Origin of the sequence: Bradyrhizobium sp. HKCCYLRH3097, from assembly GCF_051167875.1 — a bacterium.
Classification (GTDB): domain Bacteria; phylum Pseudomonadota; class Alphaproteobacteria; order Rhizobiales; family Xanthobacteraceae; genus Bradyrhizobium.
In genome coordinates, this window is sequence record NZ_JBNPTX010000014.1 from 1 (window position 1) to 222,443 (window position 222,443).

Genomic DNA, 222,443 nt, shown 5'->3' on the forward strand with positions numbered 1-222,443 from the left:
GTGGGCTACTCCACCAAGTCGAGCGTGACCTCGGCGGCTCTGACCGGCGCGACCGCCACCGACCTGCTCGGCTCCAGCTCGACGGCTGTGACCGGCTCGGTCGTGAACAACGACAATACCTCGAGCGCGGTGGCGATCACCGGCTCGACCAAGCTGTCGGGCACGGCAGGCACCGCGTCGAACAACCTCGCCTCCGGCATCACCTCCGGTGAGACGCTGGTCGTCAACGGCACCACCTTCACCTTCATCACCGGCACGTCCTCGACGGGCACCAGCATCGGCATCGGCGACAGCGTCAGCAACCTGCTGTCGGCGATCCAGACCCAGACCGGCGTCACCGCGTCGATCACGGCGGGTGCGATCACCTTGACGCCGCCGGCGGCGGGATTGACGCTCTCGGGCAGCACCGGCACCTTGGGCAAGCTCGGGCTGACTGCTGTCGGCGACGGCTTGTCAGGTCAGACCTTGACGATCGGCGCGACAGGGGGAGGCACGGCGACGAGTGTCACGTTCGGTCTAGGGACAGGGCAGGTCAAGTCGCTGAACGATCTCAACACCAAGCTCGCGGCCAACAACCTGCAAGCCTCGATCGATACCACCGGCAAGATCTCGATCACCACGACCAACGACGCGGCTTCGGCCACGATCGGTGCGATCGGCGGTACGTCGGCTGCATCCAGCCAGGCCTTCAACGGTCTGACCGCGGCGGCTCCGGTGGCGGATGCGACCGCGCAGACGCAGCGCGCGAGCTTGGTCTCGCAGTACAACAACGTGCTGGCGCAGATCAACACCACCGCGGCCGACGCCTCGTTCAACGGTGTCAACCTGCTGAACGGCGATACGCTGAAGCTGACCTTCAACGAGAACGGCAAGTCAACGCTCTCGATCACCGGTGTGACCTTCAACACTGGCGGTCTTGGCCTGTCGAACCTCACCTCGGGCACCGACTTCCTCGACAACAACTCGGCGAACAAGGTGATCACCCTGTTGAACTCGGCGAGCTCGACGCTGCGGTCGGAAGCCTCCACGCTGGGTTCGAACCTGTCGGTGGTGCAGATCCGTCAGGACTTCAACAAGAACCTGATCAACGTGCTGCAGACCGGCTCGTCGAACCTGACGCTGGCCGACACCAACGAGGAAGCGGCCAACAGCCAGGCGCTGTCGACCCGTCAGTCGATCGCGGTGTCCGCGCTGTCGCTCGCCAACCAGTCGCAGGCGAGCGTGCTGCAGCTGCTGCGCTGATCCACAAGCATCGCATCTCGACGACCAAGGCGGCGGGGGAAACCCCGCCGCTTTTTTTCGCCTGGTTTGGCCGTCCGGCCCGTATCAATACTGGTCTGGAACCGGAGGCGAGCGGAGCCAAGGATCGCAACCAGTCGTTAAGCAAGAAATTTAAAGTGCCATTAACCATGTTTTAAAAGTGGGTGGACTAGAACCCCCTGGTGAATAACTAGGAAGGTTTCACACACATGTCCGGTATCGTTCTCTCGGCTTCGGTTCGCCAAAACCTGCTGGCGCTGCAAAACACCGCATCGCTGCTGGCCACGACTCAAAACAACCTGGCCACCGGCAACAAGGTCAACACGGCGCTCGATAACCCCACCGAATTCTTCACCTCGCAATCGCTCAACAACCGCGCGAGCGACATTGCGAATCTGCTCGACAGCATCGGCAACGGTGTCCAGGTTCTCCAGGCTGCGAATACCGGTCTCACCTCACTTCAGAAGCTTGTCGACAGCGCCAAATCGATCGCAAGCCAAGTGCTTCAGGCGCCGACGGGATACACCACCAAGTCGAGCGTGACCTCCGCGGTCATCTCCGGGGCGACGGCGAACAACCTGCTCGGCAGCTCCTCAAACAATTTCGTGACCGGCAGCACGGTCAACAACGACAACCTCAGCTCGGCCGTTGCGATCACCGGATCCACCAGGCTGTCGGGTACGGCGAGCTCGACCTCGAACGACCTGGCGAGCAGCGTCACCACCGGCGATACGCTCGTGGTCAACGGTGTCGTGTTCACCTTCGTGGCCGGCTCGGTCTCGGCCGGTACCAATATCGGCGTCGGCGACACCGTCAGCAACCTCCTGGCTGCCATCGATTCGGTGACCGGAGCCACCGCAACGCCGTCCACGGTGGCGGCGGGCAAGATCCAGCTGGCGACAGGCACGGCGCAGGATCTGACAGTATCGGGCACGGCCCTGGCCAAGCTCGGATTGACCGCCGGCACGACCACACGAAATCCGCCAGCCTTGACAGGACAGACGCTGACAATTGCCTCGACAGGGGGCGGCGTCGCGACGAACATAACGTTCGGCACAGGTGCTTCGCAGATCTCGACGCTGGCACAGCTCAATACGGCGCTCGCGGCTAACAACCTGCAGGCCAGCCTGAGCACGACGGGCCAGCTTACGATCCTCACCACCAACGAAGCGGCATCGTCGACGATCGGCGCGGTCGCCGGCTCTTCGACCGCGGCCAGCATGGCCTTCAACGGCGTGACGGCCTCGACCCCGGTGGCCGACACCAACTCTCAGACGACGCGTGCCGGCCTGATCGCGCAGTACAACAACGTCCTGGCGCAGATCAACACCACGGCGCAAGACGCCTCGTTCAACGGCATCAACCTGCTCAACGGCGACACGCTCAAGTTGGTGTTCAACGAGACCGGACGGTCCACGCTGAACATCACCGGCGTGACCTTCAACAGCACCGGTCTCGGCCTGTCGGCGCTGGTGGTCGGAAGCGACTTCCTCGACAGCAACTCGGCCAACAAGGTGCTCACGACCTTGAACAGTGCATCGACCGCGATCCGCTCTGAAGCGTCGTCGCTCGGTTCGAACCTCTCGATCGTGCAGATCCGTCAGGACTTCAACAAGAACCTGATTAACGTGCTGCAGACCGGCTCGTCGAACTTGACCTTGGCCGACACCAACGAAGAGGCTGCCAACAGCCAGGCGCTGTCGACCCGTCAGTCGATCGCGGTCTCCGCGCTCGCGCTGGCCAATCAGTCGCAGGCGAGCGTGCTGCAGCTGCTGCGCTGACGCGCGAACGTACCGGAATAACATCTCATCGAAGCGGCGGGCTATGCCCGCCGCTTCTGCGTTAGGCTATGCCGAGCGTGCCGGTATTGGTCTCCGTTCGATGTCGGGGCAGTGAGTGAGCTCTGTGAGAATGCCGTTGTTCGTGTAGTTCGCGCCGCTCGGGCGGGATGAACAACGTACGATCTTCGTCCGGACATTTTGAATCACTGCGTTCGCAAGAAATTAAGAGGTGCACCAAACAAAGCGATTTGCGGTGCTCCGTGACGCTACGAAACAAATTCCGCTAACGGCCGCTAACCATATTTTAAAGGCACACAAAGTACAAAACCTGAGCAGTTTGGTCGTGTCCCTGCGTCAGTCCGGAGTAGTTGATGTCATATGCCGCTCAAGCCTATGCCCGCACGTCGCAGACGACGGCATCACCACGGGAGATCGAAGCTCAGGCTCTGTTGAAAGCGGCACGGCAGCTGCAGGAAGTCCAGGCCAATTGGAACGGCCCTGATCGCAACATGTACAAGGCTCTGCTCTTCAATCGTCGCTTGTGGACGATCTTCATGAGCGCGATGGAGGCGGACGACAATCCGAATCCGCTCGACATCCGCCAGAACATCGCAAATATCGGCGTGTTCGTGATGAAGCAGACGATCGAGATGCAGATGGACCCGGATCCGGCGAAGCTCAAGTCGCTGATCGACATCAACTGCCACATCGCCGCGGGGTTGTCCGGGCGGAGCTGACCGTCGGGGGCAGGGCGGGAGGCGCGTCGTCGTGACCGATATCACCAGCATCCTGTCCGCGTCCTACAAGTCGAACCTGCTCAGTACGGCGCGAAGCAACGGCAGATTCGTGGCCGTCTATCCGACGCTCTATATCGGGGCGGCTGGAGCGGAAGACATGCCAAGGGGAAGTCGTTCCCGGTCTCATGCGTTCAGGATCGGCGATACGAAGTTCACGCCGACCGGCAACGGCAAGGCCCAGATCAAGAACGTGGTCATCGACGCCGCCTCGGGCCAGACCTATCTCGACACCGCCTACGCGCTACGGAGCCGTTGATCCGGCAAAGCTGCCCGGCTCGATACGGCAACGCCGCCCGGTGGGGCGGCGTGCGGGCGGCGGAATGAAGCGGCCCGGTTCCGCGGGGGCTCAGGCAGTGCGATCGGTCGCCACGACGCGCGGCACGTCCGCCTTCTGCATATCCTTCTGCAGGTCGAGCGTGTTGAAGTAGGCCCGGCGGCGCAGCACGGCCTCATCTGGATATTGGGTCACGACCTGGTCGGTCTTGCGGTTGACCACCTGGAACACCAGAGCGGCAGCGGCGCGATCGTAATAGGCTTGGCGTGACACGGACAGATCGTTTGCGATGTTGACCGGGATGTCGTTGCGCACGGGGACGCCGGGCTCGGCCGCGGTCACGGTCTGGCTGGGAGGAAGGTCCGTCGGAACAGCGCTCACCACCGCCTGGCTCGACGGCGGAATTATCGGAACGGACGCAGGCGTCCCTACCGGTCTTACGCTGAAATCGGAACTCATGGCAGCCTCCTCATGGCCATCGAGTCAATTCCCAACCCATCCCGCTTGCAACTATGCCGATGACCAATCAACGTTATGTTAGGAAATAGGATGAACACCGCGTTGTGATTCGCGCCGGCCTTTTAAGCTTATCCGAGCGTTAAACGGCGGCGGCCGCGCGGCCCTCGAGGCGGCGCGGCGCTGCGATGCAGATGGGGGCTGGCGGTGAGGCTCAGAGCGTCCGGCTGACGGCGAGCGGGGTGAGGTGCCGTGCGCCCGGGGCGGCGCGGCGGCCGCCGGCGGTATAGGTGCTGGGGATGTTCTTGCGCTGAACCTCGGCATTGACGCCGCGCACGATCTTTTCCGAGATCGCGTGCGCCGTCGCCAGCACGGTCAGGTTCACCTGCAGCATGGCGCGAAAGGTGTCGTGGTGACGATGCAGGGTGGCGAGCAGCTCCGGCGCGGTCTGCTTCATGAAATTCTGGCTCGCCTTGAGGCGGCCCACGGTCGTGACGTAGTGGCGGGACAGCTCGGTCTTCTTGGGGCCGTACGCCATGCCTTCGCGCAGCTTGCCGGCGCGGACCAGTTCGGTCTCCTGCTCGATGACCGCGATCAGCTCGCTCATGACGCTCACCATCTCGTCGGCGAGCGCGCGTGCCTCTGCGGCGCTGGTGGCGGCCGTGTAGGTCGTCTTCTTCGCTTGTCCCTGTGCGGTCATTTCATAACTCCCTTCGGCGTGAGCGTTTGCCGCCCACGCGCTCGTCACGCGAACATCTACGCTTTGCCGTTGGCGCCGGAGCTGCTGCCGGCCTGTTGCAGGATGAGAGTGCGGAAGACGTCGTTTGAGATGCCGACGCCGCCGGCCTTGGCGAAGTTCTTGGAATATTGCTCCGTCAGCATCGAGCGCCAGACGCCGGTGCCCGGCGTGTCGCCGAACGGACCTTCGCCCTTCACGCCGCTGGTCATCTGCGAGAACATGCTGTTGAGGAACATGGCTTCGAAGTCGGTTGCCGTCGCCTTGGCCCTGGCCTGTGCCTTGGGCGAGACCTTGGTCAGAGCCGCCGCGAGATCGAGATCGGTGCGCGGCGCGGTGACGGCCGCGGCCGTCGGCATGCTGAGAGCGACGCGGCCATGATAGGAGTCGATGAAGGACGTCGCCATCACATCACCTCGATGTCGGCTTCGATCGCGCCGGCCGCCTTGATGGCCTGCAGGATGCTGATCAGGTCGCGGGGGCCGATGCCGAGGCCGTTGAGGCCGTCGACCAGTTGCTGCAATGACACGCCGTCCCTGACGACCGCGAACTTCTTGCCTTCCTCGGTGACGCCGACGCTGGTGCGCGGCGTGACCACGGTGCGGCCGCGCGACAGCGGATTGGGCTGGCTGACCTGCGGACTTTCGGAGATCGTGACGGTGAGGTTGCCCTGGGCCACGGCGACGGTCGCCACACGCACGTCGCGACCCATCACGATGATGCCGGAGCGCTCGTCGATGACGATCTTGGCGGCGAGATCCGGGTCGACCTGCAGCTGCTCGATCTCGGTCAGCAGGGCGACGACGTTGCCCTTGAACTCCGGCGGGATGCTCAGCTGCACCGTCGACGGATCGATCGGCTCGGCAGTCTTGACGCCGAGGAAATCATTGACCGCGGCCGCGATGCGCTTGGCGGTGGTGAAGTCGGCGTTGCGCAGCGCAAGCCGCACGTTCGGCAGCCGGTTCAGCGCGAACTCGATCTCGCGCTCGATGATGGCGCCGTTGGCGATGCGGCCGACCGTCGGCACGCCGCGCACGATCTTGGCGGCCTCGCCCTCGGCCTGGAAACCGGAGATCGCGAGCGAGCCCTGCGCCACCGCATAGACGTTGCCGTCGGCGCCGAGCAGCGGGGTGACGAGCAGGGTGCCGCCCTGCAGGTTCTTGGCGTCGCCGAGCGCGGAGACCGTCACGTCCATGCGCGTGCCTTGCGTGGCGAATGGCGGCAGGTTTCCGGTGACCATGACAGCGGCGACGTTGCCGGTGCGGATGGTGGCGCCGCGGATGTTGACGCCCATGCGCTCGAGCATCGCCTGCAGCGACTGCTTGGTGAACGGAATGTTGTTCAGCGTATCGCCGGTGCCGTTGAGGCCGACCACGAGGCCGTAGCCGATCAGCTGGTTCTGGCGCACGCCCTCGATATTGGCGAGATCCTTGATCCGCGAGGTCGCATTCGCAGACATGACGGTAGATGCCAGCGCCAGCACCGCGGCGCAGGCGACCTGAAACAGGCGCGTAGTTCGGACGCGTCGCATCCTATGCTCCCCTCGAACTCTTCAAGTGATCACTCGGCCACTCCCATGACCGCATGATCGGCATTAACTATGCGAGGGCCGTGCCACAGCGATGCTCCGGGCTAACTCATTGAAAGAGTGTGAAATCGACTCGAAGCTTTGTCGCGGTCCAGGGTTACTCCGGGGGAACGAAGCTGCCGCCCCGGCAGAATTTGCCGGGCCGTTTACGCACCGTTAACCACGGCGGAGCCAATCTCCCGCTCGACACGCGAAGCTTGCGGGAGCCATCGATGCGCATCTACGGACCGAACGGCACGACCCTGGGCTCGTCGACCAGCTCCACGCGGAAGACCTCGTCCAGCGGCTTCAAGCTGCCTGACGTCGGCACCACGCAGGACACGCGCGCGACCCTCGCGCCGAAGCAGACGGCGAACATCGATGCGCTGCTGGCGCTGCAGGGCATCGAGGAGGAGCCGGCGGAGCGCCGCAAGCGCTCGGTCCAGCGCGGCAAGCGCGCGCTCGACGTGCTCGATGATCTCAAGCTGACGCTGCTGTCCGGCAAGCTCGACACTGCGATGGCGCTGCGGCTTCGCGATGCCGCGGCCGACCTGAAGCAGACCTCGGGCGACCCGGGACTGGATGCGATCCTCTCCGAGATCGAGCTGCGCGTCGAGGTCGAGCTCGCCAAGGCCGGGCGGGGCTGAGACGCATCGCGCGTTTCAAGCCGCCTTCGACGGCTGCTGCGCGTCGTAGCGGCGCTGCGCGGCGGTGACCTCCTTGAGATGACGCTCGGCCCAGTCGCGCAGCGGATCGACCGCGGCGGCGAGCGTCAGCCCGAGCGGCGTGATCGAATATTCGACGGTGACCGGGACGGTCGCGATCGCGCGCCGCCGCACCAGGCCGTCGCGCTCCAGGCTCTTCAGCACCTGGGACAGCATCTTCTGCGAAATCCCTTCGATCGACCGCCGCAACTGATTGAAGCGCAAGGGTTCGTTGCGCAGCAGGATCAGGATCAGCACGGCCCATTTGTCGCCGACGCGATCCAGGATCTGTCGCGTTGGGCAGTCGGCCGAATAGACGTTCGCGGCTCTCATCGGTTACTCCGGCGTGACCAGGTGATCTTAAAGTGCGCTCTTAACACCAGCATTCGTTCCGCTATCTAGTCACTATCGGATACCGAGGCGGCTTCGTCCAGACCTCGGATCCGACCTCGTGATCTCGAACATAGGAGTTTCCCCATGAAGATCGCCGTCGCCGGCGCCTCCGGCCGTGCCGGGTCCCGCATCACCGCCGAGCTGGCCAGCCGCGGCCACCAGGTCACCGGCATTGCCCGCAACCCGGACAAGATCGAGAAGCACGCCAACGTCACGGCGGTGCGGGGGGACGCCAACGACCGCGCCGCGCTGGCGAAACTCTGGGCCGGCCATGACGTCGCGATCAGCGCGATCCATTTCTCGGCCAGCGATGTCGAGACCCTGATCGGGGCGGCCAAGGACTCCGGCGTATCGCGTTACCTCGTGGTCGGCGGCGCCGGCTCGCTCGAGGTCGCGCCGGGTGTGCGGCTGGTGACGACGCCCGGCTTTCCGGCCGCCTACAAGGCCGAAGCGGAGAAGGGCGCCGCGTTCCTCGACCGCCTGCGCCAGGAGAAGGAGCTCGATTGGACCTTCCTGTCGCCCTCTGCGATGATCGATTTCGGCCCCCGGACGGGCAAGTTCCGGCTCGGAACGGATCAGCTGCTGGTCGATGCCGACGGCAAGAGCTTCGTCACCTTCGAGGACTTCGCGGTCGCGATGGCCGACGAAATCGAGCGTCCAGCCCACCGGCGGGCCCGTTTCACGGTCGGTTACTGACGCCGTCCACGGCGTCCCGCCGGCTGGGGCCGAATTTGCCTGTGCAACGGCCCGAACGGCGGGGCGCCCGTGCCGATGGAAATATTGTCTGTCACATGAGGCCGCTATATAACGCGGCCGCGAACGGGCGTATTCCGTCCGCCGGTGCCGAAACCGGCGCCAGCACGTACAGATGGGCTGACCTTGGAAAAGTTGAAGAACTACAAACCTTCCGAAAAAGAGCCTTTCATGAACGAACGCCAGCGCGACTATTTCCGCGCCAAGCTGCTGGCATGGAAGGAGGAGATCCTGCGCGAATCGAAGCTCACCCTGCAGGCTCTGCAGGAGGAGAACGTGAACCATCCGGACCTCGCCGACCGCGCGTCGTCGGAGACCGATCGGGCGATCGAGCTTCGCGCCCGTGACCGCCAGCGCAAGCTGATCTCCAAGATCGACGCGGCGCTCCAGCGCATCGAGGACAACACCTACGGTTATTGCGAGGAGACCGGCGAGCCGATTTCGCTGAAGCGGCTCGAGGCCCGTCCCATTGCGACGCTGTCGGTGGAGGCGCAGGAACGCCACGAGAAGCGTGAAAAGGTCTATCGCGACGAGTAGGTCGCGACATTGACCTGAACGAGCGGGGATTGCGGCCGCTTGCCGGGTGCGGCCGCAGCGTCTGTTGCTGAGACGGCGCCGGTGTGCGCGAGGTCGAGTGTCTCGTCACCTGAGCGGTCTGCGGGCCGGCGATGCCGGCACGACCGCGAGCGCTGTTGGTTTTCCAAGCGTCCGGAACTTTTTCGCGTCTGCTGAATTATCGGCGGTTCCATCTCGGAACGCCGCGGGGAATCATGGGCGAGCCGGACATAGCCAGGGGCGCGCTGGCAACGATGCAGCGTTCCTATGGCGCCTTGAGCATCAAGGGGCGCCTCCTTCTCCTGGCCGGCATTCTGTTCCTGCCCTGCGTCGGGCTGATCGCCTATGTCATCGTATCGATGGCGCAATCCGCCGACGCCTCGATCCGGCGCGGCCTGTCCTATGCCGCGCAGACGATCTCCGGTGCCGTCGACGCCGAATTGCGGCGTTACATCGCGCTCGCCGAGGTGCTGGGCAAGTCTCCGGATCTCAGTGCCGCCGATCTCAGCAACTTCGAGGCGGAGGCGCGCCGCGTCGGTGCGGTCAGCGGCGAAGGCTGGATCATCGTGTCGGACGCGAGCGGCCGCATCCTGCTCAACACCGGGGCGACGCCGGGTAAGCCGCTCGGCGAGCGCGCGCCCGAAGGCTGGGGCTCGCAGGAGCGCGCTTTTCAGTCCGGAAGGCCGTCGATCTCCGACATCTTCACCGGTCCCAATTCCGGCGCGTGGGTGGCGACCGTCGATGTCCCCGTCTTCAGGGACGGCAAGCCGTTCCGCTGCCTTTCGATTGCCATGCCAGCCGCGAACTACACCCGGCTGCTGGCCCAGCAGCAGCTGCCGGCCGACTGGCTGGTCGGCATCATGGACGGCCAGGGCCGCTACATTTCGCGCATCCCGAAGAACGCGACCTCGACCGGGCAGCCGGCGTCGGCCGGATGGCGGGCGACTGCCAAGGCTGAGGGGATCGCGGAGTTTCCGTCGATCGAGGGCGATCGGATCATCAACGCCAATGCGCGTCCCCAACTGAGCGACTGGACTGTCGGGGTCGGCATCAAGCAGGCGGCTTTCGCCCAGGCGATCTCCTCGACGGTCCAGACCGCAACCATCGTGGCGACGACGATCTGTGCCCTGGCGCTGCTGCTGGCGGCCGGCATCGGCCGAAGCATCGCCCGGCCGCTCGAAAGCATCGCCGTCAAGCGCGCCATCCCCGGCGAGGCCGCGCCCTCCGATCCCCCGGAGGTCCGGGCGCTCAACGCCCGACTAGCTGCGGCCGAAAAGGCGCAGGCGGAGAGTGCACGCGTCATCCAGGAGAATTTCGGGATGCTCGCCCAAGCCAGGGACGATGCGTCGCGCACGGCCGGGCAGCTCAAACTCGCCGCGAAATACGGACGGCTTGGCACCTTTACCTGGGACGGCAGATCCGGCGCCAGCCACTGGTCCGATGAGATCGAAGAGCTCTATGGACTTGCGCCGGGCACGTTCCCCGGGACCTATGACGCCTGGCTGGCGCTGGTGCATCCCGAGGACCAGGCGCGTGCCGACCGGGACAACAAGCAGGCGCTGACAACCGGGGAGCTCGATTCGGAATGGCGGGTGCCGCTGCCCGACGGCTCGATCCGCTGGATCGAGGCGCGCGCCCGCATGTTGGGCGGCGAGGGCGGCGGCGATCCGTACATGATCGGCGTCAACATCGACGTCACGGCCGCGAAGGAAGCCGACCGCAAGCGCGAGCTGCTCGTGCATGAGCTGGCACATCGCGTCAAGAACAGCCTTGCCGTGGTGCAATCGCTGGCGCATCAGCTGCTGCCGCGGCACGACGCCAAGGTCCGCGATTTCACGTCGCGCCTGCATGCGCTGGCGACGGCGCACACGAGCCTTGCCGAGAACGACTGGCAGGGCGCCGATCTCGCCGCCCTCATCAGGAGTCAGGTCGTGCCGTTCGCCAGCACACCGGATCAACTCGCCACCAGCGGCCCCGCCATCCTGGTTCCGGTCGAGCTGACGACGCAGCTGGCTCTCGTCATCCACGAGATGGCCTGCAACGCCAGCAAATATGGCGCGCTCACCACGCCCGACGGCCACGTCGATGTCAGCTGGTCGTTGGCGCAGGACGCGCTGCATGTTCGCTGGCAGGAAAGCGGCGGCCCGCCGGCAACGGAGCCGCCAGTGGTCGGCTTCGGCAGCCGGCTGCTGACCCGCACGGTCAGGCATCTGCAGCGGACGTTTGCCGAGAGCGGGCTGACCTGCCAGTTCGAGTTGCCCTGGCTCAAGACGCCTGGCGAGAGTTCGGTGGCCGCAACGGAGGCGAGCTGAGCGCCGGCGCGCGAAACGCTGCGCGGCTGGTCCCGACATGGCCTCGCCCGAAGTCCAAGCGAGGCGGGCGTCGACAAGGCGCGGCGTCTGCGCGGCTGGAGTTCGCGCTCCAACGAGGACGCGATCGTCGCCACTGCGGAAAGTCTGCTCGAACTCGGCATCGTGAAACGTGAAATCGGTTGAACGAGCCGCTTGCGCTGCGGCCGCGCCGTCTCAAATTGTTGATGAAGCTGAGATGGGAGCCCAAAACTCGTTTATAAACAATCCGTTCACCATAGATCCTGCGATGCCGGTTCGGACCGCGGGCCAAGGGAGTTGAAGGGCCATGGGAGCAGACGAGATACTTTCCGCTGCGCGACTGATCGTAGATGCCCGCAAGCAACGGGCGCCCTTGGGGGCTCTGCCGCCTCAGCTTCAGCCGAAGGATGAAGCTGCCGGCTATGAGATCCAGCGCGAAGTCCATTGGCTGCTCGCCGAACAGGCCGGTGACTTCGCCGGCTACAAGATCGGCTGCACCAGCAAGGTGATGCAGGACTATCTTGGCATTCCGCATCCCTGTTCCGGCGGAGTGTTCGCGTCCGGTATTCACCAGACAGGTGTCGAACTGCGCACGGCCGACTTCGTCCGCGTGGGCGTCGAATGCGAGATCGCCGTGCGGCTCAAGCACGACCTGCTGCCGTTGGACGCGCCGTTCACCATGGATCGTGTCGTCGAGGCGATCGGCGACTGTCACGCGGCGATCGAGATCGTCGACGACCGTTATGTGCAATGGCAGACGCTGGGCGCGCCGACGCTCGTCGCCGACGATTTCTTTGCTGCCGGCTGTGTCCTCGGCCCTGCGCTCCCACGCGCTGCCGTAGCGGACTTGGCCGCGGTGCAGGGCCGTGCCATCGTCAACGGCACCTTGGTCGGCGAGGGCACTGGCGCGGATGTGCTGGGACATCCTGTCCATGCGCTGGCCTGGCTTGCCAATCATCTCGCCGCCAGTGGTGACGGGCTCGAGGCCGGGCAGTTCGTCCTGACCGGCAGCCTGGTCAAGACGATCTGGCTCAAGGCCGGCGACCGGGTAAGGATGGAGCTGGACGGCCTCGGTGTGGTCGAGGCGACGTTCGGGTGAGCCGAGGTAGGGCCGGAACGTCTTGAGCTGGGGTCCGTCAGCTCGGGTGTGACAGCCAAAACGAACGCGGCCTCCGGCAGGGGAGCTACCGGAGGCCGCGTATACATCACCCGCCGCGCCTAGGTTCGCATTGGGCAATGTGGGAGCTCGTTTTCAGAGAAGGGCGGCGGCTGCGGGGGTCATGCGCCGTGACCCATATCGCGCTCGGCCATCCCTTGTCCGACCCTCTCGCGCGGGGAGGGATTTCGGTCGTGTGTCCTGGTCCTCGTTTCGATTTGCGCCTTGCGAGGTCATCGCATGGGCGGCTTCCTGAGCGACCGGGCGGGCTCCGCCCGGTCATTGATGCTGAGGTTTGCCTCAGAACGGCAGCAGGATATCCATCACCTGCTGGCCGTAGCGCGGCTGCTGGACGTCGGAGATCTGGCCGCGGCCGCCGTAGGAGATGCGGGCCTGGGCGATCTTGGTGGAGTCGATGGTGTTGTCGCTCTGGATGTCCTCGGGCCGCACGATGCCGGCCACGATCAGCTCGCGGATCTCGTAGTTGACCCGGATCTCCTGCTTGCCTTCGACGACGAGGTTGCCGTTCGGCAGCACCTGCGTCACGACCGCGGCGACGCTGGTGGTCAAGGACTCCGACCGCTGGATCGTGCCCTTGCCGTCCGAGGACGAGGTGCCGTCGGCAGTCAGGATGCGGCCGGGCAGCACCTTCTGCGCCTGCACGCCGAGCGTCTTCGCGCCGATGAAGTCGGTGATGCCCGAATCCTCCTTGTTGGTGCGGCTGCGCTGGGTCTCGTTGGCGAAATTAGCCTTGTCGGAGATGCTGACCGTGACGGTCAGGAGGTCGCCGACCTGACGGGCGCGCTGGTCCTTGAAGAAGGCGCGCGAGCCGTTGCGCCACAGCGAGTTCGGCGCGTAGGACACGGTTTCAGGCTTCGGCATCGGCATCTGCACCGGCTTGTAGCCCGGCTGCGTGGTCGGATTGTCGATCTCCGTCAGCTTCGGCCGCTCGCCAATCTGGCTGAGACGGTCGATCGAGGAGCATCCGCCGGCGATCGACAGCACCGCGAAGGAAACCGAGATCAGCGCGACCCGGCGCAGGCTCGAGACGCCCCGATCATCAAACTTGAACTTCGACATGAAACTTACTCGGCTTTCGGGGTGGCGGAGGTGGGAAGGCGGCTGGCGACGGCGACGGGTGCGGCGATGTCGGCTTCGGAGGTCTGCGCCGGCTTGGCGACGGCGATGTCGACGGAGACCTGCCCGCGACCCGAAACGCGACCGGTCACGGTGCGCTTGGACTGCAGATTGAGCACGCTGACGACGTCGCCTTCGGTGCCCGACTCCAGCGCCTTGCCGCGCGTGGTGAGATAGATGCCGGCGGTCTGGAAGATCAGCGTGACCGCCTGGTCGCGCTGCACGAGGTCGGGCTTGGCGAGGTCGGTGGTCTTCAGCGCCTGGCCCGCGCGCGCCGGGCGGCGCATCTGCATGCCCACCGCGAGCTCGCGCGTGGCGGGGTCGCCGCCGCCGAGCTCGGCGCGCGGCCGCCGCTCGGTCTGCAGGTCGCCTGAGCGGATCATCTCGTTGCGGTCGATGTTGCGGGTCAGCACCACGGCCTCGACGGTTTCGATCGCCGTGCCGGTGTAGCGCAGCTTGGTCGGGCTCGCGCCATTGGCATGGCCGAGCTCCAAGGTGATGTCGAAGCGGCCGCTGCGCGGGTCGAACCGGACGCTGGTCGGCGCCAGCGTGCCCGACGTCGAGGCCTCGAATTTGAGGTCCTGCACCGGCTGGTCGAAGCTGATGCTGAGGTTGGCGGCATCGCCAAGTCCGTTGCGGTGATCGAGCGCCTGGGCCACCGTCGTGCTGATCTCCTTGGCGTCGACGGCGCGCGCCAGCCGCGTGACCGCGACCTCCTTGATGTCGCGGACCTCGACGCCGATCACCTGGTGGGTGCGCAGGGTCGCGATCACCTGCGCGGCCGGCAGCACGCCGGTCGTGCCGAGGTCGGGCGCGCGGTAGACGGCGATGTTGGCCGCGACGCCCGCATTGTCGATCAGGTCGCCGACGCGAACGATGTCGCCGGTGACGTTCACGGTGGAGCGCAGCACGGGCGCCTTGATCTGGTCGTCGGCCTCGCCGGCCAGCGCCGATAGCGCAGTCGAGGCGAGCAGGGCGGCCGCAAGAACGAAGGGACGGACGGTACGGGTCATGACGGTGATCTCCCTTCGAACCTCAGCGGAACAGCGCAGTGGTCGACTGCAGCATCTGGTCCGCGGCCGAGATGACCTTGGCGTTCATCTCGTAGGCGCGCTGCGCGGCGATCAGCTCGCTCATCTCGCTGACGACGTCGACATTGGCCTGCTCCAGGCTGCCCTGGGTGATGCTGCCGAGACCGTCCTGGTTGGCGACGCCGTCCTGCGGCGGCCCGGAGGAGGGGGTGTCGGTGAACTGGTTGTTGCCGACCGGCTGCAGGCCGGCCTTGTTGATGAAGCGGGTGACCTGGAGCTGGCCGATGATGTTCGAGGTGGTCGAGCCCGGCAGCGTCACCGAGACCTGGCCCTGCGCGTTGACGGTGATGCCCGAGGCGTTCTGCGGGATCGTGATGGTCGGCTGCACCGGGTTGCCCTGGGCGGTAACGATGCGGCCCTGATTGTCCATCTGGAAGGTGCCGTCGCGGGTGTACTGGAAGGTGCCGTCGGGCATCAGCACCTTGAAGAAGCCCTCGCCAGAGATCGCGAGGTCGAGATCGTTGCCGGTCTGCGACAGAGTGCCCTGCGTCATCGAGCGCGGCGTGCCGACGGTCTTGACGCCGCCGCCGATGTCGATGCCGACGGGCAGGATCGTGCCCTGGTCCGACGACTGCGCGCCGACGCGGCGCATGTGCTCGTAGATCAGGTCCTGGAACGCCACCGTCTGCTTCTTGAAGCCGGTGGTGCGCAGGTTGGCGATGTTGTTGGAGATCACCTGAACGTTGAGTTCCTGTGCCGCCATTCCGGTCGCAGCGGTGTGAAGCGCCTGCATGTCACGTCTCCTTCAAGATCTGTCAGGCCGGAACGTCGGCGAGTTTCTCGATCGCGTTCTTGCGCAGGTCGCTCTGGACCTGGAGCATGTTGGCGACCTGGGTGTAGGCGCGCATCACTTCGACCATCTTGCTCATCTCGCCGACCGCGCTGACGTTCGACTTCTCGATGTAGCCCTGCTGCACGGTCGACTTGGTGTCCTGCTGCGGGATGGCGCCGCCGGCGGCGGCGTAGAGGTTGTTGCCCTGCTTCTGCGCGGCCTGCGGATCGGCGAAGTTGACAATGCGCAGCTTGCCGCGGATCGAGTCGGTGCGGTTGACGCCCTCGACCACCGTCACGGTGCCGTCGGGCGAGATGTTGATGTCGTGGTCGGTCGGCTGAAACACGATCGGACCGCCGGTGCCGAGCACGAGGTCACCGGCGGCGGTGACGAGCTGGCCGAGATTGTTCATGTGCAGATTGCCGTCGCGGGTGTAGCGCTCGCCGGCCGCGGTCTGCACCGTCAGGAAGCCGTCGCCCGTGACGGCGACGTCGAGCGCGTTGCCGGTGCGCTGCATCGAGCCCTGCGAGAAGTCGCGATAGGTGCCGCGGTCCTGGACATAGGACACCCTGCGGGCGGCGCCCGGAAAATTGTCTTCGTGCGCGCCGGAGGAGAGATACTCCTCGAACAGCTGCTGATCGGCCTTGAAGCCGTTGGTGTTGACGTTGGCGACGTTGTTGGCAACGACGTCGAGTTGCCGCTCCAGCACCATCTGTCGCGACAATCCGATGAGAAGCGCGTTCTCCACCGGTCGATCTCCCCTCTTAACGAATCCCGTTCGCGGCACCTCTCCCAAGGCGGTCTCGACCGGGTCTTCAACGAACCGTTCAGCTCTCCCAAGCCGGCGGGTTCGCAAGGGGTACAGCGAAAGCCGTGCCACTATGAAAATCGTATTCTTATCAATGAATTAGAGTTTCGATGGCGTCCGAAACGCCCGGCAATAACGTCTCGCTAACCATAATTGCCCGGCAAGATTTTCCCACCGCCTCGGCAAAAGAAAGCTTCCGTTAACCATTGTTACCGTAGCGTTCACTCAACAAAGCGCAGATGCGCTGGGAGCGTTGGTTTCGCGTCATTAAGCTTTCTGGCGGCATCGGCTCGATTTTCCGGAAGGATCCGAAAGCTATGGCCGAGAACGACGCCGGAGCAGGCGAAGGCGAGGAGCAAGCAGGCTCGCCGAAGAGCAAGCTCAAGCTGATCATCATGGTCGTCGGCGCGCTGGCGCTGCTCGGCGTCGGTGGTGCGGCCTATTTCTTCTTCTTCAGCCACAAGAACGACGAGCATCACGCCGAGGCGGCGCCGCCGCCGAAGCCGCCGGCCTTCGTCGAGGTGCCGGACCTTCTCGTCAACCTGGTCGGCAATCCCGGTGACCGCGTCCAATATCTGAAAGTGAAGATCGTGCTCGAGGTGAAGGAGGAGAAGCAGGTCGAGTCGATCAAGCCGACGCTGCCGCGCGTCACCGACATCTTCCAGACGTACTTGCGCGAGCTCCGGCCGAGCGACCTCAACGGCTCGGCGGGCCTGTTCCGGCTCAAGGAGGAGCTCACCAAGCGGGTCAACGTCGCGCTGGCGCCCAACCAGGTCAACGCGGTGTTGTTCAAGGAAATCGTGGTCCAGTAAGGCAAAGAAGCTCAACGATCATGGCGGGCAACGATCAAGTCGACCAGGATGCGATAGCCGCGCAATGGGAAGCCTCGCTCGACTCGGAGGATCCCACAGAGGCCGCGGAAGCCGCAGCAGCCAATGAACTCACCGAATCGATGGCCCTGCAATGGGCCGCGATGGTCGAGGACGGCAGCCGCGATTTCGGCGCCACCAAGAACGGCGGCGAGCGGGTGCTGTCGCAGGAGGAGATCGACAATCTCCTCGGCTTCACCGCCGGCGAGGTCAGTCTCGACGACCATTCCGGCATTCGCGCGATCATCGATTCGGCGATGGTCTCCTACGAGCGTCTGCCGATGCTCGAAATCGTCTTCGACCGCCTGGTGCGGCTGATGACGACGTCCTTGCGCAACTTCACCTCCGACAACGTCGAGGTCTCGCTCGATCGCATCACCTCGGTGCGCTTCGGCGACTACATGAACTCGATCCCGCTGCCCGCCGTGCTCAGCGTGTTCAAGGCGGAGGAGTGGGAGAATTTCGGGCTCGCCACCGTCGACTCGACCCTGATCTATTCGATCATCGACGTGCTGCTCGGCGGCCGCCGCGGCAACACCCAGCTCCGCGTCGAGGGTCGCCCCTACACGACGATCGAGACCAACCTGGTCAAGCGCCTGATCGAGGTGGTGCTGAGCGATGCCGAGCAGGCGTTCCGGCCGCTGTCGCCGGTGCGCTTTACCATCGACCGGCTCGAGACCAATCCGCGTTTCGCCGCGATCAGCCGGCCCGCCAATGCCGCGATCCTGGTGAAGCTGCGGATCGACATGGAAGATCGCGGCGGCAACATCGAGCTGCTGCTGCCCTACGCGACGATCGAGCCGATCCGGCCGGTGCTGTTGCAGATGTTCATGGGTGAGAAGTTCGGCCGCGATCCCGTCTGGGAAGGCCACTTCGCCACCGAGATCGCCAAGGCCGAGATCGCCGTCGACGCCGTGCTCTACGAGGCCGACGTGCCGCTGAAGCAGCTCATGAAGCTGAAGGTCGGCGACACCCTGCCGCTCGACATCCGTCCCGATGCGCTGGTCGCGGTCCGCTGCGGCAGCACCATGCTGACGGAGGGGCGGATGGGGCGGGTCGGCGACCGCGTCGCGATCCGTGTCACCAAGAATTTGCGCAAGCCGAATACGACGCTTGCGATGTTCGAAGGCGCAGAAGGCCAGAACAAGTTGATGGAGGCCCAATGAACCACTCCCTCGGATTGATCATCGAAAGCCTGGTGGCGGTCCTTCTCGTGCTGACCATCGGCTATTGCATGCTGCTGAATTCCAGGCTCAAGCGGCTGAAGGCGGACGAGCATTCGCTCAAGGCCGTGATCGCGGAGCTGATCACCGCGACCGAGATCGCCGAGCGGGCGATCGGCGGCCTCAAGCTCGCGGTGCGCGACGTCAACGACAATCTCGGCAATCAGCTCGCCGCCGCGACGCAGATGTCCGACCAGTTGCGCAAGCAGCTCGCCGAGAGCGACGGCGTGGTGCGCCGGCTGTCGCGCATCGCCAGCGCCGCGCGACCCATCACCTCGCCTGAAGCCGCGCCGGAGCCGGCCCCTGCGCCTGCGCCGGTGCCGGCGATCACGACCGAGCCGGTGCGCGTCTCCAGTGCCAAGGCGGTTGCCGCCGCGGCCCAGGCATTCTCCGAACGTCGAAGGACTGGTGGCCTTGCCGCATGAATGCGTTTCGTAACATCCGCGTCATTCCCGTCGTCCTGATCGCGGTGGCCTGCCTTGCGGTCCTGAAGGTGGCCGGCCTCGTGATCGATGGCGGCTACGTTTTCGACTATGACCCTCACCCGACCAAGCGGTCCTGGGCCCAGGAGAACCTGGGCTATCCCGGCCGCGAGGACAACGACATCGTCACCGGCTCCACGCACGGCGCGCCGAAGGAGAAGAAGGAGGAGGCGCCCAAGCCCGCCGCTCCCGACACCAAGCCCGAGGGCGTGGTGATCAAGCCCGAGGAGAACCAGCAGCAGGTGTCGCCGGCGGAGAAGGCGATCCTCGAGCGGCTGCAGTCGCGTCGCCAGGAGCTCGACGCGCGCGCGCGCGAGATCGACATCCGCGAGAGCCTGCTGCGCGCCGCCGAGCAGCGCATCCAGTCCAAGACCGAGGAGATGAAGGCGATCGAGGGCCGCATCTCCGGCGCGCAGGCCGCCAAGACCGAGGCCGACAACGCCCGCTTCAAGAGCATCGTCACGATGTACGAGGGCATGAAGCCGAAGGATGCCGCCAAGGTGTTCGACCGGCTCGAGATGTCGGTGCTGATCGAGATCGCCTCGCAGATCGCCCCGCGCAAGATGTCGGACATTCTCGGTCTGATGACGCCGGAGGCCGCCGAGCGGCTCACCGTCGAGCTCGCGCGCCGGGCCGGCGCCGACAGGCCCGAGACCAGCGCCGAGCTGCCGAAGATCGAGGGCAAGATCGTGCCTGTGAAGAGCAATTGAGCCGCATGTTTAATGCGCCCTTAAACGCCGGCACCTAGATTTCCGGCGTGGCGGGGCAGGCGTATCCGTCAAGTTGCGGATGTCGAACCGGAAGCTTGTGACCATGGCGCGCACGACTCCCATTGGATTGCGGTCGAAGGCCCGCGCACGGGCGCGCGCCGGCCTTGCCCTGCTGTCGGCCATCGTCATTGGTCTGGTGCTGTCCACGGTCGCGGCAGGCGCTGCGCCGGTGCCGGGCGAGGCGAGCCTGTCGGCTCAGGACGGCTATGCGCGGCTGGTGCTGAAATTCGCCGAGGACGTCAGCGCCGACGTCACCACCGCCGGCTCGATTCTGCTGATCAGGTTCGATCGCGCCGCCACCGTTCCGATCGACCGCTGGGTGGATGCTGCGCCCGACTATATCTCATCGGCCCGCGGCGACCCCGACGGCTCGGCGCTGCGGTTGTCGCTGTCGCGCAAGGTCCGCGTCAACACCATGACCGCGGGCGAACGCGTCTTCATCGACCTGTTGCCCGACAGCTGGACCGGCCCGCCGCCGCCGCTGCCGGCCGAGGTCGTGCGCGAGCTCGCCGAGCGCGCGCGCGCCGCCGAGAAGGCGCTGCGGCTGCAGCGCGCCGAGGCGGAATCGAAGAAGCGGCCGCCGATCCGCGTGCGCGCGCTGGTGCAGCCGACCTTCGTGCGCTTCGTGTTCGAGATCCCCGACGGCGTCGGTATCTCCTCGGTGCTCAACGACCAGAAGCTGTCGCTGTTCTTCACCGCGCCGCTGTCCTTCGATCTCGCCGACGCCAAGCTCGTCGCGCCGCCGAACGTCGCCGCGATCAACCAGCGCATCGACGGCAGCAGGACCGTCGTCGAGCTCGGCCTGGTCGGCGAGGTCGACGTTCGCGCCTTCCGCGAGGAGAAGAACTACAACATCGACGTCGCCTATCAGCAGCCGGACAAGAAGGTCTCCGCAGTCTCCTCGGACACGCTGCCGGGCGCCAAGGCAGCCGCGGCCGACAAACCCAACGGCAGCAAACCCAATGGCGACAAGCCGAAGCAGGCTGCGCAGCCCGAGATCGTGCCGCCGACCTCCGACACCATCGCCAAGGAGATGAAGACGGAGGCCAAGCCGGCGCCTGCGGTCGCGGCGCCGGCCACCGAGCCCGCAGCCCAGCCGGCGCCGTCGGCAGCGGCTGTTGCCGCGCCCGCCGCCGCGAAGGCCGAAGCCGCGCCCGAGGCCGCCAAGCCTGAAGCTGCTGCGCCTGAAGCCGCCAGATCCGAACCAGCGAAGCCCGAGGCGATGAAGCCGGAGGCCGGCAAAGCCGAAGCCGCCAAGCCCGTCGAGACCAAGTCTGCCGAGACCAAGTCGGCCGAAACCAAGCCTGCCGAAACCAAGCCGGCCGAGAAGGCAGCCAATGGAGCCGCCACCCTGGAGGCCCTGCGCGACAGTGAGGGCCTGCGGCTCACCTTCGGCTTCGGCCAGGTCACGCCAGCGGCGCTGTTCCGCCGCGGCGATACGGTATGGATGGTGTTCGATTCGACCAAGCCCGTCGACGTCGAACCCATCCGCGCCAAGGGCGGCGCCATCATCGGCGAGGTCAACAGGATGTCGCTCGAGAACGGGCAGGCCATCCGGATCCGGCTCAACCGCCCGCAGATGCATTCGCTCGGCAGCGATGATGGCGGGCGCAGCTGGATGCTGTCGTTCGCCGACAAGGGCCAGGCCAATCAGCAGCCGCTGATGGTGATGCGCAACGTCACCGATCCCGCGCTTGCCAATGTGATGGTGCCGCTCGCCAATCCCGGAGCCGGCATGCTGCACCGGGTGACCGACCCGGATGCCGGCGACACGCTGCTGGTCGTGACGGCGCCGCCGCCGATCCGCGGCTTCATCAAGCGCCAGGATTTCGTCGATCTGTCGCTGCTCGATTCCATTCACGGCATCGCGGTGCGTCCGAATTCGGATGACGTGGCCGTCGAGATCGCGCCCGACAAGGTGATCCTGGGCCGGCCGGGCGGGCTGACGCTGTCGTCGATCGGCTTCTCGCCGGAGCGGGCGCCGACCGCTGTCAGGCCGATGTTCGACATCGACGAATGGCAGCAGAACCAGACCCAGCCGTTCGTGCCGCGCGAGGATCTCCTGATCAAGGCCGCGGCCAACGCCGAGCCGGAGCGGCGGGCGCAGGCGCGGCTGGCGCTGGCGCGCTTCTACATGGCGCGAGCGATGTATCCGGAAGCGCGCGGTGTCACCAATCTGATGATCTCCGACGCCGACCCGCGCACCGACGAGACCGCCATGCTGATGATCCACGCGGTGGCGAGCATCCTGATGGGCCGGCCGGACCAGGGGCTCAAGGATCTCGCCACGCCGTCGATCGGGAACAATTTCGACTCCCAGATGTGGAAGGGCCTCGCCTTCGCCCGGCAGGGCAAGTTCGCGGACGCGCGCGAGAAGCTGAAGAACGTCGAGTTCGCCATCGCCTCGCTGCCGCTCGACCTGCAGCGCGTCGTGATCGCTGACGCGATGAAGTCGGCGCTCGAGATCAAGGATTTCGCCGGCGCCGCGAAGCGGCGCGCCGAGCTCGACGTGATCGGCGTGCCCGCGGACATGAAGCCCGACATCGCCGTGCTGCGCGGCCGACTCGCCGAGGCGATGGCGCAGGAGAAGGATGCGCTCGACGACTATCGCTTCGCCGTCAATTCCGACGACCGCATGGCGGCCGCGGAGGCCAAGCTGCTCGAGATCAAGCTTCTGCAGAAGCGCGGCGAGATCAAGCCGCCCGACGCGTTGAAGGAGCTGGAGACCTTGCAGGTGATCTGGCGCGGCGACGCCATCGAGGTGCAGACGTTGCAGATGATGGCGCAGCTCTACGAGGAGGCCGGGCGCTACGCGGACTCGCTCGAGGCCGCTCGCCAGGCCACCCGCCTGATGCCCAACTCCGACTTGGCGCGGCAGGCCCAGGATGCAGCCTCCCGCCTGTTCTCGCAGTTGTTCCTGAGCGGCAAGGCCGACGAGCTTCCGCCGGTCGATGCGCTCAGCATCTTCTACGGGTTTCGCGAGCTGACTCCGATCGGCCGCCGCGGCGACGAGATGATCCGCAAGCTCGCCGACCGCCTGGTCGGCATCGATCTGCTCGATCAGGCCGCCGAGCTTCTGCAATACCAGGTCGACCACCGCCTCGAAGGTGCGGCGCGCGCCCAGGTCGCCGCGCGTCTCGCCATGGTCTACCTCACCAACCGCAAGCCGGACCGCGCCATCGAGGCGCTGCGCACCACCCGCATCGCCGATCTCTCGGGCGAGCTGCGCCAGCAGCGGCTGCTCTTGGAGGCGCGCGCCAACAGTGACATCGGTCGTTACGACCTCGGGCTGGACATCATCAGCAACATCGGCGGCCGCGAGGCGATCCGGCTGCGCTCCGACATCTACTGGGCGTCGCGGCGCTGGCGCGAGGCGTCCGAGCAGATCGAGCTCTACTACGGCGATCGCTGGCGCGATTTCCGCCCGCTCAATCCGGCGGAGCGCGGCGACATCCTGCGCGCCGTGGTCGGCTATGCGCTTGCCGACGACGCCATCGGCCTCGCCCGCTTCCGCGAGAAATATGCGCCGCTGATGACCGGCGAGGCGGACAAGATCGCGTTCGACGTCGCCAGCAAGCCGGCGAGCGGTTCCAGCGCCGAATTCGCGCAGATCGCGAAGATGGCCGCGAGTGTCGACACGCTCGACGGCTTCCTCCGCGACATGCGGGCGCGCTTCCCCGATGCCACCGGCAAAGGGCCGGACGGCGGCAAGGACGCCGCGAAGGCCCCGTCGGAAGCGACCGGCGCCTTGCCGCGCATCCAGGGCGTCAAGCAGGCGATCGCCGGCCGTTGATTTCGGCGCCACACGCAGAGCCGGAGAGCCACCAGATGAGCCGACCAGGCCGAAGCCGAGCTCATCGCGATACTGTCCGCAATCCGCCCGACGCGCGTCCAGACGAAAGCTCGAGACTGCCTTGCGACGCCGGTGGAGCGGCCATTGTCTCGTTCGTTCAGTCAGAGCGATGTGGCGCAAGTGCTTCGATGATGCGGCAGTCGGCAACGGTGCCGTGCTTGCAGCGCCCGATGACATCGGCAAGCTCGTCGCGCAGCGCCACGAGGTCCGCGATCTTGCGTTCGATCTCTGCCAGGTGTTGGCCGGCGATGACGTCGACCGCGTCGCACGAGCGGTCTCGCTGATCGGCGAGGTCCAGCAGGTCACGGACCTGGTCGATGGAGAAGCCCAAGTCGCGGGCACGCCGGATGAAGCTCAGTCGCCCCAGTTGGTCGTTGTCATAGGCTCGGTAATTGCCCTCGGTTCTCGCCGGAAGAGGTAGCAGGCCGATCCGCTCATAATAGCGGATCGTTTCGACCTTGGTGCCGGTCCGCTTCGCGAGGTCTCCGATGGTCAGTCGTGACATGGCTTGACCCTATAGTGGCTACAGGGTCCATATAGGACGTCGCATCATCTTGTAAGAGGCGACGATATGCCTGGTTGTCATGACGACTGCTGTTCCTCTTCCCCTCCGAGGGAACTGGACAGCCCCCGCTGGCGTCGTGCGCTCTGGATTGCGTTGGCTATCAACGGAGCCATGTTTTTGACGGAGATCGCAGCAGGCGTGGCGGCCGGGTCGGCCTCGCTGCAGGCGGACGCGATCGACTTCCTCGGTGATACGGCCAACTATGCGATCAGCCTCGGAGTGGCGGGACTGGCGCTGAGCTGGCGAGCGCGCGCCGCCCTTCTGAAGGGCTGGTCGCTCGTCCTGCTTGGCGTCCTTGTCCTTGCCTCCACTGTCTGGCACGCAATGACCGGCACCCTCCCGGAGGCGAAGGCGATGGGGATCGTCGGCATGCTCGCCCTTGTCGCCAATGCGGGCGTGGCCCTCATGCTCTACCGCTTCCGGATCGGCGACGCGAATATGAGGTCGGTCTGGATCTGCTCCCGGAACGATGCGATCGGCAACGTCGCCGTACTCGCGGCCGCAGCCGGTGTGTTCGGCACCGGCACGGCATGGCCGGATCTCATTGTGGCGGCGATCATGGCCGCGCTTGGTTCGAGCGGTGGCTGGCACATCATACAGCGAGCTCGCATCGAGTTGCGCGGCTCCCCCACATCGCGCCCCATCGCAAGCCCAATCCGGGCGAACTGATCGAGGGCACGTGTCAATGGAAAGTCACGACCGACTGCCTTTCGCTCACACCGAGAGGTGAAACCTACCCGCCGTAGCTCTGCACCAGGCTGCCGGCCACCAGCGACCAGCCGTCGACCAGCACGAAGAAGATCAGCTTGAACGGCAGCGACACCACGACCGGCGGCAGCATCATCATGCCCATCGACATCAGGACCGAGGCGACCACGAGGTCGATGATCAGGAAGGGCAGGAACAGCAGGAAACCGATCTCGAAGGCGCGTTTGAGCTCGGAGATCATGAAAGCCGGCACCAGGATGCGCAGCGACAGGTCGTCGGGCGTCGCCGGCGGCGGCTCGCCGGAGAGGTCCATGAACAGCTTCAGGTCCTTCTCGCGCACGTTCTTCTGCATGAAGCCGCGCAGCGGCACCGAGGCGCGCTGCAGCGCGTCCTCGACGCCGATCTGGTTCTCCACCAGGGGCCGGATGCCGTCATCATAGGATTTCTGCAGCACCGGGCCCATCACGAACGCCGTGAGGAACATCGCGAGCGCGATGATGACCGAGTTGGGCGGCGCGGTCGCTGTGCCCATCGCCGTGCGCAGCAGCGACAGCACGACGACGATGCGCGTGAACGACGTCATCATGATCAGGATCGACGGCGCGATCGACAACACCGTGAGCAGCGCGATCAGTTGGACCGCGCGTTCGGTGACGCCGCCACCGCCGGCGCCGAGATTGATGCTGATGTCCTGCGCAGCAGCACGTCCCGCCAGTAAACCGGCGGCAGTCAGAACAGCGGTGAAGACAACTCTACGCGGGGGAAGCAGCGATCTCACTGAGACGACTTCGGACGTCCGAGCAGCGAGGCCATCTCGTCCTCCAGATTCTCGAAGCTGGTCTTGACCGGCGCGGTTTGCGCCGCAGGCGGCTCGCTGCGCGCGGCCGCCCGGAGCGCCGGGGGACCCGAGACCGGAGCAGCCGACGGATCGGCTGATGGACGCCGCAGCGCGGCCTCGAGCCGTTGCGCCATCTCGGCCAGATTGGCTTCGGCGCTCGAATCGGCCGCTGCGGGCGGCGGGGCAGCCGGGGGCGGTGGCGGCGGCATCTGGGCCACCGGCGGCAGCGGCGGCGCCGCCGCGCGTTCGACGCGCTCGGCTGCGCGCTCAGCGCTCCGCACCGGCGGCAGCCGGGGCCCCTCGGAAGGGCGCGCCGCCTCGGCCTGACGCTGCGGCTCGGCGGGGCGCAACGGGCGCGGCATCACTGGTTCACCGCGGGCCACCCGCTCTGGGCGCGGCTCCAGGCGGGCTTCGTCTCCGCCGCGCGGTTCTCCACGGACGTCCGCCCGGAGGTCCTGGCGGGGATCGGGACGGCGCGGAGGGAGCGGTGGTTCCGGCGGAAATGCCGGTGCCGGCTCACGCCGCTCTGCGGCAGTCGGCGCCGTGCGGCGAACCTCATCGATGAACGACGGCCGCATCGGGCGCTGCGGCGGCTCCGGCATCTGCAACTCGGCATGCTCGGCGGCCTCGGTCTTCGGCTCGTTGTCGGCCCAGGACGGCGCATCCGGCAGCGGCGCGATGCGCGCCGCCGGCGGCTCGGCACTGATGCCCGGCCGCTGCGGCAATTGCTCGCGCGCCGGCATGGCGCGCACGATATTGGATTCGACCACGATGTCGGTCGGCCCGCCGATCATCAGAAGATGCTCTATGTTATCACGGCGCACGAGCACGAGACGGCGGCGGCCATCGACGGCGGCGGCATCGATCACGGCAAGCCGGGGCATGCGGCCGCGATTCGGGTTGGTGCCGAGACGATTGCCCGCGAATCGACGGACCAGCCAAGCGGCGAGGCCGATCAGCGCCAGCACCGCCACGAATGCAAAAAAGAACGTCAGTGCCTGCATCTCTGTCCCCGGCAAATACCGCGTCCTTTCGAAGTCTTTCGTCTGTCCAACGCATCGCCGGCAGCGAACGGAGCTTCAGAACCGGAACCAACCTGTTAACGCATGACGGCAGGAACTGCCGCTCCGCCTCTTAATAACCCATGAATCGGCCGGGCCAAAACGACTTCTTGGCGAGCCGCGCCGTCCCGGAATGATGCATCGGTCGGCTGGGACCCCGGCAGTTTCCTAAGAATTCGTCAAGACACCGGGATAGTCCCGGTGGGCATCGCACCCTTTCTTAACTCCCTGTTAACCATATGCACGGCAATTTCTACCTACCCAAACCGTCCGGTAGTCGGACACAACCGAGCAGCGCCATGTCCATCAACGATCTCCCCGTGTTGTCGGCGTTGCGGACCAAGATGCAATGGCATCAGGAGCGCCAGCGCGTGCTGTCCGAGAACGTGTCCAATTCGGATACGCCAAACTTCAAGCCGAAGGATCTGGTTGAGCCGAAGTTCGATTCAACCGGCCAGGCGGTCGGCGGCTTTGCGCCGCTGTCGCTGACCCGGACCAGCACCGCGCACATCGCCCCGTCGTCGGGCGAGAGCGCGAGCTTCGACCAGAACCGCAAGGTCGGATTTCAGACGAGGCCCGCCGGCAACGCGGTGAGCCTCGAAGAGGAGATGCTGAAGGTCTCCGCCAACCAGATGGACTACGCCGCGGCGACCTCGTTGTACGGCAAGAGCCTGCATCTGTTGAAGACGGCGATCGGCAAGGGCTGAGCTCGGGTTAAGGACAGAGACCGACAAGCATGGCAAACGACTCCAGCGATTTCCTCCGCTCGATGAGCATCGCGACCTCCGGCCTGCGTGCGCAGGCGGGACGTATGCGCGTCATTTCCGAGAACATCGCCAATGCCGATTCGACCGCTGCCAAGGCGGGCGGCGATCCGTATCGCCGCAAGGTCCCGACATTCACCTCGGCACTCGATCGTGCGCTCGACGCCAAGGTGGTGGCACTCGGCAAGGTGGTGCCCGATCAATCGTCGTTCCGCGTCAAATACGACCCCAGTAACCCGGCCGCGGACGCGTCCGGCAATGTCAAGTACCCCAACGTCAATCCGCTCATCGAGATGACCGACATGCGTGATGCGCAGCGGTCCTACGAGGCGAATTTGAACATCATCGGCGCCACGCGCCGCATGATCCAGCGCACGCTCGACATTCTGAAGACCTAGGACAGGAACGAAAGTCATGGCCTCCCCAATCTCCGCAGCGAATGCCTACGCGAATTCCGCGCGCGTGCTCGACACCGGCGGCTCGAGCGGTGCCTTCGGCAGCCTTGGGCGCGTGCGCGACGTGCTCGGTAGCGGCAACGGCGCCGACAAGGGTGGTCCGTCATTCAGCGCGGTGCTGAAGGACGCGATCGGCAGCGTGATGGAGGCCGGACGCAAGTCCGACAGTCAGGCGGTCGCGATGGCCGCGGGCAAGGCAAACGTCATGGATGTCGTCACGGCGGTCGCCGAAACCGACGTCGCGGTGTCGACGCTGGTGTCGGTGCGCGACCGCGTGATCCAGGCCTATGAAGACGTGATGAAGATGACGATCTAGGCGCAGCTCGTGACGCTTCAGGCCGCCACGTGCCTGATGCGCCCAGGGGATTTGCCGTCTGCCGCGACTGCGCGCGATGAGGCGGGTGCCGGACCGGAGCCGATTGACAGTGAGGAACGACAGGACATGACGGGAGCTGAAACGCTCGATGTGGCGCGCGATGCGATCTGGACCATCGTGCTGGTGTCGTCGCCGCTGATGGTGGTCGGCCTCGTGGTTGGCGTGGTCGTCTCGCTGTTCCAGGCGCTGACGCAGATCCAGGAGCAGACGCTGGTGTTCGTGCCGAAGATCATCGCGATCTTCGTGACGCTGCTGCTGGCGCTGCCGTTCATGGCCGATGCGCTGCATTCGCACATGATGCGGATCTCGTCGCGAATCATCGGCGGATGAGGCAATGTCCGGGGCGGCAGGGCAGGCCTGCGTGAGGGCGCTGCGAGCGGTCGTAAGGAGCAGTGCGGGGGGCGCTGCTGCTTTCGGTCGCGCGCGGGCAGCCTTTCGGGCAAGCTTTTCGCAGGCTGCCTCTTCGCAGGTTGCCTCGTCGGAGGCTGTCTCTTCAAAGACCGTCGTGCCGCACCAGCATGCGGTCGAAAGGGCCGTGACGGCGGACGATGCGCATCGATATATCCTTCCTTCCGGCGCTGGCCGCCGTGTTCATGCTGGCCTTCGCGCGCGTCGGCGCCATGGTGATGCTGTTGCCGGGCCTCGGCGAGGTCAACATCCCCGTCCGCATCAAGCTCGCGACCGCGCTGCTGCTCACGATGATCGTGCTGCCGCTGCACCGTCAGGCCTATCAGGTCGACCTGCAGGCGTTGTCGCCGCTCCTGGTGATGATGGTGCACGAGATCGTGATCGGCATCGTGCTCGGCGCGACGGCGCGGGTGACGCTGTCGGCGCTGCAGGTCGCGGGCTCCGTGATAGCGCAGCAGATGGGACTCGGCTTCGTCACCGCGGTGGATCCGACGCAGGGACAGCAGGGCGTCCTGATCGGCAACTTCCTCACCATGCTCGGCGTGACCCTGCTGTTCTCGACCGACAGCCATCACCTGGTGATCGCCGCGCTCAGCGACAGCTACAAGATCTTCGCGCCGGGCGAATTGATCCCGAGCGGCGACGTCGCCTCACTGGCGACCAAGGCGTTTGCCGCGGCGTTCAAGATCGGTCTGCAATTATCGGCGCCGTTCCTGGTGTTCGGCCTGGTCTTCAACATCGGGCTCGGCGTCTTGGCGCGGCTGATGCCGCAGATGCAGGTCTATTTCGTCGGCGCGCCGCTCTCGATCCTGATCGGCTTCCTGATCTTCGCGCTGGTCCTGACCGCGATGATGGGAACGTTTCTCGGCTATTTCGAAGGCGTCATGCACGAGATGATGCCGCGGTGAGGGGGCCGATCGATGTCCGATGAGGCCGATTCCGAAGACAAAACAGAAGACCCGACGCAAAAGCGGCTGGACCAGGCGCTCGAACGCGGCGACGTCGTCAAGAGCCAGGAGCTCAACACCTGGTTCGTGATCGCCTCCGCGACCTTGGTGATGTCGACCTTCTCGGGCTCGATCGGCACCGCGGTGCTGGTGCCGATGCGCAACCTGATCGCCAATTCCTGGATGATCCACACCGACGGCGCCGGCCTGCTGGCGCTGGCGCGCAGCCTGTCGTTCGCCGTGATCGCAGCCATCGGCGTGCCGATCCTGATGGTGATGCTGGCGGCGATCGCCGGCAACATGATGCAGCATCGCCTGGTCTGGTCGGGCGAGCCGATGAAGCCGAGCCTGAGCAAGATCTCGCCCCTGGCCGGCGGCAAGCGCCTGTTCGGCAAGCAGGCCGCGGCCAATTTCGCCAAGGGGCTGTTCAAGCTCGTGCTGCTCGGCACGGTCATGGTCATGATCCTGTGGCCGGAGCGGCTGCGCCTCGAATCGCTGCTGCATATGGACGTCAGCGAGCTGCTCGGCGTCACGATCTCGCTGACGACGCATCTGATGGGCTCGGTGGTCGCGCTGCTCGCCCTGGTCGCGATCGGCGACTACCTGTTCCAGTATCGGCAATGGTACGAGCGCCAGAAGATGTCGGTGCAGGAGATGAAGGAGGAGTTCAAGCAGTCGGAAGGCGACCCGCACGTCAAGGGACGCATCCGGCAGATCCGCCAGCAGCGCATGAAGAAGCGCATGATGGCCGCGGTTCCCAAGGCCTCCGTGATCATCACCAACCCGACCCACTACTCGGTCGCGCTGTCCTACGAGCGTGGCATGGCGGCGCCGGTCTGCGTCGCCAAGGGCGTCGACAACATCGCCTTCAAGATCCGGGAGGTCGCCAAGGCGCACGACATCCCGATCGTCGAGAACGTGCCGCTGGCGCGCGCGCTCTATGCCACCGTCGAGATCGACGAGGAGATCCCGGTGGAACATTATCATGCCGTCGCTGAGATCATCGGCTACGTGATGGGGCTGCGGCGCAACCTCTCGGGGCGCCCGCGATGACAACCGATTCGGTCCATGGACGGACCGCAAAATACGGATAAATCATGGAATATCGGCTTGACGGGCTTGCGCTTGACCCGTCGATTCAGGCAGGTGGAAGGGGGAGCCGCGCGAACAGGCTGGGGCTCCCAGCCGACAGGTCGCGTCCCCGAGCCATGAGCGCCGATTCCGACAACGATGGGTTACAGGATCAGGTGGGCCTGCCGGAGCGGCCGCGCCGCAGCGGCAGCATTCTGCTGATCCTGCTGGTGGCGTTCGGTCTCGTCGCGGTCGCGATCGCGTTGATGACGATCGGCCGCGCCCAGGCGCAGCCCTATATTCTCGGCCTGCTGTCGCTGCTCGCCACCGTCGGCCTGTTCAATCTGTTCGCGTTCGCCGCCGGCATCGTCCGCTTCGCCGACAAGGCGACCGACGATCCGGTGTTGGGCGCGATCGCCGATCACGCCTTCGATGGCCTCGCAGTGACCGATCCGCGCGGCCATGTCGTCTACGCCAACGCCGCCTATCTCAACATGACGGGAGCGGCGACCGCGCAGGAGGCGCGTCCCGTCGAGCGTGTCTTCATCGGCAATCCCGATGTCTCCGAAGCGGTGTTCCGCCTGCTCAAGGCGGCGCGCGAGGGCAAGCGGCAGCAGGAGGAGGTGCGCATCACCGCGGCCGAAGGCGCGCAGGGGCGCTGGCTGCGGATGCGCGTGCGCCCGCTCGGCCAGACCAAGCGCCACGCCCGCTACGCGGTGTGGTCGATCGCCGACATCACGCGGGATCGCGAGCGCCAGGAGGACGTGTTCCAGGAGCTGCAGCATGCGATCGAATATCTCGACCATGCGCCGTGCGGCTTCTTCTCGGTCAATCCGGAAGGCAGCCTCGTCTACGTCAATGCCACGCTAGCCAACTGGCTCGACTACGATCTCGCCGAGATCGGCTCGGGCGGCCTGAAGCTCGCCGACGTCGTCTCCGGCGACGGCGCGTCGCTGCTGACCTCGATCGTGGCGGTGCCCGGCGAGGTCCGCACCGAGGTGTTCGACATCGACCTGAAGATGCGCGGCGGCAAGACCATGCCGGCGCGGCTCTACCACAAGCTCGCCTTCGGCGCCGACGGCAAGCCGGGCGCCTCGCGCACCCTGGTCATCAGCCGCGCCCGCGACGAGCGCTCCGATCCGGAGCGCGCCGCCGAGGTGCGCTTCATGCGCTTCTTCGACCATACGCCGATGGCCATCGCCACCGTCGACCGCGGCGGCGCCGTGGTCAGGGCCAATGCGCGCTACGCCAAGCTGGCGCAGAGCGTCAGCGGCGACGTGGCCGCGGCGAAATCGATCTTCCGCACCGTCAGCCAGCGCGACCGGCACCTCCTGATCGCCGCGATCAACCAGGCCTCGGAAGGGCAGGCGGACATTCCGCCGGTCGAGGTGATGCTGGAGGGCGCGAAGGAGCGCTTCGGCCAGTTCTTCGTCACCGCCGTCGACGAGGACGAGCGCGAGACCGAGGCCGCGATCGTCTATCTGCTCGAGACCACCGAGCGCCGCGCGCTGGAGAACCAGATCAACCAGTCGCAGAAGATGGAGATGGTCGGCCAGCTCGCCGGCGGCATCGCCCACGACTTCAACAACGTGCTCTCGGCCATCATGATGGCCAACGACTTCCTGCTGAACGCGCACAAGCCGACCGACCCGTCGTTCCAGGACATCATGCAGATCAAGCAGAACGCGACCCGCGCCGCGACGCTGGTGCGCCAGCTGCTGGCGTTCTCGCGCCGCCAGACCCTGCGGCCGCAGGTGCTCGATCTCGGTGACGCACTGTCCGACCTGACGATGCTGTTGCGCCGGCTGATCGGCGAGAAGGTCAAGCTCGACCTGGTTCACGGCCGCGACCTGTGGCCGGTCAAGGTCGACGTCTCGCAGTTCGAGCAGGTGGTCGTGAATCTCGCGGTCAACGCCCGCGATGCGATGCCCGATGGCGGCAAGCTGTCGGTGCGCACCGCCAACGTCTCGGCCGACGAGGTCGCGCAGGCCGCCTACAAGGGCATGCCGGTGGCCGACTACGTCCGCATCGAGATCAGTGACACCGGAACCGGCATTCCGGCCGAGATCCGCGAGAAGATCTTCGAGCCGTTCTTCTCGACCAAGGAGGTCGGCAAGGGCACCGGTCTGGGACTGTCGACCGTCTACGGCATCATCAAGCAGACCGGCGGCTTCATCTACGTCGACAGCGAGGTCGGCAAGGGGACTTCGTTCCAGATCTTCCTGCCGCGGCACATCGTCGTGCCGGAGGTCCAGGCCGAGCCGCACGCGGCCAACGGCGCCGTCAAGGAGCCGGCCGTCGCGGAAGCGTCGAAGCCGCGCGCCGACCTGACCGGGCAGGGCACCATCCTGCTGGTCGAGGACGAGGAGGGCCTGCGGGCGCTGAACGCGCGCGGCCTGCGCTCACGCGGCTACAGCGTCATCGAGGCGTCGAACGGCGTCGAGGCGATGGAGGCGCTGGACGAGTGCGACGGCGTGCTCGATCTCGTGGTGTCCGACGTCGTGATGCCGGAGATGGACGGGCCGACGCTGCTCAAAGCGATGCGCGAGCGCAATCCGGAGATCAAGATCATCTTCGTCTCGGGCTATGCCGAGGATGCGTTCGAGAAGAGCCTGCCGGAGAACCAGCAGTTCGCGTTCCTGCCGAAGCCCTTCACGCTCAGCCAGCTCGTGGCGGCGGTCAAGGAAACCATGGCGCCGCAATAGGTTACCGGAGTTCCTTGGCAAATTCCTTGGCAAGCCGGCCGGGCGCGTTCATCCCGCGACCCCGCGCCGCAGCCGCGCGGCCTCGTGCCGCCTTCCCTTTTCGCGGGTTGTGCCCATCTTACAGGCATCCCCATTCCGGGGAGTTATGGGAAACACAGATGAGCTTCATGCAGCGCAAAAGCGGCCTCCTCAAGGCGATGGCCGTGGCCCTTTCACTGGCGCTGCCGACGGTGCTCGCCGTCTCGGCGGCCGACGCCCGGATCGGCGGCGGCTCCAGCTCGGGCTCCCGCGGCACGCGTACCTTCTCCGCGCCGCCTCCGACCGCGACCGCGCCGGGATCGGCGTCGCAGTTCAACCGCACCATCACCCAGCCGGGCCAGCCCGGCGGCTTCAACACGGCTGCGCCCGCGCGTGGCGGGCTGTTCGGCGGCCGCGCGGGCGGCCTGCTGGGCGGCCTCGCTGCCGGCTTCCTCGGCGCCGGCCTGTTCGGCATGCTGTTCGGCGGCGGGCTGTTCTCCGGGCTCGGCGGCTTCGCTTCGATCATCGGCCTGATCCTCCAGGTCCTGCTGGTGGTGTTCCTGGTGCGCATGGGGATGGCCTGGTGGCAGCGCCGCAACCAGCCGGCCTATGCCGCCGGCCCGGCGCCGACGCCCACCGACGGCCAGCCGAGCTTGCGGTCGGGCCTCAGCGGCCTTGGTGGTTTCGGCGGCTTCGGCGGTGGCAGCAACACGCCGCCGCTGCAGATCCTGCCGGCCGACTACGAGGCGTTCGAGCGGCTGCTCGGCGAGATCCAGTCCGCCTGGTCGAACGAGGATGTCGGCCGCCTGCGGCTGCTGTCGACGCCCGAGATGGCCTCGTATTTCGAGCGCGATCTCGAGCAGAACCAGGCCCGCGGGGTGGTCAACAAGGTCAGCGCCGTGAAGCTGCTGCAGGGTGACCTCGCCGAAGCCTGGCGCGAGAATGGCGCCGACTATGCCACGGTCGCGATGCGCTTCACCTTGGCCGACAAGACCATCGAGCGCGCCTCGGGTCGCGTGGTCGAGGGCTCCGACCAGCCGCAGGAGGTCACGGAGATCTGGACCTTCCTACGCCACGCCGGCGCCGATTGGCAGCTGTCGGGAATCCAGCAGGTCAGCTGAGCCTGACTTGAGATCCTCATCAGGCGCCGCGGAGCAATCCGCGGCGCTTTTGCTTGTCAACAATTCCCCCCCCGCGCGAGCCCGATGGCGGCTGTTCCCGGTCGATCGGACGAGCACCGGCGGTGGCAGGCTGCTATACTGCTTCGCGGCGAACGAACACCGCGTCCGTTACGTCGTCCGAGCCGAACGTGTGGGCGCATCACTGCGAGGATGGCCGATGCGTTACGAGCTCTACTACTGGCCCATGATCCAGGGCCGCGGCGAATATGTGCGTCTCGCGCTGGAGGAGGCGGGCGCCGCCTATCGCGACGTCGCGCGCGAGGACGGCATCGCTACGATGACGGCGATGATGGAGGCGGTCAGCGACACGCCGCCCTTCGCTCCGCCCTTCCTGAGAGCGGGCCGCCGCGTCATCGGCCAGACCGCCAACATCCTGCTGTTCCTCGGCAGCCGTCATGGGCTCGCGCCGAAGGCCGAAGCCGGCCAGCTCTGGGTGCATCAGCTGCAGCTCACCGTGACCGACTTCGTGGTCGAGATCCATGACACGCATCATCCGCTGGGGCCGACGCTGTACTACGAGGACCAGCGCGCGCCGGCCAGGAAGCGCACCGCCGAGTTCTGGAGCGAGCGGGTGCCGAAATTCCTCGGCTATTTCGAGCAGCTCCTATCGAAAAGCGGTGGCGCCTACGTCACCGGGCGCCGGCTCACTTATGTGGACCTGTCGCTGTTCCAGATCGTCGCCGGCCTGCGCTACGCGTTCCCGAAGCGCATGATGGCGTTCGAGCGCAACATCCCGAGCCTCATCGCGCTGCATGACCGCGTCGCCAGCAGGCCCAACATATCAGCCTATCTCGGCAGCGAGCGCCGCATCGCCTTCAACGAGGACGGCATCTTCCGCCACTACAAGGCGCTGGATGCGTGAGGCGAGGCTCCGCGGCGCCACCCGTTGACAATGTATAAGCATTGGCTTATACATTCCTTATGACCGTCGAAGCCCAGTTGACATCCGTCATGAAGACGCTTGCCGACCCGACGCGGCGAGCCGTGTTCGAGCGCATCGCGCGCGAGGGGGAGGTGGCGGCCACCGGCCTGGTGCAGGGCTCGCGGGTATCCCAGCCGGCGATCTCACAGCATCTCAAGGCGCTGCGCGACGCCGGGCTGGTCAGCGAACGGCGCGACGGCCGCCACAACTACTACAGCGTCGCGCCAAAAGGGCTGGTGCCGCTGGTCGACTGGCTCGGTCATTACCGCGCATTCTGGCATGAGCGCATTGCCGGCCTCGAGGCACTGTTGAAGGAGACCGAGTGATGGGTGAGGCGCATGCGATCGTGGTGGAGAAGCATCTGCCCCATTCGCCCGACAAGATCTGGCGCACGCTGACCACGAGCGACCTGATCGCGAAATGGTTGATGCCGAACGACTTCGTCGCGGCCACCGGTCATCGCTTCACCTTCCGCACCAAGCCGGTGGGCGACTGGGATGGCGTCGTTCATTGCGAGGTGCTCGCTTGTGAGCCGCCGCATCTGCTGAGCTATTCCTGGAAGGGCGGTTCGGACTCCAATCCGGCCTACGGCTTACGGCTCGACAGCGTCGTGACCTGGACGTTGACGGCGGCCGAGGGCGGCACGCATCTGCGGATGGTCCATGACGGCTTCGTCTTCCCGGGCAACAAGTTTCAGTTCGACATCATGGGACAGGGGTGGAGTCGTATCGGCGATGCCATCACACGTATAGCGGCGGATGCCTGAGGCGCCGCCGCTATACGAAGTTGGCCTGAGGGTGTGGGATCGTCAGGCGAGAATGTCGACGCGGGTGCCCTGGCCGGGCGGCAGCGGCGGACGCGAGGCCTGCTTCTCCGCGGCCGCCTCGTCGCCGGTCTTGGCGGGATTGACGGCCTGGCTCTGCTGCGTCTGGTTCCGCGCCTGCGTGTCTTGGGTCTGCGGCTTGGTCGTCTCGGTCGAGATCGGCGGCGGTGAGGGCGGCGGCGATGACGACGAAACGCTCGAAACGGACATTGTCCAGCTCCTCGCTTGGTGTTGCGACAAGCGTGGCCATCGCTCACGAAAACTTCGTCAATCAGATCGTTCGAATTGTCTGCAACTGTCGGTGGCGCGGCGAATAGTGAACGGGTCGCTGCTGTCGGTGCAGAAACGGCGGGCTGTAGCGTCACACCGGCCTATTGATCCTTGCTGCGGCTGATCGTGATCGAGGACTCGGTCTTGGTTCGGGCGCAGCGCATGTCGAGCCGGCGGTAGCGGCTGGCGACGTCGTCGCCGCGGAAGATCCCGAGCCGGCGGTAACAGCGTGTGACGCCGCGCTGCATGTCGTCCTTCGGCAAGGTGAACACGATCGCCGCCGCGCTCGCCATCAGCTCGATGAAGGCCGGCGTCGGCTTGCGCTCGGATTTTCCGAACAATTGATTGCTGACGTTCTTCGATGAGCAGCCGAGCGTGATCTCGCGCGCCTTGGGATGGGCGAGATAGACGGTGCCGGCCGCGGTCTGGCCGATCTTGATGCCGTCGATGCCGTTCTTCAATTCCTTGGCGAGGTCGTCGCAGCGATCCGCCCGCGCGGCCTGCGGCAGCAGCGCGCTGCTCAACGCAACGAGAAAAACAAAACCGGCCAAGCGGCCAAATGAGCAAAGCGATGACTGCATTCCAAATACCCCCGCGCCATTGAAGCCTGCGCGCGGAGGTCATGCAAGCGCGATGCGCCGCGGCCGCACAAGATCGTCGGCCGACGTGACCGCGTGTTGACGGGCCGCGGTCACCTGCCGGCGGCAGTGGCGCGATCGCTTCGTCAGAACCAGCAGCGGCCCGGATGCGACAGCGATACGCCGGCGGCGCGGCGCTCGCAGTCGTTGCCGTAGGTCTGGAAGTTGCAGCCGCACACCGGCATGTAGATGCGATTGCAGAACGTCGGCTTTCGGCGGCAGACACCCATCATGTCGAACCGGCCACACTGGCCGGCCGGGAATTCGCAATAAAGACCGGCATTGCAAGGGATGCCGGCAAATCCGCCGCACGCACGACCGGGACCGACCGCGCCGGCGCTGCCGGGGGCCATGGTGATCAGGGCAAGAGCAATTGTGATGGCAACGAAGAGACCTCGTTTCATGACGCCTCCAGGAAGAAAATGAATAGGTCAACAATCTAAGGTTACATAATTCGGCGACGGATCGCAATTGATCTCGCCGTACGACATTGCGCCGGTCGCGGCGTCATGTTGCGGCGACCTCGCGGGCCGTCTCGATCAGCAGGTCGAACGTCTCGTCGGGTGCGTGCTGCACGACATCGTGCCCGCACGCAAATGCGTGCACGCGCCACGCGGGATCGTTGCGCAGCCGCTCATATTGCGCGGTGAACGGCGTCGCGCTCCATCCGCTGGCGTAGACGAAGGTGCGCTGCAGAGCCGCCGGCGCCGGACTGTGGAGCTTCAGGGCCTGGATGAAGGTCCCGAGCGGATGCGGCCGGCGGCGCGGATCGGAGCCTTCGCGCGGCAGCGCCGTCAGCCCGTCATGCCCGGCACGTTCGATCACGAACCGGCGATACGCGTCACCGGCGAGATCCCACCATGACTGGCCGTTCTCGGGTGCGAAGGCATCGAGATAGATCAGTGCGGCGAGCCTTTCCGGCACGCGGTCGGCGACGCCGGTCGCGACCATGCCGCCATAGCTGTGCGCGCACAGGATGACCTCGGACAGGTCCTCGATCGTCAGCAGGTCAATGACGTCAGCGATGTGGGTGTCGAGATTGACGGCATGGGCGGCGCGGGCCGGTGTCTGCTCCAATCCACTCAAGGTCACCGCATAGGCGTCATGGCCGGCCTGCTGGAGCCTGGCCGAGAGCGCAGCGTACATCCAGCCGCCGTGCCAACCTCCTGGAATCAGGACAAAACTTGCCATGATCGTACCCCTCTGCCGCTGTGCCGAGACATGTCTTGCAAGGCTTCAGACGGGTAGCGTATCAGACCTGTCAAGACCGCTTTGGGCGGCCATTTCTAGAACCCCACGAGCTCGCCATGAACGCGCCCACCGCCTTTCCCGACCAGTCCAAGCCCGTCCCGCCCTACAAGCACACGCCGCTGTTTCCGCTCGGGCCGGACACCACGCCCTACAAGAAGATCACCACCGACGGCGTGCGGGTTGAGAAGGTCTTGGGCCGCGACATGCTGGTGGTGTCGCGGGAGGCGCTGCGGACCTTGTCGGAAGCCGCGTTCGGCGAGATCAACCACTTTCTGCGTCCCGGCCATCTGAAGCAGCTGCGCAGCATCCTGGAGGATCCGGAGGCCAGCCCGAACGACAAGTTCGTCGCGCTCGACTTCCTGAAGAACGCCAACATCTCCGCCGGCGGCGTGCTGCCGATGTGCCAGGATACCGGCACCGCGATCATCATGGGCAAGAAGGGCTGCAACGTCATCACCGATGGCGACGACGAGGCGGCGCTGTCGCAAGGCGCGCGCGACGCCTACTTGCGCCGGAACCTGCGCTACTCACAGGTCGCACCGCTGTCGATGTACGAGGAGAAGAACACCGCCAACAACATGCCGGCGCAGACCGAGATCTATGCCGAGGGCGAGGACGCCTACAAGTTCATGTTCATGGCCAAGGGCGGCGGCTCGGCCAACAAGAGTTTTCTGTTCCAGGCGACGCCCTCGGTGCTCACCAAGGACCGGCTGCTGGCGTTCCTGAAGGAGAAGATCCTGACGCTGGGCACCGCGGCGTGCCCGCCTTATCACCTCGCCATCGTGATCGGCGGCACCTCGGCCGAGCTGTGCATGAAGACGGTGAAGCTGGCGTCTGCGCGTTATCTCGACGCGCTGCCGACCCAGGGCTCCCCGGATGGCAATGCCTTCCGCGATCTCGAGATGGAGCAGGAAATCCACAAGATGACGCAGTCGCTCGGCGTCGGCGCGCAGTTCGGCGGCAAGTACTTTTGCCATGACGTCCGCGTCATCCGCATGCCGCGCCACGGCGCGTCGTTGCCGATCGGTCTCGGCGTGTCGTGCTCGGCCGACCGCCAGGTGCTCGGCAAGATCACCAGGGACGGCGTCTATCTCGAGGAGCTCGAGCATCATCCGGCGCAGTATCTGCCGGAGGTCGAGCAGGCGCTTGGCGGAGAGGTCGTGAAAATCGACTTGAACCAGCCGATGAAGGACATCCTTGCCACTCTGTCGAAGAACCCGATCAAGACCCGGCTGTCGCTGACCGGCACCATGATCGTCGCGCGCGATGCCGCGCATGCCAAGCTGCGCGAGCGTCTCGACCGCGGCGAGCCGCTGCCGGACTACTTCAAGAACCATCCGGTCTACTACGCCGGCCCCGCCAAGACCCCGGACGGCTACGCCTCCGGCGCGTTCGGCCCGACCACCGCGGGCCGCATGGATTCCTTCGTCGACCAGTTTCAGGCGGCCGGCGGCTCGATGGTGATGGTCGCCAAGGGCAACCGCGCGCCGGCGGTGCGCGAGGCCTGCAAGAAGCACGGCGGCTTCTATCTCGGCTCGATCGGCGGCGCCGCGGCCAACCTCGCCGAGCACTGCATCAAGAAGGTCGAGGTCGTCGAATATCCCGAGCTCGGCATGGAGGCCATCTGGCGCATCGAAGTGGTGGACTTCCCGGCCTTCATCATCATCGACGACAAGGGCAACGACTTCTTCAAGGAGCTGAACCTCGGCTGAGGTGAGCCGGGCGTGATGTTTGTTGCGGCGGCCGGGAGCGATCCCGCCCGTTGGTGTATGGGGGAGGCCCATCTCGCCTGAGCGCGTAGCGTGGCAACCGAATTCGCACGCCGACGGTGCGCTCCCCTCCCCCTTGCGGGGAGGGGTTGGGGGTGGGGGTCCACGAGTCGCGCTCTATCTGATGGGCGAGGAAACGCAGCGCGATGCGACCTCGCTCTCTCGATAGTTTGGTGGTTGATGTGTGTGCGCGCCCATAGCGTTCAGCGCCCGGAGACCCCCACCCCCGACCCCTCCCCGCAAGGGGGAGGGGAGCTCACTGCTGTTGTGGGGCCAGCTCGGCTCCGACTACCGTGGGACTCAGCGTGCGTTCGTGGCAAGAGGAGCACGATGCTGAACGAAGCAACTGGTAGTCTGATGTAATGCACGCCAACCGCATCATCGGTCTCGACGGCTTCTCCCGCGGCTGGGTCGCGGTGTCGATTGCAGGCGACCGGCGCGACATCGCCTTTCCCGCCGACGTTTCGACGGCACTATCGGCTCCTTTTACCCGCGCCGCGATCGACATCCCCATCGGCATGACCGACGGCGGCAACAGAACCTGCGACAAGCTCGCGCGCGACAAACTCGCGCCGCATCGCTCGCGCGTGTTCACCGGCGCGCGGCGCTGGCTGTGGGAGAACTACAAGGACCCAGATGAGGCCAATATCGAGGCGTCGCGGCGCGGGCAGACGCGCGCCTCGCGCCAGCTCTGGCATCTCGGCCGAAAGATCATGGAGGTCGACGCCTTCGTGCGCGCGCATCTCGATCGCGACATTCGCGAGGTGCATCCCGAGCTAGTGTTCCTTCGCCTCCACGGCGCGCCGTTGCCGTCGAAGAAGACGGATCATGGCGCCAGGCTGCGGCGCGACTTGTTAGTTTCTGCAGGCTTCGCCGCCATCGACGACTGGATGACTCGCGCCCGCATCGGCACCGGTGCCAAGCCCGACGACGTCCTCGACGCCTGCGCGGTCGCGCTGGCCGCTCGCGACTGCGCGGGCTGCGTACCGGAAGAAGCTGCGCCGCGCGACGCGCATGGCGTGCCGATGCAGATCTGGTTTTGAGGCGCGGCCCGGCCAAGTTTGTCCCACATCTGCTTCAGCGTGGAGGGCTGGCGTACATGGGGTAAGCGATCAACGGACGGGTTTCCGCTTATCCCTGCATAGGGCTAGGCCGTCGAGTTTCGAGATGCTGCTAGCGGAAATCGCGTGCGTTGAGCGGGTGCTTGTGGTTGGGCACCGGGCCGAATTCGCTGCGTGGTGCAAGAGGGAGCGTCTTTGTTGAGCACTGAACCATGTTCGTGCTGAGATTCAGGTCGCAGTCGTCATAATCCAACGTCACCCGCCGCTTGCAGCTGTTCTTCAGGCTGTACCAGTTGACCCCAGGAGCTTTCGGCCACGCCTTCTCTACCACGCACTGGCTTGGATCTGATTGTAGGGCCGAACTGACTGTCCGCGCCGGTCGAACTACGCTTGATGGTGGCTCGGCAACGGGCTTGGTAATGGGAGTTGCTGCCGGATTCGGCTGCGTTCTGTCCACGCCGAGAATGTCAGCGGTCACATTCTTCGCTGCAGAGCCAAGATCCCGGGAACGAGCGTTTGCCGGTACCGCTCCGATGCGGACAGCGGTAGCGGCCCCGCCATTCGTGGACATGGACTTTCCGTCCGGCTCGAGCGTGTAGTTCCATGTCCCCGCGCTGTTCGTATAGGTCAATACGTTTCCCGAGCAGGTCCACGTACCCTGGACACAAGCCGGGTGTTCGCTGCACAATGCTCTGCCGTCAGGGAGTAGCGTACCTCTGTTGCCACTGCCTGAGTGTCGCCAGTCACCGATAAACTTGGCTGCGCAACTCGATTGCGGAGCGGCCTCTGCCGCGGCGGTACCGGAAAGTAGTACCGAAAGAAGTAAGAGATATCTCATTGTAGTTCCAATGAAGCAGGTTGGACTATGATTACCCAATTCCTAGCTCGAATGTGAGTTAGGTGATCCAATCAGATTCCGATCGCGACCGCAACGATGACCGCTTGAGCCATTGCGGCAGCCGTAGCGATGGATATAGGAAGTCCCCGCCTCACGGTTGATGGCTTCGATGCCTGCCAGGGGTCGAAATACAAACAAGTGCGCACCGTTCCGCTGGTCGGACCTCAATGAGGGGGCGCGGCTTCCCTGACGGGCCATAGGCCAATGTTCGATCCGATTTCCAGGGGGAAGGTTCTAAAAAAAATAAATCGCTTGTGATTTTTCCGAAATCGTGATTTTATCTCGCCATCCCGCCTCACTGCGGAGGGGCGTTGCGCGCGATCGTCACGACACGCGAGGCGGGGAGGCGATGGCCGCGATGGAGCCGCAGCGTGTCTTCGGATACGCGGACGAACGGCTTGGCGCGGACGCGAAGTCGCAGCGTCCTGACACCCCGAAGCTGGTGTCACGTTCGTGCGGTGCTGAGCGCATCGCGCGGATCATGGTGGCCAACAAGCCGGCGCACCAGGGAGACTGCGTATAAGCGTGAAGCCATCGCGCAGGGAAGGCCGGGCGTTTCCGGCTGCACCTGTGGTACCTGCCGCCTGCATTTCTTTCGCAGGCGGGCCGCAGGCGTCAGCCGACGCCTGGCCTTCCCTGCGCCCTCTGCATTTGGCGAGGGACATGCCGATGCATCACTCGGGCCTTATCAGCCGCGAGGCTGCGTCCGCTTGTCCGGGCTGTTTGAGATGTGAAGCGGAACGAGCCGGACAAACGCTGCCGCAGGGTGGGCAAAGCGTCCGCCCGTGGGGCGGGTGCATGCCCACTGTCGATTGGCGCACTGCGGAGCTAATGGTGGGCACGGCGCGCGTGGGGCCGCCACGAAGCGGCAGCGGCGTGGCGTGCCTTTACCCACCCTTCAGAACGGTGATCAGCCCCGCGCGCCGGTGAACGGGAAGCTGCCCATGAAGCCGATGCCCATCTCGCCGGAGATGGTGTCGCCGGCGACCTTGCCCTTGAAATCCAGCGTCAGCGGCATCGGGCTGGTGATCGAGACCTTCCAGGCGACGTCGTCGCCGTTGACGGTGCCGTCGAAGATCTCGGCGGAATCGCCTTCCGCGGCCTGGGTCCCCGTCAGCGTCGCGCCCGAGCTCTTCAGGCTCAGGGTCGCGCTGCGCTCGCCCATGGGCGTGTTCAAGGTCAGATTCCAGTTGCCGTCCACAGCCATCGATCGTTCTCCTGGCATTGCGATTTTGCGGACCTCGAGGCAACGACCTCGAGGATGCGTTCGGCCGCCCCTATAGCGCATCTTTGCGCGTAAGCCCATTGCGGCGATCGGATGCAGCGATCAGGCCCGCGCCGCCCTGAGGCGGTTGGCGACCACGAAGCGGAAGGCCATGAACTGCAGCGCGAAGGCCGCGACCTTGGCGCCGCCCGCGACCACGGTGATGTAGAGCACCCACAGCTTGATGTCGCCGGTCATGGCGACCGCGATCGTGCCGAGACCGAGCGCGAACATCAGCGCCGCCCAGGCATAGCCGGCGATGGTGACGTATTCCGGAATGGTCTCCGACACGATCGGCGGCACGTAGCGCAGCATCCAGCCGCGCTTGAGCATGATCAGCCCGATGGCGAAATGGCCGATCGCGGGCTTGGCGAACATGAAGCGGGGGTCATTGGTCAGCAGCGTCACGCCGCCGAGCACGATGACGAGGCCGACGCTGGCATAGGCCATGAAGCTGAGGTTCACGCCCCTGATGCGCGCCCAGACCACCTGCACCACGGCGACGGCGACCGCGGCGGCGGTGGCCAGCACGACATCATCGGTTGCGATGTACAGGATGAAGAACACCGCGGCCGACAGGAAGTCGGCAATCAGCTTGGCAAACACGATTTTCACGCACGTCTCCTGCAGCAGACCCCGGTCACGAATCTTGGCCGGACATTGCGGCGGCAGTCTGCGCTGCCACGTCCTTTGTTCGGCGGTAGTCAGGATACCAGCGCGTGAAATAAAGTGCACTATTGCGGGCGGCAAAGGCGATGGCGAGGCCGGTCCAATAGGGCAGGCCCGGCACGTAGAGCGTCATCAGGTTGCCGACGATCATCAGCAGCGCCGATACGGTCCAGGCGCCGGTGATGACGTAATTGGCGCGCAGGAAGCCCGGAATCGCCGCGGTTTCCGGCGGTACGGCCTCGAGCGCATATTGCAGCGTGAACGGCGCGCGCAGCAGCATCGAGCCGAGCGACAGCGCGAAAATGCCGCAGTCGACCGCAAGACGCACCGCGGATGCGCTGAGGGTCGGATCGATGAGGCCGAGGTAGGCGGCTATGCTTGCGAACACGATCGCCGAGCCCAGGCCGAGAATCTTGATCGAGCGTCCCTTGACGACGTCGACCGCGACAACGATCAGGCACATCGCCGTGGCCACGGCCAGGCTGAGCGTGGCCGAGACCACCATCATCAGCGCCGCGTAGACGCCGTAGGGCGCAAGGATGAGGAAGATCGTCATAGAGCTCGCCCGGCCAATCTTTACACTGCCAAGATTAGTAGGATCCCGGCGGAACCGGGTCAAGCAAATCTTGACAATGTCAAAATTTTGTGAAGCAACATATTTAGCTAAGCTTTATCAATGACTTGCTTCGTTTGCGCCGACCCAATTGCCGTGGAAGCCATCGGGCACGCGGTGGCCGAGATGAACCAGGGCCACCGGACCGCCGCCGATGTCGGTGGCGTTGAACACGGCGAGGTCGCTGGTGTTGGAGCCGGCACGCCAGACCACGGTCAGCAGCCAGCCGTCGCCCTCGGCGGCATCGCGGCTGCGCGGCACGAATACCGGCTCGGACAGGGTGTCGCCGGCGGGCAGCAGATGCGTCGCGTGGCGCGTGCCGGCGCCGTCGACATGGACGAGGCCGGACAGCGCCCCGAACAGCGGGCCGTCCGGATTGGCGCAGGCGTACCAGCCATGGCCGCTCTTGAGCCCGGCGCGGCGGTCGTCGATGCGGGGGAATTCACCGGTGAGGTCGTCGAGATAGCTCTGGGTGAAACGGTCGGTGTTGCCGGCGAGATCGAAGCTCCAGCGGCACAGCCGCGCGACCGACTTGGCCGGATCGGTCGGACGTCCGTCGGGATGCGGAAACAGCGGCGCTTCCTCGAACTGCATGACGTCGGCAATGATCCGGCTGCCGTCCTCCCAGGCATTCATGATGTGGAAGACGTAGCAGGCGTCACCGCGAAACCAGACGATGTCCTTGATGTCGCCGCTGCGCTTCATCACACCGACATAGGCGCCCTTGTCGGGCTCCCAGGCATAAGGCGGCTTGCCGGACATTGCGCGCTCGATGCTGCCGGTGAGCGGCAGGATTGGAAACAGCACGTGATTGGCCGTGACGATGAAGTCGTGCACCATGCTGGCATAGGGCGCCTCGAAACGATTGAGACGCGTCAGCTTGCCGGCCGCATCGACCGTGCCGTAGGACAGCGCTGGCGTCAGCGGACCGGCGGCGTTGTAGCCGAAGAACAGCAATTCGCCGGTGACCGGATCGGTCTTCGGATGCGCGGTGAAGGCGCCGCGCAGGCGGCCGCCGAAATCGTGATAGCCGCGGGTGGCGAGCGTGCCGGGCTCGATCTCGGTCGGCAGATGCGCCTCTTCGAGCGCGAGCAGGCGGCCGGCATGGGCGATGATGTTGGTGTTGGCAACGCCGCCATCGGTGACCTCGGCTGGCGCGTCCGGCAGCCTGCGGCCGAAGCCGCCGAACAGCGCGCGCCCCGCGCGGCGCTCGGCCTCGAATTTCGGGGTGCGGATCCAGCGGTTGCGATAGGACGCGCGGCCGTTCTCCAGATGGAACGCGTGCAGCATGCCGTCGCCGACGAACCAGTGCGAACCCGGCGAGTCGAATTGCGGATTGGGGCCGTTGCGATAGAGCGTGCCGTTCAGCTCACGTGGCAGTTCGCCGGTGACTTTCAGGAACGGCGCGTCGCATTCGAACGGGATCGGCGCGATGTTGTCGCGCGGTGTGGGGCGCTGGCGGGCTGTGTCGTGCAACGGTCCGTTCATCGACTGTCCATTCATGGCGCTTCCTTCCCCTTGGATCCGGCTTTATCTTTACGATGTAAAGATAAGGCTACCGGCCGAGCGCCTGCAGGTCAAGGCTAATCTTTACGCTGTCAAAATTGCTTGTATAAGGAGAGGCATGACGAAGATCGAACAGGCAAGACTGAGCAGGCACCGGACGGCTACGGCGGTGGCCCGGACGCGGTCGCGCCGCGCGGTGAGCGCGGGCGAGCCGGCGGCGCCCTATCATCACGGCGCGCTGCGCGATGCGCTACTCGAAGCGGCCGAGCGCGTGCTGGAGCGCGACGGGCTGGCCGGACTCACCTTGCGCGCGGTGGCGCGCGAGGCCGGCGTGTCGCATGCGGCGCCGACGCATCATTTCGGCGATCTCACCGGGCTGGTCAGCGAGCTCGCGGCGATCGGCTTCACGCGGTTCAATGCGGCGATGAAAGCGGCCGGCGAGCAGCCCGGCACGCCGATCGAGCGGGCGATGGCGCGGGCCCGCGCCTATGTCGCCTACGCGCAGGCCAATCCCGGCATGTACGGACTGATGTTCCGCACCGAGCGTCTGGATTATTCGCGCCCTTCGCTGCACGAGGCCGCGGAAGCCTCGTTTGCCGGACTCGCGGGATCGGTCGCCGCGCGCAGCGAAGGCCCGGTCGGCGACGAGGAGTTGTCGCTCGATCAGTCGGCGGCAATCGCCCGCGCCTGGTCGCTGGTGCATGGCTACACGATGCTGCTGCTCGACGGCCGCCTTGCCGACATTCTGCGCCGTTCGCCACCGGGCACCACGGCCGAATCGCTGCTGGAGGCGATGCTCCGGGCCACCGTGCCGAAGCTGCCGCCGGGCGCGTAGTTCGACGCACCGGAAACCGGGTGGGGGATCGTGCGTTGGCAACGCATGGCACGAACCCCACGCGCTCCCTGGAGCAAGGCCAATCCGCGCAAGCGCGCCGGCAAGGCCTCCACCCGTCTCACCCCGGCCGAAAAGGCGGCGGCCAAGGCGCGCGCCCGTCGGGCCGGGCGGCGCTATCCCAACCTGGTCGACAATATGCGCGTCGCGGCCACGAAGGCGGCAAAGACCAAGACCAGCGGCCGCAAGCGGGCGGCGAAATCGAAGACCGGGAAGGGCGCATCGAAGACGGCGAGCAGGCGCACATCCGCCGTGCGCAAGACCGCAAAGTCCGGACGGAAGTCGGCGCGCTAATTGGGCGGCAACGCCAGATCGACGGCCCGGCCGCGCGTGCCGACGATCTTCACCCTGTCCTTGCCGCAGGCAAAGCCTCGCGCCGTCTGGTCAGCCGCCTGCCGCGCCAGCTCGTTGGCATTGGAGTTGGCGGCAGCGTCGACATAGGCGACATGACACACTGGTCCGGGCGGCAGCCGGGTCACCACCAGCATCGGCTTGTCCTTCGGCCCCTTGCTGCCTTGATCGTCGTTGTCGGCGATCTGCCAGCGCTGGATGATCGCGAACGGCTTGCCGTCAGCCAGCCTCCATTCGACAGCGTTGCCGGCGGAGTTGAACGGTCCGAACCAGGTCTGAGCAGCCGGCTCCTTGGCGGCCGCGCGGACATTGCGCCCCACAGACACGGTCTGGCGAAGATCGCCTTCGTTGACGAGCAGGATCAGGCCGTCCTTGCCAGGGCAGGTCTGAGTCGAGCTGTCATCCTCCTGCTTGCCGCCGATGGTGCGGCAGTCCTTGGCGGCGGCCGATGTATAGGCGCTGGCGATGGTCTCTGCAGCCGCCTGTCCGATCCACGCCGTGCAGAGCATCAATGCGACACTGATTCGTCGCGCCACGACGCGATGTGGGAGGAATTCGGACATGCGAGGGCCCCTGATGACCGGAATTCGTCCTGCGCAGGACGCTGCAAACTGGGGACGGCGCGAAACGGCGGCGGGAAACACCTGACATCGTCGCGAATTTATCCTAGAACGGCGGCCTCGCGAGGTCCATGTCTTCTCATCACTCATGCCTGTCATTCCGCAATCCAAACCCTATCGCATCGGCCGCTCCAAGACGGGGCTTGGTCTGTTCGCCACCCAGCCGATCAAGAAGGGTACCAAGATCATCCGCTATTTCGGTCCGCTCTTGGATTCGAAGAAGGCGGACGAGGACGCGATCGAGAACAAATATCTGTTCGAGCTCGACAAGCGCTGGACCATCGACGGCTCGATCCGAGAGAACGTCGCCCGCTACATCAATCATTCCTGCAAGCCGAACGCCGAGTCCGACGTCAAGCCGCGCAAGAAGAAGATCTTCATCCGGGCCATCAAGAACATCGAGCCCGGCGAGGAGATCAACTACGACTACGGCACGGACTACTTCAAAGCCTATCTGAAGCCGATCGGCTGCAAATGCGACGCCTGCGAGAAGAAGCGGGCCAAGAAGAAGGCCGAGGCGCGCGCCGAGCGGGCGCAGGTGAAGGCGAAGGACGTGCGCAAGGCCGAGAAGAAGGCGAAGAAAAAGGCCGGGAAGCTCGTCAAGGACAAGGCCAAGCAGCGGCCCAAGGCCAGAGCCCAATCGGGCGAGGCGGCTCGCGGCAAAGCCAAGACCCGGCGGCCGGCTGCCGGCAATCGTGGCAGGACCAAATCCACCCCGGCGAAGACGCAGACCAGCCGCGCCAAGGCGGCCTGATCCGATCGGCTCGTGTCCGGATCTCTCAGGACGGCTTCCCGAAGGCCAGCGTCGTCCAGGTGACGCCGGCCGCCCGGTTCTCCGCGCCGAGCGACTCGCCGTGCCGGTTGAGCTTGAGCGTCAGCCCGAGCTGCCGCGCGGGCTCGACGATCGTCTCGGCCGCGATCTCGAACATCCGGCGGCCCGGCGGCACCGGACCATGCCGCAACGTCATGATCAGCAGTCCGCCGGGAGCAATCCGCACCGCGATGTTGGGAAGCGCGCGTCGCCGCTGTGCCTCATCGAGATGCATCAGGACGGCGGTCAGCATGACGAGGTCGAACTGCTCGCCACGAGCGGCCAGTGCGGCGAGCTCCGGAAGGCTGTCGTCGATCCAGGTGATCGCCGGCGAGGCATGCAGTTGCATGGCGCCGACGCGCAGTGCTTCGGTCGGCTCGACGGCCACCACCTGATGTCCAAGGCCCGCGAACCAGGCGGCGTCGCGGCCCGTGCCCGCGCCGATGTCGAGCACGCGCGCGGGCGCGTTGGGCAGCAGATGGAGCACGGCGGCATGAACCTGTTCCGACGGGATGCTCTCGTAGCGCACGAAGAGATCTTCGGCCTCGGTGGCGTAGCCCTCCGTTCCGATCACCTGAGGCTGCATCGCTACGATCTCCCGTCGATCTCCGATTATGCAGAAGATGCGCTCGCCGCGCATGTCCAAATATCGGTTTGGCCGTGAGCGCCGGGCCGCTCGATCATGAAGCCCGGCGCTCACCACCGGTCAGGCCGTGACCGCGGCGGTGCTCCGGCGCAAGCCCATATACTGCAATTCGGCGAATAGGCCGGTGCCCAGCGCCTGCACTGCGACGAAGATCTCGCCGAGCACGTTCGGTGCGACCAGGCCCGAAAACAGCAGTGCGATGCTGCCGACCGTCCACGCCGCATTGCCGCCGATGACCAGGACGATCAGCGGCCTCGGCGCCACCGGCCGCCAGCCCAGCCAGCCGACGAAGCTCGCGTAGACGACCAGGAACAGGCCGGTCTCGCGCAGCAGCGCGTCGGGCAGTTGCAGCAGCGCCGCCAGCGGCGAGGCGCCGAAGGTGAGCGCGAGCCCGGCAACGCCGCTGAAGGCGGCATCGGCGAGCAGAGCGCGGCGGAGCAGGGCGGACGAGGTGATCATGTCGGGTCTCCTTCGGTTGGGGGCGGTTCAACGGAACCAGGCCAGGAGCTGACGGCGCAGGCGCGCCGGGCGCAGCGAGCGCGCTGCTCTCGTCTCGATCGCGTACACCTGTGCAAAGACGAGGCTGCCCGTGACGTACAGCAGCGGTTCCGGCATGTTGAGCGAGCGCGCCAGCAGCGATGTCGCGAGACCCGCCAGCCATTGGCTGGCGGCGGTGAAGGGAAGGGTCTCGAGATTGCGCTGCCTGCTCATCGTCATCTCCTGTGGTGAGGACGATGACCTGCGCCGGGAGGCATTTCGATTACCTGGCAGGTCATGGAGGTGCTGACGTCAGCGTGTTAGGTCTTGGCTCATGAATGCACAGCTTGCTTCGGCGCGCGCCGACCGCGCCAGACCCGTTCATGTCGGCGAGCACCTGCGGCAATGGCGGCAGCGGCGGCATCTGTCCCAGCTCGATCTCGCGCTCGATGCCGAGATCTCGGCGCGCCATCTGAGCTTCGTGGAAACCGGCCGCGCCGCGCCGTCGCGCGACATGGTCCTCAAACTGGCGGAGCGACTGGACGTGCCCCTGCGCGAACGCAACGTTCTGCTGGTGGCGGCTGGCTACGCGCCCGCCTTCCAGCAGCGCCCGCTGGATGATCCGGCGCTCAAGCAAGCGCGCGAGGCGATGAACCTCGTGCTCAAGGCCCACGAGCCCAACCCTGCGCTCGCGATCGACCGGCACTGGAACCTGGTCGCGGCGAACCGGATGATCGCGCCGCTGCTGTCAGGTGTCTCCGAGCGGCTGCTTGCGCCGCCCCTGAATGTGCTGCGCGTGGCGCTGCATCCGGAGGGGTTGGCGGCGCGGACGGTGAACCTTGCCGAATGGGCCGGCCATCTGCTGGAGAGACTGCACCGGCAATGCGAGGCAACCGCCGATGCCGGCTTGCTCAAGCTTTATGAGGAGCTGAAGTCCTATCCGATCCCCGCGCGATCGGCGCCGCTCGCGGCCGACAGCGTCGCGATCCCGTTGCGGCTTCGGGTCGGCGATGATGTGCTGAGCTTCTTCTCGACGACGATGGTGTTCGGCACGCCGGTCGATATCACGCTGTCGGAGCTGGCGTTGGAGACCTTCTTTCCGGCCGATGAGCTCACCGCGCTCAGACTGAAGGAGATGGTTACCTCGCCGTGACCCCGCTTGTGTTGGCCGTGCGTGGGTTTATCTTGGGCGCAGCCATGGGAACCTGGAGGCACGCGCATGAGCACCTTGAAGCCGCTGATCATCGATGTCGTCTCCGATGTCGTCTGTCCCTGGTGCTACATCGGCAAGAAGCGCATCGAGGAGGCGCTGAAGCTCGTGCCTGACGTGCCGGTCGAGGTGAACTTTCGGCCGTTCTTCCTCAATCCCTGGGTGCCGCGCGAGGGCATCAGCCGCGAGCAGTACCTCACGACCAAGTTCGGATCGGTCGAGGCCTACAAGGGCATCGCAGGCCGCGTGGTCGCGGCCGCGGAGCAGGAGGGGCTGAGCTATCATCCCGATCGTGTCGCCCGTCAGCCCAACACGATCGATTGTCATCGCCTGATCCGCTGGGCCGGCGAGATCGGCAAGGCGCCCGAGATGAAGCAGCGGCTGATGGAGTTGTATTTCCGCGACGGCGGCGATCTGACCGATGTCGAGGTGCTGGTACAGGCCGCAGCGGAGTGCGGGCTCGATGCCGAGGTGGTCCGCAAGATGCTGGCGACCGACGAGGATGTGGCGCTGGTCTCGGCCCAGGCGCAGGAGGCCGCAGAGAAGGGCATCTCCGGAGTGCCGACCTACGTCTTCGCGCAGAAATACGCCGTCTCCGGCGCGCAGGATCCGCAGATGCTGGCGCGCGCCATCCGGCAGGTGTCGGCGGAGGTCAACGCCGAGGCGGCTGAGTAGTCGGCCGGCGCTTTCGGATGGCGCGGACCGCGTGCACGGCGCGGCGTGCCATGGCGAGGCCTTCGCGTCGCGCAGTCAATGCGCCGTGAATAAGCTCGACGACCGGATCGCGCGTATAGAGCGGGATAATCACGTCGCCGATGGCGAGGCGCTCGCGCCAGATCGGGTTGATCATGGGATGGTCGGGACCGGCGGTGGAGTCGGCGGCGTTGATCTTCGGATCCGCGCAAAGGTGCCGCGTCAGGTCGAGCGTCAGCTGGACACCGGGCGAGTATTTCGCGAAGCGCTCGTCGACGCCGAGCTTGAAGAAAAAGGCGCGATCCTGATGCCGTAATACGACGCCTGCGGCGACGGTGGTGTCGCCCGCGATGAGGCTGATGATCTCGCAGGCCTCGTGCTGTGCCAGCGCCGGTGCAGCGCGTCGGATGAACGCCGCGTCGCCGTCGTGCTGGATCAGCGCAGTGCCGCGACGCCCCTTCCAACCGCTCGCCTCCAACACCAGAAAAGTCTCCAGCGCAGTGGAAACGTCGCCGGGAGAGCGCGCGACCTCGAAGCGGACGTCGCCATGCTCGGCCAGCCGATGACGCAGGCGGCGCAACTCCTTCAGCTTTTTGGCGCCGAGCGCATCATGCAGCACCGTGTCGGCGTCCCCGCTCGCATCGAGCAGGGCCCGGTCATAGGATTGCAGCACGCGCGGGCGCAGATCCACGCGACGAAGCGCCGCCTCGAACGCCTGCATCACGGAGCCTGCCAGCGACATGTCTCGCAGCAGCAGGGCGCGCGCGCCTGTTCGTCGCGCAGCGTCGAGCAGTTGCGCCGCAGCCCGCTCCGCGCTCCTTCTGTCGAGCAGCGGCGTGCACAGCGTGCCGTAGGGATGGCCGCTGGCGAGCGCGGGCAGGGGAAGCCTGCAGGCATGCCATAGGGAGGTCGTGGGCATCAGGCCGATGAGACGCGAGGGCCGATCGTCATCCCATGCGCACAGCGCCGATGTTCCGGTGCGGCCGCGCGCCGTTGCGTTCACCGCGCGCTCCCAACCGGGCAGGTAATAGCCGTTCGGCTCGCGCGCATGCTCCGCCAGATCCTGCCATGCCTGCGGTGAAACGGTCTCGAGCGGCACCAGGTCAGCGGCGCGCACGTGTTCGAGCGGACCGGCCTGCTGGTTCCTTGCCGTCGATGAAGCAGTCGCAATCGCGCGATCGATGATCTCGGCCACGTCCCGATGGTCCCCTCGCGGCGCGGACAACCCACACCGCAGGCGACACTAGCGCAAAGCTGACAAGAGACACTTGCCGTTGGCAGACAATTCGAATCGATGCGTTAACGGCCGGTTCAGCACGTCGCCTGATGCGGTCAGCGGATCAGCGCCACCTCGCGGAAGGCGCCGATCAGCGGCTTCTCGAGCTTGCCCTCCATCCCCTGGAGGATCTCGTAGGCCTTCTCGCGCGTCATCACCGGCTTGTAGCTGCGGTATTCGATCAGCGCCGAGAAGATGTCGGAGATGGTGAGGATGCGCGTCAGGTCCGGGATGCTGTCGGCCATCAGCCCATCGGGATAGCCGCTGCCGTCGAGAAATTCGTGATGGTTGCGCACCGCCTTCAGCACTTCGTCGGTGATCGCTGCGTTGTCCTTCAGTGCATCGTAACCGGCCACCGGATGGGTTTCCACCAGCGTGCGTTCCTTGACGTCGAGCCGGCCCGGCTTGTCGAGAATGGTGAGCGGGATCTTGGCCTTGCCGATGTCGTGGAACATCGCGGCCATGTAGAGACGCTCCAGATCCGAACTGTGGACGCCAAGGCTCAAGCCGAAATCCACGGTGATGCCGGTCACGAGCAGGCAGTGTTGATAGGTGCCTTCGTGATGGCGGCGAACGGTGGCAAGCCAATCGGACAGACCGTTTTCCGCTATACAGTCGGCGATCCGCTTGCCCGCCCGCCGGGTCTCCTCGACATCGATCGCTGCACCGCCCAGCACGGCTGCAAACATCGAGGCGATGCAGGACGCGCCGGCAAATGCGGCCTGTCGGTCGTCGACCGCGATGCTCTTGGCCGCAGAACCGGGACGCACATCGAGCAGCTTTCCGAGCAACTGATTGCGGCTCGGCGTGCTCGACAATACACTTGTCGCACCGAGCGCATAGGCCTGGACCGTCGACAGACGGGATTTGTTGTTGGTCAGGAAGATCCGCCGCGGAATACGCGAGAGCCGCTCCGAGATCTCCTTCAATGCGGTGATGTTGTCGACGTGGCGCAGATCGGCGGCCACGACGATCGCGTCGATGTCGCCGCCTTTGAAGTCGGCATCACCGATCAGTTCAGATGTGAGCGAGCAGCGTTCGGCCAGCATGCTGCGAAGCATAGCGAGCTTGGCCGTGTCATCGCCGACGAGGTGAACGTTCATGGAAAACCAGGTCCAGGGTCATTCCGCGTTTAGGCCGCGATGTTCCGCAGGAATTGTTAAATTTGAGCCATTCGTTCGCTGTGCGGTTGCGGATTTGCGTTAGCTAAGAACTAACAATCGGCGACCGGTGCGGTAGCCCGTTCCTGCACGCCCACCGACAGGACGAGTTCCAGCCGACGTGGCGGATCCAACTCGCCTTCGCAGGGAATTACTTCGTCGGCAGGACGGCTTTGTAATCTTCAGAAACACAGTCGTCGCCGGCCGCCGCGCGCCGCCGGTCGATGATCTCGTTGTGCCTGATCAAGAGCCGATAGGTCTGGCGCCGGAGCGCGGTTCCACTGGCGGATATGATCTGAGCCCGCACGCAGGCGGTCCATGTATCGCCGGCATCGGCATGTCGGGCGGATGTGGCCTCGACATCACGTGGCAGCGTCGTTGCGACGAAGATCATGTCGAGATTCTTGCGCACGAGAAGCGCGACATCTGGCGCGGCTTCGGGCTGCGGCGGCTCGGGCGCCTTGGCCCGCATGAAGGCCGGCAGGCGCGCATTGCTGTCGGCGGCGCAGCCGATCAGGAGCAGGGCCGAGAGCAGCCCCGCGAGCAGCCCCACGCGTGACGCAATCCGCCGCATGCCGCATCGTCCCCCATTGCGGCGCGCACGCTAGCGAGAGATCGCGGCATTGCTGCGGGAAACTCGTGCAGCAACGATGTCCGGTCGCGGCCGGCGGCAGTCATGCGCGCGCGAACGGCGCCGGCCGTCCGGCATCGTGCTCACCGGATTGTGCTCGTCGGGATGAACCGGGCCGCGAACCGGCTCGACCAACAGGCACGCCATGAGCAGATTGGATATCCCATGTTTCGGCACGCTCTCAGGGCTGCATTGCTCGCCGGCGGCCTGTTTGCCGGCCTTGCTCCCGCATTGGCTGAAAGCAGCAGGCTGGCGCTGGTGATCGGGCAGTCGGCCTATCGTTCGGTGACGCCGCTGCCGAATCCCGCCAACGATGCCAAGGCAATGGCGAAGATGCTGGGTGAAGCGGGGTTCGACGTGACGACCGCCGCCGATCTGTCGCAGCGGGACCTCAACAGGGAGGTCGGCGACTTCGCCGCCAAGATCGCGGCCAAGGGACCCGACACGGTGGCGCTGGTGTTCTATGCCGGCCACGGACTGCAGATCGACGGCGAGAACTATCTCGTACCCGTGGACGTCGATCCGCGACGTGAAGCCGACATTCCGCTGCAGGCCGTGCGTCTCAACGATCTCCTGAACACGCTCAATTCGGTGCCGAGCCGGATGCGAATCCTGCTGCTCGATGCCTGCCGCAACAATCCGTTTCCCGCCATCAGCCAGAACGCGGGCCGTGGCCTTGCGCTGGTCGACACAAAGACGGGAGCGCCGGGCACCTTCCTGTCCTACTCGACCTCGCCCGGCGCGGAAGCCGAGGATGGCACCGGCGCCAACAGCCCCTATACCACGGCACTGCTGCAGGCGGCGCGGGAGCCGGGCCTTCCCATCGAGCAGGCGTTCAAGCGCGTGCGCGTTGCGGTGAACAAGGTCACCGAGGGCCGGCAGACGCCGTGGGATTCGTCGTCCTTGACGGAGGATTTTCGCTTCGTCGGGTCGGCGGATGGAGGCGCTGCCAATGCCGGCCCGCGGCCGGTCGTCGCCAAGCGCAGCGTCGACGAATGGAAGCGCAGCCTGGAGGGCAAGCCGATCGAGGCCGCCAACGAAATCATCGTCGGCGACGGCAGCGTCGAGGCGTATGAGGCCTTCGTGACGCTCTACACCGCGCCGCCCTATGGCCCGCAGGCGCGCGAATGGCTCGACCTCCACAACAGGATGGCAGCCTGGAACGAGGCGGTGCTGATCAATACGGTGGCGTCCTATCAGGGCTTTCTCGACCGCTATCCGAACAGCGACCTGACCCCGACCGCGCGCAAGCTGATCGAGCGCCTGCGCAACCGGCCCGTGGTGACGCCGGTGGTGGCGGCCGCCAATGCGGCGATCCCGGCCGCCGCTTCGGCAACCCTGCCGGTCGTGCCGGCCGTAGCCGCGGCAGGCCCGACCTGCCCATGCTCGCAGACGCCTCCGCCGGCTCGGAAGTCTGAGACGCCGAAGCGGGTCGAAGAGAAGCCGGCGAGGAAGCGCGACGAGGACCCTCCCAAGCGCGCCGGCCGCACGCCCCGACGCGACCCTGACGACGATGTCGTCGTCTACGCGCCACCGCCTCCGCCGCGCGCGTATTATGGACCGCCGGTGCGCGTGGCGCCGCCGGTCAGTATCGGGATCGGCATCGGCGGCGGCTATGGCGGTGGCTATGGGCGGGCACCTCAGAACTATCCGACACGGCGCGGCTATGGCTACTGAAGCTGGCTGACGTCTGCGCATCGATGTGGCCGCCCGCAAGGGCGGCCACTGATGTTTGGCGGGGGACGTTCGTTGGGGTCATCCTCTCGGTTCTGCCATTCGTCATCGCTCCTCACCACTCGTCCCGCGGATGCCGCCGCCCGTCCCATCCTGCTCGATCCGCCCGCGAAGGCTGCTTTCATCGTCCCGGTGCGTCGCTTCGGATGCAGTCTGCGGGAGGGAAGGGTCATGTCATTGCGTCGAGCAGGTGTTTGCGCGGTCCTCGTCGGGAGCCAGTTGACGGTCGTGCCGGCCCTTGGCTGGCAGCACTGGGGCGGCGATGCCGGTGGAACGCGGTTCTCGCCGCTGGCGCAGATCACGCCTTCCAATGTCGATCGGCTGGTGCCTGCCTGGGACTATCACACCGGGGATCTGCAGAGCCGGCCGCCCGCGGCAGCCTTGCGGACCAAGTTCGAGGCGACGCCGATCCTGGTCGAGGACAGCCTGGTGTTCTGCACGCCGTTCAATGAGGTGGTCGCGCTCGATCCCGGCACCGGCGTGCAGCGCTGGCGTTTCGATCCCAAGGTCGGTGACGGGCGGCGCCCGGCCAATCGCTATGCCTGCCGCGGCGTTGCCCATTGGGTGGACGAGCGGGCGCCGGCCGGCGCGGCATGCCGCAGCAGGCTGTTCATGGGCACGGTCGATGCTCGCCTGATCGCCCTCGACGCGCAAACGGGACAGCCCTGCGCCGGCTTTGGATCGGACGGCGAAGCGCGGATCGACATTTCCAAGGATCTGCTATGGCCGGGCGAGTTCCAGATCACCTCGGCGCCGGTGGTGGGCGGGGGTGTCGTGGTGGTCGGCTCATCGATCGGCGACAATGTGCGGGTCGATGCGCCCAAAGGCACGGTCCGCGGTTTCGATGCGCGCACCGGCGCGCTGCGTTGGAGTTTCGATCCGTTGATCCATGACGGCATCGCGGCGGGACATGCGAACGTCTGGGCGCCGATGTCGGTCGACGAGACGCGCGGCCTCGTCTTCCTTCCGACCTCGTCGCCCAGTCCGGATTTCTTCGGCGGTGCGCGTCCGGGTGACAACCGGCATGCCGATTCCGTGGTCGCTTTGCGGATTGAAAGCGGCGAACTGGCCTGGTCGTTTCAGACCACGCACCACGACGTCTGGGATTACGATCTGCCGGCGCAGCCGACGTTGGCCCGAATCGATGCCGGGCAGGGGGCGCGTGACGTCGTCATGCAGCCGACCAAGCAGGGCTTCGTGTTCGTGCTCGACCGCGACACCGGCGCGCCGGTCTGGCCGGTGGAGGAGCGCGCAGTGCCGCAAGGCGCCGCCGAGGGTGAGGTTCTATCGGCGACGCAGCCATTCCCGACCCATGTGCCGCCGCTGCTCGATCAGCGCTTCGCAGCGGATGATATTTTCAGGGCCGTGCCGGGCGTCCTGGATTCCTCCTGCGACGATCAGCTCGCGCCATTGCGCAATGAGGGTTTGTACACGCCGCCCACGATCCAGGGCACGTTGCTGTTTCCGATGACCGGCGGCGGCGTGAACTGGGGCGGGGCGGCGTTCGATCCCGTCCATCAGATCCTCTACGCCAATGTCAGCCGTGCCATCCACATCGTCCGGCTGATCCCGCGTGCGGAAGCTGACGGGATGACGCCGCCGCGTGGTGTCGATGTCGGGCTGCAGCGCGGGTCGCCGTTCGCGGTGATGCGGGTGGTCGCCATGTCCAAGCTCGGCCTGTTGTGCAACCGGCCGCCATGGGGCGAAATGGTCGCGGTCGATCTCAAGGCCGGCAAGATCCTGTGGCGCTCGACCGTCGGCACCACCGAGGATCGCGCACCGCTCGGGCTGGCGTTCAAATGGGGCACGCCGCTCGTCAACGGCGTCGTGGTCACAGCCGGCGGCCTCGTCTTCACCGGCGCAATGGACGCCTATCTGCGCGCCTTTGATGCTGTCTCAGGTCAGGAGCTCTGGCAGGGCCGGTTGCCCGCGCCGGGCGTCGCCAATCCGATGACCTATGAATGGAAGGGCGAGCAATTCGTGGTGACCGCAGCCGGCGGCCATTCGGAGGCGGGAACGTCGCTCGGCGACAGCGTCGTGGCGTTTCGGCTGGCGCGCGATGGCGAAGGGCCCTCGCTGTGGTCACGGACGATTGATCGTCCGGGCGGACGGTTCGCCGCCGGCTCCCTGCTCGCGGCCGGGGTGCTGGCCGGCCTGTTGGTGGCGTTGTGGCGATGGCGCCTGCGGTGGGTCTAGCCCGCCGCGCCGCTATCAGTCGAATGCCACGCCGATCCGCTTGTCGTGGCTCCAGACTGCGTGGCAGCGCCGCGTGAATTTGTCGGCCGGGATCACCAGCGTGAAGGCTTCGGGCAGACCGACCGGACTGACCACCTCGACCCTGGCGCCGGTGTCGGACATGTTGCGGACCATGCAATCGACCGCGCCGCCGCCGTCGAATGCCAGCCTGCCCTGCTTCAGCACCCGATGCCTCGGTGCAATGCGCTTGTCACTCGTCTCGCTCATGGCCTGTATTCCGGTGCCGGACGGCGTCACCTTTCGCGTCAAAAGCACCTAAAATAAATCAGGCTCGCGTTTCGATCAGATGAATCCGGCGTGCGAAGCCCGGGCCCTCGCCTTCACGTTTCGTTAACCCGGCCAGGCCGCGGATCAGAGCATCGCGAAGGCGCTCGACACCATGGCCACTGGCTTGCCATCGCCGGCGCTGGTCAGTGTGACCCGGCCGAAGCTCATGGTGCGGCCCATCCGCACCACGCGCGCATCGGCCATCACGTCGGCGGAGGCAATGGCGCGCATGAAATGCGTGGTCTGGTCGACAGTGGTCATCGGCCGGTAGCCGCCGCTGGCGGTGACCATCCCGATCACCATCGCGGTATCGGCAAAAGCCATCAGCGCCTGGCCGCAGACGACGCCATTGTCGCGGCAGAGCCGCGGCGAAAACGGCATGCGCAGGATGGCGCCGGCTTCGCCCTGCGGAGACGGCGCGATGTCCTCGACGATCAAGCCAAGATCCTTGATCCAGGGCGCGAACACGTCATCGAGGATGCGCCTCGCGTCGTCGGTGGTGAAGTTCAGGGTCTCGTTCGGCACGCGCGGAGGTCCTTCCATGATCGTGTCATCGACGTGTCTCGGCATCGACTTGCCTCGCCGCGATCGGCGGAGCCGCCGGAATGTTGCCGCAGAGCGGCGGCTTGAAAAGGCCGGAGTTGGAAAACTATGATGATGGCACGCCGTGGAACAGACGGCAGGCGCGCGCAGACGATGCGGCCGTGAACATCCCGACCTGCGCTCCACCGTTCCGGCACAGTGCCGCGGGCTTGGCGCATGGCGAAGCGATGGTATAAGGCGCCTATACCGGGGAGTAACCAATGAAGAAGCTGATCGTGACGATGGCGGTCGCCGTGCTGGCCGGCTGGGCGGTGCCCGCAATGGCGCAGATGCCCAACATCAACCTTCTCGCCGACGGTCCCTCCAAGTCGCCCGAGGAGAAAGAGGCCGAAGCGGCGCGGGAGCAGGCCTACAGGGACACCATGCGCAAGATTCCGGACGCCAAGACGAGCACCGATCCCTGGGGCAACGTCCGGGCGGCGGAGCAGCCCAAGGCGGCGCCTGCCATGAAGACCACCGCGGCCAAGAAGCCGAAGGCTGTCGGCAGCACCAACTGAGATTTATCGCGCTCGGGTCGGGCGGGCTCTGACCCTTCGGGGCCCGTTTGCCGATTGCGGACTCGGATTCCTCGCGGCCCCGTCTATATTGACGGTGTGGCAGCGCGTTGGAGTTCGTCGATGGGGATGCGCCCCCGGGACATTGCCAGCCGGATGGCGGCCCGGCGCCAGAAGGGCGCCGTGGGGGCTCGCGACGGCTACGTTCGCGACACGTTCACGCTGCCGCGCGAGCAAGCGCGCGCCAAGGCCCGCGACTATCTGACCCGCTATCCCAAGGCTGGCTACATGAGCGCCGTCGAAAGCTGGCGCGAGCTTCCCGATGGGGCCATCGAGTTCACGATGCGGCGGCTTCCCAGCGCCGATTGAACGATTGCCGCGAGCGCCTCATTCCTTTTCGCCAAGAAGCTTGCGTGTATCCCGATTGATGAAATGAAGCCGCGTGCAGGCCTTGCAGACCACGGTTTCATAGGAGCACGTGGGATCGCCCGGCTTCGGCTCTTCCAGCCAATGCTGCACGTTCATCCCCGTTCGCGGACATTTGAAGATCAGATTACCCATACAAATTTAAATGTCTGCCAAGATGCAGACAGGCATTTTGATCTCGATCAAGTTCGGCTGCCGAAATGACGCGCAAGTCAACCTCGTTGACTACAATCTTGGGTTGCATTTTTCGCCTGCGACGATCCACAAGAGGTGTGGCGAGCCGTCAGGCCTGATCCAGCGACTCGGCGACGATCCGGATGCGGAAGACCGGCTGCCTTGCCTCGTCGAGCAGCTCCATCTGCCATTCGGAGTTTTCGGCGAGCTTGCGCGAGATGCTGCTGGCCATGTCGGCACAGACGGTGGTCATCTCTTTCCAGGCTGCATTGCGGTCGGCGCACTCGGTCCCATACTCGGACGCGCCTGAGAAGTGGCCGTTGCGGATACGAAAGAAATAGAGCGGCATTGCCAAAACCGGTGAGCCCTGACCGCCCCAGGCCGCTGGGTTTGATGTACGCACCACAAATGGAAGCGCAAAACCCACTCGGATCAATTCCGGTAAAATACGGTCGGTCGCGCTGATCGCTTCGGTTAGGCTGATTGCCGTTGGTGATGTGCGGCGCAACCGGACGAATCGCGGGCCAACGAATGAGCCTCGGACCGCTGCGGTCCGAGGCTCGGCGTCAACGTCGTAGCTTCCCAGCGAGGGCAGTTCGGCAGTGACACGATTAAATTAGTGCGAAATCTGTAGGCGTGCCTTGCGTCAGATCAAGGTTGCAATCTCGATCGGCCGCCGTGGGGCGCGCACCTGGCTGTGGTCGAAGATCCGTTCCGGCACGACTGTCAGTCGGTAGGCGATCTGCGTCGCGCCGTCGACCATCTCCAAGAGTTCATCGCAGGCCGGACAACGCCTCTCTCCCGCGGCGTCTTGCTGCGAGTGAAGCTCGATCCTTTGAAGGCCGGCCCTGCAGGACGGGCACGTCACGTCATTTGTTGTCATCGCCAATATGAAGCGCAACGCACGCGATCCGTTCCCCGACATCACGACAATGACGGAGGGAGATGCATCCCGAGCGGAGCTATCAACGTCGAAAGCCCCGGACGTCGTCCGGGGCTTTCTTTCGGCGCGGATGGTTTCAGGGCCGTGCGCCTACGTGTGACGGAGCCTGCAAGTGTCGGAGCTGGCAGGCTGCAAGGGATCGGTCGACGGCACACCAAAGGCGATACACTAGAGGATGTGCGGCGACCATCATCGCAACGAACAAACAAATCCGGGGCTGATCAAAAATCTGCTCAGACGTACGACAACCACGATTCTATAACGCAACCCAAAGTTTATGACAATGGTTTGTGGCTTGAAGATGTCGTGAGCGCCGGCGCGCGTGATGCGGATCACGCGGGTTTTTTCCGGGCCATTCCTCGGGCCGGCATGAGGAGCCGCGCCAATGGCGCGCTAACGCATCCTTGGGCAGGGTCCGACACGGGGGCGTCCGAGGTTCGTCGCTTCATCTGTCGTCCGTCATATGGTGGCCGTCGAGTGCTTGCACGCCACGTGATGCGGAACCTGATGGCCGGCCGCCGCTTGCGCGCGGCTGCGCGTCTGCATCGAAATCGTGCGCCTGCACGCACGACGAGCCGAACAAAAGCAGAAGAGGCGATGGAACTTCGTTCCTCTCAGGAGAACCACGGAATGTGCGATCTACGCACGCGTGTAGGAGTTGGTAGTTTCAAGGAAAAGACCTGACAAGCACGATCGGTCCAACGATTGCGGCGTTGAAGTCGGCGAGGTCTTCGCTGGGAATCCAGTACTCGCGATGCTTGCGGCCGCCGGCCTCGCGCACCTCGTAGGTGTCGATGAAGCCTCGCAGGATCGCAAAGCGCAGCACGTGGCCGGCGCCGCTCGCCGGCACGTTCCAGTCCCGTGCGATCTTCACGGCATAGTCCTCGGTCAGCACCGGGTAGAAGATCGGCTGCTCCGGAAGGCGCGGCGGAAACGCACGCATGCCCGACGCCTCGATCAAGGCAAGCTCCTTTGGGCCGACAGGGCGCCACAGCGTGAGGGTCTGTTCGTTGTTGGATCCGGTCATGCTGGTTCCGAAAATTGGAAGCAGTCTGCGAGGCTCACAGAGAAGGACCAGCAGGATGATGGGACACGGCCGAGACGACAATAACAATTTATAGTTGGGTCGGCGTCTGCCGCTGGTGCGGGAGATGAGGTTGGAGCGCTCGGACAGTTTGGTTTTAATCCGCGTGATCGCCGGTCGGCGGCTGCGCCGTTCGCGCGCATGGCTTCCGCCTCCAGCCGGATCGGGATCCCTTCGCAGTCGCCGTCATCCAGCATCCCGCATGCCGTACTTCGCTTCCGGGCGCGCTGATCGGGCAGCGCTCCCTCGCTGGTGCTCGGTGCACCGCGCGCCGGCCCTCGGCCCTCGAGCGGCAGGCGTGTCTCCCGCGGGTTGTCAGGGGCTTGTGAAAGAGGGGTGTGAATGTCGAGAAGAACATATTGCGAACAAAGAACGGATGGAGTACATTCACCTCAAGATTGCTGGCCGACCTCGTTAACCGTTTGTCCATCCCGCGAATCCCCGCCATAAGGAGCGCCAATGTCCGCCACCGCCCTGCGTATCGTCGAAGGTTCCTCCATGGATAAGAGTAAGGCGCTCTCCGCTGCGCTGTCCCAGATCGAGCGTCAGTTCGGCAAGGGCTCGGTGATGAAGCTGGGCAAGAACGACCGTTCGATGGATGTCGATACGGTGTCCAGCGGCTCGCTCGGGCTCGACATCGCGCTCGGCATCGGCGGTCTGCCGAAGGGCCGCATCGTCGAGATCTACGGGCCGGAATCCTCGGGCAAGACCACGCTGGCGCTGCACACGGTGGCGGAAGCGCAGAAGAAGGGCGGCATCTGCGCCTTCATCGATGCCGAGCATGCGCTCGATCCGGTGTATGCGCGCAAGCTCGGCGTGAACATCGACGAGCTTCTGATCTCGCAGCCGGATACGGGTGAGCAGGCGCTGGAGATCTGCGACACCCTGGTGCGTTCCGGTGCGGTCGACGTGCTGGTGGTCGACTCCGTGGCGGCGCTGGTGCCGAAGGCCGAGCTCGAAGGCGAGATGGGCGAGTCGCTGCCGGGCCTGCAGGCCCGCCTGATGAGCCAGGCTCTGCGCAAGCTGACGGCCTCGATCAACAAGTCCAACACGATGGTGATCTTCATCAACCAGATCCGCATGAAGATCGGTGTGATGTACGGCTCGCCGGAGACCACCACCGGCGGCAATGCGCTGAAGTTCTATGCCTCGGTCCGCCTCGACATCCGCCGCATCGGCGCGATCAAGGAGCGCGACGAGGTGATCGGCAATTCCACCCGTGTGAAGGTGGTGAAGAACAAGCTGGCGCCGCCGTTCAAGCAGGTCGAGTTCGACATCATGTATGGCGAGGGCGTCTCCAAGATGGGCGAGATCCTCGATCTCGGCGTAAAGGCCGGCATCGTCGAGAAGTCCGGCGCCTGGTTCTCCTACGATAGCCAGCGTCTCGGGCAGGGACGTGAGAATTCGAAATCGTTCCTCAAGGCCAATCCGGACATGACCGCCAAGATCGAAGCCGCGATCCGCCAGAACTCCGGCCTGATCGCCGAGCAGATCCTGGCCGGCAACGCCGAGCGCGACGCCGACGCCGACGGCGAGGAGCCGACGGAGGAGTAGAGGTAAGACGGCGGCGGGTGCCGTGGACGTTGCGTTGCCGACGTTCCGGCGCCCGTTTGCAGATGTGTGGTGTTCTGCCGAAATCTGCGGTTGCTGCATGACCGAATGCAGTGAGCCTGAGTTTCCGAGCGCCGGATACGATCTTCAGCGCGAATAATCGAATGCGTGCGCGCGGACGAGCGGACCGGATCCGCGCGGCGGCACCGACATTTCCGACGCCAGTCCTGGGCGCCGGGAGCCGATCGCGAGCGTGTTGATAGCGTCTTGAGCCAATCAGGTCGTGCCGGAGCCAACAGCATGACGCGTTTGATTCTAGCGGCCGATGATCCCAGCGCCGGAGCGCTTCGGAGAGGCGGCTTTGCCGACCTGGTGGTGCCAATTCTCCATCGTTTCGTATGGGGACCGTTGCCATCAGATGCCGAGTTATCGGCTTATCTCGTCCAGCGCACCGCGCGACCGAAGCGCGGGCATTGGTTGGATTTCGCCTCGCGTGGCGACTTCATGGCGGTCGGCGGGCGGAGTCAGAGTTTTCTCGAACTTGTCGACCGTTGCGATAGCGTCGAGCTGTGGATGGGGACCCGTCCGAACGACCAGTTGGTGCTGATCTGGCTCTTGGACTATCTGCGCCATCACGCGGAGATCGCGACGAAGATCGTATTGCGGCATGTCGATGTCCCGCTATCCGATGCCCCGGCCGGGCGACTCGCCGGTCGGGCCATTGCCGGCGTAGAGCTTGCGCGTGAGCATCTCGATTTGGGCCATCTGGCATGGCAGGCGTTTCGGGCGCCCACGCCGCAAGCCTGGTTCGATCTGTTGAAGCAGGATCTCAGTGCACTGCCGCAGCTTCGCCGCTGCGTGCAGGAGATGCTCGATGAGCTTCCTGGTGTTGCGACGGGCCTGGGAGCATCGGAGCTGAGAATCCTCGAATTGCTGTCAGCCGGCTATCAGCACCCATTCGACCTGTTGCCGCATCATCGGGATCGCTTTCAACGCCGCGTCTATGACTATTGGGAGGGAGGCGCGTTGCTCGACGGTCTGGCACTGGCGCCGGCGCCGGCAATTTCGGGCCTCGCCGAACGGCCGTTCTCGGTCGAGATGCACGACAGCCGTGAACGCCTCGAGCGCTACAAGGCGAGCACGCTGTCGCTGACGCCGCTCGGCAAGGCGATCCTGGCCGGCGAGGAGGATTTCAGCAGCCATAATCCGATCCGGCGCTGGTGGGGCGGCACCGAATTGATCAACGCCAATCTCTGGCGTTGGCATGCGGTGCTCATCGCTCCGGATCCCGGCACGCCTCACGTCATTGATTGTCGCGAGCCGTGGCGCCCGATCCACTGGAACATGCGTGAGGAGGCTTACTCCGCCGCCTGGGCGTAGTCCGCCACCGGCGGGCATGAGCACACCAGATTGCGGTCGCCGTAGACGTTGTCGACGCGGCCGACCGGACACCAGTACTTGTCGGTGCGCGAGGTGCCCGCGGGGAAGCAGCCCTCGCTGCGCCGGTAGGCCCTGTTCCAGTCGTCGTCGGCGATGTCGTGCACCGTGTGCGGCGCGTGGCGCAGCGGCGAGGCCTCGATTCCAAAGCGGCCCTGTTCGACCTCGGCGATCTCCTTCCGGATCGCGATCATGGCGTCGCAGAAGCGGTCGAGCTCCGCCTTGGACTCCGATTCCGTCGGCTCGATCATCAAGGTGCCCGCCACCGGGAAGCTCATGGTCGGCGCGTGGAAGCCGTAGTCGATCAGCCGCTTGGCGATGTCGTCGACGGTGACGCCGCTGCTCTGCTTGAGCGGCCGCGGGTCGATGATGCATTCATGCGCGACGCGGCCGCGCTCGTTGCGGTAGAGCACCGGAAAATGCGCATCGAGCCGCGCCGCGACGTAGTTGGCGTTGAGGATCGCAATCTCGGTGGCGCGGGTCAGGCCGTCGCCGCCCATCAGCAGCATGTAGATGTAGGAGATGGTCAGGATCGAGGCCGAGCCGTAGGGGGCGGCCGAGACCGGCCCGATCGGATGCGCGCTCGCGCCGTCGGTCGCAGGGTGACCGGGCAGGAAGGGCGCCAGATGCGCCTTCACGCCGATCGGGCCCATGCCCGGGCCGCCGCCGCCATGCGGAATGCAGAAGGTCTTGTGCAGGTTGAAATGGCTGACATCGGCGCCGTAATCGCCGGGTCTGGCGAGGCCGACCTGCGCATTGAGGTTGGCGCCGTCGAGATAGACCTGTCCGCCGTGGGCATGGACGATGTCGCAGATGTCGCGGATGTGCTCCTCGAACACGCCATGCGTCGAGGGATAGGTGATCATGATGGCGGCGAGCTTGGCGCTATGCGCTTCCGCCTTGGCCTTGAGATCGGCGAGATCGACATTGCCGCCTGCATCGCAGCCGACCACGACCACCTCCATGCCGGCCATGTGCGCGGAGGCCGGGTTGGTGCCGTGGGCGGAGGAAGGAATCAGGCAGATGGTGCGATGGCCCTCGCCGCGGGCGGCGTAGTAGCCGCGGATCGCCAGGAGGCCGGCATATTCGCCCTGCGCGCCCGAGTTCGGCTGCAGCGACACCGCGTCATAGCCGGAGATCCGGCACAACCAGTCGGTCAGATCGGCGAACATCGTATGATAGCCGGCGGCCTGCGCGCGCGGCACGAACGGGTGCAGGCTGGCGAATTCCGGCCACGTCAGTGGAATCATCTCGGTCGTCGCGTTCAGCTTCATCGTGCAGGAGCCGAGCGGAATCATCGCGCGATCGAGCGCGAGGTCGCGGTCCGCGAGCTTGCGCAGATAGCGCAGCATCTCGGTCTCGGAGCGATGCGCGTGGAACACCGGATGGGTCAGGAACGGCCGCTGCCGCTTGAGCTCGGCCGGCAGAGCCTCGCGCGCTTCCGCCTCGATCGTCGTGTAGGAGAGCTCGCCGCCGAAAGCGCGCCAGACGGCTTCGACGACATCGGCCGTCGTGGTCTCATCGAGCGCGATCCGCAGCCTGCTGCCGTCGCGCCCGAGATTGATCCGCTCGCCTTCCGCGCGGGCGATGATCGACTCGGACTTGGCGCCGGCCTCGACGGTGACCGTGTCGAAGAAGGCCTCGCTTTCCGGCGCAAAGCCGAGCTTGCGCAGCCCTGCAGCCAGCACCGCGGTCCGCCGATGCGCGGTGCGGGCGATCGCCTTCAGCCCGTCGGGGCCATGATAGACCGCGTACATCGCGGCAATCACCGCCAGCAGCACCTGCGCCGTGCAGATGTTCGAGGTCGCCTTCTCGCGGCGGATGTGCTGCTCGCGGGTCTGCAGCGCCAGCCGATAGGCGGGAGCCCCGCGTGAATCGACGGAGAGGCCGACGATGCGGCCGGGCAGCGACCGCTTCAGCGCATCGCGCACCGCCATGTAGGCCGCATGCGGTCCGCCATAGCCCATCGGCACGCCGAAGCGCTGCGCCGAGCCGATCGCGATGTCGGCGCCGAGTTCCCCCGGCGAGGCAATCACGGTCACCGCCAGCAGGTCGGCGGCGAGGATCGCGAGCGCGCCCTTGTCATGCAGCTTGGCAATCGCGGCGCGCGGATCGCGCAGCGCGCCCGTCGTATCCGGATATTGCAGCAGGCCGCCGAACACCTCGGTGCCGTCCAGATCCTCGGCGGGGTCGCCGACGATCAGCTGCCAGCCGAGCGGCTCCGCGCGGGTGCGCAGCACCGCCAGCGTCTGCGGATGCACGTTCCGATCGACGAAGAATGCCTTGGTCTTCGCCCGCGCCGAACGCTCGGCCAGAGCCATCGCTTCCGCCGCCGCCGTGGCCTCGTCGAGCAGCGAGGCGTTGGCGACGTCGAGCCCGGTGAGATCGCAGATCATGGTCTGGAAGTTGAATAGCGCCTCCAGCCGGCCCTGGCTGATCTCCGGCTGATAGGGAGTGTAGGCCGTGTACCAAGCCGGGTTCTCCAGGATGTTGCGCTGGATCACCGCCGGCATGAGCGTGCCGGAATATCCCTGGCCGATCAGCGAGGTGAAGACCTGATTCCGCGCGGCGAGTGCGCGCATGTGCGACAATGCTTCGGGCTCGCTCAGCGCCGGCTCGAGGGTGAGCGGCGCCGTCTGCCGGATCGTGCCGGGTAGCGTCTGCGCCATCAGCTCCGCCACGCTCTTGGCGCCGACGGTCTCCAGCATCGCCGCGACGTCGCGCGGCGAGGGACCGATATGGCGGCGGGCGAAGCTGGTGGCGGCATCATCGAGCGGCTTGAGCGGCGTGGTCATGAGCAAATCCTCTATGCCTCGTCATGCCCCGCGACGGCGGGGCATCCAGTAAACAGCGACGGCGAGATCGGCAGACCGTAGCCCGGGCGAGCGCAGCGACCCGGGACCGCCGGTCCCGCATCGCTCCGCTCATGCGGGCTACGCACCGCGCGTCTCACGCCGTATGCGCCTTGTAGGCGGCCTCATCCATCAGGCCGCCGAGTTCGCCCCGGTCGGCGATCTTGAGCTTGAAGAACCAGGCCTTGCCGCCGGCGTCGGTGTTGACGAGCGCAGGCTCGTCGACGATCGCCTGGTTGACCTCGACCACCTCGCCGGTGATCGGCGCGTAGACGTCGGAGGCGGCCTTGACCGATTCGACCACAGCGGCGGCTTCCGACTTCTTCAGCGCGCGGCCGACCTGCGGCAGCTCCACGAACACGACGTCGCCGAGCTGGGCCTGCGCATAGTCGGTGATGCCAATGGTGGCTGTGTCGCCATCGATGCTGAGCCATTCATGGTCGGAGGTGTAGAGCGTGGTCATGACGTCCTTCAGCGCTTGTAGGTGTTGGGAACGAAGGGCATGGCGGCGACGCGCAGCGGCAGGCGTTGGCCGCGCACATCGGCGAACAATGGGGTGTCGAGCGCAGAGAGAGTGGTCGGCACGTAACCCATCGCGACCGGAGCATTCAGCGTCGGGCCGAAGCCACCAGAGGTGACCTGGCCGACCGGCTCGGCTGAATCGGCCGACGCGAACAGCGCAGCTCCCTCGCGCACCGGCGCGCGGCCCTCGGGCCTCAAGCCGACGCGGCGGCGTGTCGCACCGCCATCGAACTGGGCAAGGATCTTGTCAGCGCCGGGGAAGCCGCCGGCGCGCGCGCCACCGCTGCGGCGGACCTTCTGCACCGACCACTCCAGCGCGGCCTCGACCGGGGTCGTCGCCGTGTCGATGTCGTGGCCATAGAGACAGAGCCCGGCCTCGAGCCGCAGGCTGTCGCGGGCGCCCAGTCCGATCGGCAGCACGTCCTTGTCCGACAGCAGCGCTTCGGCGAGCTGCTCGGCCTTGGCGGCGGGAACGGAGATCTCGTAGCCGTCCTCGCCGGTATAGCCGGAGCGGGAGACGTAGCAGGCGAGCCCGTCGACCATGCGCGGGCCGGAATCCATGAAACGCATGCCCTCGGCATCAGCGCAGAATTTCGCCAGCACGCTCGCGGCCTTCGGCCCCTGCAACGCCAGGAGTGCCCGGTCGGTCAGCGGCTGCACCTCGCAGAGGTCGGACAGCCCGTCGCGCAGCAGCTCGATGTCGGCGTCCTTGCAGGCGGCGTTGACCACCAGCACCAGGTGCTCGCCGAAATTCGCCACCATCAGGTCATCGAGAATGCCGCCCTCGGCATTGGTGAACTGGGCATAGCGCTGCCGGCCCGGGGGAATGCCGATGACGTCCTGAGGCACCAGCCGCTCGAGCGCGGCTGCGGCGTCGGCGACCTTGCCGGATTTCGGCACCAGCGCGACCTGCCCCATGTGGGACACGTCGAACAGCCCGGCCGCGCTGCGGGTATGGAGGTGTTCCTTGAGCACGCCGGGCGCGTACTGCACCGGCATCTCATAGCCCGCGAAGGGCACCATCTTGCCGCCAAGGCTGACATGCAGCGCATGGAGCGGCGTTCGCTTCAAAAAAGGGGGGGCAGCCGGTTCAGCCATCGATCAGGGATCCTCGCGCGGTTCCTCGGGACCAGTCCCGAAAAACGCCACCGAAGCCCCATCTGTCGCTGTGCCTGAGAGTATTATCCCGTCGGCGGACGCGTCCCGGTCAAAACCGGACAAGCGTCTCTTTCCAGATGCAGTTGCAGTCGCGAGGGTCCTTTTGCCTGAGAGTTTCCGGGGCGGTTGCTCCTTCGGCGCCGACCCTTGACGTTCAACCAGAACCTCAAAGGCCAGTCTCTCCCGACGCGACTGTCGTCTATGTCCGGGACCAAACACCAGCCCGCGCAAGCTGTCAACGCGTCACGGCGGCTTTCAACCAGCTTTAGGAGCCGTGCAGCAAGCCCATGATGTTTCTGCACAGTTTCTGGACACGCGAAGTCGCCTTGTCTAAAAGCATTGCCGCCGAATTCCCGGACTTCTTCGATTGGATTGCTATGAGCGGCGTCAACGAGATCAGGTCGACCTTCCTCAATTTCTTCGCTGCGAACGGCCATGAGATCGTGCCGTCCTCGCCGCTCGTGCCGCGCAACGACCCGACCCTGATGTTCACGAACGCCGGCATGGTGCAGTTCAAGAACGTCTTCACCGGCGTCGAGAAGCGGCCCTACAACCGCGCCACGACGTCGCAGAAATGCGTGCGCGCCGGCGGCAAGCACAACGATCTCGACAATGTCGGCTACACCGCCCGGCACCACACCTTCTTCGAGATGCTCGGCAACTTCTCCTTCGGCGACTATTTCAAGGAGAACGCCATCGAGCTCGCCTGGAAGCTCGTCACCAAGGAGTTCGGCCTCCCGAAGGACAAGCTGACCGCGACCGTCTACATCGATGACGACGAAGCGTTCGGGCTCTGGAAGAAGATTGCCGGCCTGCCGGAATCGCGCATCATCCGGATCGCCGGCTCGGACAATTTCTGGCAGATGGGCGACACCGGCCCGTGCGGCCCGTGCTCGGAGATCTTCTACGACCACGGCGACAAGATCTGGGGCGGCCCGCCCGGCTCGCCGGAGGCCGATGGCGATCGCTTCATCGAGATCTGGAACCTCGTGTTCATGCAATACGAGCAGCTCGAAGGCGGGGTGCGCAATCCGCTGCCGAAGCCGTCGATCGACACCGGCGCCGGCCTGGAGCGCGTTGCCGCGGTGCTGCAGGGCAAGCACGACAATTACGACATCGACCTGTTCGTCGCCCTGATCCGCGCCATCGCCGACCTCACCAATGCCGACCCGCAGGGCCCGCAGAAGGCGTCGCTCCGCGTCATCGCCGACCATTTGCGCGCCTCGTCGTTCCTGATCTCGGACGGCGTGCTGCCCTCGAACGAGGGCCGCGGCTATGTGCTGCGCCGGATCATGCGCCGCGCGATGCGCCACGCGCAGTTGCTCGGTGCCCGCGAGCCCTTGATGCACAAGCTGGTCGGCACGCTCTCGCGCGAGATGGGCCAGGCCTATCCGGAGCTGATCCGTGCCGAGGCGCTCATCAAGGAGACGCTGCGGCTCGAAGAGACCCGCTTCCGCAAGACGCTGGAGCGCGGGCTGGCCATCCTCGACGAGAAGTCGGCCTCGCTCTCGAAGGGTGACATGTTCGACGGCGACGTCGCCTTCACCCTGTACGACACCTACGGCTTCCCGCTCGATCTCACCCAGGACGCGCTGAAGTCGCGCGGCATCAGCGTCGACCAGGCCTCCTTCACCGACGCCATGGACCGCCAGCGTGCCAAGGCGCGTGCGGCCTGGGCCGGAAGCGGCGAGGCTGCGACCGAGACCGTCTGGTTCCCGCTGCGCGAGAAGCTCGGCGCCACTGAGTTCCTCGGCTATGAGACCGAGACCGCCGAAGGCGCGGTCACCGCGCTGGTCAAGAACGGTGCCGAGGTCGACAGCCTCAAGGCCGGCGAGAGCGGCGTCATCGTCCTGAACCAGACCCCGTTCTACGGCGAGTCCGGCGGCCAGGTCGGCGACACCGGCCTCATGACCGGCGACGGCGTCCGCGTGCGCATCACCGACACCCAGAAGAAGGCTGGCGACCTGTTCGCGCACATCGGCACCGTGGAGCAGGGCACGCTCAAGCTCGGCGCGGCGCTGCAGCTCGACGTCGACCACACCAGGCGCTCGGCGATCCGCGCCAACCACTCGGCGACCCACATCCTGCACGAGGCGCTGCGCCAGGTGCTCGGCGACCACATCGCCCAGCGCGGCTCGCTGGTTTCTCCGGACCGCCTGCGCTTCGACTTCGTCCATCCGAAGCCGATCACCCCGGAAGAGCTCGCCCGCGTCGAGGACATCGCCAACGACGTCGTGCTCGAGAATGCCGAGGTTACGACCCGCCTGATGGGGCTCGACGATGCCCGCGAGGCCGGCGCCCGCGCGCTGTTCGGCGAGAAATATGGCGACGAGGTCCGCGTCGTCTCGATGGGCAACGCCGCGCGTGATCACGGCAATAACGCCCAAGGTTCTAATACATTGGGCTGGTCGGTCGAGCTGTGCGGCGGCACCCATGTCAGGCGCACCGGCGACATCGGCCTGATCGCGGTCACCTCGGAGAGTGCGGTGGCGTCCGGTGTCCGCCGCATCGAGGCGCTGACGGCGCGCGGCGCCCGTGCGCATGCCAACCACAACCTCTCGCTCGCCAAGGCGGCGGCGGCCGAGCTGCGCACCACGGTCGAGGACGTGCCGGCGCGCATCACCGCGCTGATGGAGGAGCGCAAGAAGCTTGAGCGCGAGCTGTCGGACGCGCGCAAGAAGCTCGCGATGGGCAGCGGCACCTCGATCGGCAATGGCTCGCCTGCTGCCGGCGTCCGCGACGTCGGCGGCGTGAAGCTGATGGCGCGCGCGGTCACCGGCATCGAGATGAAGGATCTGAAGTCGCTGGCCGACGACGCCAAGAAGCAGCTCGGCTCCGGCGTGGTCGCGCTCGTCGCAACCTCGGAGGACGGCAAGGCCGGGGTCGTGGTCGGCGTCACCGCCGATCTCACTTCGCGTTTCAATGCGGTCGACCTCGTGCGGGCTGCGTCCGAGGCGCTCGGCGGCAAGGGCGGCGGCGGCCGTCCCGACATGGCCCAGGCCGGCGGTCCCGACGGCTCCAAGGCGGAGGCTGCGCTGGCCGCGATCGAGAGCGCGATCAGCAAGGCAGGCTGACCGTGCCGACGCTCGGGCCGGGCGAGAGCGTTCGCGATCCCGATCTGCGCGACCGGCTGTACGAGCTGCTCGAGCACGACCATCTGCCGAGCACGCACGGCTCGCGCGTCGTCCAGTTCATCGTGCTCGTCATCACGCTCGACGTGCTGGCGGTGGTGCTGGCCTCCGACCCGGACATCGCGGCCGCCATTGGCGGATTGCTGCGAGCGATCAAGGTCTGTTCGCTGATCGTGTTTGCCGCGGAGTATGTCGCTCGGCTCTGGAGCGTGGCGGGGCACATGCCGCGGCGCCAGTCGCCGCACCGGGAGCGGCTCGCCTACGCCTTGTCAGCGCTCGGCCTGATCGATCTCCTGTCCTTCGTGCCGGCCGCGATTGCGCTCGTGCTCGGCGACCGCAGCCTGGAAGCGGTGTGCATCGTGCTGCCGTTCCTCAAGCTGGTGCGCTATTCGCCGGCGCTGCGCTCGCTGCTGTCGGCGGTGCAGGCCGAGCGGCGCATCCTGATCGGCTGCCTCGTCATCCTGGCCGGCGCGGTGCTGCTGTTCGCCTCGCTGCTCTATGCGGTCGAGCGCGACGTCCAGCCCGACAAGTTCGGCACCATCCCGCACGCGATGTGGTGGGCGATCGTGACGCTCGGCACCGTCGGCTATGGCGATGTCGTGCCGGTGACGCCGCTCGGCCGCATCATCACGGTGTTCGCGATCATCTGGGGCTTCGCCATGATCGCGCTGCCGGTCGCGATCATCTCCACCGCGTTCGCCGAGGAGATCAAGCGGCGCGACTTCGTCGTCACCTGGGGCATGCTGGCGCGGGTGCCGCTGTTCTCGCATCTTTCGGCGTCCGAAATCGCCGACATCATGCGGCTGCTGCGCGCGCGCACGATCGAATCCGGCGAGGTGCTGGTGCGGCGCGGCGATGCCGCCTCCTCGATGTATTTCATCACTGCCGGCGAGGTCGAGATCGAGCTGCCGACGCAATGCGTCAAGCTCGCCGACGGCACGTTCTTCGGCGAGATCGCGCTGCTGCACCGGACCAAGCGCTCGGGCACCGTGACGGCGACGCGCAAGACCCGGCTGCTGGTGCTCGACGCGCAGGATTTCCATGCGCTGATCGCGCGGATGCCGGCGCTCGCCGCGCATGTCCGGACCATCGCCAAGGCGCGCATGGCCGATTCCGGCGACCTCGCCCTTGCCGAGCTGTCGCAGGCCGAGCACGACGACCAGACGGACGAGTAGGGGCTGCGCGCGGATTCCGTACGTCGTTGGCGACGGCAGGCGCGCGTCTCATTCCATCTTCCAACGAGTCAAACAGCCGGGCGCGCGCGCACCATCCCGCGGCGCGATTGCACCCAGGAGATGCGGAAGACGTCCGCCCTCGAGAGTGATGAGGGCGCAGGGAATGCCGGGTGAGGGCCTCACCCATGGCCCGCCTGCGGAAAAAAATGCAGGCGGCAGGTACCACAGGCAAAGCCGGTTCATCCGGCATTCCCTGCGCGGCGGTTTTAACGCTTATACGCGATCTCCTCGGTGCACCGGGCTTGTTGGCCACCGTGCGCGACGACGCGCTTCTCGCTCGCCGCCGCGGGGACACCAGCTTCGGGGTGTCAGGACCACGCGACTTCACGTCCGCGAGCGCATCAATCGTCCGCGCATGAAGCGCGCTGATGCCCTCACGTCCACCGCATTGCCGGCCCAACGTTTCGTGACGACGCGTACGCCCCTCATCCAGACCGGAACGTGGAGAGAATAGACATGATTTGCTGATTTTCGGAAGTGGTTTATTTTTGCACGAAGCTCTTGAAACGGGCGATGGCGTTGAAGCTGCTGATGAAATGCGCCGTTCCGGCAAAGGCCGATTTGGGGTGGCCGAGACCAATTTCGTTGCATGAACGGCCGGGACGCTGCTCGTCGGGCAAATCAACGACGACAGGTCACGACCGAATTTGGCCCGATCGCTCCGACTCGCCCGGCGCAGCAAGTCGGCGGCCGTCTGCGGCACAATGGCCCTGGCGCTCAAACGTTCGAGACGGCGGCTTGTGACCGTTGCGGACGTTGCAAACGCAAGCGTTACAGGTAAATCGCGCAACCTCGCTCCTTGAGCTCAGCGAACCAGTCCGGGTGGGAAATCGTCGTCACCCAGCGCAGATCGAGCTTTTCGAGGCGTGGAAGCTTGAGCAGCGCTTCCGGCAATGCGGCGACAGGGTTCCCTCTCAAGTCGATCTGCCGCAGCTCCACCATTGAACCGATCTCTTCCGGCAAATGGGTCAAGCTGTTGTTCCTGAGATGCAGCTCACGCAGCCGCGTCAGCTTGGAAATGGTCGTCGGCAGAGTCGTCAGGCGGTTGTCGGTCACGCGAAGTTCGAGAAGTCCCGACATCTCGGTAACCGCGTCGGGCAGCCTCTCGAATTCGTTTGCACTGATGTTGAGGTAGCGCAGCCGGGTAAGTCGCCCCAACGACGGCGGAAGCTCTTTCAGCGCGTTGTCGTGCAAGTACAGGAAGTCGCTCAGGCCGACGAGTTCGCCTAGCGCAGCCGGAATCTGCCGCAACAGGTTATGGCCCAGGTCCAGCGTTCTCAGGGCGCGCAGCTCGCCGACCCTGTCCGAGAGCTCCACCAGGCGATTGTCGGCCAGCACGAGCGATTGCAGGTTCGTCCGATCCCAGACATGATCCGGCACGGCGCCGAGCGCCTGTTTCCACAACGACAAGTGCAAGTCCGACGCGTTCCTCACGGCCGGATCATGCCTCGACTTCACCCGGAGACCAAGGGCGCTTCTGGCCCGTCTCGGGCCTTTCGGTCCGCGGCGGAAGTTTACGCTATCAGGGTGCAACTGGAAATAAGCTGGCAGTGACGCCACAAGGCAGTTTTTGACCCGAAGCTGGCTGACCCTCGGCTGACGCGTAACTGGTGTTTACACACTTAAACCGCACAACTGCCGATGCAATTCTGATGGGCTGGATGTCATGGGGATCGATGCCTTGAGAACGGCAATTGCATTGCTGCTTGTTGCCGCTGCGCTGTTAGTATCAGCACGGGCTGAGAACGACAGACTGCGTCAAGTGGTCTCTAACCTCAAAGCCTGCGTCCGCACGTATGCACCGACGGCCAAAGCCGCTGGGGTTGAGACAACAGACGATGCCGTCAATTTCCTGATCGAGACATGCAGCCCACAGCCTAGTCATCTTGCGCCAGAGAACGTGGGCGCGATCCCTCCTGGTCTGCTTCGGGACGCCGTTCGCGATGAGTGGAATGCCCTCGTTCAAGATGCGCAGCCTCGCTAGGAAGTTGCCTCGGCCCGAGAGCTCTCGAACTCGCAGCTCCTCTCCAATGACGCGCGGAGACATCGTGCTTCCAGGCGAGCCGCTCGTGAGCGTAGCGACATACGGACGGCTTCACGTGGTCGGACCTGAACAGCAGATATTCCGCAGTGCGGCATGTGACGCTCATGTCACAGTTACGGTTATACCGACTCCCAAATATAATATGACTATTCAAAGGCGCCTCGGCGCTTGCTAGGATTGCCATCCAATCTCAGGTTGACGAAATCGCCCCTCGAATGGGCGGCGGCCGGGGATTGAGCCGTGGGGAAGCGCGTGCCGGGACGGAGGCTCTGGGCCGGGCGCGACAGAACAACATCCAGAGCCTGGGGACGCTGCGAGGAGCAGGAAAAATGAGTGGGTTTGCGACGACCGCGCGCATGTGCGGCGTAGGGGTTGCTTTGTCTTGTTTGTTGGGTGGCGGTGGTGCGGTCGCGGCCGATCTGCCGATGAAGGCGCCGCCGATTCCCTATGCGGGTGTCGATGATTTCTGGACGCGGCCGTATCTGTTCGGCGATCTCGGCCGGACCAGGCTGAAGGAGCAGGGCATCTCGCTCGCGCTCACGCTCGGCGACGAAGCCGTCACCAATCTGTCGGGTGGCTCGCGCAACACCGCGGCCAATGCCGGGCAATTGTGGTTCGAGGCCAAGTTCGACATGGCCAAGCTCGCCGGCATCCAGGGCGGCATGATCGGCGTGACGCTGGTCGATCGCTTCGGCAAGAATCTCAACAGCGAGGCCGGCATTCCGGCGCTGCAGCTGACCAACGAGGTGTTCGGCCGCGGCAACATCCTGCGCCTCACCGAGTTCTACTATCAGCAGAAGCTGTTCGACGACCGCCTCGTGCTCAAGGGCGGCCGGCTGCCGGTCGGCTCCGACTTCTTCTTCGGCCAGTGCGAGTTCATCAACCTGACCTTCTGCGGCGGCCAGCCGGGCAACATCCAGGGCGGCTACATCTACAACTGGCCGGTGAGCCAGTGGGCCGGCGTCGTGCACTACAACTTCACCAAGGAATGGAAGCTGTCGGTCGGCGTCTACGACGCCAATCCGAACTATCTGACGACGTCGGACGCGGGCGTCTATCTCGCGCCGGGCATTCCGCGCTCGAATCCGGCCGCAGGCGTCTTGGTGCCGGTCGAGGTGGTGTATGAACCGAGCGGTCCGCTCAACGGCACCTGGCGCGTCGGCGGCTGGTATGACAGCGCCTCGACCATCGACGGCGGTCTGCCCGGCATCACCGGCGTGTATGCCGGCGGCCCCGGCGTCGGCGATCAGAACCTCAGCAGCCAGCGCGGCCGCTACGGCTTCTACGAATCGATCCTGCAGCGGTTGACGGTCGAGGGTCCCAAGGCGCAGGGCTGGTACACCTTCCTCAACACCAGCGTCGCCGATCACCGCACCGCGTATCAGGACTACCAGATCTCCTGGGGCGTCAAGCACACCGGCACCTTCTCGTTCCGTCCCGACGACGAGGTCGGCTTCGCGGTCGGCACCACGCATGTCAACTCGGCGGCGCTGACGCCGAATGCGGGCGGCAACGAGGTGCCGATCGAGGCCTGGTATGGCTGGCAGGCGACCGGCTGGATGAACCTGAAGTTCGACGCCCAGTATGTCATCAATCCGGGCGGGCGGGGCTTCAATGGCGCCGGTGTCAAAACCGGCAATGCGGTGGTTCTCGGCCTGCGGACGGTGGTGCACTTCTGATCCTGTGATGTGAGCCGATGGGGCGGGTGTGCAGCATCCGCCCCATCGCGCGAGGCGCGCCCGGCTCACCGAACCGATGAGGAGCCGGCGCATCCTGCCCGTCCGGGTGGGCCGCGATGCGATGACGTCGATTGACTCTTTCGCATTGCGGCACGACATCTCCTGGACCGCGACGCCGAGCCGCCAGGAGATCGCCATGACCGCAACAGACGTCCATCTCGCTCCTGGCCAGCGCCTGGGCGACGAGGTCGTGGACTGGCTCACCAACGGCACCCGCGACGAGCGCTTCATCGACAACATCTTCGCGCAGATGTGCATCCGGCTGCAGCGCGCCGGCATTCCGCTCAAGCGCGCCTCGCTGCACGTTCAGATCAACCATCCGCAATGGCTCGGCGCCCGGATGCTGTGGAGCGACGGCATGCAAGGGGCCGAGATCGCCCGCATCGACTACGACGTCCGCGAGCGGTCCGAATTCATCGGCAGCCCCGGCGCCGAAATCTACGGCGGTGCCGAGGAGATTCGCGAAGATCTGGCGCGCGATCCCAGGCTCGGCCGTCAGCATGCGATCTATGACGAGATGCGGGCGCAGGGCCTGACCGACTACGTCGCCTGGCCGATGTATCACACGCTCGGCAAGCGGCATTTCGTGACGTTCGCGACCGATCGCCACGGTGGCTTCGACCAGGCCGACATCGACGCGCTGCAGCGGCTGCTGCCGGTGCTGGCGCTGGTGAGCGAGATTCGCATCAAGAACCGCCTGGCGCGGACGTTGCTGGAGACCTATGTCGGGCCGCATGCGGCCGAGATGGTCCTGGCGGGAGCGACGCGGCGCGGCAGCGGCACGACGGTGCGCGCGGCGATCATGATCTGCGACCTCAGAGACTTCACCAGGATCTCCGACAACTGGCCGCGCGACGATGTCATCGATCTGCTCAACGGCTATTTCGACGCGATGGTGGAACCGATCACGCAGCACGGCGGCGAGATCCTGAAGTTCATCGGCGACGGCCTGCTCGCGATCTTTCCGCTCACCGAGCCCGCAGCCTGTGCCAACCTGCTGCATGCCGTGACTGGCGCCAGGCAGGCGATGGCGGAGCTGAACGCACGCAACGCCGAGAGCGGCCGGGCGCCGCTCCGCTACGGCATCGGCATCCATGTCGGTGACGTGATGTACGGCAACATCGGCTCGCAGACACGTCTGGATTTCACGGTGATCGGACCCGCGGTCAACATGGCCTCGCGCATGGAGGCGCTGACCAAGCAGGTCGGCCGTCCCGTGCTGATGTCGCGTGCGTTTGCCGAGCTCGTCGAGGGCCCGTTCGCGCTGGAGCGCGTCGGCGAATTTCCGGTACGCGGCTTCAGCGACCCGATCGAGCTGTTTTCGTTCGAGGGGTAGCGAATTCGGGCAGGGCCGTGTCGATCGACTGAGCCTAGCCCAGCCGGGGCGGGTGCCAGAAAACAACATCCGGCGCGAACAAGACGATTGCGATGGCGATGGGCCCTCCGGCAACCAAGATCATGATGATCGCCCGCGACGACAGTCTTTGGGCATGCGGAAGGAAGGTCAGTGCGCGGATCGCTGCTCCGGTCAAGAAGCCTGCTCTCGCAATCGGCAGCAGCGGAATGGCGAGCAGATCGTTGAGTGTACAGGTGCTGTGACAACGATCCGACGCTGGCGACCACCAATGCCGTATCCCGTCGAACGCAGTCAGCAGCACGACGATCAGCGTCGCCACGAGCAACGCCCGCCACGACGGCATTAGAACAGCGATCGCGTAGGAGACGATGCATGCGGCGAGCACCTGCGTCAGGATGTCGAGCATCGTCCGCCCGCGAGTGGATTCTCATCCAAAAAGGGCGCCACCACCTCGCGCGTCTCCGCGCTGGTCACCACCGGCACGATCTCGAAGGTCATGCCGGTGTCGCGGGCGTTGGCGAGAACCCATTGCTGCAGCAGGCGGGCGTCGTCGCATTCCATCAGCTGGAAGCAGCGGTCGAAGTTCGGCTCGATCCAGCTGCCGAGATATTTGAGCCCTTCGGGAAACGTGATGCCGGGATCGCGCACGCGGCGGTAGACCGGAATCGGATCGCGGTCCTTGAAACGTTCGATCACCATGAACAGCATGCGCGCCTCCGGTTGCCGCCCATTGTGGGCGAGTTCGCGCGCCTGTTCCAGATCGCCCCGGTTGTCTCGTCTCCGGACGCGGCCGTCCGCTCAGCGCCGCCCGGCCATCATCCGGCCGATGCAATTGTTGAACGACATCGTGTTGCCGCCGGCGCCGTTGCGGCCGTATTCCCAATGGCCGGTGGCGGGATTGCAGCGGCCGCCGATCTCGATCGCGCAGCGCTGGCTGATGCTGGTGCAGCGGCCGCCGCCGCTGACGCGCTTCGGCTCCGGCTCGGAGCGCGCCGCCACCGCCGGCTCCTTCTTGCGCGCCGGCTCGTCGCGCCTGAGCGCCTCGTCCGGCTTCTTCGCGACCGGCTCGTCCTTGCGCCTCACGCAATCGCCATCCCCGTCGCGCGCCTGACCGGCGGGGCAGGCGATAGCGACGCAAGCATCGCCGTCGGCGCGCTGGCCTTTGGGGCAGAGCACCGGGCAGACACGGGCCGTCTTCGCCTTGACGGCGTCGAGCGCGTCGAGGCTGGCGAGCTTGGTATCGAACCGGGTGCCAGCCTGCTTGTTGAAGCGCTCCAGCGCCCGGCGCGCGTTGAGATCCCAGGTGCCGTCGCTGTCGGAGGTGCTGCAGCCGACGCGCCGCAGTTCGCTGGCAAGCTCGCGTGCCGGGTCCGGCGGCGCGACCTTGTCCGCGGGCGGCGGCAACGCCGCGACCATCGCGGGCTTGGCTGGCTCGGACGCCGCGGGCGGCTTGTCCGCACGTTGCCCTGACGCTTCGGGCGGGCTGCGCGTGACGTCGGTCGTGGCGGGCGCGGCGACGTTGGCTGCCGCCGGCGCGAGCTTGGCGCGCTGCGCCCTGGCGAGCGCGGCGTAGAATCCGCTTGGATACTTCTCGATGAAGGCATCGAACGCCGCCTCGCTGCCGATGCGCTCGGCGAGCTCGTAGTCGCGCCGCATCGCCGCGTCGGAATCGGCCGCCGCGCTCGGAGCTTGCACGACCGGCACCAGCGCCACGTCGTTGCCGCCGAGCGATCCGTAGACATAGGGCTCCTGGCGATAGCCGGTCGCCTTCAGCACGTCGTCGCGGACGAAGCCGAACGCGCGGCGCAGATCGAGGCCGGGCTTTGGCAGATGCGCCACCAGCGCCGTTGCGAACGGGCTGTTGCTGGCGTCGCCGTCGGCGGCGGTCGACCCGGCCTTGGCCGAGAATGCGATCATCGTGTTCGGGCTCGACGGCTCGACCTTGGCGAGGCCGCGTCCGATGCTGCGCGAGGCGACGCTGCGCTTCATCGTCTTGGCGAACGGATTGTCGCGGCAGGCGTCGAGCACGACGAGGCGCAACTGCTTGGCCGGCTCGATCGCGAACAGCACGCGCTCGAGCGCGATCGCCTCGTCGAGAACGTCGCTGTCCGCCTCCAGCGCGGCATCGGTCGGGATCAGATAGTTGGTGCCGTCGAGCTCGATGCCGTGGCCGGCGTAGTAGATCACCGCGACCTCGGCCTCGCGCGCCCGCGCCCCGAACTCGCGCAAGGCCCGGCGCATCTCCTGCACGCCGAGATCGAGCCTGACGTCGACGCGCTCGAAGCCGGCGTTGCGGAACATGTCGCCGACGAGCTTCGCATCGTTGGCCGGGTTCGATAGCCTGGCGACAGTCTTGTAGGCGGAGTTGCCGATGATCAGCGCGACGCGCTTGTCCGCCAGCGCGGCGGTGCTGCCTGAACTGATGAGAACGAGAACAAGCAACAGGTAACGCAATGCCGTCATGACAGCCCCGGAGTCGGTCGTGCGTCAGACTATCCGGCAATATCGGCAAAGCAAGGTCGTCGGCCTTGAGCGATGACCGCTCGCACTACTGTCCGGAGGGCGTGCGCAGGCCGTGCCAGGCGTCGCGCACCTGGTGGTAGTGCACCTCGGGCAGATAGTCCGGCGTATTCAGATTGAGGTTCTTGACGTCGAGCCGGCCGATCGCGCTGAGCAGCGTATAGGAGGCGATGACGCGGTCGCGCTGCGCGCCGATCAGCCGTGCCTTGGCCTGGATCAGATCGGCCTGCGAGTTCAGCACGTCGACCGTCGTGCGCTGGCCGCCCTGGGCCTCGCGCGAGACGCCTTGCAGCGCGATGGTGGCGGCCTTCACCTCGGCCTCGGAGGCGCTGACGGCGACCTTGGCACCCTCGTTGGCAACCCAGGCGCTGACCACCGCAGTTCGCGCCTGGTTGCGGACCTGGTCGAGCACGAGGCGGCTCTGCGCCGCGAGCTCCTTGCTCTGGCGGGTCTGCGACGCCGCCGTGCCGCCGTCATAGATCGGCGCGGTGATGCTGCCGACGATCGAGGCCTGGTCGGTGCCGAAGGTACCCAGCGTCTGATCCGAATCGCGGCTGCGGCTGACACCGCCCTGCAGGGTCACGCTCGGCAGCAGCGCGCCCTCGGCGACCTTGATCGAGGTCGAGGCCACGTCGACGTCGAAGCTCGCCGCAGCCACGGCCGGATTTTCCTTGTTGCCGAGCGCAATCGCGTCCTCGCGGCTGCGCGGCAGCAGGCGATCGATCGGGTCGGCCGCGCGCAGCTGGCCCGGCGCCATGCCGATGACCTGGGCATAGGTCGCCTGGCTGATGGCGAGGTTGACCTCGGCGGCGTTGAGATCGGACAGCCCGCGCGACAGCCGCGCCTCGGCCTGCGAGGCGTCGGTCGGCGTGACGTCGCCGGCATTGAGACGGCGCTGCGTGACCGAGAGCGTCTCGCGCAGGAAGGCGACGTTGGAGCGCTGTGCCTCGACCAGCGACTGGTTGGCGAGCACATTGGTGTAGGCGGTGACGGCGTCGAGCAGCACGCCCTGGCCGACATTGCGCAGCGCCTCGCGGCCCGACTGCACCTGCAGCTCGGCCATGCGGACGCTGTTGGCGGTCCGGAAGCCGTTGAACAGCGTCTGCGTAACGGTGACGCCGATGGTCCAGGGCTTCAATGTCGCGGTCTGGATCGTGTTGTTGGGCAGCAGATTGCGCACCGCCTGCAGGCCGGCGCCGAGGCTCGCGATCAGTTGCGGACGATAGCCGGCGAGCGCCTGCGGCACGTTCTCGTCGGTGGCGCGCTGGCGCGCGCGCTCCGCATTCAGCGCCGGATTGGTCTGATAGGCTTTCGCGAGCGCGGCGGCGAGATCCTCGGCGCGCGCAGGCGAGCACACGACGACAAGGCTGCCCGCGAGGGTCAGGCCGAGGCCGATCCTTCGCACACGCATCTTGCCGACGCCAAATTCTTTGGCTCGACCCACCATCCGACTCCGCCGCGTCTCACTGTCTTAACCAGTTGTTTACCTGTTTAGGGCGGATGGCGGCCACACACAAACCGCCGATGTGGAATCTGGCGGGCTTTTCCATGGTTTGTTGTGGCGTGCTCGCCACAGGCCGTTTGTCGCAGTGCTGCGGCCCGGCGCGCGGATACGCGCTTGGTAAGCGGGTGAGGTGCACCCGGCGACATGAGAGGCAGATCGATTCGTTCAGCTGCGAGTGACCCGCAGCAATCTCAGCGGTTCTTGTTCACCGGCTTGCGCTTCTCGATGAACGCGGCCATGCCCTCGGCGCGGTCTTCGAGCGCGAAGGTGGCGTGGAACAGGTTGCGCTCGACATTCATGCCTTCGGACAGCGGGGTCTCGAAGGCGCGGTTGACGGCCTCCTTGGCCATCGCCGCTGCCGGGCGCGACATCGATGCGATCTTCTCGGCCGCAGCCATCACCTCATCCATCAGCCTGTCGGCCGGCACGATGCGGCTGACGAGGCCGGAGCGTTCGGCCTCGGCCGCATCCATCATGCGGCCGGTGAGGCAGAGGTCCATCGCCTTGGCCTTGCCGATCGCGCGCGTCAGGCGCTGGGTGCCGCCGATGCCCGGAATGGTGCCGAGCGTGATCTCGGGCTGGCCGAATTTCGCGGTGTCGGCAGCGATGATGAAGTCGCACATCATCGCGAGCTCGCAGCCGCCGCCGAGCGCGTAGCCGGCGACCGCCGCAATCGTCGGCTTGCGGCAGCGCGCGACGCGGTCGCCGCCGATCGCGGTGAAGTCGCTCGAGAACATGTCGATGAAGCTCTTGGGCTGCATCTCCTTGATGTCGGCGCCCGCGGCGAACGCCTTCTCGCTGCCGGTGATCACGATGCAGCCGATGGCGTCGTCGGCCTCGAGGTCATCCACCGCGGCGGCGATCTCGCGGAAGACGCCGAACGACAGCGCGTTGAGCATCTTCGGCCGGTTCAGGGTGATGATTCCGACCGCGCCTTTGCCTTCGACGATGATGTGCTCGTAAACGCTCATGATCCCACCCCGCAAATCAAAACAGCGGGCAATGTGCCCGCTGGATCGATGCGCATCAAGTAGGTGCGGCGCCGCGCGGCGCCTCAGATCATGAACATCCGTGCCGCCGAGCCCAGGGTGAGCAGGGTGCCGCAGGCGATGAAGATCTTGCCGATGATCGAGGCCTTGTCCCAGCCGGAGCTGTCGTCATTGCTGACCGTGACCATGTTCACGGTGACGTCCGAGGCCGCTGGCGCATCGCTCGGCGCGGCGTCGGCCGATTCCGCCGCGGGTGCGGCCTGAGCCTGGGCTTCGACCGGCATCGGCGCCGGGAATCCGTCCTGCTTCGCCGCCGGATCGCTCTCGGAGCCCACCGGCAAGAACGGACTGTAGCTCTGCTGTTCGGCCGCGCGGGCGAATCCAGTGCCAACGAGGCCCAGAACGAACGCGGCGGCAATGATCAATGCTGAACGTCCACTGGCTTGGATCGTCATCGTCGGCTCTCTCCCCATCCCGCCAGCCCAGGCCGGAGTGAGACCCCGACAGATGTCGAGAACGGGGCAGAAAATGGGTATCTTCCTGCCGCTCACGGCAAAAGCTGGGCGGCGCCGCACTTTGCGGCGCGGCCCATTAAACCTGATCATGCACCTTTCGATTCGGTGCTATGGAGCGGTTCCAAGACTTGCCCGGTGGCGTGCTCTCGTTGTGGCGTAACTCGGATGGTTCCGAGGCCAATGTCCGTATCACGAATTAGTGATCAGGATGCCGCGAGAGTAACAAACTGACGATTCGGGCGAATTGCTGGGGGTGGAGCGGAGTTGCGCGAGCGTGACGACGAGTGGACGGGCTGGATGCGCCAGGCCGTCGCCGGTGACGACGAGGCCTATCATCGCCTGCTGAGGGCGATCACGCCGGTGTTGCGCGCAGCATCACGGCGCGGGCTGGCGCGCGCCGGTCAGCCCCCCGACCAGGCCGAGGACATCGTGCAGGAAATTCTGTTGGCGGTTCATCTCAAGCGGCACACCTGGGACGTCCACGCGCCGTTCGCGCCCTGGCTGTTCGCGATCGCGCGCAACAAGCTGATCGACATGCTGCGCCGGCGCGGCCGGCGGGTGTTCGTCGACATCGACGATTTCTCGGAGACGCTGGCCGACGAGCCGCCGGCGCCCACCGTCTCGGCCGGCGAGGTCGAGGCGCAGCTGAAGACCCTGCCGCAGCGTCAGCGCGACGTGCTGCAGTCGATCGCAGTCGAGGCTGCCTCGATCAAGCAGACCGCGAAGAAGTTTTCCATGAGCGAGGGCGCGGTGCGGGTGGCGCTGCACCGGGCACTCGCAAGCCTCACGGCCAAGCTACGGGATACCTGACCATGGACACCGATCAGCTCATCCGCACCCTCTCGGCCGACAATGCGCAGCGCGCGCAGCCGGTCGGCATCGTGCTGGCGCTGGCCCTGATGGCGGCAACGCCGGTCTCGACCGCAATGCTGCTCATCGGCCTCGGCGTCCGGCCGGACATCTGGCTCGCGGTGCGCAATCCGTTCTTCGACCTGAAGTTCGTCGTCACCACGGCGCTGGCGATCCCGGCGCTGGTCATCAGCCTGCATCTGTCGCGCCCCGAAGCTTCGCTGCAGGGCTGGAGCTGGCTCCTGATCGCGCCGATCCTCGTCCTCGTCGGCGGCATGGCGGCGGAGATGATGCTGCCGCAGCGCACGCCGATGATGGCGCGGCTGGTCGGCCACAATTCGATGGTGTGCATGAGCGCCATTCCCGTGCTGTCGCTGCCGCTGCTGGCCGCCGCGCTGTTCGGCCTGCGCCATGGCGCGCCGTCGCGTCCGGCGATGACGGGCGCGATCGCCGGGCTGGTCTCGGCGGGCATGGCGGCGACGCTCTATGCCGCGCATTGCACCGACGATTCGCCGCTGTTCGTGGCCACCTGGTACACGGTGGCCGCGCTGATCGTGGCCGGGCTCGGGGCGCTCATCGGCGCGAGGGTGCTGCGCTATTAGCCCAGGAGGCGACTACACCTGCATCGGCGTTGCGGCGTCCTGCACGCGGTGGAAGCGCAGCACCTGCTGCGCGGTGGACCGCCGGAGCCGCTCATAGGTGGCCTTGCAGGCGTCGAGATCGGTCGTCGCGGTGGTGGCGAGCCCATCGCGCATCAGGATGATCGACTTCACCGTTGGCCATGACAGGCCTGCGACCTTGGCGAGGATCATGACGCCCTCGGCGCGGCTTTCGATCATGATGCTCTCGGCGACCGCGACCGGCACGTTGGCCATGGCTGCCACGGCGGCATTGGCCTCGTCGAACTTGCGCTGCTCGGTGAACTGCACGACGAGACGATCGTCGAGCCGGCCCTCGGCATGCAGTGAGCGCACCAGCGCGTGCGCGATCTCGGTCTGGCTGGTCAGCGCCACCGCGCTCGATCGCGCCCGCCGGCCTGCCGTCCGCACCGCCGAGGAGACCTCCTGCGCGAGCTTCGGGTTTGCCGCCTCGAGCCGCGCGCGGACCGTGGCCGACGCCTTGGCGACCAGCTTCAGATAGAGGTGGCGCGGCAGATTGGGCCGCATGGCGAGGCACGCGGCGAGGTTTTCGTCCAGCGCGGCGCGATCCGCCAGCGTGTCGAGGCTGGCCTCCGAGACGTCGGCGCCGGGATTGCTGACGGTGCTGTGAACGACCTCGTCGTTGCCGCGCCTGAGCAGGATGTCGGTGACGGCGCGGCTGAGCACGCGCCGGAGCGAGATCGCGAGCAGATGCGCCTGGCTCTTGGTCTCGGCTGTGCGGATCAGCGCGGCCTCGTCGAGCCGTTCGGACTTCGACAGCACCGGGCCTGCGACATCGATGGCGTCGTCATCGGCCAGCCGGTAGAGCGTCCGCGGCGGCGCCGACGCCAGCGGCGCCAGCCGCCGCGCGAGCAACGCGCGGGCCGAGATCTCGATGTGCTCGATCAGGCATTCGAACACGTCGTCGAACAGCGCGACCTGATCATCGGCGAAGTCCGTCGCGCCGTCGACGAACAGGTCCGTCACCTTGCGCAGGGTCTCGACCCGCCGGGCGACGGTGCCGTGCGCGAGCGTGTCCTCGAGTTCGTCGAGCAGGCTTTCGTTCGGGGCGGGTTTCGGGGTCATGCCGGGACGGCGCAGGCGCTGGTGACGCGATTGCGGCCCTGCGCCTTCGAGTCGTAGAGCGCACGATCGGCCCGGGCGAGCAGCGAATCGGCGGTCTCGTCGCCGCGCGGGGTGGCCACGCCGGCCGAGAACGTGACCTGCAGGCCGGTCGAAAACGCACTCCAGTCGAGGCCGGCGATGATCTGGCGCAATCGTTCGGCGAGCCGCGCCGCGGCGTCGGCCGGTGCGCCCGGCAGCACCAGCAGGAATTCCTCGCCGCCGTAGCGGCCGAAGCGGTCGCTGCCGCGAATGTTGGCGAAGATGGTGATGGCGAAGGTGCGCAGCACGTCGTCGCCGGTCGGATGACCATGCGTGTCGTTGATGCGCTTGAACCAGTCGAGATCGATCAGCACGACCGAGCAGGGCTGGCCGCCCTGCCGCGCCTGCGCCATCTCCTCGTCCAGCACATCCATGATCGAGCGCCGGTTCAGCGCGCCGGTGAGCTCGTCGATCTCGGCCAGCTCCTCGATGCGGCGATAGGCTTCCTTGAGCTTCTGTCCGCGCTGGTACAGCGTCTCGCGCAGCGCGCTGGAGAAGATGCCGAGGAACATGCAGCCGGCGATGGTGAGGAGGAAGACCAGGAGCGTCGCGAGCCGCTCGAGGCCGCTGTCGTGCGGCATGCCGAGCGGCTTGTCGGTGAGCAGGAACAATCCCGCCAGCCCGATCGCGAGGAACGTCCAGCAGATCGCGCTCTGGCGCGGCGTCGCCCGCAGCGAGGCAAAGGCGACGACGATGTACAGCGTGCACAGGAAGAGGATGCTGACTTCGGGCGCGATGTAGCAGAACGCGACCGTGATCATCATGCTGGCGAGCGATTGCGGCACCACGAGGTAGTGGTCGCGGAAACGGTCGTTGAAGCCGCTCTCCGACAAAGCGGTCCACAGCGCGACGGTCAGAATGCCGGTCGCTGCGTAGGCTGGCGCGATCGCGACCGGGACGGTTCCCGCCTCTGCGTAGATCAGCAGGATGACGGCGTCGATCAGGTAGCATCCGGCGACCAGCGCCAGCATCTGCCGGCGCCGCCCGGCACGACGCGCGCGCAGGTCGCTGGCCGGAGACGGTTGCGCGTCCCCGGCCTCAGCGACATTCGGACTGGGAATAGGCGGTGCCGTCGTGCCCATGTGCTCGCGATTCTTCGTCGTTGGCTTAAAATCTACGTGGGAAAGCATTTAACTTTGGTATCTATGGGCATGGACGAAGAGGCCGCCGGCGTCGTGCTGCGACGGGGAATCTACGGCTTTCAGGGCGTGCAGTTGGCGGGAACGGGCGGAACATGGTAGGCGGGAACCCGCTGGTCACGATCGACCTGGGCGCTGCAGCGAAATCTGCAAGTCTGTGCGCCAGCTCACATTTCGGGACGTATCTTTCCGGTATTTTGAAGATTTTTGCGGTTGTGTTCGAACCGCGACGTCAATCCTCCAGACCAATCTTGCGAGACGGCCATTGAGCGTGACAGCAGCGGCGTCAGATGAAACCCTGATTGCCCGGATCGCTCAAGGCGACCGGCTCGCCATGCAGGTGCTGTACGGACGGCACCATGTCAGGGTGTACCGTTTCGGGCTCCGGCTCGTGCGGGACGAGCAGGTCGCGGAAGACCTCATCAGCGAGGTCTTTCTCGACGTGTGGCGTCAGGCCGGCAAGTTCGAAGGCCGTTCTGCCGTCTCCACCTGGCTCCTGGCGATCACGCGGTTCAAGGCCCTGTCGGCCCTTCGGCGCCGGAAGGACGTTGAGCTGGAAGACGAGGCCGCGAACGCGATCGAAGATACCTCCGACGATCCGGAGGTCGCGGTCCAGAAGAAGAATACCGGCGAAGCATTGCGCAAGTGCCTGACGGCGCTTTCGCCTGATCACCGGGAGATCGTCGATCTCGTCTACTACCACGAGAAGTCCGTGGAGGAGGTGGCCGAGATCGTCGGAATTCCGGAAAACACCGTCAAGACGCGCCTGTTCTATGCGCGCAAGAAATTGGCCGAACTCCTGAAAGCGGCCGGCATTGAGAGAGGCTGGCCATGATGGCTTTGAGCAAGATGCTGGAGCAAGAGCCCGGAGAGATCGAACTCCTGCTGCCGTGGTACGCCGCCGGCACGCTGAGCGCGCGCGACATGCGCCGGGTCGAGGAGGCTCTTGCCAACGATGCCGATCTCGCCAGGCAGTATGCGGAGATCCAGAAGGAGTATGCCGAGACCATCGCGCTGAACGAAAGCCTCGGCGCGCCGTCGATGCGTGCGATGCAGAAGCTGTTCGCGGCGATCGAGGCGGATCCGGTGCAGAAGCCTGCCGCGCCGCGCGGCTTCAGCGCGCGGCTGATGGATTTCTTCGACAGCCTGTCGCCGCGGACCCTGGCGTGGACCGTCAGCCTCGGCGCGCTGCTGGTGCTGACGCAGGCCGGCGTGATCGGCGCCGTGCTGATGCGCTCGCAGACTGCGACCTATCAGACCGCCTCGGTCCAGGACAAGACCGCGGCGCCCGAGCCCGCGAGCAGGCCGATGGCCGCGCCGCCGCCGCCGAGCGCCGCTGCGCCGGCCCCGGCGGAGCGGGCGCCCGAGAGCATGACGCGTTCGCGGATGGCCGAAGCACCGGCCCCGGCCGCACCGCTGATCCGCGGCCTTGGACCGCAGGTCGCCGGATCGACCGCGCCCGCCTATGCGCTGGTGCGGTTCGCGCCGGATGCGCGCATGGCCGACATCTCGGCGCTGCTCGACAGCTACCAGGCCTCGATCGTCGAGGGCGCCAAGGGCGGCCTGTTCAAGCTGCAACTCGGCGACCGGCCGTTGTCGAAGGCCGAGGCCGACAGCCTGATCGGCCGTCTGGCGCGCGAGAAGATCGTCAGCCTCGCGGTGGCCGCGCAATAGGCCCGCGCCGTCCGAACGTCATTCGGAGGCTCCATGTCGTCTACTTCGCCGCTACAGTTCGCCAGATCGGTCGCGATGCTGATTGTCGTCGCAATGCCTGCTTTCGCAGGTGGCGACCTCAGTGCCCATGCCCAGGCGATGATGCGTTCGCCCAACATCAACATCCCGAGCCGGGTGCCGAGCATCAACCCGGGCACCGCGATGCGTGCGCCGCCGCCGACGGCGATGACCGTGCGCCCGACCTTGCCCAATGCGCGATTTGCACCGAACCTGCAGACCTCCTGCGACCCGGCGGATCGCAGCGCCTCGGGTGAATGTCTCGACCGCCGGCCGGTGACGACGGACGGGCAGGGCCGGCGGTCCCAAGGAAGATTGGACAAAGACAAGTCCGCCAAGGTGACGCAGCGGGGCGAGCCGAAAGCTGCGGCCGCGGTCGACCCGCGGACCATCGCCAACGAGATCGTCGCCGAAATCGATGACGGTCTCTCGACGGACCAGGCCGACGCGCTGGCGCGCCGCCATGGCCTGCAGCGCATCAGCTCGCAGCGCTTTCCGCTGATCGGCGCCACAATCGGTCTGTTCCGGATCACCGATCGCCGCTCGGTGCAGGCGGTCAGCCGTGCGCTCGCGGCAGATGCCAGGGTGCGTTCGGTGCAGCCGAACTACCGCTACACGCTGCAGCAGCAGAGCGCGCCGCCCGTCGAGGGCGACCCGGCGCAATACGCGCTGGCGAAGCTGCGGCTGCCCGAAGCGCACAGGCTGGCCCAGGGCTCCAACGTCACCATCGCAGTGATCGATTCCGCGGTCGATCTCAAGCACCCGGAATTCGCCGACGCGTCGTTCGACGCGTTCGACGCACTCGGCGGTGACGAGGGGCCGCATGTGCACGGCACGGGCATCGCCGGCGTGATCGTGTCGCACAAGCGGTTGATGGGCAGCGCGCCCTATGCACGCATCATCGCCATCCGCGCCTTCGGCATGGCCAAGAAAGGCGGCGGGCCGGAGAGCAGCTCCTATGTGATCCTGAAGGCGCTGGACTACGCGGTTCTGCACGGCGCGCAGATCGTCAACATGAGCTTCGCCGGCCCGAAGGATGCGGTGATCGAGCGCGCGATCGCGGCGGTCGCTTCCAAGGGCGTCGTGATGGTCGCCGCGGCCGGCAATGCCGGGGCCAAGTCGCCGCCGCTGTATCCTGCGGGCAATCCGAACGTCATCGCCGTCAGTGCGACCGATGACAGGGACCAGTTGCTGCCGGCGTCGAACCGCGGCAATTACATCGCGCTGGCCGCGCCCGGCGCCGAGATCTTCCTGCCGGCGCCGGACGGAAAATATCAGATCATCTCGGGCACCTCGTTTTCCGCGGCCTATGTCAGCGGGCTTGCGGCGTTGGTGCTGGAGCGCAATCCGGCGCTGAAGCCGGAAACGGTGCGGACCGTGCTGACCGGGACCGCGCGCGATCTCGGGACGCCCGGACGCGACGATCTGTTCGGGGCAGGGGAGGCGGATGCCCTGGCGGCGGTCCAGGCCGTGGCCGCGCCGCAGGATGCGCCCGCTGCTGCTGTGCCTTCCGCGGGGCTGCAAACGGAGCCCACGGCGGCCCGTGAGTTGCGCCCGGCGTCGGCCGCGGTGACCGCGGCATCTCCAGCCGGCGACGCGCTTCGGCCCGCGCAGCAATGACGCCAACGTTTTCGTGAACGTTCCGAAAATCTCCCGCTCGCCTTGAACGTGCAGCGGGGCGATCACGACAGAAAGCATGTGGGAGCGGTGATCCCCTCCCCAAGGCTATATACGGCGCGAGCGCCCATCCACCCCAAGCGCCCATATGGCTCGACCCGTCCGGTTGTCCCCCCGGACGGGTCTTTCATTTTAGGCGAGGTCGAAGCCCGGCAACGTCGATATCCGGCAGTGTCTCGCGCACCCCGAGTCGAACATCCTTGGGTTGTCTAGGGATGCCGTTGGTCGCGTTAGCGCTCCGCGCCTGGCCAAAGCCCGAAAAAACACGGACAAAATTTCCGCACGACTACGGTTTGGCCGCCAAACAACATGGCATTAGCTAGACTTTGTTAACCTTTTCCACAAAATATTCACGTCACGTTGCGTTGATTCGTGCCGAGTGCGTCCGTCCCCTTATCTCACGGGCTCCCCCATGACACATCGACCGGACGTGGCTTGCAGCCGCGAACTGGCTGCACGCTGGTGCGCGCTTGCCGAAAGGCGCCTGGACCATCTCACCGAGCTGTTCCAGAGCGGCCGCTGGCGCCGCTACTACACCGAGCAGTCTCTCCTGGACGATATCCGCCAGGCCAAGGCCGCGGTGCAGACCTGGCAGGCGCTATCCCGCGCCGAGCCCGAGCAGGTGAGCATCGTGCCCAGCCAGACGCCGGCTGCCGTTGTGGCTGCGCCACCGGCGCCCGCGCGCCCCGCCGAGCCTGAGCCGATCAAACTCCGTCTCCATGAAAATCATCCCATCGAGCGGCGCCCCATTGCGCTGCCGCCCTCGCTCGAAACCATCCTTGCGGAGTCCGAGATCATCGTCGAGCCCGAGATCGAGCTGGCCGCGGATGATCTGGAACCGGACGACGTCATCGAACCCGACTATGTGGCCGAAGATGCCATCGCGCCGGAGCCGGCCGTCGCGCCGCCCCGCATCGACATGTTCGCCCTGGAGCAGGCCTTGAGCATCGGCATTCAATCCGACGCCGAGTATGACGAGCCGGTGGTCGATCTCGATGCCATCGAGCGCCGCTATCCAGCGCTGGCGGTCGCTTATTAGTCTGTTACCGGCTGACGGCGTTGCCGTTGACAGTCAGATGGGCAAATCGCTGCGCACCGTCCTGCGTCAGGTCCGATGTCACCGGCTTGATGTGATCAAGTCCGATCACCGCGCCGCGCGGGGTGCCGGAGATCATGTTGTTGCTGACGAGCGCCGTGCCCGCGCCCGGAACGACCGACACGCCCACGCCCGCCAGCGCATTGCGGATCACGTTGCCGGAAATGACCACGTCGCGCAGATATCGGCCCCAGCCGGCGACGATGCCGTAGGACGGGGCATTCTCGACCACGTTGCCGGTCACCGCGGAGTCCGCCTCGACATAGATGCCGATGCCGGCATCGTCGTCGGGTGCTGTGCCGACCGGCCGCTTCGGGATCAGATTGCGGATGATGTTGCCCTGGACCACCGCGATGCGGCCGCCTTCGTTGAAGTTGCACACGGACACGCCGAACGCGGCGCCGTCCACCGTATTGCCTGAGATGACGGCGCCCTCGAATGCGAACTCCGAGTAGAGCGCGACCTCGCGCACGTCGCTGACGCTGTTGCCGACGATCTGGATGTTGGAGGCCGAGTTGCCGCGCACCGCCGAGTAGTCGCAATTCCTGATGCGGTTGCCGCGCACGATCACGTTGCCGGCGCGAAAGGCGTTGATGGCGTTGCCGTACTGGCCCGAGCCGCCGGGGCCGGCCTTGATGTCCGTGATGCTGTTGTCGAGCACCATCGTGCCGTCGTCGCCGATCGCGGTGCGCAGGATCTCGATGCCGTTGTCGCGCGTCCCCTTGATGGTATTGCGCGACACGATCAGCCCGAGGGCATCGAACGACACGATCGCGGTGACCGCGATGTCGGTGAGGACGTTGCCGCTGACGTCGCCGGAAACCTGCTCGAGCCAGATGCCGCTGCCGCCGGAGCGGGTGATCTCGCAATCATGGATCCTGACATCGTTGCCGGCTGCAACGTGAAGCAGGCCGCGCCGCTGGGGCAGGGCAATGCCGCCGCCGTCGAGCGCGACGCCGCTGATGCCGAGGCCGTCAGCGCCTTCTGCTGACAGCATCGACGGGCCGCCACCGGTGAACACGAGCTTGGTGGCACCCCGGACGCCGACCATCTGGCTGCCCCTGGCAAGCCGCAGCATCGAGGTCCTGTAGGTGCCCGGCGGCAGCGCCAGCGGCACCTGGGCGCGGGCGGCCTCGTCGATCGCACGCTGCAGCGCGCGGGTCTGGTCGTCGGGACTGTTGGGCTTGACGCCATATTGCGTGGCGTCGCGGCCGAGTGTGGAGATCAGGGGGGCGGCCTGCGCGGCATCCGCCGGCAGGGCCAATGCCCCGGCGGCGCCGGCAGCCGATCCAGCCAGAATGCGGCGGCGATTGACATCCATGGTCAGCGTCTCGCGCAAAAGATGATGTGCGGCCACGACTTAAGCTGAAAGTCTCAATGCTGATGCCGAGGATGAGCGCCTGCGCCCGGGATTGTTGGCGGTAGGGTTAAATCTTCACGTCAGATCGCCCGCCGGCGTGGGTTGCCCGTCGAACCGGTGAGCCTCTCCCGAGGGAACCAATGGGACTCGCGGACATTGTTCCCGCAATGGATCGGCGAGGAGAGGGTCATGCATCTGTCAAATGAGAGTCTACTGGTTATTCTGTTCGTGGGCATTGTCGCGGGCTGGCTCGCGGGCCGCGTCATGGAAGGCGGCGGCTTCGGCCTGATCGGCGACCTGATCGTCGGCCTCCTCGGTGCCTTCATCGGCAATTGGCTGTTGCCGCAGCTCGGCATTCATCTGGGTGTCGGACTGGTCGCCGCGATCATCAACGCCTTCATCGGCGCCGTGGTCCTGTTGCTCCTGCTGCGCTTGATCGGTGGGGGATTTGGCGGTCGGCGCCGCTGGAGCATCTGATATCCCGCGCTGACCGTCAGCGGTCAGACCACCATCGGCGTCAGCTCGTGCGACAGGACGCCTGTCGCACGAGCTTGACCAGCTCCGTCAGCATCGCTTCGCCGGCATCGACGAGCCCCTCCAGCGTGATGCGCGAACTGCCGTGCGGCAACGCCGTGCCGGCACGCGGCAAGGGAGGAATGTGGATGAAGGCGGCGAGCCGCGGCCCTTCGGTGGCCTTGGTCGCCTCGATCGCGCGCCAGCTCAGATAGTTGCAGAGATAGCTGCCGGCATCGCGCGAGGCCCGGGCATCGATGCCGGTGGCGCGCGCCGCGCGCAGCAGCCGCGCCATGTGCGGGCCGAACGGCATCGGATGTGCACCCGGGACGATCACGCCCTTGCGCGCGACGTGGCGGTCGGCATCCGGGAAGGTCGTGGTGATCGCGTTGCGTGCGCGCGTCTCGATCCGCAGATAGGACGTTCGCCCGGCGAGGCCGAACATCATGAGCGCATGCGGGCGCCGCTCGGCGATCAGCGCGGGCAGCTCGCGATCCACGGTCGCATAGGTCACGTGAAAAATGTGGCTGCTGATGGCGACGTCATCCAGCGCTGGCCGCCGCAGCTCGGACAACCGCTTCACCAGCGGCATGGTCGGATTGGACGGCGCGCCGGGAAACGGGCCGAATCCGGTGATCAGGATGCGCGGCCGCTCGCTCATGTCAGCATCTCCGCAAGCTGCTCGGCGGCGAGCGCCGGCGCGACGCGGCCCTCGGCGACGTCGCTCTCCAGCCTCTTCACCTTCGCGCGGATGGATGGATCGGTGCGCAGCCGCGCCATCAGGCGCTGCTCCAGCATGGTCCACATCCATTTCACCTGCTGGTCGCGCCGCCGCGCGGCGAACTCGCCGGAGGCGATCATCGCCTTGCGATGATCCAGGACCTTCTGCCACAGCTCGGCGATGCCCGTGCCTGATATCGCCGAATAGGTCACGACCGGCGGATGCCAGTGCTCGGAGCGGGGGCTGAGCAGATGCAGCGCGCCGCGATAGTCGGCCGCGGTGATGTTGGCGCGCTTGACGTTGTCGCCATCGGCCTTGTTGATCGCGATCATGTCGGCGAGCTCGACCAGGCCCTTCTTGATGCCCTGCAGCTCGTCGCCGCCGCCGGGCAGCATCAGGGCGAGGAAGAAATCGGTCATGTCGCAGACCGCGGTTTCGGACTGGCCGATGCCCACCGTCTCGACCAGGATCACGTCGAAGCCTGCGGCCTCGCACAGCAGCATCGCCTCGCGCGTCTTGGCGGCGACGCCGCCGAGCGTGCCCGACGAGGGCGAGGGGCGGATGAAGGCGTGCTCGTGATGGGACAATCGCGCCATCCGCGTCTTGTCGCCGAGAATCGAACCGCCGGTTCGCGCCGACGAGGGGTCGACCGCGAGCACCGCGACCTTGTGGCCCTGTCCGATCAGGAACATGCCGAGAGCATCGATCGTGGTGGACTTGCCGACGCCGGGCGAGCCGGTGATGCCGACGCGGATCGCGTGCCCCGTCCGTGGCAGCAGCGCCTGCACCAGTTCGCGCGCGGCGGCCTGATGGTCGGCGCGGCGGCTCTCGACCAGCGTGATCGCGCGCGCCAGCGCCGCGCGGCTGCCGGCGCTGATATCGTCGGCCAAGGTCGTGGTATTGGGCGAAGGAGAACGAGAGGACATGCGCCCGTTATAGCGGATGCGAGCGGCCCGGCCAGCTAGTTCTCCTCCGCATCCCCCTTCGGCCTCGCGCCGCCGAAGATCGCCTGCCCCTCCGCGCTGAGATAGGGCTTCAGCGTTTCCCAGGGCACGAAGGCGACATAGTCGCCTTCCGCGTAGGCGCCAACGGCGTAGGGCGGATAGTGGAAGGTGAGGCCCGAGCTCTTGCCGGCCAGCGTCGAGGGCGCGAGCGTGACGGCGCCAATGCCGAGCAGCTTCGGCTCGACGCTCTTCAACCACCACTCGTCAGTGTCGCCGGCGTCGCGCGCCTTCTTCTCTGCTCGCAGCGAGGCGATGATCGCCTTGCTGATCGCGGTCATGGTCGGACCGTTGTCGGCGGTCTCGTTGAAGAACGGGCGGATCGAGATGCGCTTGGCGGCGGCCTTGTCCCAGAGGATGGTGTCGACCGTCCGGTTGGGATGGGCGCCATGCGTGTCCATGTAGTCGTTGCGCAGCACGCTGACATAGCGATCGGCGACCATCGAACGCACCGAATAGTCGCGGCCATAGGTGTAAGGGCCGTCGCGGAACAGTTCCTTGTCCGCCTTGTAGTCCTTGGCGGCGTCCGCGGCCTGCTTGTCCATCCACTTGCGGCCTTCGGCGAGGCAATTCGCGGCGAGCGCCGGATCGGCCTTGATGTCGGCACTCAGCGTGACGCTGGCCTCGGCGGCCTTGGTCTTGATCGACGCATCGGGCTTGGCTTCGGCGGCGATCGCCGGCGAGAGGGTGAGCAGGCCGAACAGGGCGGCGACAAGCAGTTTGGTAGAATACATGAGGCTTGTGATCCGGGTTTGGTTGTCTGTGCGCGCACGTACCGCAAAGGTTCGAGCGTGCCCAGATCGAACGCGCGGCGATTGATTACAGCGCGTCAATAGCTCGACGCTCTCGGGAATGGACGCAAGACAATGTCGAGATTCCGGGTTCAAGGCCTTTGGCCTTGCCCCGGAATGACGGTGGGGTGTGACGCAGTCGGACTACTCCGCCGCCTCGCTGTGCCCCAGCCGCGCATTGAGCTTTTGGATCAGCTCCTCGGCGGCGTCGGCGATGACGGTGCCCGGCGGGAAGATCGCCTCGGCGCCGGCCTTGTACAGCGCATCATAATCCTGCGGCGGCACGACGCCGCCGACGATGATCATGATGTCCTCGCGGCCCTGCTTCTTGAGCGCGGCCTTCAGCTCCGGCACCGCGGTGAGATGCGCGGCCGCCAGCGATGAGACGCCGAGAATGTGCACGTCGTTCTCCACCGCCTGCCGCGCCGCCTCGTCGGCGGTGGCGAACAAAGGTCCGATGTCGACGTCGAAACCGATGTCGGCGAAGGCCGACGCGATCACCTTCTGGCCGCGGTCGTGGCCGTCCTGGCCGATCTTGGCGACCAGGATGCGTGGCCGGCGGCCCTCGGCCTCCTCGAACGCCTCGATCAGCGCCTGCAGCTTCTCGGCTTTGCCGGACATGGCGGCGATCTCCCGCTTGTAGACGCCGGTGATGGACTTGATCTCGGCGCGATGGCGGCCGAACACCTTCTCCAGCGCGTCGGAAATCTCGCCGACGGTGGCCTTGGCGCGCGCCGCGTCGATCGCGAGCGCCAGCAGGTTGCCGTTGCCGTCGCCGGCCGAGCGCGTGAGCGCCGCCAGCGCCGCATCGACCTCGGCCTGCCTGCGCTCGGATTTGAGCCGCGACAGCTTGTCGATCTGCAGCCGGCGCACGGTGGAATTGTCGACCTTGAGCACGTCGAGCGGCGGCTCGTCGGTCGGCTTGTACTTGTTGACGCCGATCACCGACTGGCGGCCGGTGTCGATGCGGGCCTGGGTCTTGGCCGAGGCTTCCTCGATGCGCAGCTTCGGCACGCCGGCCTCGATCGCCTTGGCCATGCCACCGAGCTCCTCGATCTCCTGGATATGGCCCCAGGCCTTGGCGGCGAGGTCACGGGTGAGGCGCTCGACATAATACGAGCCGCCCCAGGGATCGATGATCCGGGTGGTGCCGCTCTCCTGCTGCAGGAACAGTTGGGTGTTGCGGGCAATGCGGGCGGAGAAGTCGGTCGGCAGCGCCAGCGCCTCGTCGAGCGCGTTGGTGTGCAGCGACTGGGTATGGCCTTGCGTCGCCGCCATCGCCTCGACCGCGGTGCGCACGACGTTGTTGTAGACGTCCTGCGCGGTCAGCGACCAGCCGGAGGTCTGGCTGTGCGTACGCAAGGACAGCGAGCGCGGGTCTTTCGGGTTGAAGGGCTTCAAGAGCTTCGCCCACAGCAGGCGCGCCGCGCGGAGCTTGGCGACCTCCATGAAGAAGTTCATGCCGATCGCCCAGAAGAACGACAGCCGCGGCGCGAAGCGGTCGACGTCGAGTCCGGCGGCGATGCCGGCGCGCAGATATTCGACGCCGTCGGCGAGCGTATAGGCGAGCTCGAGATCCTGCGTCGCGCCGGCCTCCTGCATGTGATAGCCGGAGATGGAAATGGAATTGAACTTCGGCATCTTCTGCGAGGTGAAGGCGAAGATGTCGGAGATGATCCGCATCGAGGGCGAGGGCGGATAGATGTAGGTGTTGCGCACCATGAACTCTTTCAGAATGTCGTTCTGAATGGTGCCCGACAGCTTCTCCGGCGGCACGCCCTGCTCTTCGGCGGCGACGACGAACAGCGCCAGGATCGGCAGCACGGCGCCGTTCATGGTCATCGACACGCTCATCTGGTCGAGCGGAATGCCGGCGAACAGGGTGCGCATGTCGTAGATCGAATCGATCGCGACGCCGGCCATGCCGACGTCGCCGCCGACGCGCGGATGATCGGAATCATAGCCGCGATGGGTGGCGAGATCGAAGGCGACCGAGAGGCCCTTCTGGCCGGCGGCGAGGTTGCGGCGGTAGAACGCGTTGGAATCCTCCGCCGTGGAGAAGCCGGCATATTGCCGGACCGTCCAAGGCTGGTTGACATACATGGTCGGGTACGGACCGCGCATAAACGGCGCGATGCCCGGCCAGGTGTCGAGGAAGTCAATGCCGGCGAGATCGGCCTCGCCATAGGCGGGCTTCACCGGAATGCCTTCGGGCGTGAGCCACGGCTCGGCTGGGCCTGCGGGAGCCGGCGTGGCCGTGGGCTCGAACGCGATCGCGGTGAAATCGGGAATGCGGCTCATGGCCCGGCGTCCTCGTCTCAATCGTGGTCCGGATGCTGATGGCTGACGATGGTCGCCATCTTCTCCGGTCCATAGTTCTGTTGTGTCGTCTGGCTCGGCAGATTGGCGATCGCGACCACCCAGCCAAGTCGCGACTCCGAGCCATATTGTCGCGTCGGCACCACCCGGTCCGGCCGGTCGAAGCTGCCGGTCATGATCTCGATCCGCGGCCCATCAATACGCCCGAAGCCGAGCGGCGTGCCGCAGGCGGGACAGAAGAAGCGCTCGGCGATCGTGGATGAACGGAACGCGGCGGGCTGACCGCGCGTCCAGGCGAAGTGCTCGCGGTCGATCTCAGCGAACGAGGCGAACGGCGCGCCGGAGGCTTTCTGGCACATCCGGCAATGACAGATGCTGACCTTGTTCGGCGTGGTCTTGAACGCGAAGCGGACGGCACCGCATTGGCAGCCGCCGGTCAGGAGAGGCTTGGTGTCGTCGGTCATGCTCACTCCAGATGCGTATAGGCGTCCTCGAGCGTCTTCAGCGCGTCGCCGCCGGCGAACACGAAGCTGCCGATGCCCGCTTCGCGCAACGCAGCTTCCCGCTCGCCGCCGCGGCCTGCCAGATAGATATGTCGTGCGCCCGCGGCCTGAAGGGCCTTGGCCGCCGGAACCGCGGCCTCGGCATAGACCTTGTCGGACGAGCAGAGGCAGGCGATTGCGGCGCCGGAGGCGCGGTATGCATCTGCGAGCGCGGCCGGATCCGCGCCGCCCTGGCCGTCGATCGCGGCGATGCCGCCGGCCTCGAAGAAGCTGCGGACGAAGGTCGCGCGCGCGGTGAAGTCGGCGGCGGTGCCGAGATTGGCGAGGAAGACCGAGGGGCGCTGTCCCTTGCTCTTCAGCAGGCTGTCGGAGCGGTCACGCAGCCGCTCAAATCTTTCAGCGAGGCGGATCGGCGTGAGCGGTGCGAAGCTGCGCGCAGCCTTGGCCGCCAGCGGCGCGGCCAGAGGGGCGACCGCTTCCACGGCGACTTCGGCCTCGTTGAGATTCGGAAACTCACTGGCGCCGGTCAGCACGTCGCGCCGCTTCGCGATGTTGGCATCGCGCGCCTGCTTCACCGCGGCGACCTTGGTCTGGATGAGGCCCGCCTGCAACGCCGCAACGACGCCGCCGGCCTTCTCGATCTCCTGGAACAGTGCCCAGGCGGCGCTGCACAACTCGCTGGTCAGCGCCTCGATGCCGCCGGCACCGGCGGCGGGATCGGCGACGCGGGCGAGATTGCTTTCCTCCAGCAGCACCAATTGCGTGTTGCGGGCGACACGGCGCGCGAACGCGTCGGGCAGGCCGAGTGCGGCCGTGTGCGGCAGCACCGTCACGGCATTGGCGCCGCCCAATCCGGCCGCGAACGTCGCGATGGTGGCGCGCAGCATGTTCACGTAAGGATCGCGCCGGGTGAGCATGCGCCACGCCGTCTCGCCCGAGATGAAGAGCGGCTTTGGCGCCAGGCCGCAGGCCTCCTCGATGCGCGCCCACAGCCGCCGCAGGCTGCGGAATTTCGCCAGCGTGAGAAACTGATCGGTGTCGGCGGCGAGCCGGCCATAGATCATGCCGCGCGCGGTCTCGAGCGCGATGCCTTCGGCTTCGAGCGCCCGCAGATAGGCGACGGCGGAGGCGAGCACGAAAGCGAGCTCCTGCGCCTCCGATCCGCCGGCGTCGTGCACGACCCGGCCGTCGGCGGCGAAGAACGGGCCCTTGAAGCCGGCCTCGTGCAGTTGCTTGACCAGCGCGCCCGAGTTGCCGCCGAGCGTCGATGCCTCATGCGAGCTTGCGCCGCGAGCGGCCGCATGCCCGATCGGATCGAGGCCGAACCGGATGTCGCAGACCGCGGCCTTGATGCCGCGCTGCTTGGCGGTGTCGGCGAGAAGCGAGGCGGGCGAGAGCGAGTCGCCGAGGTGCAATTCGATTGCAATCGCAGCATCGAGATGCACGCCGTCGAGCGCGCGCGCCACTGCGTCGGGGCTGGCGGCGAGGCCGAAGCCGTGCGCGGCGTTCGAGCCGGCAAACACCAGCGACAACCCGGTCGCGCCATTCTCGAGGTCGATCAGCGCCTGTGCGTTGGCCTTGGCCGGATCGGGATGATCGACGCGCTGCATGATCTGCCATGGTGCCGATGGTGCGCGGCCGGCGACCGGCGCGGCATGCTTGGCGCGCGGATAGATCGGCTGGATCTCGAGCCCGTCATAGGTCTTGCCGACCAGCTTCTCGAAGGCCGCGCCCTTCAGCACGCCATCGACCAGCTTGCGCCAGTCCGCCTCGCCGGCCGGCGCAAAATCGGCGGCCAGTCGCAGATCGTCGGTCTCGGTCGTCATGCGGATCGCGTCTCCCGGGCGTCTGTTATCGCGATTGTTGTGGCGCAAAATGCCACGTCAGGACGGCCAAGCCAAACGGTTGTTTGGCCGGAGATGTCAGCTATTCGGCTGACGGCAACGGCCGGATTCCGTCGCGCGAAACGGCGAGCACGGCCTCATCGACGCGGCGGCCGGCAATCTGTCGCGCCGGCACGATCTCGGCCAGCGGTACCAGCACGAAGCCGCGTTCGAACAGCCGAGGGTGCGGCAGCGTGAGATCGGGGGTGTCGATCGCGAAATCGTCATAGGCGATCAGATCGAGGTCGAGCGTCCGCGGACCCCACCGCGTCTCCTGCGCGCGATTGCGGCCGAACATGCGCTCGACCGCGTGCAGAACGCCGAGCAGCGGCCGTGGAGGCATCGCGGTCGCGATCTCGATGCAGGCATTGATGAAGGGCGGCTGCTGCTCCTCGCCCCATGGCGGCGTGATGTAGTCGGACGAGCGCGCGATAAGCGCCGCCGACGCGCGTGCACAGATCTCCGGAATGGCGCGCCGGAACGTCGCCCTGACGTCGCCGACATTGCCGCCGAGAGCAACCAGCGCGCTCGCCATCGCCGTCATGGATGCCGCGAGCGCGTCAGCACCACGCCGACATCCTCGAAGATGGCGGCGATCGGCGCATGCGGCTTGTGCACCGTGACCTTGACGGCGCGAATGCGGGCGAAGGTCGACAGGATCGCATCGGCCACCGCGCCGGCCGCGCGTTCGAGCAGGCGGTAGTTGGAGTCCTTGAACGCCGCCGTCGCCGTCTCCACCACGTCGGAATAGGACACGGTGTCGGCGAGGCGGTCGCTGCGCGAGGAGTCCGAAAGGTCGGTGTAGAGCTCGAGGTCGATCACGAAGCGCTGGCCGACCTCGCTCTCATGCTCCATCACGCCATGACGCGCGTGGATGAGAACGCCCTTGATGAAGATCGTATCGGTCATCGCAGTGCCTCGATTGCCGCGGCCACGCGTACGGCCTGAACCGTTTCGGCGACGTCATGCGCCCGGATGATTGCAGCACCGCGCCGAGCCGCAATCAGATGCGCCGCGATCGAGCCGCCGAGCCGCTCCTGCGGCTCCGACGCCACCACGGTGCTGATGAAACGTTTGCGCGATGCGCCGACCAGCAGCGGCAGCCCGAAGCATGCGAATGCATCGAGCCGGGCCAGCGCAATCATGCTCTGCTCCGCCGTCTTGCCGAAGCCGATGCCTGGATCGAGCACGATGTTCCCACGGGGAATGCCGGCCTTGGCCGCGATGTCGAGCGAGCGCGTGAAGAAGCCCATCATGTCGGCGACGATGTCGATCTCCGGATCGACGGCAGCACGGTTGTGCATCACCACGATCGGCGCGCCATGCGCGGCGACGACATCGGCCATCGCGGGATCGCGCTGCAGACCCCACACATCATTGGCGATCGCAGCACCATGGTCCAGCGCGTAGCCTGCAACTTGAGATTTCATGCTGTCGATCGACACGGGCACGCCGAGTGCGACGACCGCGGGCAGCACGGGCTGCAGGCGCGCCAGCTCCTCCTCCGCCGTGACCGGCGATGCGCCCTTGTAGGGCCGGGTGGACTCGGCCCCGATGTCGATGATGTCGGCGCCGGCCGCGATCAAGCGCTCAGCCTGCGCAATGGCGCGTTCCGGTGCATCGAAGCGGCCGCCGTCCGAGAACGAATCCGGTGTGACGTTGAGAATGCCCATCACCGCCGGGAATGGACGCGAAAGCCAGCTCCGCAGCAGCGGGTGGCTCGACGCGAGGTCCGGGGCGGAGTGCGGCGAAATGGCGCTCATGGGCGCCGCTTTGCGCGGTTGCCACCCTCAAGTCAAGGTGTCGCGCTGCACAAGCGCGGTCAATCTAGAGGCTGGTCAATAGCTGATCTTCGGCTCCAGCCGGCGTGCCCTTTCGATGAGCTGGCCGACCGACTTCTCCGACGGCAGGATGCGAACCAGTTTCCGCCGGGTGTTCACCTCCTTGATGTTCTGCGCCAGCCGGGCGGGATTGCGGTGCGCCAGCTCGCGCACGGTGGTCACCCCGGCTGCGCGGACGAGGCAGACCTTGGCCTTGCCCATGCCGGGAATGCGCATGTAATCGGCGGCGTTTGCCCAATCGAGCAGTTGCTGCTCGCTGATGCCGGTCTTGGCGGCCAGCGCCTTACGCCCTTTCACGGTCCGGGCGGCTTCGAGAAATGTGTCGGTGGTCCGGATGCCCAAAGCTTTCAGCTTGGCGGCATAGAAGGTCGTCATGCCTTCGAGTTCGGTGATCGGATATGTCATGATACTCGGCGCGCGCGAAGGTGCTTCAGGTGATCTGGCCCGGGCGGTCGGGCTTGGGGCAACCGGGCTCAGGCCGGGTGTGCCTGTCGCGATCGTGCCAACTGATCGGCTTCGATTTGGTCGCGGCCGAACGCAAAAAGTTCACCGGCTGACGGCTGCGGCGCCTGCCGTTGCCGTCCATTGCCGCTGAGGAAGTCAGGCCCGATGCCGATGATTTCAGCCACGACTTTACTGATGCCGGCCGTTCTGGCCAGCGGCTCAATCAACTCGTTCATGTGAACCCCGTCTCATCCGGTCCCCCACGACCGGATGTCCTCTCGCTGAATTCATCTTGATCGGACGATCCGTGAATTACAAGCGAGGAGCCGGCTCGGTGCGCGAATCGATTCGCGATCGACGATGAACTGTTGCAGCGATGCAAGACCGGATGTTGAATCCACGGATCAAACGTGCGCATCGCGCAGCACCAATGCTAAGAAGAGTGCGTGCCGTGCGAAGAGGTGAGGCACCCTGACGCTGGTTCCAACTCGCGAAACTCAACTATGTTATCGCGCGCGATGCTCCGCACCACGTGTGATGCGAAACATTCTCTCTCGAAAGATGGATCATCATGGCACCATCCGGAAAACCCGTGGCTGATACCGACGACAAGATCTTCGTGGGTGCCGGAGAGCAGCCGGCCTGGTTGACGCTTGCGCTTGCCAATCGCCATGGACTGGTCACCGGCGCGACCGGCACCGGCAAGACAGTCTCGCTACAGGTGATGGCCGAGGGTTTTGCCCGTGCCGGTGTTCCGGTCTTCGCCTCCGACATCAAGGGTGATCTCTCGGGCATCTCGCAGACCGGCGAAGCGAAGGACTTCATCCTCAAGCGCGCCACCGAGCTCGGCCTCACCTATCAGCCCGATCAGTTCTCGACGGTATTTTGGGATGTGTTCGGGGAGCAGGGCCATCCGGTGCGCGCCACCGTTACCGAGATGGGACCGCTGCTGCTGGCGCGGATGCTCGACCTCAATGATGTCCAGGAAGGCGTGCTCAACGTCGCGTTCCGCGTGGCCGACGAGAACGGCCTCGCCCTGATCGACATGAAGGATCTGCGCGCGCTGCTCGACGCGATCATTCCGGAGGCCGGCAAGAAGGGTGCGGATGCGGAGGCCGATCCGCTGGCGCCGATCCGGAAGGCGGCGCAGTCGTTCGGCAATGTCACGCGCGCGACCGTTGGCACGATCCAGCGGCAGTTGCTCGTGCTCGAGAACCAGGGCGGCACGAAGTTCTTCGGCGAGCCGGCGCTGGCGCTCACCGACTTCATGAAGACCGACCGCGACGGCCGCGGCATGATCAACATCCTCGTCGCCGATAGGCTGCTGGAGAGCCCGCGACTCTACGCGACGTTCCTGTTGTGGATGCTGTCCGAGCTGTTCGAGGAGCTGCCGGAGGTCGGCGATCTCGCCAAGCCCAAGCTGGTGTTCTTCTTCGACGAGGCGCATCTGTTGTTCAATGATGCGCCGAAGGCGCTGATGGACAAGATCGAGCAGGTGGTGCGGCTGATCCGGTCGAAGGGTGTCGGCGTCTATTTCGTCACGCAGAATCCGCTCGATGTTCCTGACCGGGTGCTCGGGCAATTGGGCAATCGCGTGCAGCACGCGCTGCGCGCCTTCACACCGCGCGATCAGAAGGCCGTGGCCGCCGCCGCCGACACCTTCCGCCCCAATCCCAAGCTGGACACCGCCAAGGTGATCACCGAGCTCGGCAAGGGCGAGGCGCTGGTGTCGTTCCTGGAGGGCAACGGTACGCCGGCGATGGTGGAGCGCGTCCTGATCCGGCCGCCGTCGGCGCGCATCGGACCCGTCACGCCCGAGGAGCGCAAGGCGATCATCGCCGCGAGCCCGGTCAAGGGCAAATACGACACCGCGATCGACGCCGAGTCCGCCTACGAGCTGCTGCAGAAGCGGATCAGCGGAACCGCCGCGACGACGGAAGCCTCCTCCGGCAGCGTGCTCGGCAAGATCGGCGACATCGCCGCGACGATTTTCGGCACCAACGTCAAGCGCGGCCAGCTCTCGACCACGCAGGTGATCGCGCGCAACGTCGCCCGCTCGGTCTCCGACAAGGTGGTGGGCGGGATCGCGGCCGATCTCGGCAAGCAGGTCGGCGGCTCCTTGGGCAGTTCGATCGGCCGCTCCCTCGTGCGTGGCGCGCTAGGTGGACTGCTGCGGCGTTGACATGGTGTCGTGTTCCCGGTCGGCGTGATGGCCTTGTCATGTCATCTGCGCCGATTGGGGGGCAGGCGGCATTTGCTGCCTTTGCATGAGGCTGGCCCGGACCGCGCAACGGAGCTACAAGCGGGCCGATAGCCGTTACATGCGAAGGATCCGGTGGCCATGGCCAATGCGCAGCTTCAATCCGTTCTCGACCACATCGACGCCGACTTCGACAATAGCCTGGAGCGGCTGTTTGCGCTGATCCGGATCAAGTCGATCTCGGCCGATCCGGCCTTCGCTGGGGATTGCAAGGCAGCAGCCGACCATCTTGCCAAGGATCTTGCGACGCTCGGTTTCGCCGCCGAAGTGCGGCCGACCGCCGGCCATCCGGCCGTGGTCGGCAAGAGCAACGGCCATGGCGCGGCCAAGCCACATGTCCTGTTCTACGGCCATTACGACGTGCAGCCGGTCGATCCGCTCGAGCTGTGGTATCGGCCGCCGTTCGAGCCCGTGGTCGCCGACCATGCCGACGGCCGCAAGATCATCGTCGCGCGCGGCGCCGAGGACGACAAGGGCCAGCTGATGACCTTCGTCGAGGCCTGCCGCGCCTGGAAGAAGGTGACGGGCGCGCTGCCGCTCGACATCACGATGCTGATCGAAGGCGAGGAGGAGGTCGGCTCCAAGAACTTCGTGCCGTTCCTCGAAGCCAACAAGGACGAGTTCAAGGCCGACTTCGCGCTGGTCTGTGACACCGGCATGTGGGACCCGAACACCCCGGCGATCACGACCTCGCTTCGCGGGCTGCTCTATGAAGAGGTGAAGATCAAGGCCGCCAATCGCGATCTGCATTCCGGCGTGTTCGGCGGCGGCGCGCGCAATCCGATCCGCGTGCTGACCGAGATCCTCGGCGGCCTGTTCGACGCCGACGGGCGCATCACCATCCCCGGCTTCTATGACGGCGTGAAGGATGTGCCGCCGGAGGTCCTGGAGCAGTGGAAGAAGCTCAACCTGACGCCCGAGAGCTTCCTCAAGCCGATCGGCCTGTCGATCCCCGCCGGCGAGAAGGATCGTCTGCTGATCGAGCAAATCTCGTCGCGGCCGACCTGCGACATCAACGGCATCTGGGGCGGCTATATCGGCGAGGGCTCCAAGACCGTGATTCCGTCGCTGGCGCATGCGAAGATCTCGTTCCGCCTCGTCGAGGGCCAGGACCCGCTGAAGATCCGCAAGGCCTTCCGCGACTACGTGTCGGCGCGCATCCCCGGCGACTGCTCGGTCGAGTTCGGCGATCATTCGGCGGGCGCTGCGATCGCGCTCGACTGGACCATGAAGCCGTTGGCGGCTGCCAGGCAGGCGTTGACCGAGGAGTGGGGCAAGGAGACCGTCCTGATGGGCTCGGGCGCCTCGATCCCGATCGTCACGGACTTCAAGAAGACGCTCGGTCTCGATTCACTGCTGGTCGGCTTCGGTCTCGACGACGACAACATCCATTCGCCGAATGAGAAATACGACCTCAAGAGCTATCACAAGGGCATCCGCTCCTGGGCCCGCATCCTCGCCGCGCTCGCGGAGATGCCACGGTAGTGCAGGCGCTCGTCCGGGCTACGACCGCGACGGCGCTGATTGTTTGCACGAGGCTGAACTCACGCCGCGCTGGCGACCGACTTCGCCGCAAGATCGCCGCCGGCGATCTTGCGCAGCGCTGCGAGATTGGCTTCGGCCGAAGCCAATCGCCAGCAGGATTTCCCGCTCGACTTGGCTTCATACAATGCGGCGTCCGCCGCGAACAGCAGGGCTTCCGGATCGGTGCCGTGCTCGGGCGCGACGGCGATGCCGATGCTGATGCCGATCTGGACATGCGCGCCGCCCGGCAGGGCCATCGGCGAGGTCATCACCTCGATGATGCGCTCGCCGAGCGCCAGCGCGTGGTCGAGCGCATCATCGCCGGCGAGCACCACGAACTCGTCGCCGCCGATCCGGGCGATGACGTCGCCGCGAGAGGCGGTCTGCCGCAGCGTCCGGCCGACGATCTTCAGCAGCTCGTCGCCTGCGGCGTGACCGAAGGTGTCGTTGACCGGCTTGAAGCCATCGAGATCGAGATACAGGACGGCGAAGCTCCGATCGCCGCCGGCGTCGAGCCTGCTCTGCAGCGCATCGACCAGGCCGGCGCGGTTGGACAGGCCCGTGAGTGGATCGAGCCGCGCCCGCTCGTCGCTCTCGCGCTTGGCCTGCATGACCGCCACCAGCATCTTGTTGAGCCGGAACGCCGCGCCGGTCATGGCGAGGAAGTAGACCGGCATCTGCAGATACATCGCGAACAACAACGGCTCATGCGACGTCGCGACGCCGGGGATGACGGGGCCGATGCTGAACAGGATCATCGTGCCGACCAGGCGCGGCGCGCTGAAATTGCGAAAGCAGATGCCGCCCACCATGGCGGCCGAGGAGATGCAGGTCAGTGACGCGGCCACCCAGTCGCCGGACGCGAGGCTGATGCCGACGCCGAAACCGACGCTGGCGCTCCAGGCCACCGACAGCAGGATGTGGATGTCGGTCGGCGTCGCCAGCCGCTCGCGGGCGCGGCGGTAGGCAATGATCATCACGATCAGCCGCGACAGGCAGATCGCGACTTCGAGCACGAACCAGGTGATGAAGAGCGGGCTCGGCGTACGCAGTGCGAGCGCTGCGGCGACAGCAACGGTGTTGATGGCGCCGCCGGCGAACACCGACCAGCAGCCGTAGAGCTCACGCGTCAATGCGCGGCGGATATCTGATGACACCGGATATCCCGGGTCGGCCAGCCAGCGCGTCACGCGCCAGCGTGGCAAACTGAACGCCAAACCATCACCCCGCATTTCAATACCTCCGCGGGGTTGCAATAAGCGCGATAGCACTTAACAGGCGTTTAGAGAGGTATCGGCGTCTCGCTGCATGCTTGATGCACGGTAAAAATTTACTCCACGTGGTATGCGCAGCTAACAACGAACTGAAGTTGAATTCTCAGCCCGAGGTTCTCGCGCGCGCACGTTCTTCGGTGACCGGTGCGACCTCCACCGTCGCATTGCCGAGCGCGCGGTCGCGCTCGAACACGAGACGGACGCGCTGCCCGACCGGTGTGAGGCCGATCAGGTTGCGCACCTGCGTGGCGCTGCGCACCGGCATGTCGTTCGCCTTCACGATGATGTCGCCCTTGCGCAGTCCCGCGCGTTCGGCCGGCGAGCCCACGGTGACGTCGGCGACGCGCGCGCCCTGAATCCGGCCATCGGCCGGCGCATCCAGGTCGAGCAGGGTCACGCCGATGCGGCCGCGATCGACGCGGCCGTTGGCGACGAGCTGCTCCATCACCCGCCGCGCCATGTTGATCGGGACGGCGAAGCCGATGCCGACATTGCCGCCGCCGGGCGAGATGATCGCGGTGTTGATGCCGACCAGCTCGCCGCGCAGATTGATCAGCGCGCCGCCGGAATTGCCGGGATTGATCGCAGCGTCGGTCTGGATGAAATCCTCGTAGCCCTGCTTGCCGAGGCCGGTTCGTCCGAGCGCGCTCACGAGACCCGAGGTGACGGTCTGGCCAAGACCGAACGGGTTGCCGACGGCGATCACGAAGTCGCCGACCTCGAGCGCATCACTGTCGCCAAGCGCGATGGCCTTGAGGTCGATGGGGTCCCTGATCTGCAGCAGCGCGATATCGGTGGCGGGATCGCGCCCGACCAGGCGGGCGGCGAATTTGCGGCCATCCTTGGTGCGGATCTGCGCTGTCGTGACGTGCTCGACGACGTGATTGGCGGTCATGACGTAGCCGCGCTGCGCATCGACGATGACGCCCGAGCCGGTGGCGCTGATCTGCTTCTCGACCTGCTTGGGGACGTCGAAAAACTCGCGAAACAGCGGGTCCTGGTAGAGCGGATTGTCCTGGCGGACCTTGCCTTCGACCGAGATGTTGACGACGGCGGGCGTCACTTCCTTGACCAGCGGGGCCAGCGTCGGCACCCGGCCGAGCTTGAGATCGGGAATTTGGGCCAAGGCAGGCCCGGTCATCAGGCAAAGCAGAATGGCAGGCGCCAGGACGGCCCGGAGAAAAGGCGGAAGCTGCATCGTGATCCCCAACAAGCGCGATCAGGATTTTTTGGCGACGACAGAACTGGGAAAGCGGCCGGCCCGGTTCAAGAGCCGCACTGGCAATCGTTCCCCGAGAGTGCCAAAAAATTTACGTGACCCTCTTGAACGAAAAGTTCGGCTTTCCTAGGTCGTTGCTCGCTCGGGGGCCTGATGGGACCCGAGGCTTATGACATCGCTGATCTGTAAAGGAGGATGTGCATGCATTTCCGTCCATTGCACGACCGCGTGCTCGTGCGCCGTATCGATGCCGAGGAGAAGACCAAGGGCGGCATCATCATTCCCGACACCGCCAAGGAGAAGCCGCAGGAGGGCGAGATCGTTGCCGCGGGTCCTGGCGCGCGGAATGAGCAGGGGCAATTGGTGCCGCTCGACGTCAAGCCCGGCGACCGGGTGCTGTTCGGGAAATGGTCGGGCACCGAGGTCAAGATCGACGGCAAGGATCTTCTGATCATGAAGGAGAGCGATCTGCTCGGCATCATCGACACGCCCGTCGCGGCCAAGAAGGCTGCGTGATTCCCTCAACTGACAGTCATCGAGAGAAAGGAGACGACGAACATGGCTGCCAAGGACGTGAAGTTTTCGACCGACGCGCGCGACCGCATGCTGCGCGGCGTCGACATCCTCGCCAATGCCGTGAAGGTCACGCTCGGTCCCAAGGGCCGCAACGTCGTGATCGAGAAATCGTTCGGCGCGCCGCGCATCACCAAGGACGGCGTGACGGTCGCCAAGGAGATCGAGCTGGAGGACAAGTTCGAGAACATGGGCGCGCAGATGGTGCGCGAGGTGGCCTCGAAGACCGCCGATCTCGCCGGCGACGGCACCACCACCGCCACCGTGCTCGCCCAGGCCATCGTCAAGGAAGGCGCGAAGTCGGTCGCCGCCGGCATGAACCCGATGGATCTGAAGCGCGGCATTGATCTCGCCGTCGACGCGATCGTCAAGGATCTCAAGTCGCACGCCAAGAAGATCACCAGCAATGACGAGATCGCGCAGGTCGGCACCATCTCGGCCAATGGCGACAACGAGATCGGCCGCTTCCTCGCCGAGGCCATGCAGAAGGTCGGCAATGAGGGCGTGATCACGGTCGAGGAGGCCAAGAGCCTCGACACCGAGCTCGAGGTGGTCGAGGGCATGCAGTTCGACCGCGGCTACGTCTCGCCGTACTTCGTCACCAATTCCGAGAAGATGCGGGTCGAGCTCGAGGATCCCTTCATCCTGATCCACGAGAAGAAGCTGTCGGGCCTGCAGACCATGCTGCCGCTGCTCGAAGCCGTGGTGCAGTCCGGCAAGCCGCTGCTGATCGTCGCCGAGGATGTCGAAGGCGAGGCGCTGGCCACCCTGGTCGTCAACAAGCTGCGCGGCGGCCTGAAGATCGCCGCCGTCAAGGCGCCGGGCTTTGGCGATCGCCGCAAGGCCATGCTGGAGGACATCGCGATCCTCACCGGCGGCACCACGATCTCCGAGGATCTCGGCATCAAGCTGGAGAACGTCACCTTGTCGATGCTCGGCCGCGCCAAGAAGGTCGTGGTCGACAAGGAGAACACCACGATCGTCGACGGCGCCGGCGCCAGGAAGGACATCGAGGCGCGCACCCAGCAGATCAGGCTGCAGATCGAGGAGACCACCTCCGACTACGACCGCGAGAAGCTGCAGGAGCGGCTCGCCAAGCTCGCCGGCGGCGTCGCGGTGATCCGGGTCGGCGGCGCCACCGAGGTCGAGGTCAAGGAGCGCAAGGACCGCGTCGACGATGCGCTGCACGCCACCCGCGCCGCGGTGGAGGAGGGCATCCTGCCCGGCGGCGGCGTCGCGCTGCTGCGCGCCACCAAGGTGCTCGACGGCGTCAAGACTGTTAACGCCGACCAGAAGGCCGGCGTCGACATCGTCCGGCGCGCCATCCAGGTGCCGGTGCGGCAGATCGTGCAGAACGCCGGTGACGACGGCTCGCTGGTGGTCGGCAAGCTGCTGGAGAAGGATACCTACAGCTGGGGCTTCAACGCCGCGACCGGCGAGTACCAGGATCTGGTGCAGGCCGGCGTGATCGACCCCGCCAAGGTGGTCCGTACCGCGCTGCAGGATGCGGCCTCGGTCGCCTCGCTGCTGATCACCACCGAGGCGCTGGTGGCCGACAAGCCGAAGAAGGCGGACGCCGCCGCGGCCGCGCCGTCGATGGACTTCTGATCTGATGAAGCCGGGGCTGGCCGCAGCCAGCCTCGGCTGCCTGAAGGAAATATCTACAAACAACTGATCGCTGCCCTGTGCGGTCGTGGATCGGCCACAACGGGCAGCTATCAATCAGGTTGGCGATCGCAGTTCGTCCAGAACCGGCCACAATTGCGTTCAGTGAGCCGGCTGTGATCGGACCGACGGTCGACGGGAGGTGTGGTTGAGCGCTGCCGCGCCGCCCGGTCTCATCAGCAGCGCGAGCTCGCAGGCCCGATCATGCCAGCCTGGCAATACGATCATCCGCCGCCCAACCCGACCTCCGTCATGAGCATGGGCGATCCCCGTCGCTTGACGCGGTTCTTGATCGAGAGCGAGCAACGCGTGGTGGCGCACTGCCAGGCCGTGTTGTCGCGTGGCGACATCGATCAGCGCGAGCGCGACCGGCTGGTCAGCGTGCTGCGGGAGGCGACGATGCGGCTGCAGCGGCTGTCCGCCGTGGCCGCCTGACGGGTTTTGCGCTGCGAAAAAGGCTGCGAAAAAAATCGATCCGTTCCTCTTGAAATGGATGCCGGCTTTTCTAATTCGTCTGCTGCCGCTTCGGCGGCGCCGGGTGCCATCAGGGCCCGGTCGAAATCTGGGCGCTGACCGGTTGTCTGGTACTCAGAAGTCTCTTGGTACTCGGACATCTCCGGGACTTTGAAGTCCGCATCGGCTCGGCGCTCCTTCGTATCCATCTTGCTCCTAGGAGGACTTGGCTATGAGGACCTACGACTTCTCTCCGCTGTGGCGTTCGACCATCGGCTTCGACCGTCTGTTCGACCTGCTCGACGAGACCCAGCGCGCGGTCGAGGACCACTATCCCCCGTACAACATCGAGCGGATCGGCGACGACCGCTACCAGATTTCGCTGGCGCTGGCGGGCTTCGCTCCGGACGAACTGTCCATCACCGCCGAGCACAACGTGCTCACGGTGGAAGGACGCAAGGGCGACAAGGAGACCCGCGAATACCTCTATCAGGGCATCTCGTCGCGGCCGTTCAAGCGGCAGTTCAATCTCGCCGACTACGTGCAGGTGACCAACGCGGCGTTCGACAACGGCCTGCTGCGGATCGAGCTCGTGCGCGAGATTCCCGAGGCGATGAAGCCGCGCCGCATCGCCATCGGCACGGCGCCGGTCGAGAAGATCGCGCAGCAGAAGGCGGCCTGACGCCTTGTTCGAGCTACGGCGCGGGCGGCGTGTCGCCCGCGCCGTTGCAGCATCTGTCTCTGGTGAAAGGAGTGGGAGAGGAGAGACGCCATGAGCGAGCACCGTTTTTCGATCACCGCGGGCAGTGCCGGATTCCATCCGGTCTCGCACTACGAGTCGCCGGCGGACCTGCTGAATGACCGCAAGCTGTCACTGGCCGAGAAGCGGCTGATCCTGTCGTCCTGGGCGTCGGACATGTATGCCGTCGAGTCGCAGCCGGGCCTGCGCAAGATCCCGGGCATCGCCAGGCCGCTTTATCTGGCCGACGTGCTTGGCGCGCTGCGTCAGCTGGACCGCGAGGATCAGCCGCCGCGCCCACGCGGCGGGGCGGCCATGCGCATCGTTCCGCGCGTCGATGTCGAAGCCGATGGCGCCGCGATCGACAGCGCCGCGAGCGGCAGGATGCGGCCCGCCGCCCGCCTGCGGTTCTCGCGCGAGGCCAATGTGCGGCGCTATCGCAAGCTGCTCGCCACCCGCCTTGCCGAGCACGAGCGGCGCTTCGTCGAGCGGCGGCTGGCCGAGGAATTGCAGCAACTGCACGGCCCGTCCGAGCACCAGGGCATGGCTCGGGCAGGATGCTGCTGACGGGGCACAGCATCGCACGAATAAAAACGCCGCCCGGAATTGGGCGGCGTTTCATTCCGAAAAGCGTAGAGGGTGATCGGTTCAGACTAGCCGATCAGCGGGCGACAATCAATTCCGGTAGCCCGGATTGAGGCGATCGAGCCGGCGCAGCAGCGGCGGCCAGACCAGCTGGGTGGAGCGCAGCTCGACGCGATCCTCGTTGTCGAACAGCTTCGCATTCTTGTCGATGACCTCGTCGCGCACGGGATAGGCCGAGGGACCGAGCGTGCGCGTGCGGACCTGGATCGAGCAGGCACGCTCCAGGTGATACATGCGCTCGAAGGCGGAGGCGACCGAGCGGCCGACCGTCAGGGTGCCGTGATTGCGCAAGAGCATGTGGTTCTTGCTGCCGAGGTCGCGCTGCAGCCGCGGCCGCTCGTCATGGTCCAGCGCCACGCCCTCGTAGTCGTGATAGGCGAGGTCGTGGGTCACGTATTGCGCGATCTGGTTCAGCGGCAGCAGGCCGTCGGCGCAGCTCGACACCGCGACGCCGTCGAGCGTGTGCAGATGGATCACGCAGCCGGCATCCTCGCGGACCTCATGGATCGCGGAATGGATGGTGAAGCCGGCGGGATTGATGCTGTACTCGCTCTCGGACAACTGATTGCCGTAGAGGTCGACCTTGATCAGGCTGGAGGCGGTGATCTCCTCGAACAGCAGGCCGTAGGGGTTGATCAGGAAGTGATGCTCGGGGCCGGGGACGCGGGCCGAGATGTGAGTGTCCACCAGGTCGTCCCAGCCGAACAGCGCCACCAGGCGGTAGGCGGCGGCGAGATTGACCCGCTGCGACCATTCGGCCTCGGTCATGTTCGACGGCACTTCCTTGAGGCGCGCTTCGGCTGGCGACATGGCATTCTCCGATTTCCAAGAGTTCATCGGAGCCTAGGCGGCACGCCGCCGCGCGGCAAGGCGCGGGGCAGGGGGAGCAGTCATGTCGTTTGGCTGAGCAGGCCGCTCAGGGCGCCGGGATCGACAGCAGGCTGGAGATGCTGCGGCCGCGGATGTCGTAGACCCGGGCGAACACGACGTCGTCGCGCTTGATCTCGACCATGACAGGGGCAGTCAGTCCCTTGCAGTAGAACTCGCCGAGGGTCATGGCGAAGTCGGCCGCGTGGCTGTCCCAGCCGATGGTGAAATCGGGGCCGAGCGCGACCTGGGCCGGCCGCTGCGGACCGCAGACCGCGACCTTCCATTTGTGCCCGATCGGCGGCACCTCCTGGCGCTCGTCGAGCTGCTCCTTCAGCCCGTCGGAGGCCTGCTTCAGCGCCAGCCCCCAATAGTCGAGCATGAACCGGGTGTCGGCCTCGCGCACCGTGCCGGCGATGAAGTTGAAGTGGGTGTACTGATAGGGATGCAGCCGGATCATCTCGGCCAGCGGCAGCAGCAGGCCGAAGCAGAACGCGGCGATCGCCACCGGCTGCCAGCTGCGGCGCTCGTCGGCGTTGAGCCACGACAGCAGCCAGGAGAACGCGATGCCGCCGAGCAGCGCCATCGGCGGGATCACGAACACGAAGTGGCGGATGCCGTTGTAGAGCGCCGGGCGTTTGACGATCGCGATCAGGATCGGCAGCGTCGCCGCCAGGGTCAGCATCAGCAGGATGCTCTTCTGGCGCGCCGGCATGTTGGGCCGCGACAGCGACATGATGGAGGCGACGGTGCCGGCGACGAACAGCGCGATCATCAGTTCGGGCAGCTGCAGCGCGAACAGCGTCGGCAAATACGACCAGGGCATGTCCGGCACCGAGACCAGCGCCCCGTCGAACATCTCCTTCCACGGCTTCTCGAAGAAGTGCGAGAAATAGGTCAGGGCCCGGAACGGGTTGGCCGGTTCGATGATCGACCAGGGCCAGATCAGCCCCATGATCAGGTAGCCCAGGACCAGGCCTGGGATCAGCACGTAGAGCACGTGGGCGAAGCGGCGGATCGCCTCGCGCGGCCCTTGCGTGCGGTACTCCTCCAAGAACAGCGGCATGAAGCCGACCATCGCATAGACGACAGCCATGCCGCCCAGGATGCGGGAGCCGATCGAAAAGCCGGCGCCGAGGCCGAGGATCAGGATGGTGCGCGGCGAGGGGTAGGGGTACTCCTCGGCAAGGCGCACGAGACCCATCAGCAGCACCACCATGGCGACCGCGAAGGGGGCGTCCTTCGGGTTCATGAACATGTGGCCGTAGAAGATCGGGCACAGCGCCAGCAGCAGCAGTGCGGCGAGGCCGGCCACCGGACCGCCGATGCGACGCGCCAGGCGCCAGGTCACGCCAAGGCCGATCAGCCCGACGACGGCCCCGACCAGCCGGCGCGTCTCGAACAATTCCAGCGGCAGGATCTTGTGCAGCAGGGCTGCAACCATGTCGAAGCCGCCACCGTACATATACAGGTTGGCGAACGACAGCGCCGCCTGGTCCCTGAAACCGGAGCCGTACATGCGCAGCAACAGATCGGCATATTCGGCATGGGTGTAATCGTCCCAGCCGAGGCCGTAATCCCGGAAGGTCAGTCCGGCCACCACCGCGACCGCGGCAAGCACGAACAGTGCAAGATCGTCATACGTCCGCTCGAGGGACCGCCGCGTCGGGGTCTCAAGAACCGAAGTGGTTATCGTTGTCATGGCTGAGTGTGACCCGGCGTCCCCTGGCGACCCCGCTTCCGCGTTTCAGGCCTGTGTTCCCCGCCTCCGTATAGCGCGTCCCGGCTTCCGAGGTGTCGGAATTATGGGAAGGTATGCTTCTCGCAGCGCAGCGGGGACCCGAATTTCGGCTGCTGAGCGCCATATTGGCACAGTCAAATGAACGCCCGCTGAACCACAGGGGCCGGAAGAGCCCGGGAGGAACCTCAATGAATGCCGAGGGTTGGCCGATGTATATTGTGGCGACATCATGACGATGACTGCACGGCGGACGAGAACTTCAGCAGGATTGGCCGAACTTCCGCTGCAAATTGTCGCGGATTTGGACTAGAAACCGGATTCAAGGACGCGCGCAACCGCAGCTATCTAATGTGATTTCGGTCGGGACACCGTCCGGAACCGGCGCATTAGGGGATGAGTTCGATGATGAGTGCAATGTTGGCCGCCGGAGCCCTCGCCGTGTTGGCCGGGCTCGGGGCGATCGCCTGGGGAATTCCGGTCAAGGAGTTCAGCGTCGGCAATACGCTGATCCTGTCGGGGACCCTTGGCGTCTGCAGCGGGCTGATCCTGTTCGGACTGGCGGCCGTCCTCAGCGAGCTGAAGGTGATTTCGAGCCGGTTGAGGTCGGGTCCGGGCGCCGAGTCCGAGGCCAAGCCTCTGCAGCTCCCGCTCGGCGCCAGCAAGACCGACTTCGAGACCGCCCCGGTGCCGCCGACGGAGGACGTCTGGCGCGAGGGTGGCTCGCCACGTCCGCGTCCCCGCATGCCGGACCTGTCGTCTCCCCTGTCCTCGGGGTTGTCGTCGTCGCCTCTGTCCTCGTCTCCTTTGTCAGGCTCGCTGCGCGCCTCCGAGCCCTTGCCGGCGCCGGACGAGCCGCCAGCCGAACCCGCCGAGCGGCCCAAGCGCAACCTGCTGTTTGCGTCGTCGTCGCGGCGGGAACGGGAGCGCGCGGAGAAGCGCGGCGCCGAGCCGTTGCCGACGGATTTCCGGTCACCGCCCCTCAGCGCACCGCCGCCCGTGCCGCTGGACGAGCCTGCCGCGACCGAGTCGGGCCCGTCGGACGGCTGGTCTCGACCGGAGCGGACGCCGGAGCCTCTGCGCCCGCCGTTCCCGCGGCGCTTGGCGCGGGCCGCCCCGGCCTTCGTCGAACCCGAGCCAACCCCGCCGCTGCCTGAGCCGAAGGACCTGGACGCGCCGGCCGTCAGCATCGTCAAGTCGGGTGTGGTGGATGGGATGGCCTATTCGCTCTATTCCGACGGCTCGATCGAGGCGCAGATGCCCGAAGGGATGATGCGCTTTGCGTCGATCGACGAGCTGCGCACCCATCTCGAAGGCCGGACCTGACGCGGCCGGATCACACGGTCAGGTTGAATTCGGCTGGCGTACGGTACGCAGTACTTGGCGGGTGACAGACTTCTCAAGAAGAAGTCCTCACTATCTTGTTATTTTGCCAGTCATTTGCCCATATTGCTTGCAGAATCGCGAGACAACGCTGCCACTCGGCGCGAGTGATACTTGCGATCGAGGGATACTTTGCGATCGACGGTCGCAGGGCGGAGCGGGATGAGGGTTCGATGACCGAAGCGGTCGGCAAGAGCTTTATCGATCTGACGGCCGACATCGTGTCGGCCTATCTCAGCAACAACCCGACCCCGGCGGCGGAGATTCCCTCTCTGATCAGCCAGGTGCATGCGGCGCTGACGCGGGTCGCAGCGGGACGAAGCGAGCCCGCGCCGGAGCCGGCGCGGCCAGCGGTCCCGGTGAAGAAATCGATTCACCCGGACTATCTGGTCTGTCTCGAGGACGGCAAGCGCTTCAAGTCGCTGCGGCGACATCTGCGCACGCAGTACAACATGACGCCGGAACAATATCGCGACAAATGGAACCTGCCGCCGGACTATCCGATGGTGGCACCGAACTACGCGGTCACCCGCTCGCAGCTCGCCAAGAAGATGGGCCTGGGCCAGCAGCGGCCCGAGCGGGAGAAGTAGCCGAACCGATCAGGACGCCGTGGCGAGCGCCTCGCGGGCGTCGGCGCGGATGCGCTCGACCATCGAGCGCAGACCGTTGGAGCGCTGCGGCGTCAGGTGCTCGCGGAACCCGAGTTCGTCGAACACCGCGGGCGCATCGATGGTCATGATCTCCTGCGGAGTCCGCCCGGAATACAGCGTCAGCAGAATTGCGATCAGACCACGAACGATGTGGGCGTCGCTGTCGCCGAGATAGTTCAGCACGGGCACGGCGCCGCTGTGATCGACGTGCTTCGACAGCCAGACCTGGCTGGCGCAGCCCTGCACCTTGTTCGCGGCGGAGTGCTCGTCCTCGGGCATCGGCGCCAGGGTGCGGCCGAGCTCGATCACGTAGCGGTAGCGGTCGTCCCAGTCGTCGAGCAGGGCGAAATTGTCGCGGATGTCGTCGATCGTCATGATGCTCTTCGGTCCCGATGTCGGCCTTCATATAGGCGTTCGGGAGGACGAAAGCGACAGTCGGTTCCGCCGCTTCAGGGCGTCGGCGGCAGATGCCATTCGGCGGCGAGATCGTCGGCCGAGAGCGTATCGGCCGGCGCGTCACCCGGCGGAATCTCCTCGAGCACGGGGGCGTCGATCGAGCCGGTGTGATCGTTGCCGCGCTTGTCGAGATTGGCCGGCTTCACCGGGCCGATGAACTTGTCGGCGCCGGCCGGCTTCTCCGCGGCGTCGGACTTGTCGGTGATGATCTGGTAGATCTTGCGCGCGCCTTCCTGGGCGCGGTGGCCGATTACGGTCGCGGCCTGGCCGCCGACCTCGCAGGCCTGCGGCTGGCGCTTGCAGAACTGGCTCATGTCGGAGACGGCCGCGGTCGCGGCCTGCACGGCTTCGTGCGCATTGATCTGCGGCAGCTTGTCGGCGTCCGGGCTCTTCTCGCGCGGCAGCAGCACCAGCACGAGTCCGAGCCAGAATGCCATCCGAAGCAGAAAGAACATCACGCAACCCCGACCGTGCTGCTGATCTCGCGTGCTCAAGTCGCGCAACGGGATCGCAGCTGATTGTTCTATGTCGCGACTGCTTGCATTGGGCTTAATTGGTTGAGATTTCGCGAAGTCGGGCGCTGGATTTTTTTCGGAGTAAATTTTTCATTGGCGCCGGGCGCACGCGCCGTGCAACCGGCTGTAGATCGCGCCGCTTTCGCAACCGCAGGCCCGGCCGGAAACGATGCATTCACCATCCCGGCCGAATGGCGGGCTCACCGCAGTCTGGCCCTTAGCGTTCGCTTAATGCGAGTCTGACACGGTGACTTCCGACGACAGGGGGCGTCCCGGCGCGTTCTCTTTGTGAGAACCACCGACAGGCCGAGGCGCGAGAGCCGTGAGTGTGTTGAGTATCATCCGCGATTGTCTCGATGCGTTATTGCATCCATCGGCTCGAACTGATGCGATGACGCGCGCGCGTCATCGCGCCTTCATCGCGCCGCGCCTGCTGGGCAGCCTCGCCGCCTTCGCCGTGTTTCCTGCCTTTCTCGCGATGCGCGGTGCGCCGAGCGCGCTCGAGGTCGGCGCGCTGTCCTGGCTGATCGCGCCCATTCTGCTGTCCTGGTATCTGTCGCGCACCGGCCGCTACGAGAGCGCCTGCGCGCTGTCGTCGCTGGCACTGTCGGCGCTGATCATGGCGGTGTCGATCGAGACCGGCGGCATCGAATCCTTTGCCGCGGTGTGGCTGATCGTCGTCCCCCTGGAAGCCTCATTCTCGGCCTCGCGCCGCGTCGTCGTGTTCTCCGCGGGGCTCGCACTGTGCTGCGCGCTGCTGCTGATCCTCATCGGTCAATTCGGCTGGCTGCCGAAGCCCGAGACCAACCCCGCCTTGCGCACCGGGCTGCTCGCGTTCGGCGTCGCCTCAGCCACGCTCTATGCGGCCGTGCTCGCGTTTGCCGCCGACACGCTCGCGCGCACCAGCGTGACGCTGCTGTCGATGGAGGAGGAGCGCTATCGCCTGCTCGCGCGTAATATGAGCGACGTGATCTCCCGTCACCGCCGCAACGGCGCGGTCATGTTCATCTCGCCGGCGGCCGAGACGCTGCTCGGCGCGCCGGTCGCGCAGCTGCACGGCCACGGCCTGTTCGAACGGGTCCATGTCGCCGACCGGCCGGCCTATCTCACGGCGCTGTCGGAAGCGGCGGGCGGCAGCGAAGCCTCGAGTGTCGAGTTCCGCCTGCGTCGCGATGCGCCGGGCGAGGGCCGCGGCTTTCATCATCCGGTCGATTTCATCTGGGTCGAAATGCGTTGCCGCCCGCTCGACCGCATCGGCGTGGCGCCGGGCGGGTCGGAGCAGGAGGTGGTCGCGGTCATGCGCGACGTCACCGATCGCAAGCTGCAGGAGCAGGCGCTCGAATTGGCGCGCAGCGCCGCCGAGCGCGCCGACGCCGCGAAGACGCGATTCCTCGCCACCATGAGTCACGAGCTGCGCACGCCCTTGAACGCCATCATCGGCTTCTCCGAGATGCTGATGCAGGAGCAGGTGCTGGTGCTGAACGCGGCGCGGCGCCGCGAATATGCGCAGCTCATCAATGATTCCGGCCAGCATCTGCTGTCGGTCGTGAACGGCATCCTCGACATGTCGAAGATGGAGTCCGGCAATTTCGAGCTGACGCCGGAGCCGTTTGCGCCGCGAGTGGCGCTTATCAATTGCTGCAACCTGCTGGCGCTGCGGGCGCGCGAGAACGGTGTCGATCTGTCCGCCGACGTGCCGCAGGACCTGCCGATGGTCACCGGTGATCCGCGCGCCTTCAAGCAGATCGTGCTCAACCTCGTCTCCAATGCCATCAAGTTCACCGAGCGCGGCGGCCATGTCACAGTCTCGGCTGGCGTCGACGGCGCGCGCCTGCTGCTGCGAATCACCGACACCGGCGTCGGCATCGCCGCCGATGATCTCAAGCGCATCGGCGATCCGTTCTTCCAGGCCGGCAAGACCTACCAGCGCCGTCACGAGGGAACCGGCCTCGGGCTCTCGATCGTCAAGAGCCTCGTGACCTTGCACGGCGGCGAAATGTCGATAGAAAGCAAGATCGACGAGGGGACCACGGTCACGATCGCGCTGCCGATCAACTTCGTGGCCGAGGCCGCTGCGGGCGCCACCGTCACGCCGCTGTCACCCTCGCGCTCCGCCCAGCCAGGGCAGGTCATGCAGGTGAAGAAGAGTGCCTAGACGAGCTGCAGAGGATGATCCGGCGCCGCCGCGCCGTCGCAAGCGCGCCGCTGCGGCCGTCGTCGACGTGGCGGAGGGGCGCGGCTGGCTGCTGCGGGCCATGCTCTACAGCCCGAAGGATCTGTTTGCGGGCCTGCTGGCCTGCGCGGCTGGCAGCGCCATCATCGTCAATGCCGTGTTCCTGCAATCGGGACCGCATCCGGCGCCGATGTTCGGGTCGATTGTGACCATTCCGCCCCATCTGACGAGCTCCAATCCGCTGCCGCGGCCCCGGCCGATGGACATCTCGCCTTTGGATCCGAAGGTGATCGAGACGCGGCCCGCCGAAACCAGGGCGGCGGAGCAGAGGGCGGTCGAGCAGCGCGCCACCGAGCCGCGTCCGGATCAGAAATATGCCGATCCTCTGGCCGATCTCGTCCGCTCGGTCAGCGGCGGTCAGGGCAACGTGCCGCGTCCGCAGCCGACGCAGCAGGGCGGCAATGTCCGTCGTGTCGCCGCGGTCCAGCGTGCGCTGACCGAATACGGCTACGGCCAGTTGAAGCCGACGGGGATGGTCGGCTCCGACACCCTGGCCGCGATCCAGAAGTTCGAGCGCGAGCGCAAGCTACCGGTAACGGGCCAGGTGTCGGACCGCCTGGTGCGCGAGCTTGCGATTGTCATCGGTCACCCGATCGAATAGAGCAGGGGCGGCTGCGACGTGCAGCGCGCTTGCACCTGCATCGAACCATCATGCGATTGAAGAGCAGCATCTGGGTGAGCGCCTATCTGCGGCGTTGCCAGTCGGCCGGCGCGTTCAGCGCGATCCGCCACCGTGGCGCGGAGGAAGCCGGCGCGGTCTTCGTCAAGGTCGCGATGATGGATGGCACGGCCCAGCTCTATGTTCCCGCCCCGCAGACCGTCTATGACGACAGCCAGCCGATCGACCGCTTCTTCGTACCGATATCGCCGCAGCCGATCGCGGAAGCGCAGATCGAGGAGCGGCTCGTCAAGGAGCTGCGCTTCGATCCCGACGCCTGGATCATCGAGACCGAGGACAGGCAGGGCCGTCATTTTCTCGATCTCGTGCGCGAGCGTCCCTGATCATCGCTAAGATTCGGGACAGCGATCGCGCGTCAGCGCTTGAAGCCATCGGTCCCCGTGCGCACGATCGGCCTCGTCGCGGTGCCGGCCCGCGCCGTGCTGCCACGGACGTGCTGACGTTCGTCGTCATAGAGCGCCGCGCGGTGCTTGGCCCTGATCGCGGCCATCCCGGAGCCGCGCCAGGCCGCCAGCATGATCAGCGCCGCGCGCTCGCTGAGCCGCTCGTAGAAGCGTGACAGCCGAAACACGGTCTGGACGGACTGGCCCATCTCGGGCTTGAGGAACAGCAGTACGCGCTCGAACACCGGCGCCGGCATGCCGAGCGCCTTTGCGGCGCAGGCCAGCGGCTCGCCATGGGGATCGTTGACAACCTCGTGGGTCATGCGTGAGGGCAGGATCAGGCTCTCGCCGAGCTCGATCGTGAACGTCTCGACGTCGGCGTTGAACGCGGCCATCTCCAGCGCCTCGATCGCATGCACCGCGCGGTGCAACGGCGTCGGCGCGGCGGGCCTCAGCGGCGTGGTGGCGAGGTTCTGCAGGATGGCGATGCGTTCGTGCGAGGCGGCGCGCATGAACATCTCGCTGAGCTCGGCGGCATCCTTCGGCTGCATCGACAATCCGGACGCCGCGTCGTCGCGCGGCGGGATCGGAGGCGACGAGCGAAGCGATGCGGGAATGGGGCCGGCGAGCGGCGGCGTCGGCTCGCTCTGCGCCGGGCGCAAGCCCAGCTTGTTCAGGATCTCGATCGGCGTCGCCGGATAGATCGCCAGCCGCGCACGCACCGCCGCACGGGTCGCATCGTCGACGTCGTCGACCAGACGGGAGGCCAATTCGACGAACTGCCGCTCCTCGTCGGCGGAATGCGCGCTCGCCTGGACATAGAGGTCGGTCAGGACGCGCAGCAGAGTGGGCTTGATGTCGACGCCCTCGCGGCGCGAGAGCGTGAGCAACCCGTCGAAGCCGGGGAACAGCGATGATCTTGTCATGTCGGGGTACGCAACTTCGGCAATCGTTGCGCCGATTAGAGCGGAGTTGTTTTAATGCGGCGTTAAGGAAAACAACCGGTGAAGATGGGCCGAAATGACCCGGTGAGACAAAGGCGCAACGCTGGCTTGCCTTCTCTCCCGCCGGTGCACGCGATCCGTGTCGGGCGGCCCGCGCATTAATATCCTCTTAACCACGTCCTGATCTTAATCGATCCGTTCGATGATCTCGCCTTGGCCGCGTCACGCGGCCAGCCTGATCTTCGCCGCGCCGAATGCCAACGTGCAGCTTCATGCGCCGGCATTCGTGATCGTCAGTTCTGCGTGCCCTCTTGCCTGCGAAGTTCGGGCGACGGGGAGTTTTCAGGGGGTAAGAACTTCGGGCACGAAAGAGAGTGGACATGGCGACCATCATTGAATTCCCGGCGGACGTTGCGCGTCGCGCGCGGCCTGCCGTGACCGGCGCGCCGCAGGAGGGCATGGGAACGATCCTGATTCTTCCCGTCGTTCGGATCGAGCGCGAGACCACGACCGACGATAGCGGACCCCGCGAGGGCACAGCGCCAAGCCGCCGTCGCCGTCGCCGCTGACAGGTCGGGGGAAACGGGAATGCCGGCCATCGTGAATCCGGTCCGGCGCGCGCTGCCGGTGTTCGTACTCGTTCTCGTCGGCGGACTGCTCGGCGCCTGCAGCGGCGGCGATTTCGGCCGCACCCGCGCCGACATGCGCAATGACGACATGCACAAATGGATCGGGGCGGAAGCCACCGCCAGCGTCGGCGTCAGGCCGTCGCAGTTCCAACTGACAGACAATGAGCGCCAGCTGCGCGATCTCGCTTATCCGCTGATCGAGCCACCGCATTCGCGCCCTGCCTGGAAGAGCGTGTTCGGCGACTATCAGCCGTCGGCCTCGCCGTGGCGCCAGAAGGTCGTGTTCGACCGCACAGCCTATGGGCGGGCCTTGATCGACGAGCCGCACCGCTCGCACGCCTCGCGCTACACCCAGCTGATCGACGACGTGCGCGACGACATCACCCGCTTCGAGCCGTTCTTCGCGTCGGCCATCCGCGTCATCGATCTCGATCGCAAGCGCGATGCCAGCATGAAATACATGACCGAGCTCTCGCCGCGCGAGCAAGCCGATGCCGTCGCGCGCATGCAGGAGAACTCGCTGATCGTGCAATGGGTGCAGATCAGCCTGGAGCAGCGCGTCTCGTCCTACCGCTGGGCCTTGGAGCGCCTGGTGCTGCAGGCGCCCGACGGCATGGCCGCCGAGGCCGATCGCCTGATCCACGAACTGGCGGCTCAGACCGCCAATCCGCCGGTCGCCGCGCGGCCCCTGATCGAACGGCCGCTGACGACGCGGGGCTAGCCCGGCGCGATCTTGCTCCGGCGCCGGCCTGGCTTGGCCGGTGCTCCCTTTTGCCGCCCTGCTGTCGCACGGAGCTTCTGCGGCGCTGCCGCGCGCAGCGTCGCGATCAAGATCTTCAGCGCCTCGGATGGAGCGCGCGCGGCGGAGTAGGCGAGGCCGACCTGGCGCTTCAACGTCATCTCGATCTCGCGGACCGCAACGTCGCTTCGGCCGTGCACGACGCCTTCGGGAACGATCGCGACGCCGACGCCGGCAGCGACCAGCGCCAGGGCCCAATCCTCGGTTTCGGCGATGGCGGCGATCTCGCGCGGCCCGCCGCTGCGTCGCGCCAGCGCGCTGTGCTCGCAATGGCAGCGGTCGATCATGGCGACGTCGGCGAGGTCGGCCGCGCGCAGGCGCGGCTTCAGCGTGAGCGGATGCGCAAGCGGCAAAGCCGCGACATAGCGCTCGCTCCACAGCGGCAGGAAATGCTCGCCGTCGTCGACCAGGCTTTTTGAGACGATGCGTCCGTCGGCCCGCTCGGTCGGACCGACGATGTGAAGCCTGAGATCCTCGCGCGCCGTGAGCGGCTTGAGCAGCGCGGTCACGCGCCGGCCGTCGAGGGTGCGCATGAGCCCGAGCTTGAGCGCCTGCTTCGGCGCGCCGTGCCGGAACAGGTTGCGGGCGGCATCGGCTTCGCCGACGATCCGGCGCGCGATCGGCTGCAGGCGCTCGGCCGCCTCCAGCGGCACGACACCCTTGCGGTGGCGGAGGAACAGCTCGGTGCCGAGCTCGGCCTCGAGGTTGGCGATCGCCAGCGAAATCGATGGCTGCGAGACGAAGCAGCGCGCCGCTGCCCTGGTCAGGCTGCGTTCCTCGAACACGGCGGAGAAATAGCGGAGCTCGCGGATATCCATAGGAGCAGCCTATGATGCGTATCACTGATCAATATTTTACTTATCTCTGCCCGGCCCGCAAGGATGCGCCCGATATCGGCAATGAAGGAGAAGATCGATGCGCGTCCACCACCTCAACACCGGCACGATGTGTCCACGCGGCGGTCGGCTGGTGAGCGGCAGCGGCGGCCTGTTCGCGCGCGCCCGCCTCGTCTGCCACTGCCTGCTGATCGAAAGCGATGACGGCCTGGTCCTCGTCGACACCGGCATCGGCACCGGTGACATCGCCGCGCCCGCACGATTGGGGGCACGCTGGGTGAGGCAGGCTGCGCCGCTTCTCGATGCGTCGGAGACGGCGCTGCAGCAGGTAAAGGCATTGGGCTTCTCGCCCGACGACGTCAGGCACATCCTGCTCACGCATCTCGACCGGGACCACGCCGGCGGCATCGGCGATTTCCCGAAGGCCAAGGTGCACGTTCATCGCGGGGAGCATGCGATGGCCGTCGAGGGGTCGCCGGCGCCGCCGCGCGGTCGCTATGTCGCCGGCCAATGGCGGCATCGTCCCGACTGGCAGTTCTACGGCGACGACGGCGAGGACTGGTTCGGCTTTCGCGGTGTCCGCGCTGCCGTGGATCGCAGCGGCGACATCCTGATCGTTCCTCTGCCGGGCCATACGCGCGGCCATTGCGGCGTCGCCGTGCGACGCGGCGACAAATGGCTGCTGCACGCCGGCGATGCCTATTTCTTCCACGGCCAGCTCGACGCGCGGCCACGCATGCCGCTGCTACTCGGGCTGTTCCAGCGCAAGGGCGATCAGGATCGCACGATGCGTGTCGCCAACCAGGAGCGGCTGCGGCGCTTGAAATGCGACCATGGCGACCGGGTCACGATCGTGAACAGCCACGATCCCGTCGCCTACGAGGCGTGCCGCTGCGGTGATCGGGCCGCAGCGCTCATTCCGGCCTGAGCAGGCGGAACGCCTCCTCGAGCAGATGCGGCGTGTGCTTGCCGGTCGAATCGCGGCAGGCGCGTTCGAAATAATCCGCCAGCGCCGGCCGGAATTTTGGATGCGCCGCCTGATCGATGATGGTGCGGGCGCGCTGTTTGGGCGACAGGCCGCGCAGATCGGCGAGGCCGCGCTCGGTCACCAGAACCTGCACGTCGTGCTCGGTGTGGTCGACATGGGTGACCATCGGCACGATGCAGGAGATCGTCCCATTCTTCGCCGTCGAGGGCGTCATGAAGATCGACAGATAGGCGTTGCGGGCGAAGTCCCCGGAGCCGCCGATGCCGTTCATGATGCTGCTGCCGCGCACGTGGGTCGAGTTGACGTTGCCGTAGATGTCGGCCTCGATCATGCCGTTCATGGCGATGACGCCGAGCCGGCGGATCACCTCGGGGTGGTTGGAGATCTCCTGCGGCCGCAGCACGATACGGTCGCGCAGGAACTCGATCTCGCGGTTGAATTCGATCGCAGCTTCCGAGCTCAGCGACAATGCCGTCGCGGAGGCGAGATCCATCCGCCCCGAGCGGATCAGGTTCAGCATGCCGTCCTGCAGCACCTCGGTGTAGGCGGTGAGATGCGGGAACGGCCCGTCGTCGAGCCCGGCCATCACGGCGTTCGCGACGTTGCCGACGCCCGATTGCAGCGGCAGCAGGTTGCGGGGCAGGCGGCCCTGCTTCACCTCGTGCGCGAAGAACTCCAGGATGTGCCCGGCGATCGCGCCGGAGACGTCGTCGGGGGCGGCGAAGCTCGTGTTGCGGTCGGGCGCGTGGGTCTCGACGACCGCGATGACCTTGTCCGGATTGCAGCGATAGGTGGTCTCGCCGATGCGGTCGCCGGGCGCCAGGATCGGGATCGGCTTGCGATGCGGTGGCAGGCGGGTGCCGTAATAGACGTCGTGCATGCCGAGCAGCGCCGGGTTCATCCACGAATTGACTTCGATGATGACGCGGTCAGCCAGATCGAGCCAGGTCTTGTTGTTGCCGATCGAGGTCGAGGGGATCAGCCGCCCGTCTGGCAGGATGCCGGCGCATTCGATCACGGCGACGTCGAGATGGCCGAGAAAACCGAACCACACGAACTGTGCGACATGGCTGAGATGCAGATCGATATAGTCGATGCTGCCGGCGTTGATGCGCTGTCGTGTCGCTGGATCGGACTGATAGGGCAGGCGCAGGTCGATGCCATCAGCCCGGGCGAGCGCGCCGTCGAGCTCGGGCGCGGTGCTCGCCCCGGTCCACACGCCGACGCGGAACGGCTCGCCGCGCGCATGCGCGGCTTCGATCCGGCGCGCCAGCGCGAGCGGCACCGCCTTCGGGTAGCCCGACCCGGTGAAGCCGCTCATGCCGACATGGTTGCCGGGCTCGACCAGCGCGGCCGCCTCGTCGGCCGACATGATCTTGGCGCGCAGCGCCTGTGACATCACCTGCGATGAACTCATCGTGCAAACTCCATGCGCGATCGTTCAGACCGCCAAGTCCGCGCTGTTTAAGGTGTGCCCTCGACGGGTGATTTGACAGGGGTCAAGCCGCAACGGCCCGTGCGTGCATCACAGCCCTGCAAGGCGCGCGCGCCGCAGCTCCCGGACTTTCGCCGCCCGCGAGCGCTCCGTCAGCATGTTGGCCTTGCTGTAGCGCGGATCGCCGGTGACCTCGTCGCCGACCCAGTCGGGAAGGGTCACGACGGTCGTTTCGGTCGGCAGCTCGATCTCGGCGATGACGACGCATTCGAGCGCGTCGTGGTAGACGTCGACTTCCCAGACGCCGCTTTCGGCCGGCACATAGTGACGCGTCTTCTCGAGGATGCGTCCGTCGCAATGCGCGAACAGCATCGCGGCGTGGTCCGCGGGAATATCGTACTCGAATTCATCTCGGGTCAGGCCGCGGCGGCCGCTCTTCACGCACAGCGTCGTCCGGTTGCCATAGCAGCGAACGCGGACCTTGAGGCCGTCCTGGCGTGCGACGAGGCCGTCGCGAAGGCGTTCACTGTGCGTCGCCTGATCCCGCCAAGCATCGGACTTGACGAGAAACTTCCGTTCGATTTCGAGAGGCATGACCTGATGTTGAGCGAAGCGCCGCCGTCCTGATCCATCATAGCAGCGGCGCGCGACAACGACTATGCCACCAAGGATGAAGAGAGTGTTGTCGAATTCACCCAGGACGTCGTATTGGCTTATCGCTTGCCGCGCGGCTTCTCGGCCTTGGCCGGTGCCTCGGTCTGTACGCCGCAGCTTGCCGCTGCAAGGGAGGCCTGCGCCTGCGGCATGAGACCGGGCTCGGCGGCCAGGGCCTTCAGCACGATCAACCCGGTCGTCGTCGGCGAATCGATGATCAGCCGGTCGGCGGCCGTGATCTCCTCGTCCTCGGGCAGGTCTTCGTGCTGCGCCTCGGTCATCAGGTTGAGCTCGATCACGCGCTTGCCGGCGGAGCGGTCGTTGATGGCGTAGTAGGCGATCTCGTTGCGCGTGTAGAACGACACCGATGTATAGGCCTGGCTCACCGGAACCGTGAGCTTGAGCGGTCCGTCGGACAGATCGTAGCGGCAGATCGCCATGGCGAACGCCGGATCCATGAACGGCATCGGTGAATTGCCGGGATCGGCCAATGGCAACTGCGTCACGGCGTTCAGCTTGGTCATCGGCGTCAGCCGGGAGTAGGCGTCCTGGGTCGAGATCCGCGGCAGCGCCAGCACGCTGACGAGATGGACCACGCCGCCGAGCAGCACGCCGACCACGACCGTGAACAGCAGCCGGATCATGATGGGCAACCTACTGTCGTGATCGACGGCATCGGCGCGTCGCGCTGCGTGCGGGTCGCGACGCCGACCGGCGTGTCGTAGAGCCGCAGCATCAGCGCGTAGCGCTCGATGCCGCCGGTCGGCAGCCAGTTGCCGGAGCGCGAGCGCGCGGCGACACGAATCTCGAAGGAGCCATCGGCACCTCGTACCAGCTCCTGGCTGGTGAAGCCGTAGCGCTGCAGCGTGTTGGCGACGAGGTGGCCCTTGCGGTCGTAGAGCGTGAGCGTCCAGAAGCGGGCGGGTGGCGTGACGCCGCTGACCAGGATGTCGCAGCGCCCGTCGAGCGGCCTCCTCTTGTCGTCCGTGGTGGCGGTGAAGGCCACGCCGTCGCCGGTGCCGATCGGCAATTCGCCATTGCGGGTGATGGTCGCGCGCGCATAGGGGTCGACATCGGCCGTGCCGGTTTTCGGACGCGCCGTCCAGGCGCCGATCGTCAGCGTACCGAACTCGGTGCCGCGGGTCGTCGTCATCCACGTCGCGCCGATGCCGACGCCGGTGGCGATCAGGAGCGTAACCAAGGTGATGAAGAGCAGCCGCACGGGGATCGCTGACGTCAGTTCTTGCGCAGGGCAGGGGTGGTGACGCCGTCGGCCGTTGCCGCGGCGTAGTTCTCAGGGAAGGCCAGCGCGCTCGATGAGACCGGCTTGCCGGGCTTGCGCGGATCGGCAGGCGCGGCCTTCTCGGCGAGGCGCGCCGCATCGTCCAGCATCTTCTCGACCTGAACCAGCACCTCGGCGCCGCGGCGGGTCAGGATCGGCGGCGGACCGGGCTTGATCTCCAGCGTCTTCGGCTGGCCGGCCTGTGCCATCGCGGCGGACGCCGACTGCGGCAGCTTTTCGCCCATGCCGACGCCGGGCAGCTCCTTGACCTCGACGCCCTGATGCGCGGCGACCATGATGTCGTGCCACGTCTGCGCCGGCAGCGAGCCGCCGGTCATACGGTTGGTCGGCGAATAGTCGTCATTGCCGTACCAGACCGCGCAGGTGAAGTTGCCGGTGTAGCCGACGAACCAGGCGTCCCGATAGGCGTTGGTGGTGCCGGTCTTGCCGGCGGTCGGAATGCCGTCGAGTGCGGCGCGGCGTGCGGTGCCTTCGCTGACCACGTGGCTCATCATGCCCGCCATGTCGGCAGCAACCGAGGCCGGGATTGCCTGCTTCGGCTTCGGCCCGTCACGGTCCCAGCGCCAGACCAGGTCGCCGGCGCCGGTGCGGACCTCCAGCACGGAATGCGGCGTCACCGCCTTGCCCTTGTTCGGGAAGGTCGCATAGGCGACCGCATGCTCCAGCACCGTGACCTCGTCGGAGCCGATCGGCATCGACGGCGTGTCGGGCAGCGGCGCCTTGAGCCCGAAGCGCCGCGCGACCTCGATGATCTTGGCGCGGCCGGCCTTCGGACCCTCCTTGCCGCCGAGCGCGATCGACAGCTTGACCGGGACGACGTTGATCGAGCGGGTGATCGCCTGCGTCAGCGTCACCGAGCCGGAATAGGAATGGCCATAATTCTGCGGGCACCAGTTGCCGATGCAGACCGGGCCGTCGACCACGATCGAGGTCGGCCTGAAGCCGTTCAGCAGCGCGGTGGTGTAGACGTAAGGCTTGAACGACGATCCCGGCTGCCGGTAGGCGTCGACTGCGCGGTTGAACTGGCTGGCACCATAGTCGCGGCCGCCGACCATGGCGCGGATGCCGCCGTCGAGGTCGGAGACGACGGTTGCCGCCTGGGTCGCGTGATAGTCGCGGCCGAACTGGCGCAACTGGTTCTCGATCGCCTCGTCGGCCGCATGCTGCACGGTCATGTCGATCGAGGTCCGCACCACGAAGACGCGCTCGGTGTAGGATTTTGGGAACGTGTCGACCAGCTTGCGCATCTCGTCGAAGGCGTAGTCGAGGAAGTAGTTCGGCGAGCTTTCGTCGCGGCGGTCGACCGCGAAGGCCGGGTTGCGGCGGGCGCCGAACACCTGGCCTTCGGTCATGAACCCGGCATCGACCAGATTGTCGAGCACGACGTTGGCGCGGGCGCGGGCGGCCGGCAGGTTGATGTGGGGGGCGAACTTGGTCGGCGCCTTGAACAACCCGGCCAGCATCGCGGCTTCGGCGAGGTTGATGTCGCGCACCGACTTGTTGAAATAGAAGTGTGCCGCGCCGTCGACGCCGAAGGTGCCGCCGCCCATATAGGCGCGGTCGAGATAGAGCTTGAGGATCTCGTTCTTGGTCAGCCGGGTTTCCAGCCAGATCGCCAGGAACGCCTCGTTGACCTTGCGCTCGATGGTGCGCTCGTTGGACAGGAACAGGTTCTTGGCGAGCTGCTGGCTGATCGAGGAGCCGCCCTGGCGGACGCCGCCGGCCTGGGCGTTGGTGACGAGGGCGCGCGCCGTGCCGGCAATGTCGATGCCGAAATGGTCGTAGAAGCGGCGGTCCTCGGTGGCGAGCGTCGCCTTGATCAGATTGTCCGGGAAGTCCTCCAGCGGAATCGAATCGTTGTGCTTGATGCCGCGGCTGCCGATCGGGTTGCCGTAGCGGTCGAGGAAGGTGACGGCGAGGTCGGACTTCTTCAGCCAGTCCTCATCGGCAGTTTCCCGGAAGGCGGGGATCGCGAGCGCCAGCATCAGCACCAAACCGCCGAGCCCGATCGTGGCCGCCTCCGAGAACGGCTCGACGAACACCCAGCGCTTCCAGCCGCCGACATAGAAGCGGTCCATGAACGCCGAATAGCGCTCATACAGCTCGCGGGTGCCGCGCAGGGAGGAGAACAGCGCCGAATCGAAGCGGGCGTCGAGATCCAGGCGGAAATTGTTGATCCGCTTCTTCCAATCGTCTGGAATGATCTGCCGCACGGGAACCCTGGTCGTTTCGAAAGCGTGTCAGCTGGCTTCGAAAGCACTCAGCAAGTGGGGCTGGGGGCCATCGAAGGGTCTTGCGCGATTGTTGCGGCAAACCCATGGCACTGCACAGCCAGCCGCCCGAACCCGAGCACCTGACCCCAAGCCGCGTTGCCGGCGCCGCCGCCGGAGTGACTCAATCATCTATCTAGCCGAGCGGGGGTCACAAACCAATGGTTCCGCTCACAATTTGATACACAAAGCTAACGTGGCGCCGTAATCGGCAAAGCCCCTTGCGCGGCTTGGGGCCGGGCACCTAGATGGCGACCACCTCACGCCCTCTTTGAGAATCGCCCGATGACCGCACCGCTCAAACGTCCCTCGGGCCAGGAGGGAATGTTCTGGAAAACCAAGATCTTGGAAGAGATGTCCGAGGTCGAATGGGAGAGCCTCTGCGATGGCTGCGGGCGCTGCTGCCTGGAGAAGCTGGAAGACGAGGATACCGGCGACATCTACTTCACCCACATTTCCTGCAAGCTCTTGGATGCCGGGCTATGTGCCTGCAAGGACTACCCGAATCGTTCCGAACAGGTGTCGGATTGCGTTCGCCTGACACCTGAGAACGTCCGCACGCTGACCTGGCTGCCACCGAGCTGCGGCTACCGCCTCGTGGCTGAGGGGCGCGATCTCTACTGGTGGCATCCCCTGATCTCGGGCGATCCTCAGACGGTCCATGAAGCCGGCGTCTCGGTGCGCGGCCGGGTCGAGGGCACCGAGGACGACGTTCCGGACGACCAGCTCGAGAACCACATCGTGCAGTGGCCGGTGCTGCTGCCGAAGCGGGCCAAGTTGAAGCGGCGGCCGAAATAGCGCGATCACCTCGCACCCGCAGCAAGTCACGATGATGCGACCGTTCCCGTGCTGTCGGAATGCACCCATGCACCCGACCCGCTGCCGCACGGGCAAATTATGCCTTAAGTAGTTCGCCAGTCAGCGAATCCGCGCGGCGTCGTCGCGCCCGGGCACGGCATTCATCCCATGAACAAGTTTGATCGGCAGACGCATTACCCTGCCGCGTCCCAATCCCTGCCCGAAGAGATCGCCGCCGAGCTGCCGGCCATTCCGCCGCAGGTTCAGGCGATCGAGGATGCGCCGTCGCTTGCGCCGCCGGTGCCGCTGACCCAGGCCGAGGTGCGCACCATCCTGATGAGCCTGCTGCTGACGATGTTCCTGGCCGCGCTCGACCAGACCATCGTGGCGACCGCGCTGCCGACCATCGGTCGCGAGTTTCAGGACGTCACCAATCTCTCCTGGGTGATCACCGCCTACCTGCTGGCGTCGACCGCGGTGGCGCCGGTGTTCGGCACGCTCTGCGACATCTATGGCCGCCGCTCGATGATCATCACCGCGCTCAGCCTGTTCGTGGTCGGCTCGGTCGTCTGCGCGCTGGCGCCGAACATGCCGGTGCTGATCCTCGCCCGCGGCCTGCAAGGGCTGGGTGGCGGCGGCATCATGCCGGTGGTCCAGACCGTGATCTCCGACGTCGTCAGCCCGCGCGAGCGCGGCCAGTACCAGGCCTATTTCAGCGGGGTCTGGCTGCTCGCCGGCCTGCTCGGGCCGGTGATCGGCGGATTCTTCGCCGACCATCTGCACTGGTCGATGATCTTCTGGATCAATGTCCCGCTCGCGATCGCGGCGCTCGCATTGCTGCTGCCCAAGATGGGCCGGCTGCCGGTCTACCACCGGCTGCGCAAGGTCGACTGGGCCGGCGGCCTGCTGCTGATGGCCTCGGCCGTCGTGTTCATGCTCGTGCTGACCTGGGGTGGCCACAAGCTGGCCTGGCTGTCGCCGACGCTGCTGGCGATGATCGGCAGTGCGGTGGCGCTGGGCTTGGCCTTCGTCTGGCACGCCAAGCGGGCCGATGAGCCGTTCCTGCCGCTGTCGCTGATGGGCGGCACGGTTGTGCCCTACGGCATGCTGGCGAGCGGCTGCGCACTCGGTGCCCTGATCGGGCTCACGGTCCATCTGCCGCTCTATTACGAGCTGGTCTATCATTTGACCCCGAGCCAGGCCGGCCTCGGCCTGATTCCGATCGCGGCGATCTCGACCCTCGGCGCCGCGGTTGCCGGCCGCACCATGGCCCGGGTCAAGCACTACAAGCGCGTCGCCATCGTGGGCACGATCATCGGCACCATTGCCGCCGCGGTCATGACGGTGACGACGCCGTCGCTGTGGGGGCTGATGGTGCTGCTGTCGATCTACGGGATCGGGCTCGGCACCGCGTTCCCGATCTCGGTGGTGTCGCTGCAGAACGCGGTGGATCGCTCCCAGATCGGCACCATCACCGGCGCGATGAACTTCTTCCGCTCGATGATGTCCTCGTTCACGGTCGCGGCCTTCAGCGCCATCCTGCTGATGGCGCTGGGCGCCGACATTTCGCTGGCCGAGGGCGCCCATGGCGCGGTCAGCGGCATCGCGGAAGCCGACATGATCCATGCCTTCCGCTTCGTCTATGCCGCGGCCACCGCGATGCTGGCCTGCGCCTCGGTCTGCATGATGCTGATGGAGGAACGGCCGCTGGCCGGCCCGTCACGCAGCGAGGCGGTCGAGCTCGCCGAGTAGGAAAGCAGGGTGGGCACGGCGCCATCACCACCGCGCGTGACGAGAGGGCAAGTCGGCGCCTTTGCACACCCGACGATTCGTTGAGGTCATGATGCGATTCCATGGAATCGCATCATGATCTCATCTCTTTGTTTGAGCATGATCTTTTCGGAAAACCGGTTTCCACTTTTCCGGATCATGCTTTAGTTGGCGCCGCTACTCGCGTGGTTGCACGATCTCGACGTTGTCCTGCCCGCGGGAGCCGTCGTCGGCGGATGACTTGACCAGACCAGCCTCGACGCGGCGGGCGAATTCCGTGGTCCCGCCGCTTGCGAGCTCCTTGGCCTGCGCGACCCATTGCTCGCGCTCGATCCGTCCTGCGAACGCCAGATACGAGCCGACCCATTTGGCGTGCTCGGCGGTCCAGGCCGCGATCTGCGCGAAATGCCAGATGCCGAGGCCGTGCAGCCGCGCCTCGTTCTGCTTGCCGATGCCCTTGATCAGCTTGAGATCGTCGGCCTGGCCGCCGCGCGGCGCGACGAGCCCGAGCGGGCGGGCGCCGCCATGGACGTCCTCGTTCTCGACGGGCGGCATCAGCGCCGGCAGGTGGGCCAGGAGGTAGCTCGCCTCGTCCTCGCTCAGCGGCGCGTCGGCGTGTTCGTCGATGGTGATCGCGCCGGACTTCACCGCGCTGGAATGCGCGGTGTCGAGGCCGGCCGCGAGCAGCTTGGCCTGCGCGATCCAGTGCTCGCGCTCGATCCGGCCGGGAAAGACCATGTGATGGCCGACCCAGCTCGCATGGTCAGGCGACCACGCCGCGATCTGGCTGAAATGATGCACGCCGATGTCATTGAGGACGCGCTCGTTCTTGGGTCCGATGCCCTTGATCAGCTTGAGATCGTCAGCGGCGCCCTCGGGGGCGGACAGGGCCGGCGGTCTGTCGTCGGCCGAGGCCGGGCTCTCCGGGGCCGATGATGCGGCGACCTCGGCGGCAAGCCGTTCCGCGTCGGCGTCGGCGGCAAGGCGATCGGTTTCCGCGCGTGCGGCCGCTTCGGCGGCCAGGCGATCGGCCTCGGCCTTGGCGGTCGCTTCGGCCGCGAGACGCTGGGCTTCCGCCTCGGCTTTCGCAACGGCCTCTGCCGCAAGACGGTCTGCTTCGGCTTTCGCCGCTGCTTCGGCGGCCAAGCGTTCGGCTTCGGCCTTTTCAGCCGCTTCTGCCGCAACGCGATCGGCCTCTGCTTTCGCGGCTGCTTCCGCAGCAAGGCGATCGGCCTCTGCTTTCGCGGCGGCCTCCGCAGCAAGGCGCTCGGCCTCGGCCTTTGCCGCCGCCTCGGCAGCGAGACGTTCGGCTTCGGCCTTCGCTGCGGCTTCAGCCGCCAGGCGATCAGCCTCGGCCCTTGCCGCGGCTTCCGCGGCGAGCCGCTCAGCCTCGGCCTTTGCGGCCGTTTCGGCGGCTAGACGCTCGGCCTCCGCCCTTGCAGCGGCTTCGGCCGCAACACGTTCGGCTTCAGCGTTTGCGGCAGCTTCAGTGGCAAGGCGATCGGCCTCGACGCTGGCTGCGGCCTGCGAAGCCGGGGACGGGCTGTCCGCCCAAGGACGAGCCGCCGCGGTTGCGCCGGCGAACGCGACGCTGTTTCCAGGACCGCCCGGCGACATCGCACTGGTGTCACCCAGCCCGACATATTCCTTGAGCTGTCCGCCGATCAGGCAGCCGAGAACATAGGCGCCGACCATCAGCAGGCCGACCTCGAGCCACAGGCCGGCACGTCCGGGCAGCACTGTCAGCAGCGCCATCAGGATCCCGATGACGAGGGCGAGCGTCGCCGGCAGCAGCCAGCTTCTCAGCCAGTCCGGCCGCGGCTCGTCCGACCAGGTGCGCCAGCCGACAAAGCCGCCGATGCCGACGGCGAGGATGATCCAGAACGGAAATGTCGCAAGGTCGTACATCATGATGTCAGCGCCTCACTTGACGACGAATTCGATGCGGCGGTTCTGCGCGCGGCCTTCGGCCGTGTCGTTGGAGACGACCGGCTTGGTCTGGCCGTAGCCCTCCGAGGTCATGCGCGTGGTGTCGATGCCGGCGTCGCCGATGTAGCCGACCACCGCCGCCGCCCGGCGCTTGGAGAGGTCCATGTTGTCAGCTTCGTCGCCGACATTGTCGGTGTGGCCTTCGATCGCGATCTCGGCATCCTTGCAGCGCTGCGCAACCTCGGCCAGGTGATCGAGCAGCGCCAGCGAGGCGCGGCTCAGCTCGGCGCTGCCGGTGCTGAAGCGGATGCGGCCCTTGGCGAGCAGCCCGTTGAACGCCGGCTGGCACTCCGCGACCGCGAGTGGCGGGCTTTCCGGCTTGACGCCGATCTTGACGTCGTCGAGCTTGAAGCCGCTGCCGACCGCCTCGGCGAGCTCCTTGCGGACCTGCTCGGCCGACTTGTCGTAGATGGCAAGCCCGTCGACCGTGATCGCCGCGTCCTTCGCCGTCAGCGCGCCGGACCACAGCCGCGCCAGCGCCGGGAACGTCGCCTTCAGCGACTGCACGTAATCCTTTGGCGCACCGTCGCCGATCTTCAGACCGTCCTCGACCGTCTCGGTGATGAAGGTCGTTGTGGCGGCCTCGACGAGATCGCGGCGGGCGGCGTCATCAGGCACGTAGCCGCTCAGCATGACACGGCCGTCCTGCTTCTGCAGTCCGAACGCGTAAGGCGAGACCGGGCCGTCGCGGACGTCGATGGACGCGAGCGCGAACGGCGCGGGCAGGGCGCCGGCCAGTTGCTCGCGCACGGCTGCGCCGGTGACGTTGGCGAGTCCGACGCCCCTGAGCGACACCTGGGTGTCGTTGATCTCGGCGCGCCCCTGCGACAGCCTGGCGAGCTGCTGCAGCAGGCTCGCGCTCGCTTTGGCAAGGTCGCCATCCGGGGCGCCGCGGGCGATGCCGATCTGGCTCTTGATCGGCTTGCCGTCGAACTGTCCACTGGCGGAGCCCAGCATCGCATCGCGGGCCGCTCCGCTCGGCGCGAGACCTGTGAGGCTCAAGCTGGTGCCGTCGAACTCCGCCGACCAGCGATAGGGCTTGATTTCCGGCGGCAGAATCTCGGCTTTCGCCAAGCTCAGCCCGGTCGGCAGCTTGCCGATCCCGGCCATCGTTTCATCGTAGGCGGCGGTGGAGGGGGCCTCGCCCGAAATCGCGTAGGTGGCGTCGGAGATGACGACGCGGCCCGTGCTCAGCCTGGTAAGCTCCGCCAGCGCATAGGACGTGTAGGCGCCAAAATCGCCAGCAGGCGCGCCACGCGCGATCTGCATGTGATGCATCACCGACGCGCCGGGCCAGGCCTTGATCGCGGCGGCCTCGAGCGCGCGCCTGATATCGTCATTCGGAACGACGCCGGACATCACCAGCGTGTTGTCCTCGCGAACCGCGCTCCAGATGAACGGCTTTGCCTCCGGCGGCAGGATCGCCACCTTGTCGAGCACGGCGCCGCCCGGCAGCTGCCGCGTCGCCGCGACGGCAGCCTCATAGACGTCCGATGAGGCGGCGGCACCTGCGATCGAATAAGCCTTGTCCGCGAGCGCGAACGTGCCGCCATTGAGCTTGGCGGCCTGGACCGATCCATGGCTCGCGATGGCCGCGAAGTCGGCCGGAGCTCCCAGCGCATAGGAGAGGCGATCGACCACTTCACCACCGGACGAACGGACGGCATTGAGCACGGCATTCCGAACGGCGGGCGTCGGCACCGCGCCTTCGAGCACGAGCTGGCCGCCGTTTCGCGTGGCGCGGAAGGCATAGGGCTTCGGTGTCGGCAGCTTGTCGTAGGTGCCCTCGACGAGCCGGACGCCGCTGACCGATGCGGCGTCCTCCAGTTTCGTCGACTGATCGGGACTGAACTCCGGCCCTGCGATGCGAACGTCGCGGCCCGCGACCGTGACCTTGAGGGCCGCGGCTGTGTCGGGGACGGCGGCCGCGACGGCGGCGCGTGCCCGCGGCGCAATGTCGTCCTCGACATCAGCCGTCTTGAAGCTCACGGCCGCGAGCCAGAGCACGGCAACAGCGATCAGTCCCGCCCACCATTTCGATGGTTGATGCATGTGAGAGCCCCTCGTTTCCCCACCTGCGCCCGGTTCACCCGGATCGTTCCGTTGTCATGAACCACGTGTCGAGCCTATCAGAACAGCTCTCGGAGACCAGCCGTCGGCACGTTGTGTGTTTCAATATGCACAAGCTGCGAGAGCGTCGCCGTCTGCGAGCTTCGCACCGCACCTGATGGTCCTCAAGGTGCGATCAAAGTGTGACCGTTCGACGACGAACATCGCAGGCGCGGCCTTCGCGGCTACGCCGCTCGCATCACTCTTCCAGCGCCCGGCGCAGGCGGCGGATGATGACGCCGCGGGCACGATCGTCGGCGGCTTGCTCGATCCGCTCGTGGATGTCGAGCAGCAGGCCCGACATGTCGTTGTGCCAGTCCAGCCGGGTGACCGCCTCCGGCGCCAGCCGCCGCCGGCGCGCGACGTCGAGCGGCGTCGGCACCGCGCTCGTCAGCTCGTAGACGTCGTCGAGCAGGGGGGAGAACACTTTCGCGGTCGGCACGATGCGCTCGGCGACGCGCGCTGCCAGCGCCGCGATCGCGGCATCCTCGCCGTGGGACAGAAAAAGGCCGCGCGCGATCGGGCGGCGGGCCGCGATCCAGCGGGCGATCTCGGCGCCGTCGGCGTGGCCGGAATAGTCGTCGATCATGCGGATGCGTGCCGCGACCTTGATCTCCTCGCCCTGGATGCGCACCGCCTTGACGCCGTCCTGCAGGAAGCGCCCCAGCGTGCCGTTCGCCTGATAGCCGACCAGCAGCACGGTGGCGCGGTTGTTCCACAGCCAGCGCTTGAGATGATGGCGGATGCGACCGGCATCGCACATGCCGCTGGCGGCGATGACGATGTGAAATCCGGTCAGCTTGGCGATCGCCTTGCTTTCATCGACCGTCTCGGTGAAGCGCAGATGCGGCGACGACAACAGGCGGCCGACATCGCTGCCGCCGTCGAGGCTCTCGGTGTGCGCGCGAAACACCTCGGTGGCGTGGATCGCCAGCGGCGAGTCCAGGAACACCGGCGCGGCCGGAATCTCGCCGCGCTCCATCAGGCCGACCAGATCGACGATCAGCTCCTGCGTCCGCTCGACCGCGAAGGCCGGGATCAATAGCGCGCCCTTGGCCGCCGCCGCGTCGCGCACCTCGCCGGCCAGACGGCCGCGGCGCAGCTCCGGCGTGGTCGGCTCGCGAATCCGGTCGCCATAGGTCGCCTCCGAGATCACGTAGTCGAATCCCTCCGGCGCTTTCGGATCGGGCTGCAAGAGCTTGGCGTCGGGCCCGACATCGCCGGAGGCAAGCAGCCGCAGCGGTCCGCCATCGGCGCCTTGTCCTGCGAATTCGATCTCGATCGAGGCGGAGCCCAGCAGATGGCCGGCATTCCAGTAGCGGGCGCGAACGCCTGGAATGATCTCGGTCCAGGTCTCGTAGGGGACGGCTTGGAAGTATTGCAGCGCCGTGATGGCGTCGGCCTGGGTGTAAATCGGGCTGACCTCGCCGCGGCCGCGCGCGATGTTGCGGCGGTTCAGCGCCAGCACCTCCTGCTCCTGGATGTTGCCGGCATCGGGCAGCATCCATGAGCAGAGATCGATGGTGCCGCGCGTGGCGAAGATCTTGCCGTCGAAGCCCATGCGCACCAGCTTCGGCAGCAGGCCGCTATGGTCGATATGCGCATGCGTCAGCAGCACGGCGTCGATGTCGGCGGGACGGAATGGGAAGTCGCCGTAGTTGAGCTCCTTCAGCGTCTTCTGGCCCTGGAACAGGCCGCAATCGATCAGGAACTGGCTCTTGCCGCTCCGCACCAGATAGCAGGACCCGGTTACGGTATGCGCGGCACCGCAGAAGCGAACGGTCACACTCATGCGGTGGTCTCCCGAGGACGATGGATCGATGCTCGATGACGGTTCATCACGAACGACTATTCGCGCCGTCGGCGAAGCCATAGCCGTGGTTGGCGGCAGCTGCGGCTGCGGCCAGATCATGCTCCGACGGATCGCAGGTGAACACGCGATAGAGTGGTTCACCCTGGTCGACACGATCGCCGATCTTCTTGAACAGCATGATCCCGGAGCCCTTGTTCACCGGCGCGCCGGCGGTACGCGCCAGGCGATTGAGCCGCAGGCAATCGATCGCGGACACGACACCGTCGCGCTCCGCCTTGACGTCGAAGGCGAGATCGCCGAGCTCGCTGCGGCATTCCGGCGGGCCCTGCGCATCGATGATCTTCAGCATCTGCTTGAGCGCCGCGCCGCTGTCGAGCAGCTCGCGCGCCCTGTTGTAGCCGGCGCCGCCGCGCAGCTTCGGATCATATTCGAGCAGATGCGCGGCGAGCCGCAGCGACTTCTCGCGCAGGTCAGCAGGCGCCGACGGCTCGTTGCCCAGCACCGCCATCACGTCGCGCGCCTCCAGCACCGGACCGATGCCGTTGCCGATCGGCTGGCGGCCGTCGGTCGTGATCACCTCGACCTTGAGCCCGAAACGGTCGCCGACGAATTCGAACAGCTTGCGCAGCCGCATCGCCTCCGCGCCGCTGGTGAGCTTGGCGGTCGGCCCGACCGGCAGGTCGAGCAGCAGATGCGTCGAGCCGGCTGCGAGCTTCTTCGACAGGATCGAGGCGACCATCTGTTCGCGGGTGTCGAGGCTGAGCGGGCGCTCGACCGAGATCAGGACGTCGTCGGCCGGCGACAGATTGACGTGGCCGCCCCAGATCACGCAGCCATTGCAGGCCGCGACGATCGACTTCATCTCGTCGGCGCCGACATTCACCCGCGCCAGCACCTCCATCGTATCGGCGGTGCCGGCTGGCGAGGTGATCGCGCGCGAGGAGGTTTTTGGAATGGTCAGTCCGTGGGCGGCGACGATCGGCACCACCACCATCGAGGTGCGGTTGCCGGGTATGCCGCCGATGCAGTGCTTGTCGACCACCACCGGCTCGGGCCATTTCAATTGCGTGCCGGCATTGGCCATCGCGCGCGTCAGCGCCAGCAGCTCGCCGGAGCTCATGAAGCTGGCTGAGCCGATCAGGAAAGCCGCGATCTCCATGTCGGAGTAGCGGTAGTGGGTGAGGTCCTCGATCACGGCAGCGATCGCCTGGTCGCTCAAGGTCTCGCCCCGGATCTTGGCGCGCACCGCTTCCATGCTCTCGGGCGGGGTCGCTGGCGACACCGTCGCCCGCGTGCCGGCCGGCTCGGCGAAGCGCCGCATCGCCGGCTCCGACAGGCCGATCTCGTCGGGGCCGACCAGTGCGTCGTCGTCCGTGATCAGAAGGGTCGCCAGCAGCGTCCGCGAGTTGCAGCGCAGCTCGACGCGGCTGAAGCCGCGGAACACCTCGGGCCGCAACGCCTTCGAGCGGCGGGAGATCACGACCACGTTCTCGCGGCCGGTGTCGAGCGCGACGCTGCGGATCTTGAGCTGGGGACGGGCGGAATCTGTTGTGCTCATAGCGACCAGGATAACCTTTAAGGCGGTCCACGCCATCGCCGTTGACCCAGATCATGACGTGGCATCTGGCGGATAAGCCGAATTTTTTCTGAATGTGTCGGACGAGGATTCAGCGGCTCGGCTTTGCCGCCAACCGGCCGGGGGCAGCGGACTGAGAATAAAGCGAAGCAAGTTCAGTTGCTTGCACTCCGGTTCGGATCTCGGAGGTCGGGCGAGGGCGGGCCTGCGATGGAATACCGGCTCCGAATCTGGGCCGCGCAGGTCCCTCATCGGGTTAACCGATTGTTCAAGCCGATGACGGAGGGTTTCCGGCGGGGCGTCCATCCCGGCCTCGGCGCGCCCTTCCGGCGCGTCAGATGATCGAGCCCGACCGGAGAGGTAGATGCGGCAGTTGATTGCGAGCTTCCTGAAGAATCAGGCTGGCGCGACCTCGATCGAATACGCCATCATTGCCGGCGGATTGAGCATCGTGATCCTGGCGGCCGTCAATGGCCTGGGCTCGGGACTGAGCAGCAAGTTCACCGCGATCAACACCTCGATCAAGTAGCCGGCCGGTCACGCCGCCGCGCGATCATCGCCGTCAGACAAGTCACAGGCGTCGTGATCCGCACGACGCCTGCCGCATTTCGCCCCATCCCTCGCGACGCGCCGCCTGTCTCCACGAACGAAGCTTCCGGCGGGGGCATCGCCGGAAGCTCGTCGAGCAGTCAGAGGTTCAACAGCCCAGCTTCAAAAGTTGCGCTGGGCGCGCAGCAGCATGCTCACCGTGTCCTGGTCCTTGAGCTGGTAGATCGCGGCCGGCTTTGCCGTGCTCGTGACGGCCGGAGCAATCGCCGTGCCCGAATATTTCTGGTCGAGGTGGCTGTAGGTCACGTCGGCCGAGAAGGTGAGGCCCTTGACCGGCGTCCATCGGGTGATGAGGCCGATCTGTCCGAGATTGAAGTCGGGATTGCAGGTCGAGCCCGCGGTCAGCATCCCGGTGGCGGCGATGCCGGCACAGATGAGGCTCGATCCCGTCTGGCCATAGCGCACCTGGGCATAGGCGCCATACAGCGCCGTATTCCAGCGCGGATCCCAATTGTGGGTGAAGGCGCCGCGCATGCCCCAGGTCTGCACGGTCGACAGGCCCGTGCCGGTGCCGAACACCGCGTCGCCGACGCCGGCGAAGCCGATGCTCTGATAGGCGCCGGCTACGCCCGCGCTGCCATACATCGAATAGGTCGTGTTGGCGAGGCTCTGGAAGTTGTAGCGGCTCGCGCCGTCGGTGTAGACCGCCTGCAGGTTGACGACGTCGCCTGGACCGGTCGGGATGTTCTTGATCGACAGCGCCAGTTGCGCGGCCCAGCCCCACTTGTCGGAGGGATGACCCGAGGTCTCGGACGCGCCGTAATAGGCGGCATGATTGTCATGCGCGGCGAACGACGCCTGGAAGATGCCCCACGCCTGGTCGACGCGAACCATGCCGATGATGTCGGGAGACACCGTCCCGCCGAAGCTGCTCGAGCCATAATTGCCGCCGAGCACGCCGGCCGCGGTGATGCCCGAGGTGTTCCAGATGTTGGTGGTGAAGAACTGCGTCTGGTCTTCCAGCGAGACCGCGGCGGTGATGCCCTGGCCGAAATCGGCGGTGTAGGTGAACTGGTTGACGCCGTTGTTGGAGCCGCTGCCGCCGACCAGGCCGTCGAAATTGTTGCCAGGATAGTTGGTCCAGGGCGCGTCGAAGGTCGACACGGCCTTGCCCATCGTGAATCCGGCGAACTGGATGAAGGCGTAGTAGACGCCGACGATGCCGCCCGAGATGGCGTCGCCGGTGTAGGACGTCGCGCCGGCGCCCGCACCGCCATAGGAGCCCGAGGTCCAGTTCAGCACGGTCTCGAAATAGGTACGCACCACGCCATATTCGGTCGCGGTGCGCGTATCGATGTTCAGATCCTGGCGCGAACGGGTCTGATAGCGGTTGCTCAGGCGGTTATCGGCGCCGGCCTGGCCTGAATAGGCGCCACCATAGTTGCTGTTGGTCCACAGCGCGGTCTCGGCGCGCAGATAGCCGCCGAGCTTGATGCAGGTGTCGGTACCGGGAATGTAGTAGAAGCCCGTGCCGTACAGCGAGCACACCTTCACATATTCGACGGCTTTGGCCTTCAGTGGAAGATCCGCAGCCTGCGCCGCCGCGGCGGACAATATCACTGCTCCCGCTCCGAGTAGCAGGCCCCTCAACGTCTTCATTTCCCGTTTCTCCGGTTGATGGCGATGCACACGGCCCCCCGCGTGTCGCCCCTGGCTTCGCCAGATTGCCGCTCCCACACCTCTGATTCCGACGACGGCTCGATCAGCGCGGCCGGCGGAATGGTTGAATGAAGTGTGCATGAGCTAATTTCAATTTGATGAATGCGCTCTGCTTTGTTCGAAGCCCACTCGATCGTCGTTAACACGCTGCTCGCACGCACCAGCATCGACGCAGTCACGCCGCGGTTTTGGCCTCGCGGTGTCGATTTGTTAATGGTGATAATCGTGAATAGGTTAGATGGGAATCCCGAACAATCCCGGTGCACATCGCAAGCTGCGTACATCATGTCGCGTTCGCAGCGCCGCTGCCGACGCGCGATTGACCTCTCCAGCCTCGCAACGCGATCTCAGCGACGGTTGGGCTCGACGTGAATCGACGTTCGATGTGACGTCGCTGCTACCAACCCGCGTGCGTCGTAATCCGCCGCGCGCGACATTGCGTCCAGCGTGACGCCGCTGCGCCAGCGCTTGACGAAGTCGAGAAAGACCTGCAGCGGCATCGGCGGTTGCCGGCGGCTCGGATGGTACAGGAACAGTCCGGGCGTCGCGTAGCGCCAGCCGGGCAGCAGCCGCATTAGCCGTCCGTCGGCCAGATGCGACTCGATCATCGGCTCGACGAGATACGCGACGCCGATGCCGTCGAGCGCGGCATTCAGCGCCAGATCGAAGTCGTTGACGATAAGGGAGCCGTCCACGGCAATCTCGGTGCGCTCGCCGCCCTTTTCGAAGATCCAGGGCTGCAGCGTATCGTCGGCAGGGACCCGATGTCGGATGCAATTATGGGCCTGGAGATCCTCGGGCACGGCCGGCGCGGGATGCGCCGCGAGATAGCCGGGGGCGGCAACCGCAACGAAGCTGCACTCGTCGAAGACGCGGATGACCTTCATGTCGCGCTCCACCCGGTGGCCGGATCTGATGCCGGCATCAAAGCGATTGCGCACGATGTCACTGTTGGTGTCGTCGACAGCTAGTTCGATATGGATGTCCGGGTATTCGGCCAGGAATGACCTGATCAGGGGCCCGAGCCCTCTCACGGCGAACACACGGGATACGGTCAGGCGCAGGGTACCCATCGGCTTGTCGCGGAACGCGTTGATGCTCTCGATGGCCTGGTCGACCCGTTCGAGAATCGGCTGGATCTCCGCCAGCAGGCGCTCGCCGGCTTCGGTGAGGGCCACGCTGCGCGTCGTCCGGTTGAACAGCCTGACGTCCAGCCGCTCCTCGAGGCTCTTGATGGTCTGGCTGATGGTCGGCAAGGAGCAGCCGAGATGAGCGGCCGCCTTGGTGAAGCTCAACGAATCCGCGACGGCTGCGAAAGCGGAGAGCTCGGACAGCTGAACCCGTGCCATCGCTAGGCGTACTGCGCCCGGCGTTGGTCCGCATCGTGCTGAAACATCCACATCCCCCTGATACGCCGCGTCGTGCGGCTGAGACGACTTCGCCAGCGTCGTCCCGACCGATCAGGCACATCAATCTTCCATCAGGAAGCCTACGCCCGGATCACCATCCCGCGCCGCAGAGCTAGGTGCGACGTGATCATTCCGCAAGCATCGAAGTGATGTCGAAACGATCACAAATCCGCGCCTGATCGCCGGACCACCATCGCAGGATCGACTTACCTGACCTAGGCAGATATTTTTTCCACCAATTGGGGGGCGATCGATGCGGTGTCCTTGGTGGATGACCCGCAACACCACGCGCGATGGCGTGCCCACGGCAACAGCTGGAACTCGCGGGAGTCGCGGTCGAGCGACCATTATGCACAGGACCCGTGCGCCGCGCGAAGGTTCGGAGGTCGTTCGCCGTATCGAGGCCTCAACTGGCCTTGCGTGAGCGTGCGGTGGTTCGTGCCGGCTTCTCCGACTTCTTCGGCTCCTCGGCCTTCTTCGGCTCGTCCTTGGCCTTCTTGCCGCTGATCGGCAGCAGCATCTCGCGCTGGCCTTCGACGCGCTTCTTCGGCTTCTTGGCCTTGGCCTTCGGCGCGGGGGCGCCAGCGGCGGGCGCCTTGTCACCCTCGCTGGCAAGGCTGCGCTTCAGGGCGTCCATCAGGTTGATGACGTTGCCGCTCGACTTCGGTGCAGCCTTGGCGGCGATGGTCACGCCGCTGCGCTTCTTGTTGATGAGCTCGATCAGCGCGGCCTCGTAGTGATCCTCGAAGTTCTCCGGCTGGAAGTCGGCCGATTTCTTCTCGACGATGTGCTTGGCGAGATCCAGCATGTCGCTGGTGATCTTCACATCCTGGATGTCGTCGAAATATTCTTCCTCGTTGCGCACCTCGTAAGGGTAGCGCAGCAGCGTTCCCATCAGGCCCTTGCCGAGCGGCTCCAGCGCGATGATGTGCTCGCGATTGGTGAGCACGACCCGGCCGATCGCGACCTTGTCCATGCTGCGGATGGTCTCGCGAATGACCGCGAAGGCGTCGTGGCCGACCTTGCCGTCGGGGACGAGATAATAGGGACGGATCAGATAGCGGCTGTCGATGTCGGTGCGCGGCACGAACTCGTCGATCTCGATCGTGTGCGTCGATTCCAGCGCGATGTCCTCGAGCTCGTCCTTGGTGACCTCGATGTAGGTGTCGGTGTCGACCTTGTAGCCCTTGACGATGTCGTCATTGGCGACTTCCTCGCCGGTCTCGGCATCGACCCTGCTGTATTTGATGCGGTGGCCGGTCTTGCGGTTGATCTGGTTGAAGGAGACCTTCTCGGACTCCGACGTCGCCGGATAGAGCGCGACCGGACAGGTCACGAGCGACAGGCGCAGAAAACCCTTCCAATTGGCGCGCGGGGCCATGACCTACTCCACTTAACTCCGAACTAACGGCTTGCTCCGAACCGGACTGCTGCGGGCGTCGTTCTCGCGGCAGCCGCGAGGATAACACCCGAGGCTGCGGATTCAACAAGCTGGCCGGCAGATTCTCGGATCGGCGTTAACCCGTCGCAGGGGGCGCCGCCCGGAACATCATCTGGCTGCCGACGTTGCCAACGGGAGTGCGTGACAGAGCGCTTCACCGCTCGGAATGCGAATAACACAGTGAGCTGAGGGCACCATGGCAGCCAGACGACCGACGCAGATCGTCGAGACCCCCACCGAAGCGCGGCAGGGCGAGCCTGGACCGTCCGTCCTGGCGATCCTGGCCATCTCCACCGGACTGGCGCTGCTCGTCCTTGGCCTGATCTGGTTCGTGTTCTTCCGCACCTGACGCGAGGACCGTTCGATCCGCTCCATTGCGTGGCCGGGTAACGTCCGTCCGCGTCCCTCAGATCCGCGTTCGAGCCCCGCCATCCGTGCGGCGGGTCTTCTCATGCCCGTCTTTCAGAGCTTATATCCGCCCCAATTCTGTCGGCCCCTGCCGGCGGTCCCGATCGAGATGACCAAAAAGTAACCTGGTCGCTCGGGTTCCGTTCATGCACGGTTCACGGCCTTCCGGTTCATCTTGAGGGCGGAAATCGTGCAGTTCAGCTTTGGAGGCAAGCGTGCGTCTGCTCGTTGTCGAGGACGATCCGGATCTCAACCGTCAGCTCACCACGGCCCTGAGCGACGCCGGCTACGTCGTGGACCGTGCGTTCGATGGGGAGGAAGGGCACTATCTGGGCGACAGCGAGCCCTACGACGCTGTCGTGCTGGACATCGGCCTGCCCAAGATGGACGGCATTTCGGTGCTGGAGGCGTGGCGGCGCAATGGCCGGGCGATGCCGGTCTTGATTCTCACCGCGCGCGACCGCTGGAGCGACAAGGTCCAGGGCTTCGACGCCGGTGCCGACGACTACGTGGCCAAGCCCTTCCACCTGGAAGAGGTTCTGGCGCGCATCCGCGCGCTGCTGCGCCGCTCGGCCGGCCACGCCCAGAGCGAGCTGACCTGCGGGCCGGTCACCCTCGACACCCGCACTGGCAAGGTCAGCGTGTCGGGCAACCCCGTCAAGATGACCTCACACGAATACCGCCTGCTGTCCTATCTGATGCATCATTCCGGCCGCGTCGTCTCGCGCAGCGAGCTGGTCGAGCATCTCTACGACCAGGACTTCGACCGCGACTCGAACACCATCGAGGTGTTCGTCGGCCGCATCAGGAAGAAGCTCGACTGCGACGTCATCCAGACCGTGCGCGGCCTCGGCTACCTGCTGACCCCGCCGCCGGCCGCAGGCGCCTGATCCGTTTCCGGAGCCAGCCATTCGAGGTGGCCGGGCGCCGGCCGTTTCGCTAGTTTGCGGTCATGCGCCAGAGTTCACTTGCCACCCGGTTGTTCCTGTCCGCGACCGCGTGGCTCGTGGTCATCCTCGCCATCACCGGCATCGTGCTGTCCTCGGTGTATCGCAATGCGACCGAGCGCGCCTTCGATCGCCGGCTCAACCTCTATCTCCGCACCCTGATCGCCGAGGTCGCCACCCCCGACGATCCGCCGGACCGCCAATTCCAGTCCTTGGGCGAGCCGCTGTTCGAGCTGCCGCTGTCCGGCTGGTACTGGCAGATCACCCGTACCGACGCCGAGAAGCCGGAGGTACGGGCCTCGCGCTCGCTGTGGGACAAGAAGCTGCCCAAGCTGGAGGAGCAGGGGATCGAGCTGACGGCGGCCGGGATCCGGATCGGATATGTCGAAGGGCCGGAGAACCAGGACCTGCGCATGGTCGAGCGTCCGGTGGATCTCGGCTCCGACGGCAAGTTCCTGGTCAGCGTCGCCGGCGATGCCTCGGAGATCTTCGACGAGACCCGCAGCTTCGACTACTACCTCGGCGGCACCTTCACCGCGCTCGGGATCGTGCTGCTGCTCACGACCATCTTCCAGGTCCGCTATGGCCTCGCGCCGCTGAAACGCATCTCCGAATCGATCGCCGACATCCGGTCCGGGCGCGCCGAGCGGCTGGAAGGGGAGTTTCCGGTGGAGATCGCGCCGCTGGCCCGCGAGACCAATGCGCTGATCGACGCCAATCGCGAGATCGTCGAGCGGGCGCGCACGCATGTCGGCAATCTCGCCCATGCCATCAAGACGCCGCTCTCGGTCATCGTGAACGAAGCGGCGACCCATGCGGCGGACCCGTTCGCGGCCAAGGTGATGGAGCAGGCGGACGTCATGCGCGACCAGGTCGCCCACCACCTCGAGCGGGCGCGGATCGCCGCGCGCGTCACCATCGTGTCCACCGTGACGGAGGTGGCGCCGGCCATCGAGGCGCTGCGCCGCACCATGGAAAAGATCTACCGCGACCGCAGCATCGTGGTCGAGGCGACCGCCGATCCCGCCGCGCGGTTTCGCGGCGAGCGCCAGGATCTCGAGGAGATGGTCGGCAATCTGGTCGACAATGCCTGCAAATGGGCGGCTTCGCGGGTCTCGGTCGAGCTCACCGTGGAGCCGCCGGCCCAGTCCGGGGCCTCGCCGATGCTGCGGATCGTGGTCGATGACGATGGCCGCGGCCTTTCGGCGGCCGAGCGCGCCCAGGTGCTGCGGCGCGGCCAGCGGCTGGACGAATCCAAGCCGGGATCGGGGCTCGGGCTGTCGATCGTCACCGATCTGGCTGCGCTCTATGGCGGCCGCCTGACCCTGGGCGATGCCCCGACCGGGGGACTGCGGGCGGAGCTGAGACTTCCCGGCGTTTGACGGGGCGGCGAATTTCGCCATCCTAAAGGTGTTCTTAATACCGCGGACGCTATGGTTCGGGCAGGGGTGCGCGATGTGCGCTCTCGCCGTGGAAATTTGCACGCCGGCGCATGGGTCAGACAGCTCACGAGCGGTTAAGGGAATATCTCGGGCAGCTGCCGCCGAACGCGCAGTCGCTCCTGATGCGCGAATTCGAGCGCGCCATCGAGCGCGGCCAGGACGTCGCCGTGGCGACCCTGGTGCTCGAGCAGCTGCGCAAGGTGGTGCGGCCCGTCGCGCCGCCGGCTCCCGCTCCAGCAGCCGACCCGGCGCGGCCCCAACCCGCCATCGAGGTCGCCCGTCCGCAAGGCCGCGACGAGCGCCGCCAGAGCGGCGATGGCCCGCGTCGGCTGTTCCGGCCGCTCGACCCGTTCCTCACCGATTCCACCGGTCCTCTCCGTCCCGGCCAGATCCGCCGTGCCTCGCTGCTGCCGGTCTGGCAGTGGCTCGGTCGCGAAGGCGCGCCGGAGCGCTACGCCGAATTCGAGGCCGCGATGTCGGTCTCCGGCGACAGTTCGCGCGAGGTCGAGATGACCGCACGCAAGCTGCAGCGCGCCGCCGCCGAGGCGCTGATGAACCTCGTCGGCCCCAACGCGACCGGCGACCGCCAGCGCGCGCTGGCCCGCATCGGCGCCCCCAGCGTGATCGAGGATCTGCTGCCGATCGCGCTGGTGCTGCAGAACCGCGAGGCGCTCGACGGCCTCAACGGCCGGCTGCCCGGCATCATCCGCGTGCTCGGCGATTCGCAGATTGCCTCCGTCACCGAAGCCATCAACGTGCCGTCGCTGCAGACGCCCTCGATGCTGCCGTTCGCACTGTCGCTGGTGATGCAGCGGCTCGCCGCGCCCTGGCAGATCATCCGTCTCGCCACCAAGATCGCCGCCTCCGACGACGAGATCAGGGTCGCCGCGACCCCGTTCGGCGTCGCCGTCACCATCGCGCTCAACGATCTCGCCGGTCTCGCCTCGGTGCTGCGCGCCGACATCCGGCGCGGTCATTTCTCCGATCTCGGCGATACGCTGAAGACGCTGCATGACGGCGTTCGCGGCCTGCGCACCGAGCTCGACCTGCGCTCGGATTCGAACTGGGGCAAGCAGCTCACCGCGATCCGCGCCGACATCTCCAATGCCCTGCAATCGGAGATCGACAGCGTGCCTGGCCGCGTCCGCCGCATCCTGCGCCAGCGCGCCGACAAGGACATTCCGGCCGGCGCCGGCGTCGATGGCAGCGAGGTCGAGGAGGTGGCGGCACTGATCGAGTTCGTCGCCGTCTGCCGCAACTATGCCAGCGAGCTCGCGATCAACGAGGTGACGCTGCGGACCTATTCCGATCTGCAGCAATATGTCGAGAAGGCCACCGAAGCGCTGGTGCAGTCGCTGCGCTCGGGCGACGCGCGGGCGCGCGCCTATCGGCAGTCGCAGGTGTCGGCGGCGATTCGCTTCTGTCACGTCCTGTTCGGCAACGACTACGCCCAATTGATGAGCAGGTCGGCCGAGAACGCGATGAACGGCGAGCGAAAATCCTCGCGCGCCGGTTGAGATTTTCTGCTAGTCTGTCGACGTTTTTGATTTTGCAATTTCAGGTTGACCTCGCCCCGGGGCCACGCATAGGTTCCGCCAAGTTCCATCCATTTTCATCAAGACCATGATTTCCGTCATCAACTTCGTCGAGGTCGAGAACCGCGTCGTCCGCGCGACCTATCGCAACCTCATGATCAAGGCCAAGGTCGTGCTCGTCGACAAGACGAGCGGGGCGCCACTTCCCGATCCCGTCACCACCATCGCCTCTCCGGTCCCGGTCGGGTCGCTGCGGATCAGGCTCACCGACCATGTCCGGCCGGGCACCTATTTCCTTATGGCCCTGAACGGGCACGGCAGCTATCTCGCCAAGAGCGCTGAGTTCGAGGTCCCCTAATTACGTAATCCTCCTGAGTTTTTTGGCGCGGACGGCTGCGCTACCACGGCGGCAAATGTGAATTGCCGCCGGGAACGGTGCTGGTTAAAAGCGGCGCGAGGCGCGCCTGCCGGTGGGCGCTGACTGGAACTCTGTCCGATGACTCTCTGGTTCGTGTTCGCCGTGATGACGGCCGCGGCGATCTTCGCCGTCCTGCTGCCGCTCGGCCTGGGCGCGCGGGCCGCGTCTGGCGGTCGCGAGGTCGTCGTCTACAAGGACCAGCTGGCCGAGATCGAGCGCGACGTCGAAACCGGGCTGATCGGCAAGGTCGAGGCGGAAGCCGCGCGGGTCGAGATCGGCCGCCGCCTTCTGGCCGCCGCGGACCAGGAGGGCGAGGCCGCGGTGAAGCCGAGCCTCGGCCTGCGCCGCGCGGCGGCCGTGCTGGCGCTGATCGGCGTGCCGATCGTGGCGCTCGCGGTCTACCTGCCGCTCGGCTCGCCGCAACTGCCGGATTTCCCGCTCACCGCACGCGCGGCGCCGCCCAACGGGACGCAGCCGCTGGAAACGCTGGTGGCGCAGGTCGAGCAGCACCTGCAGAAGAACCCGACCGACGGCCGCGGCTGGACCGTGCTCGCCCCGGTGCTGGCGCGGCTCGGCCGCACCGATGACGCGATTCGGGCCTATCGCAACATGATCACCTATGCCGGCGACGGCGCGGCCAAGCGCGCCGATCTCGGCGAGATGATCACGGCCGCCGCTGGCGGCGTCGTCACTGCCGAGGCCAAGGCGGAGTTCGAGCGGGCTCACGCGCTCGAGGCCGACGAGCCGAAGTCGAACTACTATCTCGGTCTCGCCGCCGAGCAGGACGGCCGCAAGGACGATGCGGCCAACATCTGGCGGGCGATGCTGGGCAAGGCGCCGGCGGATGCGCCGTGGCGGCCGCTGGTGACGGCGGCGCTCGGCCGGGTCGGCGGCGGCGAGGTGCCGGCGCTGCCGAGCGAGGCGATGGCCGCGGCCAAGAGCATGAGCGACGGTGACCGCGAGACGATGATCCGCGGCATGGTCGACCGGCTGGCGGCGCGGCTGAAGCAGAATGGCGACGACGTCGAGGGCTGGTTGCGCCTGGTGCGCGCCTATGTCGTGATGGGCGATCTCGACAAGGCCAAGGGGGCGTTGTCGGATGCGCGGCAGGCGGTGTCCGGCGATGCCGAGCGGTTGCGGCAGCTCAACGAGGGCGTGAAGACTTTCGGCTTGGATGGATGAGCGGCGCTTCCGCCGCCAACGGGATCAAGGGATGACACGCAAGCAGAGGCGTTTGACGATCATCGGCGGGGCGCTGTTCGTGCTCGCGGTCGCCGCAGGGCTGGTGCTCAACGCGCTGCGCGACTCCATCGTGTTCTTCTCGACCCCGACCATGGTCGCAGAGAAACATATCGGGCCGGGCAAGCGCTTCCGGCTCGGCGGCCTGGTGCAGCCGGGCTCGCTGAAGCGCGGCGACGATCTCGCCGTCAGCTTCGAGGTCGCCGATGGCGGCGCCAAGCTGCCGGTCGCCTACAAGGGCATCCTGCCGGATCTGTTCCGCGAAGGGCAGGGCGTCGTCGCCGAGGGCGCGCTCGATGCCGACGGCGTGTTCAAGGCCGACACCGTGCTCGCCAAGCACGACGAGACCTACATGCCGAAGGAAGTCGCCGATGCCCTGAAGAAGCAGGGCCATTGGAAGGACGATTACGGCAAGCCGAAAGGCGGCGCCAAACCGGGCCCGGTGTCGATGCGCGAGGGCACTGACAAGACCGCGGCGGGAGCGACGCAGTGATTGCAGAGAGCGGACATTACGCCCTGGTGCTGGCGCTTGCGCTGGCGCTGATTCAGTCCACCGTGCCGATGCTCGGCGCGTATCAGCGTGACGTCGCCCTGATGAATGTCGGCCGCTCGGCCGCGCTGGCGCAATTGCTGTTCGCCGGTCTCTCCTTCATCGCGCTGATCACGTTGCACGTGACCTCGGATTTCTCCGTCGCCAACGTGTTCGAGAACTCGCATTCGATGAAGCCGCTGCTCTACAAGATCACCGGCGTGTGGGGCAACCACGAAGGCTCGATGCTCTTGTGGGTGTCGATCCTGGCGCTGTTCGGCGCCATGGTCGCGGCCTTCGGCAACAACCTGCCGCTGTCCTTGCGCGCCCGCGTGCTCGCGGTCCAGGCCTGGGTGGCGACCGCGTTCTATCTCTTCATCCTGACCACATCGAATCCGTTCGCGCGCCTCGCCAACCCGCCGATCGAGGGCCGCGATCTCAATCCGGTGCTGCAGGACATCGGCCTCGCCGTGCATCCGCCGATGCTCTATCTCGGCTATGTCGGCTTCTCGATCTCGTTCTCGTTCGCAATCGCAGCCCTGCTCGAAGGCCGCATCGATGCCGCCTGGGCGCGCTGGGTGCGGCCGTGGACCCTGATGGCCTGGATCTTCCTGACGCTCGGCATCGCCATGGGCTCGTACTGGGCCTATTACGAGCTCGGCTGGGGCGGCTGGTGGTTCTGGGACCCGGTCGAGAACGCCTCGCTGATGCCCTGGCTCGCCGGCACCGCGCTGTTGCACTCCGCTGTCGTCATGGAGAAGCGCAACGCGCTCAAGGTCTGGACCATCCTGCTGTCGATCCTGACCTTCTCGCTGTCCCTGCTCGGCACCTTCCTGGTGCGCTCCGGCGTCATCACCTCGGTGCACGCCTTCGCCAGCGATCCGACGCGCGGCGTGTTCATCCTCGGCATCCTCGTGCTGTTCATCGGCGGCAGCCTGACGCTGTTCGCCGGCCGCGCCACCGCGCTGAAGCAGGGCGGCCTGTTCGCGCCGATCTCGCGCGAGGGCGCGCTGGTCTTGAACAATCTGCTGCTCACCGTGTCCTGCGCCACCGTGCTGTTCGGCACGCTCTATCCGGTGATCATGGAGGCGCTCGACTTCAAGCTCTCGGTCGGCGCGCCGTTCTACAACATCACCTTCGGCCCCTTGTTCGCGCTGTTGCTGCTGATGGTGCCGTTCGGCCCGATGCTGGCGTGGAAGCGCGGCGACCTCGTCGCGGCGACCCAACGGCTGCTCGCGGCCGGCGTCGTGGCGCTGGTGGCGATCGCGATCGTCTGGGCCTGGGCGCGCGGCGGCAGCGCGCTGGCGCCGCTCGGCATCGGTCTCGGCGTGTTCGTCATCACCGGCTCGGTCGTCGATCTGGTCGAGCGCAGCGGCGTGGCCCGCGTGCCGTTCAAGACGGCGCTGCACCGGACCCGCGGCCTGCCGCGCTCGGTGTGGGGCACGGCGTTCGCGCATGCCGGCCTCGGCGTCGCGCTGCTCGGCATCGTCTGCGAGACCACCTGGAACAGCGAGCTGATCAGCACCTTGCGTCCGGGCGACGTGCGCAATCTCGCCGGCTACCAGATCAAGTTCGACGGCATGAGCCAGCGCCAGGGCCCGAACTTCAGCGAGGTCGTCAGCACCTTCGTCATCAGCGAGGACGGCAGGCAGCTCAGCGTCCTGACGCCGAGCAAGCGCAGCTTCGCCACCCGCGGCATGTCGACGACGGAAGCCGCGCTGATGACGCGCGGCGTCAGCCAGCTCTACGTCTCGCTCGGCGATGCCACCGCCGACGGCGGGCTGGCCGTGCGCATCTATCACAAGCCGCTGGTGCTCTTGATCTGGTTCGGTCCGGTGCTGATGGCGTTCGGCGGCCTGCTGTCGCTGTCCGACCGGCGCCTGCGCGTCGGCGCGCCGCGGCCGGCGCGCGCCGCGCGCGCGCTGCAGCCGGCGGAGTAGGGCGGATGCGACGCAGTCTCGGCTTCCTCGCGCTCGCGCTGCTGCTGTTGAGCTCGCCAGTGGCGCATGCCGTGCAGCCCGACGAGGTGATGTCGGACACCGCCAAGGAGCAGCGCGCCCGCGCGCTGTCGCGCGAGCTGCGCTGCATGGTCTGCCAGAATCAGTCGATCGACGATTCCGATGCGCCGCTGGCGCGCGACCTGCGCCTGCTGGTGCGCGAGCGTCTTGCCGCCGGTGATAGTGATAATCAAGTGCTGGACTTCCTGGTCGCGCGCTACGGCCAGTTCGTGCTGCTGAAGCCGCGCTTCGAGCGCCAGACCCTCCTGCTGTGGCTGCTGCCGCCGATGCTGCTGCTCGGCGGTGGCCTGGCGCTGTGGTGGCAGGTCCGCCGCCGCGGCCAGCGCGGCCCGGAGGGCACGCCGAAGCTGACGGCCGAGGAGGAGGCGCGCCTCGCCGCTCTGATGGCGGCCGAGCAGCCGCCGGCGACGTGATGATCCGCTAACGCCACGATCACCTGCCAGTTAGTTACTCCGTCATGCCCGGGCTTGACCCGGGCATCCACGTGGATCCCAGAGTGCCGGACGACGTGGATGGCCGGGTCAAGCCCGGCCATGACGACGGAGAGAGGCGGGCTGAAAGCGCGCGTGGTGCGAAGGCCGGCTGTCGCGAGTAAGAAGCGTGCGCAGCAAATGAGAACGCGCCGTCGATCCGCAAAACCCCCGTGCTTTCCCGTGCTCCGCACCTACCCGCGCTTTCAGCTTATTTTACCTTTGTCTGGAAGTGTGCGTTGACATTCCGTCTGACGTACCCGGGCAAAGCCGATGTTCTCCAACAGCAATCTGACGATCCGCTTCCTCGTGGGAGGCGTCGTCGCCTCTCTCCTCATGCTGTTGGCGATCGGCGGCGGCACCGGCTTCATCGCGGTGCTCTATCTCAACAACCAGATCACCAGCCTGTCGTCGGACTTCGCCAATCTCAGCGGTCCCGCCCGTGATCATGCGATGCTGATCTATCAGCAGGCGCAGTCGGCGTTCTCCTACTTCCTGATGGCCTGCGCGGCCATCGCCGTGTTGGCCAGCGCCGTCTGCCTGATGACCTATGCCGCCGTGCAGAACGGCATCCTGCGCCCGCTCGCCGCGATGGTCTCGGCCATGCGCGACGTCGCCGACCAGAAATACGACACGTCGATTCCCGGCCTCGGCCTCAGCAACGAGATCGGCCAGCTCGCCGGCGCGCTCGAGGTGTTCAAGACCAACGGCATCGAGCGCCAGCGCCTTACCGCGCGCGAGCTGCAGGAGGCGCAGCGCCAGGGCGAGCGCTCGCGCTTTCTCGACGGCCGCATCCATTCCTTCAACGACCTCGTCGCCAGCGTCGTCAGCAGCGTGGCGTCCTCGGCCATCCGGCTGAAGAGCAATGCCGAGACCCTGTCGCGCGCCGCCAACGACACCTCGGCCAAGGCGAATGCGGTCGAGGCCGCCGCCAACCACGCCAATCGCAGCGTCCAGACCGTGGCCGGCTCGACCGAGGAGATGACGAGCTCGATCGGCACCATCAGCCGCCGCGTCTCCGACGCCACCCAGCGCGCCGAGGGCGCGGCCTCGCAGGCCGAGAAGAGCAAGAACACCATCCACGCGCTGTCGGACGCCGCCGAGAAGATCGGGGCCGTGGTCCAGCTCGTGCAGGCGATCGCCTCGCAGACCAATTTGCTGGCGCTGAACGCCACCATCGAGGCCGCCCGCGCCGGCGAGGCCGGCCGAGGCTTTTCGGTCGTCGCGTCGGAGGTGAAGAACCTCGCCAACCAGACCAGCAAGGCGACCGACGAGATCTCCGCCCACGTCGCCAGCATCCAGGGCATCACCGCCGAGACCCGCGGCGCCATCGACGGCATCTCGACCACGCTCAGCGAGATCAGCGCCATCATGTCCGGCATCGAGGTCGACACCTCGCAGCAGCGCAACGCCACCCAGGACATCTCCCGGAGCGTCCAGGAAGCCGCCCGCGGCACCCTCGACGTCTCCAACCACATCGCCCAGATCAGCTCCACCTCAGCCGAAACCGGCCGCCTCGCCTCTGAGGCCCGCGACGCCGCCGGCGAGCTGTCGCAACAGGCCGAGACGCTGAAGCGCGAGGTGGATGCGTTCATCGTGAGCGTGAAGGCAAGCTGATCGGGCGGCTAGCGCCGCACGACAACAGCCAGCCATCATCTCCGCCGTCATTCCGGGGCATTCGCGGCACGCGAATGAGCCCGGAATCCATAACCACGAGCGGTTGTGGTGGCGACGGGCCGTTTCGGCGTATTGCTCCACCAACTGCGAGTCGTGGCTATGGATTCCGGGCTCGCGCTCACGCGCGCCCCGGAATGACGGCGGCGAGAGCGTCGTCCCCGCCATGACGCGAAGCCGTCGCCCAGCCCTCCGCTGTCGTCCCTGCGAACGCAGGGACCCATAGCCACAGGGAGATGCTGTTGTGCGGGATGTCGGACCAGTCTTGTTTCACGACAACCGCCGCGGAGTATGGGTCCCTGCGTTCGCAGGGACGACATCGGAGTTGGTGGAGGCCGCTCGCGTCACACCGGCAGCTGCGAGCCGCGGCCCTCTAACCCGCTATTAGTAAATATCCCCCATCGTGCATACAGCACAGCTATGAGTCGCCGGACAGGCGGCCGATGCTGCGGGGCAGGCGCGTAGCGACGTCAGTTCGCCCGCCTGCCGCTCTTGGGGGAGCGGACGAGGACATGATGAGCTTGAAGATCAGGGGGCGTCTCTACGCCGGCTTTGCGGCGCTCATCGTCGCCGGCGCTGTGATGGCGGCCGTGGCGGTGTGGAACCTGTGGGCCGTGCGCGACCAGGTCGCGAGCATGTCGGCGCTGTCGGACGCAACCTCGCGCATCCTGCAGATCTCCAACCATTTGCAGGCGATCCAGCGCGCCAACCTGCGCTACATCCACGACGCCAACGAGCCGGCGCTCAAGGAGGCCGCCGAGCGCGAGGCGGCGGCGACCGCGCTGCTGCAGGCGGCCACCGCCGGTTGGCTGTCGGCGGAGCAGCGCAAGCTCTATGGCGATCTCACCGGCGAGATCGCGCAGATGCAGGCCCAGCGCGCCGCGCTCAGCGAGGCCGTCAAGCAGGTGAAGAGCGGCCGCGCCGCGCTGCTGCCGGGCGGCGAGGACCTCGCCGCCAAGGCCGCCAAGCTGTCGATCGCGGCGCGCATCTCGAAAGAACCGGAGGTCATGACCGCGGTCGCCGACATCGACGCCCGCCTGCAGCTCGTCCGCATCGCGACCTGGCGCTTCCTGGCATTGCGCGACACCAAGTCCGCCTCCGCCTTCCGCGCCGGCGTCGACAATGTCGAGCAGCGGCTCGCCACGCTGGAGGGCGCGTCGCCGCCGGCGGGCGTGCTGGCCGCGATCGCGCCGGTGAAGGCCTCGCTGGAGCTGAACAAGACCGCGTTCGAGGCCACCGCCGCCGCCGCGCTGAAGTCTGAGGACATCTACGCCAACGCGATCGAGCCGCTGATCGCCCGGAGCATCGACACGCTCAAGGCTGCCGAAACGGGCGTGAATGCCGACTATCACGCTTCTCGCGCGCGCGCCGAGGGCGCCATCGACAGCACCATCTCGCTGCAGATGCTGGTCGGCGCCGCCGCCATCCTGTTCGGCTGCCTCGTCGCGGTCCTGATCGCGCGCAGCATCGTCGGCCCGCTGGCGTCGATGACGCGGGCGATGGGGCGGCTCGCGAGCGGCGACGTCGCCGTCGAAATTCCCGGCCGCGGCGCCCGTGACGAGATCGGCGCCATGGCGACGGCGATCCAGGTGTTCAAGGACAACATGGCCGAGACCGAGCGTCTGCGCGCCGAGCATGCCGACGCCGAAGCGCGGCAGGAGCAGCAGCGCCGGGACGACATGGCGAAGCTCGCCCGCCAGTTCGAGCAGGCCGTCGGCGAGATCGTCGATGCGGTGTCGCACGCCTCGAGCGAGCTCGAAGCCTCCGCCGGGACGCTCACCAGCACCGCCGCGCGCGGCCAGGATTTGTCGACCGAGGTCGCCGCCGCCTCGCAGGAGGCCTCGTCCAACGTGCAGACGGTGGCCTCCGCCGCCGAGGAGCTGTCGTCCTCGGTCAGCGAGATCTCCCGCCAGGTGCAGGAATCCGCGCGCATCGCCGGCGAGGCGGTGGCGCAGGCCAACCGCACCAATGAGCGCGTCGGCACCCTGTCGAAGGCCGCCACCCGCATCGGCGACGTGCTCGAGCTGATCTCGAGCATCGCCGGCCAGACCAACCTCTTGGCGCTCAACGCCACCATCGAGGCGGCGCGCGCCGGCGAGGCCGGCCGCGGCTTCGCGGTGGTCGCCGCCGAGGTCAAGGCGCTGGCCGAGCAGACGGCGAAAGCCACCGGCGAGATCGCCCAGCAGGTCTCCGGCATCCAGGCCGCCACCGAGGAGTCGGTCGGCTCGATCAAGGAGATCGGCAGCACCATCGGCCGCCTGTCGGAGATCGCAGCGGCCGTCTCCGCCGCCGTCGAAGAGCAGGGCGCCGCGACGCAAGAGATCTCCCGCAACGTCCAGCACGCCGCCAACGGCACCCAGCGCGTGTCGCGCAACATCGACGACGTGCAGCGAGGGGCGTCGGAGACGGGCTCTGCGTCGTCGCAGGTGCTGGCGGCGGCAAGGTCGCTGTCGGCGGAGAGCGGAAGGTTGAAGCGCGAGGTGAGCAGATTCCTCAGCTCGCTGCAGGCGGCATGATGCGGCGGAATACCAGTGCTGCCCCGACCCGTGACGAGTAGGGCGGATTAGCGCAGCGTAATCCGCCATCGTTGACCTCGCCTGCCCTAGCTCAACAGCTTTAGGTTGGCGGCGACTGGGCCCCGCATGTTGAACCAGAGTTCGAACGTGACCGGAAAGCCAACCTCAAAGAAATCTCTGTCGACCTCATCCAGCTCCAATGGCACAAAGACACTCATCTTTGGCGCCTCACTTTGCACGAAGCCAAATGTCGGCCGTACGAACGTGATAGTTCCGCTCAGCCGCTTCGGCTGGCCCTGCTCATCGCGCAGAACCTCACGCGTGCCATTCTTGTCGGCATACGAGGCGCGCGATTCAGCAAGCACAGCGAAAAGTGGCTTAGCCTCGTCGTATCGGCCTGAAACACAGAGCTGCCGGGCATAAAGGAACTGTGCCGCATAGTTCTTGTCCCCTGGCGAGAAAGCTCGCCGAAGATGGTACGCGATTTCGTCTCCATGGGTTTGGTCGGCAGTTGGCTGACTCGCCAACATTGCTCGCGCGATTTCAAAATGCAGTTCTCGACTTGATGGATTTGCTTCAAGGCAGCTGCGCAACACGGTCAAAGCTGACGAATAATCCTCCTTCGACAGCTTTATTCGAGCCAGCCTGCGGGCAAGCAGAGTGCTTTTCTGGTTCTGCTGAAATGCACGCTCGAAGGCGGCTTCGGCGCGTTGAGCCTGCGAAAGAACATTGGAAAGCTCGCCTTCCTCGCCCAAAAGTGCAGGATCGTTCGGGAATCTTTGGAGGCCGGCGCGAAGTACGTCCTCAGCCCGGTTGATCAAGTCGCCAAGCTGGATCATTGCAGCCTCTGTCCCCTCATTCTCAGCTACAGACATTGCATCCCTCACGGAATCAATGGCGACTTTCAATAGCGTATGGTGCGGATACGGGCTTGATTCGCCAGAGGTGAGAGCAGATGCCCGGCTTGCTGCTTCCCTCCGCCAAGCTTCTCGCTCAAGGGGGTTAGTCGCAATACGAGATCGGCGCCAAGCAAGCTCCGCAAGCGAGTGCTTGATCGACTTATTGTAATGCTCGCCCTCCAAAGCTTCGTTGAGCAGCGTCTCGGCGCGATCCAATTCGGTCTGGTTGCTCGCGGAACCCATCTGGAATACGCCCCATTGGTGAAGTATGACGACGCGCCTGCCAGCTGACTGAACCGCCAGTTCATAAACCTGAACTCCTTTACGCACGTCATTGATCGCGGAGCGAACGGCTTCAGCGCGCACGAGGTAGGCTAGAACCTCCAAATCGTATGAGTAGGATGGGTTAAGTTTCCCGATTATGCGCGTGAGATTCTCGAATCGCTCGTCCTGAGTCTTCAGTATCGAGTTGTAAAGCTCGTGCGCTATGTGAGAGTGCCTGCTCTCGTAGACGTAGTCACCCGATCTTGCGTCTTGTCGAAGCCGAATTACCTGCTCTAAAGGTTTGAACATTCTCTCTCTGAACTGATCGAAAGTAATGTCATGGATTCGAGAAATCAGCCCCGCACGGACAGGGGGGCCAAACCGATGTAGGGAGCAGATGTCCAGGTAGAGAAGCCGGGCTTCTTTCGAAGGAATTGAATAATACTCCTCGGTCAATATATCGACCAATGGTGCACCGTGAGTGGCTTCTAGTAGAGCCACGAGCAATTGGCGCCCATGAACAAAACGCAACTCTTCCTTTCGCTTATCGAGAGGTAACTGCGCCAGATAGCCAAGACTGTCGTGTAGGCCCAATTTCTGTAGAAGCTGTTCAATCTCAGCTTCCGACAGATAGCGCATTTCATATTCGTCGCCCACGTATCTCTCTAGATCTTCGCAAACCGCGTTCCACAATACAAAGCTTTCGGCGCACACGATCTGTACGGATGCCCGCAGTCGAGAAACCAGGCTAATAAGTTCAAGAATTTTGTTCTTATGTTCGGCCGCGTTGTCGATAAAGATGTAGATTGGTACATTCGTAAGTGAGAAAATTTCTTCGAATTTTTCGATGTCAATCAATCCTTGCCGACGGATAAAGAAGCAGAGTTTACCGTGCTGATCTGCCAAATCCCAAGCCATTCGTCGCAGTGCGACCGACTTTCCGGACCCGGCGTGCCCCTTAAGCACGATTATCCGCGCACGTTCGGCCACTGGATTCTGGATCAACTTGTCTCTTAGTATTTCACTACACAGTGATCGGCCTACATCAAGTTCTTGCTGGATGGCGTACCAGCCTAGACCGAAGCCCTTGTAGAACTTCGCTGGAGTGTCTGGCTCGGTCGGCATCTCGCGCGCAACGTGGTCAGCAAGGCTTCCTAGGTATGCCTTTAGCGCGGAAGAAACGTCTCGCCCTGGGACAGTAATGAAGCGCGTGAAGGATGTGTCGCCAAGCATGCTTCGTGCGAGAACGCCTATTGCGCGGGCGCCTGCTGGAATCGCGTCATTTAGGCTGCGAAGGAAATCTTCAAAAGCACCGCTAATCGCGATAACCCGGCGATCCCGCCAATAACCTTCTTCAGCGGGCTTAAGGCCAAAATTCACAATATAATGCCGCGGACGATTGTCGCCTTCTCTGATTATTTCATTGAACAGCAGGCGCAAATTGCTGTCCATGAACGAGTATCCTGCGAAAATGAGCGTCTTTGTTTTTGCCCATTCCATGAAGGTGTCGAACTGTCCATGTCGCCCTTCTCTGAATGTAATCAGCTGCTCTGTACTAGCGATCAGTGGTGGCTTCAGCTCATAGTGGCGAGTAATGCATCCGTGCATCTTAACGTAAAGGAGAGATTTGTGATCAATTCTATCGACAGCTCCGTCGTCGTCTTTTACGTGCGGCACGAGCTTTTGAAGCGGACGAGACGTTTTTGCATATGCCCGCTCGATGATAAGGTCATAGTTCGTCGTAAGAATGCCCGCCCAAGGCAGTGTGGGAATGAGAAGATGAAAGTCAGCCGGCTGGAATGGGCTTAAGACGTCAAACACATACTTCTGGACAGTGAGTACGTCCCGCGTTGAAGCGGCGAGATCATACGCAATCCGAAATTCCGAGCCCGCATATTCTTCGCCAAGAAAACGAGTTACGATTAGATTCGCCAGTCCGGCTCCGGTCGGAATTTCATATCCCTTCTCGTCTCTTGCTCCCCGAGACGCTCCCGCTCCAAGGAACAGCACTGCTCTGCCTTCTACGACAGCTTCCACGAGCTCTTTTGCAAGTTCCATTGTACCTCCCGATTCAATTATTTCTTCAATCGATCAACGGTAGCAGCATCCCGAAGGTCTAGGCGTGTCAGCAATATGCGCCCGTGTTTTTGACCTCAGATGGCGCAAGCAGAGCCGCTACGCTCGCACGCGCGTGACGAGGATGGAGTAGCGTGTCTGCCCGGTAGAGGTCCATCCACTTATCAACCATCGAGACAAGTGCAAAGTGGAATCGCTGGACCCCCAAAGGTCTTTTGCAAAGGGTCCTAAACAGTCTTATGAGTGATGAATTGACGGGAGCTCACACCAACTGCCCGTCGCCCAAATCACCCCGCCTTCCGAAATCCCGTCAATCCATTCCGAAAAACATAAATCATTTGCCGCTTCCCCCAAATCACCCGTATCTTCCGGCCGTTCCGTTCCGCCGAGGGGGCGTATCGCGATCGTCACGGACGTCGGGATGGAATGCGATGGACGCGGGCGGCCGCAGCGGGGCTTTGGCCTCGCCGACGAACGGCGGACTGCGGACGTGAAATCGTGTGGTCCTGGCCTCCCGGTGCTGAGGCCAAGCCGGTGGTGATGATCCGCCGGCGACGGGGTCAATGAGCCGGTCCCCGGGGAGAGCACGTATAAATGTTAAAACCATCGCACAGGGAGGGCCGGGTGTGTTCGGCCAGACCTGTGGTACCTGCCGCCTGCATTTTTTTGAGCAGGCGGGCCACGGGCGCGGCCAGCGCCCGGCCTTCCCTGTGCCCTCGATGCGAGGGTGCGAATTCAAGGGCATAGCTCGGGCGCGAGATGCGTCGCGAGGATGATGGGGCTCGTCTCTCGGTTATGTTCTCCAAGTGCTGTTTGATCGTGTGGATCGAGATCTCTCCGCGTCATTGCGAGCGCAGCGAAGCAATCCAGAGTCCCGCCCACCACCCTGGATTGCTTCGCTGCGCTCGCAATGACGGAGATTGGGGCAGGAGCGTGCGCGACAGTTGACGGCGTCGGGGATCCCCGCATGTGGCTTCGCTCATGGGCGACGGCCGGTCGTCGACGCAGTCGGGACCGGTAGGCGGATGAGCGAAAGCGTAATCCGCCGGGGGCTGGCTCCCGTGCGGGCGGATGTGCGGCGGCTGGATATCGGGGGTCGTTGGAAAGGCGCGGGTTACGCCTGCGGCTAACCCGCCCTACGGGGGTACAACTTTGGTCGGACCGGCCGAAATGATGGCCGCTACGGGGCGGCCGGGACGTGGGCAAGCCCCTGGTCTCGCAAGGCTTTTCCGCCTCGCTCCACCATCTGCGCCATTCCGCCGCAGTGTTCGTGTCCATCCATTACAGAAGTTTAACGCCGCAGCCAGCACGCCGTAAGGCGGCAGCCCCCATCTTCACTGGCGAACGGGGCGCACAGCCCGGGACCCAAGTTTTAGACCTTGACCAAAATCGCTTGCGGAGAAAACCGTATGACTGACCGTCCGACCGACCTGTCCTCCCTTCCGTCCTATCGCCAGCCCCGGCGCGGGCTGTTCTCGGCGCGCAAGTTCGCGCTGATGGCCTCCGTCGTCGCGGGCCTCGGCGTCGCCGCCTATGGCCTGTCGCCGCAGGGGGCGCCGCTCGACCTGTTCTCGACCTCGGCCCATGCGCAGGTCGCCAACGAGGTCAGCAAGGTCGCGCGCCCGGTCGGCTTTGCCGACATCGTGGAGCGGGTGAAGCCGTCGGTGATTTCGGTCAAGGTCAACATCGCCGAGAAGGTCGCCAAGGACGACAGCGACGACGATACGCCGTTCCAGCCGGGCTCGCCGATGGAGCGCTTCTTCCGCCGCTTCGGCGGTGAGAACGGCATTCCCGGCATGCCGGGTCGCGGCGGCCGCGGTGGCGGTCGCGCCGTGACCGGGCAGGGCTCCGGCTTCTTCATCTCCGCCGACGGCTATGCCGTGACCAACAACCACGTGGTCGACGGCGCCAACAAGGTCGAGGTGACGACCGACGACGGCAAGACCTACAGCGCCAAGGTGATCGGCACCGACCCGCGCACGGATCTGGCGCTGATCAAGGTCGAGGGCAGCACGAACTTCCCGTTCGCCAAGCTCGCCGACGGCAAGCCGCGGATCGGCGACTGGGTGCTGGCGGTCGGCAACCCGTTCGGCCTCGGCGGCACGGTGACGGCCGGCATCGTCTCGGCGGTGGGCCGCGACATCGGCAACGGCCCGTATGACGATTTCATCCAGATCGACGCGCCCGTGAACAAGGGCAATTCCGGCGGTCCGGCGTTCGATGTCGACGGCAATGTCGTCGGCGTCAACACCGCGATCTACTCGCCCTCCGGCGGCAGCGTCGGCATCGCGTTCTCGATCCCCGCCTCGACGGTGAAGAGCGTGGTGGCGCAGCTCAAGGACAACGGCTCGGTCAGCCGCGGCTGGATCGGCGTGCAGATCCAACCGGTGACGCAGGACATCGCCGACAGCCTCGGCATGAAGAAGGCCGAGGGCGCGCTGGTCGCCGAGCCCCAGGCCAACGGCCCGGCGGCGAAGGCGGGCATCCAGTCCGGCGACGTCATCACCGCGGTCAACGGCGAGCCGGTGAAGGACGCGCGTGAGCTCGCCCGCACCATCGGCGGCATCGCGCCGGGCGCCTCGGTCAAGCTCAACGTCCTGCACAAGGGCGAGGACAAGACCATCAACCTGACGCTCGGCAAGCTGCCGAACACGATCGAGGCCAAGGCCGACACCGGCGGCGACAATGCGAGCCCGACCCGCGGCGCCGACGTGCCGAAGCTCGGCATGACCGTGGCGCCCGCGTCGAGCGTCGCCGGCGCCGGCAAGGACGGCGTCGTCGTCACCGAGGTCGATCCGAAGAGCGCGGCCGCCGATCGCGGCTTCAAGGAAGGCGACGTCATCCTGGAGGTCGCGGGCAAGTCGGTGACCTCGGCCGGTGACGTGCGCGAAGCGATCAACGCCGCCAAGGCCGACAACAAGAACAGCGTGCTGATGCGTGTGAAGAGCGGCGGGCAGTCGCGCTTCGTCGCGGTGCCGCTGGCCAAGGGCTGAGCGAGGGCCAAGGCCCTTACGAGATAAGGCCCTTACGAGATGGGAGACCGCCGGCATGTGCCCCCGCGCCGGTGGCTCTTCCTGGGGGCGGGCTTAAAGTTCCGCTCCCGCAAACCTTCCGTTGGACAACGCCCCCCTCCGTCGGAAGGAACTCGGGCGGTGAGGTCCCCCAGCCTCACCGCCCACTTTGCTGCCGATCAACCCCGGGCCCATGCCGCCTTGCACGGAAACGGCGGCCGGTCCATGTAGATGGACATCGAACCGTGACCGCCGCCCCCGTTTCCGCAATGCGCCTCCTGATCATCGAAGACGACCGCGAGTCCGCCGACTATCTGGTCAAGGCGTTCCGCGAGGTCGGACATGTCGCAGACCTCGCCAGCGACGGCGAGGAGGGGCTCGCCATGGCCGACAGCGGGGATTACGACGTGCTGGTGGTCGACCGCATGCTGCCCAAGCGCGACGGCCTGTCGCTGATCGGCGCGCTGCGCGACAAGGGCAACCGGACGCCCGTGCTCATTCTGTCGGCGCTCGGCCAGGTCGATGACCGCATCAAGGGCCTGCGCGCCGGCGGCGACGATTATCTGCCGAAGCCCTATGCCTTCGCCGAGCTGCTCGCCCGCGTCGAGGTGCTGTCGCGCCGCCACGGCGGCCCGGCCGAGGAGACCACCTACAAGGTCGGCGATCTCGAGCTCGACCGGCTGTCGCACCGGGTTGCGCGCGGCAAGGACGAGCTGACCCTGCAGCCGCGCGAGTTCCGCCTGCTCGAATATCTCATGAAACATGCGGGGCAGGTGGTGACGCGCACGATGCTCCTGGAGAACGTCTGGGATTATCATTTCGATCCGCAGACCAACGTGATCGACGTCCACATCTCGCGGCTGCGCTCCAAGATCGACAAGGGGTTCGACCGCCCGCTGCTCCACACCATCCGCGGCGCGGGGTACATGATCCGTGACGGCCTTCGGTAAGCTGATCCGCACCACGGCGTTCCGGCTGACGCTGGTCTATCTGCTGTTGTTTGCGCTGTTCGCCGCCTCGCTGCTCGGCTATTTCGCCTGGAACACCCGCCGGCTCATCACCGAGCAGATCTCGACCACGGTCACCTCCGAGATCAGCGAGATGACCGACATCTTCGCCCGCTGGGGCCTGCGCGGAATCGTCGGCGCGATCGAGAGCCGCGCGCTGCGGCCGGGCGCCAATCTCTATCTCATCACCACGCCGACCGGACAGGCGATCGCCGGCAATGTCGGCTCGCTGGCGCCGGGCGTGATGGGCTCATCCGGCTGGTCGGAGACGTTCTACCGGCGGCTCGACGACAGCACCGAGCACAGCCATCGCGCGCTGGTGTATGTCACGCAGCTCTCCAGCGGTTTTCGGCTTTTGATCGGCCGCGATCTCGAGGAGCGCCGCCGCCTGTTCGGCATCGTCGCCAAGGCGGCGCAATGGTCGGTGCTGGTGGTGGTGGTGCTCGGCATCGGCGGCGGCATCTTCGTCGCGCGGCGCGTGCTGCACCGGATCGATGCCATGACCGGCACGACGCGGCGGATTATGGATGGCGATCTCTCCGGCCGTCTGCCGGTCGGGCGCAGCGGCGACGAGCTCGATCGCCTGGCGGAAAATCTCAACGCGATGCTGGAGCGCATCGAGGCGCTGATGACCGGCCTCAAGGAGGTCTCCGACAACATCGCGCATGATCTCAAGACGCCGCTGACACGGTTGCGCAACCGCGCCGAGGAGGCGCTGGCGAAGTCGCGCTCCGAGGACGAATATCGCGCCGCGCTGGAGCGCACGATCGAGGAATCCGACGGCCTGATCCGCACCTTCAACGCGCTCTTGATGATCGCGCGGGCGGAGTCCGGGCAGGCGCGCGGCGACATGGTCGAGTTCGATGCGGCCGAGGTCGCCGGTGGCATTCACGAATTGTACGAGCCGCTGGCCGAGGACAATGAGATGACGTTGCGGGTCAAGGCCGCGGCCGCGCCGGTGCATGGCAATCGCGAGCTGATCAGCCAGGCGCTCGCCAATCTCGTCGAGAACGCGATCAAATACGGCAAGCCGGCGGCGCTGCCGCTCGATGCCGCCGCCGCCGCTGATAGCCGCGAAATCCTGATCGAGGCGCGGCGCGAGGGCGGACAGGTGCTGCTCAGCGTGACCGATCATGGCGAGGGCATTCCCGAGGCCGAGCGCAAGCGCGCCGTCGAGCGTTTCGTGCGGCTGGAGGCGAGCCGCACTTTGCCCGGTTCCGGCCTCGGTCTCAGCTTGGCGTCCGCCGTCGCGACCCTGCATGGCGGCGAGCTCCGGCTCGGCGATGCCAGGCCGGGGCTGATCGCGACGCTGGTGCTGCCGGCTGGTGCCGGCGTGCCCGCGAAGCTTGCGGCGCCGGCGCAGGATGTGCCACAGAAGGCCGCATGATCTCATCCGCGCCGGGAAACGCGGACGGGCAGACGCTGGCCGAACGTTTCGTTGCCGGCCCGCATGTCCGTGCGCCCGACAAAGCCGAACAGCGCCTCCACGAGTGGCTCGCCGAGCTCGAGCCGTCCTTGGCCGCCTCGCTCCACGCGCTGCTCGCCGGCGGCTGGCCGCGAACCATCCTGCTCGGGATTGCCGAGTGCTCGCCCTATCTGTTCGATCTCGTCCGCGCCGACGGCCATCGCCTCGACCGTCTCTTGCGCTGCGAGCCGCAGGCGCATCTCGCCGAGCTGATCGCCCGCACCGGGCGCGAGGTGTTTGCCGCTTCCAGCGAAGCCGAGGTGATGAGCCTGCTGCGGCGGCTGAAATCCGAGGCGGCGCTCTTGATCGCGCTGTGCGACATCGGCGGCGTGTGGCCGGTGATGCAGGTGACGGCGGGGCTGACCGACGTCGCGGTGTCCTCGGTGCAGATGGCGCTGCGGTATCTGCTGCGCCTGGAGACGGTGCGCGGCCGGCTCGCGCCCGTCGATGCCGACGATCCGGAGCAGGGCAGCGGCCTGTTCGTGCTCGCGATGGGCAAGATGGGGGCGGGCGAGCTCAACTATTCGAGCGACATCGACCTGATCGTGTTTTTCGATCCCGAGATCAACTCGCTGGCGCGCGACATCGAGCCGCAGCCGTTCTTCGTCCGCGTGACGCAAGCGATGGCGCGGCTGCTGCAGAGCCGCACCGCGGACGGCTATGTGTTCCGCGTCGATCTCCGGCTGCGGCCGGATCCGGCCTCGACGCAGGTGGCGATGTCGACCGAGGCAGCGCTGCATTACTACGAGCGCGAGGGCCGCACCTGGGAACGCGCCGCGATGATCAAGGCGCGGGTCTGTGCCGGCGACGTCGTCGCGGGCGAGGCGATGCTGGCGGAGCTGTCGCCGTTCGTATGGCGCAAGCATCTCGACTTCCAGGCGCTGACCGACGTCCACGACATGAAGCGGCAGATGCAGGTCTATCGCGGCCACAGCGAGATCGCGGTCGAAGGCCACAACGTCAAGGTCGGGCGCGGCGGCATCCGCGAGATCGAGTTCTTTGCCCAGACCCAGCAGTTGATCGCCGGCGGCCGTCATCCCGAGCTGCGCGTCCGTCCGACTTTGCAGGCGCTCGACGTGCTCACCGCCAGCAAGTGGATCACGGAGCAGGCGCGCGACGAACTCACCACGGCTTATGAGTTCCTGCGCAGGGTCGAGCACCGGCTGCAGATGATGGCGGACGAGCAGATCCACAGCCTGCCCGACGATGTCGAGGGCGTGAGCCGCTTCGCAAGCTTCTTCGGCTACGACAGCCGCGAGCGGTTCGCGACCGATCTGCTGTTCCATCTGGACGTCGTGCAGGGACATTACGCCAGGCTGTTCGAGGGCGATCCCACCGGCACCGTCAGCCTGCCGGCGGTGAATTACGGCGCCGGTCCCGACGAGCCGCGCCTGATGGAGCATCTTGCCGGATTGGGCTTCCGCGATCCGGTGATGGTCGCCAAGACCCTGCAGCAATGGCTGGCGGGCGAGTACCGCGTGTTCCGCACGGATGCGACGCGCACCGCGTTCACCGATTTCCTGCCCGCGCTGATCGATGGCCTCGCGCATGCCGACGAGCCGGATCGCGCCGTCGTGGCCTTCGACCGCTTCCTGCAGGCGCTGCAACTCGGCGGCCGCCTGATCACCCTGCTCGGGCAGAACCGCGATCTCGTGGCGCTCGTCGCGCTCGTGCTCGGGGCGGCGCCCCGGCTCGGCGACATGCTGGCGCGGCAGCCGCGGCTGATGGACGGCCTGATCGATCCGCGCTTCTTCGGCGCGATCCCCGACCGGCGCGAATTGTCAGAGCGGCTGGCGTCGACGCTAAAGGATGCCGGGACCTATGAGGAGTTTCTCGATCGTCTCAGGCTGTTCGGCCAGGAGAGCCTGTTCCTGATCGGCACGCGCATCCTCTCCGGCACGGTGTCGGCGCAGCAGGCCGGCACCGCCTTCGCCGACGTCGCCGAGGGCATCGTGCACACCGTGCATGATCTCGTGACGGAGCGCTTCGCCGCCCAGCACGGCCGCATCAAGGGCCAGGAGACCGCGATCGTCGCGATGGGGCGGCTCGGCGCGCGCGAAATGACGGCTTCGTCCGATCTCGACCTGATCCTGCTCTACGACTTCGACGGCGATGCGCCGGATTCCGACGGCGAGCGCTCGCTGCAGGGCGCGCACTACTTCGCGCGCTTCACCCAGCGGCTGATCTCGGCCTTCACCTCGCGCACCAATTACGGCGTGCTCTACGACATCGACATGCGGCTGCGGCCGTCGGGCCGCGCCGGCCCGCTGGCCTCGCACATCGACTCCTTTGCGCATTACCAGGAGCAGGAGGCGTGGACCTGGGAGCACATGGCGCTGACGCGGGCACGGGTGATCTCGGCGTCGCCGGCGTTTCGGGCCCGGATTGAGGAGATCATCCAGGCCGCGCTGCAGCGTCCGCGCGACAGGAGCGCGATCGCGCGCGACGTCGCCGACATGCGCCGCGCGATCGCGGCCGAGAAGGGCGAGGCCGATCTGTGGGACCTCAAGCACGCCGCCGGCGGCATGGTCGACATCGACTTCGTCGCGCAATATCTGCAGCTCGTCCATGCCGCGACGACGCCGGAGATTCTCGATGTCAGCACGCTTGCGGTGCTCGACAATGCCGAGCGGCTCGGCGTGCTGCCGCGCGCTGAAGCCGTGATCCTGCGTCAGGCCGCGCGGCTGTATCACGATCTGACGCAGATCGTGCGGCTGTGCGTCAGCGACAAGTTCAAGCCGGATCAGGCCGGCGAGGACCTGCTGCGGGTGATGGCCCGGGCGGGCGACGCGCCGGATTTCTCGGCGCTCGAGGCGCGGCTGCGCGAAACGCAGACCGAAGTGCGGCGCGTGTTCACCGCACTCGTGGAGGGATGACCCGACCAGCCGCGCGGTAGGACGGCCGGCCGCCTATGCCTTTTCCTTGGCGACCGCGGCATCTTTCAGCCGGCCGATCGCTTCCTTCACCGCCGGGTCGAGGCCCGCGCCGCCGGCGTCGTGGTGCGCATAGATCGTCTTGAGCATGCGCGGATCCCAGAACTTCTTGATGTGCTCGGCGACGCCGGCGACCTCCTTCTCCTGCCCCTGGCTCTGGAAGAACTTGCCGATCTGGTTGGCCATGTAGACGAGGCGCTCGGAGGGGTTATGCGACATGGGTGTTGTCCGTCTGTGTTGATCGCGCGCCGGTCTCGGCGCTCGCGACGATCCGTTCGGGATGGGTGAAGATTTCGAAGCCGTCGTTGCGGGCCACCGCAATCAGCGTGATGCCGGCGGCCTCGGCCATGCGAATGGCGAGCGCGGTCGGGGCGGAGACCGCGACCATGATGGGTGCGCCCATGGCAGCAGCCTTCTGCACCAGTTCGACCGAGACGCGGCTCGTCAGGATCACGATGCCCTCGCTCGCCGCACAGCGCGTTTGCGCGAGGTGGCCAGCGAGCTTGTCGAGCGCGTTGTGGCGGCCGACATCCTCGCGCAAGCCGACGATGCCGCGCGCGGGAGTCCAGAACGCCGCGGCATGCACCGCGCGGGTCTCGTGATTGAGCTTCTGCAGCGGCTCGATGGCCTCAAGCGCCGCCATGACGTCGCGCGGAGCGAAACGCCGGCCGTCCGGGACATGCGCCGCCGGCCGCACCGCTTCGCTGATCGAATCGATGCCGCACAGGCCGCAGCCGGTGGGGCCGGCGATGTTGCGGCGGCGCTCGGCCAAGCGTTCGGCCTGCGCGTCGGGCAGCCACATCCTGAGCTCGATGCCGTCATCCAGCTCGACGACGTCGAGCGAGATGATGTCGTCGCGGCTCGTGACGAGACCTTCGTTCAGGCTGAAGCCGATGGCGAAGTCGCGGAGGTCTTGCGGCGTCGCCATCATGACGGCCTGGGTGCCGCCATTGTAGGTCAGTGCGACCGCGGTCTCCTCCGGCACGCGGCGGTGGCCCTCGGTGAGGGCTCCGTCGCGCCAGACCAGACGATCCGCGATGCGCACTGCATCGGTCATGCTACTCCGCTGCCTCCACGACCGGGGCGATGCGGCGCGAGTTGCGGGCCTGCTCGTCATAGGCTTTCTGCCAGTCCGACGGTCCGTTGGACTGCGACACCTGCACTGCCGTGACCTTGTACTCCGGACAGTTGGTGGCCCAGTCCGAATAGTCCGTGGTGATGACGTTGGCCTGGGTCAGCGGATGGTGGAAGGTGGTGTAGACCACGCCGGGGGCGACGCGCTCGGAGATCAGCGCGTGCAGCGTGGTCTCGCCGGCGCGGCTGGTCAGCCGCACCCAGTCGCCGTCGCGGATGCCGCGCTGCTCGGCATCGTGCGGATGGATCTCCAGCACGTCCTCGCCATGCCACACCACGTTCTCGGTGCGCCGCGTCTGGGCGCCGACATTGTACTGCGACAGGATGCGCCCCGTGGTGAGCAGGAGCGGGAAGCGCGGGCCGGTGCGCTCGTCGGTCGCGACATACTCCGTGACCACGAACTTGCCCTTGCCGCGGACGAAGCCGTCGACATGCATGATCGGCGAACCCTCGGGATTCTTCTCGTTGCAGGGCCACTGCACCGATCCCATCTCCTCGAGCTTCTGATAGGAGACGCCGGCGAAGGTCGGCGTCAGCGCCGCGATCTCGTCCATGATCTCGGACGGGTGATTGTACTTCATCTCGAAGCCCATCGCCTTGGCGAGACCGATCGTCACCTCCCAGTCGGCCATGCCGTTGAGCGGGGTCATCACCTTGCGCACCCGCTGGATGCGGCGCTCGGCGTTGGTGAAGGTGCCGTCCTTCTCGAGGAAGGTCGAGCCCGGCAGGAACACGTGGGCGTAGTTGGCGGTCTCGTTCAGGAACAGGTCCTGCACGATGACGCATTCCATCGACGACAGCGCCTGCACCACATGCGTGGTGTTGGGATCCGACTGCAGGATGTCCTCGCCCTGCACGTAGAGGCCCATGAAGGTGCCTTCGATCGCGGAGTCGAACATGTTCGGGATGCGCAGGCCCGGCTCAGGGTTGAGCTTGACGTTCCACATCGCCTCGAACTGGTCGCGCACCGCGTCGCCCGAGATGTGGCGGTAGCCCGGCAGCTCATGCGGGAACGAGCCCATGTCGCACGAGCCCTGCACGTTGTTCTGGCCGCGCAGCGGGTTCACGCCGACGCCGCGGCGGCCGATATTGCCGGTCGCCATCGCGAGGTTGGCGATCGCGATCACCGTGGTCGAGCCCTGGCTGTGCTCGGTCACGCCGAGGCCGTAGTAGATCGCGCCGTTGCCGCCCTTGGCGTAGAGCCGGGCCGCGCCGCGGATCGCTTCCGGGTCCACGCCGGAAATGCTGGCGATCGCCTCGGGGCTGTTCTTCTCCAGCGCGACGAACTCGGCCCAGTCCTGGAACTCGCTCCAGTCGCAGCGCTCGCGCACGAAGGTCTCGTTGACGAGGCCTTCGGTGACGATCACATGGGCCAGCGCAGTCAGGATCGCGACATTGGTGCCGGGCAGCAGCGGCAGATGATAGTCGGCCTTGACGTGCGCCGACTTCACGAGGTCGATCTTGCGCGGATCGACGACGATCAGCTTGGCGCCCTGACGCAGCCGCTTCTTCATGCGCGAGCCGAACACCGGATGCGCATCGGTCGGGTTGGCGCCGATCACCATGATGACGTCGCTGTCCTCGACCGAGTCGAAGTCCTGCGTGCCGGCGGAGGTGCCGAAGGTGGTGGCAAGGCCGTAGCCGGTCGGCGAGTGGCAGACGCGGGCGCAGGTGTCGACATTGTTGTTGCCGAAGCCGGCGCGGATCAGCTTCTGCACCAGATAGGTTTCTTCGTTGGTGCAGCGGGACGAGGTGATGCCGCCGATCGAGTCGCGGCCGTATTTGGCCTGGATGCCGCGCAGCTTGTCGGCGGCGAACTTGAAGGCCTCGTCATAGGAGACCTCGCGCCAGGGCTGGTCGATGGTCTCGCGGATCATCGGCTTGAGGATGCGTTCCTTGTGGGTCGCATAGCCATAGGCGAAGCGGCCCTTGACGCAGGAATGGCCGCGATTGGCCTTGCCATCCTTGTACGGCACCATGCGCACGACTTCCTCGCCGCGCATCTCCGCCTTGAAGGCGCAGCCGACGCCGCAATAGGCGCAGGTGGTGACCGCCGAATGCTCCGGCTGGCCGATCTCGATCACGCTCTTCTCGGTCAGGGTCGCGGTCGGGCAGGCCTGTACGCAAGCGCCGCACGACACGCATTCCGAACCGAGGAAGCTCTCGCTCATGCCCGGCGACACCCGGCTGTCGAAGCCGCGGCCGGAGATGGTCAGCGCGAACGTGCCTTGCACTTCCTCGCAGGCGCGGACGCAGCGCGAGCAGACGATGCACTTGGAGGGATCGTAGGTGAAATACGGGTTCGACTCGTCCTTCGGCAGCCAGGCCGGATTGGCTTCGCCGCAGGCGTCGGCGAACACGTGGTTGTCGCCCTGATAGCCGTAGCGCACGTCGCGCAGGCCGACGGCGCCGGCCATGTCCTGCAGCTCGCAATCGCCATTGGCAGCGCAGGTCAGACAGTCGAGCGGATGGTCGGAGATGTAGAGCTCCATCACGCCCTTGCGCAGCTTCTTCAGCCGCTCGGTCTGGGTGTGGACGACGAGGCCCGCGGCCACCGGCGTGGTGCAGGAGGCCGGGGTGCCGGCGCGGCCTTCGACCTCGACGAGGCAGAGGCGACACGAGCCGAACGCGTCGACCATGTCGGTCGCGCACAGCTTCGGGATCTGCGTTCCGGCCTCCATGGCCGCGCGCATGATCGAGGTGCCCTCGGGAACGGTGATGCTCTGGCCGTCGATGGTGAGCGTGACCATCTTTTCGGACTTGGAGAGCGGTGTGCCGTAATCGGTTTCGTGGATGAGCGACATGGTCGGTGTCCTTGTTCCCGATATCTTATTCCGCAGCCTGCAAGCGCGGCTGCTGGGGGCCGAAATCTTCGCGGAAGTGCTTCAGCGCCGAGAGCACAGGGTAGGGCGTGAAGCCGCCGAGTGCACAGAGCGATCCGAGCTTCATAGTGCCGCAGAGGTCTTCGACCAGGGCGATGTTCTCGGCGACGCGCTCGCCGCGGCGGATCTTGTCGATGGTCTCGGCGCCGCGCGTCGAGCCGATACGGCACGGCGTGCACTTGCCGCAGGATTCGATGGCGCAGAACTCCATCGCGAAGCGGGCCTGCTTCGACATGTCGACGCTGTCGTCGAACACGACGATGCCGCCATGGCCGATCAGGCCGTCCTTGGCGGCGAACGCCTCGTAGTCGAACGGCGTGTCGAACAGGGCGCGGGGGAAGTAGGCGCCGAGCGGGCCTCCGACCTGCACCGCACGGACCGGGCGGCCGGTGAAGGTGCCGCCGCCGATGTCGTCGACCAGCTCGCCCAGCGTGATGCCGAACGCGGTCTCGAACAGGCCGCCGAACTTGACGTTGCCGGCGATCTGGATCGGCATCGTGCCGCGCGAGCGGCCCATGCCGAAATCGGCATAGGCCTTGGCGCCCTCGTCGAGGATGAAGGGGATGGCGGCGAACGACAACAGGTTGTTGACGACGGTCGGCTTGCCGAACAGGCCATGATGGGCGGGCAGCGGCGGCTTGGCGCGGACGATGCCGCGCTTGCCCTCGAGGCTCTCCATCAGCGCGGTCTCTTCGCCGCAGACATAGGCGCCGGCGCCGGTGCGCACCTCCAGCTCGAAATTGTAGTTCGAGCCCGCGACGTTGCTGCCGAGCAGGCCGGCCTTCCTGGCGATGTCGATCGCCTTGGTCATGGTCGCGATCGCGTGCGGATATTCCGAGCGCGTGTAGATGTAGCCCTTGGTGGCGCCCACCGCGATGCCGCAGATGGTCATGCCTTCGATCAGGACGAAGGGATCGCCTTCCATCAGCATGCGGTCGGCGAAGGTGCCGCTGTCGCCCTCGTCGGCGTTGCAGATGACGTATTTGCGGTCGGCCGCGGTCTGCGCCACCGTCTTCCATTTGATGCCGGTCGGGAAGCCTGCGCCGCCGCGGCCGCGCAGGCCCGAGGTCGTGACCTCGGAGATCACAGCATCGGGCGTCAGCGTCAGAGCGCGGGTCAGGCCCTTGTAGCCGCCATGGGCGCGGTAGTCGTCGAGCGACAGCGGATCGATGATGCCGCAGCGGGCGAAGGTGAGGCGGGTCTGCCGCTTCAGCCACGGGATCTCCTCGGTCAGGCCGAGCGAGAGCTTGTGCGGCTTGTCGGCGACGATCGCATCGAGCAGGGACGGCACGTCGTCTGCCGTCACCGGTCCGAAGCCGAACCGGCCCTGCGCCGTCTCCAGTTCGACCAGCGGCTCGAGCCAGTACAACCCACGCGAGCCGTTGCGTACGACTTCAATATCGACCTTCCGCTCCAGCGCCGCCTTGTGCAGCGCGTGGGCAACCTCATCGGCGCCGACGGCGAGGGCGCCGGCATCACACGGGACAAAAAGACGCACGCTCATCGCTGGGCCTCCGAGACGAGAGCATCGATCCGGGCTTCGTCGAGCCGGCCGACCAGGCGGCCATCGAGCATGGCCGACGGCGCGGTTGCGCACAGGCCGAGACAGTAGATCGGCTCGAGCGTGACGCGCTCATCGGCCGTGGTGTTGCCGATGGAGATGCCGAGCTTCGCTTCGGCGCGCGCCGCGAGCGCATCGCCGCCGGCGGCCTGGCAGGCCTCGGCGCGGCACAGCTTCAGCACGTGACGACCGGCCTTCTTGGCCCGGAAATCATGGTAGAACGTGAACACGCCGTAAACCTCGGCGCGCGAGAGGTTCAGAGCGGATGCGATCATCGGAATGGCATCCTCCGGCACATGGCCGAACGTCTCCTGCAACGCATGGAGGATGGGCAAGGTTGCTCCCTCCATCCCGCTATGTTGGGCGATGATTTCGGCGCCGCGCGCCGCGTCCCACGTCTCGTACACCGGCGTCATCCTGATCCCGATTCTGCGTTGCAAGCGTTTCGCACATCCAAATTGGAATTGCTCAAGATATCAATAAAGCAGTCCCGTGCTGCGATAGCGAAACGCAATCGAGAGATAGCTAGAAGTTGACGAAAAACAGGCCTTCGCGCGACCGGCTTGCGGCCGCGTTTTACCGTGTCCGGGCCCGCCGCGCCGTGATAGGTTTCTCCGTGGCCCGCACCGCCGAAAACGTGCGGAACTGGGCCCTTCAACCGCTGGAAGGCCGACCTCTTGATTGACAAGCTCGAACTGCTGCTGGCGCTGGCCAAGGAGCGTCATTTCGGCCGAGCGGCCGAGGCCTGCGGCGTGACCCAGCCGACGATGTCGACCAGCATCAAGCAGCTCGAGGAGATCCTCGGCGTTATGCTGGTGCAGCGCGGTTCCAGGTTCCAGGGCTTTACGCCGGAGGGTGAGCGCACGCTCGACTGGGCGCGCCGCATCGTCGGCGACTTCCGCGCGATGCGCCAGGAGATCAACGGGCTCAAGGACAAGCTATCGGGCGAGATCCGGATCGCGGCGGTGCCGACGGTGCTCGGCATGGTGGCGTCGCTGACGACGCCGTTCCGCGCCAAGCATCCGGAGGTCCGGTTCCGCATCATGTCGTGCACGTCGGCCGACGTGCTGGGGCTGCTGGAGAACCTGGAGGTCGATGCCGGGCTGACCTACATCGAGAACGAGCCGATCGGCCGTGTCCGCACCATCCCGCTCTACAACGAGAGCTACCGGCTGCTGACCGCGCCCGACGCGATGTTCGGCGATCGCGATCAGGTGACCTGGCAGGAGGTCGGGCAGGTGCCGCTGTGCCTCCTGACCCCGGACATGCAGAACCGCCGCATCATCGACCGCGCTCTGAAGGCCGCCGGCAACGAGGTGACGCCAACGCTGACGTCGAACTCGCTGCTGGTGCTGTACACCCATGTCAAGACCGGCCGCTGGGCCAGCGTGATGCCGGCCAAGCTCGCCGAAACGCTCGGCCTCGCCGACAAGGTGCGCTCGATCCCGATCGTCGATCCCGTCATCAACTACCAGATCGGCCTGGTCATCCCGCAGCGTGACCCGATGACCCCGCTGATCGCGGCGCTGGTCCAGATCGCCCGCGAGGTCGCGCCCAGCCTGCAGGCGTGAGGCGCGCGTCCGCGGAGTTGCCGCTGGCCCAGCGCCTCAGCACCGGCGGTGAACAATGGCCCAGGCTTGCTTCGCTGCGCTCGCCATGATGGCGTACACGGTCTCCTCTCGTCATTGCGAGCGCAGCGTCGCCATCCAGGTTGCTTCCGTGGCGACGGTCGGCGTCGTCACCGACCTCGCTGGCGTCGTCGGCAGACTTCGGGCTCTCATGCGGTCGCGGAACCCTGACCTTGCGCGTGGCGCGTGGTCTTCAACTCATAATGCGCGACATGGCCGTCATGGCGGCTGAGCAGCTTCCGCGCCGCGGGCGGCACCACCGCCGTGTCATGCGCCGGACCCGCGAAGCGAACCACCGCCGTCGGATCGGCGAAGGTCATGATCGTCACGAATTCGACCTCGTCTTCGAGCGGCCTGCGCAGCAGCTCGATGCTCAGAAATCCCTCGATTTTCCGATCGATGATCCCTGGAAAGGTCGTTGACCGCAGCAGGTCCTCATAGGCATCGGCATCCGCCGCCCTGGTCCAGCCGTGCCAGATCCGCTTCAGCATCGCGATGCTCCCTTGGGTACGATGATGGTCACCGAACCCTTGCACGGGCGTCGAGCGTCGGACTTGGTGAAAGTTGCGGTCCGCGCGGCGAACTCGCGGAGCGGCTAGCTCCGCTCAGTACGCCGCAAATTGCTCCCGCATGATCTTCTCCTCCTGCCGGATCCGCAAGGTCAGTGGCACGGCATAGATGATCAGGCCGGCCACGAGCGTGAGATAGGCGTGCAGGGTCAGCGCGTAGCCGATCAGCTCGGGCAGGATGTTGAGGAAGTAGTTCGGGTGGCGCACGATCCGGAACAGCGGATGGGTCACCAGCGCGTGGTCGCGCGCGAGCATCAGCTTGACGGTCCAGAGGCGGCCGAGCAATTGCGACACCACAAGCAGCATCACCGCGCCGAACAGATAGATCACGAACCCGATGATGCTGACGGCGTCGAGCGGCGCATCCCGGACGAGGCCCTCGGCCGTCGCGGCGAGATAGAAAGCGACATGTGCGATGGCCAACCAGCGCGACACGGATGCGCCGTATTCGGTTGCGCCGTCGGCGCGCAGCCGTTTTTCGTTGCGGATCGAGACGCCCAGCATGGCAAAGCGATAGGCGAAGGCGGCAACGATGAAGGCAATGATCACGCGCGGTACTCCAGATCTTGGAGCAACTGCCTTAGTTGCTGACGTGCAGGTGCGTCAATACCACGTTCCGCCGATGTTGCTGACTAGGCACGAAGCGACGTCATGATGCCGTCATCCGCCTGCGTCGGCGTTGCATGTCCGAAGGGCAAGCCGATCGCATGCCTCGGGCATCATCCGTCACGCGAGAGCGCTGTCATGCCTGTGGGGCCTGATCCTGAAGTGCAATCTCTTTGAGATGTGAGTCCGATTTGATGATGTTGCCGTAGGGTGGGCAAAGTGCCCACGCTACGGCAGTACGGCCGCCGCGCTCACGCCGCGACCGAGATGCTCGCCGTGGCCTTGTACGCGTCGCGGGGCAGGGTCACGCGCACGACGGTGCCGTGCTCCAGCCGCGAGCGCAGCCGCATCGAGCCGCCGTGCAACTGGGCCAGCGAGCGGGCGATGGCGAGGCCGAGCCCGGAGCCGTGATAAGTCTTGGTCATCTGGCTCTCGACCTGCTCGAACGGGCGGCCGAGGCGCGCCAGCGAATGCGCAGGGATGCCGATGCCCGTGTCGGCGATGATGAGCACGACCTTGTCCTCGAACACGCGGCTCCGCATCGTGACACGGCCGCCCTCCGGGGTGAACTTCACCGCGTTCGACAGCAGGTTGACCATGATCTGCTTGGTGGCGCGACGGTCGGCGACGACCGGGATGCTGCCTCCGATGTCGGCGTCGAGCACGAGGCTCTTGTCCAAGGCGCGACCGGAGACGACGCGCAGCGATTCCGCCAGCGTCTTGGCGAGGTCGAGCGGCTCCATGTCGAGCTTCATGCGGCCGGCCTCGATCTTCGACATGTCGAGGATGTCGTTGATCACCTCGAGCAGATATTGACCCGAGGTCAGGATGTCGTGGCAGTACTCCTGGTACTTTTCCGAGCCGAGCGAGCCGAACATGCCGCTGCCCATGATCTCGGAGAAGCCGATGATGGCGTTGAGCGGAGTGCGCAGCTCGTGGCTCATATTGGCGAGGAATTTCGACTTGGTCTGGTTGGCTTCCTCGGCGCGGGTCTTTTCCTGCGAGTACTTCTCGGCGAGGTCGGCGAGCTCGATCGCCTGGCGTTCCAGCGCGCTCTGCGAGCGCTGCAAGTCGATGACCGTGGCGCGCAGGCGCAGGTCGTTGTCGACGAGCTTCTGCTCGTGCTCCTTGATGCGGGTGATGTCGGTGCCGACCGAGACGTAGCCGCCGTCCTTGGTGCGGCGCTCGGAGATGTGCAGCCAGCTGCCGTCGTCGAGCTGCGCCTCGAAGGTACGGCCGCCCGGCGCCTGCTGGCTGTGGTCGTGCAGCCGGGTGCGGATCTCCGGCATCTTGCCGACCTCGATGACGGTCTCATAGGAGGTGCCGGGGATCACGGCGGAGTCCGGCAGCTTGTGCAGCTTCTGGAAGTGCGAGTTGCACAGCACCAGCCGGTTGTTGGCGTCCCACAGCACGAAGGCTTCCGAGATCGTCTCGATCGCGTCGCGCAGGCGCAGGTCGGCCTCGACGGTCTTCTCGACCAGGCTCTTCTGCTCGGTGACGTCGACCGCGATGCCGATCAGGTGCAGGCCGGAATCTGAGGTGCCCTGGCTGAGCTCGCAGCGAACCCGCAGCCAGATCCAGTGGCCCTCGGTGTGGCGCATCCGGAAGCTCTGGTCGATCTGGTGGATGTCGCCGGCGACGAGCTGGTCGGCGATCTCGAACAGGTCGATGTCGTCCGAGTTCACCAGCGCGTTGACCTCGCCGAAGGTGAGGAGGTCGGTGCGGTTCTCCAGGCCGAGCATCGCGAACATCGAGTTCGACCAGAAGATGCGCCCGCGCGACAGGTCCCAGTCCCACAGCCCGCAGCGGCCGCGATTGAGCGCGGTGTCGATGCGGCCGCGCACGGCGTCGTTGATCAGGTCGCCCTCGCGGGCGCGGGTCGACTGCCAGTGGAAGGCGAAGCCCAGGATCAGCACGACGAAGCCCGTCGTCGCCGACAGGGTCACCGAGAGCGCGGCGTCCGAGCCCCAGATCGGCTCGAGCTTCTCCTGGATCACGACGACGCGGCCGGGCAGCGCCTTGATCAACTGCGACACTGCGAAGGCCGGACGGCCGTTCGGCAAGGTGATCTCGGTGACCGCGCCCTGCAGGCCGGGCGTGGCCAAGAGCTGCGCGGTCGAGATCAGATCGAGGATGCGGTCGTTCTCGCCGAGCGCGGCGTCGACCGGAACCCGGGCCAGGATGCGGTGGTCGGCGCCGGTGACGATCACGTGGCGTCCGGCCGCCGCTCCCCAGGCGGGGATCAGGTCGGGCAGCAGGCTCTGCAGATGCTCGATGTGGGCGATGCGGTCCGGGCGCGTCGCCAGATGACCGATACGGTCGGCGAGCAGGTCGGAGATCGCGGCCAGGTCGCGCTTGGTCGCGCCGCGCTTCTGACGGCTCTGGTCGAGCACCTGGACGAAGGCGCCGAGACAGATGGTGACGAGAAAGGCGATGATCAAAGTAGGGACAGCACGACGCAATACCGGCTCAGCAGTCAGCAGCCTTTGATAGGCCGGTTTCGCGATCGATTGCGCCAACCCCTTGATGGAATCAGAAGATTGGACGCACGCGTTCGCGGCATGCGCACGCGCCATGCTGTAGACCCCCGAAACTTCTTGGATACCCGAATTTCGAAAGAGCCCCAGCCGCTTCCGAATCAAGTTGATTTGAATCCAGATTTCTCGGGCTGTCGAGAGTCAACGATTTGGCAAAAGCTAATAAATCTTATCCAATGCGGAATTGCCATGGCGAAAAGCCGGCAGAGTGAGTCCGAAGCGGGAACGCAGCATGACGTTCAGGCTTCAGCCGTGCGGCGGCTCGGCGTGACTGATGACGCGCTTGACGCTCGGGAAGGCGCGACGCACCCCGCGCTCGATGTGGTCGACATTGTCGTGCACCTTCAGCACGCTCATCGACGGCGCCGCGCGGCAGTGGAAGTTGACGATCTCGCCGGCCTCGGTGTTGCGGACGCGGACATTGTGCACGTCGTACATGTCGGTCTCGGCGGCGAGACGCTGCAGGGCGGCGGCGATCTCGGCGATCCGCTGCGCCGGCGCGTCGACGCCGAATGGCAGCTCGGGTTCGAGCGGCTCGATATGGGTGTCGACCTCGACGTCGGCGCCGAATTCGTCGCGGATGCTGCGTTCCAGCTCGTGCGCGATCGCATGCGCCGCGAACAGGCTCATGTCGCCGTCGACCTCGAGGTCGATCGCGACGATCAGGCGGCCGCCGACGTCGTGGACGGTGACGTGATGGATCGCGAGGCCGGAATTGCGCGCGATCACCATGATGCGCTCGCGCACGCTCTCGTTGCTGAGCGCGACCGGCACCGTCGTGAAGGTGACGTCGGCGCCGGACAGGCTGGCATCGACCGCGGCCTGCGCATCGCGCTTGATCTCGTGCACACGGTCGATCGGGTAGGTGCGCGGCACCTGCACCGTGGCGTCGACAAAATGCGTTGCGCCGACGAGCCGGACCCGCAGCCGCTCGACATCGACGACGCCGTTGATCGAACGGATCGCGGCGCGCGCCTTTTCGGCCGCGCCCTCTGGTGCACGGTCGAGCAGTGTTTCTACGGTGGAGCGCGCCAGCCGCAGGCCGAGCACCGAGATCATCAGGGCGACCGCGACCGCGGCGGCGGAATCCCCCCACCAGAACCCGAACGCGGTGAGGACCAGGCCGCCGATGACGGCAATCGAGCCGAGCACGTCGGAGGCGAAATGCAGTGCGTCGGCGGCGAGCGCCTGGCTGTGGGTCTCGTGCGCGGCGCGGTGCAGCGCGCGGGCGCGCCAGAAGTTGACGGCGATGTCGACCAGCAGCACCACGAACGGAATCGCCGACAGCGACGGCGGCGGCGCCGCCTCGCGCAGCCGGCTGACGGATTCCACCAGCACGCCGCCGGCCAGCACGTAGAGCAGGGCGATGACGCCGAGCGCCGACAGGCTCTCCAGCTTGCCATGGCCGTAATGATGCTCGTCGTCGGCCGGCCGGTCCGATACCCGAACCACCATCCAGGTGATCACGGTGGCGACGACGTCGACGGCGCTGTGCAGGGCCTCGGAGACGAGCGCGAGGCTGCCGATCAGGATGCCGACGATGAACTTCGCCGCGGCCATGCTGGCGCTCGCCGCGATCGAGATCGCGGCGACACGGGTTTTCCCGGAATCGACATGGGAGGCGGCGTCTCTCATGGCGGCGGATGTAGCAGCCGAGGCCGCACCATGAAAGCCGGGATCGCGCGGTCCATGGGCGCGGACCGCGCGCTGTTTCGAGTGCTTCTAAATCTCAGAAGGTTGCGTTCACAAGGTCACCACGATCTTGCCGAGATGCTTGTTCGCCTCCATGTGCGCGAACGCCGCGCCAATGTCGTCGAAGGCGAAGACGCGGTCGATCGGCAGCCGCAGCGTGCGCTGCTCGACCGCACTCCAGATGTCCTTTTTCACCTCGTCGAAGATCGTACGGATCTCCTCGATCGAACGGGTGCGGAAGGTGACGCCGACGTAGGTGATGCGGCGCGCCGCGTGCAGGTCGAAGTTGAAGTCGGCATGGGTGCCGCCGAGCCGGCCGACATTGACGATGCGGCCGAGGACCTTGGTCGCGGCGAGGTTCTGATTGGCGACCTTGCCGGACACCTGGTCGATGATCAGATCGACGCCCTCGCCGTTGGTCGCCTGCAGCACCTGATCGACCCAGGCGGGATCGCTGGAGTCGATGGCGAGATCGGCGCCGAACTCCTTGAGCCGTCCGCGGCGCATCGCATCGGTCGAGGAGCCCACCACCAGCGAGGCGCCCTTGAGCTTGGCGATCTGCATCGCCATCAGGCCGACGCCGGAGCTCGCACCCTGCACCAGCACGCGCTGGCCCGGCTGCAAAGCGCCGTTGGTGACGACGGCGTTGTGCATCGTGGTCAACGCGATCGGCAGCGTGGCGGCCTCGTCGAAATTCATGTTCGACGGCGCGTGGAACAGACGGCCGTGGTCGGCGAGAGTGTATTCGGCGAACGCCGCGCTGCCCGAGCCCATCACCTTGTCGCCGATCTTCACGCCCCTGGCGTTGGGACCGAGCTCGGCGACCTCGCCGGCCCATTCCATGCCGAGCACCGTGCCGACGCCGCCGGCGGCGCCATGCACATGCCCCTTCGTCATGCCGAGATCGGCGCGATTGAGGCCGCAGGCGCGCACGCGGACCAGGACCTGCGTGCCCTTCGGCGTGGGCTTGGCGATATCGGTGATCGCGGCGCCCTGGGCGCCGTAGACATAGGCTTTCATCGCGAGGAATCCTGTCCGTCACATTGAGCGGCGACCTTACTGTGCCGCTGTTCTCAGCGCACCGCCTAACAGGCGGCGCGCTGCTCCGACAAGACTCCCTGGGGGATGAACCGGTTCCGCTGACCGGGCTGGACGCGTCAGGCGGCGACCGGAGCTTCCGCTTCGTCGAAGGCGCTGGAGACGTCGCGCATGCTGATGACGCCGGCGAGCGCGAAGTCGACGATGACCGGGAGATGGCGGATGTGATGCACGTTCATCAGGTGCCGCACGTGCTCGAGCGAGTCCTCGGTGCTGCAGGAGATCAGCCGCTGCGGCGAGATCAGCTGCGAGACCTTCATGGTGACGCCGGCGGCGCCGTGCTCGGCGATGGCGCGCACCACGTCGCGCTCGGTGAACATGCCGGCGGCGGTGTTGCCTTCCGTGCGGACGACGTCCTTCACGACGAGGGCGCTGACATTGCTGGCGCGCATCAGCTGCGCCGCGACGCCGACGGTCTCGTTCATTCGCACCGTGATCACGCGCGCCGTCTTGTTGCGCAGGATGTCTCCGACTTTCATGGCACCCTCCCGTTTGTTGTCTTGAACAGGAGGAAGTCTGGTATACGTTATGCCAGAAGTCAATTGGGATCTTGATGTTTTCTGGGCAGATGTCTGGAAAATAAGGTCAGTGATGCTGTCAAATGCATGCTCGGATTGGCATCTGGCATGCACGGCGCGCCAAAAGAAAAGGAGGCGCATGGGGGATGCGCCTCCTGCAGTCGCGGGAAGAAGCGGGTGATTTACGCCGTGGTGCGAACGTCCTGCGCCGCAGGCTGGGTGACCGCCGCCTCCTTGCCGAGGATGAAGGCGCGGCGCAGCGGCTTGATCACGAACAGCGCCATCAGCGCCGCCGTCGCGTTCAGCGCAACGCCGATCACGAACACGGCCTGCCAGCCATACTTGGCGGAGACGAGGCTCGCGAGCGGGACCAGGAGCGAGGCGGTGCCCTTCGCGGTGTAGAGCATGCCGTTGTTGGTCGCGGCATATTTGCTGCCGAACGTATCGCCCGAGGTCGCCGGGAACAGGCTGTAGATCTCGCCGAACACGCCGAAATAGACCGCGGTCGCGAGCACGAACACGATCGGGTTGTGGCCGTAATTCGCCAGCGTCAGCAGCATCAAAGCGGCGGTGCCGAAGGCGATGAACATGGTGTGCTCGCGGCCGATCGTGTCCGAGATCCAGCCGAACACCGGACGGCCGAAGCCGTCGAAGATGCGGTCGAGCGAGATCGCAAACGTCAGCGCTGCCATCTGGAAGCCGGCGAGCGACACCGGCTCGTTGGCGATCTTGAAGTCGTGCGCGATCGGGGCGATCTGGGCGGCGGTCATCAGGCCACCGGAGGCCACCATCACGAACACCAGATACATGATCCAGAAGATCGGCGTGCGCAGCACCTGCGGCGGCGTGTAGTCGATCTTGCTCTGCGGCAGGTTGAGCTGCTTCTTGCGCGCAGGCGCGGCGTGGGTCGGCGGCCGCAGGAAGATCGCGAGCACGAACACGATCAGGCCCTGGCCGATGCCGAAGGTGAAGAAGGCGCTCTGATAGCCGCTCGAGGCGATCATGCTGGCGATCGGCACGACGGTGAGCGCGGCGCCCGCGCCGAAGCCGGCCGCGGTGGCGCCGGCGGCGAGGCCGCGGCGGTCGGGAAACCATTTCAGCGCATTGCCGACGCAGGTGCCGTAGACCGCACCGGCGCCGATGCCGCCGATGACGGCGCCGGCGTAGAGCAGGGTGAGCGAGTCGGCGTAGGAGTTCAGCACCCATGCCAGCGAGATCATGACGGCACCGAACATGATGACGAGGCGCGGGCCGTATTTGTCGACGAACCAGGCCTCGACCGGCACGAGCCAGGTTTCGGTGACGACGAAGATCGTGAAGGCCAGCTGGATCGCCGTGCGACCCCAGTGAAACTTCGCGTCGATCGGATCGACGAACAGTGTCCAGCCATATTGCAGGTTGGCGATCATCGCCATGCAGATGATGCCCATCGCGAGCTGGAGCCAGCGGAAGCCGCTGGACTGTGCCTGAACAGGCGGTGTCGCCTCTGTGCTGGAAACCATGTGTCCTCCCTAACGCGCTCTCTTGGAGGATGCCGCTGCGAGCGCGCTCCTCGTCTGCGCACGAAGTCATTCTGGTATAATATATTCCAGTCTGCAATATGGCCTGCGACACAGGGTGCGACATGTTGCTTTGCAACGAGAGCGAAATCGTCCGCCAAGCAAAAGAAAACGCTCGGCAAAATGCCGAGCGTCGTCAATCTGGAAGCGTTCTTTTTTATTTTTGTTGCAGCGCGAAGGGGCGCGTCAGAGCGTCGATTTCTGCACCACGACCCTCCGCCAGGGCTTGAGCACCGCGATCGCCAGGATCGATGCCAGGATGTTGGCGCCGGCCGCGATGATGAAGACGCGGTCCCAATTGCCTGACGACTGCTGCATGTAGTTCGCGATCGGCACCAGCAGCGCTGCCGTGCCCTTGGCGGTGTACAGCAGGCCGGCATTGGTGGTGGCGAACTTGGTGCCGAACGTGTCGGTGCAGGTCGAGGGGAACAGCGAGTAGATCTCGCCCCAGGCGAAGAACACGAAGCCGGACAGGATCACGAACCACACCGGATCGTGGCCCAGCATGTACAGCGCCCAGATGCCGATGCCTTCCATGCCGAAGGCGATGAACATCGTGTTCTCGCGGCCGATCATGTCCGAGATCCAGCCGAAGAACGGACGCGTCAGGCCGTTCAGAACGCGGTCGATGGTCGCTGCGAACGTCACCGCCGTCATGGTCATGCCGATCAGCGTCACCGGAATGTTGTCGACCTTCCAGTCGCCGGCGATCGGCTTGAGGTTGGCCGTCACCATCAGGCCGCCGGCGCCGACGATCACGAACATGAAGTACATCAGCCAGAAGATCGGCTGACGGATCACTTCGGTCGGGTTGTAGTTGCGGCGGCTCTGGACGAGGTTGGTGTTCTGAGTGACCGCGGGCACCTGGCCTTCCTTGGGCGCGAACAGGAAGAAGGCGAGGATGACGATGATGATGCCCTGGCCGAGACCGAAATACAGGAAGGTGGTCTGGAAGCCGGAGTCGCGGATCATGGCCTGGATCGGCGCGACGGTGAGCGCCGAGCCGGCGCCGAAGCCGGCCGCGGTGATGCCGGCCGCGAGGCCGCGCTTGTCGGGAAACCATTTCAGCGCGTTGCCGACGCAGGTGCCGTAGACGCCGCCGGCGCCGATGCCCGCGATGATCATGCCGAGATAGTAGCCGTTGAGCGAGGTGGCGTAGGCGTTGATCATCCAGCCGATCGCGCAGAGCACGCCGCCGACGAGCACGACGATGCGCGGGCCGTATTTGTCGACGAACCAGCCCTCGACCGGCACGAGCCAGGTTTCGAACAGCACGAACAGGGTGAAGGCCCACTGGATCGACGCGCGATCCCAGCCGAAGGTCTTGGCGATATCCGGGACGAAGAAGGTCCAGCCATATTGATAGTTGGCGATCATCACCATCGCCAGGACGCCAACCGCGAGCTGCGTCCAGCGATAGGCGTCGCTTACTCTTGCAGATGCGGGCGCCCCCGCGTGAGCCAAGTCCGTCATGTTTCCTCCAGGCTGTCTATTCTTGTCCTAACAGCTATGCGGAGTTTGGTATATGATATGCCAATAAACAAGCGGATTCATCGAGCCCGTGCCCGCTGCTAGGCCAGCGATCGATGAAAAAAGCCTGCAGAAGCAAGGCAAATCGTTGCAGCGACAATACGACGCAGCAGAGGATATTTGTAGTTCAACTATCGGAGCAAGGGCGAGTTTATGTGGCGAGCGCCCGCAACCGGTTGTAGCCCTGCTGGATCGCCGACCAGAACAGCGCGATCAACCCGAGTGCCATGATGGTGCCGACCAGCCCGTTGGAGAAGAAGATCGCGAGCGATCCCTGGGATCCCAGCAGTGACTGCCGGAAGGCCTCCTCGGCCTTGTCGCCGAGCACGATGGCGAGCACCAGCGGCGCGAGCGGATAGCCGCACTTCTTGAACAGATAGCCGAGCACGCCGAACACCAGCATCAGCACCACGTCGAACGTGCTCGAGTGCACCGAATAGGCGCCGATGGCACAGAGCACGAGGATGAGCGGTGCGATGATGCTGAAGGGAATGCGCAGGATCGCCGCGAAGACCGGAACGCAGGTCAGCACGACGAGCAGGCCGGCGAGGTTGCCGAGATACATCGAGGCGATCAGGCCCCAGACGAATTCCTTCTGCTCGACGAACAGCATCGGGCCGGGCTGCAGGCCCCAGATCAAGAGGCCGCCGAGCAGCACCGCCGCCGTGGGGGAGCCGGGCACGCCGAGCGACAGCATCGGCAGCAGCGCCGCCGTGCCTGCCGCATGGGCTGCCGTCTCCGGAGCGACGACGCCTTCGATCTCGCCATGGCCGAAATTCTTGCCGCGCTTGGAAAGGCGCTTGGCGATGCCGTAGCTCATGAACGAGGCCGGCGTGGCGCCGGCGGGGGTGATGCCCATCCAGCAGCCGATCAGGCAGGAGCGCAGCGACGTGACCCAATAGGCCGGCATCTCCTTCCAGGTGTGCAGCACGACACGCAGATTGATCTGCGCATTGCCGCCGCGGAAACTCAGGCCTTCCTCCATCGTGAGCAGGATCTCGCCGATGCCGAACAGCCCGATCACGGCGATCAGGAAGTCGAAGCCGTTGAGCAGTTCAGTGACGCCGAAGGTGAGGCGGAGCTGGCCGGTGATGGAATCCAGGCCGACAGCCGCGAGTGCGAAGCCGATCATCATCGCCGCAATCGTCTTGAAGGGTGGCTCCTTGCTCAGGCCGACGAAGCTGCAGAAGGCGAGAAAATAGACGGCGAATTTCTCGGCCGGGCCGAACTGAAGCGCGAAGCCAGCGACCAGCGGCGCGATCAGCGTGATCATGATGACCGCGAACAGCGCGCCGACGAAGGACGAGGTGAACGCTGCCGTGAGCGCCTCGCCCGCCTTGCCCTGCTGCGCCATCGGGTAGCCGTCGAAGGTGGTGGCGACCGACCATGGTTCGCCGGGGATGTTGAACAGGATCGAGGTGATGGCGCCGCCGAACAGCGCGCCCCAATAGATGCAGGACAGCATGATGATCGCCGAGGTCGGCGGCATGCTGAAGGTCAGCGGCAGCAGGATCGCGACGCCGTTGGCGCCGCCCAGTCCCGGCAGCACGCCGATGATCACCCCGAGCACGATGCCGAGGATCATCACCATGATGTTGAACGGTTGGAGGGCGACTGCGAAGCCGTGAAACAGATTGGCGAGTTCTTCCATGCCAGCTTGGTCCTGCAACGCTCAGCGGATGAGTTTTCTTGTTAGAGTCCGAGCCAATCCTCGATCGGCCCCTTGGGGAGGGGGACCATGAACCAGCGCTCGAAGATCAGATAGGTCACGACCGGCATGCCGATCGCGACCGCTTCCACCGTGAGCCAGCCATATTTGCCGAGCCACCGCATGAACCAGGCGATGAAGATCATGGACGCGAGGTAGAGGCCAATGAAGGGCAGGGCGCCGACATAGATCGCCGTCGGCACCACCACGCTCATGACCTGGCGGAGCTGGCCCCATTCGGCGAAGACGCGGCCGTCGTCCTCGCGCAGCGTGTTGCGGACATTCATCGCGCTGGCCGCGACGATGAGCAGGCCGACATAGAACGGAAAGAATCCAGCCCGCGGCCCCTCAGCGCCCCAATTGATTCCCGCCTTCACGCTGCCGATGATCACGATGATCCCGAACAGCGCGATGGCGAGCGTGACGCCGGCCTCGACCGCCTTGTGGCTGGGGCCGGCCGATCCACCGTGACTTCTCATGCGAGCCGCTCAGTTCGAGGCCAGGAAGCCGGCTTCCTTCATCAGGAGCTCGTGCCGCTTCTCTTCGGTCTCGACCCATTTGGCGTAGTCCGCACCGGTCATGAAGGTGGTGTTGAAGGCGCCGGTCTTCATGAACTCCTGCCATTCCGGCGTCTCTCGCACCTTCCTGAACAGGTCGACGTAGTATTCGATCTGGTCCTTGGTGGCCCGCGGCGACATGAAGATGCCGCGCAGCATCAGATATTCGATGTCGAGCCCCTGCGACTTGCAGGTCGGGATGTCCTTCCAGGCCTTGCCGTCGGTGATCGGCTCGTCAAAGCCCATCGGCTTGTCGTCGAACACGCAGAGCGGCCTGACCTTGCCGCCGCGCCACTGCGCCACCGCTTCGATCGGATTGTTGACGGTGGAATCGATGTGGTTGCCGACCAGTTGGACGGCCACTTCGCCACCGCCCTTGTAGGGGATGTAGGTGAACTTCGCGCCGGTCGCCTTCTCCATGGCTACCGTGATGATCTGGTCTTCCTGCTTCGAGCCGGTGCCGCCCATCTTGAGGGTGCCGCCGGCCTGCTTGACCGCATCGACGTAGTCCTTGGCGGTGGTGTAGGGCTTCTCGGCATTGACCCAGAGCACGAACTCGTCGAGCGCCAGCATCGCGACGGGAGTGAGGTCCTTCCAGTTGAACGGAATGCCGGTCGCGAGCGGGGTCGTGAACAGGTTCGACAGCGTGATGATGATCTTGTGCGGGTTGCCGGCCGACGCCTTGACGTCGAGGAAGCCTTCGCCGCCGGCGCCACCGGACTTGTTGATCACGACCAGCGGCTGCTTCATCAGGTTGTGCTTGGTGACGATGCCCTGGATCGTCCGGGCCATCTGATCGGCACCGCCGCCGGTGCCAGCCGGAACGATGAACTCGACCGGCCGGACAGGCTCCCATCCCGCCAGAGCCGGGATATGCCCTGCCATCAGGGCGATGCCAGCCATAACGGCCACGCGCACGGAACGCTTCATCGACGCTTTCTCCCCTTCATTCCCGAGAGCGCACGGCTTCTTCCGGCCGCTGTGCCCAATCGAACCACCGACCTGTCGAGCCCGCCGGTGTCATCCCCACCGTGACCAGCTCCAGGTCGTCGCCAGCCCCGGACTTCCTTGCAATGCCCATGCAGCCAAAAGTTGTGTTGGCAGCCGGGAGCAGGCAGCAAGAGGAGCATCCGCAGCAAATCGACCGATTTGATTTTGGTATGAAGAGGTGACCGACCGCAATTGAGGAGATCGGGTGGGACGCCCACGGGGCCAATATGTCGCAGGTCGCGCGGGTGTCGCAAAAGCAAAAGCCCCGGAGATCCGGGGCTCTTGGTTGGGCTTCGAGGGCTGCCTGCGCGCGCGAAGCGCGCCGAGCCTCAGAGGCCGAAATAGGGCAGGTCGCCGTTGCGGTTGGCGGCGCGGGCGCTGGTCATCAGCACGCGGTCGAGGGTCGCCAGCAGGCGGCCGAACAGCGACACGGGCTGGACGAGGGGGAGGGCGACGGTCTTGGCCATGGTTTGTCTCCTTCAGTGAGGCGGTATGACGTTCTGACTGAGGAGAATTTACGTATACCAGATGCCAGATACAACGGATTATATTGCATGGCGGTATGAGCATTTTGCGATGCAGCAGGAATGTGACGATTTGGATTTTCAATCGAAATTTGGCTCCTCATGCAGAAAGAGCCGCCCAATGGGGGGCTCCGAACAGTTAAAAGGTAATTAGATACGCATTCGGGGCTATGCGACGGCTTGCCTGCCGCGGCTGGCTCGCCCACGACGATCCGGGGATCGCGGCCACTGCTGGACACCTCCCAGGTGCGCTCCGATCGCGTGCTCCGCGTGCAACGCGAGGGAACAATGGCGCGGGGCCAGGGAACCGTGCCGCCCGGGCCGCAGTTACCCTGCAATCGCACGGAGCGGCATGACCGGATGTTGATCGTTCAGTTCGGCGCGCTGTATCTCTTCTAGAAACGTATCATCGGCGAAGGAAAGGCCATGCGCGCCTTGATCCTGGCACTGTCCCTCCTAGCGATCGCCGGAAGCGCGCAGGTCGCTCACGCTGGTCTGAGCAGCACACCTCGTGAAGCGTCGGCTCCCGCCGATACCGTGATCGCTGCCCAGGACGCCAACCAGCAGGCCGAGAACCAGATCGGCCTCACCAAGGCGAAGCGTCGCGCCGTGCAACGAGGGCTGACCAGGCTCGGGTTTGGCACCAAGATCAACGGGACGTTCGACGAACAGACCCGCGCCGCCCTCGCCCATTGGCAGGAGGAGCGCGGCTACCCCACGACCGGCTTCCTCAATGCCGCCCAGCACAAGGTCCTGATGGACGCGGCCGCCGAGGCTGCCAAATCCGACCGCCAAGCCCGTCGCAGCACGGGACGCGCGCGACATCAGCGCAATGTCGGAGGTCCCATCGGCGCGATCGGCGGCGCGATGCACCGCGTGGTGGGCGGAATTTTCGGCAGGTAAGCGTTCAACCTCGAAAGAGCTGGAGGACGGCCATCGCAACCTGGCACGTTGTAGGACGGTTGTGACCACGATTCGCCGGGCGAACTCATGTTACCAGAGCATGCGCATGGCGGCGTGGATGTCGGGGAATGAAGCAGATCGGATCAACTTGCTTTGACCACTACGAGTCCTCCCACCCCTTGCGGGATGCGGCCTGGCCGGCCGCCGGATACGAAGAGGCTGTCGCATCTTCGGCAGATGTCTGCTGTGGCTCTCAACGACACCGTCGCAATCAATGACCTCTGGGCCCGAAATGGGCCAAGCACGTCACTTCACGTCGCCCAGGTCGGCGGCCTGGCCGAGCCGAGAGTCACCGATATCAGTCGTTGCGTCGTTGCGCGCACGCGGCAGATAGATCGTGACCGTGGTTCCCTTGCGGAGCTCACTCTCGATCACCGCGACACCGCCGCATTGTTTGGCAAATCTATAAACGCTGGCGAGACCGAGCCCGGTGCCTTTGCCCGGCTCTTTGGTCGTGAACAAGGGCTCGAATGCAACCGCGAGGATTTCAGGCGGCATGCCCGAGCCCGTGTCGGAAACCGCGACTGCCACGTAATCGCCCGAGAGATTGTCGTGCTCGCCGTGCAGCGTCCTATTCATCGTCGATATTTGCACGGTGCCTTCCGCGGTCATGGCATCGCGCGCATTGACGACCAGGTTGATGATCGCCATCTCCAGTTGGGTTGCGTCGCCGCGTACGGGCCAAGCCTCCGATGCGAGGTTGAAGATCAGCTTGCCGATTGTGCCCAGCGACTGCTCCAGCACTCCCTTCATGGCAAGGATCGCCTGATTGATGTCGATAATCGTCACTGCCGACGGCTCTTGGCGTGCGAAGGCCATAAGGGAGCGGACGAGCTGCTGGCCCCGTTTGGCACTAGCCAGGGCATTATTGATACGCAATCGCGAGCGGGGATCATCGATCCGCTCCTCGAGCATATCCAAGTTTCCTAGGATCGGGGTGAGCAGATTTCCGAAATCGTGGGCGATGGTGGCGGCCATCTGGCCAATCGCTTCCAGCTTCTGTGATCGCCGGAGCGACTCCTCGATTTGCGCTTTTTGGTGCTGCGCCTCGTCGCGCTCGACCTCGCGCTGGTTGATCAATTGGGAAGCCGTTGTCAGAGCGTGACCTAGCTCGTTCACCTCCCGAATTTCGACCGTCGGGACATCAATCTTCCTGGACAGTCCCAGCGCAAGCGCCGGGGTCGTCATCGCGCGGATCGAGCGGACGATTCGCCTGCTGATACTTGCCGCCAACAACGCACCGAGCAACAGCACGAGGACCGCGGTAGCGCTCTGGATCATCAGTGCCCATCGCAGATTCGTCGTATAGACGCTCTTGGGAACGCCGAATGCGATCATCCAGCCCGTGATCGACGACCGGTGGTATCCGCCGATGACTGCGATACCTTCCAGCGTCGGGGTCTCGTATATGCCCTCCTGCGCCCTCGACGTCTGGCGTTGGAATTCAGGCGTTCCCTGCTGGCCGATGAACAGTTCCGGATCTTTGGTCCGGGCGACGATAGTCCCGCCGGTGTCGAGGATCGCCACGATCCAGCCCTCCGGTATCTTCTGCCGCTCCAAGATTACGGCAACATTCGCGGGAAGAATGCCCATCACAAGCGCATACGCGACCTTCCCGTCCCGAAACACGGGCACACCGACGGCGATTTGAGGCTGTCTCGATGTGGCTCCGATATAAAAATCGGAAATCGCAGGTCGGCCGGACTCGAAGATGGTGCGGACCAGGCCTGGGATGCTGGTTCTGGGCAACGGCTGACCGTAGGGGACCATCGTGCTGACCAGGAGTTGTCCGGCCGCGTCCGCGATGACAATTACATTGCCTGTCAGCCACTGCAGCAGTTCGCGCGAGTGCTCGTGAAAGGCGGCAAGATCACCGGACTGCAGGTAGGGTGACTTTGCAAGCACCCGCAAGCTCGACTGGACGCTGAGCAGCTCGCGGTCGACCGCCTGCATCAGCGCGCGTGTTGTGGCCACGGTATTGCGTTCTGCATTGTCGCGTGCCGCAATATACGAGTCGGTGATCAGGTAGCCGGCGACCAGCATTGCCGGAACCGTGCAGACCACGAGGAGCAACCCCAACCAGAACCGAATGGATCGACCACGGTTTTCGACAGGAGGTACGCGCCTGGACATGAACTCTTCACCGATAGAGTTTTGGAAAGAACCTCGCGACAGCCCACCATGCAAAACCCTATGAGCCTAAGGCGGGTTCTATTTGATTTGAGTCAAACGCCTACGATGAGAACCCGGGCCAACGCCCCGCCTCCAGGTATGGGATCGGGAATTTTCGCAGCCTCATGCCTGCCCTCAAGCTGAGGGAAGACCATCGTGTCGGTTCAAAGCAGAACTCTGGAATGGGCCTTCGCTACTACAATGTGGGATGCTAGCGAAATGTCTCAGATCGGTCACAAGCGGTCGAACCTCCGGCGACTGTGTCACGTCCGCTGCGTCCCTAATACCGGACATGCCGATACAGGCCCGATCGTCAGCCGTAGGCGGTGATCGCGCGGCTGGCCGTTTGTCCCCCTCTTGGCGGATCTCCACCGGTTAACTTTTCTGAGAGGTGATCTGTATTGATCAGCATGTTGGAGTGCGAGGGTAAAAGCTATTCCCACCGGTCAGTCGCGGGCATCTATCCGGTGACTGGGAGCATCGCGTTCACGTCTGATGCGAGGGAGTACGTCATGAGCCTGTTTTACGAGCCACCATGTCCTAAGTGCCGGAGACCCACAATCTTGGCGCGTATCACGCCCGGTTCGTCTGGTCTTGGTATCCGAACGTTCAAATGCCCCGCGTGTGAGGAAATTCATCAGCGGGTAATCGGATTCGTCGATCCAATGAAATCTCGAACGGTAGAGGGCTGGTTGCGCGGTGAATTGGGAGCGCCGGTGCAGAGCTCCGAGCGTAGCGTGTTCCAAATACACAACTCAACTCTGGAACAAGACAATTCCTTAAATGGAAACTACAAAGCTTGAGAGGTTAGCTCCCGGAGTATCGAGGAGATGCTGTCAGAGCCATAAGGCTTAGGCAGAAATCTGCTTCCCTCCGGTAATCGGCTTCTTTGAACGCATGATGTCCTGAAGTCGCGATGATCTTGATCGGGCCAGCGACCACGCACAAAGTGCGCGAGCTTGAGCCCATCCATCGATCCGGCCATCTGGATATCGGTAAAGACGACATGAATATCCGGGCGCGTTTCTAGGATGGCAATCGCCTCGTCCGCGTTGCTAGCTTTAGCCGCCCTTCGCATCTGTTCTGCCACGCCGAGGGGCTTTTCGGAAGTGAGCACCGCGTCCGCGACTCCGGGCCTCCCCAATTGACGGCCTCACGCGCGCCAATCGGCAAATTATAGGCAATCCAGTCGTCGACGCGAGGATTGCGGAACTGGAACAATTTCTCGTTATGGCTGTTGTCATCCATGATCTCCGGAGTGGATAGATCGAGACGACCTGGGGCAGCAAACCACAATGAAAAGATCATTCACAGCCCTCGGCATTTTCGCGCTTCTGGGAGCGCTGACAGTTGCCTTGCTTGGCTTTGCACCAAAGCTCGAAGCGAGCGAGGTCGCCGCGTTAGCCAAGGGAGACCGGCTGGCAGTGAGAACGGCGTCAGCAAACTGCTCAGCGCAGACGTGGCCTCACTTCACTACATCCTGTCTGCAAAATACGAGTTCAAGCCAAACAATCGTGCAAGCTCGTCTGGTAACGGCCGGCCGCTAAGGCGCCGAAAGCTATCATCGTCCAGCATACGATGGTTCGCCCCGCGCCTGAAGACAATGGCCAGAAAAGTGCCAGCTTGCGAACTGGGCTTCGCAGAAGTGTCGGCCCGGCCGACGCGAATCATGGCGACGCCGTGAAACGCACTTATCCTCCTCTTTTCCAGGGTTTGCATGACCTCCGATTTACCTGAAGTACCAAAAGTCCTCGTTGTCGAGGACGAAATGATGCTGCGTATGCGGGCGGTGGATATTGTGGAAGATGCCGGGTTCTCTCCTGTGCAGGCCGTCGATGCCGACGAGGCGCTCTCTATTCTCGAATCACGCTCTGACATATCGCTCCTCTTTACCGATATTCAGATGCCCGGCAGCATGGATGGGCTCAAGCTTGCTCACGCGGTCCACGACCGCTGGCCGGCCATCAAGATCATTTTGGTTTCCGGCCAAGTTGAGCCTTCCGACGCAGATAGGCCTCAGGACAGCCGCTTCTTTGGCAAGCCGCTAAGCAATGGCCAAATGATCACCGAACTGCAGGCGATGGTCGGTGCGGGCGCACTGACGACGATTCCAGACGCGTCCCTGTTGCCGACAGATAAGAACGGTTACAGCCCGGAAGCAATCGAACTTAAGCGAATATCCGCACAAGAGGCCGCGCTCTCCGCAGAGAATGATAGCCTTCGCTTATTACTTGAGCAGGCCAACATCGATGCCAAGGCCTTGCTCATGCAGTCTTCTATCGACGCAGAGCAGCGCGATGCAGCAGACAAGTTGCAGAAGCTGATCGTGGGCGAACTCCATCATCGCATAAAGAACAACCTCGCAACCGTCAGTGCCATCGCGTCGCAAAGCTTTCGGACCACAACCAGTATCGAGCACGGGCAGAAGGCTATGGAAGGCCGGTTGCTGGCGCTATCGCGCGCCCATGATTTGCTGATGCAAGTCAGTTGGTCGAACGCCAGCCTTACCCGCACCGTGAGCGGCGCAACCGAGCCCTTTGACAGTCAAGGAAACAGACGTTTCCATTTCAATGGGCCAGATATCAAGGTGGCCTCAAGTGCCGTTATTGCCCTCGCAATGACGCTCAATGAACTTTGCACCAACACCATAAAATTTGGCGCACTGTCGACCTCCGCTGGCAGCGTGGAGGTCGCCTGGAAGATAGATGAGGAAAAGCAGCGGCTTTGCCTGACTTGGACGGAACGAGGAGGTCCGCCCGTTCGGCCGCCCACGCGCAGCAGCTTTGGGACGCGCATGATGCAATCCCTCGGTCAGCAGCTCCATGGCCAGGTGCAGCTTTCTTACGAGCCGGCCGGCTTGATCTACTCGCTGGATGTGCCGCTAAGCTCAATCATCGCGAAAGCTTGAGCCATTCCGTCGATCCGGTTCGCAGGACTGTTGAACAGATTCGAGAACTGAGCGCATAAGAATATTACCGATGATCGGATCAACAAAATGATGAAGTTGCAAGCGCTGATAGTGACCATCTTTCTGGCAGCCATTGGAGCCACAGGCGCTGAGGCAGAGTGTGAGATCGCCGACGCCAAGCTGGAAGAAGCTATACAACAGAATCCCAAGCTGCGTGGTCCCGCCAATAGTCAGTCGGTACGCGATCTAAGAAGTTTGCGGGATGCTGCATTCACGCTCCGGTCCTACGGGCGTCAGGAGGACTGTGAGCGTCTTCTAGCAAATATCCGTGAATTGATAGCCGGGCCGCCAATGGGCTCGTTGGGCGATAATGACGAGGAAGATGCCGATAAACAAAACGCAGCGCGGGAGCCGAGAGCTAAACGCGGAGCGGCGCTGGGCAGTCGTGACAAAAAGGACGCAAAGCCGCTTTCAAGGATTGATGAACTCACCCCCGGCTTGAGGACGGACGAAATGATCGGCGCGGAAGTCCGCAGTTCCGACGACAAGATCGTAGGCGAGGTTAGAAATATCGTTTTTGGCACGAAAGATGGCCGAGATTACGCGATCGTCGCTTCTGGCGGCTTTTTTACAACGGGAAAGGAAAGCATCGTCGTGCCGATCAAATCGCTCAAGGTGACGCAGGATCGGTCGAGCTTCTTTCTTCCGATTTCCAGAGAGATCGTGAAAGCCGTGCCCCTCATGCCTGATCAGGACTACTTGTGGCTGTCGGATAAAAAGTGGCGTACCCATAATGACGGGTTTTTTCAGAGTCGCTGAGCACAGATGAACAATCTGGGTTCAGGCTATAGGTGCGAGCAAACGCCCATGCTCGTCGGCCTCGATCGTCTGCAACGCTTCAATCGTTTCGTTGACCGTAACGTCCGACCATTCGATCTGGATGAAGAAATCTCCTAGATCGTCGTGAAACTCGGATCGTACGCGTTCATCTGGGCAACCTCGCGCAACTGCCTCAGGATGTCCGCTCCGGGTCTTGGTCGTGTAAAAACGGCCTTGCGGACGTCCGTCCTGACCACGAGGACGCGGGCGTTTCTCAGGCTGTGATTGCCGCGATCAACGGCTTGACCCCGACGATGTTCATGACCCGTGTGAGGTTGTAGGCCAGAACCGATAGGGCCATCTCGGCGGCTACTTTTGGGAGCGATTTAGTGAGGAAGTGCGTCGCTCCCATACGGGCCTTCATCGTGCCGAACGGATGTTCGACCGTCTCGCGCCGCTGGCGCATCGCTTCCGGGTTTGCGTCAAGGCGCTGCTGCACTGCCTCAAGCAGATGCTCGTGCTCCCACCGTGTAATCCGCCGCTCCGGCCCCGGCGTGCACTGGGATTTGAGCGAACAGGTTTGACAGGCTGTGGTCCAGTAGCGCCGCAACACCTTGCCGTCTTCTTCGTTTGTATAGCGATACGGTAATCGCTCTCCAGCTGGGCAGCGATAGGCATCCTGTTCTGGCAAATAGACAAAGTCCTGCTTACCGAAGCGTCCCTCCGACTTAGCATTTGACGTCTGCGGCTTGGGCAGCGTCACCGTGATTCCGGCCTCGTGGCACGCGAGGATCTCTGGGCTATTGAAGTAGCCGCGATCGGCTACAGCGTCGAGCGTCTCGCTCTTGAGAACGGCCTTTGCCTGTTTGGCCATGTTAGCAAGTTGGGCGCGATCTGAACCGCTGTTCGTGACCTCGTGCGTCACAATCAGATGGTGCTCGGTGTCCACGGCGACCTGTACATTGTAGCCGACAACGCCGGAGCCGCGGCCGCTCGTTGCCATCGAGCGGCTGTCGGGATCGGTCAGAGAGATTTGCTGATCGGACGACGCAAGCATCTGCTTCTCATACGCGGCAAGCTTGCCCATTTCCTCCTTCAGCTTCGTGAGCTTCTCGGCAAGTCTCGTCACCTTCGCAGCCAGCGCCTCTGTCGGCTCCTGGCGGTCGGCCGTGTCAAGTTGGCTCAGATAACGCGCGACGCTCTCCTCCAGCTGAGCACGCCGCCGTTGGACCTTTGCCCGTGTGAAGTTCTTGTCTCGGTTGTTCACGGCTTTGAACTTGCTGCCATCGATGGCGACGCTCGCCGTCGCCAGAAGGCCCATCCCACGGCAGAGTTCGACAAAGCGCGCACAGACCATGCGAAGCGCCAGGCCGTTGTCTTTACGGAAGTCGGCGATGGTCTTGTGATCGGGCGCGAGCCGACCCAGCAGCCACATCACCTCGAGATTGCGGCCGGCCTCCCGTTCGAGCCGCCGGCTCGACTGCACCCGGTTCAGATAGCCGTAGATGTAAAGCTTCAGGAGAACCGAGGGGTGGTACGACGGCCGACCGGTGGCTGCCGGCTCCACCCCTTCAAAACCCATCTCAGACAAATCGAGCGCTTCGACAAATGCGTCGATCACGCGAACGGGGTTGCTCTCGTCAATGAAATCATCGAGGCATTCAGGCAACAGCGTCCATTGCCCACGATCCGCCTCTTCAACGAAGCGCCTCATCGATTCCCCCAAAAGAATCACTGGAGAATCATAACAGCCGCGCAGCGTTTTCACACAGCCAGGGTCCTAAGCCGTCGAATTCTCTACGACTGGGACAGGCGTCATCCAGACGCTCGCGTCGACATTGCAGATTTATCTAGCTAAGATCGACAACTATTGTTGTCATCAGCTGGTCGATCGAACTGGAAGCGTTGGACGTTGGAGCCGGATATGGGCGTCCCGAAAAGGCGCCTCATTTGGGACCTTGTGCAAGGAGGCCTCTCGGAGGAATCCTTCATCGCGCAATTCGGCGCAAATCCGCGAACTACGCCCGAGATCGTTCGCGTCGAGCTTGAGGAGAGTTTGACAGAGAGGTCGACCGATAACCTCAGATTTGCGCTCATCCTCGCATTTCGGTTTGGTCTCTCGCGGCAATGGGCTCCGTTGCTGTGCAAGCTGATGGGAGAAGATTGGCACCACAGTCACGAAGACATAGCCGGCGCCCTTCAAGATTTGCGTTTGCCGGTCACCATTGACTGCCTGTATCGGACCGCGTTGCGCAAGCATGATTATCTCGCCTGCAACGACAATGAATCCCTGGCAATCAAGTGCATCTGGGCGCTGCATGATATCGGTACGCCCGAGGCAGCCGAGAAACTCCAACGTTTATCGCAGTCTGATTTGTCAGCGCGCGTTCGCGAGAAAGCTCTCAAGCGACTATCGGCGCTGGCGGTGACGCGACCCGGCGACCCGGTGCCAGCTTATCGCCGCGCAAGAGACCAAGAGGTTCGGCCCGACTGGGATTTGGGTGGATCTCAGCGCGACAAGTAGGGCAGCGGGCGATATCCTTCGCAGAAGCGTGCCAGGAGAGGTCAAGTCTCGGTGGGCGGGAATCAAAAAGCCGCCGGGCGATGCCGGCGGCTTGATGTCGGTGGGAGGTAGGTGCTGCGGCGCTCGCGCCGCTCCTGCCTTGGTGCTGCGTTGCCGCTTACTCAGCAGCTTCCTTGCGCGGCGGATCGAGTGCGCCGGAGTCGTGGATCTCGGCGACCTGATGGTCGCTGAAGCCCAGCACCTGGCGCAGGATCTCGTCGGTGTGCTCGCCGAGCAGCGGCGAGCGCGTGACGTCGGCCGGGCTGTCCGACAGCTTGATCGGGTTACCGACCGAGAGATACTTGCCGCGGGTCGGGTGGTCGACCTCGACCAGAGTGCCGGTCTTGCGCAGCGACTCGTCCTCGGCGATCTCCTTCATCGACAGGATCGGGCCGCAGGGGATGTCGAACTCGTTCAAGATGTCCATGGCCTCGAACTTGGTCTTGGTCATGGTCCACTGCTCGATGCGGCCGAAGATCTCGTTCAGGCGCGGCAGGCGGGCGGCGGGCTTGGCGTAGTTCGGGTCGGTCTTCCAGGTCGGCTCGCCGATCACGTCGCAGATCTTCTCCCAGACCGGGGCCTGGGTGATGAAGTAGATGTAGGCGTTCGGGTCGGTTTCCCAGCCCTTGCACTTCAGGATGCGACCGGGCTGGCCGCCGCCGGAATCATTGCCGGCGCGCGGCACGGCGTCGCCGAACGGCACGCCCTCGCCGAACTGGCTGTATTCCTTCAGCGGGCCGTGCTCGAGGCGCTGCTGGTCGCGCAGCTTGACGCGGCAGAGGTTCAAGACGCCGTCCTGCATCGCGGCGGTGACGCGCTGGCCACGGCCGGTGTGGGTGCGCTGATAGAGCGCGGTGACGATGCCGAGCGCCAGGTGCAGGCCGGTGCCGGAATCGCCGATCTGCGCGCCGGTGACCAGCGGCAGGCCGTCACGGAAGCCGGTGGTCGAGGCGGCGCCGCCGGTGCACTGCGCGACGTTCTCATAGACCTTGCAGTCCTCGTAGGGACCAGGGCCGAAGCCCTTGATCGAGGCGACGATCATCTTCGGGTTGATCGCCTGGATCTTCTCCCAGGGGAAGCCCATGCGATCGAGCACGCCGGGGCCGAAATTCTCGACCAGCACGTCGCACTTCTTGATCAGCTCGGTCAGAACCTCCTTGCCCTTGGGGTTCTTGGTGTCGAGCGTGATCGACCGCTTGTTGTGGTTCAGCATCGTGAAATAGAGGCTGTCCACGTTGGGAATGTCCTGAAGCTGGCCGCGGGTGATGTCACCCACGCCCGGCCGCTCGACCTTGATCACGTCGGCGCCGAACCAGGCCAGCAGCTGCGTGCAGGTCGGTCCGGACTGGACGTGGGTGAAATCGAGAATGCGAACGCCCTCGAGCGCCTTGGTCATGTCTTGCTCTCCGTAACGATTGGTCATCCCGCGACAGCGGGCATCTGATGTCCTTGCGGGTGGCCTTTACTTCTTCTTCGTCAGCACGCTCTGCGGATTGAGGTTGCCGATACGGCCGCTCTCGGATCCCGCAGCAGGATCGATCACGGCGTTGATCAAGGTCGGCTTGCCGGAATCCATCGCGTCGTTGACGGCGCGCTTCAGCTCGTCTGGCGAGGTCGCGTTGACGCCAACGCCGCCGAAGGCCTCCATCATCTTGTCATAGCGCGCGCCCTTGACGAACACGGTGGTCGCCGGGTCGTCGCCCGCCGCGTTCTGATCGGTGCCGCGATAGATGCCGTCATTGTTGAAGATAACGACGCAGATCGGAAGATTGTAGCGACAGATCGTCTCGACCTCCATGCCGGAGAAGCCGAAGGCGCTGTCGCCCTCGATCGCCAGCACCGGCTTACCGGTCTCGACCGCGGCGGCGATGGCCGAGCCCATGCCGATGCCCATGACGCCCCAGGTGCCGACGTCGAGCCGCTTGCGCGGCTGGTACATGTCGATGACGCCGCGGGCGAGGTCGAGCGTGTTGGCGCCCTCGTTGACTAGGACCGCGTCCGGACGCTCCTTGATGATGGTGCGGAGCACGCCGAGCGCGCCGTGATAGTCCATCGGCGAGTTGTTGTTCATCAGCCGCGGCGCCATCTTGGCGACGTTGTCCTCGCGCTTCTTCTGCACCGCGCTCAGCCACTCGACCGAAGCCTTGGGCCAGTTGCTGCCCATCGCCTCGCTGAAAGCCGTGACGACCGAGCCGATGTCGCCGACCACGGGGGCCGCGATCTCGACGTTGGAGTCCATCTCCTTCGGCTCGATGTCGACCTGGATGAACTTCTTCGGCTGTTCGCCCCAGCTCTTGCCCTTGCCGTGCGACAACAGCCAGTTGAGGCGGGCGCCGATCAGCATGACGACGTCGGAGTCCTTCAGCACGGTCGAGCGCGCCGCGCCGGCGCACTGCGGATGCAGGTCGGGCAGGAGGCCCTTGGCCATGCTCATCGGCAGGAACGGCACGCCGCTCTTCTCGACGAAGGTCTTGATCGCCTCGTCGGCCTGCGCGTAGGCCGCCCCCTTGCCGAGGATGATCAGCGGGCGTTTCGCGTTCTTCAACAGATCGAGCGCGCGCTTCACCGAGTCGGGGGAGGGGATCTGCGCCGGGGCCGGATCGATCACCTTGACCAGCGAGGCCGCGCCGGCTTGCGCGTTCATCACCTGGCCGAACAGCTTTGCCGGCAGGTCGAGATAGACGCCGCCCGGACGGCCCGAGACGGCGGCGCGGATCGCGCGGGCGAAGCCGATGCCGATGTCCTGCGCGTGCAGCACGCGGAACGCCGCCTTGCACAGCGGCTTGGCGATCGCGAGCTGATCCATCTCTTCATAGTCGCCCTGCTGCAGGTCGACGATCTCGCGCTCCGAGGAGCCCGAGACCAGGATCATCGGGAAGCAGTTCGTCGTCGCATGCGCGAGCGCAGTGAGGCCGTTGAGAAAGCCGGGAGCGGAGACGGTGAGGCAGACGCCCGGCTTCTTGGTGAGGAAGCCGGCGATCGCGGCGGCGTAGCCGGCGTTCTGCTCGTGACGGAAGGAGAGCACGCGGATGCCTTCAGCCTGCGCCATGCGACCGAGATCGGTGATCGGAATGCCCGGCACGTTGTAGATCGTGTCGATCCCGTTCAGCTTCATCGCGTCGATGACGAGATGAAAACCGTCCGTGAGCTCCTCGTGCGTGTCCGGTGCCTCGGTCTTAACAGCAGTCTGCGCCATGCGCCTCTCTCCCTGGTCGTCTACGAAGGCGCTTTGCGGCGTCTTCTTCTGTTTGAACCTGTCAGCTGAATAGTTCCTGGCCGTGCGTCTCGACATAGGTCGCGAGGCCCAGCGTGTGATCACGGGCCCGCTTTTCGGCGAGCTCGGTGTTGCGTTCTTCCAGCGCCTCGATGATCGCGAGATGCTCGGGCAGGGAGGCCGCGATACGATCGGTGCGCCCGATCGTGAGCTGGCGATAGCCGCGCACGTGCAGCAGGATGTCGTTGGTCATGTCGACCAGTACCGGCGATTCCGACAGCGAGATCAGCGCCTGATGAAACGCGATGTTCGCCTTCGAATACTCCTCGACGTGCTCCTGCGGCGGGCGGTCCTTGCCGAAGTCCTTGAAGTAGTCGCGCAGCGCCGAGATGTCCTTCTTGCGCGCGATCGTGGTGATCAGGCGCGCCGCCATGCTCTCCAGCGCCGCCCAGGCGCGGATCATGTCGACGATCTCGCTCTTGGTCCGGCGCACCACGACGATGCCACGGCGCGGCACGGTCTTCACGAAGCCGTCCTGCTCCAGCATCGCGATCGCTTCGCGAATGGGCGTGCGGCTGACACCGAGGCGCTCGGAGAGAGCGCGCTCGTCGAGCATGACAGGCTCGGGCGAGGCGTAGATGTCCATCTTCAGAATGGCTTCTTTCAAGGCCTCATAGGCCTTATTCTTGAAGCTCGTCTCCGGGGCGATGCGAGCGATCGCGATGTCGGCCTCGGCCATGATGGGCAATGCCTTGTTCGTTTTTTCTGTAGACAAGACCGTCTCCTCTCCTTGGGAGATGCTTGTTTACAGCATTTTGCGTCCAAGTTTTTTGGCATACCAGATGCCAGGATGTCAAGCTGCGAGCTTTTTCAGCGTGTCCACATCTTCGTCGCGCTTGACAAAGTTTGCGTCTGGCATACCAAATGCCATAAACGACCAGCAATCCCCAGGAGGAAGCCCCGATGTCTGACGCCATCCCGAATGCCAAGGCCACGATCCGAGACGTTCTCGATCGTGTGAAGGCGGATAAACGCACCAGCCTCACCGCGCCCGAAGGCAAGATCGTCTGCGACGCCTACGGCATTCCGGTGCCGAAGGAGGGACTGGCGAAGTCCGCGGCCGAAGCGGCCAAGCTCGCGGGCGACATGGGTTTTCCGGTCGTGATGAAGATCGTTTCGCCCGACATTCTGCATAAGACGGAAGCCGGCGGCGTCATTGTCGGCGTCAAGACCGCCGACGATGCGAAGACGGCGTATGAGACCATTCTCGCGAATGCGAAGAAGTACAAGGCCGACGCCAAGATCGAAGGCATCCAGGTGCAGCAGATGCTGACCGGCGGTACCGAGGTGATCGTCGGTTCGATCACCGACGGCTCGTTCGGCAAGCTGGTGGCCTTTGGCCTCGGCGGCGTGCTGGTCGAGGTTCTGAAGGATGTGACATTCCGCCTCGCCCCCGCGACCAAGGACGATGCCCTGTCGATGCTCGACGGCATCCAGGCCCACGAAATGTTGAAGGGCGTGCGCGGCGGCGATGCCGTCAGCCGCGAGGCGCTGGCGGACGTCATCGTCAAGGTGTCGAAGCTGGTCAGCGATTTCCCTGAAATCGTCGAGCTCGACCTCAATCCGGTGTTCGCGACCAAGACCGGCGCGATTGCGGCCGACGTCCGCATCGTCGTCGATTTCGACTACAAGCCCCGTCCGGCGCCGCGCTCGAACGAGGAAATCGTCACCGCGATGAACCGCATCATGAAGCCGCAGGCGGTCGCCGTGATCGGCGCCTCCGCCGAGGACGGCAAGATCGGCAACTCGGTGATGAAGAACCTGATCAACGGCGGCTACAAGGGCCAGATCTACCCGATCCACCCGAAGGCCTCCGAGATCCTCGGCTACAAGGCCTACAAGAGCGTCAAGGACGTGCCCGGCGTGATCGACACCGCGGTGTTCGCGATCCCCGCCAAGTTCGTCGCCGGCGCGCTGACCGAATGCGGCGAGAAGCAGATCCCGGGCGCGGTGCTGATTCCGTCGGGCTTTGCCGAAGCCAATGAACCGGAGCTGCAGGCCGAGATCGTCGAGATCGGCAAGAAGTACAATGTCCGCCTGATGGGGCCGAACATCTACGGCTTCTACTACACGCCGGCCAATCTCTGCGCGACCTTCTGCACCGCCTACGACGTCAAGGGCCACGCGGCGCTGTCGTCGCAGTCGGGTGGCATCGGCATGGCCATCATCGGTTTTTCGCGCTCGGCGAAAATGGGTGTGTCGGCCATCGTGGGCCTCGGCAACAAGTCGGATATCGACGAGGACGATCTGCTCGCCTTCTTCGAGCAGGACCCGAACACCAACCTGATCGCGCAGCACTGCGAGGACCTCAAGGACGGCCGTGCCTTTGCGGAAGCCGCCAAGCGCGTCTCCAAGAAGAAGCCGGTCATCGTGCTCAAGGCCGGCCGCACGTCTGCTGGCGCCAAGGCCGCCTCGTCGCACACCGGCGCGCTCGCCGGCAACGACAAGATCTATGAGGACGTGCTGAAGCAGTCCGGCGTCATCCGCGCCCGCTCGCTGCGCCAGCTGCTCGAGTTTGCCCGTGGCGTGCCGGTGCTGCCGACGCCGAAGGGTGAGAACGTCCTCATCATCACCGGCGCCGGCGGCTCGGGCGTGCTGCTCTCCGACGCCGTCGTCGACAACGGCCTGTCGCTGATGACCATGCCGGCCGACCTCGATGCCGCCTTCCGCAAGTTCATCCCGCCGTTCGGTGCCGCCGGCAACCCGGTCGACATCACCGGCGGCGAGCCGCCGATCACCTATGTGAACACGGTCAAGCTCGGCCTGTCGGACGAGCGCATCCACGCGCTGATCCTCGGCTACTGGCACACGATCGTGACCCCGCCGATGGTGTTCGCGCGCAACATGGTCGAGGTGAAGAAGGAGATGGAGGCCAAGGGCTTCGTCAAGCCGATCGTCGCCTCGCTCGCCGGCGACGTCGAGGTCGAGGAGGCCGCCGAATATCTCTACCAGAACGGCATCCCGGCCTATGCCTATTCGACCGAGCTGCCGGTCGAGGTGCTCGGCGCCAAGTACAAGTGGGCGCGCGGCGCGGGCCTGCTCTAAGTCAAATCGATGCGAATGCCGCTCCGGCGTCTCGCCGGGGCGGCACTTTCTTTGATAGCGTGACGAAGCAAGATCCGTCCGTCCGGCAACGGCGCCGCCTGTGAGGGCGGTGCAGAGAGGCGCCACGTGATCCGTCGCAAGACGATCGAGCCACGCGCGGATGCTGCGGCCGAACCCCGCGACGGCGGCGTGCAATCCGTCGGCCGCGCGCTCCAGATCCTGGAGATTCTCGCCGAAGACGACGAAGGCTATCGCCTCAGCGATCTCGCCGTCCGTGCCGGGCTTTCGACCTCGACCGTTCATCGCCTGCTGACCACGCTCGAGAAGCGCCGCTTCGTCCAGTTCGACCGCATGGAATCGAAATGGCACGTCGGCGCGCAGAGCTTTGCCGTCGGCGCGACCTTCACGCGTCGGCGCAATTTCGTCGCGCTGGCGATTCCCTATCTGCGAAGGCTGCGCGACCAGTCGCGCGAGACCGCCAATCTCGCCGTCGTCGACGATGAATCGCTGATGGTGCTGCTGCGGCTGGACAGCCGCGAGATCATGCGCTCGCTGACCAAGGTCGGGGGCCGCCTCGCCATGGTCGCCTCCGGCATGGGCAAGGCGGTGCTCGCGACCTATTCCGATGACGACGTCAACGGCATCATCCACCGCCAGGGCATGCCGCGCCTGACCGAGAAATCGATCATCCGCGCCAGCGACCTGTTCCGCGAGCTCGAGACCATCCGCCGCCAGGGCTACGCCGTCGACGACGAAGAGGCACGCCTCGGCCTGCGCTGCATCGCCGCCGTCGTCCACGATTCCTGCCGCGAGCCGGTGGCGGCGATCTCGGTGTCGGGCCTGGCGAGCCGGCTGACCGAGGATCGGGTGCCGGTGGTCGGGGGAATGGTGCGGGATATCGCAGGGGAGCTGACGGCGGCGCTCCGGGGCGTGGCGCAGCCTGACTAGCTTTGGCGTTCGGAACTACGCCGAATATAGCGGGGACCACGAGATAAATAGCTCGGTCGAGTGGGGGGACCTTAGAGGTCACCCCCATTTTCTATCCGACAAGAGAAATCTATCTACACTTTTGGCTGCAATTGCAGAACGGGAAGAGGTTGAGAGCCTAATGCTTCCTTGCAACACAATCTAAGGGGGAGTGCAAACTTTTTCACCATTTGCTCAAACGACTTGCCGAAATGGACGATCATTTGAACATAACAGGAACGAAATGTCAACCGAAAATCCGAAATCTAGTGTCAAACTTCGGAAGTCATAGGCCGGGGTCAACAGGATAAGCTAAAATCTGCGACCAACCACTATGATGCTAGCTTGTCCCGCAGTTACAACTTCCTTCATCGACTAGATTCCTCTTTATAGGCGTGAGTTGATTGCGTGAGGCGCTTACCCGCCGACTTGTTGCCCTCGAACCCGATCGGCACGGTCGTTCCCCCGCGTATGCTCAAGACGTGAGCAGGTCGCTAGCCTATTTGGGCTTGCGGGGGCCGCGACGTCGCGCAACGATCCTGCCGCAATAGGCCAGCACGTTCAGCGAGTTCACCGCATGACCAAACTCACGCGCTTCTCGGTCGGCCCCCTGCACACCATGACGCGGCGGCTCGCCGACGTCGCATCGGGTCGCGCCGCACCCGATCTCGTCATCACCGGCGCCCGCGTGCTGTCGACCTATTCGGAGCGCATTCTCCCGAACCGCGAGCTGTGGATCACCGGCGGGCGCGTCGCGGCGGTGAAGCCGGCCGGGGCGCACAAGGCGATACCGAGCGGGTTCGCGATCCATGACGCGGCCGGCGGCATCATCGCGCCCGGCCTCGTCGATCCGCACATCCACATCGAATCCTCGATGGTGACGGCCTGCGCCTATGCGGAGGCCGCGCTGCTCAACGGCACCACGACGATCTTCTGCGACAGCCACGAGATCGGCAACGTCATGGACGTCGCCGGCGTTGAGGCGATGCTGGAGGATGCGCGGCAGGCGCCGCTGTCGATCTTCCTCACCGTGCCCTCGACCGTGCCGGCGACCTCGGCGGCGCTGGAGACGGCGGGCGGCGATCTCACGCCGGACAAGATCGCCGGCCTGTTCGATCGCTGGCCGGAGGCGGTCGCGCTCGGCGAGAAGATGGATTTCGTGCCGGTCTGCATGGGCGACGAGCGCAGCCATGCCATCCTTGCGGCGGCTTTGCAGCGCGGACGGCCGGTGTCCGGGCATGTCTATGGCCGCGAGTTCGTCGCGGCCTATGCCGCGAGCGGCGTCACCGATACGCATGAGGCGATCGACCGCGACATCGCCGACGACCTGCTCGATGCCGGCGTCTGGATTTTTCTGCGCGGTGGTCCGCCGACGACGCCGTGGCACAGCCTGCCGCAGGCGATCCGCACCGTCACCGAGCTCGGCGCCTCGCACAAGCGCACCGCCGTGTGCACCGACGATCGCGATGCCGACGATCTCATGCTGTTCGGCCTCGACTGGGTGGTGCGCGAGGCGGTGAAGGCGGGGATGTCGCCGGAGCAGGCGTGGTCGATGGGCTCGCTGCACGGCGCGACGCGCTTTGCGATGGATGGCGAGATCGGCGGTCTCGGCGGTGGCCGCCGCGCCGATCTGGTGCTGCTCGACGACGGCCTGAAGCCGCAATCGACCTGGTATGGCGGCGAGCTGGTGGTGGACAAAGGCAAGATCACGCCGCGTCTCGATCAGGCGCTGTCGCAGCGCTATCAGTACCCGAAGGCCGCCTATGCCACGGTGAAGCTGCCAAGACAGATGACGCTGACGCCGGAGCTGCCCACCAAGGCCTGCACCGTCAATGCGATCAAGACGGCGCTGCCCGGCATCACGCTGATCCACGACAAGGTCGCGATCGAGCCGGCCAACGATTGGGAGACGCTGTTTGCGCGCTACGGTCTCTGCTTCGTCGCCGTGATCGAGCGCCACGGCAAGTCGGCCGGCAATGTCGCGCACGGGCTCTTGAAGGACTTTGGCCTCAAGCGCGGCGCCGTCGCCTCCAGCGTCGGCCATGACAGCCACAACATCATCGTCGCCGGCACCAACGAGGCCGACATGCAGGCCGCCGTCGCCGCGATCGGCGCGCAGCAGGGCGGCGTCTGTGTCGTGGCCGACGGCAAGGTGCGGGCGATGGTTCCATTGCCGATCGCCGGCCTGTTGTCGGACAAGCGCGTCACCGAGGTCGCCGAGGAGGTGAAGCTGCTCAAGAAGGAATGGGCGGAAGCCGGCTGCACCATTCCCTACATGGGCTTCAATTTGATTCCTCTATCGGTCATTCCGGAAATTCGTATCACCGACAAGGGCCTCGTGCTGGTGCCGCAGATGGAGCTTGCGCCGCTGTTCGAATAGCACCATCGAACCGTCATGCTGTTAGGACATGTCAGCTGTTTGTCGTCCTAACTAACTGAGGCCACCCGTGTTTTGCCGAGCGTGCCGCATCGTGGGAAAAATCGACGACTGAATTGAGATCGCAGCCGTCAGCAGCGATCCTCGCGCATCAACCAAAAGAGGAAGCGCGAGATGGCGAAGATGCGGGCGATCGATGCTGCGGTGCGAATCTTGGAGAAGGAAGGCGTCACCTGCGCCTTCGGCGTTCCCGGCGCGGCGATCAATCCGCTGTATTCCGCGCTGCAACGGCGCGGCTCGATCCGCCACATTCTCGCCCGCCACGTCGAGGGCGCCTCGCACATGGCCGAGGGCTACACCCGCGCCAAGGCCGGCAACATCGGCGTGTGCATCGGCACCTCGGGCCCGGCCGGCACCGACATGATCACCGGGCTCTATTCGGCGATCGCAGACTCCATTCCAATCCTCTGCATCACCGGCCAGGCGCCGCGCGCGCGGCTCTACAAGGAGGATTTCCAGGCCGTCGACATCGAGCAGATCGCCAAGCCCGTGACCAAGTGGGCGGTGACGGTGCGCGAGCCCGGCCTCGTCCCGCGCGTGTTCAGCCAGGCTTTCCACATCATGCGCTCCGGCCGCCCGGGACCGGTGCTGATCGACCTGCCGCTCGACGTGCAGCTCGCCGAGATCGAGTTCGACGACGAGACATACACGCCGCTGCCGGTCTACAAGCCCGCGGCGAGCCGCAAGCAGATCGAGAAGGCGCTGGAGATGCTCAATGCCGCGGAGCGCCCGCTGATCGTCGCCGGCGGCGGCATCATCAACGCCGATGCCAGCGATCTCCTCGTCACCTTCGCCGAGACCGTCAACGTGCCTGTCGTGCCGACCTTGATGGGGTGGGGCGCCATTCCTGACGATCACGTGCTGATGGCCGGCATGGTCGGCCTGCAGACCAGCCATCGCTATGGCAACGCCAATTTCCTGGAGTCCGATTTCGTGCTCGGCATCGGCAACCGCTGGGCCAACCGCCACACCGGATCGATCGAGACCTACACCAAGGGGCGCAGCTTCGTGCATGTCGACATCGAGCCGACCCAGATCGGCCGCGTGTTCAATCCCGATCTCGGCATCGTCTCGGACGCCAAGGCGGCGCTCGAGCTGTTCATCACCGTCGCGCGCGAGTGGCGCAAGGCTGGCAAGCTGCGCGAACGGCAGGCGTGGCCGGCGGCGTGCCAGGATCGCAAGCGCACGATGCTCCGGCGCAGCGATTTCGACCAGGTGCCGATCAAGCCGCAGCGCGTCTATCACGAGATGAACAAGGCGTTCGGCCGCGACACCTGCTATGTCAGCGTCATCGGCCTGTCGCAGATCGGCGGCGCGCAGTTCCTCAGCGTCAACCACCCGCGCCACTGGATCAATGCGGGGCAGGCGGGGCCGCTCGGCTGGACCCTGCCGGCCGCGCTCGGCGTCCGCGCCGCCGATCCCAGGCGCGAGATCGTCGCGCTCTCCGGCGACTACGACTTCCAGTTCCTGATCGAGGAGCTCGCGGTCGGCGCGCAGTTCAACCTGCCTTACATCCACGTCGTCGTGAACAACGCCTATCTCGGCCTCATACGCCAGGCGCAACGCGGCTTCTCGATGGACTATCAGGTGCAGCTCTCGTTCGAGAACATCAACGCGCCGGAGGTCGGCGGCTATGGCGTCGACCACGTCGCGGTCGCGCAGGGCCTCGGCTGCAAGGCGATCCGCGTCACCGACCCGCGCCAGGCGCAGGCTGCGTTCGCGACCGCGCGGGAATGGATGGCGGAATACCAAGTGCCTGTCGTGGTCGAGTTCGTGCTCGAACGCGTCACCAACATCGCGATGGGTACCGAGATCGACAACGTCGTGGAGTTCGAGGAGGTGCTCGATCTGCCGGTCGACGAGACGCCGGCCGAGCCGGCGCGCACCTTGCAGCCGGCCTGACCGCAGCCATCGCACTCAGTCGAGGACCCATGACATGCCGCGCTTTGCCGCCAACCTCACGATGCTGTTCAACGAGCTGCCGTTCCTCGACCGCTTCGCCGCCGCCAAGGCGGCCGGCTTCGGCGGCGTCGAATACCTGTTCCCGTATGATTTCGACAAGGCCGAGCTGCGCGAGCAGCTCGCGCGCCACGGGCTGACGCAGGTGCTGCACAATCTGCCCGCCGGCAATTGGGCCGCGGGCGAGCGCGGCATCGCCATCCTGCCGGATCGTGTCGACGAATTCCGCGACGGGGTGCGTCGCGCGATCGAGTATGCGAAGGCGCTGGATTGCCGCCAGCTCAACTGCCTCGTCGGCATCGCGCCCGAAGATGCCGATCCGCGCGAGCTCAACCAGGTGCTGGTCCGCAACCTGCGCTTCGCCGCGACCGCGCTGAAGGCGCAGGGGATCAAGCTGCTGATCGAGCCGATCAACACGCTCGACATTCCCGGCTTTGTCCTCAACCGCACGGCACAAGCGCTTCAGCTGATCTCGGAGGTCGAGTCCGACAATCTGTTCGTCCAGTACGACATCTACCACATGCAGATCATGGAGGGCGATCTCGCCCGCACGATGCAGAAGCATCTCGCCCGCATCGCCCACATCCAGCTCGCCGACAATCCCGGCCGGCACGAGCCCGGCACCGGCGAGATCAACTACGCCTTCCTGTTCCGCCACCTCGATGCGATCGGCTATCGCGGCTGGATCGGCTGCGAGTACAAGCCGCAGGCGACGACGGTGGACGGGCTGGGCTGGCTGACCGATCGCACGATCGTTCCCGTGAGCTGAGTTTTCGGCTCACACGATTGCGCCACATGGCGCCGGTTGATTGCACGGTCACCGAAATGTGCTCCGCCGTCATTCCGGGGCAGCCGCGCAGCGGCTGAGCCCGGAGTCCATACCCACGGATGGCAAATACAGGACGAGCTGAGGCCACACGCGGCTCGCGCCATCGTAGACCGTTGTGGTCGGATTCCCGGCTCGCGCTAACGCGCGCCCGCGATGCCGGTGGGGAGGCAAAGTGCGCTTTTGACGTTGGCCTGGTCGCTGCGCGATCTCGCGTTGCAGGTTCTCCCGCCGAGCATCGTGCGTTCCCTCTCCCCGTTCGTCACGGTGGCGCGACGAGCTTCGCTCGCGCTGAGAGGGCCGGGGAGCAGTCACACGGGACGTGTGTCGCAGATGGCCACAGACATTCGTACCGAGCCGGCGCGGCCGATCTCGATCGTTGCTACCCGATGGCTGTACCTAGGCAAGGGCTGCAACTTTTATGGAGGAGGCTGGTCCAGAGGGTCTCGTTCGATGAAGTCTCGCGGGACACAGAATGAGTGACCACTGTAGCGAGCTCCATCTGTGTCGACGATAGTCGTACCGAATCCAAGCCAGTAGTAGCCATGGCTGTCAATTTCATTGACCGCGCAGGATTGGCCGATAAAGCCGCGCATTTCCGCTTGCTCGCTGGCGGGAAGGTCATGCACCAGCCAATCAGGCAGGCCAAGCAGCCTGACACGGTCCCCAACCTGAATGTCGTTCGACACCTTGGCAAGCTCCCGACTGCGGCTCACTTTTTCTGGTTTCCGGTTTTCGTCCGTGTCGATGCCAGTTTCGAGGGCATCACTTATGATTTGGTCGCGTGGTAGGCCCGGGTGCACCGGATCATCTTCTTACCGAGTGGGCAGTCCAGTATGCTTGACCCTCGCGAGGTTGCGGCCACGCCATCGCTACGGACGAAGAAGTGCTTGGTCCTCCGCAAAAGACTCCAGAAGAGACCGAAATCGTTTTCGGATCTCGTCCGCCTGATAGAGATATTTGCGGCTGAATTCTAAGGACAGGACACCCCATTGCGCCCCAGTCGCGTCCGCAATCGTGCAGCCGGGGTTCTTGTTCGTGAGCTTATCGCAGGCAAATATCAGAGGGCCTTCGGTCGTGTCCTTGAAGTAGAGCTCTTGGTCGGCAGCCTCACATAGACGGTAACCGGATTCGACCGCCCGGAATACGCCCGGTCCCTTGTCGGCGCACCAGCGATTCCACTCAAGCTGTCGTGCGGACAAATCCAGCTCTTTCTGCCAGCCGTGGATCGTCGCGTTCAATTGATCTCCAAGTCCGCCGTAATAGGGAGGTTTCAGGAACTTGTTGGCGTTGTCCGCTGTCCTTGGCACCAGTCCAGGAAGCAGGACACGAATCTCGAAGATCGTATTCTTGGTCGGCTCGACATCTGGCCTGCTCAAATCGACCAGATAATTGCGTGGGATCTTGTAGATCTTGCTGCCAAACGCGATCGGAATTGGTGTGCTCTCGAGAGATGGATACTCTCGAAACAGTTCGTCATCAGATGCGTGTCCATTGACCATCTCTTCGACGGACTCGTGCTTCTCGAATAGCGGATCACGATCGGTTGCGTGACCAAAAGACGTGCAACCGAAGAAGGAGTATGCGATCAGCGCGGTCGTAAGGACCAAGCGGACAATCCGCCTCGTCGAGTCGGGAGTTTTTGCGCCGGGGGAGATGCTGGCTGCGCCATATTGCCTTTGTCCAACCTCAGCCATGGCCCCGGTCCACTTGTCGTATCTGGCAACCCTCGCTCCGGTTGCAGTATCTCGCTTGATCTACTGTAAGCACCGCAAGCGCTGAACTTTCGGTTAATAGAAAGGTCCCCGAGGATGCAAAAGCCTCGGCGACAATGACCTCACCTGACGAAACAGTTATTTGCATTCGACCGTCGCTCCGCGGCAGACGACGAGTGCTGGAAACCCATCCGAGGTCACTGATGTCATCTGTTGCGACCGTGTTTGCGCAATCCTTCTTCCACGGCACGCGCGCCGATCTGCGGCCGGGCGACCTGATCGCTGTCGGGTATCCGTCCAACTTCACCGAGGCGCAGCCGATGTCCTGGGTCTACTTCACGGCGACGCTGGATGCGGCGATCTGGGGCGCCGAGTTGGCTACCGGTGACGGACGGGGACGGATCTACGTCGTCGAGCCCACAGGTCCGTTCGTTGACGACCCGAACCTGACGGACAAGAAGTTCCCGGGAAATCCGACGCGGTCTCATCGATCCCGCGCGCCTCTGCGCGTCATTGCCGAGGTCGTTCATTGGCAGGGGCACGCGCCGGATGTGGTGAGGCAGATGAAGGAGGGCGTTGCGCGCGCAATGACCGAAGGGCCGGGCATCATCGACTGAACGGCGCGGCGGCATCGCACTGCCGTCGATCCGTCGCGCCCGATGGCTGTTTGCGGATGCTGCGACGCGCTCGCCACGCGGCGCCCTCCGTCCAGAACATCGAAAAAGTCCGGTGGCAAGGTGCGTTCGAACTGGTGTCGACGCACGAAATCTCCTCCTCATGAGCCGAGCCTATCGCCGAGAGGCGAGGGTTGGACTTGGCGTCCATGATTGATCGGGGGCGCCGCTCGGCAGCGTCGCTCGCCTTTCGGCGACGGCATGGTTGAAGAGTTCGAGGACCAAGCCGAATGCCGCCAAGTCCTCTGGTTCGATGGCTCCATCGTCATAGCCCTTGAGTGTCTCGGCGATGATCCCGTCGACCTCTCGTTGCCAGCTCAGCAGATCGTGTTCCGAGCCGGCATTGCGCACCTCCGAAACCACCGCAAGAATGCGGTTGCGGCCGCTGGTGTCGTCCTCCAGTTCATCCCGGTTCAGATAGCGGCGCAGCCATTCGGCGGCCGAACCGATGCCGGAAAGTACGAGCAAGGCGAACCAGAAATAATCGCTGTACTTGTCCAGAAAGGTTCGCTCCGTGCCGTTGATCACCGCCGCGGCGCCTCGATGTACGGAAGGCTCGGTCTCCTTCTCGGTATCGGGCTTCGTGATGTGCGAAGCGCCGGCGAGGCCTTGCGTGATCGTGTCGCGGACCGCGAAAAGCTGCCGGTAGAAGGCCGCCGCCTTGGCTTCTGAAAGCTCCTTCTTGGCCAGGATCAGGTGATTGACGCTGATCGTGTCGACCTTGTCCTCCGGCCAGGCCGGTTTCGCGTTGAAGACGCTGGCTGGAATTTCCTCGGCCTCGTAGCGCGGATGCTTCAGGGCAATGGCCTCCGATGCTTCGATCGGAAGAAACGTCGGAGCTCCGCGGGCTCGGGAGGTCGCGGTGATGGCGTCCACCGTGATCTTGCTGTCGAGCGGACCGACGGCGAGATACGCATCGAGGGTGGGGTCTTGCGCAAGCTTCTCGATCTCGTCTGTCCCGAATTGCGCCGTGGCAACCCTATCGGGTTGCACGCCGGACCCCTCCAGAATGGTCTGGAGCACAGCGACGTTTGCTCCGGTCCTCCCGATGATGCCGACCTTGTGACCTGCCAGTTGGGCGATATCTCCGATCTTGCCGCCGGCCTTCTGCTTGGGCTCGCTGCCGCGTCGCCCGGAGGGCGACCACAGCACGACATAGTTCTTGCGCAGGACCGCCAGCGTTTGCGCGTCGGGCGGCATGCCGAGGTCACCGCGGCCGACCGCCAGATCGGTTCTGTCGGCGGCCAGCAGGGCCAGGGATTCAGCCGCTCCGCCGGTCGTGATCGGGGAGAGCCGGACGGTCCTGCTTTCCTCACCGAAGGCGTCGGCCATCGCCTGGACCACCTTGTGGTCGTCGCTCGCCGCCGGTCCGACGGCGATCCGGAGAGTCTCGGGTTGCAAGACGTAGAACAGGCCGGCCGCAGCGGCGCCAAAGGCGACAAATCCCAAGGCCAACACGATCAGCAGCCTTCGTTGACGGCGGTCGTGAGCACTCCTGACCACATCGGACGATGACATCAGCGGACCCCTTGAGAAAACGCGTGTCGGCTCCAAGCGCACTGGAACTTGGGCGAACCGGTGTCAACCCGGAATGTTCCGTCGGCTGGCGAGAGTTGATGAAAGCAAGCCTTGGTGGGTCGCTTGGGGTCAAAAGGGGCCCTGAGGCACTCCGGCGCCTACTTCCGATCGGGCCCGAGAGCGGACATTCTCAGCGCCACTCCGGAAGGTCCGGAAAGGGCCAAATTCGGTCATTGTGCACGCTGCATCAAAGCGGCATACGCCGATGTTGGGAAGGGCGCCCCGTATTCCCGCTTAAAGTTCGCATCGGTTATATTAGCTCGCACGTGCCTGAGAGCTGCGACAAACGGCGATATAATTTCCTGCCGCGCACCGGCGAATTTGAACACAGTCGGCTCCGGGACTAAGGCGCTGCGCTTGTGATCCGGCCAGAGATTTATCTTCAGGACAGCCTGCGAGGATTGAGCCGCAGCTTGCAGGCACAGATCGCACTCAGATGCGCCTATTAGAAGGCGGATTCTATCGTCTAGGAAGCCATCATACAAAACGCGAATCGCATCACAAAATGCTTCGAAGAAAGGAAAAACGCGCGTTGTGAAGTCGGCCTCGAATTTTTGCGAGCCCGAGGAGAACCGCAGCACCATTCCCCCACGGATCGGAGGTAACATTTCCACTTGAAGGTCATCTACCATCGGACTTTTCTCAGGTAGGCAATACGGACACCGCGACCCCGTGGCGAATCCTGCCATCCATCATGGCCAATGGCAAATGACCGCTGTGGGTCTTGGTCGTGTAAAAACGGCCTTGCGGACGTCCGTCCTGACCACGAGGACGCGGGCGTTTCTCAGGCTGT

200 protein-coding genes and 1 riboswitch are annotated in these 222,443 nt (G+C 65.5%); of the genes, 96 read left to right on the forward strand and 104 right to left on the reverse strand.

Features of this window, described 5'->3' with window-relative positions; all coding sequences use genetic code 11:
* From ACQR0U_RS27335 to ACQR0U_RS27350, 4 genes are all read left to right on the forward strand, one after another.
* On the forward strand, window positions 1-1,242 hold a 1,242-nt coding region (locus tag ACQR0U_RS27335; RefSeq protein ID WP_434872335.1), incomplete at its 5' end, for a flagellin.
* A 227-nt stretch (window positions 1,243-1,469) separates the two neighbouring features.
* On the forward strand, window positions 1,470-3,041 hold the full coding sequence (locus ACQR0U_RS27340) for a flagellin (protein WP_315715998.1): 1,572 nt from the start codon (window positions 1,470-1,472) through the stop codon (window positions 3,039-3,041).
* 371 nt (window positions 3,042-3,412) lie between these two features.
* Complete coding sequence (gene flaF / locus ACQR0U_RS27345; protein WP_315715999.1) at window positions 3,413-3,778, forward strand: flagellar biosynthesis regulator FlaF; 366 nt, start codon at window positions 3,413-3,415, stop codon at window positions 3,776-3,778.
* A gap of 31 nt (window positions 3,779-3,809) precedes the next feature.
* Window positions 3,810-4,094, forward strand: coding sequence for a hypothetical protein (locus ACQR0U_RS27350; protein WP_434844007.1), 285 nt, complete (start codon window positions 3,810-3,812; stop codon window positions 4,092-4,094).
* Between the two features lie 90 nt (window positions 4,095-4,184).
* Here ACQR0U_RS27350 and ACQR0U_RS27355 read toward each other — a convergent pair whose 3' ends face one another.
* From ACQR0U_RS27355 to ACQR0U_RS27370, 4 genes are all read right to left on the reverse strand, one after another.
* Window positions 4,185-4,571 carry a hypothetical protein gene (locus tag ACQR0U_RS27355; RefSeq protein WP_434844008.1) on the reverse strand — a complete coding sequence of 129 codons (387 nt, stop codon included), beginning with the start codon at window positions 4,569-4,571 and terminating at the stop codon, window positions 4,185-4,187.
* 211 nt (window positions 4,572-4,782) lie between these two features.
* Window positions 4,783-5,268, reverse strand: coding sequence for a hypothetical protein (locus ACQR0U_RS27360; protein WP_434872336.1), 486 nt, complete (start codon window positions 5,266-5,268; stop codon window positions 4,783-4,785).
* 56 nt (window positions 5,269-5,324) lie between these two features.
* On the reverse strand, window positions 5,325-5,711 hold the full coding sequence (gene flgJ, locus ACQR0U_RS27365) for a flagellar assembly peptidoglycan hydrolase FlgJ (RefSeq protein WP_315716003.1): 387 nt from the start codon (window positions 5,709-5,711) through the stop codon (window positions 5,325-5,327).
* Window positions 5,711-6,835 (reverse strand): flagellar basal body P-ring protein FlgI, encoded by a 1,125-nt coding sequence (locus ACQR0U_RS27370; RefSeq protein ID WP_315828149.1) that lies wholly within the window; start codon window positions 6,833-6,835, stop codon window positions 5,711-5,713. The genes flgJ and ACQR0U_RS27370 overlap by 1 nt, the downstream gene beginning before the upstream one ends.
* Before the next feature lie 269 nt (window positions 6,836-7,104).
* On the opposite strand from ACQR0U_RS27370, the gene ACQR0U_RS27375 reads away from it, so the two are divergent.
* Window positions 7,105-7,518 carry a flagellar assembly protein FliX gene (locus ACQR0U_RS27375; protein ID WP_315804304.1) on the forward strand — a complete coding sequence of 138 codons (414 nt, stop codon included), beginning with the start codon at window positions 7,105-7,107 and terminating at the stop codon, window positions 7,516-7,518.
* A 15-nt stretch (window positions 7,519-7,533) separates the two neighbouring features.
* Here the strand turns inward: ACQR0U_RS27375 and ACQR0U_RS27380 are convergent, their stop codons facing one another.
* Window positions 7,534-7,908, reverse strand: a complete 375-nt coding sequence (locus ACQR0U_RS27380) for a winged helix-turn-helix transcriptional regulator (RefSeq protein WP_315716006.1) — start codon at window positions 7,906-7,908, stop codon at window positions 7,534-7,536.
* 144 nt (window positions 7,909-8,052) lie between these two features.
* Here ACQR0U_RS27380 and ACQR0U_RS27385 point away from each other — a divergent pair, with 144 nt between their 5' ends.
* The 4 genes from ACQR0U_RS27385 to ACQR0U_RS27400 all read left to right on the forward strand — a co-directional run bounded on the left by ACQR0U_RS27385 (window position 8,053) and on the right by ACQR0U_RS27400 (window position 12,705).
* A complete protein-coding gene (locus tag ACQR0U_RS27385; RefSeq protein WP_315716007.1) occupies window positions 8,053-8,664 on the forward strand; it encodes an NAD(P)-dependent oxidoreductase in 612 nt (203 codons plus the stop codon).
* A 228-nt stretch (window positions 8,665-8,892) separates the two neighbouring features.
* Entirely contained in the window at window positions 8,893-9,258 is a 366-nt protein-coding gene (gene dksA / locus ACQR0U_RS27390) for an RNA polymerase-binding protein DksA (RefSeq protein ID WP_170323279.1), read from the forward strand.
* A 233-nt stretch (window positions 9,259-9,491) separates the two neighbouring features.
* Window positions 9,492-11,588, forward strand: coding sequence for a sensor histidine kinase (locus ACQR0U_RS27395; RefSeq protein WP_434844009.1), 2,097 nt, complete (start codon window positions 9,492-9,494; stop codon window positions 11,586-11,588).
* Between the two features lie 325 nt (window positions 11,589-11,913).
* A complete protein-coding gene (locus ACQR0U_RS27400; protein WP_316167109.1) occupies window positions 11,914-12,705 on the forward strand; it encodes a 2-keto-4-pentenoate hydratase in 792 nt (263 codons plus the stop codon).
* 357 nt (window positions 12,706-13,062) lie between these two features.
* Here the strand turns inward: ACQR0U_RS27400 and flgH are convergent, their stop codons facing one another.
* Genes flgH through flgF form a run of 4 tightly spaced genes read right to left on the reverse strand, consistent with a single transcriptional unit; the run spans window position 13,063 to window position 16,510 of the window.
* Entirely contained in the window at window positions 13,063-13,842 is a 780-nt protein-coding gene (flgH, locus tag ACQR0U_RS27405; protein WP_315716010.1) for a flagellar basal body L-ring protein FlgH, read from the reverse strand.
* Window positions 13,843-13,847: 5 nt separating this feature from the next.
* Entirely contained in the window at window positions 13,848-14,912 is a 1,065-nt protein-coding gene (gene flgA / locus ACQR0U_RS27410; RefSeq protein WP_434844010.1) for a flagellar basal body P-ring formation chaperone FlgA, read from the reverse strand.
* A 22-nt stretch (window positions 14,913-14,934) separates the two neighbouring features.
* Window positions 14,935-15,723: a flagellar basal-body rod protein FlgG gene (flgG, locus tag ACQR0U_RS27415; RefSeq protein ID WP_315716012.1), complete on the reverse strand. Its 789-nt coding sequence runs from the start codon at window positions 15,721-15,723 to the stop codon at window positions 14,935-14,937.
* Window positions 15,724-15,745: 22 nt separating this feature from the next.
* Entirely contained in the window at window positions 15,746-16,510 is a 765-nt protein-coding gene (flgF, locus tag ACQR0U_RS27420) for a flagellar basal-body rod protein FlgF (RefSeq protein ID WP_315753140.1), read from the reverse strand.
* Window positions 16,511-16,887: 377 nt separating this feature from the next.
* Here flgF and fliL point away from each other — a divergent pair, with 377 nt between their 5' ends.
* The 5 genes from fliL (at window position 16,888) to ACQR0U_RS27445 (ending at window position 23,707) form a co-directional block, all read left to right on the forward strand.
* Window positions 16,888-17,382 (forward strand): flagellar basal body-associated protein FliL, encoded by a 495-nt coding sequence (gene fliL, locus ACQR0U_RS27425; protein ID WP_315716014.1) that lies wholly within the window; start codon window positions 16,888-16,890, stop codon window positions 17,380-17,382.
* Window positions 17,383-17,402: 20 nt separating this feature from the next.
* A complete protein-coding gene (fliM, locus tag ACQR0U_RS27430) occupies window positions 17,403-18,605 on the forward strand; it encodes a flagellar motor switch protein FliM (RefSeq protein WP_315716015.1) in 1,203 nt (400 codons plus the stop codon).
* Entirely contained in the window at window positions 18,602-19,087 is a 486-nt protein-coding gene (locus tag ACQR0U_RS27435) for a DUF6468 domain-containing protein (protein ID WP_315753139.1), read from the forward strand. Before fliM ends, ACQR0U_RS27435 begins: the two co-directional genes overlap by 4 nt.
* Window positions 19,084-19,854 carry a flagellar protein FlbB gene (locus ACQR0U_RS27440; protein WP_315716017.1) on the forward strand — a complete coding sequence of 257 codons (771 nt, stop codon included), beginning with the start codon at window positions 19,084-19,086 and terminating at the stop codon, window positions 19,852-19,854. Before ACQR0U_RS27435 ends, ACQR0U_RS27440 begins: the two co-directional genes overlap by 4 nt.
* A 103-nt stretch (window positions 19,855-19,957) precedes the next feature.
* The gene (locus ACQR0U_RS27445) at window positions 19,958-23,707 is read left to right on the forward strand and encodes a tetratricopeptide repeat protein (RefSeq protein ID WP_434844011.1); all 3,750 of its coding nucleotides are present in this window, start codon (window positions 19,958-19,960) and stop codon (window positions 23,705-23,707) included.
* Between the two features lie 157 nt (window positions 23,708-23,864).
* On the opposite strand, the gene ACQR0U_RS27450 is transcribed toward ACQR0U_RS27445, so the two are convergent.
* Window positions 23,865-24,272, reverse strand: coding sequence for a MerR family transcriptional regulator (locus tag ACQR0U_RS27450; RefSeq protein WP_315716019.1), 408 nt, complete (start codon window positions 24,270-24,272; stop codon window positions 23,865-23,867).
* A gap of 66 nt (window positions 24,273-24,338) precedes the next feature.
* On the opposite strand from ACQR0U_RS27450, the gene ACQR0U_RS27455 reads away from it, so the two are divergent.
* Window positions 24,339-25,001, forward strand: coding sequence for a cation transporter (locus ACQR0U_RS27455; protein WP_434844012.1), 663 nt, complete (start codon window positions 24,339-24,341; stop codon window positions 24,999-25,001).
* Between the two features lie 64 nt (window positions 25,002-25,065).
* Here ACQR0U_RS27455 and fliP read toward each other — a convergent pair whose 3' ends face one another.
* Together fliP and ACQR0U_RS27465 are read right to left on the reverse strand one after the other, a co-directional pair.
* The gene (gene fliP, locus ACQR0U_RS27460) at window positions 25,066-25,818 is read right to left on the reverse strand and encodes a flagellar type III secretion system pore protein FliP (RefSeq protein WP_315716020.1); all 753 of its coding nucleotides are present in this window, start codon (window positions 25,816-25,818) and stop codon (window positions 25,066-25,068) included.
* The gene (locus tag ACQR0U_RS27465) at window positions 25,815-26,882 is read right to left on the reverse strand and encodes a flagellar biosynthetic protein FliO (protein ID WP_434844013.1); all 1,068 of its coding nucleotides are present in this window, start codon (window positions 26,880-26,882) and stop codon (window positions 25,815-25,817) included. The genes fliP and ACQR0U_RS27465 overlap by 4 nt, the downstream gene beginning before the upstream one ends.
* Window positions 26,883-27,238: 356 nt before the next feature.
* Here ACQR0U_RS27465 and flgB point away from each other — a divergent pair, with 356 nt between their 5' ends.
* From flgB to ACQR0U_RS27520, 11 genes are all read left to right on the forward strand, one after another.
* A complete protein-coding gene (gene flgB, locus ACQR0U_RS27470; protein ID WP_315716022.1) occupies window positions 27,239-27,646 on the forward strand; it encodes a flagellar basal body rod protein FlgB in 408 nt (135 codons plus the stop codon).
* 29 nt (window positions 27,647-27,675) lie between these two features.
* On the forward strand, window positions 27,676-28,101 hold the full coding sequence (flgC, locus tag ACQR0U_RS27475) for a flagellar basal body rod protein FlgC (RefSeq protein WP_315716023.1): 426 nt from the start codon (window positions 27,676-27,678) through the stop codon (window positions 28,099-28,101).
* A 16-nt stretch (window positions 28,102-28,117) separates the two neighbouring features.
* On the forward strand, window positions 28,118-28,474 hold the full coding sequence (gene fliE, locus ACQR0U_RS27480) for a flagellar hook-basal body complex protein FliE (RefSeq protein ID WP_315716024.1): 357 nt from the start codon (window positions 28,118-28,120) through the stop codon (window positions 28,472-28,474).
* Between the two features lie 126 nt (window positions 28,475-28,600).
* Entirely contained in the window at window positions 28,601-28,864 is a 264-nt protein-coding gene (gene fliQ, locus ACQR0U_RS27485; RefSeq protein ID WP_008965881.1) for a flagellar biosynthesis protein FliQ, read from the forward strand.
* 218 nt (window positions 28,865-29,082) lie between these two features.
* Entirely contained in the window at window positions 29,083-29,850 is a 768-nt protein-coding gene (gene fliR, locus ACQR0U_RS27490) for a flagellar biosynthetic protein FliR (RefSeq protein ID WP_315716025.1), read from the forward strand.
* A gap of 12 nt (window positions 29,851-29,862) precedes the next feature.
* The gene (flhB, locus tag ACQR0U_RS27495; protein WP_434844014.1) at window positions 29,863-30,942 is read left to right on the forward strand and encodes a flagellar biosynthesis protein FlhB; all 1,080 of its coding nucleotides are present in this window, start codon (window positions 29,863-29,865) and stop codon (window positions 30,940-30,942) included.
* 155 nt (window positions 30,943-31,097) lie between these two features.
* Complete coding sequence (gene cckA, locus ACQR0U_RS27500) at window positions 31,098-33,665, forward strand: cell cycle histidine kinase CckA (RefSeq protein ID WP_316187258.1); 2,568 nt, start codon at window positions 31,098-31,100, stop codon at window positions 33,663-33,665.
* Between the two features lie 167 nt (window positions 33,666-33,832).
* Window positions 33,833-34,804 carry a Tim44 domain-containing protein gene (locus ACQR0U_RS27505; protein ID WP_315753151.1) on the forward strand — a complete coding sequence of 324 codons (972 nt, stop codon included), beginning with the start codon at window positions 33,833-33,835 and terminating at the stop codon, window positions 34,802-34,804.
* 217 nt (window positions 34,805-35,021) lie between these two features.
* On the forward strand, window positions 35,022-35,726 hold the full coding sequence (locus ACQR0U_RS27510) for a glutathione S-transferase (protein ID WP_315753131.1): 705 nt from the start codon (window positions 35,022-35,024) through the stop codon (window positions 35,724-35,726).
* A gap of 59 nt (window positions 35,727-35,785) precedes the next feature.
* Window positions 35,786-36,112 carry an ArsR/SmtB family transcription factor gene (locus ACQR0U_RS27515; protein WP_315716031.1) on the forward strand — a complete coding sequence of 109 codons (327 nt, stop codon included), beginning with the start codon at window positions 35,786-35,788 and terminating at the stop codon, window positions 36,110-36,112.
* Complete coding sequence (locus ACQR0U_RS27520; protein ID WP_315753130.1) at window positions 36,112-36,552, forward strand: SRPBCC family protein; 441 nt, start codon at window positions 36,112-36,114, stop codon at window positions 36,550-36,552. Before ACQR0U_RS27515 ends, ACQR0U_RS27520 begins: the two co-directional genes overlap by 1 nt.
* A gap of 42 nt (window positions 36,553-36,594) precedes the next feature.
* On the opposite strand, the gene ACQR0U_RS27525 is transcribed toward ACQR0U_RS27520, so the two are convergent.
* From ACQR0U_RS27525 to ACQR0U_RS27540, 4 genes are all read right to left on the reverse strand, one after another.
* Window positions 36,595-36,819 (reverse strand): hypothetical protein, encoded by a 225-nt coding sequence (locus ACQR0U_RS27525; protein WP_315716033.1) that lies wholly within the window; start codon window positions 36,817-36,819, stop codon window positions 36,595-36,597.
* Window positions 36,820-36,980: 161 nt separating this feature from the next.
* Window positions 36,981-37,460, reverse strand: coding sequence for a hypothetical protein (locus ACQR0U_RS27530; protein ID WP_315753129.1), 480 nt, complete (start codon window positions 37,458-37,460; stop codon window positions 36,981-36,983).
* 143 nt (window positions 37,461-37,603) lie between these two features.
* Window positions 37,604-37,921: a hypothetical protein gene (locus ACQR0U_RS27535; RefSeq protein WP_315753128.1), complete on the reverse strand. Its 318-nt coding sequence runs from the start codon at window positions 37,919-37,921 to the stop codon at window positions 37,604-37,606.
* Window positions 37,922-38,024: 103 nt separating this feature from the next.
* Window positions 38,025-38,708: an alpha/beta fold hydrolase gene (locus ACQR0U_RS27540; protein WP_315753127.1), complete on the reverse strand. Its 684-nt coding sequence runs from the start codon at window positions 38,706-38,708 to the stop codon at window positions 38,025-38,027.
* Between the two features lie 116 nt (window positions 38,709-38,824).
* Between ACQR0U_RS27540 and ACQR0U_RS27545 the strand changes: the two genes are divergently transcribed.
* Complete coding sequence (locus ACQR0U_RS27545; RefSeq protein ID WP_315753126.1) at window positions 38,825-40,480, forward strand: fumarate hydratase; 1,656 nt, start codon at window positions 38,825-38,827, stop codon at window positions 40,478-40,480.
* Between the two features lie 419 nt (window positions 40,481-40,899).
* Complete coding sequence (locus ACQR0U_RS27550; protein ID WP_315753125.1) at window positions 40,900-41,580, forward strand: DUF429 domain-containing protein; 681 nt, start codon at window positions 40,900-40,902, stop codon at window positions 41,578-41,580.
* Between the two features lie 130 nt (window positions 41,581-41,710).
* Here ACQR0U_RS27550 and ACQR0U_RS27555 read toward each other — a convergent pair whose 3' ends face one another.
* The 5 genes from ACQR0U_RS27555 to ACQR0U_RS27575 all read right to left on the reverse strand — a co-directional run bounded on the left by ACQR0U_RS27555 (window position 41,711) and on the right by ACQR0U_RS27575 (window position 46,530).
* On the reverse strand, window positions 41,711-42,229 hold the full coding sequence (locus tag ACQR0U_RS27555; protein ID WP_315753124.1) for a hypothetical protein: 519 nt from the start codon (window positions 42,227-42,229) through the stop codon (window positions 41,711-41,713).
* A gap of 1,177 nt (window positions 42,230-43,406) precedes the next feature.
* The gene (locus ACQR0U_RS27560) at window positions 43,407-43,703 is read right to left on the reverse strand and encodes a hypothetical protein (RefSeq protein ID WP_315753123.1); all 297 of its coding nucleotides are present in this window, start codon (window positions 43,701-43,703) and stop codon (window positions 43,407-43,409) included.
* Between the two features lie 120 nt (window positions 43,704-43,823).
* Complete coding sequence (locus tag ACQR0U_RS27565) at window positions 43,824-44,375, reverse strand: septation protein IspZ (RefSeq protein WP_315753122.1); 552 nt, start codon at window positions 44,373-44,375, stop codon at window positions 43,824-43,826.
* Window positions 44,376-44,400: 25 nt separating this feature from the next.
* Window positions 44,401-44,985: a hypothetical protein gene (locus tag ACQR0U_RS27570; RefSeq protein ID WP_315753121.1), complete on the reverse strand. Its 585-nt coding sequence runs from the start codon at window positions 44,983-44,985 to the stop codon at window positions 44,401-44,403.
* 117 nt (window positions 44,986-45,102) lie between these two features.
* Window positions 45,103-46,530, reverse strand: a complete 1,428-nt coding sequence (locus ACQR0U_RS27575) for a carotenoid oxygenase family protein (protein ID WP_315753120.1) — start codon at window positions 46,528-46,530, stop codon at window positions 45,103-45,105.
* Between the two features lie 136 nt (window positions 46,531-46,666).
* Here ACQR0U_RS27575 and ACQR0U_RS27580 point away from each other — a divergent pair, with 136 nt between their 5' ends.
* A complete protein-coding gene (locus ACQR0U_RS27580) occupies window positions 46,667-47,383 on the forward strand; it encodes a TetR/AcrR family transcriptional regulator (RefSeq protein WP_315716048.1) in 717 nt (238 codons plus the stop codon).
* Between the two features lie 45 nt (window positions 47,384-47,428).
* Window positions 47,429-47,734 (forward strand): hypothetical protein, encoded by a 306-nt coding sequence (locus ACQR0U_RS27585; RefSeq protein WP_315753119.1) that lies wholly within the window; start codon window positions 47,429-47,431, stop codon window positions 47,732-47,734.
* Here ACQR0U_RS27585 and ACQR0U_RS27590 read toward each other — a convergent pair.
* The gene (locus ACQR0U_RS27590) at window positions 47,731-48,300 is read right to left on the reverse strand and encodes a hypothetical protein (RefSeq protein WP_434844045.1); all 570 of its coding nucleotides are present in this window, start codon (window positions 48,298-48,300) and stop codon (window positions 47,731-47,733) included. The genes ACQR0U_RS27585 and ACQR0U_RS27590 overlap by 4 nt on opposite strands.
* A gap of 199 nt (window positions 48,301-48,499) precedes the next feature.
* Here ACQR0U_RS27590 and ACQR0U_RS27595 point away from each other — a divergent pair, with 199 nt between their 5' ends.
* A complete protein-coding gene (locus tag ACQR0U_RS27595) occupies window positions 48,500-49,165 on the forward strand; it encodes an SET domain-containing protein (protein WP_316171174.1) in 666 nt (221 codons plus the stop codon).
* 25 nt (window positions 49,166-49,190) lie between these two features.
* Here the strand turns inward: ACQR0U_RS27595 and ACQR0U_RS27600 are convergent, their stop codons facing one another.
* The 3 genes from ACQR0U_RS27600 to ACQR0U_RS27610 all read right to left on the reverse strand — a co-directional run bounded on the left by ACQR0U_RS27600 (window position 49,191) and on the right by ACQR0U_RS27610 (window position 50,579).
* Window positions 49,191-49,808, reverse strand: coding sequence for a class I SAM-dependent methyltransferase (locus tag ACQR0U_RS27600; protein ID WP_434844015.1), 618 nt, complete (start codon window positions 49,806-49,808; stop codon window positions 49,191-49,193).
* 120 nt (window positions 49,809-49,928) lie between these two features.
* Complete coding sequence (locus ACQR0U_RS27605) at window positions 49,929-50,327, reverse strand: hypothetical protein (protein WP_315828223.1); 399 nt, start codon at window positions 50,325-50,327, stop codon at window positions 49,929-49,931.
* 27 nt (window positions 50,328-50,354) lie between these two features.
* A complete protein-coding gene (locus ACQR0U_RS27610; RefSeq protein ID WP_315716053.1) occupies window positions 50,355-50,579 on the reverse strand; it encodes a hypothetical protein in 225 nt (74 codons plus the stop codon).
* 100 nt (window positions 50,580-50,679) lie between these two features.
* On the opposite strand from ACQR0U_RS27610, the gene ACQR0U_RS27615 reads away from it, so the two are divergent.
* Together ACQR0U_RS27615 and ACQR0U_RS27620 are read left to right on the forward strand one after the other, a co-directional pair.
* Complete coding sequence (locus tag ACQR0U_RS27615; RefSeq protein ID WP_315716054.1) at window positions 50,680-51,498, forward strand: helix-turn-helix domain-containing protein; 819 nt, start codon at window positions 50,680-50,682, stop codon at window positions 51,496-51,498.
* 66 nt (window positions 51,499-51,564) lie between these two features.
* Entirely contained in the window at window positions 51,565-52,230 is a 666-nt protein-coding gene (locus tag ACQR0U_RS27620) for a DsbA family oxidoreductase (protein WP_315716055.1), read from the forward strand.
* On the opposite strand, the gene ACQR0U_RS27625 is transcribed toward ACQR0U_RS27620, so the two are convergent.
* From ACQR0U_RS27625 to ACQR0U_RS27635, 3 genes are all read right to left on the reverse strand, one after another.
* A complete protein-coding gene (locus tag ACQR0U_RS27625; protein ID WP_434872337.1) occupies window positions 52,208-53,443 on the reverse strand; it encodes a GNAT family N-acetyltransferase in 1,236 nt (411 codons plus the stop codon). The genes ACQR0U_RS27620 and ACQR0U_RS27625 overlap by 23 nt on opposite strands.
* Window positions 53,444-53,580: 137 nt before the next feature.
* Window positions 53,581-54,627 carry an HD-GYP domain-containing protein gene (locus tag ACQR0U_RS27630; protein WP_315753113.1) on the reverse strand — a complete coding sequence of 349 codons (1,047 nt, stop codon included), beginning with the start codon at window positions 54,625-54,627 and terminating at the stop codon, window positions 53,581-53,583.
* A gap of 208 nt (window positions 54,628-54,835) precedes the next feature.
* Window positions 54,836-55,258 (reverse strand): hypothetical protein, encoded by a 423-nt coding sequence (locus ACQR0U_RS27635; RefSeq protein ID WP_315753112.1) that lies wholly within the window; start codon window positions 55,256-55,258, stop codon window positions 54,836-54,838.
* Between the two features lie 222 nt (window positions 55,259-55,480).
* On the opposite strand from ACQR0U_RS27635, the gene ACQR0U_RS27640 reads away from it, so the two are divergent.
* Both ACQR0U_RS27640 and ACQR0U_RS27645 read left to right on the forward strand, forming a co-directional pair.
* Window positions 55,481-56,992 carry a caspase family protein gene (locus ACQR0U_RS27640; protein WP_315753111.1) on the forward strand — a complete coding sequence of 504 codons (1,512 nt, stop codon included), beginning with the start codon at window positions 55,481-55,483 and terminating at the stop codon, window positions 56,990-56,992.
* Window positions 56,993-57,220: 228 nt separating this feature from the next.
* Window positions 57,221-59,245 (forward strand): pyrroloquinoline quinone-dependent dehydrogenase, encoded by a 2,025-nt coding sequence (locus tag ACQR0U_RS27645; RefSeq protein ID WP_434872338.1) that lies wholly within the window; start codon window positions 57,221-57,223, stop codon window positions 59,243-59,245.
* 15 nt (window positions 59,246-59,260) lie between these two features.
* On the opposite strand, the gene ACQR0U_RS27650 is transcribed toward ACQR0U_RS27645, so the two are convergent.
* Together ACQR0U_RS27650 and ACQR0U_RS27655 are read right to left on the reverse strand one after the other, a co-directional pair.
* Window positions 59,261-59,512: a PilZ domain-containing protein gene (locus ACQR0U_RS27650; RefSeq protein ID WP_315716061.1), complete on the reverse strand. Its 252-nt coding sequence runs from the start codon at window positions 59,510-59,512 to the stop codon at window positions 59,261-59,263.
* Window positions 59,513-59,656: 144 nt separating this feature from the next.
* Complete coding sequence (locus ACQR0U_RS27655; protein WP_409977944.1) at window positions 59,657-60,115, reverse strand: PaaI family thioesterase; 459 nt, start codon at window positions 60,113-60,115, stop codon at window positions 59,657-59,659.
* A gap of 260 nt (window positions 60,116-60,375) precedes the next feature.
* On the opposite strand from ACQR0U_RS27655, the gene ACQR0U_RS27660 reads away from it, so the two are divergent.
* Both ACQR0U_RS27660 and ACQR0U_RS27665 read left to right on the forward strand, forming a co-directional pair.
* Complete coding sequence (locus tag ACQR0U_RS27660) at window positions 60,376-60,672, forward strand: hypothetical protein (protein ID WP_315716062.1); 297 nt, start codon at window positions 60,376-60,378, stop codon at window positions 60,670-60,672.
* 120 nt (window positions 60,673-60,792) lie between these two features.
* Window positions 60,793-61,038: a hypothetical protein gene (locus ACQR0U_RS27665; RefSeq protein WP_315828229.1), complete on the forward strand. Its 246-nt coding sequence runs from the start codon at window positions 60,793-60,795 to the stop codon at window positions 61,036-61,038.
* A 340-nt stretch (window positions 61,039-61,378) separates the two neighbouring features.
* On the opposite strand, the gene ACQR0U_RS27670 is transcribed toward ACQR0U_RS27665, so the two are convergent.
* From ACQR0U_RS27670 to ACQR0U_RS27680, 3 genes are all read right to left on the reverse strand, one after another.
* Window positions 61,379-61,618 (reverse strand): DUF6894 family protein, encoded by a 240-nt coding sequence (locus ACQR0U_RS27670; RefSeq protein ID WP_012045383.1) that lies wholly within the window; start codon window positions 61,616-61,618, stop codon window positions 61,379-61,381.
* A gap of 297 nt (window positions 61,619-61,915) precedes the next feature.
* Window positions 61,916-62,038: a hypothetical protein gene (locus ACQR0U_RS27675; RefSeq protein ID WP_434844018.1), complete on the reverse strand. Its 123-nt coding sequence runs from the start codon at window positions 62,036-62,038 to the stop codon at window positions 61,916-61,918.
* Window positions 62,039-62,879: 841 nt separating this feature from the next.
* On the reverse strand, window positions 62,880-63,173 hold the full coding sequence (locus ACQR0U_RS27680; RefSeq protein WP_315716194.1) for a hypothetical protein: 294 nt from the start codon (window positions 63,171-63,173) through the stop codon (window positions 62,880-62,882).
* 582 nt (window positions 63,174-63,755) lie between these two features.
* Here ACQR0U_RS27680 and recA point away from each other — a divergent pair.
* Window positions 63,756-64,850 (forward strand): recombinase RecA, encoded by a 1,095-nt coding sequence (gene recA, locus ACQR0U_RS27685; protein WP_315716064.1) that lies wholly within the window; start codon window positions 63,756-63,758, stop codon window positions 64,848-64,850.
* A gap of 297 nt (window positions 64,851-65,147) precedes the next feature.
* On the forward strand, window positions 65,148-66,227 hold the full coding sequence (locus ACQR0U_RS27690; protein WP_434844019.1) for a DUF1835 domain-containing protein: 1,080 nt from the start codon (window positions 65,148-65,150) through the stop codon (window positions 66,225-66,227).
* Here ACQR0U_RS27690 and gcvP read toward each other — a convergent pair.
* From gcvP to gcvT, 3 genes are all read right to left on the reverse strand, one after another.
* Window positions 66,206-69,079, reverse strand: a complete 2,874-nt coding sequence (gcvP, locus tag ACQR0U_RS27695) for an aminomethyl-transferring glycine dehydrogenase (RefSeq protein WP_315716066.1) — start codon at window positions 69,077-69,079, stop codon at window positions 66,206-66,208. The two genes, ACQR0U_RS27690 and gcvP, sit on opposite strands and share 22 nt — an antisense overlap.
* 154 nt (window positions 69,080-69,233) lie before the next feature.
* Window positions 69,234-69,599 (reverse strand): glycine cleavage system protein GcvH, encoded by a 366-nt coding sequence (gene gcvH / locus ACQR0U_RS27700; RefSeq protein WP_315716067.1) that lies wholly within the window; start codon window positions 69,597-69,599, stop codon window positions 69,234-69,236.
* Between the two features lie 8 nt (window positions 69,600-69,607).
* Window positions 69,608-70,756 (reverse strand): glycine cleavage system aminomethyltransferase GcvT, encoded by a 1,149-nt coding sequence (gcvT, locus tag ACQR0U_RS27705; RefSeq protein ID WP_434844020.1) that lies wholly within the window; start codon window positions 70,754-70,756, stop codon window positions 69,608-69,610.
* A gap of 145 nt (window positions 70,757-70,901) precedes the next feature.
* A riboswitch (glycine riboswitch) is annotated at window positions 70,902-71,012 on the reverse strand.
* Window positions 71,013-71,193: 181 nt separating this feature from the next.
* Between gcvT and alaS the strand changes: the two genes are divergently transcribed.
* The gene (gene alaS, locus ACQR0U_RS27710) at window positions 71,194-73,890 is read left to right on the forward strand and encodes an alanine--tRNA ligase (protein WP_315753149.1); all 2,697 of its coding nucleotides are present in this window, start codon (window positions 71,194-71,196) and stop codon (window positions 73,888-73,890) included.
* A 2-nt stretch (window positions 73,891-73,892) separates the two neighbouring features.
* Window positions 73,893-75,122, forward strand: a complete 1,230-nt coding sequence (locus tag ACQR0U_RS27715) for a cyclic nucleotide-gated ion channel (protein ID WP_315828235.1) — start codon at window positions 73,893-73,895, stop codon at window positions 75,120-75,122.
* A gap of 831 nt (window positions 75,123-75,953) precedes the next feature.
* Here the strand turns inward: ACQR0U_RS27715 and ACQR0U_RS27720 are convergent.
* On the reverse strand, window positions 75,954-76,592 hold the full coding sequence (locus ACQR0U_RS27720) for a leucine-rich repeat domain-containing protein (protein WP_315716071.1): 639 nt from the start codon (window positions 76,590-76,592) through the stop codon (window positions 75,954-75,956).
* Window positions 76,593-77,555: 963 nt separating this feature from the next.
* On the opposite strand from ACQR0U_RS27720, the gene ACQR0U_RS27725 reads away from it, so the two are divergent.
* Together ACQR0U_RS27725 and ACQR0U_RS27730 are read left to right on the forward strand one after the other, a co-directional pair.
* On the forward strand, window positions 77,556-78,905 hold the full coding sequence (locus ACQR0U_RS27725; protein WP_315828237.1) for a carbohydrate porin: 1,350 nt from the start codon (window positions 77,556-77,558) through the stop codon (window positions 78,903-78,905).
* A gap of 196 nt (window positions 78,906-79,101) precedes the next feature.
* A complete protein-coding gene (locus tag ACQR0U_RS27730) occupies window positions 79,102-80,301 on the forward strand; it encodes an adenylate/guanylate cyclase domain-containing protein (RefSeq protein WP_315753104.1) in 1,200 nt (399 codons plus the stop codon).
* A gap of 34 nt (window positions 80,302-80,335) precedes the next feature.
* Here ACQR0U_RS27730 and ACQR0U_RS27735 read toward each other — a convergent pair whose 3' ends face one another.
* The 6 genes from ACQR0U_RS27735 to ACQR0U_RS27760 all read right to left on the reverse strand — a co-directional run bounded on the left by ACQR0U_RS27735 (window position 80,336) and on the right by ACQR0U_RS27760 (window position 85,790).
* Window positions 80,336-80,728 (reverse strand): hypothetical protein, encoded by a 393-nt coding sequence (locus ACQR0U_RS27735; RefSeq protein WP_315716076.1) that lies wholly within the window; start codon window positions 80,726-80,728, stop codon window positions 80,336-80,338.
* A complete protein-coding gene (locus ACQR0U_RS27740; RefSeq protein WP_315828238.1) occupies window positions 80,713-81,030 on the reverse strand; it encodes a DUF3303 domain-containing protein in 318 nt (105 codons plus the stop codon). The genes ACQR0U_RS27735 and ACQR0U_RS27740 overlap by 16 nt, the downstream gene beginning before the upstream one ends.
* Before the next feature lie 90 nt (window positions 81,031-81,120).
* A complete protein-coding gene (locus ACQR0U_RS27745) occupies window positions 81,121-82,785 on the reverse strand; it encodes a caspase family protein (RefSeq protein WP_315828240.1) in 1,665 nt (554 codons plus the stop codon).
* Window positions 82,786-82,870: 85 nt separating this feature from the next.
* A complete protein-coding gene (locus tag ACQR0U_RS27750) occupies window positions 82,871-84,289 on the reverse strand; it encodes a TolC family outer membrane protein (RefSeq protein WP_315753100.1) in 1,419 nt (472 codons plus the stop codon).
* A 248-nt stretch (window positions 84,290-84,537) separates the two neighbouring features.
* On the reverse strand, window positions 84,538-85,317 hold the full coding sequence (locus ACQR0U_RS27755) for an enoyl-CoA hydratase (RefSeq protein ID WP_315716080.1): 780 nt from the start codon (window positions 85,315-85,317) through the stop codon (window positions 84,538-84,540).
* An 83-nt stretch (window positions 85,318-85,400) separates the two neighbouring features.
* Window positions 85,401-85,790 (reverse strand): hypothetical protein, encoded by a 390-nt coding sequence (locus ACQR0U_RS27760; protein WP_316171161.1) that lies wholly within the window; start codon window positions 85,788-85,790, stop codon window positions 85,401-85,403.
* Between the two features lie 324 nt (window positions 85,791-86,114).
* Here ACQR0U_RS27760 and ACQR0U_RS27765 point away from each other — a divergent pair, with 324 nt between their 5' ends.
* Together ACQR0U_RS27765 and ACQR0U_RS27770 are read left to right on the forward strand one after the other, a co-directional pair.
* Window positions 86,115-86,660 carry a sigma-70 family RNA polymerase sigma factor gene (locus ACQR0U_RS27765; RefSeq protein ID WP_434844021.1) on the forward strand — a complete coding sequence of 182 codons (546 nt, stop codon included), beginning with the start codon at window positions 86,115-86,117 and terminating at the stop codon, window positions 86,658-86,660.
* 2 nt (window positions 86,661-86,662) lie between these two features.
* Window positions 86,663-87,301 (forward strand): DUF1109 domain-containing protein, encoded by a 639-nt coding sequence (locus tag ACQR0U_RS27770; protein WP_316167061.1) that lies wholly within the window; start codon window positions 86,663-86,665, stop codon window positions 87,299-87,301.
* Window positions 87,302-87,313: 12 nt separating this feature from the next.
* Here the strand turns inward: ACQR0U_RS27770 and ACQR0U_RS27775 are convergent, their stop codons facing one another.
* Entirely contained in the window at window positions 87,314-88,423 is a 1,110-nt protein-coding gene (locus tag ACQR0U_RS27775) for a DUF2336 domain-containing protein (protein WP_316167060.1), read from the reverse strand.
* Window positions 88,420-89,583: a GGDEF domain-containing protein gene (locus tag ACQR0U_RS27780; protein WP_316202789.1), complete on the reverse strand. Its 1,164-nt coding sequence runs from the start codon at window positions 89,581-89,583 to the stop codon at window positions 88,420-88,422. The genes ACQR0U_RS27775 and ACQR0U_RS27780 overlap by 4 nt, the downstream gene beginning before the upstream one ends.
* A gap of 322 nt (window positions 89,584-89,905) precedes the next feature.
* On the opposite strand from ACQR0U_RS27780, the gene ACQR0U_RS27785 reads away from it, so the two are divergent.
* The 4 genes from ACQR0U_RS27785 to ACQR0U_RS27800 all read left to right on the forward strand — a co-directional run bounded on the left by ACQR0U_RS27785 (window position 89,906) and on the right by ACQR0U_RS27800 (window position 94,087).
* The gene (locus ACQR0U_RS27785; protein WP_008961196.1) at window positions 89,906-90,475 is read left to right on the forward strand and encodes a sigma-70 family RNA polymerase sigma factor; all 570 of its coding nucleotides are present in this window, start codon (window positions 89,906-89,908) and stop codon (window positions 90,473-90,475) included.
* Window positions 90,472-91,314, forward strand: coding sequence for a hypothetical protein (locus ACQR0U_RS27790; RefSeq protein WP_316187274.1), 843 nt, complete (start codon window positions 90,472-90,474; stop codon window positions 91,312-91,314). Before ACQR0U_RS27785 ends, ACQR0U_RS27790 begins: the two co-directional genes overlap by 4 nt.
* 33 nt (window positions 91,315-91,347) lie before the next feature.
* Entirely contained in the window at window positions 91,348-92,991 is a 1,644-nt protein-coding gene (locus ACQR0U_RS27795) for a S8 family serine peptidase (RefSeq protein ID WP_410051833.1), read from the forward strand.
* A gap of 469 nt (window positions 92,992-93,460) precedes the next feature.
* Entirely contained in the window at window positions 93,461-94,087 is a 627-nt protein-coding gene (locus ACQR0U_RS27800) for a TIGR03809 family protein (RefSeq protein ID WP_434844022.1), read from the forward strand.
* Window positions 94,088-94,091: 4 nt separating this feature from the next.
* On the opposite strand, the gene ACQR0U_RS27805 is transcribed toward ACQR0U_RS27800, so the two are convergent.
* Window positions 94,092-95,465: a TIGR03808 family TAT-translocated repetitive protein gene (locus ACQR0U_RS27805; protein ID WP_434844023.1), complete on the reverse strand. Its 1,374-nt coding sequence runs from the start codon at window positions 95,463-95,465 to the stop codon at window positions 94,092-94,094.
* A 228-nt stretch (window positions 95,466-95,693) separates the two neighbouring features.
* On the opposite strand from ACQR0U_RS27805, the gene ACQR0U_RS27810 reads away from it, so the two are divergent.
* Window positions 95,694-95,981 carry a GlsB/YeaQ/YmgE family stress response membrane protein gene (locus ACQR0U_RS27810; protein ID WP_315716090.1) on the forward strand — a complete coding sequence of 96 codons (288 nt, stop codon included), beginning with the start codon at window positions 95,694-95,696 and terminating at the stop codon, window positions 95,979-95,981.
* Between the two features lie 40 nt (window positions 95,982-96,021).
* Here the strand turns inward: ACQR0U_RS27810 and ACQR0U_RS27815 are convergent, their stop codons facing one another.
* The 11 genes from ACQR0U_RS27815 to ACQR0U_RS27865 all read right to left on the reverse strand — a co-directional run bounded on the left by ACQR0U_RS27815 (window position 96,022) and on the right by ACQR0U_RS27865 (window position 105,756).
* On the reverse strand, window positions 96,022-96,678 hold the full coding sequence (locus ACQR0U_RS27815; RefSeq protein ID WP_316184565.1) for a pyroglutamyl-peptidase I: 657 nt from the start codon (window positions 96,676-96,678) through the stop codon (window positions 96,022-96,024).
* On the reverse strand, window positions 96,675-97,664 hold the full coding sequence (gene meaB / locus ACQR0U_RS27820; protein ID WP_316172928.1) for a methylmalonyl Co-A mutase-associated GTPase MeaB: 990 nt from the start codon (window positions 97,662-97,664) through the stop codon (window positions 96,675-96,677). Before meaB ends, ACQR0U_RS27815 begins: the two co-directional genes overlap by 4 nt.
* Before the next feature lie 35 nt (window positions 97,665-97,699).
* The gene (locus ACQR0U_RS27825) at window positions 97,700-98,473 is read right to left on the reverse strand and encodes an RsiV family protein (protein WP_315828247.1); all 774 of its coding nucleotides are present in this window, start codon (window positions 98,471-98,473) and stop codon (window positions 97,700-97,702) included.
* Window positions 98,474-98,674: 201 nt separating this feature from the next.
* The gene (gene scpA, locus ACQR0U_RS27830; protein ID WP_434844024.1) at window positions 98,675-100,831 is read right to left on the reverse strand and encodes a methylmalonyl-CoA mutase; all 2,157 of its coding nucleotides are present in this window, start codon (window positions 100,829-100,831) and stop codon (window positions 98,675-98,677) included.
* A gap of 17 nt (window positions 100,832-100,848) precedes the next feature.
* A complete protein-coding gene (locus tag ACQR0U_RS27835) occupies window positions 100,849-101,313 on the reverse strand; it encodes a GFA family protein (protein WP_315716096.1) in 465 nt (154 codons plus the stop codon).
* A 2-nt stretch (window positions 101,314-101,315) separates the two neighbouring features.
* Window positions 101,316-103,178 (reverse strand): methylmalonyl-CoA mutase family protein, encoded by a 1,863-nt coding sequence (locus ACQR0U_RS27840; protein ID WP_434844025.1) that lies wholly within the window; start codon window positions 103,176-103,178, stop codon window positions 101,316-101,318.
* A 100-nt stretch (window positions 103,179-103,278) separates the two neighbouring features.
* Window positions 103,279-103,770, reverse strand: coding sequence for a 2-amino-4-hydroxy-6-hydroxymethyldihydropteridine diphosphokinase (gene folK / locus ACQR0U_RS27845; RefSeq protein ID WP_315716198.1), 492 nt, complete (start codon window positions 103,768-103,770; stop codon window positions 103,279-103,281).
* Window positions 103,771-103,775: 5 nt separating this feature from the next.
* Entirely contained in the window at window positions 103,776-104,144 is a 369-nt protein-coding gene (gene folB, locus ACQR0U_RS27850; protein ID WP_315716098.1) for a dihydroneopterin aldolase, read from the reverse strand.
* Entirely contained in the window at window positions 104,141-104,998 is an 858-nt protein-coding gene (folP, locus tag ACQR0U_RS27855; protein ID WP_434844026.1) for a dihydropteroate synthase, read from the reverse strand. Before folP ends, folB begins: the two co-directional genes overlap by 4 nt.
* 75 nt (window positions 104,999-105,073) lie before the next feature.
* Complete coding sequence (locus ACQR0U_RS27860) at window positions 105,074-105,481, reverse strand: DUF4332 domain-containing protein (protein WP_315716100.1); 408 nt, start codon at window positions 105,479-105,481, stop codon at window positions 105,074-105,076.
* A gap of 68 nt (window positions 105,482-105,549) precedes the next feature.
* Window positions 105,550-105,756, reverse strand: a complete 207-nt coding sequence (locus ACQR0U_RS27865; protein ID WP_434844027.1) for a hypothetical protein — start codon at window positions 105,754-105,756, stop codon at window positions 105,550-105,552.
* Window positions 105,757-106,091: 335 nt separating this feature from the next.
* Here ACQR0U_RS27865 and ACQR0U_RS27870 point away from each other — a divergent pair, with 335 nt between their 5' ends.
* Both ACQR0U_RS27870 and ACQR0U_RS27875 read left to right on the forward strand, forming a co-directional pair.
* The gene (locus tag ACQR0U_RS27870) at window positions 106,092-107,702 is read left to right on the forward strand and encodes a helicase HerA-like domain-containing protein (protein WP_315716102.1); all 1,611 of its coding nucleotides are present in this window, start codon (window positions 106,092-106,094) and stop codon (window positions 107,700-107,702) included.
* A gap of 159 nt (window positions 107,703-107,861) precedes the next feature.
* Window positions 107,862-109,265, forward strand: a complete 1,404-nt coding sequence (locus ACQR0U_RS27875; RefSeq protein ID WP_434844028.1) for a M20/M25/M40 family metallo-hydrolase — start codon at window positions 107,862-107,864, stop codon at window positions 109,263-109,265.
* A 59-nt stretch (window positions 109,266-109,324) separates the two neighbouring features.
* Here ACQR0U_RS27875 and ACQR0U_RS27880 read toward each other — a convergent pair whose 3' ends face one another.
* Window positions 109,325-110,536 (reverse strand): GGDEF domain-containing protein, encoded by a 1,212-nt coding sequence (locus tag ACQR0U_RS27880; protein WP_316167041.1) that lies wholly within the window; start codon window positions 110,534-110,536, stop codon window positions 109,325-109,327.
* A gap of 145 nt (window positions 110,537-110,681) precedes the next feature.
* Window positions 110,682-111,776: a trypsin-like peptidase domain-containing protein gene (locus ACQR0U_RS27885; protein WP_315753079.1), complete on the reverse strand. Its 1,095-nt coding sequence runs from the start codon at window positions 111,774-111,776 to the stop codon at window positions 110,682-110,684.
* 222 nt (window positions 111,777-111,998) lie between these two features.
* On the opposite strand from ACQR0U_RS27885, the gene groES reads away from it, so the two are divergent.
* From groES to ACQR0U_RS27910, 5 genes are all read left to right on the forward strand, one after another.
* Window positions 111,999-112,313 carry a co-chaperone GroES gene (gene groES, locus ACQR0U_RS27890; RefSeq protein WP_008961795.1) on the forward strand — a complete coding sequence of 105 codons (315 nt, stop codon included), beginning with the start codon at window positions 111,999-112,001 and terminating at the stop codon, window positions 112,311-112,313.
* A 42-nt stretch (window positions 112,314-112,355) separates the two neighbouring features.
* The gene (groL, locus tag ACQR0U_RS27895; protein WP_316171152.1) at window positions 112,356-113,978 is read left to right on the forward strand and encodes a chaperonin GroEL; all 1,623 of its coding nucleotides are present in this window, start codon (window positions 112,356-112,358) and stop codon (window positions 113,976-113,978) included.
* Window positions 113,979-114,239: 261 nt separating this feature from the next.
* Window positions 114,240-114,470, forward strand: coding sequence for a hypothetical protein (locus ACQR0U_RS27900; RefSeq protein ID WP_315716108.1), 231 nt, complete (start codon window positions 114,240-114,242; stop codon window positions 114,468-114,470).
* A 250-nt stretch (window positions 114,471-114,720) separates the two neighbouring features.
* Window positions 114,721-115,170 carry an Hsp20 family protein gene (locus ACQR0U_RS27905; RefSeq protein ID WP_315716109.1) on the forward strand — a complete coding sequence of 150 codons (450 nt, stop codon included), beginning with the start codon at window positions 114,721-114,723 and terminating at the stop codon, window positions 115,168-115,170.
* Between the two features lie 90 nt (window positions 115,171-115,260).
* Window positions 115,261-115,794 carry a hypothetical protein gene (locus ACQR0U_RS27910; RefSeq protein WP_434844029.1) on the forward strand — a complete coding sequence of 178 codons (534 nt, stop codon included), beginning with the start codon at window positions 115,261-115,263 and terminating at the stop codon, window positions 115,792-115,794.
* A gap of 108 nt (window positions 115,795-115,902) precedes the next feature.
* Here ACQR0U_RS27910 and ACQR0U_RS27915 read toward each other — a convergent pair whose 3' ends face one another.
* Both ACQR0U_RS27915 and ACQR0U_RS27920 read right to left on the reverse strand, forming a co-directional pair.
* On the reverse strand, window positions 115,903-116,682 hold the full coding sequence (locus ACQR0U_RS27915; RefSeq protein WP_315828256.1) for a class II aldolase/adducin family protein: 780 nt from the start codon (window positions 116,680-116,682) through the stop codon (window positions 115,903-115,905).
* 106 nt (window positions 116,683-116,788) lie between these two features.
* Window positions 116,789-118,441 carry a glycosyltransferase family 39 protein gene (locus ACQR0U_RS27920; protein ID WP_316171150.1) on the reverse strand — a complete coding sequence of 551 codons (1,653 nt, stop codon included), beginning with the start codon at window positions 118,439-118,441 and terminating at the stop codon, window positions 116,789-116,791.
* A gap of 441 nt (window positions 118,442-118,882) precedes the next feature.
* Here ACQR0U_RS27920 and ACQR0U_RS27925 point away from each other — a divergent pair, with 441 nt between their 5' ends.
* Both ACQR0U_RS27925 and ACQR0U_RS27930 read left to right on the forward strand, forming a co-directional pair.
* Window positions 118,883-119,803 carry a hypothetical protein gene (locus tag ACQR0U_RS27925; RefSeq protein WP_434842023.1) on the forward strand — a complete coding sequence of 307 codons (921 nt, stop codon included), beginning with the start codon at window positions 118,883-118,885 and terminating at the stop codon, window positions 119,801-119,803.
* Between the two features lie 230 nt (window positions 119,804-120,033).
* Window positions 120,034-120,450: a MucR family transcriptional regulator gene (locus tag ACQR0U_RS27930; RefSeq protein ID WP_315716114.1), complete on the forward strand. Its 417-nt coding sequence runs from the start codon at window positions 120,034-120,036 to the stop codon at window positions 120,448-120,450.
* Between the two features lie 9 nt (window positions 120,451-120,459).
* On the opposite strand, the gene ACQR0U_RS27935 is transcribed toward ACQR0U_RS27930, so the two are convergent.
* Both ACQR0U_RS27935 and ACQR0U_RS27940 read right to left on the reverse strand, forming a co-directional pair.
* On the reverse strand, window positions 120,460-120,885 hold the full coding sequence (locus tag ACQR0U_RS27935) for a SufE family protein (protein ID WP_315753075.1): 426 nt from the start codon (window positions 120,883-120,885) through the stop codon (window positions 120,460-120,462).
* A gap of 74 nt (window positions 120,886-120,959) precedes the next feature.
* A complete protein-coding gene (locus tag ACQR0U_RS27940; protein ID WP_315716116.1) occupies window positions 120,960-121,421 on the reverse strand; it encodes a DUF5330 domain-containing protein in 462 nt (153 codons plus the stop codon).
* A 451-nt stretch (window positions 121,422-121,872) separates the two neighbouring features.
* Between ACQR0U_RS27940 and ACQR0U_RS27945 the strand changes: the two genes are divergently transcribed.
* From ACQR0U_RS27945 to ACQR0U_RS27955, 3 genes are read left to right on the forward strand one after another with little or no spacing between them, the layout of a single operon-like run.
* Window positions 121,873-123,636: a PAS domain-containing sensor histidine kinase gene (locus ACQR0U_RS27945; protein WP_315753073.1), complete on the forward strand. Its 1,764-nt coding sequence runs from the start codon at window positions 121,873-121,875 to the stop codon at window positions 123,634-123,636.
* Window positions 123,629-124,315, forward strand: a complete 687-nt coding sequence (locus tag ACQR0U_RS27950) for a peptidoglycan-binding domain-containing protein (RefSeq protein ID WP_316171147.1) — start codon at window positions 123,629-123,631, stop codon at window positions 124,313-124,315. Before ACQR0U_RS27945 ends, ACQR0U_RS27950 begins: the two co-directional genes overlap by 8 nt.
* Before the next feature lie 50 nt (window positions 124,316-124,365).
* Window positions 124,366-124,716 carry a DUF1491 family protein gene (locus ACQR0U_RS27955; RefSeq protein ID WP_315716119.1) on the forward strand — a complete coding sequence of 117 codons (351 nt, stop codon included), beginning with the start codon at window positions 124,366-124,368 and terminating at the stop codon, window positions 124,714-124,716.
* Window positions 124,717-124,748: 32 nt separating this feature from the next.
* Here ACQR0U_RS27955 and ACQR0U_RS27960 read toward each other — a convergent pair whose 3' ends face one another.
* Window positions 124,749-125,702 carry a DUF2336 domain-containing protein gene (locus ACQR0U_RS27960; RefSeq protein WP_315753071.1) on the reverse strand — a complete coding sequence of 318 codons (954 nt, stop codon included), beginning with the start codon at window positions 125,700-125,702 and terminating at the stop codon, window positions 124,749-124,751.
* Window positions 125,703-126,100: 398 nt separating this feature from the next.
* Between ACQR0U_RS27960 and ACQR0U_RS27965 the strand changes: the two genes are divergently transcribed.
* Together ACQR0U_RS27965 and ACQR0U_RS27970 are read left to right on the forward strand one after the other, a co-directional pair.
* Window positions 126,101-126,289 carry a hypothetical protein gene (locus tag ACQR0U_RS27965; protein ID WP_315716121.1) on the forward strand — a complete coding sequence of 63 codons (189 nt, stop codon included), beginning with the start codon at window positions 126,101-126,103 and terminating at the stop codon, window positions 126,287-126,289.
* Window positions 126,290-126,308: 19 nt separating this feature from the next.
* Entirely contained in the window at window positions 126,309-127,070 is a 762-nt protein-coding gene (locus ACQR0U_RS27970; RefSeq protein ID WP_315716122.1) for a hypothetical protein, read from the forward strand.
* On the opposite strand, the gene ACQR0U_RS27975 is transcribed toward ACQR0U_RS27970, so the two are convergent.
* Entirely contained in the window at window positions 127,067-127,966 is a 900-nt protein-coding gene (locus ACQR0U_RS27975; RefSeq protein ID WP_315753070.1) for a LysR family transcriptional regulator, read from the reverse strand. The two genes, ACQR0U_RS27970 and ACQR0U_RS27975, sit on opposite strands and share 4 nt — an antisense overlap.
* Before the next feature lie 97 nt (window positions 127,967-128,063).
* On the opposite strand from ACQR0U_RS27975, the gene ACQR0U_RS27980 reads away from it, so the two are divergent.
* Window positions 128,064-128,912 (forward strand): MBL fold metallo-hydrolase, encoded by an 849-nt coding sequence (locus ACQR0U_RS27980; RefSeq protein WP_315716124.1) that lies wholly within the window; start codon window positions 128,064-128,066, stop codon window positions 128,910-128,912.
* Here the strand turns inward: ACQR0U_RS27980 and ACQR0U_RS27985 are convergent.
* From ACQR0U_RS27985 to ACQR0U_RS28005, 5 genes are all read right to left on the reverse strand, one after another.
* Window positions 128,899-130,389 carry an acetyl-CoA hydrolase/transferase family protein gene (locus ACQR0U_RS27985; protein ID WP_315753069.1) on the reverse strand — a complete coding sequence of 497 codons (1,491 nt, stop codon included), beginning with the start codon at window positions 130,387-130,389 and terminating at the stop codon, window positions 128,899-128,901. The genes ACQR0U_RS27980 and ACQR0U_RS27985 overlap by 14 nt on opposite strands.
* Before the next feature lie 108 nt (window positions 130,390-130,497).
* A complete protein-coding gene (locus tag ACQR0U_RS27990; RefSeq protein WP_434872339.1) occupies window positions 130,498-131,001 on the reverse strand; it encodes a CYTH domain-containing protein in 504 nt (167 codons plus the stop codon).
* Window positions 131,002-131,120: 119 nt separating this feature from the next.
* Window positions 131,121-131,705 carry a DUF1254 domain-containing protein gene (locus ACQR0U_RS27995; protein WP_315716127.1) on the reverse strand — a complete coding sequence of 195 codons (585 nt, stop codon included), beginning with the start codon at window positions 131,703-131,705 and terminating at the stop codon, window positions 131,121-131,123.
* Complete coding sequence (locus ACQR0U_RS28000; protein ID WP_434844031.1) at window positions 131,702-132,283, reverse strand: DUF1214 domain-containing protein; 582 nt, start codon at window positions 132,281-132,283, stop codon at window positions 131,702-131,704. The genes ACQR0U_RS27995 and ACQR0U_RS28000 overlap by 4 nt, the downstream gene beginning before the upstream one ends.
* Before the next feature lie 14 nt (window positions 132,284-132,297).
* Window positions 132,298-134,577: a transglycosylase domain-containing protein gene (locus ACQR0U_RS28005; protein ID WP_434872340.1), complete on the reverse strand. Its 2,280-nt coding sequence runs from the start codon at window positions 134,575-134,577 to the stop codon at window positions 132,298-132,300.
* A gap of 342 nt (window positions 134,578-134,919) precedes the next feature.
* Between ACQR0U_RS28005 and ACQR0U_RS28010 the strand changes: the two genes are divergently transcribed.
* Together ACQR0U_RS28010 and ACQR0U_RS28015 are read left to right on the forward strand one after the other, a co-directional pair.
* Window positions 134,920-135,432 carry a YcgN family cysteine cluster protein gene (locus ACQR0U_RS28010; RefSeq protein WP_315716130.1) on the forward strand — a complete coding sequence of 171 codons (513 nt, stop codon included), beginning with the start codon at window positions 134,920-134,922 and terminating at the stop codon, window positions 135,430-135,432.
* A 168-nt stretch (window positions 135,433-135,600) separates the two neighbouring features.
* Window positions 135,601-137,184: an MDR family MFS transporter gene (locus ACQR0U_RS28015; protein WP_315716131.1), complete on the forward strand. Its 1,584-nt coding sequence runs from the start codon at window positions 135,601-135,603 to the stop codon at window positions 137,182-137,184.
* A gap of 195 nt (window positions 137,185-137,379) precedes the next feature.
* On the opposite strand, the gene ACQR0U_RS28020 is transcribed toward ACQR0U_RS28015, so the two are convergent.
* The 4 genes from ACQR0U_RS28020 to ACQR0U_RS28035 all read right to left on the reverse strand — a co-directional run bounded on the left by ACQR0U_RS28020 (window position 137,380) and on the right by ACQR0U_RS28035 (window position 144,671).
* Window positions 137,380-139,113, reverse strand: a complete 1,734-nt coding sequence (locus tag ACQR0U_RS28020; protein WP_434844032.1) for a cell envelope biogenesis protein TolA — start codon at window positions 139,111-139,113, stop codon at window positions 137,380-137,382.
* A 12-nt stretch (window positions 139,114-139,125) separates the two neighbouring features.
* Complete coding sequence (locus ACQR0U_RS28025) at window positions 139,126-141,243, reverse strand: OmpA family protein (RefSeq protein ID WP_434872341.1); 2,118 nt, start codon at window positions 141,241-141,243, stop codon at window positions 139,126-139,128.
* A 256-nt stretch (window positions 141,244-141,499) separates the two neighbouring features.
* On the reverse strand, window positions 141,500-143,092 hold the full coding sequence (locus ACQR0U_RS28030; RefSeq protein WP_434844034.1) for an MBL fold metallo-hydrolase: 1,593 nt from the start codon (window positions 143,090-143,092) through the stop codon (window positions 141,500-141,502).
* A gap of 46 nt (window positions 143,093-143,138) precedes the next feature.
* Window positions 143,139-144,671, reverse strand: coding sequence for a thymidine phosphorylase family protein (locus ACQR0U_RS28035; RefSeq protein WP_434872342.1), 1,533 nt, complete (start codon window positions 144,669-144,671; stop codon window positions 143,139-143,141).
* Between the two features lie 382 nt (window positions 144,672-145,053).
* On the opposite strand from ACQR0U_RS28035, the gene ACQR0U_RS28040 reads away from it, so the two are divergent.
* Window positions 145,054-145,218 carry a Flp family type IVb pilin gene (locus ACQR0U_RS28040; protein WP_315716136.1) on the forward strand — a complete coding sequence of 55 codons (165 nt, stop codon included), beginning with the start codon at window positions 145,054-145,056 and terminating at the stop codon, window positions 145,216-145,218.
* Window positions 145,219-145,400: 182 nt separating this feature from the next.
* Here the strand turns inward: ACQR0U_RS28040 and ACQR0U_RS28045 are convergent, their stop codons facing one another.
* The 4 genes from ACQR0U_RS28045 to ACQR0U_RS28060 all read right to left on the reverse strand — a co-directional run bounded on the left by ACQR0U_RS28045 (window position 145,401) and on the right by ACQR0U_RS28060 (window position 149,747).
* Complete coding sequence (locus ACQR0U_RS28045; RefSeq protein WP_434872343.1) at window positions 145,401-146,897, reverse strand: porin; 1,497 nt, start codon at window positions 146,895-146,897, stop codon at window positions 145,401-145,403.
* The gene (locus ACQR0U_RS28050; protein ID WP_434872344.1) at window positions 146,894-147,244 is read right to left on the reverse strand and encodes a hypothetical protein; all 351 of its coding nucleotides are present in this window, start codon (window positions 147,242-147,244) and stop codon (window positions 146,894-146,896) included. The genes ACQR0U_RS28045 and ACQR0U_RS28050 overlap by 4 nt, the downstream gene beginning before the upstream one ends.
* A 60-nt stretch (window positions 147,245-147,304) precedes the next feature.
* Window positions 147,305-148,306: a LysR family transcriptional regulator gene (locus tag ACQR0U_RS28055; RefSeq protein WP_315753057.1), complete on the reverse strand. Its 1,002-nt coding sequence runs from the start codon at window positions 148,304-148,306 to the stop codon at window positions 147,305-147,307.
* A gap of 466 nt (window positions 148,307-148,772) precedes the next feature.
* A complete protein-coding gene (locus ACQR0U_RS28060) occupies window positions 148,773-149,747 on the reverse strand; it encodes a Ku protein (RefSeq protein WP_315753055.1) in 975 nt (324 codons plus the stop codon).
* A gap of 256 nt (window positions 149,748-150,003) precedes the next feature.
* Here ACQR0U_RS28060 and ACQR0U_RS28065 point away from each other — a divergent pair, with 256 nt between their 5' ends.
* The 11 genes from ACQR0U_RS28065 (at window position 150,004) to ACQR0U_RS28115 (ending at window position 163,003) form a co-directional block, all read left to right on the forward strand.
* A complete protein-coding gene (locus ACQR0U_RS28065; RefSeq protein WP_315756472.1) occupies window positions 150,004-150,156 on the forward strand; it encodes a hypothetical protein in 153 nt (50 codons plus the stop codon).
* A 274-nt stretch (window positions 150,157-150,430) separates the two neighbouring features.
* Complete coding sequence (locus tag ACQR0U_RS28070) at window positions 150,431-151,105, forward strand: response regulator transcription factor (protein WP_006614547.1); 675 nt, start codon at window positions 150,431-150,433, stop codon at window positions 151,103-151,105.
* 62 nt (window positions 151,106-151,167) lie between these two features.
* Entirely contained in the window at window positions 151,168-152,544 is a 1,377-nt protein-coding gene (locus ACQR0U_RS28075) for a sensor histidine kinase (RefSeq protein ID WP_315716143.1), read from the forward strand.
* 110 nt (window positions 152,545-152,654) lie between these two features.
* Window positions 152,655-154,121 (forward strand): hypothetical protein, encoded by a 1,467-nt coding sequence (locus tag ACQR0U_RS28080; RefSeq protein WP_316175910.1) that lies wholly within the window; start codon window positions 152,655-152,657, stop codon window positions 154,119-154,121.
* Window positions 154,122-154,227: 106 nt separating this feature from the next.
* Entirely contained in the window at window positions 154,228-154,497 is a 270-nt protein-coding gene (locus tag ACQR0U_RS28085; RefSeq protein ID WP_315716145.1) for a hypothetical protein, read from the forward strand.
* 138 nt (window positions 154,498-154,635) lie between these two features.
* The gene (gene ccmI / locus ACQR0U_RS28090) at window positions 154,636-155,739 is read left to right on the forward strand and encodes a c-type cytochrome biogenesis protein CcmI (RefSeq protein WP_434844035.1); all 1,104 of its coding nucleotides are present in this window, start codon (window positions 154,636-154,638) and stop codon (window positions 155,737-155,739) included.
* A gap of 31 nt (window positions 155,740-155,770) precedes the next feature.
* On the forward strand, window positions 155,771-156,289 hold the full coding sequence (gene ccmE / locus ACQR0U_RS28095) for a cytochrome c maturation protein CcmE (RefSeq protein ID WP_315716147.1): 519 nt from the start codon (window positions 155,771-155,773) through the stop codon (window positions 156,287-156,289).
* Window positions 156,286-158,265, forward strand: a complete 1,980-nt coding sequence (locus ACQR0U_RS28100; protein WP_434844036.1) for a heme lyase CcmF/NrfE family subunit — start codon at window positions 156,286-156,288, stop codon at window positions 158,263-158,265. Before ccmE ends, ACQR0U_RS28100 begins: the two co-directional genes overlap by 4 nt.
* A gap of 5 nt (window positions 158,266-158,270) precedes the next feature.
* Window positions 158,271-158,756, forward strand: coding sequence for a cytochrome c-type biogenesis protein (locus ACQR0U_RS28105; protein WP_316202802.1), 486 nt, complete (start codon window positions 158,271-158,273; stop codon window positions 158,754-158,756).
* Window positions 158,757-159,086: 330 nt separating this feature from the next.
* Window positions 159,087-160,430: a methyl-accepting chemotaxis protein gene (locus ACQR0U_RS28110; protein WP_316202803.1), complete on the forward strand. Its 1,344-nt coding sequence runs from the start codon at window positions 159,087-159,089 to the stop codon at window positions 160,428-160,430.
* Between the two features lie 569 nt (window positions 160,431-160,999).
* Window positions 161,000-163,003, forward strand: a complete 2,004-nt coding sequence (locus ACQR0U_RS28115) for a methyl-accepting chemotaxis protein (RefSeq protein WP_434844037.1) — start codon at window positions 161,000-161,002, stop codon at window positions 163,001-163,003.
* An 86-nt stretch (window positions 163,004-163,089) separates the two neighbouring features.
* Here ACQR0U_RS28115 and ACQR0U_RS28120 read toward each other — a convergent pair whose 3' ends face one another.
* Window positions 163,090-166,224, reverse strand: a complete 3,135-nt coding sequence (locus ACQR0U_RS28120; protein ID WP_434872345.1) for an SIR2 family protein — start codon at window positions 166,222-166,224, stop codon at window positions 163,090-163,092.
* 1,427 nt (window positions 166,225-167,651) lie between these two features.
* On the opposite strand from ACQR0U_RS28120, the gene ACQR0U_RS28125 reads away from it, so the two are divergent.
* The 4 genes from ACQR0U_RS28125 (at window position 167,652) to ACQR0U_RS28140 (ending at window position 174,601) form a co-directional block, all read left to right on the forward strand.
* Entirely contained in the window at window positions 167,652-169,235 is a 1,584-nt protein-coding gene (locus tag ACQR0U_RS28125; protein ID WP_315828278.1) for a Do family serine endopeptidase, read from the forward strand.
* A 287-nt stretch (window positions 169,236-169,522) separates the two neighbouring features.
* Window positions 169,523-170,203 carry a response regulator transcription factor gene (locus tag ACQR0U_RS28130; RefSeq protein ID WP_315716199.1) on the forward strand — a complete coding sequence of 227 codons (681 nt, stop codon included), beginning with the start codon at window positions 169,523-169,525 and terminating at the stop codon, window positions 170,201-170,203.
* On the forward strand, window positions 170,187-171,647 hold the full coding sequence (locus ACQR0U_RS28135; protein WP_316175916.1) for a sensor histidine kinase: 1,461 nt from the start codon (window positions 170,187-170,189) through the stop codon (window positions 171,645-171,647). Before ACQR0U_RS28130 ends, ACQR0U_RS28135 begins: the two co-directional genes overlap by 17 nt.
* Complete coding sequence (locus tag ACQR0U_RS28140) at window positions 171,644-174,601, forward strand: bifunctional [glutamine synthetase] adenylyltransferase/[glutamine synthetase]-adenylyl-L-tyrosine phosphorylase (RefSeq protein ID WP_434844039.1); 2,958 nt, start codon at window positions 171,644-171,646, stop codon at window positions 174,599-174,601. Before ACQR0U_RS28135 ends, ACQR0U_RS28140 begins: the two co-directional genes overlap by 4 nt.
* Before the next feature lie 33 nt (window positions 174,602-174,634).
* Here ACQR0U_RS28140 and ACQR0U_RS28145 read toward each other — a convergent pair whose 3' ends face one another.
* From ACQR0U_RS28145 to ACQR0U_RS28165, 5 genes are read right to left on the reverse strand one after another with little or no spacing between them, the layout of a single operon-like run.
* The gene (locus ACQR0U_RS28145) at window positions 174,635-174,877 is read right to left on the reverse strand and encodes a formate dehydrogenase subunit delta (protein WP_315716156.1); all 243 of its coding nucleotides are present in this window, start codon (window positions 174,875-174,877) and stop codon (window positions 174,635-174,637) included.
* Window positions 174,867-175,715 (reverse strand): formate dehydrogenase accessory sulfurtransferase FdhD, encoded by an 849-nt coding sequence (gene fdhD / locus ACQR0U_RS28150; RefSeq protein WP_315768114.1) that lies wholly within the window; start codon window positions 175,713-175,715, stop codon window positions 174,867-174,869. Before fdhD ends, ACQR0U_RS28145 begins: the two co-directional genes overlap by 11 nt.
* 1 nt (window position 175,716) lies before the next feature.
* Window positions 175,717-178,596 (reverse strand): formate dehydrogenase subunit alpha, encoded by a 2,880-nt coding sequence (fdhF, locus tag ACQR0U_RS28155; RefSeq protein WP_315768112.1) that lies wholly within the window; start codon window positions 178,594-178,596, stop codon window positions 175,717-175,719.
* A 25-nt stretch (window positions 178,597-178,621) separates the two neighbouring features.
* Complete coding sequence (locus tag ACQR0U_RS28160) at window positions 178,622-180,178, reverse strand: formate dehydrogenase beta subunit (protein WP_315753040.1); 1,557 nt, start codon at window positions 180,176-180,178, stop codon at window positions 178,622-178,624.
* Entirely contained in the window at window positions 180,175-180,651 is a 477-nt protein-coding gene (locus tag ACQR0U_RS28165; protein ID WP_315753146.1) for a formate dehydrogenase subunit gamma, read from the reverse strand. Before ACQR0U_RS28165 ends, ACQR0U_RS28160 begins: the two co-directional genes overlap by 4 nt.
* 261 nt (window positions 180,652-180,912) lie before the next feature.
* On the opposite strand from ACQR0U_RS28165, the gene ACQR0U_RS28170 reads away from it, so the two are divergent.
* A complete protein-coding gene (locus ACQR0U_RS28170; protein WP_315716160.1) occupies window positions 180,913-181,806 on the forward strand; it encodes a LysR family transcriptional regulator in 894 nt (297 codons plus the stop codon).
* A 206-nt stretch (window positions 181,807-182,012) separates the two neighbouring features.
* Here the strand turns inward: ACQR0U_RS28170 and ACQR0U_RS28175 are convergent, their stop codons facing one another.
* The 4 genes from ACQR0U_RS28175 to ACQR0U_RS28190 form a co-directional block, all read right to left on the reverse strand.
* Window positions 182,013-182,354, reverse strand: a complete 342-nt coding sequence (locus ACQR0U_RS28175) for an antibiotic biosynthesis monooxygenase family protein (protein WP_315753039.1) — start codon at window positions 182,352-182,354, stop codon at window positions 182,013-182,015.
* A gap of 114 nt (window positions 182,355-182,468) precedes the next feature.
* Window positions 182,469-182,981 carry an isoprenylcysteine carboxyl methyltransferase family protein gene (locus ACQR0U_RS28180; RefSeq protein ID WP_315828280.1) on the reverse strand — a complete coding sequence of 171 codons (513 nt, stop codon included), beginning with the start codon at window positions 182,979-182,981 and terminating at the stop codon, window positions 182,469-182,471.
* Between the two features lie 308 nt (window positions 182,982-183,289).
* Window positions 183,290-185,614, reverse strand: a complete 2,325-nt coding sequence (locus ACQR0U_RS28185) for a sensor histidine kinase (RefSeq protein WP_315753037.1) — start codon at window positions 185,612-185,614, stop codon at window positions 183,290-183,292.
* A 207-nt stretch (window positions 185,615-185,821) separates the two neighbouring features.
* Window positions 185,822-187,135, reverse strand: coding sequence for a cation diffusion facilitator family transporter (locus tag ACQR0U_RS28190; protein ID WP_316184524.1), 1,314 nt, complete (start codon window positions 187,133-187,135; stop codon window positions 185,822-185,824).
* On the opposite strand from ACQR0U_RS28190, the gene ACQR0U_RS28195 reads away from it, so the two are divergent.
* On the forward strand, window positions 187,116-187,244 hold the full coding sequence (locus ACQR0U_RS28195) for a hypothetical protein (protein WP_315716165.1): 129 nt from the start codon (window positions 187,116-187,118) through the stop codon (window positions 187,242-187,244). The genes ACQR0U_RS28190 and ACQR0U_RS28195 overlap by 20 nt on opposite strands.
* Window positions 187,245-187,318: 74 nt before the next feature.
* On the opposite strand, the gene ACQR0U_RS28200 is transcribed toward ACQR0U_RS28195, so the two are convergent.
* The 8 genes from ACQR0U_RS28200 to ACQR0U_RS28235 form a co-directional block, all read right to left on the reverse strand.
* Entirely contained in the window at window positions 187,319-188,287 is a 969-nt protein-coding gene (locus tag ACQR0U_RS28200; protein WP_434844040.1) for a quinone oxidoreductase family protein, read from the reverse strand.
* A 137-nt stretch (window positions 188,288-188,424) separates the two neighbouring features.
* Window positions 188,425-188,844: a CBS domain-containing protein gene (locus ACQR0U_RS28205; RefSeq protein ID WP_316194738.1), complete on the reverse strand. Its 420-nt coding sequence runs from the start codon at window positions 188,842-188,844 to the stop codon at window positions 188,425-188,427.
* 221 nt (window positions 188,845-189,065) lie between these two features.
* Window positions 189,066-190,385 carry an oxalate/formate MFS antiporter gene (gene oxlT, locus ACQR0U_RS28210; RefSeq protein WP_315716168.1) on the reverse strand — a complete coding sequence of 440 codons (1,320 nt, stop codon included), beginning with the start codon at window positions 190,383-190,385 and terminating at the stop codon, window positions 189,066-189,068.
* 243 nt (window positions 190,386-190,628) lie between these two features.
* Entirely contained in the window at window positions 190,629-191,915 is a 1,287-nt protein-coding gene (oxlT, locus tag ACQR0U_RS28215) for an oxalate/formate MFS antiporter (protein ID WP_315716169.1), read from the reverse strand.
* A 208-nt stretch (window positions 191,916-192,123) separates the two neighbouring features.
* The gene (locus ACQR0U_RS28220; RefSeq protein ID WP_315753031.1) at window positions 192,124-193,623 is read right to left on the reverse strand and encodes a tripartite tricarboxylate transporter permease; all 1,500 of its coding nucleotides are present in this window, start codon (window positions 193,621-193,623) and stop codon (window positions 192,124-192,126) included.
* A gap of 41 nt (window positions 193,624-193,664) precedes the next feature.
* Window positions 193,665-194,159: a tripartite tricarboxylate transporter TctB family protein gene (locus ACQR0U_RS28225; RefSeq protein ID WP_315753030.1), complete on the reverse strand. Its 495-nt coding sequence runs from the start codon at window positions 194,157-194,159 to the stop codon at window positions 193,665-193,667.
* 9 nt (window positions 194,160-194,168) lie between these two features.
* Window positions 194,169-195,167: a Bug family tripartite tricarboxylate transporter substrate binding protein gene (locus ACQR0U_RS28230; RefSeq protein ID WP_315753029.1), complete on the reverse strand. Its 999-nt coding sequence runs from the start codon at window positions 195,165-195,167 to the stop codon at window positions 194,169-194,171.
* 389 nt (window positions 195,168-195,556) lie between these two features.
* A complete protein-coding gene (locus ACQR0U_RS28235; protein WP_315716173.1) occupies window positions 195,557-195,694 on the reverse strand; it encodes a hypothetical protein in 138 nt (45 codons plus the stop codon).
* A gap of 483 nt (window positions 195,695-196,177) precedes the next feature.
* Here ACQR0U_RS28235 and ACQR0U_RS28240 point away from each other — a divergent pair, with 483 nt between their 5' ends.
* Window positions 196,178-196,654, forward strand: coding sequence for a peptidoglycan-binding domain-containing protein (locus ACQR0U_RS28240; RefSeq protein WP_315753028.1), 477 nt, complete (start codon window positions 196,178-196,180; stop codon window positions 196,652-196,654).
* Between the two features lie 306 nt (window positions 196,655-196,960).
* On the opposite strand, the gene ACQR0U_RS28245 is transcribed toward ACQR0U_RS28240, so the two are convergent.
* The gene (locus ACQR0U_RS28245; RefSeq protein ID WP_316191357.1) at window positions 196,961-198,757 is read right to left on the reverse strand and encodes a sensor histidine kinase; all 1,797 of its coding nucleotides are present in this window, start codon (window positions 198,755-198,757) and stop codon (window positions 196,961-196,963) included.
* Between the two features lie 1,846 nt (window positions 198,758-200,603).
* Here ACQR0U_RS28245 and ACQR0U_RS28250 point away from each other — a divergent pair.
* Complete coding sequence (locus ACQR0U_RS28250; protein ID WP_316187447.1) at window positions 200,604-201,794, forward strand: HWE histidine kinase domain-containing protein; 1,191 nt, start codon at window positions 200,604-200,606, stop codon at window positions 201,792-201,794.
* A 90-nt stretch (window positions 201,795-201,884) separates the two neighbouring features.
* A complete protein-coding gene (locus ACQR0U_RS28255; protein WP_316188182.1) occupies window positions 201,885-202,613 on the forward strand; it encodes a PRC-barrel domain-containing protein in 729 nt (242 codons plus the stop codon).
* 274 nt (window positions 202,614-202,887) lie between these two features.
* Here ACQR0U_RS28255 and ACQR0U_RS28260 read toward each other — a convergent pair whose 3' ends face one another.
* Window positions 202,888-204,327, reverse strand: a complete 1,440-nt coding sequence (locus tag ACQR0U_RS28260; protein ID WP_315716201.1) for an IS1182 family transposase — start codon at window positions 204,325-204,327, stop codon at window positions 202,888-202,890.
* 210 nt (window positions 204,328-204,537) lie between these two features.
* On the opposite strand from ACQR0U_RS28260, the gene ACQR0U_RS28265 reads away from it, so the two are divergent.
* Window positions 204,538-205,137 carry a hypothetical protein gene (locus ACQR0U_RS28265; RefSeq protein WP_434844211.1) on the forward strand — a complete coding sequence of 200 codons (600 nt, stop codon included), beginning with the start codon at window positions 204,538-204,540 and terminating at the stop codon, window positions 205,135-205,137.
* Window positions 205,138-205,294: 157 nt separating this feature from the next.
* On the opposite strand, the gene frc is transcribed toward ACQR0U_RS28265, so the two are convergent.
* The 3 genes from frc to ACQR0U_RS28280 all read right to left on the reverse strand — a co-directional run bounded on the left by frc (window position 205,295) and on the right by ACQR0U_RS28280 (window position 209,165).
* Window positions 205,295-206,572 (reverse strand): formyl-CoA transferase, encoded by a 1,278-nt coding sequence (frc, locus tag ACQR0U_RS28270; RefSeq protein ID WP_315718405.1) that lies wholly within the window; start codon window positions 206,570-206,572, stop codon window positions 205,295-205,297.
* A gap of 66 nt (window positions 206,573-206,638) precedes the next feature.
* A complete protein-coding gene (gene oxc / locus ACQR0U_RS28275; protein WP_315828567.1) occupies window positions 206,639-208,372 on the reverse strand; it encodes an oxalyl-CoA decarboxylase in 1,734 nt (577 codons plus the stop codon).
* Between the two features lie 61 nt (window positions 208,373-208,433).
* A complete protein-coding gene (locus tag ACQR0U_RS28280; RefSeq protein ID WP_315718407.1) occupies window positions 208,434-209,165 on the reverse strand; it encodes a GntR family transcriptional regulator in 732 nt (243 codons plus the stop codon).
* 188 nt (window positions 209,166-209,353) lie between these two features.
* On the opposite strand from ACQR0U_RS28280, the gene ACQR0U_RS28285 reads away from it, so the two are divergent.
* From ACQR0U_RS28285 to ACQR0U_RS28310, 6 genes are all read left to right on the forward strand, one after another.
* Complete coding sequence (locus ACQR0U_RS28285; protein ID WP_316187443.1) at window positions 209,354-211,495, forward strand: acetate--CoA ligase family protein; 2,142 nt, start codon at window positions 209,354-209,356, stop codon at window positions 211,493-211,495.
* A gap of 126 nt (window positions 211,496-211,621) precedes the next feature.
* Window positions 211,622-212,443 carry an IclR family transcriptional regulator gene (locus tag ACQR0U_RS28290; protein WP_316187441.1) on the forward strand — a complete coding sequence of 274 codons (822 nt, stop codon included), beginning with the start codon at window positions 211,622-211,624 and terminating at the stop codon, window positions 212,441-212,443.
* Between the two features lie 595 nt (window positions 212,444-213,038).
* Window positions 213,039-214,841, forward strand: coding sequence for an adenine deaminase (locus ACQR0U_RS28295; RefSeq protein ID WP_316187439.1), 1,803 nt, complete (start codon window positions 213,039-213,041; stop codon window positions 214,839-214,841).
* Window positions 214,842-215,012: 171 nt separating this feature from the next.
* Entirely contained in the window at window positions 215,013-216,800 is a 1,788-nt protein-coding gene (gene gcl / locus ACQR0U_RS28300) for a glyoxylate carboligase (RefSeq protein WP_434844212.1), read from the forward strand.
* Between the two features lie 34 nt (window positions 216,801-216,834).
* Window positions 216,835-217,626 (forward strand): hydroxypyruvate isomerase, encoded by a 792-nt coding sequence (hyi, locus tag ACQR0U_RS28305; protein ID WP_434844213.1) that lies wholly within the window; start codon window positions 216,835-216,837, stop codon window positions 217,624-217,626.
* 602 nt (window positions 217,627-218,228) lie between these two features.
* Complete coding sequence (locus ACQR0U_RS28310) at window positions 218,229-218,474, forward strand: hypothetical protein (protein WP_316203077.1); 246 nt, start codon at window positions 218,229-218,231, stop codon at window positions 218,472-218,474.
* An 81-nt stretch (window positions 218,475-218,555) separates the two neighbouring features.
* On the opposite strand, the gene ACQR0U_RS28315 is transcribed toward ACQR0U_RS28310, so the two are convergent.
* On the reverse strand, window positions 218,556-219,380 hold the full coding sequence (locus ACQR0U_RS28315; protein ID WP_316203076.1) for a hypothetical protein: 825 nt from the start codon (window positions 219,378-219,380) through the stop codon (window positions 218,556-218,558).
* 221 nt (window positions 219,381-219,601) lie between these two features.
* Here ACQR0U_RS28315 and arr point away from each other — a divergent pair, with 221 nt between their 5' ends.
* Window positions 219,602-220,015: an NAD(+)--rifampin ADP-ribosyltransferase gene (arr, locus tag ACQR0U_RS28320; protein WP_434844214.1), complete on the forward strand. Its 414-nt coding sequence runs from the start codon at window positions 219,602-219,604 to the stop codon at window positions 220,013-220,015.
* 171 nt (window positions 220,016-220,186) lie between these two features.
* On the opposite strand, the gene ACQR0U_RS28325 is transcribed toward arr, so the two are convergent.
* Together ACQR0U_RS28325 and ACQR0U_RS28330 are read right to left on the reverse strand one after the other, a co-directional pair.
* Window positions 220,187-221,590, reverse strand: coding sequence for a TAXI family TRAP transporter solute-binding subunit (locus tag ACQR0U_RS28325; protein ID WP_434844215.1), 1,404 nt, complete (start codon window positions 221,588-221,590; stop codon window positions 220,187-220,189).
* A gap of 230 nt (window positions 221,591-221,820) precedes the next feature.
* The gene (locus ACQR0U_RS28330) at window positions 221,821-222,282 is read right to left on the reverse strand and encodes a hypothetical protein (RefSeq protein WP_315754555.1); all 462 of its coding nucleotides are present in this window, start codon (window positions 222,280-222,282) and stop codon (window positions 221,821-221,823) included.
* Window positions 222,283-222,443 lie beyond the last annotated feature (161 nt).

Excerpts from the sequence above, each read along its gene's own strand:
- gcvH (WP_315716067.1), bottom strand. The coding sequence starts at position 69,599 with ATGACCACGCTCTACACCTCCGACCATGAATGGCTCAGCATCGATGGC.
- ACQR0U_RS28015 (WP_315716131.1), top strand. The coding sequence starts at position 135,601 with ATGAACAAGTTTGATCGGCAGACGCATTACCCTGCCGCGTCCCAATCC.
- ACQR0U_RS27360 (WP_434872336.1), bottom strand. The coding sequence starts at position 5,268 with ATGACCGCACAGGGACAAGCGAAGAAGACGACCTACACGGCCGCCACC.
- ACQR0U_RS27380 (WP_315716006.1), bottom strand. The coding sequence starts at position 7,908 with ATGAGAGCCGCGAACGTCTATTCGGCCGACTGCCCAACGCGACAGATC.
- oxlT (WP_315716168.1), bottom strand. The coding sequence starts at position 190,385 with ATGGTTTCCAGCACAGAGGCGACACCGCCTGTTCAGGCACAGTCCAGC.
- ACQR0U_RS27520 (WP_315753130.1), top strand. The coding sequence starts at position 36,112 with ATGGGTGAGGCGCATGCGATCGTGGTGGAGAAGCATCTGCCCCATTCG.
- ACQR0U_RS28330 (WP_315754555.1), bottom strand. The coding sequence starts at position 222,282 with ATGGTAGATGACCTTCAAGTGGAAATGTTACCTCCGATCCGTGGGGGA.
- ACQR0U_RS28260 (WP_315716201.1), bottom strand. The coding sequence starts at position 204,327 with ATGAGGCGCTTCGTTGAAGAGGCGGATCGTGGGCAATGGACGCTGTTG.
- ACQR0U_RS27385 (WP_315716007.1), top strand. The coding sequence starts at position 8,053 with ATGAAGATCGCCGTCGCCGGCGCCTCCGGCCGTGCCGGGTCCCGCATC.
- ACQR0U_RS27530 (WP_315753129.1), bottom strand. The coding sequence starts at position 37,460 with ATGCAGTCATCGCTTTGCTCATTTGGCCGCTTGGCCGGTTTTGTTTTT.
- ACQR0U_RS27590 (WP_434844045.1), bottom strand. The coding sequence starts at position 48,300 with ATGCTCTGCACGGCGTGGATCGGACAGGCGGCTGCAGAGACCATCGCC.
- ACQR0U_RS27550 (WP_315753125.1), top strand. The coding sequence starts at position 40,900 with ATGCACGCCAACCGCATCATCGGTCTCGACGGCTTCTCCCGCGGCTGG.
- ACQR0U_RS28140 (WP_434844039.1), top strand. The coding sequence starts at position 171,644 with ATGATCTCATCCGCGCCGGGAAACGCGGACGGGCAGACGCTGGCCGAA.
- flgJ (WP_315716003.1), bottom strand. The coding sequence starts at position 5,711 with ATGGCGACGTCCTTCATCGACTCCTATCATGGCCGCGTCGCTCTCAGC.
- ACQR0U_RS27560 (WP_315753123.1), bottom strand. The coding sequence starts at position 43,703 with ATGGCTGTGGACGGCAACTGGAATCTGACCTTGAACACGCCCATGGGC.
- ACQR0U_RS27510 (WP_315753131.1), top strand. The coding sequence starts at position 35,022 with ATGCGTTACGAGCTCTACTACTGGCCCATGATCCAGGGCCGCGGCGAA.
- ACQR0U_RS27885 (WP_315753079.1), bottom strand. The coding sequence starts at position 111,776 with ATGCAGCTTCCGCCTTTTCTCCGGGCCGTCCTGGCGCCTGCCATTCTG.
- ACQR0U_RS27810 (WP_315716090.1), top strand. The coding sequence starts at position 95,694 with ATGCATCTGTCAAATGAGAGTCTACTGGTTATTCTGTTCGTGGGCATT.
- ACQR0U_RS27770 (WP_316167061.1), top strand. The coding sequence starts at position 86,663 with ATGGACACCGATCAGCTCATCCGCACCCTCTCGGCCGACAATGCGCAG.
- ACQR0U_RS27645 (WP_434872338.1), top strand. The coding sequence starts at position 57,221 with ATGTCATTGCGTCGAGCAGGTGTTTGCGCGGTCCTCGTCGGGAGCCAG.
- ACQR0U_RS27815 (WP_316184565.1), bottom strand. The coding sequence starts at position 96,678 with ATGAGCGAGCGGCCGCGCATCCTGATCACCGGATTCGGCCCGTTTCCC.
- ACQR0U_RS27465 (WP_434844013.1), bottom strand. The coding sequence starts at position 26,882 with ATGCAGGCACTGACGTTCTTTTTTGCATTCGTGGCGGTGCTGGCGCTG.
- ACQR0U_RS27600 (WP_434844015.1), bottom strand. The coding sequence starts at position 49,808 with ATGCAGCCTCAGGTGATCGGAACGGAGGGCTACGCCACCGAGGCCGAA.
- fliL (WP_315716014.1), top strand. The coding sequence starts at position 16,888 with ATGGCCGAGAACGACGCCGGAGCAGGCGAAGGCGAGGAGCAAGCAGGC.
- ACQR0U_RS28235 (WP_315716173.1), bottom strand. The coding sequence starts at position 195,694 with ATGGCCAAGACCGTCGCCCTCCCCCTCGTCCAGCCCGTGTCGCTGTTC.
- ACQR0U_RS27665 (WP_315828229.1), top strand. The coding sequence starts at position 60,793 with ATGGGGATGCGCCCCCGGGACATTGCCAGCCGGATGGCGGCCCGGCGC.
- ACQR0U_RS27750 (WP_315753100.1), bottom strand. The coding sequence starts at position 84,289 with ATGGTGGGTCGAGCCAAAGAATTTGGCGTCGGCAAGATGCGTGTGCGA.
- folB (WP_315716098.1), bottom strand. The coding sequence starts at position 104,144 with ATGACCGATACGATCTTCATCAAGGGCGTTCTCATCCACGCGCGTCAT.
- fliQ (WP_008965881.1), top strand. The coding sequence starts at position 28,601 with ATGACGGGAGCTGAAACGCTCGATGTGGCGCGCGATGCGATCTGGACC.
- ACQR0U_RS28185 (WP_315753037.1), bottom strand. The coding sequence starts at position 185,614 with ATGGCGCGTGCGCATGCCGCGAACGCGTGCGTCCAATCTTCTGATTCC.
- ccmE (WP_315716147.1), top strand. The coding sequence starts at position 155,771 with ATGACACGCAAGCAGAGGCGTTTGACGATCATCGGCGGGGCGCTGTTC.
- scpA (WP_434844024.1), bottom strand. The coding sequence starts at position 100,831 with ATGAGCCGCATTCCCGATTTCACCGCGATCGCGTTCGAGCCCACGGCC.
- ACQR0U_RS27880 (WP_316167041.1), bottom strand. The coding sequence starts at position 110,536 with ATGCGGGGTGATGGTTTGGCGTTCAGTTTGCCACGCTGGCGCGTGACG.
- flgB (WP_315716022.1), top strand. The coding sequence starts at position 27,239 with ATGTCCATCAACGATCTCCCCGTGTTGTCGGCGTTGCGGACCAAGATG.
- ACQR0U_RS27870 (WP_315716102.1), top strand. The coding sequence starts at position 106,092 with ATGGCACCATCCGGAAAACCCGTGGCTGATACCGACGACAAGATCTTC.
- ACQR0U_RS27800 (WP_434844022.1), top strand. The coding sequence starts at position 93,461 with ATGACACATCGACCGGACGTGGCTTGCAGCCGCGAACTGGCTGCACGC.
- ACQR0U_RS27865 (WP_434844027.1), bottom strand. The coding sequence starts at position 105,756 with ATGAACGAGTTGATTGAGCCGCTGGCCAGAACGGCCGGCATCAGTAAA.
- ACQR0U_RS27450 (WP_315716019.1), bottom strand. The coding sequence starts at position 24,272 with ATGTCACGACTGACCATCGGAGACCTCGCGAAGCGGACCGGCACCAAG.
- ACQR0U_RS27445 (WP_434844011.1), top strand. The coding sequence starts at position 19,958 with ATGGCGCGCACGACTCCCATTGGATTGCGGTCGAAGGCCCGCGCACGG.
- ACQR0U_RS27980 (WP_315716124.1), top strand. The coding sequence starts at position 128,064 with ATGCGCGTCCACCACCTCAACACCGGCACGATGTGTCCACGCGGCGGT.
- groES (WP_008961795.1), top strand. The coding sequence starts at position 111,999 with ATGCATTTCCGTCCATTGCACGACCGCGTGCTCGTGCGCCGTATCGAT.
- ACQR0U_RS27790 (WP_316187274.1), top strand. The coding sequence starts at position 90,472 with ATGATGGCTTTGAGCAAGATGCTGGAGCAAGAGCCCGGAGAGATCGAA.
- ACQR0U_RS28105 (WP_316202802.1), top strand. The coding sequence starts at position 158,271 with ATGCGACGCAGTCTCGGCTTCCTCGCGCTCGCGCTGCTGCTGTTGAGC.
- ACQR0U_RS28295 (WP_316187439.1), top strand. The coding sequence starts at position 213,039 with ATGACCAAACTCACGCGCTTCTCGGTCGGCCCCCTGCACACCATGACG.
- ACQR0U_RS27630 (WP_315753113.1), bottom strand. The coding sequence starts at position 54,627 with ATGAACGTTCACCTCGTCGGCGATGACACGGCCAAGCTCGCTATGCTT.
- ACQR0U_RS28160 (WP_315753040.1), bottom strand. The coding sequence starts at position 180,178 with ATGAGCGTGCGTCTTTTTGTCCCGTGTGATGCCGGCGCCCTCGCCGTC.
- ACQR0U_RS28225 (WP_315753030.1), bottom strand. The coding sequence starts at position 194,159 with ATGAGAAGTCACGGTGGATCGGCCGGCCCCAGCCACAAGGCGGTCGAG.
- ACQR0U_RS27935 (WP_315753075.1), bottom strand. The coding sequence starts at position 120,885 with ATGACGATCGACGACATCCGCGACAATTTCGCCCTGCTCGACGACTGG.
- ACQR0U_RS27905 (WP_315716109.1), top strand. The coding sequence starts at position 114,721 with ATGAGGACCTACGACTTCTCTCCGCTGTGGCGTTCGACCATCGGCTTC.
- ACQR0U_RS27660 (WP_315716062.1), top strand. The coding sequence starts at position 60,376 with ATGAAGAAGCTGATCGTGACGATGGCGGTCGCCGTGCTGGCCGGCTGG.
- recA (WP_315716064.1), top strand. The coding sequence starts at position 63,756 with ATGTCCGCCACCGCCCTGCGTATCGTCGAAGGTTCCTCCATGGATAAG.
- ACQR0U_RS27985 (WP_315753069.1), bottom strand. The coding sequence starts at position 130,389 with ATGAGTTCATCGCAGGTGATGTCACAGGCGCTGCGCGCCAAGATCATG.
- ACQR0U_RS28050 (WP_434872344.1), bottom strand. The coding sequence starts at position 147,244 with ATGATGTACGCAGCTTGCGATGTGCACCGGGATTGTTCGGGATTCCCA.
- ACQR0U_RS28265 (WP_434844211.1), top strand. The coding sequence starts at position 204,538 with ATGGGCGTCCCGAAAAGGCGCCTCATTTGGGACCTTGTGCAAGGAGGC.
- fdhF (WP_315768112.1), bottom strand. The coding sequence starts at position 178,596 with ATGTCGCTCATCCACGAAACCGATTACGGCACACCGCTCTCCAAGTCC.
- ACQR0U_RS28075 (WP_315716143.1), top strand. The coding sequence starts at position 151,168 with ATGCGCCAGAGTTCACTTGCCACCCGGTTGTTCCTGTCCGCGACCGCG.
- ACQR0U_RS27400 (WP_316167109.1), top strand. The coding sequence starts at position 11,914 with ATGGGAGCAGACGAGATACTTTCCGCTGCGCGACTGATCGTAGATGCC.
- gcvT (WP_434844020.1), bottom strand. The coding sequence starts at position 70,756 with ATGGCTGAACCGGCTGCCCCCCCTTTTTTGAAGCGAACGCCGCTCCAT.
- ACQR0U_RS27620 (WP_315716055.1), top strand. The coding sequence starts at position 51,565 with ATGAGCACCTTGAAGCCGCTGATCATCGATGTCGTCTCCGATGTCGTC.
- ACQR0U_RS28030 (WP_434844034.1), bottom strand. The coding sequence starts at position 143,092 with ATGAGTGTGACCGTTCGCTTCTGCGGTGCCGCGCATACCGTAACCGGG.
- ACQR0U_RS27395 (WP_434844009.1), top strand. The coding sequence starts at position 9,492 with ATGGGCGAGCCGGACATAGCCAGGGGCGCGCTGGCAACGATGCAGCGT.
- fliE (WP_315716024.1), top strand. The coding sequence starts at position 28,118 with ATGGCCTCCCCAATCTCCGCAGCGAATGCCTACGCGAATTCCGCGCGC.
- ACQR0U_RS27990 (WP_434872339.1), bottom strand. The coding sequence starts at position 131,001 with ATGCCTCTCGAAATCGAACGGAAGTTTCTCGTCAAGTCCGATGCTTGG.
- ACQR0U_RS28205 (WP_316194738.1), bottom strand. The coding sequence starts at position 188,844 with ATGAAAGTCGGAGACATCCTGCGCAACAAGACGGCGCGCGTGATCACG.
- ACQR0U_RS27605 (WP_315828223.1), bottom strand. The coding sequence starts at position 50,327 with ATGATCACCTCGTCCGCCCTGCTCCGCCGCGCTCTGCTCGCCGATGCC.
- flhB (WP_434844014.1), top strand. The coding sequence starts at position 29,863 with ATGTCCGATGAGGCCGATTCCGAAGACAAAACAGAAGACCCGACGCAA.
- dksA (WP_170323279.1), top strand. The coding sequence starts at position 8,893 with ATGAACGAACGCCAGCGCGACTATTTCCGCGCCAAGCTGCTGGCATGG.
- ACQR0U_RS28125 (WP_315828278.1), top strand. The coding sequence starts at position 167,652 with ATGACTGACCGTCCGACCGACCTGTCCTCCCTTCCGTCCTATCGCCAG.
- ACQR0U_RS28285 (WP_316187443.1), top strand. The coding sequence starts at position 209,354 with ATGTCTGACGCCATCCCGAATGCCAAGGCCACGATCCGAGACGTTCTC.
- ACQR0U_RS28190 (WP_316184524.1), bottom strand. The coding sequence starts at position 187,135 with ATGGCCGCGGCGAAGTTCATCGTCGGCATCCTGATCGGCAGCCTCGCG.
- ACQR0U_RS28085 (WP_315716145.1), top strand. The coding sequence starts at position 154,228 with ATGATTTCCGTCATCAACTTCGTCGAGGTCGAGAACCGCGTCGTCCGC.
- ACQR0U_RS28245 (WP_316191357.1), bottom strand. The coding sequence starts at position 198,757 with ATGCTGGTCGCCGGCTACCTGATCACCGACTCGTATATTGCGGCACGC.
- ACQR0U_RS27925 (WP_434842023.1), top strand. The coding sequence starts at position 118,883 with ATGATGAGTGCAATGTTGGCCGCCGGAGCCCTCGCCGTGTTGGCCGGG.
- ACQR0U_RS27575 (WP_315753120.1), bottom strand. The coding sequence starts at position 46,530 with ATGAACGGACCGTTGCACGACACAGCCCGCCAGCGCCCCACACCGCGC.
- ACQR0U_RS27355 (WP_434844008.1), bottom strand. The coding sequence starts at position 4,571 with ATGAGTTCCGATTTCAGCGTAAGACCGGTAGGGACGCCTGCGTCCGTT.
- ACQR0U_RS28250 (WP_316187447.1), top strand. The coding sequence starts at position 200,604 with ATGACCTCCGATTTACCTGAAGTACCAAAAGTCCTCGTTGTCGAGGAC.
- ACQR0U_RS27515 (WP_315716031.1), top strand. The coding sequence starts at position 35,786 with ATGACCGTCGAAGCCCAGTTGACATCCGTCATGAAGACGCTTGCCGAC.
- ACQR0U_RS27375 (WP_315804304.1), top strand. The coding sequence starts at position 7,105 with ATGCGCATCTACGGACCGAACGGCACGACCCTGGGCTCGTCGACCAGC.
- ACQR0U_RS28175 (WP_315753039.1), bottom strand. The coding sequence starts at position 182,354 with ATGCTGAAGCGGATCTGGCACGGCTGGACCAGGGCGGCGGATGCCGAT.
- ACQR0U_RS27610 (WP_315716053.1), bottom strand. The coding sequence starts at position 50,579 with ATGAGCAGGCAGCGCAATCTCGAGACCCTTCCCTTCACCGCCGCCAGC.
- ACQR0U_RS27525 (WP_315716033.1), bottom strand. The coding sequence starts at position 36,819 with ATGTCCGTTTCGAGCGTTTCGTCGTCATCGCCGCCGCCCTCACCGCCG.
- ACQR0U_RS27640 (WP_315753111.1), top strand. The coding sequence starts at position 55,481 with ATGTTTCGGCACGCTCTCAGGGCTGCATTGCTCGCCGGCGGCCTGTTT.
- ACQR0U_RS27595 (WP_316171174.1), top strand. The coding sequence starts at position 48,500 with ATGCCTGTCATTCCGCAATCCAAACCCTATCGCATCGGCCGCTCCAAG.
- ACQR0U_RS27760 (WP_316171161.1), bottom strand. The coding sequence starts at position 85,790 with ATGACGATCCAAGCCAGTGGACGTTCAGCATTGATCATTGCCGCCGCG.
- meaB (WP_316172928.1), bottom strand. The coding sequence starts at position 97,664 with ATGTCCTCTCGTTCTCCTTCGCCCAATACCACGACCTTGGCCGACGAT.
- ACQR0U_RS27780 (WP_316202789.1), bottom strand. The coding sequence starts at position 89,583 with ATGGGCACGACGGCACCGCCTATTCCCAGTCCGAATGTCGCTGAGGCC.
- flaF (WP_315715999.1), top strand. The coding sequence starts at position 3,413 with ATGTCATATGCCGCTCAAGCCTATGCCCGCACGTCGCAGACGACGGCA.
- ACQR0U_RS27540 (WP_315753127.1), bottom strand. The coding sequence starts at position 38,708 with ATGGCAAGTTTTGTCCTGATTCCAGGAGGTTGGCACGGCGGCTGGATG.
- ACQR0U_RS28120 (WP_434872345.1), bottom strand. The coding sequence starts at position 166,224 with ATGGAACTTGCAAAAGAGCTCGTGGAAGCTGTCGTAGAAGGCAGAGCA.
- ACQR0U_RS27740 (WP_315828238.1), bottom strand. The coding sequence starts at position 81,030 with ATGCTGTTCATGGTGATCGAACGTTTCAAGGACCGCGATCCGATTCCG.
- ACQR0U_RS28195 (WP_315716165.1), top strand. The coding sequence starts at position 187,116 with ATGAACTTCGCCGCGGCCATGCTGGCGCTCGCCGCGATCGAGATCGCG.
- ACQR0U_RS27745 (WP_315828240.1), bottom strand. The coding sequence starts at position 82,785 with ATGACGGCATTGCGTTACCTGTTGCTTGTTCTCGTTCTCATCAGTTCA.
- ACQR0U_RS27825 (WP_315828247.1), bottom strand. The coding sequence starts at position 98,473 with ATGTATTCTACCAAACTGCTTGTCGCCGCCCTGTTCGGCCTGCTCACC.
- flgG (WP_315716012.1), bottom strand. The coding sequence starts at position 15,723 with ATGCAGGCGCTTCACACCGCTGCGACCGGAATGGCGGCACAGGAACTC.
- ACQR0U_RS27835 (WP_315716096.1), bottom strand. The coding sequence starts at position 101,313 with ATGACCGACGACACCAAGCCTCTCCTGACCGGCGGCTGCCAATGCGGT.
- ACQR0U_RS27635 (WP_315753112.1), bottom strand. The coding sequence starts at position 55,258 with ATGCGGCGGATTGCGTCACGCGTGGGGCTGCTCGCGGGGCTGCTCTCG.
- ACQR0U_RS27920 (WP_316171150.1), bottom strand. The coding sequence starts at position 118,441 with ATGACAACGATAACCACTTCGGTTCTTGAGACCCCGACGCGGCGGTCC.
- ACQR0U_RS27960 (WP_315753071.1), bottom strand. The coding sequence starts at position 125,702 with ATGACAAGATCATCGCTGTTCCCCGGCTTCGACGGGTTGCTCACGCTC.
- gcl (WP_434844212.1), top strand. The coding sequence starts at position 215,013 with ATGGCGAAGATGCGGGCGATCGATGCTGCGGTGCGAATCTTGGAGAAG.
- ACQR0U_RS27795 (WP_410051833.1), top strand. The coding sequence starts at position 91,348 with ATGTCGTCTACTTCGCCGCTACAGTTCGCCAGATCGGTCGCGATGCTG.
- fliR (WP_315716025.1), top strand. The coding sequence starts at position 29,083 with ATGCGCATCGATATATCCTTCCTTCCGGCGCTGGCCGCCGTGTTCATG.
- ACQR0U_RS27440 (WP_315716017.1), top strand. The coding sequence starts at position 19,084 with ATGAATGCGTTTCGTAACATCCGCGTCATTCCCGTCGTCCTGATCGCG.
- oxc (WP_315828567.1), bottom strand. The coding sequence starts at position 208,372 with ATGGCGCAGACTGCTGTTAAGACCGAGGCACCGGACACGCACGAGGAG.
- frc (WP_315718405.1), bottom strand. The coding sequence starts at position 206,572 with ATGACCAAGGCGCTCGAGGGCGTTCGCATTCTCGATTTCACCCACGTC.
- groL (WP_316171152.1), top strand. The coding sequence starts at position 112,356 with ATGGCTGCCAAGGACGTGAAGTTTTCGACCGACGCGCGCGACCGCATG.
- ACQR0U_RS27690 (WP_434844019.1), top strand. The coding sequence starts at position 65,148 with ATGACGCGTTTGATTCTAGCGGCCGATGATCCCAGCGCCGGAGCGCTT.
- flgA (WP_434844010.1), bottom strand. The coding sequence starts at position 14,912 with ATGACCCGTACCGTCCGTCCCTTCGTTCTTGCGGCCGCCCTGCTCGCC.
- ACQR0U_RS27730 (WP_315753104.1), top strand. The coding sequence starts at position 79,102 with ATGACCGCAACAGACGTCCATCTCGCTCCTGGCCAGCGCCTGGGCGAC.
- ACQR0U_RS27975 (WP_315753070.1), bottom strand. The coding sequence starts at position 127,966 with ATGGATATCCGCGAGCTCCGCTATTTCTCCGCCGTGTTCGAGGAACGC.
- ACQR0U_RS28080 (WP_316175910.1), top strand. The coding sequence starts at position 152,655 with ATGGGTCAGACAGCTCACGAGCGGTTAAGGGAATATCTCGGGCAGCTG.
- arr (WP_434844214.1), top strand. The coding sequence starts at position 219,602 with ATGTCATCTGTTGCGACCGTGTTTGCGCAATCCTTCTTCCACGGCACG.
- ACQR0U_RS28045 (WP_434872343.1), bottom strand. The coding sequence starts at position 146,897 with ATGAAGACGTTGAGGGGCCTGCTACTCGGAGCGGGAGCAGTGATATTG.
- ACQR0U_RS28060 (WP_315753055.1), bottom strand. The coding sequence starts at position 149,747 with ATGGCCCCGCGCGCCAATTGGAAGGGTTTTCTGCGCCTGTCGCTCGTG.
- flgH (WP_315716010.1), bottom strand. The coding sequence starts at position 13,842 with ATGTCGAAGTTCAAGTTTGATGATCGGGGCGTCTCGAGCCTGCGCCGG.
- ACQR0U_RS27670 (WP_012045383.1), bottom strand. The coding sequence starts at position 61,618 with ATGCCGCTCTATTTCTTTCGTATCCGCAACGGCCACTTCTCAGGCGCG.
- ACQR0U_RS28325 (WP_434844215.1), bottom strand. The coding sequence starts at position 221,590 with ATGTCATCGTCCGATGTGGTCAGGAGTGCTCACGACCGCCGTCAACGA.
- ACQR0U_RS27725 (WP_315828237.1), top strand. The coding sequence starts at position 77,556 with ATGAGTGGGTTTGCGACGACCGCGCGCATGTGCGGCGTAGGGGTTGCT.
- ACQR0U_RS27615 (WP_315716054.1), top strand. The coding sequence starts at position 50,680 with ATGAATGCACAGCTTGCTTCGGCGCGCGCCGACCGCGCCAGACCCGTT.
- hyi (WP_434844213.1), top strand. The coding sequence starts at position 216,835 with ATGCCGCGCTTTGCCGCCAACCTCACGATGCTGTTCAACGAGCTGCCG.
- ACQR0U_RS28040 (WP_315716136.1), top strand. The coding sequence starts at position 145,054 with ATGCGGCAGTTGATTGCGAGCTTCCTGAAGAATCAGGCTGGCGCGACC.
- fdhD (WP_315768114.1), bottom strand. The coding sequence starts at position 175,715 with ATGACCGATGCAGTGCGCATCGCGGATCGTCTGGTCTGGCGCGACGGA.
- ACQR0U_RS28255 (WP_316188182.1), top strand. The coding sequence starts at position 201,885 with ATGAAGTTGCAAGCGCTGATAGTGACCATCTTTCTGGCAGCCATTGGA.
- ACQR0U_RS27735 (WP_315716076.1), bottom strand. The coding sequence starts at position 80,728 with ATGCTCGACATCCTGACGCAGGTGCTCGCCGCATGCATCGTCTCCTAC.
- ACQR0U_RS27505 (WP_315753151.1), top strand. The coding sequence starts at position 33,833 with ATGCAGCGCAAAAGCGGCCTCCTCAAGGCGATGGCCGTGGCCCTTTCA.
- ACQR0U_RS27455 (WP_434844012.1), top strand. The coding sequence starts at position 24,339 with ATGCCTGGTTGTCATGACGACTGCTGTTCCTCTTCCCCTCCGAGGGAA.
- oxlT (WP_315716169.1), bottom strand. The coding sequence starts at position 191,915 with ATGACGGACTTGGCTCACGCGGGGGCGCCCGCATCTGCAAGAGTAAGC.
- gcvP (WP_315716066.1), bottom strand. The coding sequence starts at position 69,079 with ATGACCACGCCGCTCAAGCCGCTCGATGATGCCGCCACCAGCTTCGCC.
- ACQR0U_RS27970 (WP_315716122.1), top strand. The coding sequence starts at position 126,309 with ATGCCGGCCATCGTGAATCCGGTCCGGCGCGCGCTGCCGGTGTTCGTA.
- alaS (WP_315753149.1), top strand. The coding sequence starts at position 71,194 with ATGAGCGGCGTCAACGAGATCAGGTCGACCTTCCTCAATTTCTTCGCT.
- folK (WP_315716198.1), bottom strand. The coding sequence starts at position 103,770 with ATGGCGAGCGCGCTGGTTGCTCTCGGCGGCAATGTCGGCGACGTCAGG.
- ACQR0U_RS27650 (WP_315716061.1), bottom strand. The coding sequence starts at position 59,512 with ATGAGCGAGACGAGTGACAAGCGCATTGCACCGAGGCATCGGGTGCTG.
- ACQR0U_RS27370 (WP_315828149.1), bottom strand. The coding sequence starts at position 6,835 with ATGCGACGCGTCCGAACTACGCGCCTGTTTCAGGTCGCCTGCGCCGCG.
- ACQR0U_RS27910 (WP_434844029.1), top strand. The coding sequence starts at position 115,261 with ATGAGCGAGCACCGTTTTTCGATCACCGCGGGCAGTGCCGGATTCCAT.
- ACQR0U_RS27860 (WP_315716100.1), bottom strand. The coding sequence starts at position 105,481 with ATGACATATCCGATCACCGAACTCGAAGGCATGACGACCTTCTATGCC.
- cckA (WP_316187258.1), top strand. The coding sequence starts at position 31,098 with ATGAGCGCCGATTCCGACAACGATGGGTTACAGGATCAGGTGGGCCTG.
- ACQR0U_RS27840 (WP_434844025.1), bottom strand. The coding sequence starts at position 103,178 with ATGACGACCGAGACCGACGATCTGCGACTGGCCGCCGATTTTGCGCCG.
- ACQR0U_RS27570 (WP_315753121.1), bottom strand. The coding sequence starts at position 44,985 with ATGACGATCTTCCTCATCCTTGCGCCCTACGGCGTCTACGCGGCGCTG.
- ccmI (WP_434844035.1), top strand. The coding sequence starts at position 154,636 with ATGACTCTCTGGTTCGTGTTCGCCGTGATGACGGCCGCGGCGATCTTC.
- ACQR0U_RS28110 (WP_316202803.1), top strand. The coding sequence starts at position 159,087 with ATGTTCTCCAACAGCAATCTGACGATCCGCTTCCTCGTGGGAGGCGTC.
- ACQR0U_RS27945 (WP_315753073.1), top strand. The coding sequence starts at position 121,873 with ATGACGCGCGCGCGTCATCGCGCCTTCATCGCGCCGCGCCTGCTGGGC.
- fliM (WP_315716015.1), top strand. The coding sequence starts at position 17,403 with ATGGCGGGCAACGATCAAGTCGACCAGGATGCGATAGCCGCGCAATGG.
- ACQR0U_RS27585 (WP_315753119.1), top strand. The coding sequence starts at position 47,429 with ATGGCACGAACCCCACGCGCTCCCTGGAGCAAGGCCAATCCGCGCAAG.
- ACQR0U_RS28220 (WP_315753031.1), bottom strand. The coding sequence starts at position 193,623 with ATGGAAGAACTCGCCAATCTGTTTCACGGCTTCGCAGTCGCCCTCCAA.
- ACQR0U_RS28200 (WP_434844040.1), bottom strand. The coding sequence starts at position 188,287 with ATGAAAGCCTATGTCTACGGCGCCCAGGGCGCCGCGATCACCGATATC.
- ACQR0U_RS27435 (WP_315753139.1), top strand. The coding sequence starts at position 18,602 with ATGAACCACTCCCTCGGATTGATCATCGAAAGCCTGGTGGCGGTCCTT.
- ACQR0U_RS27940 (WP_315716116.1), bottom strand. The coding sequence starts at position 121,421 with ATGTTCTTTCTGCTTCGGATGGCATTCTGGCTCGGACTCGTGCTGGTG.
- ACQR0U_RS27915 (WP_315828256.1), bottom strand. The coding sequence starts at position 116,682 with ATGTCGCCAGCCGAAGCGCGCCTCAAGGAAGTGCCGTCGAACATGACC.
- ACQR0U_RS27755 (WP_315716080.1), bottom strand. The coding sequence starts at position 85,317 with ATGAGCGTTTACGAGCACATCATCGTCGAAGGCAAAGGCGCGGTCGGA.
- ACQR0U_RS28165 (WP_315753146.1), bottom strand. The coding sequence starts at position 180,651 with ATGACGCCGGTGTACGAGACGTGGGACGCGGCGCGCGGCGCCGAAATC.
- ACQR0U_RS28240 (WP_315753028.1), top strand. The coding sequence starts at position 196,178 with ATGCGCGCCTTGATCCTGGCACTGTCCCTCCTAGCGATCGCCGGAAGC.
- ACQR0U_RS27580 (WP_315716048.1), top strand. The coding sequence starts at position 46,667 with ATGACGAAGATCGAACAGGCAAGACTGAGCAGGCACCGGACGGCTACG.
- ACQR0U_RS27535 (WP_315753128.1), bottom strand. The coding sequence starts at position 37,921 with ATGAAACGAGGTCTCTTCGTTGCCATCACAATTGCTCTTGCCCTGATC.
- flgC (WP_315716023.1), top strand. The coding sequence starts at position 27,676 with ATGGCAAACGACTCCAGCGATTTCCTCCGCTCGATGAGCATCGCGACC.
- ACQR0U_RS28310 (WP_316203077.1), top strand. The coding sequence starts at position 218,229 with ATGGCTGTCAATTTCATTGACCGCGCAGGATTGGCCGATAAAGCCGCG.
- ACQR0U_RS28115 (WP_434844037.1), top strand. The coding sequence starts at position 161,000 with ATGATGAGCTTGAAGATCAGGGGGCGTCTCTACGCCGGCTTTGCGGCG.
- ACQR0U_RS28020 (WP_434844032.1), bottom strand. The coding sequence starts at position 139,113 with ATGATGTACGACCTTGCGACATTTCCGTTCTGGATCATCCTCGCCGTC.
- ACQR0U_RS27545 (WP_315753126.1), top strand. The coding sequence starts at position 38,825 with ATGAACGCGCCCACCGCCTTTCCCGACCAGTCCAAGCCCGTCCCGCCC.
- ACQR0U_RS28230 (WP_315753029.1), bottom strand. The coding sequence starts at position 195,167 with ATGAAGCGTTCCGTGCGCGTGGCCGTTATGGCTGGCATCGCCCTGATG.
- ACQR0U_RS27930 (WP_315716114.1), top strand. The coding sequence starts at position 120,034 with ATGACCGAAGCGGTCGGCAAGAGCTTTATCGATCTGACGGCCGACATC.
- ACQR0U_RS28065 (WP_315756472.1), top strand. The coding sequence starts at position 150,004 with ATGGCAGCCAGACGACCGACGCAGATCGTCGAGACCCCCACCGAAGCG.
- ACQR0U_RS27340 (WP_315715998.1), top strand. The coding sequence starts at position 1,470 with ATGTCCGGTATCGTTCTCTCGGCTTCGGTTCGCCAAAACCTGCTGGCG.
- folP (WP_434844026.1), bottom strand. The coding sequence starts at position 104,998 with ATGAGCGCCATTTCGCCGCACTCCGCCCCGGACCTCGCGTCGAGCCAC.
- ACQR0U_RS27775 (WP_316167060.1), bottom strand. The coding sequence starts at position 88,423 with ATGACCCCGAAACCCGCCCCGAACGAAAGCCTGCTCGACGAACTCGAG.
- ACQR0U_RS27995 (WP_315716127.1), bottom strand. The coding sequence starts at position 131,705 with ATGATCCGGCTGCTGTTCACGGTCGTGGTCGGCGTGCTGCTCGGCGGC.
- ACQR0U_RS27965 (WP_315716121.1), top strand. The coding sequence starts at position 126,101 with ATGGCGACCATCATTGAATTCCCGGCGGACGTTGCGCGTCGCGCGCGG.
- ACQR0U_RS28055 (WP_315753057.1), bottom strand. The coding sequence starts at position 148,306 with ATGGCACGGGTTCAGCTGTCCGAGCTCTCCGCTTTCGCAGCCGTCGCG.
- ACQR0U_RS28035 (WP_434872342.1), bottom strand. The coding sequence starts at position 144,671 with ATGAGCACAACAGATTCCGCCCGTCCCCAGCTCAAGATCCGCAGCGTC.
- ACQR0U_RS28145 (WP_315716156.1), bottom strand. The coding sequence starts at position 174,877 with ATGTCGCATAACCCCTCCGAGCGCCTCGTCTACATGGCCAACCAGATC.
- ACQR0U_RS28315 (WP_316203076.1), bottom strand. The coding sequence starts at position 219,380 with ATGGCTGAGGTTGGACAAAGGCAATATGGCGCAGCCAGCATCTCCCCC.
- ACQR0U_RS28130 (WP_315716199.1), top strand. The coding sequence starts at position 169,523 with ATGCGCCTCCTGATCATCGAAGACGACCGCGAGTCCGCCGACTATCTG.
- ACQR0U_RS27875 (WP_434844028.1), top strand. The coding sequence starts at position 107,862 with ATGGCCAATGCGCAGCTTCAATCCGTTCTCGACCACATCGACGCCGAC.
- ACQR0U_RS27805 (WP_434844023.1), bottom strand. The coding sequence starts at position 95,465 with ATGGATGTCAATCGCCGCCGCATTCTGGCTGGATCGGCTGCCGGCGCC.
- ACQR0U_RS28025 (WP_434872341.1), bottom strand. The coding sequence starts at position 141,243 with ATGCATCAACCATCGAAATGGTGGGCGGGACTGATCGCTGTTGCCGTG.
- ACQR0U_RS28010 (WP_315716130.1), top strand. The coding sequence starts at position 134,920 with ATGACCGCACCGCTCAAACGTCCCTCGGGCCAGGAGGGAATGTTCTGG.
- ACQR0U_RS27655 (WP_409977944.1), bottom strand. The coding sequence starts at position 60,115 with ATGGAAGGACCTCCGCGCGTGCCGAACGAGACCCTGAACTTCACCACC.
- ACQR0U_RS27955 (WP_315716119.1), top strand. The coding sequence starts at position 124,366 with ATGCGATTGAAGAGCAGCATCTGGGTGAGCGCCTATCTGCGGCGTTGC.
- ACQR0U_RS27900 (WP_315716108.1), top strand. The coding sequence starts at position 114,240 with ATGCCAGCCTGGCAATACGATCATCCGCCGCCCAACCCGACCTCCGTC.